The organism is Pedobacter sp. AC464 (genome assembly GCF_979253075.1).
On sequence record NZ_CEEDBV010000001.1, the window covers coordinates 1095330 to 1326015 of the forward strand.

Genomic DNA, 230686 nt, shown 5'->3' on the forward strand with positions numbered 1-230686 from the left:
GCCTGTTCGGCTTAAAACTTTGGATCAAAGTTAAAGTAAATTGGGTTTGAAAGCGCCACCATCTTTTCACTTAACGACATTGATTTTGGCACCTGCGGATAAGGTGTATTTTGTCCCTCAACAGTAACGCGGTAGTAGGTACGGCCTTTTAGTTCTGGTGTATCCGTGAATTTGACAGCTGGAACTTTACCTTTTACCTGGAAAGCATTTAATTTTCTACCGTTTTTAATTATCGTTATCGTATACGTTTCATCTGGCAGTGAGTTGCCTGATAATTGCACTTGAAAATTTATTTGTTTACCGTTCGAAACCGCATTATCGCCCATCATCATTTCAAAATTTCCGTCATTATTCGCATCGGCATAAAATTCGACACGCGGTGAAAATGGATTTGAACTCACCGAGACGTTTCCATGATTTAATGCATCGATTACCGAGGCTAAATCCCTGCGTTTTGCAAAAACCCAGGTCGTCGGCGTTCCAACATAATTATATTCAGCTTGTGGCGTATTTGATGTGGGTTGCTCTGTTCCGGTTGGCTTACCGTGGTGTGCATCACTCCCACCTCTTCCGGTCATCATCCTTCCTGAAGAAAGCATATCATCCCATATCATGATAGCGTTGGCGTTCTTTGCCCAAACAGCAGAATTCCAAACCTCTATCGACTGTACCAAATCATAAGAAAATCCAAAATTGTCTTTACCGCTGGGATGATTTGCCGACAAGTGTACGCCGAGTGAATTTTTAACCTTCGCGATATTAACGTCCCTCGCATCTCTGATGTCATACAAACGCTGGTGGTTGTAAGGTTTGTCGGAGAAAACATTGCCATGTCCCCGTGTGGTGGTCCATTCCGCACCGAATAATAGTAGCAGAGAATCTGATTTAAATTCAGGATCGGCCCAGGTGTGATGCGCAACATCGCCATTTACATGATTATCATGATCTGTAATGCACAAATAATCCATGCCTACCGATTTCGAAAAATTAATAATTTTAGCCACAGAATTATTTGAGGATTCGGTGCTGTGCCTGGAGTGTACGTGTAAATCCCCTTTAAGCCAAAGGCCATTAGGATTTGTAATTTTCGGAGGATTGGTTACTTCCTGACTAATTCCATCCTCAACAGTTACGAAAAATAGTGCAATCGTAATGAATGAAATGTATATAAATTTAGAATACATTATGTCTGATTCTTTTTTAAAATGCCCTTCCTAAGGCTGGAAAACATCAATTAATTGCTTCTATATCGTTGAAGATTTCACGATGAAACTTTCCGGCATTTCAGCAGCTTTAAGCATAAAGTTATGAAGTTCATAGTTCTTTATAAATGGTTTAAGATTTTCTGCTCCCGGCCCAAACATCGTAAGTTCAACGTAATCACCGGTATGGTTCATGCCAGCCCACTGAACATCTGTATATTTCCCCAGAATTTTTCCATATTCATAAAATGGTAAATTCGATTCATTGTAAAGCTGCCCGGGAACAATTTCCTTAAAATGCACTAACAACGACTTTACGTCGTCTGGTTTCATCTCAAAACCCTGGTTTTCTTTTATCAAATCTATTATTTTTTGCTCTCCAAAAGATTGATTAAGCTGAGCCAGTAACCAGGTATTGCTGTGTTTAAAGTTTTGAAGGGAATCGAATTTTCTATTGGCCTCATCGGCATAGAATAAACCCGGATTTGAGTTGCCGTGGTCTGTGGTAATGATGACCAGTGTTTCTCCATCTTGTTCAGCAAATTCTATTACTTTTCCAACAGCCTCATCAAAAGCAAGCTGATCGAAAATTAACCCACTAACATCATTGGAATGCGCTGCCCAATCCACCTTTCCACCTTCAACCTGCAAAGCAAAACCATCTTTATTGTCTTTCATCAATTCAATGGCCTTCATGGTCATCTCTGCTAAAGTTGGTGTCGACTTCATTAGCGCCTGATCATGCATCCGGTCCACTTCATAAGGTAATCCATCTTCTGCAAATAAACCTAAAACAGGTTTAGATTTATCCAACGCCAGCATCTCATCTCTGTTTTCGGCAACTTTGTAACCAGCCGTCAAATATTTTGGAATCAGGTTGCCACCGGCCCTTTTTTCGCCAAAATACTTGTGCCCGCCGCCCATCATCACATCAAATTTTAAATTCAGATACATCTCTGCAATAACATCCTGTCCGCCCCGGTTATCAATATTAATGCAAAAACCGGCAGGAGTTGCGTGTGTAACCGGCACTGTGGTTACGCAGCCTACCTTTTTACCTTTCTCTTTAAATTTTTGAAGAATTGGCTGAGGCTTCTCGCCATTTACACCCACATTAAGTGCGCCGTTTCTTACCCTAATACCCCCACCCCATGATGAACTTGCCGCAGCAGAATCGGTAACGAGCGAACTTGCCGAAGCGGTATCCATTAAGGCACGAACAGCTTTATTATCCCGGTACAAACCAAGCCATTTACTGCTCTTGCCCAAAATGCGGTTTGAGTACAAATCTGCCATATTTAATGTGCCAATGCTCATGCCATCGCTAACCATCATGATGATGTTTTTGGCTTTTTTATTATGTGAAAGTTGCTTTGCCGCAATATCATTTAAGCCAATAAAGGGCAAGCCCAATCCAGTTAGCAAACTGCCTTTTAATAACGATCGTCTGTTCATGTTCTCTATCTTTTAAATAATGGGTTTGCTCTAAAATATTTTCCATCAGCAAAGCTGATTACATATTCTGATGGAAAATGCGTGCTCTTTTTATAATAGTCGGTTGTAATAATTTGAGCGCCTGAATTGCAGGCTGCTTCAAAATCCCTGCGATCATTTGTCCTGGCCTGTTTTGTATCTGCGTCAGCTCGGGTTCTGATGATGTACCCTTTACGAACTAAATTTGGAATTTGCTCATCAAAGGGATCATTTCTAATCATAAGCGCAGCCTCCGGGGTGCCGGCTTCGGCATTTGCAAACATTGTTCTTCCTTTTAGCGACGGATGATCTTTTATGTAGGTGCTTAGTTTTCTTCCTTTAGCATCAAGAATAAAAAGGAATTTGCCTTTCGCCTCACTCATTTTGGGCCAGTTTTTAGCAAGAACCGCTGCTTCCAGGGTTTTGTAATTTCCACGAATCAAATCAGGATTCAAAACGTGACCTTTACCCAGATTTGCCATAATAACAGAATCCAACCCATCGAAAGTTTTTCCTGTGAACATTTCCGGTTGTGTAAACCCTTTTCTTTTTATCGAATCGTCTTTAACTTCCAGCGTAATAAAAACCGGACTGTGTTCAGGATTAGCTTCCGACCATTTTCTAAGCTGCTGCAAGGCAATGGCTAACGTGAGTGCCGACGACCTGAAATCAAGATCAGGCACATGCAGAACCTTAAATCCCGGCTTTTCCATTTCGCCATCTTTATCAAACGCTGGCTGTCCTTTTACACGCTCAAAGCCCGCAGGATGAGCATATTTTCCACCTTTAGCATCGGCATATACATCAATTTCGAGATTTCTTAAACCCATTTCCAACTGCTCCGGCATTGGAATATGATCATAATCCAGGCTGTTGGCTGCCAATGTATCCTGCGCTTTCAAAACATTAAACAGCGCAGGATTAATGGCTTGTTTATAACTGTTATGTGAGCCGATAACTTGTATCTGGTTTATCGGTAAATCTTCCTTTTTCGCGATTAAGGCAATTGCAGGCAGCACCAGCAATAAACCAACACAGGTAATCAATCTCATAGTTGAAGTTTAAAAATATTAGTAGCCAGGATTTTGTTTCAGGTTTGAATTAAGCTTAAGCTCGTTTGCTGGAATTGGATAAATTCTTCTGGTAACGTCTTTATTCATAAAAAGTACATCATTTGGAAGTGGATATTCAGTTTCGAATTGTCCGAAACGGATTAAGTCATTCCTTCTCCAGGCCTCCCAACTAAACTCACGTGCCCGCTCATCAAGCAAAGTACTTAAAGTTACTGTTGATGCGCTCGCAGCGCCGGCACGGTTTCGCACTTTATTTACCAATACCATTGGCGTTTGAAGTTCACCATTTACTGAAGTTGCTGTTGCACCTCTTAAAATGGCTTCCGCTTTCATCAAAATTACATCGGCAAGGCGTAGAAGTGGCATATCGTTGCCGCTTAACCTGGTTGCCTGGATGGCATTTACATCTGGCCAATATTTTACCGAACGCACACCCTTTGCCTGGTCGGCAACTGCGTTGCCTAAATCCATAGGTTTACCGGGTTTCAGAATTAAATCTGGCGTAATTTCTATTTGGTTTGTTGTACCAGCTACTAAAATCGGCTTCGTTAAATCTGGCTTGCGATTTGCATCTGGCGCATATTGCTTACCGATTAACCAGAAACTGTTGCGAATATCATTGGTTAAATTAAAGCGGTTATAATATTCGGGTGTGGTGCTCATTGCAATACTAAAACCAACGTTTATGCCGTAAGCTGCCGCCAGCGCCGGGTAAAAACCAAACCTTGTGATCTGATTTCCAGGAATCTGCTGATCATATGGAACTGCGAAAATTGTTTCGTTTATTTGCGGACCGTTATTAACATCAAAAATATCGCTGTATTTTGTGTCTAGCGCATAATTGCTGTTTTTCAAAATGTTATCAGCCATTACCACAGCATCCTGGTATCTTGGTTTTCCGGTGTATACTTCTGCATTTAAATACATTTTTTCGAGCAAAGCATAAGCCATTGCCTGTGTTGGCCTGCCATAAACCAAAACCCGGTTATTATTATCTTTTACAGGAAGCTGGGCAACCACGGCCAGAAGTTCTTTCTCAATAAAATCAAATACCTTATCGCGTGATTGGTTGCCCGGAAGCGTGCTTACAGGAAATGAATCAATAATCGGGACATTACCATATAAATCCATCATAAAATAATAATACAAGGCCCGCATGGCCTTTACTTCAGCTAAACTACTTGCTTTTGAAGCAGCAGAAACTGACGATTCATTGGTTAGGTTAATTAAACGGTTACAGTTATTGATGCCACCAAAACCCCATTGCCAAATGTCCCTAACGTTAGGGTGGTCTATTGTCCAGGTGTGGTAATGAAGCTGACGATACTGGCCGCCATCATCAAAGTTACCATCCCGGGCCGGAATAATTGCCGCATCGGTAGAAAGCTCCTGCATTCTCCAGTAAGGTACGCCATATTGCGACGAAAGGTTGGAATACATCGTGCCATAAAGTGCTGCATAATCTGAATTGGTATATGGAAAATTATCTTTCACATACTGCGATTCTACATCGACGTCTAATTTGCTACATGATTCGAAAATCATTAAACATGCAAGAATATTAAACAGAATAATATATTTTTTCATTTTTGTATTTTTTAGAATGATGCGCTTACACCGAAGCTGAAAGTTCTTGTTTTTGGATAATAGTTATTGTTATCAATTCCCGGCGTTAAACCACCAATATTAATTTCGGGGTCGATACCGCTGTAATTTGTAATTACAAACAGATTGTTAGCAGTAACATAGAGCCTTACCGCTTTAATTGAAGGTGTTTTAGGTTTTATGGTGTAGCCAAGTGTTGCATTGTCTAACCGCAGGTAAGAACCACTTTCAAGAAAACGATCAGAAATCAGGTAAGCATTTATATCGTTGAACGATTCGCCCACAGTAAACCTTGGTATATTTTGCAGCTTTGCATCAGCAGGATTATTTAACGATGCTGCTGTAGCATTCAAAATTTTGTTTCCCAATACCCCGCGAACTAAAAAGTTTAAATCCCAGTTCTTGTAGCTAAAACTGTTTGCCCAGCCATAAATTAATTTCGGTTGTGCATCGCCAGCAATTTTTGCATCGGTTGTTAAAGGTTGTGTAGCAATGGTTTGTCCGGCAGCATTTATGTATGTACTCACGCCTGCAGCATTTTTACCAGCATAATTCCATAAATTAAATGTACCCAGCGCAAAGCCAGGCTGAATTAGCTGACTGTAGTTTCCAGATTGTCCTTTTCCACCTAACTGTGCTGTTTGAATGGCAGCAATTTTATAAAAATCATCAGACAGCGTCTGAACAACGTTTTTATTGTGTGCGATATTTGGCGAAGTTGTCCACCTGAAATTATTGGTTTTCACAGCAACTGCATTTAATGAAAGCTCAATACCAGTGTTTTTAATTTTACCTACGTTGGCGGTAATGGTTGGAAGGAAAAACTGAGTGGTAGAAACCTCGTAACGGTCGTAGATTAAATCGGAGGTTTGTTTAACATAAAAATCTAAGGAACCGGTAATCCTGTCTTTAAATAAACCGAAATCTAAACCAATGTTTGTGGTTGCAGTACTCTCCCATTTTAAATCGGGGTTTTCATTTCTTACCGGCCCAATTGCATTACTGATGTTGCCGTTATTTAGAAATTTGTTACTGCCTGAAAGCGTTCCATAAATTAGTAAAGATGAAAACGCATCAAAGCCCAGGCTGTTACCTGATACACCGTAGCCTGCACGAAGTTTTAAATCACTGATTACCGGAACCGCCTGCATAAAATCTTCACTGATGATTCTCCATCCTGCAGAAACTGCCGGAAATAAACCCCAACGATTGTTTCTTCCGAAAGCCGAGGAACCATCATCCCTTAACGATGCCTGGAACAAATACCGCTCGTTATAGTTGTACTGAACCCTGCCGTAGTAAGATATCAACCTCAACGTAGAAATTGGCGCATTGTTAAACGCAATTTGCGATAGTAAAGTTGGGTTAGAGAGAAAAAGGTTATTGTAACCTAAGTTATCATTAGAAAAATTTTGTGTCGTTACACCAAAACCGTCATTGGTTCTGTCTTCCTGCCAGGAGTACCCACCAAGTAGTTTTAAACTGTGTTTTCCAAATGTTTTATCGTAGTTAAAATAGCCTTCCAACACCTGACTTTTATTCAGCACATCGATTTTTTGCGCCTGCCCGTTAACACCTCTGGCTAAACCAGATTGGCTGTTTAGGTAGGTGCTGTAATTATTCTGGTCTCTTTGTGATGAAACGCTTGCTGTAAATTTCAAACCATCGATAATGTTTACCTGGGCCATTCCATTAATTAACGTTTTATTGTTCAGGTTAGCAATTGCATTATTATCTACAATTGATAAGGGGTTTCTTGTTCCACTTCCGGTACGGTTGTAGTTTTCCTTGTAAGTACCATCAGTATTAAAAGGACTAACCGTTGGCAAATAGAAAAGCATATTTGGCAAGGCCTGAGATTGGTAAATGTCTGAACTTTTCGAATTACTGTTGGTAATCGTTAAGCCTAACTTTAACCTATCATTAAAAAACTTTTGATTGAGGTAAGCCCGAACTACAGTTCTTTTTAACGATGTATTTTTTAAAATGCCTTTGTTATCGAGGTAGTTTACACTTGCACCATAATCTGATGATTGTCCGGCGCCCCCGTAAGACAAGTTGTGGTTTTGCGAATAGCCTGTGCGTTCCAGCAGCGATTGCCAGTTCGTATCAGAACCATCATCATCAACCGCATTTAAGGTTTGTTTGTTATCGGCTAAATATTGTCTCAGCTCTGGTGCTGAAAGCATGTCGTACTTTTTCGAAACTTTTTCTACCGCGGCATAACCACTATACGATAGGCGGGCCTGTCCGTTTTTGGATCTTTTGGTGGTAACAATTATAACGCCGTTTGCAGCTCTCGAACCATAAATTGCTGTAGAAGATGCATCTTTCAGAATGTCGATATTTTCGATATCTGAAGGTGCAAGCAAATCGATTGAAGCACCCGGAACGCCATCAATAACATAGAATGGTTCCTGTGCGGCTCCTTCTCTTAAGGTAGATGGACCACGCAAAATGGTTGATGGCTTTGCATTTGGGTCGCCACTTTTTGTAACGTTTAAGCCAGCAACTTTTCCTTGTAACAATTGCGCCGGATTGACCAACACGCCCTGATTAAATTCTTCGGCTTTAATGGAAGTAACGGCGCCGGTTAAATCTTTCTTATTCGCCGTACCGTAACCGATGACAACCACATCTTTCAAAGTTTGATTGTCGGGCATTAGCGTTACATTAATCGTTGTCTGGTTTCCAACTGCAATTTCCTTTGTTAATCCGCCCAGCATAGAATAGGTAATAACATCTGTACTTTTTGCCTGAATGTTGTAAATACCATCTGCATTTGTAGAGGTTCCGCTGTTGCTTCCCTTAATCCGAATGGTTACGCCAGGAACAGCCTGATTGCTTTCATCAACAACCTTACCGGTAACATTTTTTACGTTTTGTGCAAAAAGACTAAATGAAAGGAAAAATAACAATGCGGTAAAACATTGCCATTTTGCAATAAAAGACAAATAATGGAATTTGTAGTTTTGTTTCATGAATGATTTGTTATGAATGTTTGGATTACGCAGTTGAGCATACCGTAGATGAAATGCTCACTGCGCCACAAAGATCACCCGGGTGCGTTAGCATTTTGGTTAGCCAGGGTTATTAAATTGTTAAAATAACCAAGCTATTTAAATTGAATATTAAGAGAATAGGCATTTAAGAATCGAAACTGAATATTAACTTAACATCAACCACATATGCTTAAATTAAAATGCTTTTTCCGCATCGCGGATATCAAATTCCAATAAAAAAGGAGGCACAAAAGTGACTCCTTAGAATCCAGGCAAAAGTTTGTTTGTGCTTTATTTTGAATTGCTTTACTAGTTTAGGCCTTTAATTTGTTGCTTCATGGCTCGGTTAACAATTCAGCACCATCTGAAATCAGTTGCTGTGTAAGCCAGCTTTTTTTAAATAGAAGAGTAGATCACTTGGCCTGTCTGTTTGCAAAATTGACGGCTTTTTTTCAATTAGCCAACCCCAGCTTTCCTTTTTCTGGTTTTGCTCAACAGCCCGGTCATCATCATGTCCACCATTAAGTGATGGCCAAAGACTGTTTAACCAAACAACCTGTTTCTTGGCAATTTGTGGTATTGCATTAATGCTTTCAAGAGAATCAGTATCAAAAATTGGTTGAATGATGCTTCGCATGTTAGGCAAATAACTGCTGGCAATGGCAGCAAAATCATTTCGTTTCATGTTTACAACTACCATCAAATATGCTTGCTCTGGTACATTTTCATCCTTTTTTAGCTTAGCATAATCAACATTGTCACCAACATTTACTATCGCCTGGCTCAAAGTTCCTGTTTCGGTAAGTATCTGGAAAACTTGCTTTAGGTGATCGTTACCCTTATCAACGTTAATGATAATTTTACCTTTCGCAGCCAACATCATATCTTTCATTGTCGGAATAGAATGCGTTGTAACCCTCCCCAAGCCATTTTTAAGCTTAAATTTTAGTATCTCATCGAGCGTGTAATCACTTACCTTCCCTTTTGCGTTTGTCGTTCTGTCTATCGTGTTGTCGTGCATCACCACCATCTGGCTGTCTCTGGTCATTTTAACATCGAGTTCCATAATATCGAAACCTTTTTCGATGGAATTTAAAAGCGCCTGCATAGAATTTTCAGGTGCATTCCGCCAATCGCCGCGGTGCGCTGCAACTAAAATACGCTTATTATTACCATTAAAAACTGCGGCAAGTTTTGCGGATGGATTTTGCGCATTTGCCGAAAATAATGCCGTTGAAAAAATTAAAACAACAAATATCTTCTTCGTGTATTGTTTCATTTAGTGTTGGTTAAAAGTTAAAAATGGCGACTGAAGATCAGTCGCCATTAAGCATCAATTCAATTTAAATTAGTAGCCAGGATTTTGATACATCTTCGCTGGATCTAGTTTCACTTCATCAAACGGAATTGGAAAGTAACGATCTTTTGTAGAAACGTTAGCAAGTTTTGCAATGCCATAGAAAGCCTGAGGCTTGGCTTTTAGATAGGTTACTAATTCTGTAGCAGAGAAATTTCTAATTAAATCGAACCACCGGTGGTGTTCAAAAGCAAGTTCAACGCGTCTTTCGTGCAGAATTGCCAATTTCATTGTCGGATAATTAGCGGCGTACAAAGGATCGGTTTTAGCAACTGCGTAAAGCGGTCTTCCGGCTCGTGCCCTCACCATGTCAAGGTATTGTGCGGCAAGCGCATCATTTCCCTGCAAATTAGCAACTTCAGCAAGCATCAAAATTACATCGGCGTAGCGCATCATTATCCAATCATTGCCACCATAGCCATTAACCGTTGCTGCAGCACTTGCATCGCGGAATTTGGTGATGAACCAATCTTTAACGTTAGCATCATTTGCAAACTTTACAGAAAAATCTTTCCGTAAATCACCGCTTTCGTATTCGTTGATTAAATCTGCCTTAACATTACCACCAATTCCGGTAGCAACCTTTAACGAATTTATAGATTCTCCTCTGGCCTGATTATTCGCCGCAATGCTTGAGCTGTAATTTAAATCGCCCTGTTTGTAAGAAATCTGAAAAATCAGTTCTTTGCAGGTAGATTTTTTTGCAACATCAAACACATCCGCATACGGAATTTCTGATAAACTGCCGAACCCCCGCATGTTATAAGCGGCGAGCAAATAAGTGTTTGCGCTGGCGAGGTTTTCAGTTTTGTTGGCAGGCAGCGTTGCAGCCATTGTTAAATATACTTTGCCTAAGTAGGCATTAATAGCCGCTTTAGACGTACGACCAATGCCAGCAACAGGCTGAAAGTTAGGCAAGTCGCTATTCAATGCATCTTTCAAATCGGCTACAATCTGTGCATATACCTCTGCTTCGGATACCCTGAATGTACTTGCAGCTATTTCTTCGGTAGTAGTAAGCTGTTTAGTTACCAAAGGCACAGGCCCCCACTTTCTAACCAGTTCAAAATACATTATCGCCCTGATAAATTTTGCTTCTGCACTGTAAATATTTTTATTTGCGGCCGTTGTGAAGGTCGCCTTGTCGATATTAGACAGGATTACATTACTTCTTGTTATAGATTGATAAAGCGCAAGCCAATGGCTTTTCAGGTATGAATTACTGGGAAGTAAAGAAAAATCATTAAACTGAAACGGTTCACCTGCGTTACTCTGGTTATCATTACGGCCTGCATCGTCCGAACGTTCATCAGTAAATAGTCCGCTGTTTTCGCCCATGGTGTTGCTGCTTCGCAAAGATTGATATGCGCCGTTTACAGCCAGCAATACGTCGTTTTCAGATTTAAATTAGTTGTCGACGATTACCGCATTTGGGTTTGTTTGCTGTAAAAATTCTTTTTTGCACGAGCTGAAACAAACAGCGATGCATAAAGCGGGAATTAAAGTATATTTTTTCATTTTGTTAAATTCTAGAAAGTCAATTTTACACCAACATTATAAGTTCTCGCTAAAGGATAATTTCCGTAATCAACGCCAGGCGTTAAATTCGAACCACCGCTATAATCTACTTCCGGGTTGTATCCTTTGTAGTCGGTAATTGTAAACGCGTTATCCACGCTTGCGTAAACGCGAACGTTGCTCACTTTCAAAGTTGTTGCCAGGCTTTTAGGGAATGTATATCCTAAAGTGATGTTTGTACACCTGAAATATGAACCATCCTGAATGTAGAATGACGACAAACGCGTACTGTTACTTTGCGTACCTGCACGCGAAGCACGATAATTTAAACCACTTCCAGGGTTTGCTTCATTCCTGTAGCGGTCGGACACGTCTACATACTGGTTGCCAGAACCTTCGAAATTATAAAGATAATAGTCCTGGCCATCCAAAACCTGATTGCCGTAAGAGCCGTTGAAAGACGCCCTTAAATCGATGGTTTTATATGATGTGTTTAATGCAAAACCGTAGGTGAATTTCGGATATGGTGTACCAATTACTGTTTTATCAGCATCGTTAACAATACCATTGCCATCTGTATCCTGAAAATACAAATCGCCGATTTTTGCCGGGTTTGTGGCCGATGCCGAAGGCGCTACCTTGCCAACATTATCTGCGGTTAATCTACCCAGGGCCTTGAAACCATAAAACATCCCAACAGGCTGCCCTTCCTGGGTGATGTGCGTTAGGTAGGAACGTTCAGCGCCATTGGTTAAAATTGTGCTCGCTCCGCCCATATTTAAAACTTTGTTGCGGTTAACCGCGATATTGCCGCTTAAACCAAAGGTAAAATGCTCTTTTTGAACAATTCTGCCATCAACCTGCACATCGAAGCCTTTGTTGCGGATTTTACTATCTGCAAGGTTAGTTAATATGGATGATGTTCCAGAAATTGCAGAAATAGATTGATTAAACAATAAATTGTACGAGTAACTTAGGTAATAGTTAGCAATAACGGATACTCGGTTTTTAAACAGACCTAAATCGGCACCGAAGTTGTATTGCGAGGTTGATTCCCATCCCAGGCTTCCGTCCTGAATAGCATTTGGCCAAATTGCAGTCGAAATTGAGTTACCGAAAACAACCCCACCCGGGGAACTCATTTCCTGTTGGGTTCTGTAGTTTGGAATGTTATTATTTCCACTTAAACCCCAGCTTGCTCTAATTTTAACAGTAGACTGCTCGCCAAGAAAATTGTTGTAAAATTCTTCTTCTGATAAGCTCCAGCCCGCTGCAACGGATGGAAAATTCCCGTATTTATTTAATGGTCCGAACCTTGAAGAACCATCACGACGAAAGGAACCCGTTAAAAAATATTTTCCGGCGTAATTGTAACTAAAACGGCCAAAGTAAGAAAGCAATGTATTGGTTGATTTTGCAGCATTATCAAGCGCAAAAAAACTTGCATCGGCACCCTTGTCCGTTATCTCACCTATATTATCATTTTGAAAGCCTTTGGCAGAAACACGAATTAAATCACTCGTTGTTTTTTGAGCCGAATAACCTGCCAAAACATCAATTTTATGTTTACCAAATGTTTTGTTATAATTTAATGTAAACTCTGCCAGTTGATCTATCTGTTTTAAGTTTTGCGCAATTGCGGTAGCAGCAGCAAGCGAAGCTGTTGAGTAAGGTGGATTGTTCCCATTACTTAAACTTGTTGGCAGGTAGAAATCGTATTTCTCACTGTAGGTTTGCATACCAAGATTTGCTTTAAAACTTAAACCGTCCAGAATTTTGTATGCGGCGTTGGCATTATAAGTGCTTCTGTCGCCCTTTCTAGATATTTTTAGCTGCTCCACAGTTGCTAAAGGATTTTCCGGGTTTTGGATACCATAAACCGACGCCAATGACGCCATACCAAATTGAATCGGGTTGCCATTAGCGTCTCTCGCAGGTAAGTATGGAAGATAGATTAAGGCAGACATCATCGGACTTAAATCGTAACGCCCCTCGCGAACCTCCCGGTTGTTGTTTTGAGTATACGACATATTTGCACCCACATGCAGGCGCTCGCTAACGTTTCCATCAATATTAGCCCGGAAGTTGATTACTTTTTGATTTGTATTAGTAACGATACCATCATTGTTCTGGTAACCACCGCTCATAAAATACCTCACATCTTTGTTGCCACCAGAAAAGGAAAGATTATGGCGTTGAAACGCCGCATTTCTGTAAAGTTCATCCTGCCAGTCGGTATTATACTTTGCAGGAATTGCCTGTTGCGTAGAGAAGTTATATAAATCGGCTGGGATACTAACGCTGCTTCCATTTCCAACATTTGCAATACGTGTTGCATTATTATCTCCAAACATTGCATCGTTCCATGTTTTACCAGAATTTACCCATAAATCTTTATAGGCGTTGTTACGGCCGTCGATAAGGAGTTGGATGAACTGGTTTGCATCCAGCAATTTAACTTTTTTTGCCAGTTGCGAAATGCCGGCCTGAACATCGTATTCAAACCGTCCTTTACCATCCTGGCCTCTTTTAGTTGTAATCAAAACTACCCCTCCCGAAGCTCTCGAACCATAAATCGCCGCAGAAGCCGCATCTTTTAGGATGTCGATGCTTTCAATGTCTTCAGGATTTATAGAAACGTTATTTCCTGCCGGATAACCATCGATTACGTACAAAGGATCTGAACTTGCATTGATTGAACCAATACCACGAACCCTGATTTTAGTTCCGGCATAGGGCGCACCACTGGTTTGCGAAACCTGTACACCCGCAACTTTACCTACCAAAGCCTGACCAACGGTTGGCGATGTTAAATTAAGCTCGGCAGCTTTAACACTGCTAATCGCCCCGGTTACATCCGATTTTCGTATTTTTTGATAACCAATTGCAACCACTTCATCTAAAGTGTTGCTACTTTCTTTTAACGAAACGTTTAACGTGCGGGTTGTCGTAACCGATATTTCCTGCGTATCATAACCAACAAATGAAAAAACGAGTGTTGCTGCTTCGTCAAGTGCTATGGAATATCTGCCGTTGCCATCTGTAACGGTTGTTTTCCTGGTTCTTTTATCGTAAACGCTAACGCCCGGAATTGGTAGTTGATTCCCGTCGGTTACAGTACCACTTACCGTAAAAGCGAACTTATTTTTAGCAACCGGAACACTAAGGTGAGGGCTTGCCGCCAAGGTTTGAAAATTACATATTGCCAGTAATCCTATTGGCATAAGTAATCGTCTGCAGGTAAGTTTAATACCCGCTTTAAGAAGAATTGATGTCATCTTTTAATTGTTAGTAATGATTTTTTTAATAAGGCTTGAGTTATATTTTGGTGTAAGTTTTAAATTTCACCTAGGCAAGGTGAAAGGGTTAATCAGCTGTTGCTATCATTCCGCAAAACTAGGTGTGTACTTTTAACACTATGTATCGCAATTGTTAATTCTGTGGTTAATTTTAAAGATTAACATGTTTGATCGGAACCATTCATAGCTAGAAACATTCTTCATCATCAGCATTAATTGACTGTAACCACCGGCCAAAGCTGATTTGCATATGCCCGCCGAATAGCTTTATTATTCCAACTTGTATTAATGCATATTTTGAGCTTAGAATTAAGTTGTGTTTGTATATTAGCGTCGGAACTACGTTTGTTCATTCAGGGAGAAAATTTGAATTTTCTGATTGCTCACTGTGCCTTTTAAGATGTTTTCATTCCAAATAACACCAACAACGATATGAATTTTAGATATGTACTCACAATTGGATTGCTCTTCTCCATCTCCGTAAGTTTTTCGCAGGAAAAACTGAGGCTATGGTACGATAAACCAGCTAAAGAATGGACACAGGCACTTCCGTTAGGAAACGGACGTTTGGGTGCAATGATTTTCGGTGGCGCAGACTCAGATCTCATTCAGCTAAATGAAAGTTCACTGTACAGTGGTGGCCCGGTCAAACCGAGTATAAACCCGGGTGCAGCATCATACTTACCAAAAATCCGCGAAGCTTTATTAATTAATGAAGACTATAGCGAAGCCAATACGCTTGCAAAAAAAATGCAGGGAATGTACACGGAATCATATATGCCGCTTGGCAATCTGATAATTAAACAAAACCTACAGGGTGTTAAGCCAACCGCCTACACCCGCGAACTTGACTTGCAAAAAGCTACTTATTCTTCTCAATTCGAGCTGAATGGCATAACCTACAGCCGAACAATGTTTATCTCAGCGCCGGCAAATATGTTCGTTATTAAACTCACGGCATCCAAAAGATCTTCACTAAATTTTACCGCCTCAGTGGCAAGTCCGCTACAAAATCATATCATCCCTACAAAAAACAGTTTAGAAGTAAACGGTAAAGCGCCTGCACATGTAGACCCCTCTTATTACAATTCAAAAGATAGAAAGCCAATTATTTATGAGGATACCAGTGGCTGTAACGGCATGCGTTTCTCGTACAAAATTTCTGTTGCCTCCTCTGATGGCGAATATCGGGTGGATAGTTTAGGCATTCATGTTTCAGGTGCGAGCGAAGTTATCCTCTACCTCACCGCCGCAACAAGTTTTAATGGTTTTGATAAATGCCCTGACAAAGATGGAAAAGATGAGTTGAAAATTGTTGGCGATTTAATGACCAAAGTTAAGAATAAAACATACAGCCAGTTGTACGAGGCTCATGTTAAAGATTACCAAAATCTTTTTTACCGGGTAACTTTTGAACTTGGCGCTCCAGGTGCCAAAACATCCCAATCCCCGTCGCATTTGCCATCCGATGAGCGCTTAAAGGCTTACACCAAAGGGGGAAAAGACCCCTCATTGGAAACTTTGTATTTTCAATATGGAAGGTACTTACTTATTTCTTCATCGCGACCTGGCGGTCCTGCGGCAAACCTTCAAGGGCTTTGGAACAAAGAAATGAGGGCGCCCTGGAGTTCAAATTATACCATCAACATTAATACCCAGATGAATTACTGGCCAGCGGAAGTGGCCAATCTTTCGGAATTAAATGAACCTTTATTTAGCTTTATAAAAGACCTTTCTGTTACCGGCACCAGAACTGCTAAAGAGTTTTACAATGCCAGAGGTTGGGTGGCGCACCACAATTCGGAAATTTGGGCAACCTCAAACCCTGTGGGCGATCGCGGCGAAGGCGACCCGGTGTGGGCGAACTGGTATATGGGTGGAAATTGGTTAACAAGGCATTTGTGGGAACACTATTTATATACCGGAGATAAAAATTTTCTAAAAAACACTGCGTATCCACTAATGAAAGGCGCTTCTTTGTTTACAATTGACTGGCTCGTTAAAAATAAAGATGGTCTTTACGTTACGGCACCATCAACATCGCCAGAAAATAAATTTTTAGATAAGGATGGTAAGCAACAAGGCGTATCTGTTGCAACAACAATGGATATGTCCATCATCCGAGATCTGTTTTCGAATACAATCGCCGCGGCTAATGTGCTGGGAACTGACAAACAGTTTCGGGATACACTTTTATCGCGACAGGCAAAGCTCTACCCGCTTAAAATTGGAAAACAGGGGCAGATTTTAGAATGGTACAAGGACTTTCCGGAAACAGATCCGCACCATCGCCACGTTTCGCACCTTTATGGTTTATTTCCTGCAAGCGAAATTTCGCCAGAGCAACCGGATTTTTTTGCTGCTGCCAGAAAAACCCTCGATTTACGGACGGACGTGGGAACCGGCTGGAGCAAAGGATGGAAAATTAACTGGTGGGCTAGGCTGCGTGACGGAGACCGGGCCTATAGCCTGATTAGAAGTTTGTTAACTTATGAAGATGCTGCCGACGGAAATTCGGTTGGTGGCGGTACTTATGCAAACTTTTTCGATGCCCATCCCCCGTTTCAGATAGATGGCAATTTCGCCGGAACCGCCGGAATGGCCGAAATGCTGTTACAAAGCAACTTAAAGTATCTCGATTTATTGCCTGCGCTGCCGGGTGAATGGAAGAATGGCAGCATCTCAGGACTTCGTGCAAGGGGTGGATTTGAAGTTAATATGAACTGGGCAGATGGTAAAATTTTTAGTGCTGAAATCGTATCGCTTTTAGGAAACAACTGTACCATCCGGGCCGGTGTACCCATTCAATTGAAAGGGTCAGAGCAAAAGGCTGAAAAAGTACCAGGTGGTTATCAGTTAAAGTTTTCTACACAAAAAGGCAAAAAATATTACATCACAAAAAGCTGAAAAAGCAAAATAGCATAGTAATAATCATGAAATTATAAGACGTTTTCTCAAAAGACATCATTCCATAAAACGATATCTATGTAAATAGTGCAAATACGTTTGAGGTAAAAAATTAATTACCTAGGATTTTTTATCGGCCGTTAAATCTATCTTTACCTGCCGGATATCCTTATGAAAACCATTACTAAATCGATTTTCTTCTTATTTTTATTGCTTGCGGTTTTTTCACAATCGAAAGCGCAGAATTACACCATTAACGGGATCGTTGCTGATACTTTAGGGCTGCCAATTCCAGGAGCCATTGTGAGGATAAAATCCATTAGCGATTCTGCAGGTACATCGAGTGATGAGAATGGGAAATTCAGTTTCAACAAAATCAAAACCCGTGAATTCTCCCTTTCTGCTTCATTTATCGGCTATAATACGTTTCAGAAAAAATACCGGATTGACGCTGGCACCAGCATCAACATTACAGATATCAGATTGAAGGAATTTTCGAACACTTTAACTGGGGTAACCATTTCCGGGGTGCCACCTGTAAAGGTTTCTGAAGATACGGTAAGCTTTAGTGCAAAAGCATTTCCGGTTAGAGCCGGCGATGCTGTAGATGAAGTGCTGAAAAAGCTTCCGGGAATAAAAGTTGATAAAGATGGCAACGTAACCAGTCAGGGTACACCAGTAACTAAAATAAGGGTTAATGGCAAAGATTTTTTTGGAACAGACGTAGCCACGGCCATCAAAAACCTGCCGGCCGATATCATCAAAAATCTTCAGTTTGTTGATGACTATGGCGACCAGGCAAAGCTTACCGGCATAAAAACCGGCGAGCCCGAAAAAATCCTGAACTTAACGATTGATGAAGACAAGAAGAAAGGATACTTTGCCCGGGCATCTGCAGGACTTGGCAATACCGACCGTTACAACACGAGTTTGCGTGGAAACAGAATTGATGGTGAACAGCAAATTTCATTCGACGGTACAGCTGCAAATGCAAATATGCGTGGTGGCGGAGGCGATGGAATAACCACCAGGAATGCACTCGGATTAAATTACAAGAATGATTTCGGGAGTAAACTTTCCGCTGATGCAAGTTATAATTTTAACGACAATAAAAATAATACCATCAGTTCAACCTACACACAAAACTTTTTGCAAGGTGGCCAAAATGGCACCAACAGGCTGGAAGATGCACGCAACAATTCGTTAACGCGTAACCGCAACCACTGGTTCGGTGGTAATTTGGAATACAAGATAGATACGATGAATTACCTCAAGATTTCACCTAATATCTCCTTTGCCGACAACAGCGACAATTCTTCAGGTAACTCGTTAACAACACAGAACGCCCTGTCTACAACCCGTGAAAGCACAAATGCTAATTTTACGAATAATCTAAACTTACGCACGAATATATTCTACAATCATAAATTTTCTAAAAAAGGACGCAGCATCACCATGTGGACAAATTTAAATTATACGAATGGTGAGACGGATAGAAATTCGATAAACAAGTACCTGAACAGAACATCTGCTGGTATTGATTCTCTGCTTCAAAATCAAATCAATAATCAGGAAAACCGTAACCTTGGGCTAAATGCCGGGGCATCTTTTCTGGAACCGATTTGGAGCAAAAACTTTTTAGAAGTTAATTACAACTGGAACAGATCTGCAACCGATAACAGTAAAAATACTTTCGACGTTAACGGCTCCAATAAAGTATACAACCCAGCATTAAGCAATCTCTTCGATTATGAGTTTACCACGCACAAAGCCGGCCTTAATTATCGGTACATTGGTGAGAAGTTAAATTTAACCTTAGGTTTTAATGTTCAGCCTACCCTGCTGAGTGGAGAAAACCTTAGCAACGGTGTTAGAACAGAGAACCGTAACTTTAATTTCATTCCTTCAGGGCGATTCTCCTACAAGTTCTCAAATCAAAAATCATTTGATGTGAATTATTGGGCGAGAAATAATCAGCCTGGTTTTCTGCAATTGCAACCAATTACCGATAATTCCAATCTGCAGAATATTGTAACTGGTAATCCCAACTTAAAACCAGAATTTATACAAAGCATTAATGCGCATTACAAGCAGGCCGACTGGAGTGCAGGAAAAGTTATTATCGCGAATTTCAGGTATGAACATACCGGCGATAAAATTGTAACGACGAAGCAGCAAGTGCCAGGAACCGTTAACCAGTTAACAAGTTATATCAATACGGATGGATATTACTCACTTCAGGGAGATTATAATATCAGCCGGCCATTTACATCGGAGCGCAAATTTTCTGTTGGATATTCGGGCTCAGGCCAAATGAACAACAACATTTCATTTACTGATGGAAGCAGAATAGAGGCTAAAAACACATCATGGAGGCAGGAACTTGAATTCCGGGTTGACCTTAAAGACATTGTTAATCTGGAATTCGAAACATCTTATTCGCAGAATCTTACCAATTACTCAACAGATGCTTTTTCAGACCGGCGTTCGAACCGTTTTGAATATGGCATAGAAGGCCGCAACTATTTCTTTAAAGATTTAACCATTGGCTACGATTTCACAAAGCAAATAAATACAGGATTTGATAACGGAAATGTTAGAAACCCAACATTGCTGCGTTTGTATTCGGAGTTTAGGTTTCTTAAAAATGATATGGCCACCGTGCGCCTGGAAGGATTTGACTTACTTAACCAAAATTCTGGCATAAGCAGGGATGTTTTTGACAACGTAATCGTTGATAGACAGGTAAATCGCCTTGGCCGGTATTTCATGGTATCCCTCATTTACCGAATCAGAAAGTTTGGCGGTGCATAGTTAAGAGCGCTGACACTCGAATAACAACCTTCCACAACGAAATTTTTGAAATGGATTTCTACGCAAGTTGTCTATAAAACTACGCGTTTTAAATTTAGGTATATACAATACCTTAGTGTAAGGTATTGTAAATCAAATACATAAACTAAAAAAGAAGTATTGATTTAAACTTAGTTTAGTTCTGGTGCTGAACTTTATTCAGAGGATTACTGTTTTTCTAAAACAATAAATTCTTAATCTATGAAAAAGTTAATAATTCTAATGCTGCTATCAGCTTTTAGCTTCGGCGGATTTGCTCAAACAAGGCAAGATACAACGAAGAAAAAAACGGAAAAGAAAAGTAAAACAAAACAAGAACCCAAGAGAAGTGACACCACTAAACGGGACACCATGAGGCGAGACACTGCTAAGCGTGTTCCACCAATGTAAATGATAAGACCCGGTTTAACGGGTCTTATCTGTTTAAATTCTTCTCTTTTTTTCCATCATAACATCATTCTATGTATATAATCGGTATAAACGCCGTTTTCCACGATTCGTCAGCCTGTATTTTAAAAGATGGTAAACTTTTAGCCGCTGCAGAGGAAGAGCGTTTTACGCATTTTAAACATGGCAAGCGCCCTATCCCATTTAGCACTTATGAGCTTCCATTTCATGCCATTGATTACTGCCTGAGCGTTGCCGGAATTCACCTTAAGGATGTAGATCATATCGCTTATTCTTTCGACCCATATTTACTTATTCCCAAAACCGATGCAAATCTTCCCTATTGCGAGATTCCCTTTGCCCCAGGTAAACAGCAGCACAATACCAAAGGGAACCCGTGGGATAATTTATTTCTATCGTCTATTGTAAATGCCCCTGCCCAGCTGGTTGATGGTTGGCCGCATCACTTGCAGAAAAGATTTTATGGAAGTAAGCTAAGCGATTGGGTATGGCATTTTGTAGAGCACCATACAGCACACGCCGCCAGCGCCTTTTACCCTTCGCCTTTTGAGCAGGCTGCTATATTGACTTTGGATGGCCGGGGAGAAACGACATCAACAACATACGCAACCGGAAACGGAAATGAAATGCTCCGGATAAATGAAGTTCCACTTCCCCATTCGCTCGGATTGCTTTATGAAAACCTGACTACGCATCTCGGTTTCTTACATTCATCAGATGAATACAAAGTAATGGCACTTGCATCATACGGCCAAACCAAATACATTGATGATTTTAGAGACATCATTAAAATACAAAATAATGGTCAGTACACCATTGAAAATGAAAACCTGTCCGAAAGATTCGGGCCGGCAAGGCTAAGACATGAACCCTTCACTTCATTTCACTTTGATTTAGCAAGGTCGTTACAGTTTGTTTTAGAGGAGTCTGTACTTAAACTCGTTAACTGGTTGCAGCATGTAACCAAGAGCGAAAACCTGGTTATGGCTGGCGGGGTAGCTTTAAATTGCGTTCTTAATGCCCGCATCAGAGATTTAAGTAATTTCAGGCAGGTATGGATACAGCCGGCTTCGGGAGATTCTGGTACTGCGCTGGGTGCCGCAATGTATGTAGATGTTCAGGAACGAAAGCCAAAAACAAGGGAGTTTGTTATGGAACATGTTTATTGGGGACCATCTTACTCGGACGATGAAATCGAAAGTTTTCTGAAATGGGCTAAAGTGCCATATCAAAAATTAGCAGACCCGGCAAAAGAAGCTGCAGAATTACTTGCCAAAGACATGATTATCGGGTGGTTTCAGGGAAGAATGGAATTTGGACCACGTGCGCTAGGTAGCCGGTCAATTTTAGCTTCGCCCATATCGCCAAAAATGCAGGCCCGACTTAACGAAGTAAAAGACCGTGAAGATTTCAGGCCTGTTGCACCAGTTGTATTGGAAGAAGATGCACACCTCTGGTTCAAAAATGCCGCAAAATCGCCGTTTATGTTGTTTGTACATGAAGTTTTGCCAGAAATGACCGACAAAATCCCGGCTGTTACACATACCGACGGAACTGCAAGAATTCAAACCATAAATGCAGCGCAACACCCCGCATACTATGATTTAATAAAAGCTTTTAAAGATATAACCGGCGTACCAATATTGGTAAATACCTCATTTAATACGCTCGGAAAACCAATAGTTTGCACCCCGAGAGATGCAATTGAATGTTTCTGGGGTTCACCTTTTGACGCATTGATAATGGGCTCGTTTTTAATTTCGAAAAATGAAGGAGAAAAGAATATCAGTAGTTATTCCGACTTACAACAGGCAGGTACTTTTGCTTGAGTGTTTGCAGGCTCTGCAACGACAAAATATCGGGAAATGTGATTTCGAAGTAATTGTTGTTCATGACGGACCTTATCTTAATAATGATTTATCTGAGTTATCCGGCCGAGATTTTGGTTATAGGCTCTATCTGAAACATACCGATGTTAAGAAAGGTCCGGCTGCTGCCAGAAACCTTGGCTGGTTGCATGCCAGGTATGCGTTAGTTGCTTTTACAGATGACGACTGTTTGCCCGACGAAGGCTGGCTGGCACAGCTATTGGCAGCGTATAACCTGGAGGATAACATTGCCTTTTCCGGACAAACAAAGGTGCCGCTACCAACACAGCCGAGCGACTTTGAACGCAATACCGCTGGTTTGGAAACAGCAGAATTTATTACTGCCAATTGTGCCTGTACCAAACAAGCATTGATTGAGGTTGGTGGCTTTGACGAAAGATTTGGCCTCGCCTGGCGTGAAGATTCTGACCTGGAGTTTAAACTTATACAAAGCGAAATCCCAATTCGTAAAATTTCAACTGCCTTAGTTGTGCACCCGGTGCGGGCGGCGAGCTGGGGCATAAGTTTGAAGGAACAAAAGAAAGGGCTGTACGATGTTCTGCTTTTTAAAAAATATCCTCAGCTTTATCGGGAAAAGGCTCACAATCCCATATGGAACTACTACCTGGTTATATCCCTAACACTTTTGATGGTCGGCTCGGCAATAGCCGGAAGTGAGTTGTTTACGAAAATTTGCGCTTTGCTTCTACTCTTTCTCTTAGGATCGTTTTTCTATAAGCGAATTAAAACCACCCGAAAATCGGCAAGCCATATTACAGAAATGCTGATCACCTCGATGCTGATACCATTTCTATCCGTATTCTGGCGAGGATATGGAATGTTAAAGTATAAAAAAATATTGCTCTAGATGTTAATCAGCAGAGAAACTACGAAACATATAGCGGTATTTAGGGCATTGCAATTGGGCGACATTCTTTGCGCTGTGCCAGCACTAAGAAATTTGCGTCGAAATTTTCCGTCGGCTACAATTTCTTTTATCGGCTTGCCCAGTACAAAAGCGCTTATTGAGCGGCTTCGGGAGTATATCGATGAATTTATACCCTTTCCCGGATATCCAGGGTTACCCGAACAAGCCTTTAGCCAGGTTGCTTTTGAACAATTCTCCGGAGAAATGCGGGGAAAGTTTGATGTAATTTTTCAAATGCAGGGGAACGGATCTATCGTGAATCAAATGCTTGCAAAGCTAGAGCCGAAACATTTAGCAGGATTTTCCATTGACGAAGATGAATTAATTGGAAACCCAATGATGATGAGGTATCCTGATTTTGGCCACGAATCGCTTAGGCACCTGAATTTATTGACGGCTTTGGGATTATCCGTTTCGGACACAGAGATGGAGTACCCATTGTATAAAGAGGATTACCTGAAGTTCGACGAGTTAAACTTGAAATTATCCCGCAAGTACATCTGCATACACCCGGGCTCCAGGGCAGCTTGGAGGCAATGGCCAACATCGTATTTTGCCAAAATTGGAGACCTATGCCACAACGCCGGCTGTCAGATTATCTTGACAGGAACTGAAAGCGAAAAGAGCCTGGTTTCAGAGGTTGTTGAACAAATGAAAAATCAGGCTTTAAATTTAAGTGGACAAACAGACTTGGGAACAATTGGTGTTTTACTTAAACAGTCGTCTGGGCTGTTTGCCAATTGCACCGGCGTTTCACATATCGCCGCAGGTTTAAAGGTTCCAAGTGTAATAATCAGTATGGATGGTGAAGCAGAAAGATGGGCTCCAATGGACGAAAAACTACATTATACAATTGACTGGACCAAGCAACCCAACTTCCAGGTTGTGGAACAAGCGGTTGCAGAAAGACTTATTCATCAATAAGGTCGCCCAGTGCTTCCATAACCATTACTGCTTCTGGGTAAGGAATAAAGTCAGCGTACTGCTCACGGTTTACAAAACGAATCACCTCATTCTTACTCTGTAAGCCTTCAGGAACAGAGAATTCTAAAACCTTACTTTTCGTACAGTAAGGCTTATGTTGCGGGTTACTCTGCGCATACAAAGCAACAATTGGCGTATCGAGTGCTGCTGCCAAGTGCATCGGACCGGTATTCAAAGTAACCATTGCCCGGGCCTGCTTTATAACAGAACATAATGCGCTAAGGTCTGTTTTACCCGACAAAACTTTAATGTCGCCACCCATTTCGAGCGCTAGTTCTTCGGTAAAAGCCTGTTCATTCACCGTGCCGGTTAAAGCAATTGTTACGTTGTATTTTTTAGAAATCAGTCGTGCAAGTTCAATCCAATGCGACCGCGGATATTGACGTTTTTTTTCAGACACGCCTGTATGAAGAATAATGTAACCCGACGATTTTAAGCCAAACTGACCCAAAATACCAAGCTGAGTCTCGAGAGCGGGTTCACTAATTCTAATCCTATCATCGCTGGAATCTGCACCTAAAAATCCGGCCAAATTTAAATCTCTTGTAACCTGATGCCTGATGACCATTAGCGGCTCATCATCAGGCAACCAGTGCGTAACCAACCGATAAAGGTTCTCTCTTGAGTATGCTGCACGCAATTTAATGCCCGCTAAATAGGCAAGCATGATGCATGGCGCAGGATTTTGGCTGTAAACATTAAATACCACGCAGCTATCAAACTTTCGCTGCTTAATAAAAACAACGAGCTGGTTCAGCCCTTCTGCGTTAGCAAAATTTAAGCTGAGCCAGGGCAAATCAAAAATAATCTGGTCGTCAATCTCTTCAATAAGCTGCACTACTTCTGCAGCCTTGCTCGAACATAAAACAGTAATTTTACAACCAAAAGTGTTCTTTATCGCCCGAATTGCTGGTACAGACATCAGCAAATCTCCCATATTGTCGGGTCTTATCACCAGCAAGTTCTTACTTCCTTTTAAGCTCATATCAGTTCACACGCACAGTACTGAAAGCGTTGGCTTCCCGAATCTTTTTTATGGTATTGCTTGTAGATTGATTTGCAACCATCGGGAGGAAAACAATTTCACAATTGATCTTTCTCAATTCAACCTCTTCCGGTAAAAACTTGTTTTCGTAATCTCCTCCTTTTACGAAAACATCTGGTTTCACTTGTTTCACCAGGCCAATCGGCGTGTCGTCGTTTTCGTTTCCAAAAGGGACTATGTAATCGATGCAACTCAGTTCTGAAAGCACTTCTATTCTATCCTTTAAGTTATTAACAGGCCGGCTCGGCCCTTTCAAACGTTTAATGCTTTTGTCATTATTTAAGCCAACGATCAGCACATCTCCCCTGGCCTTCGCCCCACGGAGGTAGCTCACATGGCCACTATGCAAAATATCAAAACAACCGTTGGTGAATACAATCTTCTTATTTTCGCTTTTAAGCCTTTTGCTTAGCTGCCGTATATCTTCAGGTCGCTGAACTAATTTCCCTAACTGAAATTTTGCCATCAGGATTTCATTTAAATTGCATACTGCGGTTTCGGGTTTGTTTACAACGTGATGTGCCGCAGTTATTGCGATATTTGTGGCAGTTTCGAAATCAGCTTTTGAGGCGATGGCCATTGTTGCTGCAGCCAGAAAAGTATCGCCGGCACCACTTACGTTTGCGTTAACAACCTGGGGTACAGACTTATGAAGCTGATATTTTCCATTCTCGAAAACACAAACCCCATCCTGATCCATGGTTAGGAACACAAGCCCGGCTGCACTATTTTTATATAGTCGTTCGCCCCAGGATGCTAAAATTGAAATATCTGGCCTGCCCGGCTGCGGATAGCCAATCGCTAAAGCGGCCTCCTGAAAATTCGGCTTAATTAAAGTTGGCCCAAGTTTTAAATAATGATGATGGTTTTTACTGTCTACCGATACGACTTTAGGATTTCCTGCTTTTAAAGTTGCTAGCTTGTCAATGATGTTTGCGCTCATTAACCCCTTCCCGTAATCGGCAATCACAACTGCGTCAACATCCTTATACAAGACTTCAATTTTATTGATGAAGGCTTCTTCGAGTTCAGGGCAAATGGCATCCGTTGAACCTTCATCAAAGCGAACCAAAAGCTGACTATCAGAACTTACCCGGGTTTTAAATAGCGTTGTCCGCTGCCCTGCTTTAATTATGAAATCCGGAGTTAATTTAACATGTTCAAGCAGCTTAAAACCAATTTCGGCCGAATCATCGTTTCCGCAAATGCTGGTAAAATAAACCTGAGCGCCAAGCGCTGCCAGATTTGCAGCAACATTTCCAGCACCACCTAAACAGTATTTTTTTTGCACAATATCGATAACCGGAACACTTGCTTCGGGTGCAATTCTACTGCAACTCCCCTGCACGTAAGCGTCTATCATCAAGTCACCGATTACAAGTATTTTTTTAGTTTTAAAACTTTTTAAAATTTTAATTTCTTTGTCTGTCATGACTTTAATTTTGGTCTATATAGTTGGCAGCTTCGAGAAAGTTTGCCGCTATGAAATCTGGTTTTCTATAAGCACTACTTGCCAAATCCCATTCGGTTTCATTGCCGTTATTTATTAAAATTGATTTGCAGCCAACCGACCGACCGGCCTGTACATCATTCAGGATATCGCCAATCATCCAGGAGCGAGCTAAATCTAAATTGTGCTCTATGGATGCCTGTAATAACATTCCTGACTGTGGCTTTCTACAAGAACAGACCTTAGCATAGTCGTTAATTAGGCCCTGCGGGTCGTGGGGACAAAAATAGAAGCCAGTAATGGCAACTTGTGCTTTCGACAGCAACGACTGCAGTTTCTGCTCTACTTTTTCTAGGGCAGTTACCTCAAATAAGCCTTTCGCTACCCCCGATTGATTGGAAACTACTATTAAAACAAAGCGGTCCTGGAGCTTTTGCAAGCCTGCTATTACACCCTCATTTAATGAAATTAAATCCGGATCTACGTTGTACGGTATATCGGGAATTAGCGTGCCGTCTTTATCCAAAAATACGGCGGGTTTAGCTTCCATAATTTCCATGGACACCTGCGCTGATTAAATATGATTTGTCTGGCATCGCCTCATTTCCCTTAATTGCCAGCGCTTTTTCCTTAGCCTCCGTTTTGCTTGTGTATAATGCATTAAAGAGCCTGTTCTCAATAATCGTACAGAGCAGATGAACCAAATGCAAGTGTAATTCCTGTATTCTTTGCGTACTGTTTGAGGGTACAATCAAATTTATATCGCCAAAACTGAGCGATTTTCCACCGCTTTTACCAAGCATGTTAATGCAAACCAAGCCCTTCTTTCTGGCCATCTGTAATGCTTTTACGATATTGTCGGAGTTGCCGCTGGTACTCAGGCATAATAAAATGTCGCCTTCTTCACCAAAGGCCTGAACCTGCCGTGCAAATACATCATCATAGCCAAAATCGTTGGCCCATGCAGTAAGGATAGCGGTGTCAGAATTGAGAGATATTGCAGGCAAACCGCGGCGATGCGGCATCTCAAAGCGGCCGACAAGTTCGGCTGCAAAGTGCTGGCTTTCGGCTGCACTGCCCCCATTACCGCAGACTAAAATCTTGTTACCGGCTTTCAGCGCCTTTGCCATGGTGGAGCCAGCGAGCGAAATTAACGAAGATAGTTCGAGACAAGTTTGCTGAAAAGTTTGTGAGGCCTCTTCAAACGCTTCACCGATAATATTTAATTCTGCCTGTTGAATATCAATTTTGCGGGAGCGGATTGTTTCGTAGCAGTCGTGCATTTGGTCGGCAATTTTTTCCCAGGTAAAAAATGCGTTTACATGTTCTACGGCATTTTCCCTCATCTCCGCCAAACGTTTTTCATCACCTAAAAGCTCCGCAAGTTTCTTAGCCAAAACCTTCGGTTGTTTGGGCTCAATTAAATAGCCTGTTTTTCCATCTGCAATACTATATTTTATACCTCCAACGTTAGCCCCAATAACAGGTGTTCCACAAGCCATAGCTTCTAAAGGCGTAATGCCAAAGGGTTCATACCAGGGCGTAGTCACAAAAACATCGGCAGCGCCATAGTAATGTTTTAATTCATCGCGGTTTTTGCGCCCAACAAAACTTACCTGCGCCGATACATTTAGCCTTTCTGTTAGCGCCTTCAATCTTTTAAGTTCCAAGTCATCGCCGGAATTCGCCTCTTCACCGCCGACAATCACCAATCGTTTCTGCCTGGCGCATTCAAGTGCTGCAAATGCTTCGATTACGTTATCAATTCCTTTACGCCGAACCATTCTACCAAGCTGTAAAACGATTTGTTCGTTATGGTTTAAATTTAACAGGGTTCTGCAATTAGATTTATCCAACGGATAAAAATCTTCAGGATTGAAGCCGCAGGGAATCGTTACAATTTTTTCAGGCGCAGCCTGATAGTATTTTATGAGATCACTTTCATCCTGTGGGCATTCTGCAATAATTTTATCCGCATTTTTTACTATTAACCGCTCCAAATCCGTCCGTTCTGCAGGGAATTTATCCATTTCTCCCTGATGCATAGAGCGAATGTGGCCCAAGGCATGAAAGGTAATTACGAAAGGCAAATCGAGTCTTTCTTTCAGTTCCATGGCAACTATGCCCGACATAAAAAAGTTGGCATGAATTAATTCATAATTAAGACTGTTTTTACGGATAAACTGCTCCATTTCGGTTCTGAATGCAGGCATGTAAGGAAGTAGTTCCTCCTTCGCTATCTTTGTTGGGGCGCCGGCATTAAGCAATACCACTCTTACGCCATTGGCAAATTGGCTAATTTCCGGGTCCGTCGGATTATCTCTGCGGGTGAAAACATCTATTTCATAGCCTTTTTTAGCAAGTTGTATGGCCAATTCTGCCACATAAACATTCTGGCCACCGTTATCTGTACCACCAAGTAATGCAATTGGTGAGGCGTGCTCGCTTATAAATGCTATTTTATTTTTCATACTCAGTAATTTGATAAGCATTAACATTTCTAACAACACGGTTGAAAATAGTGGTCCACTCATTTGCAAACCGCTTTATATCGAAGTGATGGCGGGCGTGGTCATGAGCATTTTTACCCATTCTCATCGCCATTTCAGGCGCATCAATTAACATTTGCATATCCGAAATAAGCTGTTTAATGTTGGTAGATATAAAGCCCGAGTAACCATTTCGAACTTGCATTACCATCTCTGTTGTTGCCAATCCAACTACCGGCAGCCCCAACATCATCGCTTCGCAAACCGCCAAGCCTAAACTTGTGTACCGTATCGGATTGAAGAAAAACCGGTAGCACGAAATAAAGGCTGGTAAATCTGGATGAATGACTTCTCCAATTCCATATTCTTCGGCGCCCATCCCTACCAAATCCAGCGGGATGTGCTTTCTTACTTCTTCGAATATATCTAAACCAAGAAGCCGCCCCCTTGTAGGCAGGTTGTTTATGACAACTATGCCTTTGGGGATTTCGCCGGTATATGTAAACGGTTGAGGCATTACACCATGTTCGATTACTTTAGTTTTTAAGCCGTTACTATCCCACATTAAATCGTTGAAATGCGTAACATGAACAATAAGCACGTTGCCATCCGTTACCGGATGCTTTGCGTTGGTGGGATGGTCCCAGGGTGGGTCGTGTTCGAGGTATATTTTTGGAAGTGTTCTTTGCGATTCAGAAAAAATTTCGAACTGGTCTACCAGGTAGTTTTCATCGGTTTGAAAGAGGATAACATCGAAATCAATATTTCTTACATCGGCTGCGTTAACTTCAATTACATTTTCACCGAAAGGATACGTTTCGCCCCGCCCCACATAACGGGGAGATTTCTCATCATTATAGGGGATGTAAATGTCATAATCCCCTTGCGACAAATAATATAGATAGCTTCCATGAATGTGCCATGTAAAAATACGTAAGCGTTCGGTCGTTAGGTTATTCATTTTATTTATATGATAAAATCGGTTTACAGGGAGGGTTTTAACCGGGGAGATGGGTTAACAGATGAGGTGAAGTTGGATTGAAAATTGAACCGGCGGTTCGCCAACATATTAGTTAGTTTCTTGAACCAGATTTGCCCACGCTATCTACCGTAGTGCTATCAGTTCTGGTGGTATCGGTCATTGAGGAATCCTGCATTGGAGATGTTGCACTCATCGAGCTCATTGAAGTGTCTGAGCTTGTTGAATCTGAACCGGAGGAAGAATTGGATTTTGAATTACAAGATATCGCTAACGTTGCAACCATGCTTGCTAAAAGAATGTACTTTTTCATCGTTTTTGTTTTAAGTGTTACCCTAAAAAAATGCTTTTGCGGTGAAAAAAGTTTTGTTATTCGGTCACCGTTTCTCAAAACGGGTATTTCTCGTAATGCGAAGCGTATTTGGCGCCGATAACATGGAACAAAATGAATAAATACGCTAGGAGCGCTCTAAGTCGGCCGTTTTGAGCAATTCTAGTGCTTTCAAACAATGCTTGTAATGATTTTTGCGAAACGATAATCGGTGAATGTCATCACTGCCACAAGGCGAATGATGTGAGCAGATGAGTTGTTGAAGATACAGGACGAAAGCCATGCCGCCACAATTTGTACCGCAGTCATTTACAAGCTATAACTACCTGGTAATTGCTTGTGATGTACGCATGTAACAACTCTCCTGCTGTATTTTACATTCCCTGGGGAAGCTAACACACAATCAGAATGCGAAAAAACTACTTAGAGCAAAAAGACAGATAAAAGGAAAGACGTCAGCAACATTGGCATCACGCCCCAGATGAAAAATTTATTCTTTAGTTTCTATGACTGAAAGGATATTGCCTGCAGGGTCTTTAAACCAGGCAATACTCGGCCCTCCATTATTTCTTGAAATTCCCTTTGCATCGGTCTTTAAATATTGTTCGTCATATTGTTCAAACGCAATGCCTTTTTCAATTAAGGTGTTAACCGCATCTTCAATATTATCGACTGGGAAGTTGAGTACTGTAAATGTTGCAGGCTCATGGTTAGGTTTGGGATAAACCAACAAGTTTGATGAACCTGAAATTTGGATTTCAAGAACACCCATGGGATTATCTTTTACAGTTAAACCGAGTGTTTTACCATAAAAGTCTTTTGCCTTTTGAATGTCGTTAACTGCAAACGAACTAAACGCTTTTGAATTTTGTAACATATGTTTTTAATTAAGGTTTCCAGACTTTAAGTAAACGACGGATAACTACAATTTCTGCGATGTGGTAGGCATTATGGTCTGCAATTTGCAAGGCCTCACGTAAAATGTTTTGTCCCTCTCCGTGGCTTATTTCAGTAAAGATATCGTCTGATTCTATCAATGCAATAAAGTCAGTCAAATCCTGCTTAATCTGCGCCAGGCAATTTGTCCATTCCACTTCGTTTTTAGGCGCTGCCTCTTTGGGCCAATATCCATCGGGCCATTTCGGCGATTTATACGTTGCATCTTTGCTAAACTGGAACATGTCCCATTGGGCAATCCTGATGTGCTCAACAAGTTGCCAGATGCTGTATGGTAGTCCATAAGGCTTCTCGCCTAGTAAATTAAATGGCATATCTGCAACCGCATCTTCAAAATTAGCATGTGCATTCCCGCCACTTAGTAATTTTTTCAGCTCGGCAATTAATATGTCGTGGTTTTCCATCTCGATAAATTTACTTTTAAGGTAACAAATAATCGTCAATTCAGTTTTTCAGGAATGCAAATGAATTTTCTACATTTGGCACATGACTATCGCCGAACACTTTCCGATTTTAAAAAATTACACTTACTTGAACACCGCATATTCTGGCTTACTATCTACCGAGATAGCGAAATGGCGCAGGGCGCATGATGAAAGCTTTGTTAGTGAAGGCAGTATTTTCAGAGCCGATAGTCTGGTGGTTATGGAAGAACTCAGAAAAAACCTATCGGAAACTTTCGCAGTAAAAAAAGAGAATACATTTCTGACATCAAACTTTTCGGGTGGATTTAACACCATTTTAAACGGCATTGAAAAGGGCAATAAATTTCTTTTACTCGAAGAAGATTATCCATCATTAAGTTATCCGGTAAAGAGTGCCGGCTTCGAATATCTCGAAATTCCGATTACTGCTAATCTTGAAGCGGATATTATTAACGCTATAACAGATTTTAAGCCGACAGTTTTCGCCTTTAGCATGGTCCAATATATCAGCGGACTAAAAATGCAAAGTGATTTCCTTACAAAATTAAAAGCCAATTTCCCGAACGTAATTTTAATTGCAGATGGAACGCAGTTTTTAGGTTCAGGGCAATTTAATTTTCAAGCATCCGGATTGGATATGTTGATTGGAAGTGGCTACAAATGGTTGCTTGGCGGATACGGTAATGGTTACATTTTTCTTTCAGATGCGGCAAGAGAATTTATTTATAGACACAAAAAACACCTTGCATTACCTGCGTTACCATTTTTAGCCGGTCGGGATTATCTTTCGCTAACTTTAGAATCTGGCCATTTGGATAGTTTAAGTTTGGGAACCTTAAACCAAGGGTTAAACCTACTGAAAACAATAGGATTTGAAGTTGTTGAGCAAAGCATTGAATCCTTAGCCAAAAAAGCCAGAACCGCTCTTCACAAGAAGGGTTTGCTGGCAGATTGGATGCTTGAACGACCTGAGCAATCTTCAATTATGAGCTTACAGCTTGGCCAAACACTTGTTGAAAAGTTGGATGATGAAAAAATCCTCGTTTCGCCCAGGGGAACGGGTACGAGGATATCTTTTCACTTTTACAATACCGAAGACGATTTGAATCGCCTTTTAGACGTTTTGCGTTAGGCAACTTCCCAAATGGCGTCTACAAAGTACCCTTGCTCATCGGAAAAATATGCCGCTACTTTAAAGCCTGATAAACCTGCAAGTTCTTCGATTTCCTGCTGAGCATATTTCTGCGAAATTTCCATCAAAATATATTCGTCTTTTTCGAAGTTAAACGTAGAGTTTCTGATTTTCACCGTTTGCTTTTCCAAACTAATCAGGTAGCTTTTGCATTCGCCAGTTTCCGGATTATAGCTTGCATAATGTTCGAAACCATCAATGTTAAAATCACCGCCCAATTCGCGGTTTATTCGGCTTAAAAGGTTTAAATTGAATGCCCGTGTTATGCCTCCTTTATCGTTATAAGCGGCTAATATCTTCTTCGGATTTTTCTTTAAGTCAAAGCCAATAATTAAAATATCGTTTGGTGATAACAACGCTTTCAGGTTGATGCAAAATTCCCTGGCTTCATCCACACTCATGTTTCCTATGTTAGCACCCATAAACAGCACCACTTTTTTCCGGGTAGAAATTTCCGTTGCTTTCTGCAACATATCGAAATAGTCGCCGTTTAGCCCTTGAAGATTAAGCGTTGGAAATATCGCCGGCAACTTGTCTTCCAGTTCGGAAATAACATGTGCTGAAATATCGATTGGAAAATATTTAAAATCCATATTTTTATCAATCAACGTCTTTAGCAAATGAATGGATTTCGTTGCATCACCTGCGCCAAGTTCAATTAAATCAAATCCACTACCATCAGCTGCCATTGTATTTACAATCTCGGCCGACTGGCGCTTCATAATCTCCATTTCTGCATTGGTTAGGTAATATTCGTCCATATCCATAATCTGCTGAAAAATAAGATCTCCGGCTTCATCATAAAAATATTTAGAATACATTCGTTTTGGCTCTGTGCTAAGACCTTCCAAAGTTTCTGTCAGAAATTGCGTATTGCTTATTGTTGGTTGTTCGGTAGAAATGATCATAAAATTTTATTTAGCAAGGCGAATACCCGTGTATTGCCATCTTAAATTAGGATGAAAAAAATTTCGGTAGGTTATGCGACTGTGTTGTTCTGGTGTGGCAATGGATGCGCCCCGCAAAACTTTCTGGTTGACCATAAATTTGCCGTTATATTCGCCAATTGCCCCTGGCGCTTTGCTAAAACCCGGGTAAGGCAGGTATGCACTTTCTGTCCACTCCCATCGTTCGCCCCAACTAAAATGCTTTGCCGCAACTTCCCACTCAAACTCAGTGGGTAAACGCATACCTTTCCAGCTGGCAAATGCATAGGCTTCATAATAGCTGATATGTGTTAGCGGCTGATTTGGGTCTACTACTTTTAATCCCTGAAGTGTATAATTGTGCCAGCTTCCATTAATTTTATGCCAGTACATCGGTGCGTCGATATGACTGGTATTCACCCAGTCCCAACCCTCGGCATGCCAAAGATTAAAATTTTTGTAGCCGCCATCCTCGATAAATGCAATATAATCCTGATTAGACACCAGCGAACTGCTAATCGAAAAATTGTTTAAGTAAACCTTATGCCGGTTAAGTTCATTATCAAAACAAAAACCCTCACCATTAAAGCCAATATCGTAAACGCCTTCTTCGATAGTTAAAAAACTTTCGTTATGCGATAAACTTAAAACTTCGGTTTTCTGCTCATGATAAACGGGAAACAATGGGTTGTTTCCAAGAATAAATTTGATGTCGGTTAAAAGCAGTTCCTGATGTTGTTGCTCATGATTAAAGCCTAAGACTATTAATTCATAAACATCGTTTCTAACTTCATCTGATAAGAATTTAACCATCGCTTCATCCACATAGCTCCGGTACTTGTAAATATCGTTTACGCTGGGCCTGCTAAGATTCCCTCTGTCTGTGCGGATAACCCGATTGCCAATAGTTTCGTAATAGCTATTAAAAACGAAGTTATAATTATCATCGTATACCTGGTAACCTGGCGAGAATGCTTTCAATATAAAGGTTTCGAAAAACCATGTGGTATGGCCCAAATGCCATTTAGGCGGACTAACATCCACAACTGGCTGAACAACATAATCTTCGGTTTGTAAGGGCTGGCAAAGTTCTTCAGAATACTTTCTGATGCTCAGGTATTTTTCAACAAGATTCATTAATTTTTATCGAGATAATTCTTAAGGTCTGTAATGGTATTAACATTTAGCTGGGCCGATTGTTTTTGCCTCATCATTAAAGCATATGAATTGTTAAAACCAATTGGTTTTAACCACTTAATGTTATATTTTTTCAAAAATTCTGCACTCACGTAGCGGTAAGTTTCATCCCTATCCGACGAAATTTTTGTAACAAGTTTAGCATCAGGTTTCAAAATTGCCAATAACCCGGTGCCAGTATATTCAGGGTAAAAATCTATCTGATTGTTTACTAAGGCATCGAAACATATTTTTGTTCCGCCTAAACCTGTCTTCGTTTCTACCTGATAATCTGTGTTTCCTTTGATAAGCATGCTGTAAATCTCTGCGAGAATATATTGTTCGCCAAAAATTTTTGAACCAATTTTTACGATCCCCATATTGCCATTGCGTGGAGTTTTATATAGCTTATTTTTAATCAGAAAGTCCTTTGCAACCTGGGTCGGTGTTTGGTGAAGATAGTCGGTCCGGTAATTCAAATCCGTCATAATGGAATCTGTAATTTTACCGGCTAAAAGATTTAAGGCATCCTCCAGTCCGGGCAGTTTTTTTAAGGAAGACTGCAGCACAATTGGCGCTGCATAATACGGAGGGAAGATTCCCTTATTATCCTTCAAAATTTTCAGGTCGAATGCTTTCAGTCTTCCATCCGTAGAATAGCCGCTAATTACATCCAGCTCTTTCGAATAAGCAGCCTGATACATCACAGCATCGCTAATGACAACCGTTTGTATTTTAAGGCCGTAAGCAGATTTTAATCCCAAATCCCCATCTTGTCTACCCATAAATTCTGGCGTAAAACCGGCTTTTAAACCTGAACCATATGCAGAAGGTAAAATGTATAACGCAAAAAATAAAACCAAAGCAACAGGAAAAGCCGTTAAAACCCTTCGAAGTTTTTTAAAATCAAGCCGTTGAATGATTGAAAGAAGCGCATCCAATATAATAGCGAGGAGCGCCGCTGGGATTGCCCCCGCCAAAATCATATTGGTATTGTTAAGCGAAATGCCTCCAAAAATGAATTCGCCCAAACCACCCGCAGCAATATAAGAAGCAAGCGTGGCTACGCCAACATTTATTACAGTAGCTGTTCGTATCCCAGCCAGAATAACCGGCATTGCCAATGGAAGTTCAATTTTAAGTAGTATCTGTAATTTACTCATCCCCAGCGCTTTTGCAGCCTCGGTAATGTGTTTATCGATACCAATAATCCCGGTGTAAGTATTTCTAATAATTGGCAACAAAGCGTAGATAAGCAGCGCTACAATCGCTGGTTTAGCGCCTATGCCCAGAAGGGGAATCATAAACCCAAGTAAAGCGATGCTCGGAACGGTTTGTAACACTCCGGCAATACCTAAAACGGTGCCCGACAGTTTTCTTTTCCGGGCAATTAAAATACCCAGAGGCAAGCCTATGGCAATTGCGAAGAGCAAGGAAATGAAGGTTAAGCCGATGTGCTGTAAAGTTTGGTTAAGCAATTTATCCGATTCCATGGACATGAATTGCCACAATGTTTGCTGCTCACTCATGGCTGCAAATGTTTTTTGTATTCATTAAAAGCTTTAGATAATTCGTTAAAGTTTACCACTTTACGTTCATCGTTTTTGTTAACGAAGCTCAGCTCTGTTGTGCCTTTTGAGGAAAGCATTTCCATAACCGACCAGATAGTCATCGCTGGGTTTAAGGCTTTTGCATCATTGTTCGCGGCATTTGGAAGATTGGGCCAGAGGTCAGATATTTTAATAACCTTAAACTCCAGCGCCAGGCGCTGGCCGTCTAAAAATTTCCTGGCAAAATCATTCGCCGGTTTAAATAACAAATTCTTTGGCGTGCCAATTTGCATAATTTCACCTTTATCCATCAAACAAATCCGGTCGGCAAGTTCGAAAGCTTCAAGCACATCGTGGGTTACCATCACAATTGTTTTTCGCTTTAATTCCTCCAACTCTTTAAATTCTTCCTGAATTTTTGCCCGGGTAACATTATCGAGGGCGCCAAAGGGTTCATCCATTAATAATATCGCGGGGTTGGCAACTAATGCTCTTGCCAAACCAATTCGTTGTTGTTGGCCACCACTAAGCTGACTGGGAAAAAGCTGTAAGATGTTTTCCGGCAGATGAAGTTTCTTCAACAAGTCATAAATCCTGTCAGCAGTTTTTTTCTTTTCCCACTTTAGCAAATTAGGTACAACTGCAATATTTTCTTCGATGGTATAATGTGGAAAAAGTCCTATGTTTTGCATCACATAACCTATGCCACGCCTCAGATTTTCCGGATTTTGTTGCAGAATATCGGCTTCGTTAATCAAAATCTGACCTTCGTGCGGCTCAATTAATCGGTTTATCATTTTTAGCGTAGTCGTTTTGCCGCAGCCACTTGTGCCGAGCAGAACCAGATTTTCACCCTCCTCAACTTTGAAAGACACTTTATTAACGGCTATCGTATCGCCATATTTTTTACTTACTTGCTTGAGCTCAATCATTACTTAATCTTCAATCTTCATAAAAAGGTTGTTCAGAGACTCTGAATAAGTTGGATGGGCAAAAACGCAAAAGCGAATTCTATCGTAGGTAATGCCACCTTCCATAGCCATTTGCAGAACAGACATCACTTCGCCACCTTCGGAACCTAAAATTGCGGCGCCTAAAATTTTCTTAGTTTTCACATCTACAATTGCCTTCATTAAGCCAAGTGTTTCACCCGTTTCTATACCACGGGCAACGTTCGACATTGGCAAAACAGCAACCTTATAATTCAGTTTCTGTTCTTTTGCCTCTTTTTCTGATAAGCCAATCCTGCCCAACTGCGGGTCTGTAAACATGCAATAGGGCACTGGCCTGTCGTTAATGCCATAATTTGTGCCTTCAACCAAATTCCTGAAAACAATTGTATAATCATTATAGGCAATGTGTGTAAATGCCGGGCCACCCTTTACGTCGCCTAAGGCATAAATTCCTTTCACATTCGTCTCCAGTTTGTTATTCACAATCACATGCCCTTTTTCATCGGTCTTTACGCCACAGGCCTTAAGATTTAGTGCCTCAGTTTGTGGCACTCTGCCAACTGCAACTAAAACATGACTTGCCTTAACGTGCTTGGCTGCGCTACCTGATTTCACTTCGATACTAATATCATTTTTGCTTTTCTCTGAGATGCGCTTTACCTCGGCGTTTGTAATAATTTCAATGTCTTCGGCCTGAAGAATGTCTGTTAAGGAGGCCGATAAATCCTTATCCTCTCTCGACAATATGGATTCTGACTTTTCTATAATGGTAACCTTACTTCCAAAACGGCTAAACATTTGCCCAAATTCCAAGCCGATATAGTTACCACCAATAACAACCAGGTGTTCCGGTACGCTTTCCAGCTCGAGAATACTTGTGGATGTTAGGAAGTTGGTTTCATCCAGGCCTTCGATATCTGGAATTGCTGTTTTGGCACCCGTGTTGATGAAAATCCAGTTGGCAGTCAGGGTCTCCTCACCTCCAGCATTTAAAATAATTTTAAGTTCTTTCTCTCCACTGAAACTGGCTTCTCCCATAAAAAGAGTTAAGCCCTTTGTTTTTTCAATTCCTTCTTCTGATGATGTTCTAAACTGTTTTACGATAGCATCTTTACGCTGCTTAATTTTTTTCAGATTGACTTTAACAGAACCAATTTCTACGCCAAGCGCTTCAGATTTACGGGCACTGAAGGCCATTTTAGCGGAAGCGACCATTGCTTTGGTTGGCGTACAGCCATCATTTATACAGGTGCCGCCCACTAATCTTTTTTCTATAATCGCAGTCTTTTTCCCTGCCAAAGCCAGTTTTTTCGCTAGAGGCACACCAGCCTGGCCAGCCCCGATAATTATTGCATCAAAGTGTTTCATCATTTATTTTTTTTTGCGGGACAGATTACCCAAAACGCTTAAGCATAACCTGAATATCGACTCAATGTTTCAATTTATGCACAACCGATAAACTTTAAGGTTAAATTGCTAGCTTTAGTTCTAAATATAATAATATGAGCCAGCAAAAACAAAAACCAAAGAATTGTTACATCAAAGCGATGATGTTTTCTTGTCTTTTGTTATTTACAAATGAGTTATTTGCACAAAAGGAACTGAGTCCGAGGCAAACTTACCCGGGCCTGTTTGAGCAGGTTCAAATGGCAAGAGTTTATCCTGATAGTAAATCCTTCGCCGATGCAATTCCTAAAATGCAACCTGCGGAAATTATGGCGGCCTACAAAGCCCAAAAAGATTTAAAAGAGTTCAGCATAAAAGCTTTTGCAGACGCACATTTCTCCATGCCCCAAAACCATAATGCCGTTTACCAATCAGATATAAATGCAGGTATAGAAAAGCATTTAGATACGCTTTGGACAGTTCTTAAACGAAACCCTGATACCCTATCTAAATTTCAAACTTCTCTTCTCCCCTTACCCAAACCCTATATTGTGCCAGGCGGCCGTTTTCGTGAAATTTATTATTGGGATTCATACTTTACAATGCTCGGGTTGCAAAAGGCAGGGAAAACGGATATCATGAAAGATATGATCGATAATTTCGCCTACCTTATAAATAAATATGGTTTTATCCCGAACGGCAATAGAAGTTATTATTTAACCCGATCGCAACCGCCTTTTTTTGCGGCCATGGTTCAGCTATTTACCGAAAACAACAAGAGCACAAAATTAAGCAGTTATAAAGAGGCACTTGAGAAGGAGTACGAATTCTGGATGAAAGGTTCCGCCGGGTTGAAAAACGGACAAGCAGCAAATCACACCGTAAAATTGACAGATGGAACATTGTTAAACCGATATTACGACGCGGGCGACCAACCCCGTGAGGAATCTTACCGGGAAGACTTTGAGGCCGCCAGGCACACAAAACAAGCGCCCTCAGCATTTCTTCGTAACGTGCGGTCTGCAGCAGAATCTGGCTGGGATTTTAGTAGCAGGTGGTTTGCTGATGGGAAGAGTTTTAATCAGATTATAACTACAGATCTACTCCCGGTTGATTTAAACACGCTGGTTTACAATCTGGAAATGGCGATTGCACAGGCAAATAAAGAAACCGGCAATGAGGCGAGGGCTATTTTATTCTCTGCAAAAGCCAGCAAACGAAAGGCTGCCATTTTAAAATATTTCTGGAATCCCGGCGAAAACTTCTTTACAGACTACAACTGGAAAACTAAACGCCTATCAAACCAAATTACTTTGGCTGCTTCCTTTCCGCTTTATTTTAAACTCGCTACCGCGGGCCAGGCTAAAGAAGTTTCAAAACGAATTGAAAGGGATTTCCTAAAATCTGGCGGATTAATCTCTACATTGACAACAACGAAAGAACAATGGGATGCCCCGAACGCCTGGGCGCCACTACAATACATCAGCATTCAGGGATTACGAAATTACCGCTACAATACACTGGCCGACACCATAACCAACAGGTGGGTTAAACACAACATTGCTGTTTTTAAAGAGACGGGGAAATTGATGGAAAAATACAATGTCGTTGAAACCTCAAGCAAAGGTGGTGGCGGAGAGTATCCTTTGCAGGATGGCTTCGGCTGGACAAATGGTGTACTCTTAAAGCTTTTAAAAAAGTAAAATCGATTGTTATTAGTTAAACTTGTCTGGGTTTCCCTCCAGACAAGTTTCATTAAAATATTTAGTTTTTTTGATTTACAGAAAATACTTTTTTTTCTACACCAACACCAGTTATTTTCAATGATTTCCATTTTGAAGGTAAAGCTCCCGGTAACTGGATGATTCCTTTCCCTGTAATATCTAAACCACCAAAGCCCATAAGCACGCTTTGCAAAACGCCGCCGGCTCCTGTTGCAAAATATGGGTTTGTGCCACCCTTAGTTTCGGCTATAACGCGAAATGGCGGATTAAGATTAGGTTGATAAGCTTCTTTAAAATATTGATAAGCCTTTTCTGCGTTCCCAGTTCTTGCGTACAACAGTGCGAAGATGGCATGCGTCATCGCAGGTGTACCAGCATCGGGAATTCGGGTTTCATAGTACGCCAAATCTTTTAGAATTTGTTTTTTATCAGTAATAAACTTTAAAGGGTAAGCTAGTAAATTTACGTCGGCCTGCTTTATGCCTTCACCATTGTAAGTGGCATGTTCTTTTGTTACGCCATCCGGAAAAGTTAGCACGGGAATGTTTTTTTCAACCAAAGCCCAGTCTGCATTTTGTGGCAAGCCTAATATACCGGCGGCCAGGTTTGCATTTTTCAAGTTTAATTTTGCTGCAGCATTTGTAAAGGCATTATTATCTACATTTTCTGCCCATTCATCAGCGGCAACTACATTCTTAATATCATAATGATTGATTCCGTTACGTTCTACCCTACTTGCCCAGAATTCGGCAGTTTGAGATAGAATAGGCCAGCCTTTTTCTTTTAGCCAAACCTTATCTTGCGTTACGCAGAAATAATTCCAGGCGGCAAGTGCAACATCTGCCGAAATGTGATGCTCAAAAGGACCACTTAGCGCCCAAACCGGTGTTTCCTCTACGCCTGAATCCGCACTTTCCCATGGGTACATTGCGCCTTTAAAGCCGTGAGCAAAGGCATTTCGTTTTGCTGCTTCCAATCGCTCAAACCGGTATTCGATTAATGATTTTGCGATATCAGGATGAAGCACCAGTAGTGCGGGAAACATCCAAATCTCAGTGTCCCAAAAAACGTGACCATTGTAGCCTAAGCCGGATAAGCCCATCGGCGAAAGCGAATAAGAAGTTCCCGCACGGGAAAACGAAGTGAGGTGATAAAGCATGCTGTGAACATCTCGTTGTGCCTGTGGGTCGCCGTCAATTAAGATATCCGATTGCCAAAATTCATCCCAGGCTGCGTTGTGGTATTTAAGTAAGCGGTCGTGTCCTTCTAATTTTGCAAAGATGGTCATTCGCTCGGCTTCATTCAGCGGGTCGGCGTGTTGAGCAGAACTGATTGTACTCCCAATTACAGAATAAGTATAGCTTTCTCCGGCTTTGAGTGCTTTACTAAACTTCATCAAATGACTGTTGTTATCCCACATTTCGTGGATTATTTTGGGTTCCTGCCCGTGTTGCTCTCCAAAAAGAAAACTATTTGATGCACACAATTGCAATTTGCCTGTCGGGCTTTTTGCCGTGGAAGTGAGCAAGCTCAACGTAACGTGTGGCCTGTCTATTTCGTTATAGTAATTTTCTACATCCCGTAGCGCATCCGGCGTTTCCATTACACTTGCCGCGGTAAGTTTCAAATTTTCATTTGCGGTAATGGTTACATCCATTAAGACTGTAAAAGGCAAGTGCCGCAATGCATAATAAGTATATTTTATACTGGCCTTTTTTCCGAATGACAATTGAGTTGTAAAAGCTGCATGCTTCATATCTAACTGCTGTTGCAGATTGCCCGTATTTTTTTCATCTAATCGGTTGCCATCTATTTCGAGATACATGTTAAGCAGGTTGAAACCATTGAGAAAATTACTAACGCGGCCACGGCCATAAGTATCGAAAGTTCCGGCTAAAACAACATTTTTTACTTTAAAAGGTTGGGGCGAAGACACTATTCCAATCATGCCGTTGGCAGCGGTAATTCCGAAATAATGATTTGGGTCGATCTGGTCGGCACTAATCTTCCACGGATCCTGAGCGCTGGAGTTTAGCGCAGTAATCGCAAATAAAAGCAAGAGTAAACATCTTTTCATAGGAACTGGCTTTATAAAACAAGAGGCTGAACCGCCCGCAAATCGAAATTTGTTAAACGATTACAGCCTCTGGCTTTTAAAATTTATTGAAATTAATAACCTGTATTTTGAATTAAATTCGGATTACCAAGTTGGTTATCAGGAATTGGAAAAACTAAATATTTAGCTTCACTTGCTGGTTTTTCTTGCCATGCTGCAAGAAATTTTCCGAACCGGATTAAATCCTGCCTTCTAAAGCTTTCCCAATAAAGCTCACGACCACGTTCATCCAGCAAAACATCAAGCGTTAATGTAGTTAATGCAGATGCGCCCCTAACCGTTCTAATCGAGTTTACCAAAGTTAAGGCTGCAGGAGCCTGAGAAGTTCTCAATTGTGCCTCGGCTTTCATCAACAAAACATCAGCATAACGGAAGTAAACCCAATCGTTATCTGGTTTTTTAGAACCCGTATTTGCATAATCAATCGGGTATTTAATTACCCGAATGCCTGCAACTTCAAGGTGGTTAGGATCACGTTCGATGATTGCCACTTCTGGTGTAAATGCAAGAGGATTACCTTTTCTATCTTTTAAGGCAGCGCCATTCTGATCGAATTGCTGACCAACCAGAAAGCCAACTCTGATGCCCGAAATATTTGTTTGTCCGGTGTAGGAACCTCCTCTTCTTTTATCGCTGGCTTCGAATTTATTGTAGAAGTTCGATAACGAAGAAAAACCATTGTAGCCATTTGGGTTTTGGTTGTAGTGGGTTGTGCATTTCCATTGTCCATCCAAATCACTGCCAGACGAGCCCGCAATGTTTTGGGCTGTGAAAATGTTTTCTTTAGACAGAATATCGTTTGTAGGCGAAAAATTGTCGAAATAATTGGCACTTAAAACATAACCCCCGGTTGCAATTTCATCCGCTAAAGAAATTACTTTAGCCATATCTGCCGCATCGAACGTTGGCGCAGTACGATTTAAAAATGTACCTTTGTTTAAATAAACCTTCATCAGCAATGTTTTAGCTGCATTTTTGTTGGCTACGTTTGCAGGTCCGGCCGGCAAATCAGGTATTATAGCAGTTAACTCGGCAATCAAATAAGCAACTTCATCTGCTGCATTTCTAACACGCGATGGTTTAGTAACGTCTTCTCCGGCATCTCTATAGGGAACCTGTCCCCATCCATCTAAAATAGAGAATTGAGCAAAAGCACGTAAAAACCTCGCTTGTGCAGCCTGCGCCGGGGCCGGACTAGCGCCTAAAACGCTCGTAGCAACGTAAGAGATACTATTTAAATCTCTAAAAACGTCTGATATTCTTGAATGGTCTGGTGCCCATTTATGCAAATGAAGTGAACGCCATGCGCCGTTGTCATCCCAATCGCCCGCACGCGTTGGTACAATTAGCTCGTCTGTAGTAACTTCCTGCAGAGCAGACCAATTCCATGGCGCCTGGTATGGGCCAATCATTGCCGCATAGGTTGCACCCAATAAACTCGAAACATTTCCCCCACTCACACCTGCACTGCTTACCTGGCCGTTTAGGTTTTCATCTAGCTTGGTACAACCCGAAAAACTTAAGGCCACCACAGCAAAACCGATAATATATTTATTTTTCATGTTTGTATTTTTTTAATTTTTAAAGAGAAAAATTAACACCGAAATTGAAAGTTCTGGCTGTTGGATAAGCTGTATAATCTATCCCCGCCGAAGGCACACCACTCACACTCTTATTCACGTTAACCTCTGGATCAAAACCTGTGTAATTTGTTATTACGAATAAATTCTGGCCATTAACATAAATATTTAATGATTTGATTGATTTACCGATGTTGCCAAAATTGTAGTTTAGCGTTGCATTAGCCAGTTTCAAATAATCACCTTTTTCAATATATCTTGATGATGCAGCGATTGGATTAGCCAATGATTCCTGAACAGGTAAACTCACTAAAGCAGAAGAAATATTTCTTGTACCGAGATTGGAAATTGCCAGAACAGAATTGGCTGTATTATTATAAATACTTTGTCCGAATGCGCCGTTAAAATTTGCTGTAAACGATAGCTTTTTGTATCTGAAGTTAGTACTCAAGCCCATGATTACTTTCGGATTTGGATTTCCAACGTAATAATTTGTAAAACCATCATCTGTGTAAATAGAAAATCCATTTGCATCGAGCCCTTTATATTCTCTGGTCACCATCGCGAATAATGGCAAGTCGTTTTGTATAACCTCTGTAGTTACCCCGCTTAAACCCTGACCATTTAGCGAACCGGTTTTAATAATGCCCGAGATGTTCTGAACCTTGTTTTTGATAAAAGTTGCATTACCACCCAAAGACCACGAAATGTTGTCTGTTTCTACAATATTTCCGTTAATCGTTAACTCCAAACCTTTGTTAATGATCTGGCCGGGAAGGTTTACCCAGGTAGGCACATTCCCACCAACTGCAGGCACGAATGAAATCTGTGGAAACAGCAAATCGTTTGTTTTCTTATGAAAATAATCGATTGAACCTGTTAGCCTGTTTTTCAATAAACCAAAATCGATACCTACGTTGGTTTGCTCATCCGACTGCCACTTAAGGTTTGGATTTGCGTTGTTAATTGCAACCAGGGTTGGTGCACCATTGGAATTGCCAAAATCATAGCGTTGTTGGGCAGAGCCTGAAGGAAAGTCCTGATTACCTGTTTTACCATAGCCAACACGAAGTTTTAACTGGTCAATCCAGGTTGCGTTAGCCATAAAACTTTCTTTTTTGATGTCCCATGCGGCTGCAAATGATGGAAAGTAGCCATAGCGGTTAGCCTTACCAAATTTGGTAGAACCATCAGCTCTAAAGGTTGCCGTTAAAATATACCTGTTATCATAGTTAAAAATTGCCCTGGCAAAATAAGATTGCAATTCTGTTGTTGGGTTGTTAAATGCTGAAAAGGTACGATTTGCTGGCGCCGTTGTTTGGAAAGCATCCGTGTAGTCTGCGTCAATATTTCCGAAACCGGTAGCGGTATTTACCGTTCCCTTGTTCATGAAATTCGAATATTCATAACCTATAATAGCATTTAAATTTAATTTGTTCACAATCTCTTTATTGAAGTTTAAAGTATTTGTAAACTGTTGGGTTATTAATTCAGTGTTAGAATAACTGGCATAGCCACCTAAGAAATTTCCATCAGGCTGAATGCCTTGCAGGTTTAAAGTACTTCTCGTTGATGCCCTTCTGATACCTGTGCTATAATTAACACTTGCAAGCATACGGTATTCAAGCCATGGCGTAATCTTGTAGTATGGCGAAACACTTCCTAAAATGGTTGACACTTTAGTTTTATCGTTATTAGCAGCCAAAGCAGCCAATGGATTTATCGTTGTAGAGCCATAATCGATGAATAAGCTTCCATCAGGGTTGTAAAAAGATTGTGTTGGATTCCAGGATAATGCCTGGCTAATCAAACTTCCGGTGAAACCAGCATCTGTTGTGATTGGAGCAATTTTCTCAAGATATTGATTGCTGATCATGTTAATATCAAGACCTAATTTTTTACTCTCCAGAAATTTAAAGTTTCCGTTAAAGCCAGCACTATATTTTTTGAAATCGGTTGTTTTGATAATACCTTGTTGATCTTGATAGCCAAGCGATGCACGGAAGGTGTTTCCGTTAGCACCACCACTTACGCCAACAGAATAATTTTGATTGTACGCCGTTCTGGTAATCGCATCAAGCGCATCTACGCTCGAACCGAAATTACCATTCGTTAGTCCGTATTTTGAAAGAGCGGCACGATATTCATCACCTGAGAGCACATCTACCCGTCTTGCAATCTCACTTACGCCAGCTGAGGCACTGAAATCAATTTTCGTATCGCCAGATTTACCTCTTTTAGTAGTTATCAAAACTACGCCGTAAGCTGCACGCGACCCGTAGATTGCAGTTGCCGATGCATCCTTCAAAATTTCCATCGATTCGATATCTGCAGGATTAATGAAGTTTAATGGATTACCATCTGGTGCAGTTCCAATACCGGCACTGGTAGATGGCCTTGCTGAACGGCCATCCAACGCAACCCCGTCTACAACATAAAGCGGCTGCCCTGTTCCGGTAATGGCAGAGTTACCTCGAATCCTTACGGTAGATGCGCCGCCCGGCTGACCGCTATTGTTAATCATTTGTACGCCGGCAACCTTGCCCTGTATTAACTGGTCGGGTGCGTTTAACGGACCTTTATTAAAGTCTTTAGCGGAGACCGTGGTTGCTGCACCTGTTAAATCGCTTTTTCTAACTGAGGCGTAACCAACTACCACCACAGCATCCAGGTTATTTAAAGAACTCATTGTTACGTTAATCATCGTTTGGTTATTAACGTTAACCGTTTGAGTTTCAAATCCAACAAAGCTTATTGTTAATCTTGATGTTGGAGATGGAACCGTAATTTGATATTTGCCCTCTGCATCACTTTGTGTCTTCGTATTTGTGCCGGCAACTTGTATCGTTGCGCCAGCTAAAGGCAACTTATCATTGTCGAAAATTATACCTTTAACCACAGTTTGCGCAAAAGCCGCCGTGCTTAAAAAAACCATAAGGAAGCTCAAAGCCGTAAGCTTCTTCAATGCATACAATTTCTGTTTCGTACGCAAAACAGACAAGTTGCCTGGTAAAGTCATGTTCATATTAGATTTATTTAATTGGTTAGAAAAATTTTATTTTTTTTTGGAATGGCACTAACGTTTAAGGCGGTCGATGTTTCATATTTTGTTTACTTAAATAGATGAATAGGTTATTGATTTTTGTATAAAGGAAATGGTTTTTCAATTTTTAGTTTGGCTATTTCCAGGCCTTTAGTGATGCATTCATCAACGGGAATATTATTTATGAACGCAGATAAAAAGCCAGACCAAAAAGCATCTCCGGCACCGGTTACGCCAACAACGGATGTTACGGAAAGCGCAGGTTTGTGTTTCCATTGCTCATTTTTTGCTTTAAACCAAACGCCATCTTTTCCGCAGGTGAGGCAAATTACCTGGGCCGTTAATTTATCAAGCCATTCCAGCGCTCTTTCGATTGTCAAGCTTTCTCCGCTAAAGCGTTCCAAATCATCTACACTTATTTTAAGCAGAGGATTCATTTTCATCAGCTTTTTGAAAACATCTTTACCATCATCCTCCTGCCAGATGGCTGGGGCAAAATTCCAGTCTACCGAGATGTATTTACTTAAGGCACAAGCTTTTGAAAAGGCACAGAGAATGTTACTGCGTGCAGGTTCCTTGCTTAAGGCAAACGCAGTTGTATGTATTATTCCTGATGAATTTATAGCACTATCTTCTATTCTTTTGATAGCAAGATCGGCACTGCGGTAAGGGATAAAATCGGGCGTTAATTCGCTTTTGGCTACTAAAATTACGCTTGTTTGCCTATCGGCAGAACGGTTTATATAAGTATCTGATAAACCAGCTGTTTTTAGTTCATTGATAAGAAAAGCGCCTAAATTATCGTTGCCAACAGTGGCAATTAATTCTGTATCTATTCCAAGCCATTTTAGGTTGGCGCATAAGTTTGCAGAACTTCCACCCTGATTCGTTGAAAAATTTGATGAAAATGCAAGTGATTCTATATTTTGTTCCGAAATAAGATCGACAAGCAACTCGCCCACTACCAACACCTTTTTAGCTGAAATATCATTAGCCAATTTCATAATTCAAATTCGTTAAAAGTAAAAAGCTGCTTAAAATGATCGTTAACCAAGGCTTGTTCGGCAATTACAGCACCGGCTGCGCTCCATGTACAATTTGGCACACCGCAGGGCTGTTGCGAAAAACCTTGCAAACATTCGTTAAAGAAATCTGCGCTTGCATTTGAGTTGTGCACAGCAGATAAAATAGCTTTTGCAAAGTCATGTTCGCCGTTAAAACTTAAAGCCGCAGACAGAAATCCATTCCAAACCGGCCATAAGCCTCCGTTGTGAAAATAACCAGGCTTATTTCTGAACGAATAAGCATAGTTATTTCTAAGCTCATTCATATCTGCACTATCTTCTGCTATCGTTGGGTAAAATGAGGGTAACATCGATTGCTTACCATCATTAAAGTTTTTCAAAAATTCAATCACACTACGATTGTTTTCTTCATTACCGATGCCTAATAAAAGACAGAATACATTTGCCTGTAAATCAAAATACTTATAAACCCTGGCAGGGTTAAAACCCATTAACCAGAACGCTGCTGATGAGCCCTTAAGCTGATGGCTGAGATTTGGTGCATAAGCGTCCGCCTTTCCATCAACATTCCAGAAATTTGTTTCTATCGCTTTGGTAATTTGCCTTGCTTTCTCATTCCGGTATTGATTTGGTGACAGCTTTGCGCATAATTTCAGCGCCCAAAGGCGAAGCAACTGGTCGAATAAAATATAGCCGTGCTGGATGTACTCATCTGCCCAATCGCCGCTTTGGGGAACATAGATTAGGTGTTTTCCATTAAATTCCCATGCTTCCAATACTTCGAAGCATTTCTCTACCTCCCTTTGGTATTTATTCCAAAGCGTTTGGTCTTCAGTTACCAGCGAGTAAGCGCACAAACCGATAACCGCCCACGATGGATTATCTGCCCTGCCCGATGTTCCACCATAACTTACTGAACCATCTGCTGAAACATTGGATGGCATAAAGCCATTTTTGTGCTGGTTGCTAAAAAGCGTCTCAATAGTAGTTTTTGCAGTTTGAATAAGATTGCTTTCGCCGCTAAGTAAGGCAGCTATGCATGTAACCATGCCATCTCTGGTCCACACACGTTTATAGTTATCAAATTCTTGCACGGCAGCAACAAACCCTTTAGGAGTTGATGCCTGTTGCAACAGGTCTAATGCTTTTCTATATGCTTTTGAGTCGACCATTTATACTGCGGCTAAGTTGTCTGTTCTTTTAATCAGCAAAACCATAACTCCGGCAATCATTATTAATGTGCCGGCAAAAACTATTGCATTTTCGGGATTATGACCTAGAAAATATTTGTAAACGTATTTAAATGTGATTGTTTCCAGCAACATGGGCAATACGATAAACATGTTGAGAATACCCATAAAAATCCCGGTTTTGTCTTTCGGAATACTTCCGGCCAGCATGGCATACGGTGTACCCATCATGCTCGCCCAGGCCACGCCTAAGCCAACAACTGGAATAAATAACAAAGCCGGATTATGGAGCATGGGTAAACAAATGAGCGACGTCCCTCCAACCACTAAACTCATCAGGTGTACTTTTTGCGCCGTTATTTTTCTTGCAAAAAAAGCCAGCGGAAATGCAACAAGAAAGGTAACTACGTTATAACCCCCGTTAACGGTTCCGGTAAGCAACTGTGCGGATGCAAAACCATCGGAAGCAGCATCGGTAGTTTTGTAAATGGTTTTAGCCAGGCAAAGCGTAATAAACTGCCAGTAAACAAACATGGCGTACCAATTAAATAAGTAAACAATGCCCAATCGCTTCATGGTAGATGGCATTACTTTGAAAGCACCGATAATGTCTTTAAAAATTACGCCAACACCGCCTTTTTCGGCCTTGATTTTTGCGATTTCGGTGGCAGACAATGGAACCTCTTTTGTTTTAAGGCAGCTGAACATGATTGAACCAATGGAAACAATGCCACCAATAAAAAAGGCTGCGTATGTGGTGTAAGGAATGTTGTTTCCACTTCGTGAATGGATACTTATCAATCCGGCAGCGATTAAGATACCGGGAGTTAAGTTGGCTAGTGTAATCCCTAACCCTGTAAAAAAGCTCTGCGTTAAAAAGCCGAGGGCATGTTGTTCGGAAGGTAATTTATCACTCACAAAAGCCCTGTATGGCTCCATAGTAATGTTGTTTCCGGCGTCTAAGATCCACAAAATCCCAGCGGCCATCCAAATAGAACTGCTATATGGCATTGCGAACAGGCAGATGCTGCATATTATCGCTCCTATTAAAAAATAAGGCCTTCTTCTACCAAACCTGCTGGTTGTTTTATCGCTCATTGCGCCGATAATCGGCTGTATGATTAGACCAGTCATTGGTCCTGCCAAATTTAACAGCGGAATCTGATCGGCATTTGCACCCAGATACGAATAGATGGGTGTCATATTGGTTTGTTGCAATCCAAAACTATATTGTATACCAAAAAAACCAAGGTTCATAGTGATAATCGAAGCAAAATTCAATTTCACTGCTGAGGAAAAATTATGAGTCTTTTCTGCTTGAGCAATTATCATACTGAGAGTTGATAGGTTTTATAAACAACTGATTGCCAACCAGTGCCATTCAAAATAAAGGCGTAAAAGCTTAAATTTCTCATAAATTCTGATTCAATAGGGACTATAGCCAAAGAATGACTGTAGATTTTTCTAGGTTTTATATTTGGTTAAACTGATTAAAACTACTCACAAATCTCTAAGTGATGAGTTTCAGTCAATTGGGTTATATGAAGATAAGGTTATAATCAAACGAAAACCATCAAATAACATAAATTTTAACCGCAAACGTTTGCGAAAACATTTGCGGAAATGTTTGTTGTGGAAAACTTATATTTGAGTAACCAAATAATAAGCCATGAACCAAAACCCAACTTTGAAGAAGATTGCTGAAAGGTTAAATGTGAGTATATCAACTGTTTCGAGGGCGTTAAAAGATCATCCCGACATTTCGTTGGAAACGAAAAAGAAAATCAATGAGCTTGCAGACTTGTTAGAATACGACCCAAACCCTTATGCGGTAAATCTGCGTACGCATAGCAGTAAGGAGTTTGCCGTTGTGGTGCCGAGCCTATCTAATTTCTTCTACCATTCTTTTATAAGTGCAATTGAAGAAGAGGCGAGAATATTTGGTTATTCAGTAATTATTTACCGCTCATCTAACGATGCCAAAATTGAACAGGAAATTTTAAAAAGTTGCCGTCACAAACGGGTGTCCGGAATTTTCATTGCAATTACCTCAGAAACCACAGATATTGCACCTTTCTTGAAGTTAGATGTACATGGAATACCCGTTATATTTTTCGATAAAGTTCCGCAATATGAATCCTGCAACAAAATTTGTGTTGGCGATGAACATGCTGCTGGCATTGCTGCTGAAGAAATAATGAACAAGGGCATAAAGAATGTGATGGCCATTTTTGGAGATAAAAACATGTCGATTACCAAGGCCCGACTTGAAAAGTTCAGTTCTGTAATTGGGCAAGGGGAAGACGTGAACCTGCAAATACTTTATGCAACAAGTACAGATGAAGCCGAACAGGTTACACTCGCTGCCCTACCGGGATATGTGGGGAGGAAATTTGCAGTATTTTGCATGAGCGACGAAATTTTAGTTGGTTCTATGAAGGCTATTCAGCGAAAGGGTTTGCAAGCGCCGAAAGATTTAGGGGTTATTGCAATTAGTGATGGCATGATTCCGCTGCTCTTTTACCCGGAAATCACCTTTGCAGAGACAAGTGGCTATAATTTGGGTAAATTATCTTTTAACAGAATGATGCGTTGCATTGCAGGAAGTTCTTTTGCGCAAACAATTGTTGATGAATCCAGACTGGTTGTAGGCGGTTCTATGTAGAAGTAATGGCTGAACGACATCGACACGTACTGTAGCGTTACTCTTTATCGAACATAAACAGCACATTTAAAAGGACTTGAAATGTGTTCGCAAGTTTTTTAAAAAAAACATTGGCATGGATGAAATTAATTTCTATATTTGCACCTCCTTAAACAAAAGGAATGATTCCGTAGCTCAGCTGGTAGAGCATTACACTTTTAATGTAGTGGTCCTGGGTTCGAATCCCAGCGGGATCACAAAATCAATGTCAAAAACGCTAAAAACCTGCAAATCAAACATTTGCAGGTTTTTGTTTTTTACGGAAATTCCATTTTATGCATCGTTTAAGCGTGTTTTGGAATAGTCTGGTGAGTGATCTGGTGAGTTGAGCTGAATTTTAAATTTCCTCACCAGAACGGCTTAACGAATTGAATTACAAGCCGTTCACCTCGCGCACATCTTGTAAAGGTCTTACTGCAATGCTAATTTTGTTTCACTCTTAATGTTATCATTATGAAAACCAACTTTAGTGTTCTTTTCTATCTGAAAAGACAAAAAAATTATGAAGGTGATGTAGCACCGATTTACATCCGACTGACGCTCAACGGTAAACGTGCAGAGATTTCTACTGCGCGGTCCTGTCATCCCAGCTTGTGGAATTCATTTTCCGGCAGAGCCAGCGGTAAAAAGGAAGAATCAATGACGCTGAACTTTCAGTTAGACCAGCTGCAACGAAAGGTTTACGATGCCTACAAGTCGCTGTTAAATGCAAATGAAGAAATTTCAATTGCATCAATCAAGGCAAAATTCCAGGGTAAGGAGATCAATATGCTGTCCATCCTTGATGTTATCGATGAACACAATGATGAAATGAGAGCACTGGTTGGAAAGGATTATGCGCCGGGTACGCTCAAACGCTTTCTGGTACTCAGAAAGCATGTGCAGGAATTCATTCAAAAAAAATATAAGCTTGAAGATTTGGACCTGAAAAAGGTAGATCAGAAATTTATAAGTGATTTTGATTTTTATATCCGCTCGGTAAAAAAGTGCTCGAATAATTATACTGTTAAAGTATTAAAAAGCGTAGGTAAGATCATCAACATTAGTCACCACAATAAACTAATTGAAAATAATCCTTTCATCGGATATAAAGGCAAAACAAAGAAAACGGATAGATTTTTCATGGACGAGGACGAACTTCAGAAAATTACTGAAAAGGAATTCTCCTCTGAAAGACTTGGCACAGTTCGCGATGTATTTTTATTCTGTTGCTATACTGGTCTGGCGTATACAGACGTCAGAAATTTAAGAAAAAACCACATCAATAAAGGTATAGATGGTGAGCAGTGGATAGTCAAGGTAAGGCAAAAAACTAATACCCGTTCCGCAATACCGATTCTCCCGCAAGCGCAAGACCTGTTAGACAAATATGCTGATCATCCCATATGCGATGGGAATATGCTACTGCCGGTTCCCAGTAACCAGAAAATGAATGAGTATCTGCATGAAATAGCGACTATATGCGGAGTTGATAAAAAACTAACCACTCATATTGCCCGCCATACCTTTGCAACAACGGTAACGCTCTTAAACGGGGTCCCAATAGAAAGCGTGTCCCAGATGCTTGGCCATACTAACATCAGAACCACTCAGCAATATGCTAAAGTTGTGGACATCAAGGTCGGTGCTGATATGGCCAGACTAAGAGAAAAATTATCACAAAAATTAAATAAGAAAAAATCAGATGGATAATCACATAATTACTGATGAATTGGTGCTTAACCGGATTTATCTCATTAGAGGTTATAAGGTAATGATTGATTCAGATCTCGCTAACCTTTATGGCGTAGAAAATAAACAGCTCAAAAGACAGGTAAGAAGAAACATTGAACGTTTTCCTGATGATTTTATGTTCGAAATCACAGCTGAAGAGTATTATAATGCAAGGTGCCAAACTGGCACCTTGGAATCTGGGACTAATTTAAAATACCTTCCCATGGCCTTCACAGAGCTGGGTGTCTCAATGCTCTCCAGCGTATTGTCAAGTCCAAGAGCCGTCCAAATGAATATCCAGATTATCCGAATTTTCACCCGGATCAGAAGCATATTAAGCGACAATATTGAAATTAAAATGGAAATCGAAAAGATCAAAAAGAAGTTGGATAATCAGGATAAGAATATGGAGATAGTATTCAAATATCTTGATGAGTTACTGGATAAACCAGAAACTCCGAAACCTGCGAGAAAGCGAATAGGCTTCAGACCAGATGACCTGTAAAATTCAACCAATTTTTGAAGGTCGAGAGTTTCTGCCAAAAAATGCAAAAGAGCTTATCACAAATTGTGATAAGCTCTTTTAGTTAAAATAATTATATCTCTCGATTGAAGATTTAAGACTTTTTTAAAATTTCGTTCTTTTCACGCTCGCTCGCTAACAATCTTTCATACAACTCAACAATTTTTTCTATTGGATTAAAATTATTTTGAATTGAATTATCATGAAAGTTATTTATATTATTAAAAATAGTTTCTTCAGTGAAATGCTTAATTCCTTCGGCGGTCACACCAAGAGCCTTTGCAACCTTATCTAAGGTCGAATCTTCAATATCTTCACTCTGCTCAAGCTTACTGATAGCCTGTTGACTGATGCCTAATTCATTAGCAAGCGCTTCTTGTTTCATCCCGCGTAATTCACGTATACGAGAGATTTTACGCCCTAAATGCATTCGAGTGTTTTTTTCAGATGTTTCCATACCCAAATATATCGATTTTTTTCGAGCGTTAAAAACAACTAAGTTTTTGTATTTAACAACCCGCTCGTGGTTCGGTACGATCGAACAGATATGGAGATTTGGAATAAATTCAAAATCATATAGTTATGAAAACAAAACATGTATTACAAACGGTTAGGACAGATTGCATCATTGAGCTCTGTAGATTGCTTATAGAGAAATTCAAGCCAATTTATATTTATTGCTTTTGCAAGCTGACTCAAACAGCAACAAAATCGGGATGTTTTGGCTCCACTTATTCTTCAACTGAGCACCACTACTTTTTGTTAATGGTCATGGAGAGTAAAACAAGAAACGAGCATGAGGCCCAGGATTTTTGCAATACCAGATTTTTCTCCGGTAAGATAACTATGCTCTCGCACGGTATCGAAACCATTCAATACTGCATTGAAAAGAATAATCGCTTTTTCATTTCGATATTAAATGCGGCTCAACACCTTTACAGCTCAACTGGAATCTTAAATGAAACTCCAAGTATCGCTTTTGATTCCTCACAGAATTCCGAGAAAGCAAGCAAACATTATGCGCACAGGATTAAACTCGCTGCCGGATTTTTGGAAGGTGCAGCGGATTGCTACAGTAATGAGCATTATGCGGTATGTCTGTTTATGACCCACCAGGTTATAGAACAATGCACGATAGCACTAATTCGTGTACACCTCGCCTACCGATCTGACATTCATCATTTAGGGCGGCAGCTTGATTTGTGTAGCAGCTTTTCACCATTACCTTACGATATGCTTAAGGCAACGGAGGAAGATCGCAGATTATTTGAAATCTTGTTAAAGAGCTACTCGCAGGCCAGATATAATGACAGATTTAGCGTCAAGCAGGACGATGCTGATAAATTATTATCCAAAGCCTATGCTTTTGAAGAGCTAACCAGAAGATTATGTGAAAACAAAATATCAGAATTTGAAAGGGCAGAAAATTTGGCAATGGAAAATAAAATATGTTTTGAATAATTCGATTTAAGAATGTAGAAGACACATACAGGATCAACTTGTCATCTATATTCAACTTTTACCCGTTTATCCCCACTATGTATTCAGCCTGGCAAAAGTTTTTATAATTGAGCTTATCTAACTAATTATCAACTAATTCAATTCAAAATAATTCTTGTGAAAAATAATTTAAACAGACAAAAGAAAAATAGGATTATACTTCTTGATGATGAGGAGATGGTAATGCCGATCAAACCGATAACAGCATTCTTTGATGCGGCATGGTTACCTGATCAACTTAAGATGTTGAAAAAATGGCGCAATGACGTTTCATTTGAGGCTAATCATCCGCTTAAAAGCAGCCCATCCGACAGACTTTATGATTATGAACTTACTATGAAAGTCATTGAAGCGGCCTGGTTAGTTCGAAAAAAAACAATTGGAAAACTTGATATTGATAGTGGTGAGATTGATATCATTGTAGAATGGTGCATAAAAAAAGAAAAGAAAAGAATGAGGGACTATCCAACTCACCTCGCTGCAGATGAAATAATAAATCCTGTGAAAGTATTAAGGAGAGTTTTTAAAACCTTTAAACTCCGCCATTACCATGCTATTTTGAAAAACTGGCTTTATGATTCATTAAGTCAAAAATATATGGAGGATAGTCTATCGAAAGAAGAGATCATTGCTGTCTATGAAAACTTGGTTCGGTTGTTTGAAGCAATATGGTTAATAAAGGAAAGGAATAAAGCAAGTGCCTGAACCCGTCAATTATCTATGAGCAGTCAATCCGGCAAAGGGTATGCGGACGACGTAGTTACCACCAATCATCATCGGATATCTATTTACCTTTTAAAGCCTTTAAAAAGTAAATAATGCCTTTTATTAAAAAATAAGATAATAAAATGCAGGCAAAAAATAAAAAGAAGAGAATAATTTCGGGTGTACCTAGAAAGGCTAAACTTAAAGTTGAGAACATACATGAAATTTTAATACTTTCAAATATACACAATTCCCTTTTTGTGCAAATAGCACATTAAGAGCGAAGATTAGCGAAGACGCGATGGGTTCTTTTGGTGGTGGGCCATTCGCAGGCCGAAGATGTGTGAGCAAAACAACTATTTTGACTTTTTTAAACCCTTTCGTTTTAAGGCCTTATTTTCGGCCCTTGCTCTATTATAATCCGCTTTAGTTTTTTGTTCTTTTTCAGCCGCTAAAATTAACCGTTCCCGTTCCAAAATTCTTTCTTCAGTTTGTCTCATTAGTCCTTCCCGATTTAACGAGTATAAAGAATCGATTGTAAAAGCCAGATTAGGCTGATTTCCCTTCAATATCAAAAATTTTTCGGCATCAGTTGCAATTTGCCTGTTTTGAAAAAACAAATATAGAGAACAACTTAGTGAAAGTACGAACATGATAGCTATAATAGCCGCACCAGTAAAATATGGTCTGGCTTTAAAATCAAAATTGTGATGATGCCTCACAGGAATAATTGCTGGCGCTCTCTCTGACTTTTCAACCAATATTTGAATCTGTTGTCTGATAATGGAAAAACTTTCGGCATTCTTTTGCTGAGCAATTAGTTCCAGAATCTTATCCGATTTCTCTTCATAATTGACAGGAGGGTTTTTAATAAGTGTATCTAACTTATCTTCAATTAATTTTTGCTTGCTGATGAAAACTTCAATCAGTTGTTCTATTTGTTCTAATTTTTCTTCTGTGTTCTCCATGACATATATCTTTTATCTGCCTCTGCCCTGATTTTGTTCCTCATCATCACCAGCTCCTCTTTTTTTCTTTCTCCTCGGGTCAGGCTCAGCTTCACCATGATGAAACGAAAATATTGGAGGTGCGAACAGTGTATTTAGTGCCTCAGTTAGCCCAAATGAATCCTTCAAAACTTCCCTCGTAGAAATATATGTTGATTGCTTTTCAACTGAGTCTGACGTTTTTTCTCCGACAAATTTCCTAGAAAAGTGCTCTGAGAGTTTGCCAAAGCTTAATGTTCGGTCAATTTGCGAGCCTTTATAAATATATTCTCCGGCCTTAAACGATATTCCTTGCACTACGTCGCTATTAGCTTTATATTTAAAAATCACATCAATACCTGAATTATGTAATCTGGAAATAAAACCCTGCCAGTCTTTACTCAGTTTTTGGGCTGCTTCTATCTTATCAAAAAGTTGGTATCTAACCTTGTCACCTCCCTTTAGTGCTTTTCTGTTGACCTCTGTTCTATCTTTCGCCATAAACAATCCGTGCTTTAATGTTATTGCCTTGCATGCTGCAACATTTTTTTTTAACTGGAACTTATCGGATATAGTGTTCCCGCTATCATCCACCCTGTTGTATATAATATGCAGATGAGGATGGTGATTATCATGATGACGAACAATAAGGAACTGAGTATTTATGATGCCCATGAGCGCCAGATATTCCTTCGCCATTGCTAACATATTTTCACTATTCAGTCTTTCGGAATCAACTTCACTCCAGCTAAGAGAAATATGACCAACTGCCTTCGAAAGTGCCGGATTCATTTGTCGCTGCAAATTAAAATCTTTAACAGCAAAGGATGGATCAGCTAATCTGATTCCGTCCCCGTAAAGCAATTCGGCATCTTTTTTATTGACCACATAACGAACGCAGCCTCCAAAACTTTTTCCAATAACCACCTTGCCTATCATTCCTTGAAAAGCTTAGCTATTATTTCATTGATATCGTCTACTAGCACTCGGCACTTTTTCTGAAACAGCAATAAGCCCTGCTCATGAGAAAGCTTCGTTAATTGGTTGAGATTATTCGCCATACCAGCCAGTATCCTGAATATTTTAAGCTCTTCGGCATTAAACCTTGGTGAAACCTTGGCTGATTTTGCTGCATGGCGAAACCAATCACTGATCTTCATACCTGCCTGTTTTGATTTCTGTTCAATCATAAAATATTCCGTTTTACTCAGCCTGACTCTTATCCCAGAATCTTTTTTTATTTTCTTTATCGGTCTCCCGCCTTTCGCTGTTGCCGACTTTTCTGATTTAGCTTGCTCTTTCATGCACTTTGGTTTTCCTACTTTTTGCGACCATCGGGAGTAAAAAGACAAGTTCTTTTTCGCTTGGAGCGACAAAGGTTTTTGTGTAACAAAAACACAAACTTGCTCCCTCAGAGTTATAAAAAAACTTCTCCCAAATACTGATCTATTTATTGCGATTTCCCCAAGTGACAAGGCTACCTTTTCTAGGGTGAAAAGACGGCTGATAAATAATATAGCCAAGTTGATCAAGTTCCTTAATACATTTATGATAAGTCGCAATTGATGAAATTTTAGAAAATGACATTAATATTTTCCGGGTTATCGAAAAGGGATTTTTTTGTCCCTCTTGAGTCCAACAAATAATTAGGCCGGCAAATAAAGCAAGGTGGGGCATCTTAATTTTCTCATCTTTACTCATACGTTTAATTAAGAAATCGTGATGTGCACTGATCTCAGGTCTTGAATTATTCACGTCTCACTCCTTCCATTATGGCATTAATGTCATCCAATTTGTAATAAAAAATACTGCCCACTTTTGTAAATGCGAGTACACGGTTAATTCTTAGGTTTTGTAAAGTTCCTGGCGAAATTTTTAAGATCTTTCTAACCTCTGCACTTCTTAACCACTTCTTTTGCTGTGTACTGCCACCCTTTAATAACTGTTCAATTGCATTTATCATATCCACTTTGAATTCTGATAAATCTTCTTTTGTAATAAGGTCTAATCTCATTTTTTCTAGAATTTAAAGCTTGATTTCCTGTTGCATCGCACTAACTATTTCGCTCCTTTTAAAATAAATTCTTTTATGCAGCCTCAAAAAAGGAAGTCCTTTCTTCATCCAGAGGTTTAGCGTTACCAGCGAGATACCCAGTTCGTCAGCTAGGTCAGTCTTAGATAAAAGTCTTTCTGAAATTTGAACATCAATGTTTTTTGTAAAATGTTCTTGTAGTTCCACTCGTACCGCATCACGTATGCACGCACTTAGATTTTTTTGATTGATAATTTCCATACGATTTGATTTTTGAATCAAAAGTGTGGTTTATGGAAATTTGGAGATTACCATACGGAATTGCATGGTAAGAATGGTGGCGTATGTAATAAGACATGCAGTTAGCTACATTACGGAAATAACATAACTGACGACTAGAATGAAAAAATATACCTTAAGACCTTCTATTGGAAAGGCTTATCTGAAATACACTGTGTTTACCAGGAATCGACGCTGACCGCCTACTGGGGTCGTTTCTATTAGCGGGGAAATACCTTCGAACTGTATCGAAATTTATTTCTTTATGATTGTGTCGAAAATATTTACAAATCATCTTTACCCAGACAATCTGGGTTTGGGAAAACACTAGCTCTTTATCTGAATCAATTTTGATATCCTGTATTTTCTGGAATAGATCCAAAAGTTTGAGTAAGTGGCCATCAGAGATATTAACATAATCTCCAGTCTCGAGCTTTCGAGTCTGCTCGAGCTGTGATTTTAACTCAATCAGATTCTTGTTAAGGGATTCTATTTCTAGAATTTGTCTTGAAATTATCTCGTCTTTAGCCTCAAATGTTTGATCATGAAAAGAACTGTTATCTAGATAATCAAGGAAAGCACGTAGTTTAATTTTCTTCTGATTGATTTTACCATGTCTATTGAAAAAAGATCCCGGTTTATCATCCTTTAACAGGTCGATAATACCATCTTTAATCAAATCCCTGACGTGCTTGTAGAATTCAGCATCATTTGAGCCTTCATTTACTAATCTGAATTATTCCAAATGATAACGATAAAGAGCATCGAATCCTTGGTTATCTGTATCGTACACAACGTTTAAAAAATGCTTATCATAGTGGGTTCTGTACCAAGAATATGAATTTCCAATATCATATGGATGCTCTCTTTTTCTAAATGGCTGAATAGGTTTAAAATATTCCTTCATAAGAATAGCTTTCATGATATTACAATAGATAGTTGATAATGAGACTACCAGATTTTAATTTAGTTACAACACTAACTCTTCGCAGAGGTGGTCAATAAACAGTTTATGCATTTTTTTATTACAATAGACTGAACTTCAAAACTGCGAGTTTTTAAAAAATGGTCATTTTGGGCGAGTACGCTTCAAGTTTTCACGGTTTTGGGCGTCTGGCGGCATGCTGCCATCGATCTTTGTGATCTAGAAGCTGGTGTTAGTGTTGAGCTAGCTTTTCTTTTTGTTCCAGCCGTAGCGGTGACTGAAGGTACCATCGACAAAGATGGCCAGCCGGTATGTCTTGATGGCAATATTTAGTTTTCCATGGAAATCCTTCCGATGCGTGAGGTAGCGTATACCTTTATAAAACAAGGATTTATGCCACTCAGAAGGACAGGAATCTAACAAAACTCATGGAGTAAGCCCGAATGATGCGGGTAGAAAATATATTAAAAACTTATCTGGAAATTCAGTTATGAAAAAGACATCGGAAAATCGATACGGACTAAAGTGTTTAATATTGCAAAGTCCAAAAAAGTTGATTTCCAGCAACTAGCCATACGTTACCTGTATGAGCGCTTATTATATCGTCTTTCTATCAGTAAGTATAGGATAAATTAACTTGCGGGATAAGTGGGGTTTGTAAATGGAGGTGGCCTTCGATATCACGCCCATTGTCTGCCCCTCCCTGTATCCAGGTTAATTGTTGGTAGCCGAGCTTTAGCAGTAAATCAAAACATAAGCGCTCAAATTCAATAGGGTTAAGCTGTTCAAATTGTATGTCGTTTACATTGTAAACATCTTGAAATCTTTTTTTTAACTTGCTACTGTAGAATCAGACCTTTAATACCTTTTTAATCAGTTCATATAATAAATTTGCGTTTTCCTGAGTTACATTCAGTTGTATAATGATGCTGATGATTGTTCCGATAAAAAGATTTTGCCAGTCGAACTTATTTAGTTTTGTGGCTAGTTCTAACAAATTATCAAGTTTATCACTGATGGCTTTGTGCTGTTCCTGAAGTAAGTGTATTTGATTAAGGGAAGATTTGATCTGCGCAATCTTACTGGCGACATCCAGATATTCACTGTGGGTAAACTCGTCCGGCTGAGTTGAAGGAGCCCCAACAAGATGGGTCATTTCTTCAAAGAGCCTTCCCCACTTATTGGGAGCAGTTATTTCACGTTTTAGGTAGTCAAGCCATCGACTAAAATATAATGTCACCTCAACCCATCCTATCCTTGAAGACCCATCTTTGTAAAGGGTTTCTCCAGGTGAATAATTGATATATAATGAATTGACATATTCTTGGTCTTCAAAAATGATAAAATAGAAATCAGTCCCGGTCATTTTAAATTGCTCGCCGGTTGCAGATTTGACAAACTGGGACGGAGAGAAATAATTAGAGTTAACAATAATGTCGTAAAGTTGATTCAGTTGAGAAGGCAATAGTCTCATAGATTTTTTTTGACGCTTTTTAATATATTATAGGTTAATATCCGGAGTCGACTTTATTAAAGTGATTAGAAATCAAATTTTTCGAATTCAAATATTTATATTGGCTTAATTTTCACCATGAATTTAACTTGTATTGGGGACATATTGGATCTTCAAATATCTTCTTTATTGCGTAATGAGCTTACTGCTGATTGGTACCGGCTACATGCTGGGAAGATGTCTAGCATTTCCGCTACTGGAATTATTAAATATGAGCTTAATCTTATCAAGCCTTATAATGACAAGTTGCGATACTACGAGCTTATCATCTCGAACTGTGTAACAAGTTATTTGAATGATTTTAGATCCAGTTTCGAAAATGCCATAAGCTTAGAGCATCGCAAGTATTTAGTAGACAAGCATTTAAATAGAGAAGTGGTTCAAATGATTCGTAATCTTGCGAATACCATCGTTAGTAAGGACCTCCAATGGGCAAACCATAAAAATCCAGAACATCAGAAGAACCGAGAGGTAATTTTCATACTTCAAATGATAAAATACAATTTACTTTGGCTATACCTGGAAATAAAAGCGGTTACTGAATACTTAGTGCCGATGGCGTATCGGAATCTAGAAACCCTGCTTGCAGAATACTTTTATGAATATGAATCAGAAATTTCGATCATTACAGAAAAACAATAAAATTAAGTTATTTTTAATGCATGATAAAATTTTTACGCCTCTCACTGATTATACTTGCGATTGTAACCGCTCTGGCGACCATAATCTTCCTAGTCATCGTTTGCAAAAATTTTAACTTTATAGGAAAGGAAAAGATTTCCTGGGAAAATACCGCACAGGTTTCGGATTTTGTCGGTGGTGTTATTGGCACTCTATTGTCTGCTATGGGATTCATACTGATCTATTTCAGTTTTAAGTCGCAGACCGATAGCCAAAACGATCAAAAGAATCAGTTTCTGCAATCCCAAATTGAAAACCGCTTTATTGAACTGATTAAAATCCACAAAGATACGGTTAGCAATCTGCACTACAATAGAGAGAAAGAACTCAATGGACAGCGGGTAATCGATTTTATCGCCAACCAATTTGAGCAGTGCTTTTCAGAAATTGCAGCGTTTTTTGATGGCGGGACTATTATGGCTTATTATCAGTCAGAAATAATCGAAGAAATAAAAAAAATATCCGAACCGCGTACGGTTAGCCCTATTCAATTGGCGCATATCGATATTGCTTATTCTATTGTTTTTTTTGGCGTAGCCAAAGATGATTTGGTGTCTCTAAAACATTTATTAAAGAGACAATACAACCATCAACTAATTGAGGATATCCTGGGATTTATTAAGTTGAAATCTATTACCAAAACAGATCTCGCCAATTGGAATATCATTCAGAAAAGCAAGCTAAGCGCAGAAACCATTCGTGGGATTATGGCAAAATATACGGAGGTTAAAACGGTAACCAAAACACAGTTCGATCGTGAATACCAAGACGCCTTCGAGGCACTTTTAAGAAACACATCAACAGATAAGTATTATGGCGGACACCAGTATAAGTTAGGCCACTATTTTAGGCATCTATTTCTGACGGTAAAATACATTAATGAGCAGGATACCATTGATTTTAATGCAAAGTATAACTATGTAAAAATGCTTCGGGCTCAAATTTCTACCATTGAACAATACCTTATTTTTTACAATTCGCTTTCTTTTATGGGTAGAGCCTGGGAGTTAGAGCATGTCAGCAAAAATGCAAACGAAAAAAATAAAAACAATTGGCTATTCACGAAATATAATCTGATTAAAAATACGCCTAATCTCAGTCCATTGGAAAACGTTAGACTAAATACGTTTTATCCTGAAATACATTTTGAATTTAATCCCGCTCCTACACAAAGAGCAGAATTGACCAAATGCTTTAAATAACTGCTAAATCAACCCCCTCACGCTCAATGAATTTTTCAACCAATATTATTCCATTTCGATTACCATTTAATCTTCAGCCCTTTTATTTTTCGATCCAGGAAAATAACCAAGCGCACCGGGTGCACCGAAACCTCCTTTCAGAAAAGGTTATTCTTAGTTTCGGCCTGGATACCGAAAGAGAGTTTATTTAAACCACCTTTAATGTAGCCTCAGATAATTTTGAACTTCTGGAGTTGGATTTAGCTACAGAAAAAGAATCCTTTGTAAAACGGTTTTATAATTTTTTAATTCTACAATATTTTCAGGAGCAAAATGTGCTAACCAAAAGAAATTTTGTTAACGATGTACAGATCTGGATCCCTCAGGAAGAAACTATTGATTTTAAAGCTTTTGACCGATTTACCTTAAGAACGCAGTTTTCCAAGGTCACCAGCGGTGGGGAACTGTTAATCGCATTCGATGGCGTTTCAAAGGTATTTAAGAAAACCCTAAACCAGGCAAGCGAAATCAAACCAGAGCATCTAGGTTATGTGTTGCAGGCTAATGAGCTACTTCGATATCAGGATTCCAATGATCATCAACTCGTAGATCACGACTTGGCTTACCCGGTCATGGGACTTAATATATATCGCGATTTGGAAATGGGATTACCTCAATTGGATAAATCAAATAAGTATAAAAAGTTTATCCCGAAAATTAATGATTTCGTCGAGAGATTCATTGCTCAAACTCGGTTTCGTGAACTGATTAACCTCTCTCAAACCAGTTTCTATAATTTGCCGCTAACCAAAATTGGTAATGTGCGAGTAGAAAGTAATAACCTGATATTTGGTAACAACCACATTGACTCGGACGCAAGGCAGGGAATTAAAAAAGGGCCTTTTAAAAAGTCTCCATACACCCGGGTTCATTTTTTCTTTATTTATCATAAAGACTCAACGATTTCGGCAAAGACCTTACACACCTACAATCAAAGTGGAGTAGATTTTTTCAGAGGGTTGGAGAGTGTAACGAAAGTGCGATATCATACGGAGGTAAATTTCAGTATAACTTTTGAAAATTTATTAGATCCTATTCCTGAGATACAACAGGAAATAGAAGCGAAAGATTTGAAGGCTGACATTGAATATTTTGCGATCTACTTATCCCCCTATGATAAGCACGAGCCTGATCGTCAAAAACGTCAGATCTATTATGATTTAAAAAAAATATTATTGGCCAAAAAAATCCATTCTCAGGTAATCGTGGAAAGTAAAATGCTTGAGAAAGGCAATGATTATAAATATAGCATGACCAACATCGCCGTCGCGGCGTTGGCGAAACTTGGAGGGGTTCCATGGCGAATTCAATCCTCATTAAAAAATGAACTTGTGGTTGGCGTGGGCGCGTTTAAAAGTCAGGACTCTGGCTTGCATTATGTGGGTAGTGCGTTCTCGTTCCAAAACAACGGGGAATTCAATGAATTCGACTGTTTTTTAAAAACGGATACAGATATCTTAGCGGGTGCGATCCAAGAGGCAATCCTAAAGTTTACCTCTGTTAATAATAACCCTGAACGGCTGATCATTCATTTTTATAAAGACATGAGCCACAAGGAAATCAAACCCATATTAACTAAACTATACAATTTAGGTTTAGAGATACCTGTCTTCGTGATAACCATAAACAAAACCGAATCTAGTGACATTATAGCCTGGGACACCGACTGGATTAATCTTATGCCGACCAGCGGCACCTACGTCAAGGTAGGAAAAAAGGAATATCTCCTATTCAACAATACCAGATATGGTGAAGCTCATAAAACTGCCGATGGATTTCCCTTCCCTGTGAAGATGCGCATAAGCTGTACACAGGAAGAGATGTTAACCCCTCCAATTGTCAGAGAACTTATAGATCAGGTCTATCAGTTCAGCAAAATGTATTGGAAGTCGGTAAAACAGCAACATCTGCCGGTAACCATCAAATATCCGGAAATGGTTGCAGAAATCTTTCCGCACCTTGGCGTACTTACTTTGCCTGAATTTGGCAAAGACAAATTATGGTTTCTGTAGTCCGAATTAATTCCGATAATCTTAGCTAAGGAATTAATGTATTCATTATAATGTATTGCCTAGTCGAAAATCACTCATCGAAACAACCCTGTCGATTCTAAAATTAATATGAATTATAAATACTACTATTTTGGTTCAGAGGACAGCCAAGACATTGATGTCCTTATAGACCACCCTGATGCTACAGGCACAGATGCTGACCAAATAATCGCTGAGAATCTACGAACCCGGTATTCAATGTGTGCGGTTTGGGACATCAATATCATTCAGATTGAGAATGGTTATGTGACCAAATCAATTCCGATAAAAGGAAATACCGATTCGGTGAATAATGCGTTATTCCATACTTACGGATTGCATTCACAAGAATATGATCTTCCAATAAAGGGAACTGTAAAAAGGAATATCTTACTAGCCATCATTCGCTGTGTCCGGGAACTTTTGACTTCTGTAAAAAAAGCAAAAAATTACAAAACAGCCATCCGACCGGCCTTAAAGGGTGTTTTTGCTGATCGGATTGATGCGCTGTCGAAAATATCATATAAGGAACAGTCAGGGCTGGACATCGAATCACAGATCAAAATCTTCAAACGGGTTGCCTTTCGTCTTGGCCAAACACTTTCATTACTAGAAGGAATAGAAATCTACACCAAAAAAGATTTTAAACTTCATCACCCCGATTTAGCGAACTTAATAAACCGTACCGCACTACCCGAACCCGGTCAAATCGAAGAAAAAATTAAATTGCTTTTTCATAAACTTTCCCTTCTTGATATTCAACAGATCGAAGGCACAATGGTTAGCTTAGATCATTATCGGGCCGATTACGATACCGAGATGGAAATCGAATAACAATGATATAATTAATCTCTTATTAACGATACAAAAAGAATGACTCTAGAACAGCTCGTTGGCAAAGGATATTTTCCTGAGGAACTCATCCCTCCATTTACCCCAAAAGATCTGGTACCGCTGCTCCCAGCGATATTGACAAATTTGAATATTTACGATCCGCTTCCTATGAGGAATAAAATTTCAAGTAAATGCACGCATTTTTCAATACCCAAGGCGAGCGGCTATAGAAGAGGAATCAGTATTCCAAATCCAATTCACCATATCCGCATGAGTAATACGATTGTGGAGAACTGGACAGATATTACCAATAAAACTAATGCTTCGCAAATATCAAGCTCCAAGCTTTTGCTTGGGGGAAAACGTGCGCTTTTGAAGCCTAGTTTTGATGACTTTATCGACCAGCGCATTACAAAGTCAGTTGGCAGCAAGTATGTGCTTAAAATTGATATATCTAGGTTTTACAACTCCATTTATACCCATAGCATTCCATGGGCAATACATACTAAAGCAGCGGCTAAATTGGAAAGAAGGCGGCATATTCTCTTCGGTAATGCCCTAGATGAGGACTGCCGAAAAATGATGGATGGTCAGACTGTTGGGATACCAGTCGGACCAGACACCAGCCGGATCATTTCAGAAATTATTTTAGCGGCGATCGACGAGAAACTGGTAATACAACTTCCGCCCTTCAAGGGCGTGAGGATTATCGATGACTATTACCTCTATTTTGATAGCTTGGGTGATGTAGAAGTGGCCAGGGGTTTGGTGCATAAAATTATGGCTGAGTTTGAACTCGAACTCAATCCCAGTAAAGACACCATTCACAAAATACCTGAAGTCATGGAATCCAAATGGTATGCGGAACTTAAAATGTTCAGATTTTCAAATTTTCCTTTGCTACAGCGAAAGCAATTGATTTCCTACTTCGATCTATCGATCGGTCATGCCAAGGACTATCCAGATGATGCCGTATTGTCTTATGCTATTTCAAAGGTACGCAACCAGGCTATCCATAAAGATAACTTTGACATACTTCAATCTCTGATGCTGAATAGCCTCCAATTGGAGCCAAAGGTGATTTCTATATTATCAGAGGTCTTCGGCGTTTATTTGCGAGCCGCTTATACCTTAGATAAAAAGCCAATTAAGCATGCCTTGCAGGAATTTATTAGTTTTCATTTGGATCTTGGAAATGAGTTTGAAGTTTTTTGGGCACTTTGGACCATGAAAATACTGAAACTCAACGTAGAAAAAGTATATGCAGAAAAAATTGCGCATTCGACAAACGACATCATCATTTTGCTTTATTTACACATGCGACATTCCAGGCTAATTACAAGAACGGTTGACGTATCAGCTTGGGAAGCTTTACTGACTAAAGAGAACCTTTATTCTGAGCATTGGCTTGTGGCTTATGAAGCAAAGGTCAGAGGTTGGCTAACCTCTGCTGACAGTTATATTGAAGATGATCAGTTTTTCAAAATGTTGTCGGATAATCAGGTTCGGTTTTATGACACGGCAACAAGGATTTCTTCCGTTGGCATTTCTATCAACAGACCATCACTGATGGAACGTGAAAATGCTTATGAATTAAGATTCAGCCAAACCAGATCACAAACTTGAGCAAAAGGAGTAACCATTCCACTGGCGGAAAGCCACTGGTGGATTGGTTATTTTCCAAAAATGGCGATCAAATAAGTCTCTTAATTGAAAAATAATGGATTTCACTAAATAGCAAATAGCTATTTTCAATTGACATGAAAGAAGGCAATGCCTAACAAGAGTTTTACAAAATTGACGGAAGATTTTCTTTAACCCTCACAGATTTTTAGAAGGTTTATCCCAAGCCATTAAGTGAGGCTAAGCTATCGAACGTTGGGAGAATCAGAACATTAATTTAGGAATTTTCGTAACTACAAAAATATTTCAACCCCAATTCTTGTGCTTAGGAATAAAGCATCACGATAGTCCAGTCCCTTAATTTTAAGGACTTGGAGAAGTAATGATTGACACATTTACGAAATAACATTATGTAAGCTCTTACAATGCTATTAAAGATAGGGATCAGGCCCAAGCAGTAGCAACAGAATTTTATGCCGCTTTAAAAAGCAAGACGTACGATGCAACATACGTCTTTTTTAGTCCTCGCTTTTTTCAGGTTTCTAGTAAAGAAAAATTAGTCAGCAACTTCAACAAAATTTCAAAAGATCATGGTACGGTGAGAGGGATTGAACTTTCTAGGTAGCACACGATAACAACAAGCGACGACCCAAGCAAAAAAAAGCCAGGTGCCTTTGCATCAAGTTCCAAATCCTAATCATCTGATATGGGTTGTGCATCTAATTCCCTTGCGATGTAGAGTCGTATGGCCTTATCCTCATTTAACATTATTGATCGGACTTTGTCATTGGTGATGTCGATAATCTGAGCGTCGACAAGATCGCTTTCTACCAGAAGCAACAGATTTGGTTTTACTTGATTGTATAGTTCTGAAAAGGCATCTAGATACTTGGAAGCTCTGGATTTCAAAGTCCATATTAGACAAGTAATTTCAGTTGTTAAACCGGTCATATTTGGATTTGTTGTAAAATTAAACAAATAAATAACTTCTAATTCGGAAATTCAAGTATTGAAAGCAAAGAAAATAAGGATACACTAACAAGACAATTTCAAATGAAGGTATTTTTGTTAGTCGATCCAAGATTTAGGAGGTCGATTGACCCGCGTGAGCGTCCAGAAAGATGGATTTTTGTAAAAAAAACCTATTGCTAGCCTTAAGGCTAGGGCAGCTACTCGGAACTCGTGCTGCCTTTAAAGCTAGGCTAAGCTCTCTTGACCCGTGACATTTTTATTCGTCCTTCACAGGGACGCAAGATGTTAAACTGTTCTTTTCAACTTCGAATCCTTTGGATGAGCGCTTTTCGTAGTGGGTTTTTAAAGTGATGGTAAACGAGGATTTAAAATTTACCTGAGGGTTAATGCCCTCAGCCACTGTTTTCTCAATGCTACCATTAATTGTACGATTATTTACCGTTAAAAAACTGAAGGTCTTTTTTGTGATGTCAAAGGCGGTAAATCTTCCGATCAAAGTTCTTTCCGAATTTTTAGTTATTTTGATGTTTTTCAATCTGCTGAGGATTCTGTCGGCTTTATAGCCATCTACGGCATGTTGAATTACGTATCCTTTTTGCAGATTGCCATACTGCATCGCTGCTCTGATGCCTGAACCGGTGATTAATTTCAGAAAATTCTCATAGGCATAAATAAGCTCGTCGCTAAGTCCAGACCTAATTTCGGAATCCAGATCTACATCTTCCCCTAATCGGAAGAGTTCAAAGACACGTTGCGTGATGTCCTCGACAGGGTTATTTTTTTCACTTAGATCAACCTGCCTGATTGGTTGCAGAAAAACATCAAATGAGGCCGCCTGAGCGTAAAATCTGGTTTGTGCAAAGGATAGCACATTATTTCTTTCCCCATCTGCCCATTTATCCGGGCTATTAGATTTCGCTTTTCGCTCTGAGTGCACTTTTATGGCAGCAGCTTCTGCCATTTTGTGATAAAATACCAAGGCATTACCAAGCGTATCGGTTTTAATCGTCCCATAACCCACTGAATCATTATGAGCGGTCAGGTGGATATTGATTAAATCCGTTCCTTCTCTTTTTGCGTGTTCTAAAATACTTGACTCGCCATAGAGGTATTTATCAGTGTCTAACGCTAATGAAAACGCGTTTGCAATTTTACTCACCTCATCCTCATCGTAATAATCGAGCAAGACAGCTGATTTTGGAGAATATTTTTTGTTTAGGTCTGAAAGCCTGCAAGCGGTTACCAAAATATCTTTACCCGTTTCTAAGTCAGTATCAATGGCCAGGTAATGATCGCTTATGGCATTTTTAAATAGTTCTGAGTAAGGCTCTTGTTTTATCAGGTAGCCTTCAAGCATTTTGGTCGTGATCCCAAATAACAAATGGCGCTCTTTGGTATTGGTTGCGTCCACCCATGCTTTGATAAATGGATAATCAAATCCCAACACCCTGACAATACTGATTAACGGCCACTCATAGTACATTAAATCTCCTACCCAATTAATTGAGTAGTCGAATTTTTCAATTGGATTGCCATGTATCTTATAAAAATAGCTTTTCATAGTTCCTGTTTTATGGCGTTATAAAAACGATTTTTAAATTCCGTGCCGTGGTATTCGTGAAAATTGAAATGGCCGTGCCGTAGTTTTTTTTCGGCCAATCCGTCGGTTTTTTCCAACTTACAGGCGGCAATATGATCACCCACAACCAAAATAAGGGTTGGAGTGTTGGTCGCGTGGTAAAGTAAAGCTTGCTCAGCTTTTGAAATATCGTTATAAAATGATAACGCATAACAGTTGCATTCTTCGATGCAGGTCTTGCATTTGCGTTTTGTGTTGATGATTCGGTTTGGGAGGTAACAGTTTTTATGAGTGGTGTCTTCATGTACAAACCTGTAGGCAATCATATCCACAGGATGTAACTCATCGAGTTTCGGACAATCACACGATATTTTGTCGTGATTGATCTTGTATTTAAAGTTGGGCAAGTTTTGAGGCATTAATGGTTAAAGGTGGCAATATAATTTTTTTATTCGAATTTAACTATTCTCTTCCAGGATTTTTATATTTTCGGTGGTGCTTAGAGATATAGCGAAACAGATTGAACTTAAATTCCGAAATGAATTGATCACTCCTAACGAAAACTCCATCTGCAATAATTAGTTAATAACTTTCGAAGTTATACAACAACAGTGTGCTTTAGCTGATAGTAATCAATACTTTCCCGTCCCTGATCAATAGCATATTCGGTCACATCGATCACGTATTCTCCAGCGGCATTTACCTCCCTGGATCCTTCAACGACCATACTGGACAATTTGCTATTTGGAAACAGCATCCTCAGACACCTTCTTGCCGCCCAGCGGTAATGAAACTCGTCCCCAGCCCGGGAATATCCTACTAAATTATCTGCCATTGCGATTCATATTTAGATCAGTTAGGGATTTGGAAGGGTAATAAAAAATAGGATTGTTTACTTTCATGAGCGTTTTTTTGTCATCCTAAAATTAGGCAAAAACCTCGGCAATACCCAAGTTTTAAAGTGTCAAAGAAAAGACGTAAAGCAACATCGCCCTCTTTTCGAATCATTTTATATTCGTTTTGGTTAAGGATTTGTATTTTGCCGTTAAATTATAGGCTATGGATGATAGAGAAGTCGGCATAAAAACAATTGTGGAAGAATTTGCAATATGGGAACGGAAACTGGGCATGCTTTCCTCGGTAAACCTGCACGATCTTCACCTTATTTCTGAACATTACAGCAAAGAACTTTTGAATCTTATTTTTAATCATGAGTTTATAAGTGCCAATGGCATCCAGGCAAACCATGCGGCTGTTGACCTGGTAGACAAAAAGAACCGGACCGCCGCCCAGGTTTCATCCACAAAGACTGCATCGAAAATCCAAAAGACTTTGGATGCCTTTCACCAAAGCCTGCTGTTTAAAGATTATGATCGGTTGATCGTACTGGTGTTGGGAAAGAAACAAAAAACCTACACCAACCTCCGGATTCCTGACGGGGTAAAATTCAGTGTTAAGGCAGACATCATTGACTTTGATGATTTGGTGAAAACCATTAACCTCCTCTCCACACAATCGATTTTAAAAATCTGCGCTATTTTTAAGGAGAACAAAGGCCGCCTTACTACTACTGAATCCAAATCGATCCGGGATATCCAAAAAAGCATGGACCTGAAATCGCGGCTAAAAAAAGACATCCAACTTGAACTTCCCCAGGAGCAGTGGACGCATTCGCACTACGAACCTTGGATAAAATTCGCCTATCATAATTTCATCCTTCGGGATCCCGATGACACACTTTTTCCGGAAGTTGATCCAGAAAATTGCACATGGCTTAAAGTGGAATCCTGGAACTTTTATGATAGGGGATTAGAATTTATTTCCCACGGGGGCGATGTGGTTTTTGATGAGCTGGGGTATTGGGATATCTTGGAATATAACGATCCCAGGAAAGATAACCCAAAATACGAAGTTCGCCCCTACAATGTTTTCACTAGGCTTGAATACCTCAATATCGCAACCTATGATCTGGAATCCGATCCCTATTACAGTTCACCGACGATCTATTGTACCTTTTTTCCAGACAGAGAACATCCTTTCTCGGAAATCCTCTATGGTCATGCCGGATCGGCAAAAGAGGAGCGTTGGACTTATATATTCGACAATGCCATGAGAAGGAAATCAGGCTGGGAAGTTAAACCAAACCCCTGATATCAAGTCCTTATATTTGTTCCAACCGGCTATAAAAAAGTTCAAGATCTGAATGTATTCCGGTAAAAACTTCTGTCTGGTATTTCTCGGCCAGACCAATCTGCAGCAATTCAAATTTTCGCTGTTTATCCGTAAAAAGCAGATCGGAGGCAGGTAAACCTGTGGACAGGCGCATAATGTCAATCTGGTCGTTTACCGTTTCTTTTTTATGTTCGATGACCAGATTTGCAGTAAGGCTCACACGAATATCCAAAGGGGGAATCAGGTTAAACCCACTGTTGACAATCAAATCACGCAGCCTGAGCCCTTCGCTATAATCTAATTTATGCTGCCATAAGAGCAACTGCAGTAATAGATCGGTCCAGGTAATCACCGTACTGTCTGCAAAATTAACTCCTTGACTAATGATCTGCCCTTTGTCGAGCAGTTCTAGCAACCGGTCAAGGAAAGGCTGGATCTGCATCAATTTACAGGCTTGGAACATCGGTTCCATGACAGACCTTGGAAAGCGCTTCTGAGCTAAAACTCCCCTGAGATCGTTTTGGCCAGCGGCAATTTCCGAAACTTGGCTGGTCAAAAGCCGATGCTTTGCCCTGAAGCCCTCATACGCACCCGCTCTGGATAAAGTCTCAGCATACTTTAACTGCGCAAAAAATATGCTTTTGGATATAGGGCTTTTCCCTAAGATGGGAGTGATATCGTTCGCCGCTACATTTGCCTCTGGCAAAAATGCCCAGCCATTAGATAGCAAGTGAAACTGGGAATCTGTTAATAGTGCATTTTCTTTTACTTTGTTCGCTGTTTCTAATAGATGTTCTGTTGGCAACGGACAGATCACCTTACGCTCCCTGTGCTTATCGAGTAACAACTGACTGATTTTAAGCCAAAGTTCGTTTGGCGGGATATCGAACAGATTGCTTGCTGCGAATTGGTCAAGATAGACACAGGTTACCTTATTTCCGAAATATCCCTTCATAAATTAATTAAGTGTACTTTCAAACTACTTACTGTCAATTGAGCAGACCAGAAGCATAATGTACATTTTAAAGTAATAACGATAAGCAAATTGCGGGCTCCCAATTAGGATATTGGAAGAATCCTTCCAAACGTAAAATTGCCATCCATATCGGGTACCGCGCCATCACTTACTACATCAAAGGTAATATCTTTTGGATTGGATGGGCTTCTTTGCAGTTCATACATGTGTACATAATCGCATTTCAGCGTTCCATCATCTATCATCTCCTTTTTCAGCACGATGCTCAGCCCAGCTGAAAGCGTGTTAGCACTAGAATAAAGCACGCCGTCAATGCTCATCCCTTTATTTGCCGCGAACTTCATAATGCAGTTGTAAAACGCCGAGGATATGCGGTAATAAACCTGTTTGTCTTCCCCTTTAGTAAAAACATCGCTCATAAACTCCAGGGAATCCCTAAAGTACTGGATTGCATCCATCTGACTATTACCAAAGGTGTTCAATAGGATTTGGTTGAATTGATCATTGGCTATTTTCAGGTCATCATTTCTTGCAATGCTCTCTTTGGAAAAAGGAAAAATAAATACATTTAACTTTCTGTTAGGTACCCATCTGCTCAAAGTCAGCCTGTGCTTTTTAACGTCATGGTCTTTGACATGCTCCATGGTGGTTTCCAACATTGCGGTCATCGATGGAGTAACTTCCGATGAGGCAGGAACGGCGGCATAGAAAACCTGTTGTCCAGGATAATTGCACCGCATCAAGCCGACAGAAGTTGCATTCGGATTATAGGAGCATCTGGCCACATTCCTAAAGACTTCTCCCGGATGGTTTATACTGCACCTGACATAGTGAGGATAGGAAGAAAGAACAATTGGGATAGGCTTATGTAGAAAAAAACTATAAATAAATGCCTCCAATTCTTCCTGCGTGCTTTGCGGATCGCCAGCGATCGCCAATACCTCTTTTTTAAACTGCGCTACTTCCAAAATTGTCGTTTAATTTTTTTTGAATTTACGAATTAATTGACCTAGTTTATTTTACCTACAATGGTATTTTACAATAAATGATTCCCCCTGATCTTTAGCAGCACATATTGCCCGCAAGGGCCGCCCGAAATTTTGGACATAGTAAAGTACTAAGAACAACCTGCCCTTAGTGCCTAAAGTTGCTATATAACACCCTTAATTCAGCGCATTCACCCCCACCAATGCACAAAATCCCTGCACAAATCAAAAGTAACCTGTGCATTTCCTAATGCATTACCTATCATAATGGATTTGAATTTTGCTGTTGTGGTCTGCGATTGATAAAGCTCGAACCAGAAATAAGACTATAAAATTGTCAATAATAGCAAATTGAGTATAATTTTTCAGATTTTATTTTTCTTTACACCGTCAGGGTACCCATATAGAGCTCGAACCAAAAAACATTCTTTATTGGCTCTATTCGACGATTTGAAAATCGCCTAAAATAAAAAAGCCCTTTAAGATATCTTAAAGGGCTAACGGGTCAGTGGCGGTGCGTAATTCGAACCATTTTGTGGACGAATTAATCGAAATAGGCGGTTTTTCAAAAATTTTAAACGAGTAATTCATGCACCTAAAGTATATGCTTTTGTAACCATTATTGTTCATCATAAAACGCCCAATTGTCTTTAAATTTTTCTCCCTTCTCAAATTTTTCAATGCACAATCCGACTGATTACAGTTACCGGATTCCTACTGTGTTGTGCAAGCCAAATTAATATTTAACATTCCCTTTAAGATCAATAAGGCTATCGATTATTTACTTATTCTCAAACAAAGTTTATAAGCAAAATTCAAATTGAATTCTTACCAGCATTGCCAACCATTTTCATATCCTTAACCTGAATGAGTAAATTCTGATAGAGTTCTTTTAACAAAAAGAAGAACCGCAGCCCAGTCTCCTCATATTTTCGGTTATAGGCCATGAAATTAATGGAATACCTATATTCCAATTCTTTTGCGGTATTAAGTAACTGAATGCCTACGGAACGACGATACTTTTTGTCATATTCCTCAGTGAATGATTTATATTTATAGTGAAATGGGTTCTTTTCCCTTTCCCATTTCCACATTTCTAAATAACCAGATTTTTCCAAGATTAGCGAAATCTGTTCATCTTTATCAGGATGTGCTTCCATGTAATCTGACAATTGCTCGATGGTCTGTATATCTTCGTTTGAAACTTCTCTGGATTTGGAAAGAACTTCATTTGTTATACCAACTTGCTTCTGTAGAACAGTATTTTTTTCCATCGCATACTCAAGTTCCTTTTCATTAGCCTCTTTTAAAACGCCAGTTACAACGTCCAGGTATTGCGAATTCTCCAGATCAAAAGGCGAACAGTAATCAGGATCCTCTACCAATTTCAGGCCTGCACTCGCAAACACTTGCGCCACAAATCTGGTGCAGAACTGTCTGTTTTCTTCAAAATCCTCCGCTGTATGATCCTTGATTGTACGCAATGCCTCTTTATCAGAATACTCGGTACCGATTTTGTTTCTGGCATGATCAATTGCAGCATGGATAATTCGATCAGAGACATTAGATTTAGGCCTTAATGCTATAGCAGCATCATCCTTTTCAAAGTATCTTCGCAATATATTTGCTGATTGTACACCAGGTCCTTTATCCGAATGGATAATGCTCGAATCCCCAACATAAAACATAGCATGGTGGTACAGACTTCCAACGTTTTCAAGCATAATTTTGCTAAACCGCTCACTGGTATTGATTAACAAGATATCGCCCGCTCTTAATTTACTTAGATCAAAAATGTACATGGTTATTTGGTTTTTCAGCAAAGGTATAAATTCAGTAAGTATAATTATATTAGCCCATCCACCACCGACAATCAAATATGAACCAGAAGGATAAACCTGAATGGAAAAGTTATGAAGACTTGATCCACCAGATCTATACAGAATTGGAACCCATCGCAACCGTAACCAAGAATGACAAGATCCTTGGAACGGTATCGGGTCAGATGCGCGAAATCGATATCTCGGTCAAAACAACTGTCGCAAGCCACCAAATCCTGATCATCATCCAGGCAAAACACTACAAAAAAAGGGCAGACATGAACATAGTTGGTGAATTCGCCTCGGTCATTACCGACCTGGGTGCATCAAAAGGCATATTAATCTGTAGCGCAGGATTTACCAAGGGCGCAAAAGAATATGCGAACAAACTAAAAATAGACCTCTGCACGGCCCATGACGCATCCAAAAAGGAATGGCAGACGGAAATCCAGATACCCGTGATCAAAAAAAGTATCCGCATAGATGTGAAGATACAGCACCATTACGTGCCAATGGGAGATATATCAATAGACCGTGTAGAAATACCCTATCCAGCAGACATCCTGGATATTTTCATCAAGAAATGGGAGAACGATGAAATCCCAAAGGAGCACGGCACCCATTACCTAAGCCTGGATCGGGAGGCGATCCAATACCACAAGGACCTGATGCCTGTAAAAAACGGCATAGAATATAAAGTAAACAACAGGTACCATTTTAAATTCTTCGTACCCAACGAATACCGGGGAATTAAGGATTACATCACCCAAAAATTTACGCCCACCTTCATGGCCTTTTCCGAAACGATCCCTTTCTCAGATGACGGGAGCTGGAAGTATATCGCTAGCCCTAAGGAAGTATCCTTGAATACCCTCCACCTGGATATCGAGATCATAGACATCAGTATGCTCAACAAAAAGATGGTCCGGCTAAAATGGAAGGAATAAGTATAAACCCATTTTTTTGCACACCTAATGACAGAAACCTTAAAAGTAGACTTTAAACCCTCAACCACTCAGCTTGGCCAGATAAAAGTATGGCTGATGGAGGAAGACAATACGCTCGGTGAGGGCTTTTTCTGTAATTGGGGAGTGATCAAGGATTCCTTTGACAATAAAAAGATCTGCACACTCCTTTTGGGCAAAAAAACAATTGGATTTATGACCTGGTTTGAAAGGGATAAAGTAACCACCATCCAGATCACCGAGATCAGGCCAGGCTTTCGTCGAATGGGCTATGGCAGATATTTAGCCGATGTCTTAACTGAAAGACTGGCCAAACAGGGTTTCTTGGTCCTGGAGCTTCATTGCCAACCGGCAAAATCAGAAAAAGCCTGGAAGAAACTTGGTTTCAGGGAATACCCGGATGTAGAGGGATTTCAAGACTACAACGACGCAGATGGAAAGCATCTTTATAAGATCCTGGTCCCCCATCTCAAGCCCACAAAATCAAAGAAAGAAGTGGCAACTATCGAACTATGGGACGTTGAACCCCACCAGATCAATAAGGTATCGGCTTTATGGAAATGGCATCCAAAAGTAAAACCGGGCAAAAGTCATCTGGACAAACCCATCATCTTTCCGGCGAAACGAGACTGGAACATCAGGTGGTCGGAAAACAGCGTGATTATCCGGGAGGATAAAGTCAAATACTTTGGAAAGCCAGCAGACATTGATTTTATGAATTTCATAATTATCGAAGAACTTAAGTAAAAAATAAAGAAAAACCGACCGAGCTACCTCGAAGTCGGTTTTGAGGACCTTTCCCATTTTTTCCTTTATCTTCAAAAAGAAATACAGGGTTTCTCCTAATCAGCTACACCTGACCAGATAATGAAGGATTGGCTGCGAATTAGCAGTCCGTTATTCAATGCTTTTTTCGCTTAGGTTTTTCAACTTTCATTCCCATTTGCTGGGCATAATAATAGCTATTGATATCCTGGTTATGGTTTCCAAGGGTAAAATGATCGAATTTTTTACTGTCGTTATTAAATATTAAGTCATTCTCCAAAAAGTGTCCCAACATATATACTTCATCATGAGATACGAATGCACCCCATCCATTTAAAGCCAGCCGTTTATCAAGGAACTCGTTAAAATCCGTTTTGGTTTCTAGTATATCCCCGAATATCATCAGATCATATATATTAACGATCCACGGGAACTCATCACTTTTTTTAAAGACCTGAGTACCTTCCAGCATTGATATCTTCGTCAACACTCCAGAGAAGGTGTCTAAGGTTACGATTATCTTATAGATTTTATGTTGTGGATTTACCGAAACCTCGATACCTTTTGAATCCTTAAAGATACCGCTACCTTGACGGATATGGGTTAGGGCCCTCTCGCTTTGGTTTACCCCCTCACCTACGTTTTTGCGCAACCTGCTCAACAGGTTTCCAATCCCACCCTTCCTAGCATCTTCATTTAGCTCACCGGCCTTAATTTCTATTAGGTAAGTTTCTTCATTCCCTATCCCTAATAAATCTATTTCAGTGGTCATTTTTTCATCCCCGGGTATTGGATAATGCATATTTAACTTAAAATCAACGCCAGTTAAAAACTTAGAAAAGATTTCTGCGACTTTACGTTCCAAGAAGTTGTCTCTGGAGATAAAATACTTGTTGCCCAGATAGTGGGAATTATAGTACTTCTCATCCGCACTTTTAATCAAATGCTGGCCGATACGTAGAAAATTACGTGATGCGATACTCAAATTAAATCCATAATAATTTTCATCCACTGATTTGATAAAAGGTTTTAAACTGATAAGACTCTCGTTCAGCCCCTCTCCAGGATGTTCACCCGAAAGATAGTCCTTGTTCTCGCCAAAAGACAAAGACAGCGCCTCAAGTACCGCCTTTTGAATTTCTGATAGCGGTTTCATCTCAAAAATTCTTGGTAGTGTTGAAATATTGTTAGGTTGATAGGCAACAAGTTTTCCGTTTTCAACTGTCACCTCAGGATGTGCAAGCTTGAATCGTTCCACGTTTTCGGGATTAGGAATCGGTGGGAAAACCTTATTTTCCATGGTCCATTTCATAAAAAGGATTCCAACCCTTGGCATCGGCTCATCCCCCTTTTCAAACCTGTAAGCGACAGAGGCCTCCAGGCTCAATAACGTTTCAGTCATCTGCTTTGCTGTAAAGCCATATTTTTCTTTTAAAAAGTCGTCATACTGTCCAAATAATTCCAGAAAAATTTCTTCTACATGCTGATAGTAACCGGCACCACGTATGCTCAACCTTTCCAGTATAACATTCAAACGCAGGTCTGTAGTTTGTTTATTTGCATCGGGATGATCAGTAAGGTATATCGTACTTTCATTAGAATAGTAGGCCCTCAATCTGTTCTGACGATCAATCAACATATCCATTAAACTACGCAATATCTCAGGGCTGGGTTTTGGCTTATCTGCAACTTGTGGGTTAGCCATCACCAGACTTTGTGCCATCTCTAGAATGATTTCGCTCATACCATCATCTACCCCGTCATTATCCAATTTCAGATTTCTAACGCCAAGGGCACCCAGCAGATAAAGACTGTCGTATGTTTTAAAAATCTCTGAAATACCATCGGTAAGCTGCACGATATACTGTTCCAGATTGGGGTTACCGTCCTTGACATCTTGCAGATATTGCTCATGTTCCTGTTTGCTTCGACGATTGTTGATTTGTGTCATGATCCCATCCTGGATAAATTCTATCCCATCAATCACCTTTCTTTGAATGCCATCATTGTTTTTCTTCTTTTTGGTTTTATTTCCCTTGGACTTTCTTTTTCTGCTTACTGGCATAATGTCTTCCTTTTAAAAGTATTTTTCGTATTCAATGGCCCCAAATTCACTCAATACGATAGTGAATGTATCATCGCTATCTAAACCTAATAGATGGTTTCGAGCACTGGAAATGTCAAGGTTTCTTTTTGGCGATTTGAGATTTCAATACACTCACGTCGTTTTTTAACTGCTCTATTTCCCTATTATTCCTTTCTGTGACCAGGATGTTCCGAGCAAAACTAATGACCGCAATTAACAAAAGCACAACGCCAGACAACAGTTTCAAAACATCATAAAGATTATCTTTAAACTCCTTTCGGCCGATATCTAAATATTTCCGGTCATAAAACGAGGTGGTTCCTTTTCGCCGGATCATATAACAGGAATTAAAATTGACTTCATTATCCTTTACTTCTTCAGCCAGAATAAGAAAGTCTATCTGTTCCTGAATTTGCTTATCGCTTAATCCAGAGGCTTCAGCCAGCTCATTCCAGGAAAGTTCAAATTCACTACTGTCTATCGCATCCGGCCGATAGGACTCGTTCTTTTTTTTTTCAAGCGCACCCAAGATACGATGTCGACTACTGTATTTTCTGTTTATAAACATTGCAAACTATTTTTTTAATGATGGCTAATGAGCTTAACTTCGACCTAATTTTCTTCCAACTTGGATTTTTGAATTGCATTTAGGGTTTCCTGTAAATGGTCTGGATATTTTCCTTCAAAATATTCAATGATCAAAGGGTTATGTGGGAAAAAATGACAAGTAAATTCAAGCCACAGGTCAACCGGAATATCATTGTTTAAACAGAATATCTTCTTCGTTGGCGCTTTGATATGCGTAGTGTTTTTAAGATTATAATTTAGATCCTTATCCCTCATGACTTTATAATCATGTGGTGGATAGAAATGTATAGCACCATCAAAATGCTTGAAATTTCTTTTAGTAAGATCATATTCGGCATGGATGTAACGGACAGGATGCCAGATATCATCTTCCCATTCGGTAATCACACTTTCATCCAAATATGCCTCTGCCTGAAATGTTTTTACTGTACCTTCTGTCGACCATTTTATATGGAGGCTATAGGCCGATCCAAATAGAAAATTGATTTCAAAGCTATCCAAATATGACGGGGGGCGTAATTCGGCAAGTCCGTCTTTGATTTCGCTAATATCCTTATTGAACGCTGCGCCAAACCAGGTATCAAATTCCATATAGCCAAAACCGTTTAAATCAAGCTTTACCCTATCCGGATCAAGTGCGATTCGGACATCTGAGTTGGGTAGATCCAATTTCCAGAAAAGTTCAATAAATCTGGGTTCCCAGTTCGCCGTAGGATTCATACCGCGTCTGTAAAATTGATGGGCCATAATTGCATAATTTGCAGACTTCAATAATCCCGTCCCCGGAAAAGGCATAGGCTGAAAAAGAGCTTTGAGCTGATGAATATCATACAGACCGTCTTTATCCTTTAACAGATCCTGGCACAAGCTATCCAATAATCCCTTATGATTGGCTACAATTCCAATTGTCTGCAGGTAGCTTACCTGTTCAGTTCCCACTTTTATCCCAAGGGCATTGCAATATTCTATGAATTTTGCGATCTCTACATTGTTTAAATTAAGTTGTGACTCAGCTTCTTTACGGAGATTTTCGATATACCTCCGCTTGATTTCTTCCATTTGATTCCTCTCAGACATACAAGGAGTTTTAAGTTTGTTTGAAAGTAATTACTTTTCCAATTCTCAGCTGGATTTTATCGACTTTCCTGTTAAAGTTACCTACCACCCATGCCTGCACAAATGCAATGACACGTACAAAATTATCAAAATCAGATAGAGGTGTACTTAATGTATAGGTTTGTGCCAACTCTAGTTCCTTTGCACTTTCCTTTACCGCAATGATTGCAATATCAATTTCATTGAGGCCGTTATGTGCAATAAATGAATTACGGATATCCATCATTGTATGGTGAATGGCTTTCATTTCACTTTGACCTGCGAATATAGCTTTGGAATCCAGGGAGACCTTTCCGTTTGCAGCACTATTATAACACTTACAATAGGACAGTATGGCATTCCTGAACATCCCATGGGAAAGAATTGACTGGTCCATTTCCGTAAACTTTCCATTATCATTCAAGTCTTTGGATAACAGAAGGGATCTTTCAGCTTCGTGCAAAAACATGCCTATGTAGGTCCAGTTGCCCAAAGCCTGTAATTCCTCATGATCAAAGTCGAAATCTTTAAGGTCTGTCGTAGACAGGTTTTTTAATGCACCTCTAACTAGTTCTTCTCCCATTTTCTATATCAGCTTAATCCATTTTCTATGGTCAGTTGTTTAAACACTTCTCTCATTTTGGCCATTCCCAAAAACATACCTTCTTTTGATTTATCATCCTTGTAGACGAACTCATAAGAACCGATATCTAAAAATTTCCATGCCTCTACAGCAATGCAAAGAAAAGTCCCCACGTATTCACCAAAATTGGAAGTTTCCATATTTTCATTAGTTTTGGTAGCAACGAGAAAATTTCCGGGAAATATAAATTCATTGATCTGATGTTTATCACGATACATTTTTTCCAGCCTGATTTTTGATCGTTTGCTCTTGTGCGAAATATAGTTCCGTAAGGCATAAACTTCGTCAATTCTGTTCAGGAATCCATTTTCGAATTGCTTAAACGGATTAGAATCTTCTTCAAGTATTTTTTTTGAAATGTTCTTTAAATCGGCAACACTTGTAATGGATATGAAGTCAAGGCCATTGAGAACGGCAAAAGCGTTATCAAATGATATTTTTTTTGGCAAAGACAATTCAAGGTGCTTTGAAATTCTGGATGTATCCATTGCTACGCAATATGCCAGGATATTGTGCAGAAAAAGTTCCCATTCCGCTGTTATTTTAATTAGAAAAGCCTCGTATATAAGCCCTACCTCACCGATTTGTAAAACTGGGTTAGCATCAATTTCTTGTTTCAATATGCGCCCATATAAATCCACCCTATTGTGAAATTCGATGATAAACCTTAAGAAAGGTTTAAATACAATTTTAGCTCCGTTTTGTGAATCCATTTTAAAAATTGGCTGGAAAATCTGGGTCTTTATACTGACTAAGGTGGTTGAACATTATATACATTTTTGCAATCCCCATCTCGTAGGGAGTTTTATCATCCGGAAATGCCAAAATATAAATATTCCGATCGATCAACCTCAATGTAATTACAGCTACCGACATAAAGATCATGTAGCACAAAGAGGAGAAAGAAAAGGTTTTGATCTTAAAATCTCTAACAATTTGGAGGAATTCACCCGGTTCGACAAACTTGCTGATGCCATAGGCTCTATACACCTTCAGTAATTTCTGTTTACTGCTATTGCTTTTGTGGGCTATGTAGTTTCTAATTATGATTGCCTCATCAATATGTTTTGTCATCGGCCTTAAAAACTGCTGAAAGGGATTGAACTTGCTTACCAATATCCCTTTCGCAATTACATTCAGTTCTTTAATGTTTGAGAATGATGTAAAATTCATCCCATTTATTATAGCCTGTGCATTGTCGAAGGTTATGGCGGATGGCAGGGTCAAATCCAGATTCTTCGATAGCTTCTTTGTATCCAAACTTACACAGTAAGTCAAAATGTTATAGGAGAATACCTCCCATTCAGTGACCAGTTTCAGTAAAAATGCTTCCTCGATTTGAACAACGGCATCATTGGAAAGTACACCTCCTTTGGAGAGGTTGATGTAAATTCTTTGATAAGCCATAAGCATATTAAAGAATTCGGCAACAAATTTCACTCCTAAAGAACCAGTCTGCTTATTGCTTTCTTCGATCATGTCAACTACCTTCTTTTGCGGTTCCTGATTGGATTGTATACCCTTTCCACCTGTCCCGCGACGATTCCATTTTGGCTAAGGCTGATAAAATATTCTTCATTTTTTTGCTGGAAAAGACCTGTCAGTGAAGCTAGCCGATCTTCTGCATAGGTCGTAATTTCCCGGGAGATTTCCGCTGGAAGTCCAAAGTGTTTCGCTAACCTTTTGACTACGGACTGCGCATTTTCCCTAGACAGGAATGTTTTTTCGTAGCTGTCCAAAACGCTAAGAAGTTCCTCTATGAAGGCTGTTCGTGTTTTTTTATCTGACAATGCCTTTGCGATTTCGGACAAAACCCGGCGTTCGGCTATGCTCAACATTTTCCTTTTGTCCCTTACGTTGTTTACAATCGAAATCTCGATATCCCTGTCGGAATTGACAGGAACCTTTATATCAAGACTTAGTATTTTACCATCAACCTTGTATTGGGTTCTTTTGTGGATATGGATATCGTTAGCAGTCGAATTCCAGACAATTTGTTCCCCAGTGCCCCTTTTATGGGCATCAACTTGGATGGTTTGGTTTTTAATCAAGGATTTGAGCATTTAATTTAAATTAATTTGTTCAGTCCAGCAAGGATGTCTGTGTCCCGGAAGGAATGGGAATAAAACCGTATCGGCCACTGTTCAAATTTTGGGTAAACGAGATGTGGTTTATCAAATGGGCTACGTCGGCAGGGGGCTCTTCGTTTTCCAAGATGATTACCTGGGCCACCTTATTATCGCTCGCCAAATATCTGTAAAAGTCCATGGCAAGGTCGACAGTAATGCCTTCATCCTGTGCTGAGGGCTTTCTGTAGGTGACTAGTGGTGAATCCAACACCGAAGGACCTATGCTGTAGTTTTTGTTAAAAAGTAGTTCCTGCAATGCGATAAGAAATAAGGCATATGTTATAGCTCTATATCCTTTTCCCGCCAGCTCCCGGTCTTCTCCAGAAATGACAAAATCGTTGGATTTTTCGCTAAACGTTACCCCTGAAATGCCGGGATAGTTACACGCAGTCAAAATGGAATTCATGATGTTGGATAATTCGAACACCCTTGAGGTTAACAGGTCATCAAAGTTATTTTCATCTCCTTTTTTATCTAGAGAAGACAGAATCATAGCCTTTTGATTTTCAAAGGACTTAATTTTGTCTTTTAAAAAGACAGCTTTATTCAGGTTTGCCTTTAATCCGTTAAGTTCGGAGATCTGATTAAATATTCCCTCCATCTCAATAGCGACGCCCCTGTTTATCTGATCAGTTACCGACTTTAAAATCCCTTGTTGTGTTTCGATCTCAGCGGCAAATACTGCATTTTCTTCGGCAAGCAATGTTTCAGATTCATCGACTTCCTTTATTAAGCTCCCGATTTTAACAATCTCTTTTCCGCAAGCATCTATCGCCTGTTTCAACTCCGGCTCTATATCCTTTTCTCCCAAGGGAGTTTCGCAAACGGGGCAATTTTCTTCCAAAGAAGGGTTATTCATCAATAGATAACTCGCCTCGATTGTACTGTTCAATCTTCTGGAATCGGTATGATATTGTTGTTTCAATATCCCGCTTCTTATTAAAATCTCGTCATTATATATCTTTTTATTACCTACCAGAGAAAGATGGACTGCCGCAGAAATTCTTTCCTGATCTAGTTTATTAAAGACATCCTTCAATTGTTCGTGGTCAGTTTTTAGACGCTCGATCTGCTGGTCAATTTTGACAAGCCTTTCCTGAGGTTCAATACTATCTGCAAGCTGGTTAAGTTCCAAACTGTTCGCCGTAATCAGCTCGTTAAGCATTTCTACCTTGCCCTTTCGGTTTTTGATTTCATCATTACTTAAGTTTTCGATGATATCGCTATCATCCCTTCCCGATAAGATAAGTTTAAAGGTGCTTTTTTCTTCTGTTGCCAGCGTATATTGACCGGAAACAATGGGTGATTTATCAGTAATGACCCTAGTCTCATCCACCATAAGGTACTTTACAATATCCCGATAGGAAATTTTTCTTGTTTTCCCCTTAGCGTTAGTCCTGATTTTCCTTTCGGCAAGATTGTTAAGCCCCAACAAAAAAGCAGATATGGTATCTGTGCTGTCTTTGCTGTGTTTTCGGGCCAGTTTTACAGGCTCTGCATTGTCTGAGGAAACAATAAAGTTTCCACCCTTCAGATCACTTTGAAGCGCATACAGCTTACCATCGGCGGACAAAATCTTCATTACAATGGACTCGTATTCTATCGCATGCTTAATTGGCTTTGGTCTGGTCGATGACCCCAGCATATAATTTATGCATTGATAGATATAGGTTTTGCCCGTATTTGAAGGTCCAGTGATGACATTTAACCCCCTTTCAAAAGTAACGGTAGCAGGTTGTGCACTGGTACTAAGTAACTTCAATTCTTTTATGATAAATCCAGCGCTCATTATTTCAAAATTTCTAGATTAAATTCATTCCGAACTTTTGAGAGGTTTTTGGTGATTACTTCCCTTAAATTTTTTAAGTCATACTGTGCAAACTTTTCAACTACCCAATTGGCACGTTCAATCAAGTCATAGGAATAATCCTCGGAAAGCGCATCCAGAAATGGCGTTGCAATTTCAGTCGCACCGTACTGGATACCGGTTTTATCATAGAACCTGTTGATCAATCCTTTATGGATAAACACCTCCAACCCTTGCTGGATCAGATTTCTTCTGACAAGGATTTCTCCAGTCCGGTTAGGAACCGCAGGATGTAGACTAATGGTTCCAGGATCGATATCACCTGAATGTACGATCATATAATCGAAATACACCAAATGATCTAAATCGTATTTTAGCGGATAAGCTGAATTAAGAAAGGTAAGCATCCTCAACCCAGTGTCCACACCGTTATTAAAAGGATAGATTTTATTTTCACTCATTTTCTACCCAATTTATTTTTTTGTCATTGCACAACTGGTGGCAGACACCTGTTTTATCTTTGGTATTGGTAACTTCTCTAAGTGCATTGGAAGTAATTGGCACAATTGCAGATTGATTTTCAACGGCCTTGACCTTTTCAAAACTATTGACATGAACACTTTCGACCAAATTGATTATGCCATCCAGGACTTCGGTCTGAAAGCTTTCAAACGTACCGTTTGGCAAATTATCGCGTGAGAAATTCCTTAATTGCTCCGCATGATGGAAGCTTATCCGTGCCCGTGTAAAATGCCGGTAATGATTGGATTCCTTTGCAACTTCAGTAATTGAGGAAAATTCTGTCGGAGAATCAGAGCTGTAAGCTTTGATCAACTGATTCACATAATGGGTCTCCTGAATTCCTATTTCGGCTGCAATGGTAGATTCATCTAACATTTCCCTGTCCGGCAGCCCGCCACCGAACCAAGTTAAATGATTTGGATGAGGTTTATGTTCTTCGATTATCGTTTTAGGTTGCACGCGGTCGAAAATGTTATAATCAAAAGCATTAATATAAGCGGTAAGTTCGGGCGTTAATGCTATTTTATGGCCAGACGTAACCTGCTCACTAACATCTTTGTCCCAATGGGGGAGCAGGCCAGTTTTAATATCAGATCCATTCTGGAGCAGCTTCGTGAAACTTGTTCCACACCCTTTTGGAGCAATAAAAAAATATTTCTTTGGAACGGGATACTCCTTTAAAAATGTATAATAGATAATCTTACCAAACTCGATCCACATCTGCGCCGGCATCAGCGGACGATCATAGTGCTTGCATTGGAAACAGTCCCAGGCATAACCAGCCACTTTGGGATCGCTAATATAGGCTGCTACATCCCTGCCCTTATCACCCGCCCCACCGAAACGTTCAACCTCAAAGTATTGGTTTTTTTTGATCTCCAACCATTCTTCAATGAAAATTTCCCACTCTTCGGCAGAAAAAACCTCCATACGTTTAATCGGTAGGATATTCCTGCCATGGTTCACTTTAAATGATGTAACGTAAGAGCGCATTTACAGTTTAAAATTTGGTCTATCTTCAAATCTACTGTATTATATCCCAACTTCAAAACTCATTGGAAATTGGCTACTTTTGGAGCAGTTTCATTTACCAAGCTTTTGCTAAAGATCAACATAGAACTTATTGATTGTTGTTGATTATCAAGCTTTAGATCATACCCTAACTTTTGAAACCCTTGCAAAAATCAAATTCGACTGGCTTTCTCGACAGGGTAGATTTAAACTTTGTGGTTACGGTAAGTTCCGGGACATGGTTCGAACCAGAAATAAATTCATAAACATTTGAATAACAATAATTTGAGTGTAATTTTAGATGTGATTTATTTTTGCACCGTCAGGGTCCCCTTATAGACCTCGAACCAAAAATCGGTCTCCATTCGCAGTTTGCGACGATTGAAGAATCCCCTAAAAAAGAAAAAGCCCTTTAAGATATCTTAAAGGGCTCACGGGTGGATGATGGGGCTCGAACCCTTTCAAATATTGACTACAAATGTTCAACTAATGAAAAATATTCAGCAGGGAAAGTTGTCGACTTGAGAAAAATGAATTTTTAGCAACTCAATCCTAAAAATCGCAGAAATCTTTTTTAGATGAATTTTAAAATATCGCTTTAAAATTCAAAAATAAAAACTACTTTTATACTATAGTATTTGCAATAAAAAGACACAAAAAAAGCGGTGAGTCACTAGGTGAGTATCGAACCTAAAGCCCCATGAATATTGATTAAACGCATGCTTTCGGACTATGTTCGAATCCCAGCGGGATCACAAAATACGATAAAGCCTCTGTAAGTAACTTGCAGAGGCTTTTTGATTTTAGCGAACAACATCCCATTTGATTCAATCGCTTTTTTGAGTTCTCATTTCTATCAGATATACTTGGCTAGTACTTAAATTTATAGCTGTCATTTCACCAGCTGATATCAGGAGCATTGATTGAATGCCAGAAATAAAGCAAATCAAGAGCCCATCAACCACCCGGTTTGCAAAAATAGTATGGATGTAATTAATGTGAATATCCGATGATAGGATCAAACGCCTGGCAAAAAATGTCGTGGGAAGCCTGCAACTCCACCATGCTTTAACGACATCTTTAACGCATCCACCTCTCCCTCAAATTCCCTAAAAGCCGCGATTAGTTTGATTCACACCAAATCAAAATAAGTAGCGCAATTTTTTTCAATGGATAACCCGTTCATATACGGTATCCAGAACGGGTATTCTCCCATAAAAACAGGTATTTCAGCCAAAAACTTTCATCTCACCCACCGAGTTTTTTTTATAAAAGTTACTTAAATCCAAGTTGATATGAGAAAGAAAAACTACAACAACTTTACTTTACTTATTATGGTCGGCGTTATGGCACTCTGTTGCGGCTGCAGTCCGAACACCACCATAACCGGTTCGTGGATAAATCCGTCGGCCAAAGGCAAGCCAGTTTCTGGAAAAAGCGTATTCATAGCCTCGCTTAGCAGAAGCATAGAGGTTCGCAACACACTCGAAGATGCGTTGGCAAAAGCTGCAACCGAGCGAAATATACCCGCAGTTAAGAGCACAAGCTACTTTACGCCAGATTTCTACCAGACTACCCCATCCCGCGAGCTTCTATTATCCAGAATTGCAAAAACCGGAGCAGGAACGATAATGACCGTTGCACTTATCGACAAAGAAAGTGAGACTAGATACGTTCCAGGGTCGGCGGGCTATGCCCCATTCCCTAATTACCGGTGGTATGGCGGCTTTTATTCCTATTACAATTATTGGCGTGGAACTTTCTATGAGCCCGGGTATTATGTAACAGACAAAACCTACTTTATGGAAACCAATATTTATGATGCCAAAACTGATGAACTCATCTGGTCGGCTCAATCACAAACCGTAAATCCTGGAACAATACAGCGTTTCGCAAAAGAGTATCCAAAAATACTGATTGAGAGAATGATAAGCGACGGATTATTGCAGCCATAACTACGAAACAGATTATGAAAAACCTTTACTTAACCATATTGGTGCTGGTCACCTTATGGACAAATATTCAGGGCCAGGTTCGGGAAATTACCGGCACCGTGACCGACCAGGCAGACAATTCGCCAATTCCGGGTGTTAGCGTGCGGATAAGAGGGACAGCCACCGGTGCTGCGACGGACCCGCAGGGCCGCTATCGGTTGAGCGCTTCCACGGGGGCCATTCTCGAATTCAGTGCCATTGGTTACACCACGGCTACAGTAACCATTGCAGCATCAAACGTAATTAATGTAGCACTTAATGCAAACGACCGCCAGCTTTCTGACGTTGTGGTTACCGCAAATGCAATAAGAAGGGAAAAACGCACCTTAGGATACTCAGCGCCAACAATCAACAATGCTGAACTGCGCCAGGGACAAGCTCCCAACCTTATAAACTCGCTAACCGGCAGAGTGGCGGGCGTTAACATCACCACCACCTCCAACACGCCCGGAGCATCATCTCGCGTGGTGTTGCGTGGGGGATCGTCTATCGCCGGGAACAACCAGGCACTTATCGTTGTAGATGGTGTTCCGATAGATAATTCAAGTGTTATTGGTGGCGGATCCTCTTTATCCAGTGTAGATTTTGGCAACAGGGGAAACGACATCAATCCAGAGGATATTGCCTCGGTAACGGTTTTGAAAGGACCAGCTGCCGCAGCTTTGTATGGCTCGAGGGCATCAAATGGCGCTCTAATTATTACAACCAAAAGCGGAACGCAGGGCGCTAAGAAAATGGAAATCACTTTCAACACCTCTAACAGCTTTTCATCAATTTTGAAACTACCGGATTTACAGAACGAATATGGCCAGGGTTATTATACCGATATAGATGCGCAGGGTAATGCAAGCTACGAAAATGACCCAAAGGAAAACTGGAGCTGGGGTGCGCCATTTAATGGAATTGCACAACCATGGGGGCAACAAATTGACGGCGAACGGCTTACAAAACCATACGAAGCTGTTCCAAACAATATACGCGACTTTTTTACAACCGGATTCAGCACCGATAACAACCTCTCTTTTTCTGGCGGCGGCGACAAAACCACATTTTTTCTGGGATTAAATTCTTTGAATTCTAACAGCATTTTTCCAGGCAATAAAGATGTTTATAACAGATACAATGTGAGGTTTAACGGAACCGCAGCTTTTAGCAATAAATTCACAGCAGGCATCGCCTTTAATTATTCAAAAATAAATAGCAACCAGGTAGCTGGCGGACAGGGAGGCGCATCGGTTTACAATAATGTTCTTCAAACACCTCGCGATATCCCGCTTCAGGATTTGCGTGATTTAAGCAATAAATTTTATGGCTACGGATATACTGATGCGAATGGAATTCTTCGGGCCGACCGCTATGGCTACTATGGCGCATATACCATGAATCCTTACTGGGTTCTGGAAAACTACAATAATTTCAATGATGTAGACCGCGTAACCGGAAACTTCAACATTGGATATAAGCCGTTCGATTGGCTCGATATAAAAGAACGCCTGGGAATTGACTCTTATACGGATAGACGCACGCAACAGGCACCAAAGTATGCATTTATCCCTGCAGATGAGGCTGGAAACTATTCCGCAACAGCGAATGCGGCAAATAATAATGGCTTATATCAGATTGACCAACTTAATGTAAATGAGCTCGTACATGATTTGATGGCTACCGCATCTTTTAAGGTGATCGATAACTTAAGTGGCTCGTTAATGATTGGTAATAACATCAGACAGCGAAATACCACCACAAATAGCCAGGCAACGAATGCTAGTGGTGGGTTGGTTGTACCGGGTTGGTACAATCTTGCGAACAGCAACGGTCCGGTAGATATCATCACCGATTTCATCAGCAGAAGAAGATTGATCGGGTTATATGCCGATTTAAACTTATCTTTTAAAGACATGCTGTTTCTGGAGGCCACAGCAAGAAACGACTGGTCATCAACACTGCCTGCAGCAAGCCGATCGTTCTTTTACCCAAGCGTTAGCACATCCTTTTTGTTTTCTGAAGTGCTTAAAGATAATGACGCCTTCAATTTTTTAAGCTACGGGAAGCTAAGGGCGAGTTACGCACAGGTGGGTAACGACACCGATCCGTATCAACTTATGACTACATTTTTCAGAGGAGAAATTTCAGGCGGCTTTGGAAGTACTACTTTTCCATTTGGAAATGTAGCTGCGCTGATGTCGGGTTCTACGATTGGGAACCCCGATTTAAAACCCGAAAAAACAAACTCTTTTGAGATTGGCACCGAGTTGGGATTTTTTCAAAACAGAATCTCGTTAGATTTCAGCTATTATGCGAACCGATCTAAAAATCAAATACTTAGCATTCCGATTCCTGGTTCTACAGGTTATGGGTTCAGTGTGGTTAACGCCGGCGAAGTTAGAAATAACGGTGTAGAACTTAGCCTGCGTGGTACGCCGGTAAAAACCGCCGGCGGATTAACCATCGAACTTTTTGCTACCTATACCAAAAATAATAGTGAGGTGGTTGAGTTGCTTCCAGGGATAGAGCAGGTTTCTATCGGCGGCTATTCGGGAATGTCCATTGTTGCCGCGGTAGGCAGGGCATATGGTGAATTTTACGCGGTGGATAACCTAAAAGATGCGCAAGGAAGAACTGTTGTTGATGCACAAACCGGCCTGCCCGTTCAAACTTCATCAGCACAATACCTGGGCAGTTATAACCCAAAATACCAGGCTTCAATAGGAACCAACATCAAATACAAAAATTTTGCGCTTAATGCACTTTTTGATACGAAGCACGGTGGCGTTTTCTATTCCAGAACAAGAGACATAATGGGTTTTAACGGAACATCGGCAGAAAGTGGCGGTCCTAGAATCGGCGTCATCTTCCCGAATTCTGTTTATATCGACCAAGCCGGCAACACTGTCGAAAATCAGAGCGCAACATACAATAAGCAGGATTACTATTCAGACCTTGTCGCAGGCCAGCACATCGTCGATGCATCATTCGTTAAACTCAGAAGTTTATCACTCTCCTACCAATTCAGCAAAAATTTTTTAAAGAACAGTCCGTTGGGTGCGCTTACAGTAGGTTTATTTGGAAATAATTTATTCATCTGGACTCCAAAATCGAATCAGTTTGCAGACCCTGAAGTTAACTCGGCAGGTGCTGGCAACGCACAGGGTTTCGACTACACGGCGCAACCATCTGTTCGCAATTACGGCATCAATATCCGGGCATCATTTTAATAAAAAACTCATGAAATCAAATCCATTCAAATATTGTAAACAGTGGTCGGCCGTTACAGTTCTGCTGCTACTATTTCTCAACTCCGGTTGTAAAAAATTTCTGGATGTAAATGAAAATCCAAACAATCCGGTTAACGCGTCTCCACAATTGTTGCTGCCTGTGGTTGAGGCTTCAATTGGCCAGGTGGTTGGCAATAATTTTCAGATTTACGGTAATTTTTGGGCACAATACTGGACCCAAAGCCCATCGGCCTCACAGTACCGAACTATAGACCAATATAGGTTGAGCAATACCGCTTTTGACAGACCATGGGCGATTTTGTATCGAAATGCATTGAATAATGCTGAAATTATTATAAATACAGATGCACCAAACGCCGAGCACATCAAAGGCATGGCATATGTACTAAAAGCTTATACATTCCAATTGGCGACCGATGCTTTTGGAGATATTCCATTATCACAAGCCCTGCGGGGAAATGAAGTTACAAGTCCGCAATACGAACCGCAGCAAACCGTTTACGACAGCATTTTTAATTATATAGATAAAGGTATTGCTTTGCTCGGTACAGCGAACGCGGTATCTCCGGGCTCGCAGGATTTGATTTTTCAGGGAGACGCAGCGCAATGGATTAGATTTGCCAGAACCTTAAAACTCAGGGCGTATCTCCGCCTTTCTGAAGTAGATCCGGCGCTGGCACAACAGGGAATAACTGCCTTGTATAACAGTGGAGCTACGTTTCTGGAAGAAGACGCCGCAATTCAATACTCCACCACAGGTGGAAATGAAAATCCACTGTTTAATGAGATGGTTGGTCTTGGAAGAACACAAAATATTGTGGCCAGTGGCACGGCAGTTAACAATTTCCTACGTAACAACGACCCGCGGGTTTTCCAGGTGTATGACATTATTCCCGGTCAGGATACCATAGCTTATATCAGGCAAGGAAGTTATAGCAGCAACGCAAATAAGGCAGTATCACCGCCATCGGCTAAAGTTGGTGCAAACGCAAATGACAATGCCTCGGCCACCACTCCTGTTAAATTAATTTCTTTACCCGAAAGTTATTTTCTGCAGGCCGAAGCTGTAGCAAGAGGCTGGGCTCCAGGCGATGCATTTTCGCTTTACAGGCAGGGTGTTCAGGCGAGCTTCGCCAGCCTGGGCGTTGCAAATGCAGCAACCGCTTATTTGCAGTCGGCCCCCGATGCCCAATGGCCTGCAAATCTCGAGGGAAGGCTGAGAGCCATCATTCTGCAAAAATATTATGCAATGGCCGGTTCGCAGGGCTTTGAGGCCTGGACCGAATGGCGAAGAACAGGCTATCCGGAATTTCTGGCCCCATCTGCAGCATCAACAATTGGTGCCGGCCGAATGCCGCTGAGGTTTTTATACCCTGGAAGTGAGATTACAACAAACCAAAATTTTCCGGGTACTGTATTAATTTATGAGCCTGTTTGGTGGGACCAATAGCGAAAAAAAAGAGATATTCAGACGTAAATGTGTAGACTACCTGAATTAACAATAACAAATACCCGTTCTATGTTTTAGGTGCTTTCGAAAGCAAATAAACTCTTAATTTGTGTTAAATTATTATCCGGATGGATAGGTTTGAAGTTAATGATTAGGCGGGAAACGTAACTGTTATCCCGCCCTCTTTTATTCCTGAATTAAACGCTTCCATATAACTGATTGAGTTTGGTTTCTGTACAGTAACAACCTGTTAAACATTTAAATTCGAATAATCGCATACATAGCGATTAAACATTCACCATTGATAACTAATGAAGATTTTACCGAAAACTATAATTAAAGTGCCGTTAAAAGGCCTGGCAAAAATTTTTGAGCCTGACGTGTTTATAGAGGCTAACAACTATTGCGCACTCTATGGCAAAAACCCACAGGAAGGTATTTTTGGATGCGGGCAATCCGCTGAGGAAGCTTTGACAGATTGGGAAGATAACTTACATAAGGCACTTAGGAGCGATATCGAAATAAAACGGATTTTGCTCCATAAAAAACCTCCACCGAAGGTTGAAAGCTTCCTGGAAAAGTACAGGCAAGACGCAAAGAAAGATGGAACGGGTTACAACATTAATAAAAACTATTAAGCGTTTCCAATGATGTTAATCAGCGGCAGCGAAAAAAGCCATTTGGATGCCTTAAAAAGATGTTTTCATAAGCACAACATATCCCCGGTGCTTATCCTTTTTAAGCGACTACGAACGGTATTTGTATTTCAAAAAGATCATAACAACATTCAGCGCCAGGGCGAAAAAATTTGTGATGATTATTGGCAAGTCTGATTTCGAGAAACCGTAATAAACCCACAAGCCGTTTCCAGTCATTAAAACAATGAACATGAAAATAGAAACGTCTGTAGCCTTCTTCTTTTTAACGGTTTTAACAATTTGTGGAATAATTGAAGATGAAGTGCAAATGCCCGCGATGATGCCTAAAATGTCGATACCTTGCATGAGCTGGTCGTGGTTAGTAATTTGAATTGAGAGATTAGCTAAAAAACTTGTGTAAGCCGACTAGCTCGCTAATGTGTTATCTTTTCAGATATCCGCCGGCTCAGTTAAATAAGACCGGCGGAGGTAAAATGATTTATGGATTTATTCTGCTTTTGAGCGTTATTGCATCTTTAAGATGGGCTTCCAGTGTTGGTAGTTTTACAGCTGCCATTGATCTTAAATCTGGGTCTGGAACGCCAAAGGCATCTGCTCCGTTGCGAAAAAGTTCTACTGCATCTTGATGGGAAAGTACCATAACGTTCACAAATTCCCTGTCGAAACTAACCCCGCTTAGCGCTGATAATTTATCTAGATTTTGTTGTTCTTTAGGTTCAAGCCTATCCGGAACGGTCCAGCCTTTACCCGAAGCAAGGTTTTTCATTTCCATTGCCGCTGCCGTGTGGTCGGCAACCATGTGCTCGCCATAATGCTTAACCTCTGCATCAAGCCCTTTGGTTAATGCGAGTGTACCGGCCGCTACTTCGAAGTTATTGCTGCTTGCTGCCCTGTTAACAAACTCCTGATTACTTAGATTATAGTCTGCATCGTCGTTGTCCTTACATGCACCAAACGTAAGTGATGCGATGACCAGCATGGCCATCATGCCTTTTTTTTTGTTTGTGATTTTCATAGTTTTTTCTTTTTTAACTACTTGAAAAACATGCTGGCAAGGGGAAATGGTTTATCCTAAATTAAAAACAGGTAATTGGCTTCCATGTACGCGTATTTTTACCAAATCGAAAAATAAATAAAACCAAAAAAACCAACTGGTGTTAAACTTTTACTTATTTAACCAACAGTTTATTAAATCCATAATTTATGAATCCAGGTAACGAAGATAATTTAGACGAAGACCAAAATGCAAATCAGAAAGCTCTGGGGAATACAGATTTACCAGACAAGCCTGATGATATCCATGAGGCAACCCGGGAACTAAAAACGACAGGTACAGGCTCAAACAACGCTGCGGCAACACCCGAGTCTTTAATCGTTCATGATAAGGAAGAAGGTGATGACCGTTACGAAAGCCCGAAGCCGTAACAAATAGATCAGAAAAGTTTACTGGTAAATCAAACAGCTCCAAATATGACCGCTTAAGGATAGCTCCTGTCTAAATTATCCTCTAACCAGTTTTCACAACGACCTCCACCCTGTCTGGGTTTCGCCACCCAGAAATCCCACTAACTCGTCTTCCGCGTGCTGCTGTTTGCGTAGTCCGGCTTTAATGAGATTAGTACAGAAAAAAGCACCACTTTTTTCTATCACCACATCCTGGAAACGCTTGCGAAATCTTCCAACCAAATCGCTCGCTTGGCTTTCAATTTCAAGGAGGCTTTTACTCCAAAAAATCACATCAATATCCGTATTTATTGGCTTAAAATGCGCTTCCGGATGCGAAAAATACTTAACCTGATAAATGAAATTGATTGAAATACTCAAAATTGAAAAATAGCGAACCTTGTTATCAAAATGTCCGTTATGTAAATAAAAATCATATGGAAAAAGAGAAAAGCAATGCTCGAAGGGATCGGATCTCCATAGCAGAAAAAATCAGTGATGGCCAGCTTGTTGGCAAGCCGTCTGCAAGCAATCAGGTATCAGAAGAAAACCTGCGAAAAAGTAGTGTAATTACCGGGAAAATTTCCCCCTTGAAATGGAAAGCGCCATCGAAAGGAATTGCAGGTTTGTTATAGCATGACTGAAACCAGCGGGCAACAATCCGCTGGTTTTTTAGTTTTTTAACTTTCCCAAAACCTGAAACTAAATAGCAATGTTTTCTTTTTAATCACCAGCTTGACAATTTTTAATGCATTATTTGGCTAAACATTTCAATTTCAAATTTTTAAATGAGGAAGATAAATACAATTAAACCATACTCAGTTGCCCTGATAATACTGCTGTTAGCCTCATGCAATGGCTATGATAGAGACAAACAAATTAAGCAAGATTTAACGATGAAGGCTAAGGAAGACGTAAACTTTGTAGGGCTCAACTTTATCGTTCGCAACCGGAACGTTGATATCTGGGGCAACTGCCCTACTTTGCGGGCTAAGCATAATGTGATGAAAAAACTGAACACCATCCACGTAATTAAAGGTGTAACAGATAGAATTAAAATTGCGCCAGTTAATATTGATACAAACTTGGCGGTAAAGCAACTTGTAGATAGTCTTTTAGCTAAACATCCACGCTGTTGGGCCCAGGTAATCAACCAAAACATTTTTGTAGAAGGCCAGGTTAAAAAAGAACAGATTGGCGAATTACTCGCTTCCATACATCAAAAAGTGCCAAATCGTGTGCTCATTGATAAAACCGTGATTAATTAGCTTTTAAACAATTTTAAGGATGAAACAAGAAGAAATACACTGGGGCGATTGGCACAGGATTCTTTTCGGCAACGCCCCTGAAACCTTTTTGGCTGAAGTGTTTGTTCGAACCATAATCGTTTACCTTTTACTCCTGATTACGCTTCGTTTTCTTGGTAAGCGTATGGGCGGACAACTAACCATATCGGAGCTGGCAGTGATGTTAACCTTAGGCGCAATCGTTTCGGTACCAATGCAACTGCCAGACAGGGGTTTGCTGCAAGGTTTGCTGGTATTAGTTTGTGCGGTAATTTTTCAACGTGGTCTAAACTATTTTGCAGTAAAGTATGAAAAGATAGAACAAATAACACAAGGACATGAAAGCTTATTGGTTGCAGATGGCGTAATTGCGGTAGAACAGCTGGCGATGATGAAAATTTCAAGAGAGCAATTGCTCGCAGAGCTAAGGTGCCAAAAGATTTATAATCTCGGCGAGGTAAGGCGGGTTTACCTGGAAGCTTGTGGATTATTCTCCGTCTTCAAGTATAATGAACCAAAACCAGGCCTCCTGATTTTGCCACCCGCAGAAAAAAACATTCTACAATTTGCATACAAGCAAAGTGAAATGGTGTGTGGCAATTGCGGAAATACCATAAGTTCGCAAGTTTCTGTTGATAAGCGATGTGAAAAATGCGGAAGCAATGAAATTACAAACGCCACCTTGACTAAAAACTTATGAAAGAATACGATATCAGGATAACAGACTTACATCGCATCCTTTTCGGCGATGTTCCATACCACTTTTACATTGAGGTTATTGTTCGGGTTGCTTTCATTTATATTTTGCTCATGGTATCCATGAGGCTTATGGGGAAACGAATGTCGTCTCAACTAAGCAGAAATGAAATGGCAGCCGTAGCCTCGCTCGCCGCTGCCATCGGGATTCCTTTGATGACGCCAGACCGAGGCCTTTTACCTGCTATTGCAATTGCGATAGTAATTGTTAGCTATCAAATATTTATTGCGGCTAAATCCGTAAAAAATAAAAAATTCGAGTCTATAACACAGGATAAATACGACACGCTGGTAAAAGATGGCGTGCTGGAGTTGGACACCATGCTTGCTACCAGAATTAGCCGCGACCGCGTATTTGCGCAGTTAAGATCCGAAGGCATAACACACCTTGGCCTGGTATCGAGAATGTATTTTGAAGCCGGAGGATTTTTCAGCCTGGTCCAAAACCCCGAACCCAAACCGGGTCTCTCTATCATTCCCGTTTGGGATAAAGATTTCTCGCGGGATGTGCACCAGCAAACAAAAACTTTAGTGTGCCAAAAATGTGGAAACGAGAAGACAGATCAATTCTCTGAGACAAACAGCATCTGCGATCATTGTGGCGAAAAACATTGGACTAACTCCGTAGAGACGAAGGAATAATTTTTATTCTTTAGCTAGTGAGATTGTTTTGATGTTTAACGTAAACCTTCGTTAATCTAGATCTGTTAAATTTTTCGATTCATTATTTGGTTAAAATCTCTACTTTTCCTCCGTTTTTAAATAAATCATGCGAAACAAAATATCCATTTAGATCTTTTCCATTCACTTTTATTTTTGTCATGTCTCTACCCTTCCCTGGTTTAGAAATGGTGATGTACTTCCCGTTACTGCTTCGCCATTTCACTTCATCAAATAATGGTACGGTTACAATATATTCTGCATCGGTGGCCGAAAATGGATATAAGCCTAACGCACTGAAAACGTACCAGGAAGACATTTCACCTGCATCGTCCATACCACTAAGCGCCAGTCCATCATCGCCAATGCCGTAAAGGTTGTTTAAAATGTTGTCCAGAATCTTCTGAGATTTTTCTGGCTTGCCAATAAAGTGGTACGAGAAAGGTGCTTCATGGTCTGGCTGGTTTCCATGGCAATATTGACCAATCATCGTTTCCACATTTCTGGCTATGTATTTCGGGTTCCATGGAACTGTAAATAAAGAATCCAGCTTCGATTCAAAGCCTTTTGCGCCACCGTAAAGCTCAATTAATCCGTTCATATCATGTGGTGCAAAAAATGAAACCTGCCATGCATTTGCTTCGCGATACATGTATTCGTAATATGGGAATTGAGGATTGAAAGGTTTTATCCAGCTTCCATCAGCAAGTTTACCACGCATAAAACGGGTAGATGGATCAAACATATTTTTATAGTTTTTAGATCTTGCCATTAAAATTCGGTAATTGGCTGTATCTCCTAACTTCTTTGCCAGCTGTGCTACTGAATAATCATCGTAAGAATATTCCAGGGTTTTAGATACACCTGCACTTGCCTTTGTTTCTACCTGCGGGTCTTTAATATCCGGCTCGGAAATAAATCCTTTGGCAATGTACTCTTCCACGTGCGGACGAGCGCCACCCGGTGTATTCGCATTTTTCAATAAAATTTGATACGTGCCTTTAATATCAAAATTATCAATGCCCCGCAAGTAAGCACCGGCAATAGAAGATGAACCATGGTCGCCATGAAAAAATGTTGGAATGAAGCCTTTTTTGTCGCCAACATCCTTCATCGATTTAATCACATCAAGCGTAACATCTGGAGATATCAGGCCCAAAAGCACATCTTTATTTCTGTAGGTATCCCAAAGAGATGGCTCTGTGTAATATCTAAAATCAGATTTCACAACTTTTTTATTAGCATCCGTATACTCACCGTTCACATCACTTCGCAGTGCAGGCCACAAAAAAGAACGGTACAAACATGAGTACAACATCACTTTTTGTTTCTCCGTGCCACCCTTTACCTGGATAGACGATAAAATCGATTCCCACTTCGTGGTCGCCTCATTTCTGATTTGATTAAAAGACTTATTTCCGATCTCCTTAAGAAGATTTTCTTTCGCGTTTTCGGTACTAACAAACGAAAGCCCGATTTTTAGCTCTACTGCCTGTCCATTGCCATCTGCGAGGTGAGCGATAGCAAATCCGCTACGTTTCCCTTCTTCTGATACATCTAATTTTTCAATTTTTGTATTGATGATGGCATAGAAATAAACATTCTCACCGCCCTGAAAACCTTTTATAACATTGGTTCCTTCCTGAGTTATGTTCCATGTTGAAACCCGGCTGTTCGCTTTGCCCAAATCGAAAAGCACCTGGCGGTTTACATTATCTTTGAATTCATATTTATGGAAGCCCGCCCTAAGTGTTGAGGTTAAGCTCACATTTACTTTATAATCATCTAGATATACCTGATAAAAGCCAGGAGCTGCATGCTCATTCTTATGGGAAAACTTTGAACCGAATTTTGTTCCTGGATTAAACATGGGCAAAATTGGAATGTTACAAAGGTTCCAATGACCCTTATTGGTGTGCGTAAAACCGTAGATCATAGAATCTTCGTACTCATAACCTGCACCGGAGCCATATTCAGTCATCGGACTTAATTGCACCATTGCATTGGGCAAAGAGCTCCCGGGGAAAGTTAAGCCCGCCCATGAACGCCAACCTTGAGGAAGTTCATAGCCTAGAATTTTCGGATCGGTTAAAGGGGCCGTACCGATAAAGGTATTTACATATTTGGAATAGCTGCCCACAGATTGCCCATTTGCTGCAGAACAGAACAACAATATTACGACTAAATTCAAGAGTTTTTTTCCGGAAAGTTTCATGCTTATTGATATATTTTGGTTGGTAATTCAAATATATAAAATTATAATAATGAGTATAAAAAGTAGCATTAACGTTACGCTAAATCGATTTATTTAAAACTGAAAATAATATTTAAGTTTTTGCCAATTGACAAATAATAACTGGAAACCGACTGCTATATTTAACCGATGGAAGAAATGATTGATTACATTTTGCGTTTCGGTGCAATTACCAAACAACAGATAGCGCTTGCAAAATCGAAAGCAGAAACGATACACCTTAAAAAAGGAGAATATTTTTCTGAAGCCAACAAGAATGCCAAGCAAGTTGGCTTCATTGTACAAGGTGTAATCCGGGTTTGTTACTACGGCAAAAACGGTGAAGAGTACACAAGATGTTTCGTGCGTGAGGAACGATTTGTAGTAGATTCGGTGAGCTTTTTTAACGATACGCCATCGTCAGAATATGTTGAGGCGGTAACCGATTGTACGTTGCTGGTTTTTAGTAAGCGGTCCTTTGCCGAGCTTTCAGTTGCTATCAGCAATTGGAACGATATTTTTACCAGAATTCTTACTGACGCATTAATGAAAAAAGTTCAGGACAGCAACACAATGCTTAACCAGGATGCCACTACAAGGTATTTAAAGTTTCTGGAGCTGTTTCCGAATATGGCCAACCGGGTTCCACTTTCTATGCTCGCCTCGTACTTGGGCATTACACAATCTTCGCTGAGCAGGATAAGAAAAAACATCAGCTGATATTGTTTTTGCCATTTGGCAAATCTTTTCCGCTTTTTATACATCAACTTTGTTGTACAAAAAAAGATATTATGAAAAAGAAAGTATTAATAACAGGTGGCAATAAAGGAATTGGTTTTGAAACTGCGAAGCAACTTTTAGCGAAGAATTATTTCGTCTACATTGGCTGTCGCGATAAGGAAAAAGCTTCAGAAGCACTTAGCCAATTAAAAGCCCTTGGCTTTAATGACGTTGAAGCGATAGCCCTTGATGTAACTAGCGAGGAATCTATTAAACTTGCTGCTGCACAAATTGACTCCCTTGATATACTGATTAATAACGCGGGCATTCCGGGTTCCTATCCGCAAAAAGCATCAGAAACTTCTCAGGAAAACTTAAGGAACGTGTTTGATACAAACTTCTTTGGGTTGATACAAACAACTCAGGCTTTTATTCCACCGCTTAAGCAATCGGAAACGCCCCGAATTGTGAACGTATCAAGCGATTTGGGTTCTTTAGGTAACCATAGCAACCCTGAATGGGAACATTACGATGTTAAATTGCTGGCTTACTGTTCATCTAAAACGGCACTAAATGCATTTACGGTTATGTTGGCCTACGAGTTTAAGGATACAAATTTCAAAATTAACAGTGTAAATCCAGGTTACACCAGAACAGAATTTAACAATAACCAAGGTCCAAAGCCAGTTGAGGAAGCAGGCGAATTGATTGTTAAATATGCCATACTGGATGATAAGGGGCCAACCGGTAAATTTTTCAGCGAAGGCGGTGAGTCGCCATGGTAGAATTATAAGCGCCCGAATTCCGGGCGCTTACAGTATTTGCAAAAAAAAGACCCGTTCCGAAAACCGAAACGAGCCTAACAATTAAACTTTTAATAAAGCAGGTTTTTCATGGTAAGTTCGCCAAAGCAACTCGCCAAATAAGGTATTAGACCAGGCAAACCACGACCTCGTAAATTTTGCAGGGTCATTTTTATTAAACGATTCATGCATGAAACCCGTTCCTGCGTGGGTTTTCCTTAAGGTTTCAATACACATTTTAATTTCGTTATCATCTTTAGAAGTTAAGGCCCTCATCGTGATACTCATCGGCCAAATCATGTCCTGTCCGGCGTGTGGCCCACCAATTCCTTCCGCTGCAGAACCTTTAAAGAAGTATGGATTATCAAGCGACAAAGCAAACTTTCGGGTGTTCTGATAAATAGGATCATCTAACTTTACAGCGCCCAGGTAAGGCAATGCTAACAAACTCGGCACATTTGAATCATCCATCAGGTAAGTGCTTCCGAAACCATCAACCTCGAAGGCATAAATTTTCCCATATTTTGGATGGTTTACAATGGCGTGTTTTTGAATAGCGGCATTCACCTCATCAGCCAGATTTAGCAGGCTATTTACCAAAGCAGTATCTGGCTGAAGCGCCTTTACCATTTCTGCAGCTTGCTTTAAACTTGTAACAGCAAAGAAATTCGAAGGAATCAGGAATGGAAATATCGTAGCGTCATCACTGGGGCGGAAAGCCGAACAGATTAAACCCACCGGATTTACCGGAAAACCATAACCAGCCATTGGCAAACTATCAGTTGGCTGAGTAGTTTCTCTCTGAAAATGGTAAGCGCCTTTCGAAGTTTTGCGTTGCTGATCCTTAAAAGTTTTCAGCGTAGCCTCGATTCCCTTTTTCCAATCGGAATCGAAAGGCGTTTTATCGCCGGTTTTTTTCCAGTAATGATAAGCCAAACGAATTGGATAACATAAAGAATCTATTTCCCATTTACGCTCATGTACTCCCGGTTGCATGGCGGTTTTATCCGTTTTCCACTCACCTACTTTATTTGCATCACCATAAAAAGCATTAGCATAAGGATCTTTTAAAACACACTTAGTTTGATGGATGATTACGCCGGCAATGAGTTTTTTTAAAGGTGCGTCATCATTTACAAACTGTAGATATGGCCAAACCTGTGCAGAGCTGTCTCTTAGCCACATTGCATCAATGTCGCCGGTAATAACATAGGTATCCGGGCGACCGTTTTTTTCTGAATGATAAACAGTTGTATCCAGTGTATTTGGGAAGCAATTTTCAAACAGCCAGCTCAATTCAGGGTTTTTAACATTCGCCTGGAAAGTCTTAATTGCATCATCAACAGCTTTGCTTTTGAAGTGCCTTTTTCCTTCTGCCACTCTTACTACAGGAAATTCTGCAATTAAATCTGCTGCAAAAGAAAATTTCGATGCTAGCACACCGGCTCCTAAAAGGCTTGTGTTCTGTATAAAAGTTCTCCTTTTCATAATTAATTTGTGTGTTATCTTAGTTTAGGTTATTGGGCTTAGCAAACAATACTAATCTCAACTTAAGTTACAGTCGATTCCAGAATTATTCGGTTAGAACAAAACAAATATATATTAAAAATTAATTAAGTTCAAAATACAAAACATCAATTTAACTACTCCTAAATCGTTTTTCCTAAACCGTAGTTATTTCATACAGTTATCAAACGATACTATCCAGTAGAAAAATAAATGTTTTATGGCCGGGCAAGTTTGAATAGCAGTGCAATTGCAGTTTGAAGGCCAAAATTTAATGTCAGAGACCTTACACGCGACACTTTAACGGAAAGTAAACAACTGATTTTAAAAATGTTATGTCGAGCTGTTGCTTTTTTATATATTTAATTAATAATAAAGTTCGCCCGTTTTTATTATCAATTTTCTAACGTCTAATGTTTTTTTAACTAAATAACCTCTTATGACAACCAAATTCGGTTTTACCAAAATGGACATCGATGAATTTGAAACATGGATTTCAAATTTGAGGGTGGCCCGTACCATTCTTTACATTCAGGAACACCACACCTGGAGCCCAAGTTATGTTCAGTGCAAGGCGAACAATCAATTTGAGATACAACAGGGCATGAAAACTTATCATGTAAGTACACATGGCTGGATGGATATTGGTCAGCATTTCAGCACGTTCCCCGACGGGAGTATTTTGACCGGCAGGAGCCTTGAAAGTACACCCGCCTGTATTGTGGGTTTTAACTCGAATGCGATTTGTATAGAAAATGTAGGTAATTTTGATAAGGGTAAGGATGTAATGACACCGGCCCATCGCGACACGATTATTAGAATGGCAGCCGCCCTTTGCAAAAAATTCAGCATCAATGTAAGTAGCGATAAAATTGTCTACCACCATTGGTTTAATTTGAGCACCGGCGCCCGGAACAACGGCTCGGGGAATAACAAAACATGCCCGGGAACGGATTTTTTTGGTGGTAATAAAGTTGCAGATTGCGAAAGTAATTTTTTACCACTTGTTAAAGCTAAAGTTGTTGGCAAAATAAATCCGGCTACACAAAACACTGTTATTAAGTACGTTACTGTTATTAGCGATACGCTAAATATCCGTGAAGATGCAGATGCGCAAAGCAAAAAAGTAAGCGGCAGAGCGCCTGTTATTTTAGGCTCGGTGCTACGGGTGTTTCAGGAAAAAAATGGCTGGTATAAAATATCAGGCTCTCAGCAGCAATGGATAAACGCTGCCTATACAAAAGAGGTGAAACGGGCAACCGTAAATGCAGATACTTTGAATGTTCGCAGCGGACCTGCAAATATTTTCCCAAAGGTAGCTGCGTTTGCAAAGGGGCAGGAAGTTTTCGTAATTGACGAGGAAAATGGCTGGTGCAAAATCAGCGCAGAAAATAAATGGGTCAAAAAAGAGTTCCTCGATATGGCATAGCTCCTTAACAAAATTATTTCCGCTTTTGTATTTCTGTTTTAGTCAGGTTTGATAACCTTGAATTTGTGAACGACTTTGGTGCTTCCAGGATGATTTTACTTGCAATATTATGTATTTCTCCGCCCGTTATTTCATAATCGTTAGCAATTTCTTCAAGATTTATCTGAACATCAGCCTTAACCATGGTGCTTAAATTTTTTCGCCATAATTGAAAGCGTTGTTGCTTGTCTGGCATAGGAAAATTTATTTTAAACCTTAAACGGCGCAGGAAAGAGTCGTCGAGTGTTGATTTTGAATTGGTTGAAAAGATAGCAAAGCAATTGGCTGCTTCTAGCTCGTTAAGAAATTTGGCCGTTTCAATATTTGCGTATTTGTCATGACTATCTTTAACACTTGTTCTCTTACTAAAAAGCGCTTCCGCCTCATCAAGCAATAAAATTACGTTTGCCTCCCTCCCTTTACTTAGAATTTTCGACAAGTTTGCTTCCACTTCATTGTTATGTGCTGATAAAACAGATGCCAAATCTACACGCCAAAGATTTTTGTTGTTACGCTTTGCAAGAAGCGATGCCGTTAAAGTTTTTCCCGTACCGGAAGGTCCGTAGAAAAGCAAGAGCGAAGACTGAGATTTTTGTTTCAAGGCTGAATTTACCGCCTCAATTTCTGATAATATGCGTTCTGGTAAAACCAAATCCGAAAAATTTAATTCAGTTTCGGTTTTTCCTAAGATGAAGTTTTTTTTGTTTTCCATGTAGCACTCAATTAAGACGAAGCCATTTTAATTTGAAGCCGGGAAATTATAAACTCGGCCGGCCGAACGGCCGCAATCCCTATTTCTAAAATAAGTCTGCCTTCCAAAACATCCAAGGAAGTCATTGTAGAATTTAAGCCCACACCAACGTAAAAAGCCTGTTCGGGTTTGGCGCCCTGCATTGCCCCCTGGCGCCACAACTCAGTAAGAAAATTTTCACACATCGCTTTCACCTTTATCCAGGTACCAGCATCGTTAGGTTCAAAAACAAACTGTTGAGCAGCTTTTAGGATACTTTCTTCAACAAAAATGAAAAATCGTCTTATTTGCAGATAACGCCATTCATTATCGTTTCCTGCCAAAGTTCTGGAGCCCCAAACAAGAGTTCCTTTTCCGGTAAATTCCCGGATTGGGTTAATGGATTTTCCTTCAGCTGAATCAACGTTTAAGTAAGCGGCTTCAGCTGATAATAAGGCAACTGTCGGCTTTATGACACACCAAAATTTATTGCCTGCAGGCGTTTTCCAAACACCACTATTTTTATCAGTACTCGCAATAACTCCCGCAACGGCCCCTGATGGCGGAACATCAATGGTTATTTTTGTTAGTTCAGTTCTTATGCGATTGTAAAGCTCCATATTTAGCGCCTTAACCTCAAGCAGAGTTTTGCCGTTCGGCACCCCCGAACGCTGCTTTCCCACATCCGATATAATTACTTTAGCTTCATCGACAAAGTAGTTTAGCGTTGTACTAAGCCATGGGTAGTAAACAGCGCCATATTTTAAATTTACATTTTCAAATTCTTTTCTAATGGCTGAAGCATCTTGCTGCAGATTGCCAGTGAAAACCCAGGGGTCAAAAATAGCAATCCTGTCTTTCAATGTCGCACATAAAGCCAATGTTGCATTGTAAAGGTTCGGATAGCCCGATGTAAATTCGGTGCTTGCCGCATGCCTGTCTGTAAAAATGATCATGGTTGGCTCATCGATTTTTGAAAGTGCTTCCAAAGCGAGCGCACCATCTGAATCATCAAACGTTCTTGAAAAATCTCCTGTCGATAAAATATAACATGGCCCACCGCCATTGGCATAAAACATTTGTATTGAATAAAACATGTAAAAACCACTAAATTTTTTTGGATTAGCAGCAACAGTTACATGTTGCATAAGGTTATGAGGTGTAAATTGATTAACCTTAATGTCGAATACTTTGTCTTCAGAATAGGCGCCACCGAAGTGTTGCTGAAAACCCGCAAAAGAGTCAAGTCTTAGGGCTTTCAACGCATTGCCAGAGGAAGTCGTTATTGAAGTATTCAAATCATCTTTAACAAATTCTGTGTGACCAATAAATATAGGAACTGCAGTTTCTACCCGAGCAACTGATGGTGGGAATTTATGTACTTCCTCTATGTAAACGCCTGGCGTTTTGTATATTTTAGACATATTTTAAGGGACAACTAACTGAAATTCAAAACAATAATTAAATATAATAATAATTTACAGTTATCAGTATTCTAACCCGTTGATGATGTGTGCTTTAAAAGAAAGGCCGTTTTGAAATATAAACTTTGCAATAATCTTAATTTTTGTATCTTTAAAAATACGTTTAAGAATTGCTGATCCGAAGTGCAAAAGATGGATAACTTAACCAATCCTGCGCTCCTTGCTGTAGCCTAACCAAATCATCTCTTTACCCCAAAATTGCGATTCGAAAACAATCATCCAAATAAAAATGAATGCCGAGCAAAAACTTTTAAACAGGCGAATTGCGTCTATCGATATCCTGCGTGGTTTAGTAATGGTGATTATGGCCTTAGATCATACCCGTGACTTTTTTCACATCGGCGCTATGACGGGAGACCCACTTAATCCTGACACCACTACAGGCATTTTATTTTTTACCCGCTGGATTACCCATTTTTGTGCGCCGACATTTATCTTTTTATCAGGGCTGTCTGCCTATCTTTCTGCACAACGCAAAACGCCTGCCGCGGCTAGTATTTTCTTATTGAAAAGAGGATTATGGTTAGTTTTTGTTGAAGTTGTGCTTATAACCTTTGGCTTAACATTCAATCCGTTTTATAATTTTATTATCTTACAGGTTATCTGGGCAATTGGTTTCAGCATGATTTTACTGGCACTGTTTAGCAGAATATCGTATAAATTAGTCTTGATAACCGGCATATTGCTTGTAGTTGGGCACGATGCTTTCAGCTTCTTGCCAGCACCAAAAGATGAGGTTTCTGGCACTTTATTGAAGGTTTTCTTCACGGCTTCAGGAACTGTTCTTCCGTTAGGAAATAATCATTTTGTAGGTGTGTTTTATGCCATTCTACCTTGGACAGGTATTATGTTTCTGGGTTATGCTGCCGGAAAGTGGTTTTTAAAGGATTATAGTCCGCTGCAACGGCGAAGGAATCTTGTAAATTTTGGCGCACTCGCCCTAATTACATTTGTTGCGTTGCGTTTACTAAGCCTTTATGGCGACCCGGCACCAAGAAAAGAATATCATGATGCTTTTAAAAACCTGCTTTCTTTTTTCAATGTAAGTAAATATCCGCCGTCATTAGAGTACACCTGTATTACCCTGGGCGCCGCAATGCTTTTCTTGGCGATTACGGAAAGAGTGACCAATAAATTAAGCAAGGTTTTATCCGTTTACGGAAATGTGCCATTTTTCTATTACGTACTACATTTCTATCTGCTGCACATCACTTTGATTTTGTTGTTCTTTCTCGAAGGAAATACGACAAAACAGATTCCACAACTTCCCTTTTATTTTAGACCCGTAAACTTTGGATATGACCTTTGGATGGTTTATTGCATCTGGCTTTTGGTGATCGCTTCTCTTTATTATCCCTGTAAATGGTTTAAAAATTATAAATCGAATCACAAAAAATGGTGGCTTAGTTATGTTTAAAAAAGCCACTCAATGCGTGGAGCAATAATAGCGGGCTGTTTATGCGAACAGGTGATAATTCTTTAACATTTGTGATTTCGCGTTCGGTGTTTATGGGGTTTGTCTGGATTTAACTTCAGATTTTAAACAGATTTTCACATTTAATTTGTGAAAACCGCTTAAATGAGATTCTGCCTCCCACTATTTGTTCTGCTTTTATTTTACCAAAATTCCTTTGCTCAAAACAACATTAAAATTGTTGTGAAAGATGCTTTCCAAAAGACTGTTCCAAACGTAACTGTTCTGCGCAAATCAAATCCTTCCGAGCAACTTAAAACAGATAAAAACGGCTTTGCAACATTTCGGGATTCGAAAACCGGATACGATACACTGCAATTTAAGCACATTGGATTTCAAACCCGGACGCTGGCGATTTCAATCCCGGATACAGTTGTTCATGAAATTATACTAGCCGTTCAGGAAGATTCATTAAGCGAAGTTACCATTGTTGCCTCCACAAGAAATAACGAAAGGATTGAACAAGCAACAACGAAGGTAGAAGTCCTCGGCCTTGAAGAAATGAATGAGGAAAGTATGGTAAAACCGGGTAACGTGGCGAGCATTTTAGGCGATATCAGCGGTGTTCAGGTGCAGCAGTCCTCTGCGGTTTCAGGCAATTCAAATGTAAGAATTCAGGGGCTGGATGGCAAATACACTCAAATTCTTCGCGATGGAATGCCACTCTTTGATGGGTTTTCCGGTGGCTTTGGCGTGTTGTCGATAGCGCCTCTCGATTTGAAACAGCTCGAACTGATTAAGGGCTCATCGTCGACCTTGTACGGAGGTGGCGCAATAGGCGGAATAATTAATTTCATTTCCAAAAAACCAGCCTTTGAACCTGATGCGTCAATTGTTGTGAATGCCTCTACATTAAAGGAGAAAAATTTAAACCTTTATTTTGCAAAGCGAGGCCTGTATTCTGGTTTTACTTTTTTCGGAGGTGAAACCGTTCAGCATGAAGTTGATGTTGATAACGATGGCTTGAGCGATGTGCCACGTCTGAGCAGTACAATACTGCATCCTGTATTGTTCTTTTATCCTTCAGAAAACAGTAGGATTTCATTGGGTTGGGCCGGTAGTTTTGAAAAGCGTACTGGCGGAGATATGCTTGCAATTAATGAAAAAGCAATAAGCCCTAACCAATACGTTGAGCGCAACGAGCTTAGCCGAAATACTTTTACACTTTTAGCAGATTCAAAGCTCAACAGGCTTCTCAGCGCCTCTGTTAAAGGATCTTTCTCAAATTTCGACCGCAAGATTGAAACGAATTCTTATCTATTTAACGGAACACAGCAAAACTACTATGCGGAAGCCTCTTTAATAACTGTATTGAGTAAGCACAGAATAATTGGCGGCTTAAATTTGGTTGGCGACAACTTCAGGCCGTCATCGGCAACACCCGTTAAAGTTGGGCAGGTTAAAAATGATGTTCAGGGTTTATTTGTACAAGATAGCTGGGCAATTTTTTCAAACACCAAAGTTGAAGCAGGTTTAAGGGTAGATCATAGCAATTACCATATTTTTGTACTACCAAGGCTTGCCATGTTTTACAACTTGAATGAGAAACTGGGAATTCGGGGAGGTTTTGGCTCCGGGTATAAGTCTCCAAATCCGTTAGCCCCACAAATTAAAGATTACGACATTAACAAAATTAGTCAACTTAACCAAGGTGCCCCTACCGAACGCTCTTTGGGTGGTAATTTAGAAGTGAATTATAAGTACGCATGGGATGAAAACAGCATTTTCATAAATCAGGCTTTTTTTCGCACAAGCGTTAAAAATCCATTTATTGGTTTTGAAGATACCAATGGTGATTTGAATTTCTTTTCTGCAACTAAGCCAATTGTTACCCAGGGCTTTGATAGTTATGTTCAAATGAAGTTTCGCGATTGGGAAATTTATTTTGGTTATACCTTTACGGATGCCAGAAGAACTTATCTAAGCGATAACCGATTTGTAGCGCTAACACCAAAAAACCGTGCCGCAAGCACGATAGTTTATGAAATTGAAGACGCCTGGCGCTTAGGTATTGAAGCATCTTACAATGGAAAACAATTCAGAGACGATGAAGCGCAAACACAGGATTATATTTTTATGGCTGCGATGCTTGAGCGTAAGTTTGGACCGAAGTTTAGCCTCGTTTTAAATGCTGAAAACATTTTTGACAAGCGCCAAAGCAGATACGAGAAAATATTTACAGGCACAATTCAAAACCCAGCTTACAAAGCCTTGTGGGCGCCCCTGGATGGCCGGGTAATTAACCTGGCGGTACGCTATTCGCCTTTCGCGAAAGCAAAATAAGGGAATCAGAATTGACCATAAAGCATTAACCCATTGGCACCGTTTTGATGAAATGGCGCTAAAGTGAAGTTTCGGTTTTTCTTCTTTGAGATTAAGTTACGAACATATGGGTAAAGCAAATAAGAGATTTTGGTAGATGCGATGCCAAAACCGGCGCCTGCAACAACATCACTAAACCAATGCTTATTGTTATACATTCTAAGGGTACCAGTTGCTGTTGCCACAAAGTAACCGGCATAACCATACCATGGCGAAACGTCTTTGTACTCCTGCTTTAAAAACTCAGCAGCAGCAAAAGCAGAAGCCGTATGGCCCGATGGGAAAGAATTATAAGCAGATCCATTTGGGCGGAGGCGATGCTCTGCCTGCTTTACAAAGTGTGTTGATAGCCCCATAATGGCTGCCGAGGTCGCATACAAAAATGTTGCATCGGCTAGATTATGTTTGCCTTTAATGCCTGCTAAATTTAATCCATAAACGGCCAGCGCCGGTGCAAACTGCACATAATCATCTACATGGGCAGCAAATAACGGATGGTCTTCCTGCAATTCATCTTTTGTACTAACATCTAACTGCCTCAATGCGCCATTATTATGCACTGCAGCGAAACCATATCCGATTAGAACGGCCGGAATAATTATCGGCGCAATCTTAAAAACCGGCGCTTTTACAGATTGATTTACCAATCGCTGTTTCAAAAATTCGGTAGAATCCTGTTTTTGTTGAGCAAACGAAGTTGTGGTAAACAGCGTTGAAAAGAAAAATATTATTGTGGTTTTGCGCATTACTTTTTCTTCGAAGATAATGGCCAATTATGAAGCAAAACTGTAGATACTTCAGTTTTTGAAAGCGATTGTAAAACAATGATTTCCTTCTGGAAAAGAGTAGCTGACACTAAAATTGTACAGCGCACAAATTTGCTTGATTATTGCCAAACCCAGCCCCATCCCTTCTGAGGCAGCAGATTTGAAAAATCTATCGAAGTGTTGTTCTGTAAGTGCAAACTCTTTTCCTGGATTAATTATTTCGAGGATGCCCGCACGAAGGTTTATGGTAATAAACCCATTTGTCCGGTTGTATTTTATTGCGTTGGCCAGCAAATTATTTAATAGAATTTCTGCCAGATAACGACTCATTTCCACTTCGCAAGATTGTAAATCAACGTTAACTTTTAAATTCGATTCACTAAAAATTTCCTGGAATTGTCTGCATTTTTCATCAACAAGTTCACTGATGTCGACCCGTTGAAGGTCTGAAATTAATTTATTTTCGATTTTCGTTAAAAGTAACAGCGATTGGTTCAGCTTTGTAAGTCGGTTAATTGCGATATAGATATCATTCAATAGCAGACCCTGCTGCTCACTAATTGGGCCGGCTTGCAACAAGCTATCAAGTTTAGAGTTAATAACGGCCAATGGCGTCATCATCTCATGCGAAGCATTATCGGTAAAACTTCTGAGTTCTTTATAATCCTGCCGAACACTCGAAGCCATTTGAACTGCCGCAATGTTAAGTTCCTGAAATTCGTCTACCTTGGTTGCATTCAATTCAATCTCACTCATTTTGATAAGATTGAAAGCTTTCATTTGTTGTAAAATAAAATAGAAGGGCTGCCAAAGTCGGTTTAAGAAAAACCTGTTTATTAAAATTAAGCTAGCCAACAGCAGGCAAGTTACGCCGAGGGTAATCAGTAAAATTATCCGAACTAAATCGTCGGCTTCTAGCCTGGATTTTGTAATCGTGACCTCATATAATTTATCGCCCTGCAAAATTGTGGTAACCAAACTCCTCCCTGGTTCTGCTTCATTTTCCTTTGCATTAAAAAAAGTTGTGTTCCTGAAAAATCTGCTTCCATTTGCATTTTTATCCAATTGTTTATATTGAACCTGCTGATCAAGAAAACTTGCCGGCAGTGGTAGTTTGCGATAAGTAGACACATACTGTTTTATCTCATTTTCTTCAACTGCAAGGTCTCTGTCCAGTTTCTCCGTAAAAATGAAATGGATAACCACATAATAAATAACGCCGGTAATTAAAAGAATAATAATCGCTGTGATGATGTTAACCCGGTTGTATCTGTCTGCTAATTTCATACAGTTGCAAATTTATATCCAATTCCATAAACCGACTGCAGATAATCATTGGCGCCAGCCTCGATAAACTTTTTGCGGAGATTTTTGATGTGTGTGTATATGAAATCGAAATCGTCTGAAATATCAATATCATCACCCCAGAGGTGTTCGGCGATTGCACTTTTGGTTACTACCTTGCCCTTATTGGATAAAAAATAGATAAGCAAGTCGTATTCTTTTTTCGTCAAAGTGAGCAGGTTTCCATTTACAGATGTTTCCATATTGGAAAGGTCGACAGTTATTTCGTTGAACGTTATGACGTTACTACCATCGAACTTTTTGCGGCGAACAATTGCGCTAACCCTTGCTTTTAATTCGGATAAGTGAAAAGGCTTAACCAGGTAATCATCAGCCCCTAAATCCAGTCCGGCGAGCTTATCATCCAGAGAATGCCTTGCGGATATGATTAAAACGCCATCGTTTTTCTTTAATTTCTTAAGTTCCTTGAGCACGTTTAATCCTTCCCCATCAGGCAAACCTAAATCCAGCAGGATACAATCGTAGTCGTAAAGATTTATTTTTTCATACGCAGAAGAATACGTCGACGCCGTTTCACAAATATTGCCAACTTCCGAAAAGTAACTCAAAATACTTTCGAGCAAGGGCAATTCATCTTCAACTATCAGGATTTTCATCTAATCTAAAGTAAAAATTAACCACGATATTAAGGCGAAAACCTGTAGTAAAACTGAAGCCGTTTTAGGAGCGTTTTTAAAAATAAAAAAGCCTCCCAGGTTTGGGAGGCTCAAAATTTCGTAAGCCGTTGTATTTGCAGCAGCTTGCAACTATAAACCTGTTAACTTATTTGCTAGGCTTTGCCGACATATAAAACGTGAGTTTACCCCCATTGGTAATATCAGCGTGTTTAATTTGATGGTTGGTAATTTCCTTACCATTAAGTAAAACCTTTGCAACATAAACGTTTTTATCGCTCTGCTTTAAAGCTTCAACGGTGAATGTTTTTCCATTTTCGAGCGTTAATACCGCATTATTTACCAACGGACTGCCCAACGAATAAACATCGGAACCAGGTGATACCGGATAAAAGCCTAAAGATGAAAACATGTACCATGCACTCATTTGGCCGCAATCGTCATTACCACCTAAGCCATCAGCTGTAGGTTTATATTGCATATTAAGTATGTGGCGGATTTGCGCCTGACCTTTATAAACTTCGTCAGTCCAGTTATAAAGATAAGCTACGTGGTGCGCCGGCTCATTTCCATGAACGTAGCCACCAATAATGCCTTCGCGGGTAATGTCTTCAGTATGTGCAAAAAATTCATCCGGCAAATGCATGCTGAATAAGGAATCCAAACGAGCAGCGAATTTCTTCTTTCCGCCCATTACTTCTATCATTGCAGCAGGATCATGAGGCACAAAAAAGCTGTAATTCCAACTATTTCCCTCAATAAAACCCTGTCCCTCCGTATCTTTTGGATCAAAGGCTTTTTTAAATGTTCCATCAGTTAGTTTCGGGCGCATAAAGCCTGATTTCGTGTCGTAATTATTCTTCCAGTTTTGCGAGCGTTTAATAAACTCGTTGTAAACCTCGGTTCTGTTTAATTTTTTTGCCAGTTGCGCAATCGCCCAGTCATCGTATGCATATTCCAGGGTGTTTGAAACAGAAACGCCGCTTTTTTCTGCAGGGATATAACCCATATCCATGTAATAGCCTATGCCTTCATAATCACGATGTTTTGCGGTAGCAACACAGGCATCTAAAGCTTTATTCGGGTCGCCATTGTATGTTCCCTTTATAATCGCATCAGCGATTACAGAAACACTGTGGTATCCACTCATACACCAGTTGTCGTTTGCGTAATGCGACCAGATTGGCAACATATGTAAACTGCTTTGATCGTAATGCGCCATCATCGATTTAACCATATCATTACTTCTGCCAGGCTGCATGATGTTAAAAAACGGATGCAAGGCCCGGTAGGTATCCCAAAGAGAAAAAGTAGTATAGTTGGTAAAACCATCTGCTTTGTGAACGCCTTGATCTAAACCTTTATACTCCCCATTTACATCTGTATAAGTTGTAGGATTGATAAAAGCATGGTAAAGTGCCGTGTAAAAATTTATTTTATTGGTGTTTGATGTACTAACCTGAATTTTATTCAATTCTTTGTTCCAGTTTGATTGCGCCTGTGTTTTGACTTTATCAAAATCCCATCCCGAAATTTCTGCCCGCATATTTTGCAAAGCATTTTCCTGACTAACAGGCGATAAGGCGAATTTTATTTTTACTTTTTCACCCTCCTTTGTATCAAAATCAAAATACATTTTTAACTTTTTTCCGGCAATTTCAGGGAAGTTTTTGTCCTGATTAAATTTTCCCCAGAAACCCCGGTAAGCTTGTTTAGGATCATAGCTTTTGCGACCGTAGCTTTTAAAAGGTTTCGAAAAACTCATCGCGAAATAAACTGTCCTTGTTCTGGCCCAACCATTTGTTTGGCGGTAGCCGGTTACCAGGGTATCGTTAACAACGCGAACGTAAGTCCACACGGTTTTTTCTTCATAATTATAAATTCCGGCCATCAAATCTAAAATGATGTGCGATTGATCTGATTTTGGAAATGTATATTGATGCATCCCCACCCGCGTTGTTGCGGTCAGCTCTGCCGTAATGTTATCGTCATCTAATTTTACTTTGTAATAACCAGCCTCTGCAGTTTCATTGGAATGTGAGTAGGCCGAGCGGTAACCCGATTTTGGATCATTTGCCGTTCCCGGGTTCATCTGCAATTTCCCTTGCGTTGGCATGATTAGAAAGTCGCCCAAATCTGAGTGACCGGTGCCGCTAAAATGTGTGTGACTGAAACCGGTTATCGTTTTATCTTCATATTTATAACCCGCACAATATTTGTAAACATCACCATTATATTTGCCATTAACCTCATAAGATAGTGTATCAGTTTCCGGACTCAACTGCACCGCACCAAAAGGAACCGTTGCACCCGGATAGGTATGCCCCATTTTTGATGTACCTATAATTGGTTTTACAAACTGCACTAAATTTTGCTGTGCCGACACTGCAACTGCAGATAGCAAAAGGCAAGGCAGGATAAATTTTTTAATCATATCAATTTAAAATTTAACTTAATTTTTAGATTTTCGAAGGTATCAATTTTATGGCAAATCTTCTATGGATGTAAATCTAAATCGTTTAACCAACACAAAAAATACAATCGGCTTTTTACAAGTAACTGACGGGTATTGGAGAAAAAGAAGTAAATAAACCTTATTTTTGCGCCCAATAGTTTTAAAATGAGCAAACACGGTAGAATTCTGGTAGCCATGAGTGGCGGGGTTGATAGTTCGGTAGCAGCTGTAATGTTGCACGAACAGGGTTATGAGGTTATCGGCTTAACCATGAAGACCTGGGATTATGCATCAGCTGGCGGAAGTAGTAAAGAAACCGGTTGCTGCTCCCTCGATAGTATAAACGATGCCCGTACGCTTGCCGTTAACTATGGCTTTCCGCACTATATTTTAGATATACGCGACGAATTTGGCGACTACGTTATCGACAACTTTGTTGATGAATACCTGGCAGGCAGAACGCCGAACCCTTGTGTTCTTTGTAATACGCACATTAAATGGGAAGCGCTGCTTAAACGGGCCAACAAATTAGATTGTGAATTTATTGCAACGGGCCATTACGCAAATATTCGCCAGCAAGATAGCGGGCGCTATGTAATTTCTAAAGGTAAAGACGAAAACAAAGATCAGTCCTATGTGCTTTGGGGCGTTTCTCAAGAGAATCTTTCGCGAACAAAATTCCCTTTGGGTAGTTTTGCAAAATCCGAAATCAGGCAAATGGCTTTGGATATGGGTCAGGAAGAATTGGCGAAAAAATCTGAAAGTTATGAAATTTGCTTTGTTCCAGACAACGATTACCGTGCTTTTTTAAAGCACAAGGTAGAAGATTTGGAAGAGCGTGTTGCAGGTGGCAATTTTATTTTAAGTAACGGAATGGTGGTTGGCCAGCATAAAGGCTATCCATTTTACACCATTGGGCAGCGTAAAGGACTAGGAATAGCCTTTGGCGAGCCAATGTTTGTTACTCAAATTTTTCCGGAAAGCAATACAGTTGTACTTGGCCGTGCTGATGAACTTGAGCGTAAAGAAGCTATGGTACGCAATATAAACCTGGTAAAATATGCTGGTATCGAAGAGCCAATGAATGATGTGATTACAAAGATTCGCTATAAAGATGCCGGAATGCTAAGTACAATTGTGCAGGAAAAGGATAGAATGCGGGTGGTGTTTGATCATAACGTCTCAGCAATTGCTCCCGGGCAATCGGCTGTCTTTTATGAGGGCAATGACCTTCTCGGCGGTGGTTTTCTGGTTTAGTTTCACTAAAAATAATATAAACTCAATCCCTGCAGCACATCCTGCCGGGATTTTTTTTTAATCTTTTCTAATTAAAATCACTATTCCATTTCTTATTTATTCCCAAAAGCTATACCAAGTAAGATTTTTTTCTTTACTTTGAATCATCATCGTCCCTATAATTTTTGGTTTAAAAATTTTAACAATAATTATATGGAAACATCAAAATTCTCAAAGTTTACCGCCGAATTTCTTGGCACATTAGTATTGGTTTTAATGGGTTGCGGCAGCGCAGTCATTGCAGGTGCCGATGGCACAACAGGCGTAGGTTTGTTGGGAATCTCTTTTGCATTTGGTTTATCAGTTGTTGCAATGGCTTATGCGATAGGGCATATTTCGGGCTGCCATATTAATCCGGCAATTTCAATTGGTATGGTTGTAGTAGGAAGAATGAAAGCCGCCGAAGCTGCTTATTACATTGTTGCACAAATTTTGGGCGGCATTGCCGGTGCCGCGTTACTTTATTTAATTGTAAGCAATCAGGCAAATTTCGAAATGAAAGAATGGGCTTTAGGCTCGAACGGCTGGGGAATAGGGTATTTGGCCGAATATAATTCTACTGCGGCGTTTGTTGCCGAAGCAGCATTCACCTTTATTTTTTTACTGGTGATTTTTGGTGCAACATCCACAAAAAACATAAATGGTGGTTTTGCAGGTCTGGCTATCGGGCTTTCATTAGTGCTGATTCATATCGTTGGCATCAAAATTACAGGTGTTTCTGTGAACCCGGCCCGTAGCATTGGCCCTGCAGTTTTTGCCGGAGGTGAGGCCTTAAAACAAGTTTGGATGTTCATTGCCGCTCCGGTTGTTGGCGCCGTTGCAAGCGCCGTTGTATGGAAATCGGTGCTCGAAAAGAACTAGATTAATTGCAAGGAAACCCTGCAATTGAAGCTTGAGCTAAATTGCAATCGCAGGGCATAAAAAACAAAAAGGGTAAAAACGGGATGACCGCTTTTACCCTTTTTGATTTCTGTCTGCTTTGAGTGAAAAAGCTATTAACAACTCAACTACATAATGATTATAGATTTTTTACAATCGCCTCATCCAAAGGTTTTGTTTTCGAGCGGAAACGGTGAACCAACTCCCCTTTTTCATTAATTAAAAACTTCTCGAAATTCCATTTAATATCGCCTTGCTCCTCTGTGTTAGTTTGCGTTGTTAAATATTTAAACAACGGACTAATATCATCACCTTTAACACTGCTTTTCTCTGCCAGCGTGAAAGACACATTGTACTTTCCTGTACAGAATTCTTTAATTTCAGTATTGGTCGAAAACTCCTGCCCGCCAAAATTTCCTTCAGGGAAACCAATTACAACCACCTTTTTACCGTACTGTTTGTGAAGTTTTTCTAAATCTTCATACTGAGGTGTATAACCACATTTGGAAGCCGTGTTCACGATCAGGATTTTTTTGCCTTTAAATTTTGCTAATTTAACTTCTTTGCCATCGATCGTTTTGAAGCTGAAGTCGTAAACGTTCTTTGGTGGATTAGGCACCAAAAAGTTTAATAGGATGAGGATAGTATTTATCATTGCTGTTTTATTTATATATACGAATATAGGTACAAATAGTTTTCACATCGGTAATGATGTTGTAAATAATACAATCTTTTAAGTATTTGTAAAGGCAGGCAATAATCTCTTCACGAAAATGCGGCCCCGCCATACGCTACAATCTTTTTTAATCGCTGGCAGTTTTAATCTGATCGTGTTATTGGAAGAAAGGTCTAGGCCATCTTTTACGGTGGTGCAATAAAAAAGGATTTTCGCTGCTGTCTGGTTTAAAAAGGAAGTTTTGTGCTTTTCTTTACGGCTTGCTTAGCACAATCGCCATAAACTATTAATAGCAATTCTATCTGCGCCACCTAAACCCGACCGTGTGGAAAACCCGCAGGCCGAGGTACGAGGTTGAGGATTTGAAACAGAGGGCGGGACGAGACTGAACTAAGAGCACAAAAATTGCTTTCCAAAATCGTAACAAAAAAAGCGTAGATTTTTATGGTAATTTTATCAAAAAACGAATTCAATTATGGATTAATCTCAAAACAAATTTTGTATTAAATAATGCTCAAGTTTGGATTTATCCTTTAATTATAGCTTTATTTGCACAAAATCGTATTTCATGGCCAAAAACTTATTAATCGTCGAGTCACCCGCAAAAGCTAAAACCATAGAAGGCTATCTAGGCAAAGATTTCCTCGTTAAATCTAGCTATGGCCATATTCGGGATTTAGCTAAGGGCGATATGGCGATTGATATTGCAAACGATTTTGCACAGAAATACGAGGTTCCGGCAGACAAGAAAGCACTTGTAGCTGAATTAAAAAAACTTGCTAAGGATGCCGAAATGGTATGGCTTGCATCCGATGAAGACCGCGAAGGTGAAGCCATTTCATGGCACTTGTTCGAAACCTTGGGTTTGAAAGTGGAAAAAACCAAACGTATTGTTTTTCATGAGATTACCAAACCAGCAATTTTAAAAGCGATTGATAGTCCGAGGGCAATTGACTACAACTTAGTTAATGCTCAGCAAGCCCGTCGTGTTTTAGACAGATTAGTAGGTTTCGAACTTTCGCCTGTTTTATGGAAAAAAGTTAAACCATCTCTTTCTGCAGGCCGTGTGCAATCGGTAGCAGTAAGGTTAATTGTTGATAGAGAAAGAGAAGTTCAAAACTTTAACGCAGCTGCAGCCTTTAAAATAACTGCACAATTCTTAACCGGTAAAGGGAAAGAAATTGTAAAAGCAGAATTACCCCAACGCTTTGAAAGCGAAGCTGATGCGGAAAAATTCTTACAAGATTGTGCTACAGCGCAATTTAACATTAGCAGTTTAGAAACAAAACCAGCCAAACGGAATCCGGCCGCACCTTTTACCACGTCAACGCTACAACAGGAAGCTTCTAGAAAGTTAGGGTTCCCGGTGGCGCGAACCATGCAGGTTGCCCAACGCTTGTACGAGGCTGGTAAAATTACGTACATGAGAACAGATTCCGTAAACCTATCGGAGACTGCTTTAAACGCAGCTGCTGCTGAAATCAAATCAGCCTACGGCGATAAATATCATCAACAGCGGGTGTACAGAACTAAGTCTGCTGGTGCACAGGAGGCTCACGAGGCCATCCGCCCTACATATTTCGACAGACATACTGTTGACGGTGATATTTCGGAAAAGCGTCTATATGATTTAATCTGGAAAAGAGCAATCGCCTCGCAAATGAGCGAAGCTTTATTTGAAAAAACAACCGCTCAGATAACCGCATCAACCCGTAAAGAACATTTGGTTGCAGAAGGTGAAGTGCTAAAATTCGACGGTTTCCTAAAGGTTTATTTAGAATCAACAGATGAAGAAGAAGGTGAAGAAAAAGAAGGTGGTTCGATTCTGCCTCCTTTAGCGAAAGGTCAGGAATTATTTTTAAAGGAAATGCAGGCAACAGAACGTTATTCACGTCCGCCGGCAAGATATACAGAAGCAAGTTTAGTTAAGAAATTAGAGGAACTTGGCATTGGCCGTCCATCTACGTATGCACCGACAATTTCGACGGTTCAAAATCGTGGTTATGTTGTAAAAGAAGACAGGGATGGTAAACAGCGTAAGTTTACAGCTATAATTCTGGCTGATGGAAAGGTTTCTAAAGATTCCAGAACTGAAATAACGGGCGCTGAAAAGCAAAAACTCTTTCCTACGGATATTGGTGAAGTTGTAAACGATTTTCTCGTTGAACATTTCAAAGGAATTGTGGATTTCAACTTCACTGCAAAAGTCGAAAAGGAATTTGATGAGATTGCCCAGGGCTTACAGGAATGGACGAAAATGTTGCACTCTTTTTATAGTCCTTTCCATTCAGAAGTAGAAACTACCTTGGAAACAGCCGAGCGTGCAACCGGCGAACGCTTACTCGGTTTAGACCCCGCAACAGGCAAAAATGTGTATACCAAGGTCGGGAAATTTGGACCACTGGTGCAAATTGGCGAACTTGATGAAGAAGAAAAACCACGTTACGCCAGCTTGATGCGCAGCCAGTCTGTGGCGACCATTACGTTAGATGAGGCCTTAGAGTTATTTAAACTTCCGATGCAATTGCCAGATTTTGAAGGCAAAGAAGTAATGATTGGTGTTGGCCGTTTCGGGCCCTACGTAAAATGGGGTGAAGCTTTTATTTCCCTGCCTAAAAACGAAGAGCCACTTTCTGTTACCTATGAAAGGGCAGTTCAGATTATACAGGAGAAAATGGACGCTGATGCGCCTATCGCCTATTATGAAGGTTTAGGTGTTACTAAGGGCAAAGGCCGTTTTGGCCCCTTTATTAAATGGAACGACTTGTTCATAAATATTCCAGCCAAGGGTTATGATTTCGATAATTTAACGCAGGCCGATATTGAAACCTTGATAGGCAAAAAAGTAGAAAAAGAGGCTAACAGGTACATAAAAACCTGGGATGCAGAGAAAATTTCTATCGAAAACGGCCGTTGGGGACCTTTTATCCGTTTTGGAAAATTGATGCTTAAGCTTAGAAATAACGCGGCTACAAAACAAAAATATACAGTTGAAGAATTGGCAGAGGTTGATCTTGATGTAATTAAGAAGATGATTGTAGAACAGGTTCCTAACGCTTTTGAAACTAAGAAGAAAGCACCAGCGAAAAAGAAGGCTCCGGCTAAAAAGGCTGTGGCAAAGAAAAAATAAAAAAGAGCGAAGGATTTCAATGATTTTTCAATCAATTTTAGCAATCAGTGATTTTTTGTAATCCCTCAATAAGCAATTACCCATTCAATCATTAAAAATTGAAAGCAGATTTACCAGAAAATTCAGTAGAAGATATCGCGATGGCTGTTGTGCTGATGAGCGAAACTCCAGAGGTAAAAAACTGGACCGTTTATCTGGTGAACTTAAAAAACGAGCCGATTTCAAATGTGCTTATCAGTTCAAAAGGTTACGGAGAGAAAGACGGGAAGCAGGTTAAAACATCTGTTTTAAGGCATTTCATCGGAGATATGGAGGCAAATGACTTTAAAGGTGTTGAGGCGATTGACCCGGAAGTTTTTGGCCTAACAAACGAGTATTGGTTAAGTTATTATATCGGTTCTACAATTTACGATAGGAAATTTATTTTCCTGCCAGAAAGCATAGTTGATTCCAATCTAATTAAAATCCCATTGGTAAACAGGCCTGGCGTTATGATTAAGTGAAAGTTTGCAAGCAATTATCCAAATGCATTAACGTGCTGATTTATTTAGATTTAGCACCTGATACACGAAGTTTTTAATTCGATTAAGGCACCTTAACTGCCTGTCTGCCGAGTAATTTCCATCCCCCCTTTTCCCTACTCCAGATTAGCAGAATGTATAATTTTACGTTGCCCGGAACATTTTTATCGTTGGTTTTAGCCGTTAATGTATGACGAACCAATGCCGTTTTGTGTTGTACAATCACGCTTTGTTCTGTTAAATTAACGTCAACAAAATCTGACTCGCCAGACAACAACGAATGCATAAATTGTTGCTTGGTTTGAATCTTCCCGCTTGAATGGCCATAACTCAAATTTTCTAAAATAAGCCTATCCAGAGCCACACTATCGGGAGTTACCATCAGTTTGGCAAGCTTATTTACGGCAGCCTCCACTTCAGCTTTCTGCGCAAAAGCAAAGTTGGTAAGCAAAATCAGGGTCGAAAAAAGCAGTAGTTTCTTAATCATATCTAGTTAGAATGGATGATGCTGTAAACTTATCCAAATCCATTCAAATGCGCAAATAGAAATTTTACACCCAATATTAAAAAAAAATTAAAATTGCTTATTTCCTGAAATGGGAAAGAACTAAATCTTCACATCTCTATAATTTTCAACATAATTAGTTTTAACTGAAATTTTAGTTAATTTTCAAACACATCTAATTATGATTTCAAAATGGAACAACCTTCTACCTATCACTCATCATCCAAAAAGAAATTTATTTTTATAGGCCTGCTGGTGCTTTCAATAGCAGCAATCGTATTTATTTACTTCAATCGAAAGAAAAAAACGAATGAAGACAACCAGGCCTATGCAAAATATATAGAGGCTTACACCTCTGGAACCATCTCAAAAAAGAGTTTTATCCGCATACATTTAGCCAATGCAGCTAGTGGAATGCAGGACTTAGGCAAAGCAGATTCAAGGGATTTATTTGATTTCTCTCCATCAATTTCTGGAAAAACCTATTGGATTGACCCGCAAACAGTAGAATTTCGCCCGGATGAAAACATGAAACCCGGAAAGGAATACGAGGCAACCTTTAAGCTGGCCGAGGTTTCGGCAACGGAGAAAGGTTTGGAAGATTTCGATTTCGAATTTAAAGTAATTACGCCGGGTGTAATGGTTTCGCAAAACGGCCTGATTTCTCAAAACAATACCTCGTTGGATTACATGAAACTGATTGGAGAAGTAGCAACCGCCGACATTGAAGAAACAGCCAGAATCGAAAAAATAATTGAGCTTGATTTTGACCAGAAACTGAAAATTAAATGGCAGCATGATCCTGCTAAAAACAGCTCCAGGTTTACTATCGATAGCATTAAAAAGAAAAGTGAAGATCAAACTTTAAAAATTAATTGGGACGGGGACGCTATTGATGCCGAGCAGAAAGGTGAAGAAGAAATCCGAATTCCGGCCCTTAATAAGTTCGAAATTTTGGATATGAAAGCCATTCAGGGTCAAGAAGATTATGCTCTGGTACAGTTTTCTGAACCAATAAACGTTGCGCAGGATTTAACAGGAATGATTACGCTCGGAAATTTAAGTAACCTCCGCTATACGATAGATGCCAGTCAGGTTAAGGTTTATGCTGCTGAAGATTTAAAAGGCAGTTACACCTTGAGTGTAAATAATGGAGTAGAAAATATTAATGGTAAAGCGCTAACAGGCGGAAAAACGGCAAGCCTCGTTTTTGAAGATAAAATTCCATCAGTAACCATAGCAGGTGGCGGAACAATTTTGCCAAATTCCGGCAAGCTTGTTTTACCTTTCGAGGCTATAAATTTAAAAGCTGTAGATGTTACCGTTATTAAAATTTATGAAAATAATATTCCGCAGTTTTTTCAAACCAATAGCTATAAAGATGGCAATGAGCTACGCAGGGTTGCGAAACCTATCCTCCAGAAAACGGTTCGTTTAGATGAAGATAAGTCACTAAACCTCCACAAAAAAAATCGATTCACACTCGATTTAGATAAAATGATTCGCACAGAACCGGGCGCCATGTATCGGGTTACCATCGCTTTCAGGCAGGAATATAACGCGTATAACTGTAAAGCTACTGAAGAAGCGCAGGTTAGCGATGGCGAAGGCGAAGATGAGTATGGCGAATACGATAATTATGGCGAAAAGATTGACGAAGACGATGATTTCTGGCAACGGTACAATAATTATTATCCAAAAAATTACCAATGGAATGATAAAGGAAACCCCTGCACGCCATCGTTCTACACAAATGAAAAGTGGGCAAGCAGAAACCTGATAGCATCAAATATTGGCCTGGTTGCAAAACGCGGTAACGACAACAGCATGCTTATCATCGCTACAGATTTACGCACCGCAGAGCCTTTAAGTGGTGTGAACCTGGAGTTAATGGATTTTCAGAAGCAAATTATTTTCACTACAAAAACCGATGGTGATGGATTTGCCAGATTCGATTTAAAGCGTCAGCCATTTCTGCTAATTGCAAAGAATGGGTCCGAACGTGGCTATTTAAAACTCGATGATGGCAGTTCACTTCCTTTAAGTCGTTTCGATGTTGGAGGAGACGTGGTTCAAAGCGGATTAAAGGGGTTTATTTATGGCGAACGCGGCGTTTGGCGCCCAGGCGATAGTTTATTTGTATCGTTTGTATTAGAAGATAAGCTGAAAAAATTACCGGCAAACTACCCGGTAACCATGGAGTTTTACAACCCTAAAGGGCAGTTGTACAAGCGACTGATTAATGGCAAACCATTAAATGGATTTTACACTTTCAAAACGGTAACTGAAAGCACTGCACCAACCGGAAACTGGCTTGCAAAAGTAAAAGCAGGTGGCGCAACATTTACTAAAACCCTAAAAATTGAAACGGTAATGCCAAACCGTTTAAAAATCGATTTCAACGTAGGCAACAGAACTTATTTAAGTACGGGTACATCTGCTGCCACACTAACCGCCAAGTGGCTGTTTGGCTCGCCGGCGCAGAACTTAAAAGCAAAAGTTGATGTTAACTTAAACACTACCGAAACAAAGTTTAAAGGTTTCGAGGGATTTAGTTTCGATAACCCGACTGTGAACTTTGAGTCGCAGGTTAAAACCATTTTTGAAGGCGCGTTAAATGCTGCTGGAATGGCACAAATTAATACAAACTTGAACGAGAACAATACTGCTCCGGGCGTTTTGAGAGCCAACTTCACCACGAAAGTTTTCGAGCCGGGTGGAAATTTCAGCATAGATAATTTCAGTATTCCTTATCACGTTTATAAAAGCTATCTGGGTATCCGACCTGAAAAAGGCGATAAACTGAGCGGTATGTTAGTTACCGGGAAAGACCATAAAATTGAAATTGTAAATGTTAACACAGACGGTAAATTGCTTGCTGGAACTAAGACTGTACAAGTGGAATTGTACAAAACACAATGGCGTTGGTGGTGGGAACAAGACAGTGAGTATACCTATGCAAACTTTACGCAAAACCAGTACAACAAGTTAGTAGAAACCCACCAGGTAAAACTAGTTAATGGCAAAGGGAACTGGAATTTACGTATAGACGAACCGGAATGGGGTCGATATCTGATACTTGTTCGCGATGAAAATGGCGGCCATGTTACCGGAAAATCTGTTTATGTAGATTGGCCAGGTTGGGCCCAGCGAGAACAGGCTGCTAATCCGACCGAGGCATCTATGCTATCTTTTACCGCTAATAAAGAGAAATTTACCGTTGGTGAAGACATCACTTTGACCATTCCAACTGCTAAAAATGGCAGGGCTTTAATTTCTGTTGAGAATGGAAGTCGGGTTTTAAAAACGTTTTGGATTGATACCAAAGCCGGACAAACGCAATATAAGTTTAAGGCCGAAAAAGAAATGGCCCCAAATGTTTTCGCAAATATTACGCTGCTACAGCCACATGCGCAAACCGTTAACGATTTGCCAATAAGGATGTACGGGGCAATCCCGCTCTCCGTTGAAGATCCTCAGACAATTTTAAAACCAACAATTAAGATGTTGGACAAAATCAAACCAGAAACGGAAAATACCATCACCGTTGGCGAGCAAAACGGTAAAGCCATGACTTACACCATTGCATTGGTTGATGAGGGCCTACTGGATTTGACACGCTTCAAAACCCCAGACCCACATAGCGCTTTCTATGCACGTGAAGGTTTAGGCGTAAAAACCTGGGATTTATTTGATTACGTTCTAGGCGCCTGGGGCGGAAATCTCGAACGCATTTTAAGCATTGGTGGCGACGGCAGCATCAATAAAAATTTGAATCCCGCAAAGGCAAATCGATTTCAAGCCGTTGTTAAATTTATGGGTCCATACACAATTGGAAAGGGCGAAAGCAAAACGCATAAATTTAAGCTACCACAATATATTGGCGCCGTTAGGGCCATGGTTGTTGCAGGCCAGGATGCTGCTTACGGTTTTGCAGAAAAATCAGTTCAGGTAAAAAAGCCTTTAATGGTGTTAGCAACATTGCCACGGGTTATTGGTCCGGGTGAAAGTTTTACCCTGCCAGTTACTGTTTTCGCTACCGAAAATAATTTAAAAAATGTTTATGTTCAACTGCAGGCTAGTAATTTAATTGTACAAGGAACAAACAAACAGCAGCTGTATTATCAAAAAACGGGCGAGCAAATGGCCTACTTTGAAGTTAAAGCGCCAAATACCGTTGGCATTGCCAAAGTAAAAGTGATTGCCCAAAGTGGCGCAGAGAAAACCGTTTACGATGTTGAAATGGACATCAGAAATCCGAACCCTTACATAACCAATGTGGTTTCGGCGACTGTTCAACCTCATACTAAATGGGCGGTAAATTATCAACCTATCGGGATGACAGGAACAAATTCCGGGTCATTGGAAGTGTCGTCAATACCGGCAATTAATTTGGGTAAACGATTAGGTTATTTGATTCAATATCCTCATGGATGTATTGAGCAAACCACTTCCGGGATATTTCCTCAACTTTATTTAGATAGATTGAGCCCGTTAAATGAACAGCAAAAAGCCAAAACAGAAGCGAACATTAAAGCTGGCATTAATAGGTTAAAGGGCTTCCAAACCACTGATGGAGGTTTATCTTACTGGCCTGGCGAAGCGAATTCTGATGAGTGGGGAACTAACTATGCGGGCCATTTCTTAGTTGAGGCGCAAAACGCAGGTTATACCTTGCCAGTTGGATTGATTGATGAATTGTTACGTTACCAGAAAACAAAGGCCACAAACTGGGCTCCAAACAGCAATAATTTTTATGGGGGAGATCTATCTCAGGCTTACCGTTTATATATGCTCGCCCTCGCAAAGAAACCAGAAATGGCGGCAATGAACCGTTTAAAAGCTTTTGAATATTTATCCGTTGCTGCAAAATGGCGCCTTGCTGCTGCTTACAAGTTAGCCGGCCAAAGTAACGTTGCGCTGAACATGATTAGTGGATTAGACACATCCATCCAACCGTACAAACAGCTGGGGGGCACTTATGGCTCCGATGTTCGTGATGAGGCGATGATTTTAGAAACGCTTACGTTGCTTGGTCAAAAAGCAAAAGCCGCTGGTTTGCTCCAACCTTTAGCGGCCAAACTCGGCGAAAACACCTGGTACAGTACACAAACCACAGCATACAGTCTTTTAGCAATTGCTAAATTCTGTGGAGCGAACCAGTCATCAAATAAATTGCAATATCAATATAGTTTAGACGGAAAGTCTGCGCCTGTTAACTCCAATCAGTATCTGAACAGTACATCTATTAACTTTAAAGGCAATACCGCATCGGTTACCAATAACGGAAATAATGTGCTTTTTGTTCGGTTGGTTCTGGAAGGACAGCCCGTAGCCGGACAGAACAATTTTCTGCCTAACAAACCAGATGTTTTGGATATGAACGTTACTTACAAACGTTTAAACGGAACTGTATTAGATCCGACCACAATAAAACAAGGGACAGATTTCTACGCAGAGGTTTCGGTTAAAAATCCAGGTAGAATGGGCTATTATGAGCAAATGGCTTTAACTCAAATCTTTCCATCGGGTTGGGAAATTATAAATACCCGTGTAAACGATAATCAAAGCATCCTGGCATCATCTCCATTTACTTATCAGGATATTAGAGATGACAGGGTTTTCACTTACTTTAACATAAGGGAGAATGAAAGCCTGGTTTATAAGGTATTGCTTAATGCATCTTACGTTGGCAAATATTATCTATCGGCGGTTCAATGTGAAGCAATGTACAACAACGATATTTCTGCTACCCAGGCCGGGAAATGGGTTCAGGTTGTGAAGTAGCCAAAATAAACCTGCGAAGTTTCGAAGGCCAAAAACCGGGTCGAACTTCGCAGGTTTAATCATTCAACAATTCTTCGGATGCAAAAAATTCCTAGATCATTTTTTTTTACTGACATGATTTGCCTGGCTTTGCTCCTGGCATTTCTATTTTCTTTGCCTGCAAAGCTTTTTAAGTCCCCTACTTCATTTGTAGTCGAAGCCAGCAACGGAAATTTACTTAGTGCAGCGATTGCTAGCGACGGGCAGTGGCGGTTTCCTGTTGCAGATTCCGTTCCGGTAAAATTTAAAGATTGCATTATAGCATTCGAGGATAAGCGTTTTTATCATCACTTTGGGATTGATTTTTTGGCTATGAGCAGAGCCATGAAACAGAATTTTAAAGCTAAAAGTGTGGTTAGTGGCGGCAGTACCTTAACCATGCAGGTTATTCGCCTATCCCGCAGGCAAGACCGAACAATTTTACAAAAACTGCTGGAGGTAATTATGGCCTTGAGGTTGGAATTTAGGTACTCCAAAGAAGAAATTATTGGCCTATACGCAGCGAACGCCCCTTTTGGCAGTAACGTTGTGGGCCTTGAAGCTGCGAGTTGGCGTTATTATGGTCGCGATGGGAAGACATTATCCTGGGGCGAGATGGCTACGCTTGCTGTGCTTCCAAACAGTCCCTCTCTGGTTCGTCCAGGTAAAAATTCGGCAAGATTAATTAAAAAAAGGAATGATTTATTGGACAAATTAGCAAGGCTTGGGTATATCGACCAGTCTACAGCTAACCTTTCAAAATTAGAACCTGTACCTGGCAAGCCACTCCCATTACCTCAAAATGCGCCGCATTTACTTAACCGCTTCAAAATTGAAAGGGCAAGTCTTGAGGTGAGTTCAACCAGAATTAAATCGACAATTAACGAAGAACTTCAGCTCAAAATTAATGCTATCCTTAAGCGATACAATAACAGATACAGGGCTAATGACATTAACAACATTTCTGCATTGGTTTTGAACGCAAAAACCGGACAAGTTGTTAGTTATGTTGGCAATATTTATCAGCCTGAAAATGCCGATTTGCAAAGCCATGTCGACATGATTAAAGCCCCGAGAAGCCCCGGCAGTACGCTTAAGCCGTTGCTGTATGCGAGTATGTTGAATGATGGCTTTATTTTGCCGAAAACATTAATTCCTGATATACCAACACAAATTGCAGGTTACTCGCCACAAAATTACGACCTGGGCTACGACGGGGCAATTTCTGCAGATAAAGCTTTGAGTCGCTCGCTAAATATTCCAGCTGTAAAAATGTTGCAGCAATACAAGTATGAACGATTTTATGACAAGTTAAAAAAGGTAGGCATCGGCACTTTGAACCAGCCAGCAGACCACTACGGCCTGTCGCTTATTTTAGGCGGAAGTGAAGTTACCATGTGGGATTTGGCCAATACGTATATGGGCATGGTGAGAACATTAAATCATTTCAATACCTATAAAGGCCTTTATAATCCGGATGATTACAGGCAGGCAACTTACTTTGTAAGCAAAGAAATTGATACTAAGAACTATGAGCGAACTTCCTTTTTGGATCATGGCGCTATTTGGGCAACCTTTAATGCGATGGAAGAAGTAATGCGGCCCGGCGATGAGGGTTTGTGGGAACAATTTTCGTCTTCGCAAAGGGTAGCCTGGAAAACGGGCACAAGTTTTGGCTTTCGTGATGCCTGGGCAGTTGGTTTAACGCCAAACTATGTGGTTTGTGTGTGGGTTGGCAACGCCGATGGTGAAGGAAGGCCCGGTTTGGTCGGAATTGAAGCCGCTGCCCCGGTTTTATTCGATATTTTTAAACAATTACCTAACGGAAAGTGGTTTGAAACACCGAAAACGAAACTTAAAAAGCTAAGAATTTGCAAGCAGAGCGGTTATAAAGCCGGTGAAAATTGTACCGATGTTGTGGAGGAAATGGTACCGGTTGCAGGTGAAAAAACGGCCATTTGCCCATTTCATAAGATGATACATTTAGACAAGGGTGGTACCCATCGCGTTACTGACGAATGTGAAAGCGTAAACAGCATGCAACATAAAAGCTGGTTCATTTTACCTCCGGAAATGGAATATTATTACAAAATTAAAAACAGCGATTACAGAAGCCTGCCACCTTTCAAATCTGGCTGTACGCTTGGCGGAGGAAACACCGCGATGGAATTGATTTACCCTAAAAACGGTGCGATAGTATATATTCCTTTAGAATTAGATGGAACCAGGGGTAAAATTGTGCTGAACGCGGCACACAGAAATCAAAATTCTAAAATCTATTGGCATGTCGATAATGAGTACATCGCTACAACAACCAATTATCATCAACTTGCAGTTAGTCCGGCGCCGGGCAAACACACGCTAACGCTGGTTGATGAAAACGGTGAGCGTTTAGTGCAGAATTTTACTGTAATGGATAAGGAGAAAAAATCCGGAAATTAATAGAAAAACCACCGATAACAGTCAATTAATTGGGCTCTTTAAGCGTTAAATTCCTGCAGCTATTAAACAAATACTTAACCGAGCTGACTAGAAATTGAAGGTTTTCGTTATTCGCAAGAGGTTAAATGTGGCAAATGGTTGGCTTTGGGTCTTCATTGCAATGTTCTGTATGAATAAACCTGATATAGTGGAAATACTTTTTTAAAAACCAGTAAGATTTTCAAAATCTTAGTGGTTTGAAAAAGATTGGAACGATAGCAGGACTGTCGCAACCGATTAACACAAAACATTGCTTTTCGAAAAAAGATAGCGTTTAAGGTTTTTACACCGCGGCTTAAATTTCTGTTTTTGTTATGATTAATTTTCGTTCTACGGTGCCGTAAACAATCAAAAATTGGGCAAGCATATAGCTTGCCATTATAAGCACACCGGCCTGCGGGATTGGCTGTGCGAACTTGTTTACGGCCAGGGCGCTATCGGATAAAAGAAAAAATAATGCGCCGTAAAGAATAAGTTTATAGCTAAATATATTCACCTTCCCATATCTGTTAACAGCCATAATGGCCATAAATGTAATGATGATGGCGTAGATTAAAACGGCGAACTGCATGGCGCCAAGAAAAGGCTGCAAGTAAAAAAATAAGCCAACACAAAAGATAATTAATGCGCCAACCGCCCATAAAAAGAAAGAATTTTTGAGATTTGGGTTCGATTTATGATCGAGGATAAATGCCCTGATATAATACACATGACAAAGTAAAAAGGCGATTAAACCGTAGGTAAAAAAGCCCGGTCGACTGCTTTGCAGCATCAAAAAAACATCGCCGGCGAGCGCAAAAATTAACCCGGTAAAGATGCGCTTATGAAAACGACCTTTTAGTTTAGTAGCTAAATAAAGCCAAACCAAAAGAACAACTGCAATTAAAGGCTTTGAGAAGTTACGAAGTGGAATATTGCCCGTAGATTCTGCATAAAGTTGAATGGCGAATATGAGGGGAAAAATAAAGAAGAATAGCTTAGTTTTCATCGAGATAAGGGTTTGCCTTTTGCAAATTGGAAAACCAAATTACGGATATTAACTGAATGCCTGCAAATATAACCTGGTATCCGACTGGAAATTTTAATGCCAAAACGAGTACAAAGCCGAGCGCCAACCTCCAATATTCGAATTTCCTTAACCATTGCTTTTGTTCCAGTAACGCCCCACATGCCGTTAGTGTACACAAAGTAAAAATGGCGCCGCATATTAATGGCAGGGATGCTAATCTGGTGTATGAAAACAAGATAACCGAGCCAGCCGTTAATGCGATAAGGAACTGGACTAGTACATAAGCTGTCATTTTCGGGTGGTATTCTGGATTATACTTTTGATAAGTTCTAGCGTCGATTTCGGGCGCATTCTGGAAGCCGCCTAAATCTGCTGGGAACCAGCCGGGTGGCTTGGTGAAAACTTTAATCTTATCGGCAAGGGTTGATGATTTGCGAGCAGTTTTTACCAACTCATCCCAATAATGAACGTTAGCCCAAACCGGATTCCAACTTGCCAATGGTTTGGTAATGCCATAGTATACTTCTTCTTCCTCCTGTTGAAAAGTGCCAAAAATTCTATCCCAGATAATTAAAGTACCCGCATGATTTTTGTCGATATATTTTGGATTGGAACCATGATGCACACGGTGATGAGCAGGTGTATTTAATATGTACTCAAGAAAACCCATCGATTTAACAGACCTTGTATGGATCCAAAACTGATAAAGTGTATTGAAAGCGCTCAGGGTTAAAAACATAACAGGGTCGAAACCGGCAAAGGCCAGAGGTAAATAAAACACCCAGCTAAACCATCCCTGAAACCAGCTTTGCCTAAGGGCTACCGTTAAATTATATTCTTCTGATTGATGATGAACAATGTGCGCCGCCCAAAGTGCGTTTACCTGATGGCTCATCCGGTGAAACCAGTAATAAAAAAAATCGACTGCGATGAAAAGCGTGATCCAAACCCAGATGGTTTTTGGCATTTCGAAAAGCCGCCAATGTTCGAAGATGTATTTGTAGCCGAAGAATAACGCCGTTTTCATGAAGATACCGGTGAGCTGTTGTCCTATCCCCTGACTTAGATTTGCAATGCTATCATTTAGCCTGTAATAATTTAGCTTGTAATAAAAATTGTAGGCCAGTTCCAAGCCAATAAGGATAAAAAAAACAGGTATAGATAGTGCAATGTAATCCACTTTCATTGGCAGGATAATCTTTGGTTAGCACACTAAATTTAGCAAATTTTTTAAAAACCCGCTCACTTCTAAGCGATTCGTTTTTCGTTAATTGATTTTACCCACTCCGTTTTACTACATTTTGTGCAAACGGTTTTTCTTGCCGGCTGTAATTTTTTTGTGTTACCACAGAAAGAGCATGAATATAAACCTTCTGTTTCGATTTCCTCAGAATGGGCATTAAAGGCATCTGGCAGTATCGGCAGCCCGTATTTTACTGCGTCATCTTCGTAAAAGAAAGCGCTTAGTTCGCCCGACGTTTCTATAATTGCCAATTTTACCTGGCCCAAATGTGAAACACTTTTTTGTCGCAGTTCTGCAAAAAATTCATCCTGTGCCAGGGTTTCCTTCTTAAAATTTTCGATGGAGAATTCGCCATCTTTGATTAATGATGTGGCGGTACCTTCAACAATTTTTTCAATTTTATGGTATTTGCCAACAAGGTAAGAGGTAAATTTATATGCGCTAACTACAACGGCAAAAACCACTAAGGCAGAACCTAAACCAACCTCTTTATAAAACATTGGGTCGCCGGCTGCAGAACCTAAACTGATAATAACCACCAACTCAAATACCGAAAGTTGCTTCACTCCCCTTTTTCCCAGCAAGCGTAAGCTAAATAGGATGATGAGGTACATGACTAAGGTACGAATCATAATTTCGGGAACAAAACCCCATTCTTCGTCACCAAATAATATCTTTTCGAAATCAGGCATAGCGCATATCTTTAATCGTTAAACTCGATAATTCCGAATTTGTTTAAATGATATCATAAATAGATGCACGCAAAACATTATCAGTCTGATTTTGTATTAGCATAGTTAATAATTTATAATAAAAGATTTGTTGCCGTGAAACGAGTACTGGTTGTAGATGATGATCCCGATATTTTAGAAGTTTTTCAGCTCGCATTGGAAGCTGAGAACTATAGTGTTTATCCATTACTTTCTCCAAGGTTTATTTTTAAAACGATTAAAGATTTTCACCCGGATTTAATTATTCTGGATATCATGTTAAACGGAATGGACGGCAGGGCAGTTTTCAAACAGCTTCGCTCAAATCCAGAAACCGAAGAGATACCGGTAATCATGGCGTCGGCAAGATACGATGAAAGCTATATTGCGTCACAAGAATTTCATCCTGATGATTATTTGGAAAAGCCGTTTAATATGGCTGCCATGCTTCAAAAAGTGAACAGATTAACTGAAAATTAATTCCATTATGAAAATAAAATTACTAATGCCGATTGCTGTGCTTTTTTTAGCCCTTTCGATGAACGTTAAAGCGCAAACTGGCAGACCAGATAAGCTGTATTCTATGAGCAGCATAGGTTTTGCTTTGCCAGTAGGTGAAACATCCGATTACTTGAAGCCAAAATTCTCTACCGCCCTTGGTTTAAATCTTGCTTTGGGTAATAAAGGGTTGTTTTTGTATCCAAAGGTTAGTTTGCACGCCTTTCAGTTTAATCAAATAACGCCAGATGCAGGTTTCAATTACACACTCCAAAAAGGACGTGCCACAACATACCTTTTAAACGTGGCATTGGGCTATCGTAAAATAGTAAAAAAATGGGCTTACTATGGGTTTGCAGGTGCCGGTGGCGGATTTATTTTAACACCACAAGCTGCTGTTAATGCGCAAACGCTACAAGTTACTATGGATAACAAAACAAATAGCACCGGAATTTTCGAAGCGGGTGGCGGTTTAGAATACAATATTGGTAGTGCAAATTTATTTGCCGAGGTAAGTTACATGTACGGTTTTGGCAAAATACAAAACAGAACTTTTAATACAGTTCCTATCTCAATAGGTATAAAACCTAATTTGAGCAAGTTGTTGAGTAAACTCTAAACAACAATACGAAATACCAAAGCGACAGCGTTAATACGTTGTCGCTTTTTTTATTTACAGCCATAAATAATGCGAAAATTTGTTTTAATTACTAATTATTTTAGTATAGATTTGTATCAAAACCAATTTGATGTTATACGCAGTTGTAGATATAGAAACCACAGGAGGCCATGCTTCAGCAAATGGCATAACTGAAGTTGCCATCAACATACATGATGGTAACGAAATTACTGAAAGCTACACTACATTAATAAATCCTGGAAGAGCCATTCCAGGATACATTACAGCTTTAACCGGGATTGATGAGGAAATGTTGGCCGATGCACCCGCTTTTGAAGATGTAGCCCTACAGATTTATCAGCTTTTACATGGAAAAGTGTTTGTTGCGCACAACGTTAACTTCGATTATTCTTTTTTAAAACATCATCTGGCTCTAGCCGGTTACGATCTGCAATGCAGAAAGCTTTGCACTGTTCGGATGAGTAGGAAAATCTTTCCCGGAAAGGTTTCTTACAGCCTTGGCAAACTCTGCAATGCACTACAAATTCCACTTCAAAATCGCCACCGTGCCGCTGGGGATGCTGATGCAACAAGCATTTTATTTAATTTACTTTTGGAGCATGATTTGGAAGGAACAATTCCGGAAATGCTGAAAAAAACTTCCAAAGAACAGGTTTTACCGCCGAATTTGGACAAAGCCGCCATTATGAGGTTACCGAACCAGCCGGGGGTTTATTATTTTAAAGACAGTAAGGGTAAAATAGTATACGTTGGTAAGGCAAAAGATCTTAAAAAACGCGTTACGAGTCATTTTACGGGAAATAAGCCAAACAGGCAACGTCAGGATTTTTTACGAACGATACACCACGTCGATTATGTGGTTTGTGGAACCGAACTGATGGCTCTCATTTTAGAAGCGAACGAAATTAAACGGCTTTGGCCCGAGAATAACCGTGCCATGAAACGATATGAGCACAAATATGATTTATATGTTTTTGAGGATCAGAATGGCTATTTACGGTTGGCAATAGATAAGCACAAAAAAAATAACAAGGCCTTGCAAAGCTTCAATAACCTGCTGGAGGGCTATAACTTTCTTAACCAGATTGTGGATAAATACCAGCTTTGCGCCAAATTGTGCTATTTACAAAAAACAGCGACAAGATGTACCGCACACGAAAATGGCCAGTGTTTTGGTGCCTGCAGTGGCATCGAAACAGTAGCCGTTTACAACAAACGACTAACGTCGGCGCTTGATGACATCCAAAATATGCAGCCAAGCTTTGCCCTGGTAGATGAAGGGCGGGAGCATGAAGAGTTAAGTTGCCTGGTTGTTGAGAAAGGAAGGTTTTATGGCATGGGCTACTTCAAAGATAAAAATTCCCTGACAGACGGGCTTGCATCTGTCAAGGAAAATTTATCAACTTATCAATCAAACAGCTATATCTTAAATCTAATCCTCAACCACGCTGAACAACATCCGCAGAAATTATATAAATTGTAGGATGATAACTGCAGCATGGATTGAAAGCGTTTGCCTGGATTTTGAGGGTGTTACAGAACATCCGCATTTTGATAAAAAGGCATTCAAATTTAAAAACGGGATTTTTGCTACCCTCGATTCCAAACGTGAAAAGTTGAGCATAAAACTTTCAGAAATCGATCAATCGGTTTTTTGTGATTTTCAGCCAGAAAAAATTTATCGTGCAAATGGCGCCTGGGGTAAACAAGGTTGGACAATTTTTGCATTCAACACTTTGAAATCGGCAATGCTGATTGATGCACTAACGTTAGGATACGTAATGATTTCACAAAATAAAAATAAATTGTCCTAAACAGCCCCGTAAGTTTTCTTGTAGAAGCACCCTAATTCGACATAAGGTTACCTATCTTTATTCAAACAAAAATAAAACATTATGACAAAATCAATCTGGATAAACCTGCCGGTAAATGATGTAAGCAAATCAAAAGAGTTTTTTACTCAAATTGGTTTTACACCCAATACTCAGTATGGAGCTAATAATGATTCCGCTTCGTTTCTGGTTGGTGATGGTAAGCTGGTAATTATGCTTTTTAAAAAAGCATTGTATGAATCTTTCGCCGGCGGCGCCGTTCCAAATCCTGTATCCGGCACTGAAGTTTTATTCTCTATCGATGCAGAAAGTGCCGACGAGGTAGATGATTTAGCTAAAAAAGTTGTAGAGGCCGGCGGCAAGCTTTACGGAGAACCTGGCTACAAAGATGGCTGGATGTATGGTTGCGGTTTTATCGACCTCGATGGCCAACGCTGGAGCATCCTGTATATGGATATGAGTAAAATGCCATTAGGCTAATAATTGTTGCACAAGAACTTGCGCTATGAAAAATGATGTTTTAACTGTTGAGCGAACTTATGACGTACCCGCCGATAAAATCTGGCTGGCTTTAACCGACAATAATGAATTAAAGAAATGGTTTTTTGTGTTTAAGGATTTTAAACCAAAACCAGGCTTCAAGTTCGACTTTATGGGCGGGCCTGATGAAGGTCCGCATTTTTTGCATTTATGCGAAATATCGCAACTGATTGAAGGAAAAAAATTAGCGTACACATGGCGCTATGATGGCTACCCGGGTAACTCAGAAGTTTGCTGGGAATTATTTGAAAAAGATGGGCAAACCCGCGTCGTTATCTCTCACTCCGGGCTTGAAAGTTTTGCCGAAAATGGAAAAGACTTTAGTAAAGAAAGTTTTAAAGGCGGATGGAGTTACTTTCTGAATGATGCATTAAGAAGATACCTGGAAGAATAGTTTGTTTAACAAAAAGATGCCCAGGCCTTATGCGCTGGGCATTTTATTAAACGCTTTACTTCTTATAAGAATCAGGAATTAAATTGTTGCTTAAGAAGTGCCGCGACCGTTTTGTCTGTTTTAAAAGTAATCTCATCAATCGATAAATCACTGATTTTAACCCATCGAAAAGCCTGAAGTATTTCACCTTCCCCATCAAAATCAAATATTTTATCTTTAAACGGTAAAGCTAACGGCGCTTTCTCGCTCACCAGATAATACACACTTATAACCTGGCTATCATTGAACGATGATTTTTCGAAGAAATCTGTTGTGTAAAAATGCGAGATAACATCAATTTCCGCATTACATTCTTCCATAAATTCTCGTTTCAAACCGTCAATCAGGCCTTCGCCAAATTCTAATCCTCCACCCGGAAACTTACTAAAACGAAAGCCATATTCCTGTTCATCGCTTACCAGCACTTCACCGCGATGGTTAATCAGTAAGCCGTAAACCCGCACATTAAAGTAACTCATTCTCGAAATGCTTTTTATTTTTGATTACAATTTCTGGTGTCCAAACAATTTCTTTTTTGAAAGCTTCTGCCCTAACCGGACATTCGCTCATGTGGCAGTAATGACAGCAGGCAGGCAAACATGGGTCTGCATGAATAAAAAGTTCCGCTTTTCTAACGCCGTTTTTATTGATAAGTTCATCAATCTGCGAAATTTCGCGATGAACTTCGTTAAGATCGAAATAATATGGCAAGGTAACATGGCAATCGATATGAAACTCGGGTCCGTACTGCTGAGTGCGTAGATTGTGTACATCAATCCAGGGATTATGCCTGTTTTTTTGTAGCACATCAACAACCTCCTCCACCAATGTAAAGTCACTTTCGTCCATTAAACCCCCAACCGAGCCTCTGGTTAATTGGTAACCTGAGTAAACAATGTAAAAGCCAACTAAGATAGAGAGCAAACTATCAAACCAAATAATATTCGTTAACTGAATTAAGATCAAACCAATTACTATCGCAACACTGGTATAAGTATCGGTTAGCAGGTGCTTTCCATCTGCCTGTAAGGTAATAGAATGTTCTTTTTTTCCGGTGTTAATCAGGTATAAACCAACCACCATATTAATCAATCCGGTTACACCAATAATTAAAGTACCCTCTAACAACTGGCCAACCGCATGCGGGTAAATCAAGTTGTACGACGATTTGAAGATAATAATGACCCCGGCAAGCAAGATCAAAATTCCTTCAACAAAGGCCGAGAAAAATTCCACTTTACCATGGCCGTAAGGATGATTTTCATCTCTCGGCTGGGTACTTAAGTAAATGCTGTAAAAAGCAAAACTGCCCGCAATTACATTAACGATACTTTCGGCAGCATCAGTTAAAATAGCGTTCGATGCCGTAATAAAATATGCCAAAAATTTCGCCAGCATTAAAACAATGCTCACAATCAGGGAAATTAAAATTGCTCGTTTCTTTACCGTCACCAGGATTTTTTTTCAAAAATACGGTAATGAAATAAATTAATCAGAAAAACTGCGTCTTTTTTAGTGCAGAATAATATTTGGTTTATATATTTGCGCTCAAAGCAATTAACCATGAGCATTTTATCTAAAAGAATCAATAATTTATCCGAATCGGCAACGCTTAAAATGACCAAACTGGGTCGCGAATTAGCCTCAAAAGGCATTAACATTATTAGTTTAAGTGTTGGAGAGCCAGATTTTAATACGCCAGACCACGTAAAAAATGCAGCAAAAAAAGCTCTGGACGATAATTTTACCCGTTATTCACCAGTACCCGGGTATCCGGACCTGCGCCAGGCAATTGTTAATAAACTTAAAACGGAGAATAATTTAGATTATGATATTTCACAGATCGTAGTTTCTACGGGTGCAAAACAATCGCTTTCAAATGTAATTTTAACATTAATTGATCCGGAAGATGAAGTGATAATCCCTACTCCATATTGGGTTTCGTACTCGGAAATGGTTGTTCTAGCCGAAGGTAAATCAGTCTTTATTGATACCGATATCGATAGCAATTTTAAAATAACACCCGAACAACTGGAAGCGGCGATTACGCCTAAATCAAAGCTTTTTATGTTTTCGTCGCCATGCAACCCTACGGGTTCGGTATACAGCAAAGCTGAATTGGCTGCTTTAGTGAAGGTTTTTGAAAAACATCCAAACATTTATATCCTGTCTGACGAAATATATGAACACATTAATTTTGTAGATAACCACGAATCAATTGCGCAATTCGAAAGCATAAAAGACCGCGTAATTATTGTTAATGGCTTTTCTAAAGCGTTTGCCATGACTGGATGGAGATTGGGTTACATTGCAGCTAATAAAGAAATCGCTGCAGCAAATGATAAGCTTCAGGGCCAAACCACATCAGGAACCTGCTCTATAGCTCAACGTGCGGGTATTGTTGCTTATGAGCAGGGTTTAGAAAGCGTTTTAAAAATGAAAGAAGCATTTTTACGACGCAGAGAACTTGTTTATAACTTATTAAACGAAATTCCGGGCGTAAAGACAAATCTTCCTGATGGAGCCTTTTATTTTTTCCCTGAAATCAGTTCCTTTTTCGGTAAAAAGGATGCGGATGGAAATGTGATTAAAGATTCTTCAGATTTAGCACTTTACTTGCTTAATGTTGGCCATGTGGCTACTGTTGGCGGCGATTCATTTGGTAATAACAATTACATCCGTCTCTCTTATGCCGCATCTGACGAGAGTTTAATCGAAGCTTTAAGAAGAATAAAAGAGGCATTGGGTAAATTGAGTTAGAACGTTAAATTATAGACAAAAAATCCCTTGCTGATTTAGATTAGCAAGGGATTTTTTTTGCTACGATGTCTGTTAAAATTCCTCAGTTTGCCCATCGAATGAAATACTCTTAAGTTTCTGGTTATTATTCGGAAGCTTTTCGCTTAACCTCTAGGATTGATAGCAACTTTAATATCAAAATAACAAATTAAGATATTATCTTTACTGCCTTATCAGTCATCTCCTACATTTCTATTTTTCATGACAAAAGATGTTATCTCAAAGACGAACAGGTCTGGTTCGTTAGATTTACTTCGAATCATCGCTGTAATCGCAATATTCTTAGGTCATTATGCAGATTCTTTTAACTATGTCTTCAGGATAGTACCTGAAAATCTGAAATATAGTCCGGTAGTTCGTTATTCTACAGTTGCATTAACTATTTTCTTCATGGTAAGTAGTTACGTAATAACGATGACATCCCTTAAAAGAAACATCCAAGATTTCGTAATTATAAGATTAGCAAGGATTTACCCGCTATTTTGGGTTAGTTGTATCGTTGCGTTTCTGCTACCAAGATTTTACGGCGAACACTCGTATCTGCCTACACTTCCCTTCAAAACCCTTTTGATGAATATGACGATGATGCCAACAGTATTTGGTTTTCAGGCGCTTAGCCCGGTATTCCATACATTGGTTGTAGAACTTTGCTTTTACCTTTTTGTGCTTTTTATATTAATTTTTAAAGGTTGGAATAAAATTTTACTCATAATTACGGTTCTCCTTAGTTTATTCGCAATCGGACAGTTCTTCCCTGCAACCAGGAATGCCTATTTCATGTTTACACCGTTTATTGCCGGGATGTTATTCTATTTTATTAATGCAAAAAAGTTTACGCCCTGGAAAGTTTACACACTTGCCTTAGTTAATTTTTGTTTTGCGTTAAAAGGTTCTATGCTTTTAACTGAAGATATTGACAGATATTATAAAATACCCCACTCTGCTAATTATTTTTTAATGGGCGGCATAATCACCCTACTCTACTTAACGTTTCTTTTAATTTCTTTAAAGAAAATCAATATCCCCGGTTACCCATTCCTTAAAAAGCTTGGTGAAATTGCCTACCCGTTTTTCCTTTTCCACATATTCTTCCTTGGCGTGTACTGGCATTTTAGAAATACCATTCAGGCAGACATCCTACTTTGGGGTTTAATGATCTTTATCGGGCTAATCTGTTGGGGCTTAAACGTCTTCGTAGAAAAACCACTTTCTAAAATCGTAAGCTTAATTCTGGTATTCATTTTCAACGTTTTCAGAAAAAGAGATATCTCAGTAAAAAGTGAAAGTTTAACTCACCAATTTTAGTTGTCTCAAAAAATTCAGTTCTATACTCGTGTTAAATTGCAATAAAATTCCCTGATAATTTATGATTAAATCGTTTACCAGCAAAGTTCAAAAATTCAGCAGTAGCCTAAGTATTTTCAGGCTCTTAAAGCTGATCTGGGAAGGCTCAAAACAGTGGTCTATCATTTCAATATCTTTTATCGCAATAGAAAGTGGTTTATTTTTTTCTTCGTTATACTTTCTTAAAGTGCTTATCGATACCATTTCAGCGCATGGAATTAATGATATTAAAAATGAACCCGAGGTAATTAAATACATTATCCTTTCAACTTTATCGGCTATTCTTTTTACTTCTGTGAAAGCGATTTCGAATTACATAACAGAAAAACAATCGGGAAAAGTAGCTGAACATATTGATGAGAAGATTCATAATTGCGCAATTGAACTCGACCTCTCGTTCTACGAGAGTCCAGGCTATTTCGATATTTTAAAGCGAGCTAGGGATATGGCTACCGATCGGCCAAACGTCATTGTTTTTACCATGGTAGATATTGCAAAAAACATGATCAGTTTAATTTTAATTGCTTCGATGCTTGTATCGATAGACTGGAGGCTGTTTCCAATACTTGCGCTATTCGTAGTGCCGACTTTATGGGTTAGAATCAACTTTGCAGACAGCCAAAACATTTTACGGCTATCGCAGACTGCACTGGAACGAAAATCGAATTACTTAAGCACGCTGTTAACTTCAGATGTGCACGCAAAAGAGGTAAGAAGTTTCGGTCTCGGCAATCATTTAAAGAAATTGTATGTCGATATCAGACTCTTATTATTGTCAGGAAGGTTGAAAATAAGTAAGCAAAAAACTTACCAGGAGTTAATAACATCAACCATCGCCACAATGGGCTTTTTTGCTTGTGTGGCATACATCGCTATCGGAAGCATTCACGGCATCACCAGTGTTGGCGATATTTCGCTTTTCCTTATTGCGTTTCCGCAAGCATTCAATATTATGCAAAATCTGTCATCCGGCATTTCCACACTATATCATAACAACATTTTTGTAAAGAGTATTTTCGAACTCTTTGATTTAAAGAGTAGCCTGAAAGAAAATGAGAACCCGCTAGTGATACCCGCCGATAATGAAGTTGATTTAGAACTAAAAGGCGTGAGTTTTATTTATCCCCATGCAGAAAAAAATACATTAACGGATATAAACTTAAAAATGCCTGCGGGTAAAATAGTTGCTGTTGTAGGAAGTAACGGGGCTGGAAAATCTACTTTAATTAAATTACTTTGCAGGCTGTATGACCCAACGTCAGGTTCAGTTAACTTGAATTATACAGATATTAAGTCGTTTAAAATTGCAGACTATCAAAAGCAAATCTGTGCTGTTTTTCAGGATTTCGGAAAGTACAATGTGACTGTTGCCGAGAATATCCGTTTTGGCGACATCTATAATGAGATCAGATTTGAAGACATTGTTGAGGCAGCGAAGAATTCAGGAGCAGATAAGTTTATTGATAACTTTCCCAATAAATATGAGACCACAATGGGTAGAATATTTGAAGACGGACATGAAGTTAGTATCGGACAATGGCAAAAATTAGCCATTGCCAGGGCTTTTTATAGCAACTCGCGATTCATCGTGCTTGACGAAGCAACAAGTGCACTTGATGCAACAGCAGAAAAAGAATTATTTGACTCATTCAGAGAACGGATAGGTAACAGGGCGGCGCTAATCATAAGCCACAGGCAATCTGCTGTTAAACATGCAGATTATATTTATATGCTTGTAAATGGAACAATATCTGAATCCGGCACTCACGAGGAACTCGTATCATTAAAAGGTGATTACTATCACCTATTCAATGATAACTTAGCAACAGATTAAAATGCAAAAAATTATTATCGTTAGTACTTGTGCGGAAGATTGGGGCGGTAGCGAAGAGTTATGGGGACGCAGTGTACCATTACTACAAAATGCAGGTTTTGAAATTTCTGTAGTTAAGTATCAGATAAACAGACAGCATCCGGCATTTATTAAACTAGCTGCTAAAGGGGTTATGTTATTTGATATTTTTCCAAGAAAGTCTGCTCCTGAACGCATTCTAAATTTTGCAGGAAACTTTATTGAAAAAGTTGCAGTAGGTCTAAAGCTGAAACCCTGGAAATTTGAAGAAGATTTTAGCGGCTTCGTAAATATCATAAAAAAAGAGTCGCCTGCGCTGGTAATAATTTCACAAGGAATTAATTTTGATGGTTTGAAACTTGCCTATCAATGCAATTTGTTGAACGTGCCTTATGTGACTATAGCACAGAAAGCGGTAGATTTTTATTGGCCTCAAACCCAAGACAGAAAAATAATGCTGGGGGCATTGGAACATTCTAGAATGAACTACTATGTTTCTAAACACAATTTGCGTCTTACCGAAGAACAGTTTGGAAAAAAATTAATAAATGCCAAGGTAATCTTCAATCCCGTTAAACTTTCAGGTAATATTGTTCCCTATCCAAAAGAGATAAAAACATATAGGCTTGCTTGCTTGGGGAGATTATTTGTTTTAGATAAAGGACAGGATCTGTTAATCAGAATTTTATCTCAGGAAAAATGGCGCAATCGTCCGGTTCAAGTATCGTTTATAGGTTCCGGAGTAGATAAGAATGCGTTGGTTGACATGAAGAACTTACTGAAAGTAGAAAATATTGATTTTGTGGGGCAGATTGATAATGTGGAAAAAATGTGGCATTCTTACCATGCACTTATCTTGCCATCAAGAAGTGAAGGATTGCCGCTTTCTATGGTGGAGGCAATGTCAGCAGGGCGACTTGTAATTATCTCTAATGTAGGTGGAAATACGGAAATTACCACTGAAGGCGTGAACGCTTTCTCAGGTTTCCCAAATGAAATTTCTTTTGAAGAAGCAATGGAAAGAGCATGGCAGCAAAGAGAACAATGGGAACAGATGGGAAGAAATGGCGCTGAGACAGTTTCTAAACTAATCCCGAAATCGCCCGAAGGTGATTTCTCAGATATGATTATAAAACTTATTAAATCAGTTTAATTAAACAATATGCTCTCTAGAGACATAGATGAATCAATTCAAAAGGGGATTTCTTATCTTCATCAGAATCAATTTCCTAATGGTGAATTTTGTTGCTACATCGGACATGAAGACACCATGTTGGAAACAGTTCCTGATGCAAACGTTTTCCCAACATCTTTAATTGCATATTCAATACTCGATTTGGGTGATTTTTCAAAAGTGAATGATATTTTACAGCTTTCTGCATCATTTTTACAAGCACAATCAATGAGAGGTGGGATATGGAACAACTTTACAAAAGCTCATCCTTACTTTAAGGTATGCCCTCCAGATGTCGACAATACCTCGTGCGCTTCGATATTACTGAACGCTGTTAACAGAGAGTTTCAAAGCAATGAAGCTATGCTGTTGTTGAACAGGAACAGAAATAATTTATTTTATAGCTGGTATACTTTTAGACCAACTCTGAAATGGAATAAAGATTACTGGCTGCTCATGTTGAGGGAGTTTAAATACCCAGTTCAATCTTTACTATTCTGGGCTAATGTAGAGGCCAAAAAGTATGACATTGATGCTGTGGTGAATGCAAATGTCCTTTTTTATCTGGGATTAACAAAAGATACGTCAGGAATTATTAACTACCTGCTCGACATAATTTTAACCCAAAAAGAAGCTGACTGTGATAAGTGGTATCGGAATCCGTTCACGATATATTATTTTTTTTCGAGAATCTTGTACTCAGGAGTGGCAGAGTTAGAACCGATAAGGAAGCCTATCACCCAGCGAATAATTGATACCATTAAACAAGATGGTTCTTTTGGGGAAAGTATACTAGACACAGCTCTGGCAGTAATTTCGCTTATCAAACTAAATTATCAAATCACAAATTTAGAAAAAGCCATTAACTTTATCGTTAACACCCAAGGTGAATATGGGGAATGGCCTCGCTGGGCAGTTTATTACGGGGGGCCGAAGAAATTACAATGTTATGGCTCCGAAGAATTAACTACTGGTTTCTGCCTCGAAGCATTAGCGCTATATAAATCCAGATACAGCAAATGAAAGGTTTAAGCATCATCCGTTCGCAGGAATGGTGGTCTCATAAACTGCCTCCGCTCCTGGCTATAGCATATGCTACCGTTTTAATGTCGCCGGTGCCGCTGTTTCGTGTTGCACACTGGGCATTATTTCTTTTATGTGCTTTAGTTGTTGGTGCAATATACGTTAGCGTAATCAATGATATAACCGACCTGGAGGAAGATATTGCCAGTGGAAAAGCCAACAGAATCCAACAAGTGGCAGAAAAATATAGGTGGTTTATCCCCGCGATATGTGTATTGGCCGGTTTCATTTTCGGTTACTTCCTATATCCCGACCTACTTTCCTGCGCCCTTTATTTATCATCGTGGATAGTGTTTAGCCTTTACTCGATAAAACCCATCCGGTTAAAAAACCGGGGGATATTTGGTGTTTTTGCCGATGGTTGCGGTTCGCATTTATTTCCCAGTTTATTAATGGTTGCAAGCATGAGTTATATAACCAACCAGGAGATTAACTGGATATGGTTTGCAGCGGTTGGTGTGTGGGCATTAACATATGGCCTAAGGGGAATTTTATGGCACCAGTTCGCTGACAGACTTAACGACATCAAAGTAAATCTGAATACGTACGCAAGTAAAACAACGCCGGCGGCGTTTAAAAATAAAGGCCGGTTACTGATAATTGTAGAACTTGCCGCATTCAGCGTGATGCTGTATAACATAAACCTGACGTTACCGTTTGTTGGCCTGGGCATTTATCTCCTATTGGTTTTTTTAAGATACAAAATCAACAAAACCCAGGTTATAATTATCCTAAAAACCAACGACCAACCATTTCAGATTTTAATGGCCGATTACTATCAAATGTTTTTCCCTGTATCACTGTTGGTCGCAGCTTTTATTTCCGATTACTATAACATGATAATTTTAGCTTCCCATTTGTTTTTGTTCCCTCATATTTTGTGGCTGGCTATTTACGATTATTTTTATTTTTCTAAAGTGTTTATACACAAGGTTAAGCATTCATTTTCGAAATAATTATGCCGTCATTCGGCTAATTAACCTAAAAGCAAATAATTTGAAGTTTCTTTACTAACTTTGTAACAAGATTTGCTCGATAGACAATATATCTATAACGGTGAATTTAGCGCTAAAAATCTACCCCTTTTTAGAAAAATTTAATGGCTGACCGCGAATTAGTAACGATAATTATACCAACGTATAACCGGGAAAAAAGGCTCCCTGATGCAATTGAAAGTGCGATTGGCCAAACATACAAGAATATTCAAATTATAGTAATTGATGATGGCTCTATAGATCGGACTTCCCAAATCGTTAAAAAATACCCACAGGTAGAATATCATTATAAAAAAAACGGCGGTCAGGCATCGGCCAGAAATGCCGGTTTAGCACATGCTAAAGGAACCATCGTAGCTTCCCTAGATTCTGATGATGTTTGGCACCCCGATTTCTTGGAGGAATGTGTAGGCAAACTAGAAGAAGAAAATCTCGATTTCGTATTTGCAAACTGGGAACAGGAAAGCAGAATCGGTGATCCATGGAATTTTCTTTCGAACGATCCGTTTTTAAAAACCTATTTCGGGAAAGAGAAAGATAATTGGGTTGTGTTAGATTATTCGGAAGTAAGGGATTTGTACATTAAATCTTGCCCCTCGCCTTCCTCGTCTGTTGTAATTCGACGTTCATCCATATTAAAGGGTTGGGATGAAGACATGAATATTGGCGACGACTGGTGCATGTATTTAGAACTTATTTTATCAAGACCATGCAGAGCTGCGTTTACCTTGCAACAGCTTTGGCACAAACGTATCGACGAAATAAATGTTTACGACGGCAGAAAATGGAGTGAAGTGTTGGAATTCTTGTACATAGCAGATGCCAAAGCAAAAATTATCAAATTTAATCACTTGTTAACTCCAAAAGAAAGAAAAATTTTAGAAGAACGTTATATGGGCGGCTTAGTAGAGTTTGCAAAACATAACTTAATCAGGGAACTGAATTTTAAGTATTCATTTAACCTTTTAGTGAAATCGTTTGCTATTAACATCCCTTTCACCTTAAAAGAAATCCCAAGAGTGCTGCTAAAAGGCTTAAACCGAAAGGTTAGCGCCATCCCTCAACAGCGGATTTAATTTAAGCGCTAAGTGCTTTAATCTACTAACTTCTAATTGCTTCTACTGGGTCTAATCTTGAGGCAGAATAAGCAGGCCAAAAACCTGAAATCGTTCCGATAATAACGGATATTCCTATGCCCAGAATAATGTTATTTAATCCGAGAATGATATGAAAATCTGTCGCAGCCCCTATTCCAAGCGCCAGCAGATAAACGAGCAGTAAGCCAAGTAAGCCGCCTAGAATACAAAGTGAAATGGCTTCGAAAATAAACTGAAGCAATATAAAATACCGTTTTGCACCAAGCGACTTTTGGATTCCAATAATATTTGTACGTTCTTTTACCGATACAAACATGATGTTTGCGATGCTGAAACCGCCTACCAAAATTGAGAATCCGCCAATAACCCAACCTGCCAAATTCACTACGTCGAACATTTTATTTAGCTGATTAGACAAGATTGTTGTTTTATTCAACGCAAAATCATCTTCCTGGTTAGGCTTTAAACGATGGATAGAACGCATCAAACCACGAAGTTCACTTTCCACTTCTTCGAGAGAAACATTATCTGAACCCCTCACGGTAATTTGTGGATTATAACGCTCATTTTGAACATCAAGAATACTTTTAGCAAAGTTAATCGGAACGTTTACACTTTTATCGAGGGAAGTACCAAGCATATCTTCACCTTCCTTTACGAAAACGCCAATTACCGTAACACGTCTGCCCAAAACCTGAACCTGTTTACCTACCGGATCTTCACTCCCGAATAAACCTTCAGCAATCTCAGCACCAATCAAACAAACAGGCGTACCATTATTGCTTTCATTATCTGTAAAATATCTTCCGGATTGCAATTCAAAATTCCAGGTTTTGTTAAAATCCTGCGAAGCTGCAGACACCGAGATTCCCTCAACTGAGCCGCTTCTATACTTTATTGTTCTGTTACTTGTAGAAATCTCGAAAGTAATCCCATCAGAATTACTCATTCTTTCTTTTAAATTCTCAAAATCACGTATTGATGGTTCGGGGCGGTTTGCATACTTCCACCAGGGATAATTATCACCAAAACTCCATGGCCATTTCTGAATATAAATTGTGTTAGAACCTAACTTATCCACACTAGCCTGCAACTTACCGCGAAAGGTATCTACGCCAGAGAAAACAAAAATAATTACAAAAATACCAATGGTTATTGCCAAAAGCGATAACATTGTACGCAATTTGTTCTGGCGCAATGCATCAAATGCAAAACGAAAACTCTCACCTATAAGTCTGAAGATTATCATAATTGTTGTTTAGACACCACACAGTTAAAAAGGTTACAACCGTTTTTCAAAACTAATCATTTTAAATTTGCAGGCTCGCTGCAAGATAACAAATTCCGCTTAAAACATAATATACCGTAAATGCGTTTGATAAATACGAAAAAGAAGAATTAAATTCGTATTTTTGCACCTCAAAAAATTCATCAAGAATGAAATTATCACAATTCAAATTTAACTTACCCGAATCATTAGTTGCCAATAATCCTTCGGAGGAACGCGACGAAGCACGTTTAATGGTTTTACATAAAGACAGCGGTAAAATTGAACATAAAATCTTTAAAGACGTTTTAGCTTACTTCGACGATAAAGATGTAATGATCTTAAATAACACAAAAGTTTTTCCTGCCAGGTTATACGGCAATAAAGAAAAAACCGGTGCTACAATTGAGGTTTTTTTGCTTCGCGAGCTAAACAAGGAACTGCGTTTGTGGGATGTTTTGGTAGATCCTGCCCGTAAAATCAGAGTAGGTAATAAATTATATTTTGGCGATGATGACTTATTGGTTGCTGAGGTTGTAGACAATACGACTTCGCGAGGTCGTACAATTCGGTTCTTATTTGAAGGAACTGATGAAGAATTCAGAAAAAATGTTGAAATTTTAGGTGAAACACCGCTTCCAAAATACATTAAACGTAAAGCTACGGCCGAAGATAAAGAGCGTTATCAAACCATCTTCGCCAAGCATGAAGGTGCTGTTGCTGCGCCAACTGCAGGTTTACATTTTAGTCGCGAGTTGATGAAGAGATTAGAGCTGAAAGGGATAGAATTCGCTGAGGTAACCTTGCACGTGGGTTTAGGAACTTTTAGAACTGTTGAGGTTGAAGATTTGACTAAACACAAAATGGACTCTGAGCAATTTATCATCGAACAAAAAGATGCTAACATTGTAAATAAAGCTTTAGAAGAAAAAAGGAAAATATGTGCGGTTGGTACAACATCAATGCGTGCCATCGAATCAGCAGTTTCTGCTAACAGAACCCTTAAAGCAGCGAACGACTGGACAAGTAAATTTATTTTTCCGCCCTACGATTTTAGCATTGCAAATTCGATGATCACAAATTTCCACACGCCAGAATCGACTCTGTTAATGATGGTGAGTGCATTTGGTGGCTATGAAAATGTAATGAACGCCTATGAAGTTGCCGTAAAAGAAAAATATAAATTTTACAGCTATGGTGATGCCATGCTGATTATATAATATTAAATTTGAGTTATAAGCACCTGGTATTAAAACTTTGCAATGCCAGGTGCTTTTAATTTGATACTCAAAATGAAATACTACGCTGTAATTGTTGCAGGCGGTTCAGGCAATCGAATGCAAACTGAAACCCCGAAACAATTCCTCTTGCTTAAAAACCGCCCGGTTTTAATGCATACCATAAGGGCTTTCGCACAAAGCAGCACTCAACCAAAAATTATTGTTGTTTTACACCCCGACCAGCATGCGTACTGGAACAGGCTTTGCGTAGAATTTAATTTTAACATACCGCACTTGGTTGTGGCAGGTGGAAAAGAACGTTTTTTTTCAGTGAAAAATGCTGTGGAACAAATTGAAGAGGAAAGTTTTGTGGCTATACATGATGCAGTTCGTCCATTAATTTCTACCGAATTAATTGATAAGTGTTATAGCGAGGCAGAACTTAAAGGCAACGCAGTAGCGGCTGTTCAATCTAGCGACAGCGTGAGAACGCTTGTGGGCGAGAAAACACTGGCTTTAAAACGTAATGAGATTTACCTGGTTCAAACACCGCAGACTTTTAAACTGGCCACGCTAAAGCGGGCTTACCAACAACCATTCGACAGCCATTTTACCGATGATGCCAGTGTTGTTGAGTTTACTGGTGAAGAAATTAAAATAATAGAAGGCGAGCGGAATAATATAAAAATAACGTATCCAATTGATTTGGAACTTGCCGAACTTTTGCTAAAAGTATAACACTAAAAAGGAGTTTCAAATTGAAACTCCTTTTTTATAATAACTTGTTTATAAAGCTTAGCTTATAAACGAATGCACTTAGGTCTGTTTTACGCTGCCCTACCAATAACTTTAAGTAGAATTGCAATTACTGCAATTACAAGTAAAACGTGAATGATTCCACCAACGTCACCGAAGCCGTGAAATACAAATCCTATAACCCAAAGTATTACTAATACTACCGCTACTAAATACAATAAATTTCCCATTGTGTTAATTTTTTAAGTAAATGTTTATCTATTAACACAAGTTGTATATTTTTGTTTAAAAATTGTCAGTTTATTTTACAAGTTCCTTATTTACAGGAAATTAAACATTTTACAAACAACAAGTAATTCGAAAAAAAACTCCCGGTTTTAAAATCGGGAGTTAATATTTTTAATATTCATCTTCATTAAAGAAGAAATCTTCTTTAGTTGGATAATCAGGCCAAATTTCCTCTATTGTTTCATAAGGCTCGCCATCGTCTTCAAGTGCCTGTAAATTTTCAATTACTTCTACAGGTGCACCAGAACGGATGCCGTAATCAATTAACTCATCTTTTGTTGCAGGCCATGGTGCGTCTTCCAGGTGGGAAGCTAATTCTAGTGTCCAATACATATCTTCAATTCTATTAAATTCTTATACTTAATAATGCGCAAAGTATATTAAAATTTTTGAGCAAAACAAACTTATTTTTCCACCATTATACGCGAGGTATCCAAATGTTTTCTTCTGTTCCAAAATCTAAATTTAGTTTTCTGGCTAAAACGAATAAATAATCACTCAGCCTGTTTAAGTAAACGGTTACGCGTTCGTCTACAAAGCTATTTTCGGCAAGCTCTACCGTTAAACGTTCTGCCCTTCTACAAACGCATCTGGCTAAATGGCAATAGGCTACTACGCTATTTCCGCCTGGCAAAACAAAGTGTTTTAAAGGAGGCAAGGCTTCGTTCATCGCATCAATTTCGGTTTCCAGCAAGGTAACATCAGAATCGTGCAAATCCGGAATTTTCATTTTCGATTTCTCAGGGTCAGCAGCTAGTGATGCCCCGATTGTGAAAAGTCTGTCCTGAATTTCTTTGAGTAACTTTTGATGGTGAGTTTCAATTTCCTGACAACCAACCAAACCGATGTACGAATTCAATTCATCAACCGTGCCGTATGTTTCGATGCGCAAATGAAACTTTGGTACCCTCGTACCTCCTATCAGCGATGTTTGTCCTTTATCGCCAGTTTTGGTATAGATTTTCATTAAAGAGATTTGGAATATTGGGTTAGCAAAGGTTGAAAACTTCTAATCACAAAGTTGATTATCATTAACTAATTTTTTCCCAGTCGCTTCCACTTTCCTTTAGCGCCTGCAAACGTGGAGAAACGTTTTTAATGTCTGTATTTATGTAGTCGTTTTCAATTAAACCATCCCGCATACGTACAATTCGATGGGCGTGTTGTGCAATATCTTCCTCGTGGGTTACTAAAATAATTGTATTGCCCTTACTATGGATTTCTTCAAGCAAACCCATGATCTCGATTGAGGTTTTGGTATCTAAATTCCCTGTCGGCTCATCTGCGAGGATGATTGAAGGATCATTTATCAGGGCTCTTGCAACAGCAACACGCTGGCGCTGACCACCAGACAATTCGTTAGGTTTGTGATCCATACGATTTCCCAAACCCACGTTTTCCAATGCTTTAGCCGCTCTGGCATCTCTATCTTTTTTGCTGTTTCCGGCATAGATCAATGGTAATGCCACATTATCCAACGATGTTGAACGTGGTAAAAGGTTGAAAGTTTGAAACACAAAGCCAATTTCCTGATTTCGGACTTCGGCCAACGCATCATCCGTCATATGGCTTACATCGGTTCCATTTAGTATATAAGTTCCGCTTGAAGGTGTATCTAAACAGCCTAAAATATTCATTAAAGTAGATTTGCCAGAACCTGATGGCCCCATCAACGCTACGAATTCGCCCTTATTTATATCTAAACTAACAGATTTTAAAGCATGAATTACTTCTGAACCGATAACATATTTGCGACCAATTTCCTTAATTGTAATGAGTGGTTGAGGCATAGTTTTTATTTTTTAGACAATGGCAATGCTATAGATGTTACAAGCGAATTGATTTTTAAGCTATGCAACAGTAATAATCTGGTTGTATAATTTTACTTCTCAATAATTTTCGGAACCATAAAAAACCTTTCATTATGCTTAGCAGCATTTTTTAAACCATCAGTGGTCGAAATCTCCTGCTTAATTTCATCTTCCCGCCACACATTCGTGGTATCGTTCATGTAAACCAATGGCTCAACATTTGTGGTATCAAGCTCATTCAGCTTTTCCATAAAAGATAAAATCTTATTCATTTCGGGAATCAGCTGCTCAACATCTTCTTCTTCGATATGTATTCTGGCCAGGTCGGCAATCTTATAAATTGTTTTCGAATCTAAATTCATTTTACTCCAGCTTACTGTTAATCATTTCAAAAACCCGCTCTTTCAACATTTCGGTATCGGAATCTGCTAAATCCGAAGTATTAATTGGTTTATGGATGTAAATATCGCAAATTCCGGGCTTACTTCCATATTTGGCACCATCATCCCAGTTAATTTTCCAAACATTGGTAATACTTACCGGCACCAAAGGTATATTTTTATCAATGGCAAGCCTGAACGGACCATTTTTAAACTCGCCCAATTTCGGCGGGTAATGGTCGTCAATTTTTCCCTCTGGAAAAATGATGAGACTCATGCCCTTTTCTAAGTTTTCGCCAGCTTTCTTAAAGGCTCTGAATGCGGATATCTTACTGTCGCGATTTACTGAAATATCTATTGTTTTAAAAAAAATGCCTAATACCGGGTTATTCAGCAGTTCATCTTTTCCCATAAAATGAAACTTACCTTTCGCCAAAATGCAAAACACCATTATATCGAGGTTCGAGGTATGATTGGCACAATAGATATACGTCTGGTTTTTGCTGAGTTTCTCTTCAAACTTAAACGAGAAAAAAACACCAGCAAATAAACTGCAAAGGAAGCTGTTGGCTTTTCTTAAAGAATTTAAAACACCATAATATCTTGGGCTTCGCGATGTTAAATAATAAAGCGGATAAAACAACGAGAAGAAAAACAGTATCCAAAACAGATACCAAACCCGGTGAACTTTCCTTAAAAATTTGGTCATAGCCATCAAAAATATAAAAATTACGTTGCTTTCCTATTAATCCAAATCGTTATTGGAAATCGCTGATTTCCGGCTGTAAACTTGAACATTATTAAGCAAATAAATACGTGCATCACAGATTAGCAGTAAAAAGGTTCAATTAACAATTGCACATCAACCAATCAAGAAGTTATCTTTTCGCGGAAAACTACTGAGATAAAAACAATACCATAATATAGTTTGATGCTAATTTATTTTTAATTTCGTGGCATTATGAAAGAAACAGTGGTGAGCGGCATCCGCTCTACAGGAAAATTACATTTAGGTAACTACTATGGCGCAGTAAAGAATTTTGTAAAAATGCAACATGATTACAATTGTTACTTTTTTATTGCCGATTTACATTCATTAACAACACACCCTACACCAGCTGACTTACACGGCAATATAAAACATGTATTGGTTGAATACCTTGCGAGTGGAATAAACCCGGAAACGAGCACCATTTATATACAAAGTGATGTACCCGAAATAGCCGAATTGTATCTTTATTTAAACATGAATGCTTACATGGGCGAACTTGAGCGCAGTACTTCATTTAAAGATAAAGTTCGGGCAAATCCGGATAATGTTAATGCAGGCCTGCTAACCTACCCGGTTTTGATGGCAGCAGATATTTTGATTCATAAGGCTACAAAAGTACCTGTTGGCAAAGACCAGGAACAGCATCTGGAAATGGCCCGCACCTTTGGCAACCGTTTTAACAGGTTATACAATACCGAGTATTTCCCCGAACCCTATGCTTTCAGTTTTACAGAAAAACTTGTGAAAGTGCCAGGATTAGACGGAAAAGGCAAAATGGGAAAATCGGAAGGCGAAGCTAATGCCGTGTACTTATCAGATGATCCTGAAACCATCCGCAAGAAAGTTATGAGGGCAGTAAGCGATGGTGGTCCGACGGAGGAGTACCAGCCAAAACCCGAGGCCATTCAAAATTTATTCGATTTGATGAAGGTTGTTTCGAGCGAAGACACCCTCAATCATTTCGATGATTTGTACAATAAGATGCAAATTCGTTATGGCGATTTTAAAAAGCAATTAGCCGAAGATATGATCATCGCTACTGCGCCAATGCGTGAAAAAATTCAGGATATTGCAAAAGACGACTCCTACTTAAGACAGGTTGCTAAACACGGCGCTTTAAAGGCTCGCGAAAGTGCTCAAAAAACGATAAGAGAAGTGAGAAGCTTAATCGGGTTCAAAAGTTTTTAATTAATTTAATAGATTTGAGGTAAAGGCACTCTTTGTAAAGTTTCCTCATTCATATCACAGAAAAAAAATATGCACATAGCAATAGTAGGAAATATAGGTGCAGGTAAAACCACTTTAACTGGTTTATTGGCGAAAAATTATGGATGGGAAGCTTTATACGAAGCTGTAGACAATAATCCGTACCTGGAAGATTTTTACAGCGACATGAAACGCTGGAGTTTTAACCTTCAAATTTATTTTCTAAATAGTCGTTTCCAGCAAATTACAGATATTGAAGTAAACAAACGGAACGTAATACAAGATAGAACGATTTATGAAGATGCCCATATTTTTGCCGAAAACCTGCACGATATGGCCTTGATGACTACCCGTGATCATGATAATTACCGTGCGATTTTTGACAACATTACTTCGTTTATTAAACCGCCGGATCTGCTCGTTTACCTGCGTGCATCTGTACCTACTCTGGTGAATAACATTCAACGTCGCGGCCGTGAGTATGAGGCAGGCATTCGCATCGATTATCTGTCAAAACTGAACGAAAAATATGAAGCCTGGATTAAAGGCTATAATCTGGGAAAATTGTTAATTTTAGATAAGGACAAACTGGATTTTACAAACAATCCTGAAGATTTAGGACAGGTTATACAATCCATTGAAGCGGAAATAAACGGTCTTTTTTAAATTGGCAATGGCTAAAGATTTTCAAAAAGATAGTCCTGAAAACTGGAAATGGGGCATAATTTATTTCAACAGGAATGATTCACGATTCGTTTTACCAAAACGCGAATTGGGTTTTGGTTGGACTTTAAATTTCGCGCATCCTATTTCATACATCTTTACCGGGCTAATTTTAGCATTTGTTGCCTATAAAATTTATCAATAGCATGAGCCAGTTTAAAATTATTGGAATCATTCCTGCCCGTTACGCTTCAACCCGCTTTCCGGGCAAACCCTTGGTTGATATTGCCGGCAAATCCATGATACAACGTGTTTATGAGCAGGCAGCAAAATCAGAAAGCCTCTCGAAGGTAGTTGTTGCAACAGATGATGAGCGCATTGCAGATGAAGTTACAAGATTTGGCGGGAGCTTTGTTTTTACCTCATCAAACCACCAAAGTGGAACGGACAGATGCGCTGAAGTTATTGAAAAAATGCCCGATTTTGATATCGTCATCAACATTCAGGGCGATGAACCCTTTATCGAACCGGCTCAGATTGACTTGCTTGCAAGTTGCTTTACCGAAGAAAAGGTACAATTAGCAACGTTGATTAAACCGATTGAAAGCCAGGAAAGTATTTACAACCCCAACAGTCCCAAGGTTGTTATCGATGTAAATGGCCGGGCAATGTACTTTAGCCGTAGTCCGATTCCATTTATTAGAAACGGCGAGCCTGGCGTTTGGGCCGAGAAACATCGGTTTTACAAACATATCGGCATTTACGGTTACAGAACCGAATCGCTGAAGGCCATTACAAAACTTCCTCCCTCTTCGTTAGAAATAGCCGAAAGCCTGGAACAATTGCGGTGGATTGAAAATGGATTTTACATTCAAACTAAGGTAACAGATTTGGAAACCGTTGCCATTGATACACCTGAAGACCTTAAAAAACTTAACAAGCTTTTAAAGGTCTTAAAACTGGAGTAAATCTTAACTTGTTATAAAATTATTAGTTTTGATTATGAGAAAATTTTTGCTGCTACTGTTTTGTTGTCCTCTTTTTTTTGGAAGCTGTAATAACAGCGACAACAAAAAAGCTGATGCCATCGAATTTAAAAATGTTAACTCCAGCATTGCGAAATCATTTTCTGATTTGAACACCCAGGATACTTTTAAAATCGAATTAACCGGTAGAAAACCAGAAGACATGGTTCTGAATTTTTCCATCAAAAATGCTAAAGGCGCCGAAATTTATAACGTAAAATTAAAAGGTACCGAGCTTGTTGGCAATACCGATCCAAATATTGATTTATCAAAAGAAAAAGACCAGATTATTTTCCTAAAGACCATAGCAAACGATTTTTTTAGCGACGATAATTTCCTTGAACCTGCGGTGATGCCAGAGGATAAGGCGGATAACAACGCACCTGACAAGGCGCTTTACGAGGAGTTAAAAAAATCGGAATTGAATGGTTTTAAATATCGTTTGGGCAAAGAAAATAACGTTTATATTGCCTGGAGTGAAAAAGAAAAAAAGGTTAAAATATATTATCAGTGTTGCTAAACACTAAATATGAGCAATTCGAAAAGCCAACTATCACGAAGAGTTACTTTTGGCTCAGGATATTTTTTCGCCACAGGTGCTCAAAACAATAGCAAATACTTTCCATCGAACCCTAGTTTTTCAACCGGCCAAAACTTTTGTTTTTGTCGGCTATAGCTAAGAGACAGTTTGCTGAATTTCGTTATAAAAGCGAAAATAAAAGCCAGTTTCGGGTTAGTTTTCTGAATCACACCAGTTTATCATATTTAAAAATACAGCGTTTTATTTATGCGCTACCGAGTAATTTTGTTACCTTTGTACCCCGTACAAAAAGCAACATTTTTTGCCTTTGTTGCATAAATTCAGAAACATGACTAAGTATATTTTTGTTACGGGCGGTGTTACTTCCTCTTTGGGTAAGGGCATCATCTCCGCTTCTTTAGCTAAACTTTTACAGGCACGGGGTTATCGTGTAACCATTCAAAAATTCGATCCTTATATCAACATCGACCCTGGAACCTTAAATCCTTATGAACATGGCGAGTGCTTTGTAACAGAAGATGGTGCCGAAACTGATTTGGATCTTGGTCACTACGAACGCTTTTTAAATGTTCCAACCTCTCAGGCAAATAACATAACAACAGGCCGCATTTATCAAAATGTAATCAGCAAAGAGCGCAAAGGCGAATATTTAGGCAAAACCGTTCAGGTTGTTCCACACATTACCGATGAAATTAAACGCAACATGCGTATTCTGGGCGATAGCGGAGAATACGATATCGTAATTACCGAGCTGGGTGGCACCGTAGGTGATATCGAATCGCTACCATTTATCGAGGCAGTTCGCCAGTTTAAGTGGGAAGAAGGCAGTACAAATGCAATTGTAATACACTTAACGCTGGTTCCCTACCTTGCAGCCGCCGGCGAATTGAAAACAAAGCCAACTCAACACTCCGTAAAAGCACTTTTAGAGTACGGCATCCAGCCTGATATTTTAGTTTGCAGAACAGAGCATCATTTAGGAACCGATCTAAGAAAAAAAATTGCGCTGTTTTGTAACGTTAACATCAACGCAGTAGTCGAATCGATGGATGCATCAACTATTTATGATGTTCCGCTGCTGATGCTGAAAGAACAACTAGACAAAACAGTTCTATCTAAATTAAAGTTACCAACGAAGAACGATCCGGATATGGAAAGCTGGAAGGACTTTCTTGGTCGCCTTAAAAACCCAACTGCCGAGGTTAAAATTGGTTTAGTTGGAAAGTATGTTGAGTTACCGGATGCTTATAAATCCATTATCGAATCTTTTGTACACGCAGGTTCGAGAAACGAATGCAAGGTAAAAGTGGAATACATCCACTCAGAAAGCATTTTCCCTGATAACGTAAAAGAAAAACTTGGACACCTTCAGGGCGTTCTAGTTGCACCGGGCTTTGGCAGTCGTGGTATTGAAGGTAAAATTGACACCATTAAATACGTTAGAGAAAATAATATTCCTTTCTTTGGAATTTGTTTGGGCATGCAGTGTGCCGTTATAGAATATGGCCGTAATGTTTTGGGTTTGAAGGGTGCGCACACGGTTGAAATTGAAGAAAATGCTGAGAATCCTGTAATTAACATGATGGAAGAGCAGAAAAAAATAACCAATAAAGGCGGAACGATGCGTTTGGGTTCATATCCATGCGACATTAAGAAAGGCACAAGAGCTTTCGCTATTTATGGTAAACAACACATAAACGAACGTCATCGCCACCGTTATGAGTTTAATAATGAATATTTAACACAGTATGAAAATGCAGGCATGATTGCTTCGGGTATTAATCCTGAATCTGGTCTTGTAGAGATAATTGAGTTAAAAAACCATCCTTTTTTCGTTGGCGGACAGTTCCACCCCGAATTAAAATCAACAGTAGCAAATCCTCATCCACTTTTTGTTAAATTTGTGGCCGCTGCAATGGAGTATGCTAAAAAGAAAACAAATTAACTGCAGCATAAAAATTAATAATGGATAGAAATACCTTTACAGGATTATTCCTGATTATGATCATCTTGGGCGGATCATTCTACTTCTTCAGACCAAGTGAAGCGGAACTTAAAAAAGCCAAAGAAACTGAAAGAATAGATTCCCTTAAAAAAGCCGGTGCTGTGATAGCGCCAAAAGATACGGTAATAAAAGCTTCACCAATTGCTCCGGTTGTTGATTCGCTTGCATTAAAGGGCCCTTTTGGAACTGCAATTGCCGGAACAGAATCGAAAACAGTTCTTGAAAACGAAAACTTATTAATTACCTTAACAAATAAAGGCGGTAAAATTTTATCAGCACAGGTAAAAGGTCAGAAAACTTTCGATGGAAAACCACTAATTCTTTTTGATGGTGGTGCAAATAAATTTGGCTTAAACCTGAATGTTGCGGGTAAAGTTGTTAACACAAACGATTTATATTTCAGCCCTACCAAAACAGGAAACAAGGTAATTATGCGTGCCAATTACGGCACAAATGCTTATGTTGAATTTACTTACGATTTAAAAGCGCTAAGTAACAAAGTTGCTTTCAATGTAAACCTCGTGGGTTTGCAACAGGCAATTTCTGGTAACAGCATTAATTTGAACTGGGAAGCAACATTGCTTCAGCAAGAAAAATCTATAGAAAGTGAGCATCGTTACTCTGCGCCTTATTACAAATATTTAGATGGTGATGTAAACCACTTAAGTGTTTCTAAAGACGAAAAAGAAGAACTTTCAAAAGCTAAAATTCAGTGGATTTCTTTTAAACAACACTTTTTCTCGGCTTCATTAATATCAAAACAGCCTTTTGAAAAAGGAAGTTTAGAAGTTAAAATCCCAACAACTCCCGGCCAGATTAAATTCTACGGCGCTAATATGCAGTTGCCTTATACACACCAGGCAAATCAGGCATATGAGATGGAGTTTTATTTCGGAACAAACAAATTTTCAGCTTTAAAAGCACAGGGCTACGATTTAGAGCAACAGGTTGACATGGGTTACTGGCCGTTAAAATATGTTAACCGTTTTATTGTATTGCCGGTTTTCAATTTTCTTAATGGATTCAACTGGAGTTATGGCTTAATTATTTTTGCTTTAACCATATTGCTTAAACTTGCCTTGTCTCCCCTAACCTACAAGTCGTATTTATCGATGGCAAAGATGAGGGTGTTAAAACCTGAAATGGATGAAATTAAAGCGAAGGTTGGCGAGGATAATCCTACTTTAGTTCAGCAGGAATATTTAAAACTCTACAAGAAAGCTGGTGTTAACCCGCTAGGTGGTTGTTTGCCAATGGTTTTGCAACTTCCGCTGGTAATGGCCTTTTTCTTCTTTTTCCCTAATTTATTCGAACTCAGACAGGAAAGTTTCCTTTGGATGAAGGATTTATCAACGTATGACGAATTTATTCGCTTCGGTGTAAAAATTCCTTTCATCGGCGACCACTTAAGTTTAATGTGTGTATTGATGACCATCTCTACCTTGATCATGACTTATTTCAACAATCAGGTTTCTGGTGCTACCGGCCAAATGAAATACATCGGTTATATTATGCCGGTTATTTTCTTAGGCGTGTTAAACAGCTATCCGGCAGGTTTAAACTATTACTATTTCTTAGCCAACTTAATGACTTTCGGACAGCAGTTCTTGATTCGTAAAATGGTTGATGATGATAAAATTCATGCTTTAATTCAGCAAAATAAAGCCAGACCCGCAGACGAGAAAAAGAAAAAGTCTAAATTTCAACAACGTTTAGACGATTATATGCGTCAGCAACAACAACAGCTTCCTACAAAAGGAAAAAAATAATTTATTCGAGTAAAGCGTAAAAGCTGCAAGTGGCCTGGGTGTTTAATGAACATTCAGGCCATTTCTCTTTAGCTAATGTGTAAAACCACTTAAATTTTGTAATATTTGACGTACATCCTTTCTATTAAGGTAAAAAATTGCAATTTTTATAAATCAAATCTCAACCAACAAATTAATTCATTCTTAAAATGCAAAAAAGACTAACAATTATTCTATTCTTCGTTGTCAGCTTTGCCTACGCACAAAAAAAACCATTAGATCATAAGGTTTATGATACCTGGGAAGCAGTAGGTACAAAGCAGTTATCAAACAATGGCCAACTAGCCTTATATAGTGTTTTACAACAGGAAGGTGACGCAACTTTGTATATAACCAACTTTAAAACAAACTCAAAACTTACCGTTCCACGTGCTGCTGTTGGTCAGTTCAGTAACGACTCCAAATTTGCAGCGTTTTTGATAAAACCTTTTTATAAAGATTTGCGCCAGGCGAAAATTAAAAAAACGAAACCTGATGCAATGCCGAAAGATACCTTAGGCATCGCTAATCTGACCAGCAACACCGTTACAAAAGTAGCCAGGGTAAAATCGTTCAAAATGCCCGAAACGGGTTTTGGCTATTTAGCTTACCAGCTGGATAAACTGGATACCACAAAAAAAGCGACTGCTGTTGCGCCAAAGAAAGATAATGAAAATGATTTCGCGGATGATGAACCAGCCGGAGGCATTAAAAAAGAAGAAGGTACCGACCTTATCGTTAAAAACCTCTTAACAGGTGTAGATAAAACTTATAAGTATGTTACCGATTACGCGTTCAGTAAAGATGGCAAGCAACTTGTTTTTGCCTGCAGCGGTTCTAAAAAAGATAAAACAGCGCCACAAGGGGTTTACCTTTTAAACACTGAAAAAGGATTATTGAAAACGCTTGTAAAGGGCAAAGGAAGCTTTAAGGGTTTTACCTTTGATGAAGAGAGTGAACACCTGGCTTTCATCGGTGAACAGGATCCGGAGAAAAAAGAAGTTAAAAACTATAACATTTACTACAACTCGCTCACACTTGATACCGCTCAAACAATTGTTGATTATGACATGCCGGGCTTACCCGCAAAATGGTCTGTGAGTGGCGATGGCAGAGTAAACTTTAGTAAAGACGGCAAAAAATTGTTCTTCGGCATTGCCCCTGTTAAAAAACCAAAAGATACCACCATTGTGGATTTTGAAGTTGCCAAAGTGGACGTTTGGAACTATAAAGATGATTACCTGCAACCAATGCAGCTTAAAAACGCAGATAGAGATGGCAAAAGGAGTTTTCTTTCGGTAATTGACGTTTACAGCAGCGACCCGAAGGTTGTGCCTTTAACGGATCTAAGTTTGCCTGATGCAAATATGGTTAGCGATGGCGATGCAAACTTTGTGCTTGCATCTACCGATTTTGGCCGGAGAATAGAATCGCAATGGAGTGGTTCTACGCTTAGAGATTATTATTTGGTTGATACAAAAACCGGACAGCGCAAAAAAATAATTGAGAAGCTTAACGGAAACGCAACGGCCTCGCCTGGCGGTAATTATGTAATTTATTTTGATGAAAATACCTCTAACTGGTTTACTTATCAGGTAGCTACCGGAAAAATTACGCAACTCAATAATGGAATGAACGTTAAGTTTGCCGATGAAGAAAATGATGTTCCGGATACACCGAAAGCTTATGGTATTGCAAGCTGGACAGAAGACGACAAAGCCGTTTTGATTTACGACCGCTTCGACATCTGGTCCTTTTCTCCAGATGGAAAATCGCCGGCAAAGAACATTACCAACAACTTTGGCCGGGATAATAAGATAACGCTTCGTTACCAGCGCACACAGCAAGATAACCGCTTTGAGCGTGGAGCCGATACTAAATTTGTGAAAGCAAATGAGTTGGTTTGGTTGGATGGTTTCAATAACGTAACCAAAGAAAATGGTTTTTACCGAAAAAATGTTGGCACTGTTAAAAACCCCGACCTGGTGGTGATGGGTAAAACAAAGTACTCGAACCTGCTTAAAGCAAAAGATGCCGATGTTTATATTTTTGATAAAGGAAATTATGTGGCTTCGCCCGATGTTTACGTTACGAGTGATTTCAAAACCGAGACTAAACTGACAGCAACTAATCCGCAGCAAGCAAGCTACAATTGGGGAACTGCAGAATTGGTGAAGTGGACTACGCCGAAAGGCTACCAATCAGAAGGTATTTTGTATAAGCCAGAAAACTTCGATCCCAGTAAGAAATATCCGATGATTGTTTATTTCTACGAAAAATTATCTGATGGTTTATATGCATATCAGGCGCCAGCCCCAACGCCATCGCGGTTAAATATTTCATTTTTTGTAAGTAACGGTTATTTGGTTTTCGCACCCGATATTACTTATACAACTGGTCATCCCGGCCAATCTGCTGTAGAATTTATAAATTCTGGTGTAGAAAATTTGAAGAAAAACAGCTGGGTTGATGGCAAGAAAATTGGAATTCAGGGCCAGAGTTGGGGAGGATATCAGGTTTCTTACTTAATTACTCAAAACGATATGTACGCAGCAGCCTGGGCTGGTGCGCCAGTGGCTAACATGACCTCTGCATACGGCGGCATTCGTTGGGAAAGTGGCATGAACCGCCAGTTCCAATATGAAAAAACACAAAGCCGTATCGGTGCCACACTTTGGGAAAAGCCTGAGTTGTACATCGAAAACTCCCCTCTTTTTATGTTCCCTAAGGTGAACACCCCTGTTGTGGTTATGGCAAACGATGCGGATGGAGCCGTGCCATGGTATCAGGGTATAGAAATGTTTACTGGTTTGCGCAGGTTAGGAAAACCCGTTTGGATGCTGAATTATAACGGTGAAGCACACAACCTTGTTCAACGCCAAAACCGTAAGGATATTCAAATTCGTGAACAACAGTTTTTCGATTACTACCTGAAGGGTGCTAAAGCGCCAGCGTGGATGACAAGCGGTGTTCCCGCAACAGAAAAAGGTAAAACCTGGGGTTTTCAACTAACAGATGATAAACCTTAAATAAACCAAGTACGATATAGGAAAAGCAAGATGGCCACAAGGTTATCTTGCTTTTCTTTTAAACAAGCAGATTTATTATTCAATATTTTGGTATTTTGTACCCTTTAAACTAAACAAGTTAATTAAATGGCATTAAGTAGAATCTGGTCGGCATTTATTATTGTGGCAATTGTTGTTGCCTCTATTAAGTGTTTCTTTTTCGGACAAACAGATATTTTCAACTGGATGGTAATTGGAAAGTCTTCAGACCCTTTAAATCCATTAAAATTAGATGGCATCATCGAAACCTGCTGGATTGCTGTAGACCTTTGTATTAAACTTATCGGCACACTGGCACTTTTTATGGGCTTGATGAGCATCGCGGAAAAAGCTGGCGGAATTCGCTTGCTTTCCCGTATTATTGGCCCATTCTTCTCAAAATTGTTTCCTGATATACCAGAAGGCCATCCTTCCATGGGGCACATGATTATGAACTTTTCGGCAAATTTGCTTGGTTTAGACAATGCTGCGACACCATTTGGCATTAAAGCAATGGAAAGTTTGCAGGAACTAAATCCAAATAAAGACACCGCAAGTAACTCACAAATTATGTTTCTCTGCTTGCACGCTGCCGGTTTATGTTTAATTCCGGTGAGTGTAATTGCAATCCGGTCGACACAAAACGCCCAAGATCCAACAGATATATTTATTCCCTGTTTAATCGTAACCTTCGTTGGCACAATGGCCGCAATGTTAATCGTATCATTCAAGCAAAAAATAAACCTGCTGCAACCAGTTATTATAACCTGGGTTTTAAGTATCTCGGCAGTGGTTGGCCTGCTTGTTTGGTATGTAAGCAAGCTAAATGCGGATAGTATAAAATCTTTTTCGGGGTTGTTAAGCGGCGGTATAATTTTATTGATTTTTCTGTTGATTGTATTGGGCGCATTATACAAGAAGATTGATGTGTTCGATGCTTTCATTGACGGAGCAAAAGGTGGCTTTGAGACAGCATTGAAAATTATTCCTTATTTGGTTGGAATTTTGGTAGCCGTGAGCATGCTGAGAACCAGCGGCACGTTCGATGTTGTGATGAGTGGAATAAAAAATGCTTTCATATTTTTCGGTGCCGATGTAAGGTTTGTCGACGCGCTGCCTACCGCTTTAATCAGGCCGCTAAGTGGCGGTGCTGCCCGGGGAATGATGGTTAGTACAATGATTGCAAGCGGCCCGGATTCATTTGCAAGTAAATTGTCAGGCGTTTTTCAAGGTGCCTCTGATACGACATTTTATGTTGTCGCGGTATATTTTGGCTCTGTAGGGATAAAAAATACCCGCTATGCCATTGGTTCGATGCTGCTGGCCGATTTGGTTGGCGTGTGCACCGCAATTGCGCTGAGCTATATGTTTTTTGGTTGAGAAATTGGGGATAAATAAAAAAAGCGCTGTTCTCATTTGAACAGCGCTTTTTTTTATTTAAATGCGAGGAAAACCTGTCTGCCTCCATTCTGCCCAAGAAAACCGTCAGTTTTAACTCCGGCAATACTTAGTAAATTAAAAAATAACATCGCCGACTAACCGAGGTCTCGAGTCGTTATTGAAAACTTCTAGCCATCGACAAATGAGTTGTTTCAATCACTTGGTTTAATAGTTGTAATGAAACCCGTAGAAGTATTTAAATTAGCAATTCAAAGTTGCTGTCAGAATACCTAATACTTTAAGGTATTTATCTCTAAATTAGGCTAGAGCTGGACTTAGACTTAAGCTACACCAAAAAACTACAAACTGAAAAATACCGCACAATGCAGCATAAGCCGCATGTTAGCGGTAGATAAGAATGGGCAACAATTTCATTACAAAATTATGAAACTGCTTGCGGTAAAGATATACGATTGATAATTTCATCGATTGCGTCTGCGTCAATCACAGCATTTTTCGAAGCACACCATTTGGAAGATTTATTATCCATCCAAATACAGAAAGAATGATAACCATCCAACACAACCGCATAGGTTTCGTGGAAATCGTCGTGGATGCGCATACAAAATCCTTTAAAAATTTTGCCTCTAACAATAAATTGCAGGGTAGAATAATCTGTTAACATGGCTCATTATATTTTTGGTAAAGTTATAACACACAAGAAATGAGAATGTTTCGTTAATTTAAAGGAATTAACAATTTTTTACTAAGGGCGTACAAAAAGCTTAACCTATGCTTAACATATTAGAATATCCTTTAGCTATTAAACGATTTTTTGCGGGCAAAAATACTTCACATTGTAAATTTATTATTGTTTTCCCTTTCTTCACTACAGCAGTTTCCGCAATAATTTCATCACCCTCTTTTGCCGGTGCAAAGTAGTCGATATAATTACTAACGGTTGTGAACACGCTTTCCAAACCCATTGTATAAACCGTGGCGCCAATTAAATCATCGATAATGCCTGCGGTAACCCCTCCGTGCAAGATTTGATATGGATTTGTCATTTCTTTCCGAACGGTATAACTGCAAACTAAAATTCCATTTTCGGCCTTAACCAGTACCGGAGCAAGCCAGTTCATATAATTTGATGGTGAAGAGTCAATGACCCGACCGATTGATTGCCTCAATAAATTCAGGCGTTGTTCGCTTACAGTATTCATATTTAAAGTTAAGAAATATAAACCACCGCAGACATTAATTGAGATGTAGACGACCAGTTTATTCGGTTTTAATTTTTGAAATACTCAAATGAGTCCCGATTGGAACGATGACTTTAAAGCTAAAGTTTCTCCCCATATTGTAAATGCCCGATCGGTCGTTGGGCGACTGGCTGTAATATTCAAAATATTTGAGCCTGTTGAGGTTAGACTGGTAGGCTTTATTGAAGACATTATCGCACTGAATAAAAATATCAAATATTTTTTTACCGGTGCTTGTTTTCACCGCTGAACCCATTCCGAAATTTAGCAAAGCATAACCGGCTGTATAAGTTTCTGTGTTATCCAAACCATAAAAACGATTTTGGGCTGCCATAAAAATGGCATCTACTTTGAAATAAGGTTTATCAAACATACCACTTTCGCTATTTGCGGTAATTTTTAGTTCAGAGCGCAGCTGCAAGGGCGGAATAAATGGCAAATATTTAGCAACACGTCCATGCTTTTGGAGCAAATCTTCATTTTTATTGAGGCCAACTACGTACGAGAGGCTGTTATTAAAACTTAGCCACTTCAAATTTCCCGGATGAAGATTAATACTCAATTCCGCCCCGTATAATCTGGCTTTCGATTGCTGATATTGATAAGTGATATTGCCTGGCACAATAACCACTGGATTTCCATTTTCGTCCGTTAAGCGGCTTTGATAAATATAATTCTGGATGCTATTATTAAAAAACTCCAAACTTAGATCGGCATCTTTCAGATAAGCAATTAAACCTATATCCTGCTGCAGATTAAATTCTGGCTTGAAGTTTCTGTTTCCGAGATAAACGATGTGCGCACCTGGATCTAATCCGTTAGAACCAATCTCCGTAATGTTCGGTGCACGATAACCCCTTGCAATGTTAGCTTTTAGTAAAAACTTTTCAGAAATATTATACGTTAAGCCTAAACTGCCTGATAAACCATAGTAGCTTTTCTGGAAAGCAGGAAACTGAAGTCCGGCGTTTGGAGAACCTGCATTAACCTGCTTTCCAAAACCTGTATCAGCATTTGTACCGACATAAAAATTTTCCCATTTAATGTTTCTTCTATCCAAACGTACACCACCAGAAACATCTACTTTGCCAAGGGTTCTTTTCGCAAAATAAAATGCCCCAATATCAAAAAGGTTGTAGTCCGGAATTGGAAAATCTGTAGCCGATTTGCTTCGGTTGCCCTGAAACATTCCATTAAGGCCAATTGTACTTTCAATACCTGCAAAATCTGGCAGGTTATATTTAACATCATAATTTAAAGTGTTTAAAACAACATAGAGTCCGGCCTGTGATGGCATTGTTGGATGATTAAACTCCCGCCGCACACTCTGCTGCGCACCAATAAGCAAATTTAAATCGCTTCCTCCCAGTTTGAACTGGCTTGCGTTGTAAAACCGGTAATGCTGTATGTGCTGATGCAGGGGATTGATTGAGTAAGCCGTTAGGTCATTTTCAGAGACTACCGGTCTGTTTTTCACATCATCTCGGACGTCCAAAACCTGCCTGGTAAATTTCCTAGTCAATGAATCACGACTACCATCCGGAATTTCCATCAGGTTATCATAATAGGTTAATGCGGTTTTGGAATATCCCCAGTTTTTGTCAACCCGTGCACTTGCCGACAAATTATACTCCCGGAAAGCCGTACCAAAAACATAGCCATCAACCGGATTGTAATAATTATGGGCTGTTTTACCGGTTGCTCGAAAGGTGTATTTCCAATCGTCTTTTCTATAGGCGAGCCCCAGCGAACTTCCAAACATCCCGTTATTACTTTGATAATTCGATGTAAAATCGCCAATTAAAGTTTTGTTTTGAAAATCAGGATTTGAGGGAATCATATTAATTACTCCAGCCAATGCATCTGAGCCGTACGTTAAGCTTGCCGGCCCTTTAACCACTTCCGCCCTACCAATTCCATATTCATCTACTTCAATGCCATGCTCATCGCCCCATTGCTGCCCCTCCTGCCGAAGGCCATCATATAAAGTTAATACTCTGTTATATCCTAAGCCTCGGATAAATGGCTTTGAAACATTAGGCCCTGTAGTTACTGCAGATACGCCCGGCACCCCTTTCACAATGGCGTCTATCAAATTTGTACTCACATTCTGGTCCATCACCTTTTTCGAAAGCACGGCTATAGGTACCGGACTCTTTCGCAATTCGGTAGCACGGTTTACGCCGGTTACAACCACGTCATTTAGGTTTGATATAATCTGCTCAAGGTTTGCATTGAAAATTTCATTCCTATTTTTCATGGAAACCTTTAGAGTTTTGGAAGCGTAGCCAACCTTGGAAAAAATTAGGCTATAGTTTCCAAACGTGAGCATATCTAGCGTGTAGTTACCTGCTGCATCGCTTCTGGTAGATTTATTTAATCCCAAAACTCTGATGGTTACGTTTTCTATTGGCTTGTCTTCATTACTCACCACCCCACTTAAAGTAGTTTGCTGAGCGAATGTGACCGTTGGAACCAGCGAAAGAAAAAAGATAGCGAGCGTAAGTAAGCGATGATTCATATATATCTAAACTTATTTTTAGACAAATCTAAATTTATTTTTAAATAAATCAAATTAAATAAATTAATGCTTTGAACACCGCATGAATTAAGCGGTAAGCCGGCGACAGTTAACACCAAGACGCTTGTCGTAAAAAATCAGTTTATGGATGGTAATGATTAAAATTTTTGCGCATCGAAGCAAAACTGCCAGTGAATTCCGTTTAAAATGATAATTTATGAGGTATTTCCTTGATTTTTCGCATAAAAAAACCCTCTTTAAAATTAATTAAAGAGGGTTTTTGTACCCCGGAAGGGACTCGAACCCCTGACCCTCGGTTTAGAAAACCGACGCTCTATCCAGCTGAGCTACCGAGGCTCATTTTTTAATGTGTGCAAATATAGAAGTTCTTATCAAAAAAGAGCAAATTAATTTCAAATTTTCAACGGCAGATTGGCTTAGAATTCAAAGAAAAATGTTAACTCTTTAAGCTATAAGTATTTAATTGATATTTGCAGCCAGCAAACGGAAATACGCCCTTTAATGCTTGAAAGCTTAATCCTTTGGTTCCCAAAGTTCGACCTTATTGCCTTCAGCATCGAGGATATGTACAAACTTTCCATAATCAAAGCGCTGTACATCATCCACTATCGTAACACCTTCACTTTTTAGCTCTGCTACTAATGCTTCCAAATTCTCGACCCGGTAATTTATCATAAACTGGCTCGTTGATGGTTCAAAGTATTTTGTGGTTTCCGCAAAAGGTGTCCATTGTGTTTGAGCCTTCTTTGTACTATCGTCCTTTTCAAACCACTCAAAACTTGCCCCATAAGGATTGGTGTCTAAACCTAAATGTTTTTTATACCACTCCGTAATTTTTTTTGGGTCTTTGCATTTAAAAAAAATGCCCCCGATGCCTGTTACCTTTTTCATATTTGCTTGTTTAGTTTGTTTTAAAATAATGGTTTTGAACGCAAATCCCGATATAAATGAGACCATAACCATCACTAAAACTAATATTATTTTTGCATTTTCTATATATTTATGTTGAATGAATCATCAGGTTTAACGTTGAAAACTAATTTCCGATTTTCGAAAATTGTTTCAACAAGCTAATTATCAGATTTTAAAACTATTGGGGAGGATTTCGTAATATCAATAACGACACAACGTATTGAATGATAATTCTTAGGAAAAGAATTAATAAAAAGGGCGAGAGAAGATAATCATTACTGCTTATCTAGCGAATAAACAATAAGAAAAAACTTTGACGAAAAAGCCTTAGTTAGGCATCTTCGCCATTCCAAATATCATCATCAGCATGCTTGATCTCATCGTTGCTTCCGCTAACACTTCGTAACTCTTCATGATGATAGTTTCTTTCCGGATTTTCGGGCAGTTGATTATCATCGTCTACAGGACCTTTTCGTAAATGCTCTGGCTTCTTTACTTCTGGCAAATCATCGTGAACTACTGACGGTTTAAGAATTTTTTTGCCTGGATTTGTGTTGTTTTCCATAATCAATTATCAAAACTAAAGTAATGCAAAAGTGATGTAAATTATCCGCACTGCAATGAATTATTTAATCTACTGGATTAACAAAATTACCCAATCGTGGTTTTAAAAAGAATTTCTAGCGAGATGATGGTAATAGAAAAAACGAATGAAACAGAGAAATTTAGCCCGAGTAAGTCTTGGGAGCGTTATTTAAAACAAAAACGGGGTATTTAAATTTGACCCGGCGAAAAGCAATTTTTTCGCCAGGTCAAATTTACGGCCTTTGGAGGACAGGCAGATTATGTTAAATATTTAGTTTAATAATTTCCGGTAACACCAAGTTCGAGGCCGCGAAGTTCTGCTAAACCCCTCAATCTTCCTATCGCTGAGTAGCCCGGGTTGCTCTGTTTCGCCAAATCATCCAGCATCTGGTGACCATGGTCGGGGCGGAAAGGTATCGGTTTTTCCCTCAGGGCATTTTCTTCAGATAAAGCTTTCATGATTTCGTACATGTTTACATCGCCACCCAAATGGTCGGCTTCGTAAAAACTGCCATCTTCATCTTTGGTTACATTACGCAAATGTGCAAAATAAACCCGTGCTTTCACTGCGTTGAAAATTTCTAATGCATTATTCTCTACACCTGCGCCAAGCGAGCCTGTACAAAAGCAAACGCCGTTAAAAGGTTTATCCACGTTGCTGAGGATGTAATTGAAATCATCAAGCGTACTTGCAATTCTTGGTAAACCCAAAATTGGATAAGGTGGGTCGTCTGGGTGGATGGTCATTTTTATACCCTCCTGTTCGCAAACGGCTGCAATTGATGAAAGGAAATAAACCAGGTTTTCCCGAAGGCCATTAAAACCAATCCTGGCATATTCATTAATGCTGTTGCGCAGGGTTTCCAGCTCAATTTCTTTCTCGTTGGGTATACCCATCAAAACATTGATGCGTAAATCATCAAGTTGCTGCTGGTTTAAAGTTGCAAACTTACTTTCAGCCCTTTCCAGAACTGAAACCGGGTAATCGTCTTTCGCACCGTCTCTTTTTAAAATATAAAGGTCGAAAACCGCTAAATCAATCCAGTTAAAATAGAGGGCTTTAGAGCCGTCGGTCATTTCCAGATCGAGCTGTGTGCGGGTCCAGTCTAACACCGGCATAAAGTTATAGCAAACGGTTTTTATGCCACAGGCAGCAAGATTTTGAAGGGAAATTTTGTAATTCTCGATGAATTTACCGGCATCAGCCCGGCGTGTTTTTATCGCCTCGTGCACCGGCACACTTTCTACAACAGACCAGCTCAGTCCTGCTGCCTCGATAATTGCCTTTCGTTCTGCGATATCAGCCAGCGGCCAGATTTCGCCATGTGGAATGTGGTGCAAAGCGGTAACTATGCCGGTTGCACCGGCCTGTTTCACGTCAGACAAAGTTACAGGGTCGTTAGGTCCGTACCAACGCCAGGTTTGTTCTAATTTTTTATATTTCGTTTCCATACATTATACTCCTGAAAAAGCGCAAAAACCGCCATCTACGGTTAAATTTTCCCCATTTACAAATTTTGATGCATCACTCAGCAAATAAACGAGTGCGCCAATAAGTTCTTCGGGATTTCCGAATCTCTTGTATGGCGTTTTCGAGATGATTGCATTTCCCCTGGCAGTTAAACTGCCGTCGGTATTTGTTAACAAAGCCCGGTTCTGGTTGGTAATGAAAAATCCAGGTACAATGGCATTCATCCTGATCTTATCGCCATACCGGTTAGCCAGCTCAACGGCCATCCATTTTGTGTAACTATCTACGGCAGACTTTGCTAAAGAGTAGCCCAACACCCTCGTAACGGCCTGCGTAGCCGAAACTGATGATATATTCACGATACTTCCACCCTGTTTCGCCAGCGTTTTACCAAATATCTGCGTGGGCAAAATGGTTCCAAATAGGTTTAAATCAAAAGCTTGTTTCAATGCCGGAACGTTTAGATCAAAAATATCCTTTTCAGGCTGAACTACCGCTTCGGCAACGTTGCCACCTGCTGCATTCACCAAGCCATCAATTCGTCCAAACTTAGCTAAAATAACGTTTTTGGCTTCTACAAGGGCATCTTCATTTAACACATCGGCAATGAGATAGATGGCATTGCCACCCTGCCGCGTTACTTCTTCAGCCCTTGCCTTGGCAACCTCTTCATTTCTACCCAATATTGCGATTGTAGCTCCGGCTGATGCTAAGCCGTTTACAAAGGCCTCTCCAAGTACCCCTGTTGCGCCTGTAACGACTACAACTTTATCTTTTAAAGAGAATAAATCTGATGTTTTAGTCATTAATTAATCTATTACTAAAGTAGTTATTGAATGTGGTAAACTTGTAGTTGTCGCCGCCTGACCTTTAATCCATAAGCTGTATTTCAGTTTCTCGTCCGATTGATTCATCACCACAACTGCAACTTTTCCATCGGTGTTAATAAAAGCTGTAGTTTGCAGTTTATCGCGACTGGAAGCCGAGCCAATTCTTTTTGCACCTGGGCGGATAAATTTCGAAAAGTGACCCATATAATAAAAAGCATTCGTGTAAATTAATTTATCGCTTTTCGTATCTGCATGTACAGGAGCGAAACAAAAATTGCCCACATGGTTTGGCCCACCGTTTTCATCTAAAAGGATATTCCAATCAGTCCACGCCGCTGTTCCGCTATTAAAATCGTTAATCATGGAGTAACCATAACGTTCGCCCAATGTCCAGTCATCCAATTTTGTCACGTCGTATTTCTCTTTACATCCTTCGGTGAAAATCAACGCTTTATCAGGATATGCTTCATGTGTTTGTTTAACATTACCGAATTGCATTGCACTTCCTGTCCAGGTTTCGTACCAATGAAAACCGATGCCCCATACATATTTTGCAGCATCCTTATCATTTAAAATTGTGCTGGCTCTTTGAAAAATCTGATCGCGGTTATGATCCCATGCAATTAATTTTTTCGAGGATAAACCTGATTTTTGTAAGGTTGGACCCAGGAAGTTTTTGATAAAATCACGTTCCTCCTCGGCAGTGTATACACAAGATTCCCAACGCTGTTTCGCCATTGGTTCGTTTTGAACACTTAAGCCCCATATTGGCATCCCCATCGACTCATAGGTTTTGATAAATTTAACATAGTGATTTGCCCAACTTTGGCGATATGCCGGCAGCAGATGCCCCCCGCCAATTAAACTATTGTTATCTTTCATCCAGGCAGGCGGCGACCACGGACTCACAAACAGCGTTAGCTTGCCCCCGGCAGCTTTTATTGCATCCTTAATCAGCGGAATTTTAAACTGCTTATCATGATCAACATTGAACGTTTTCAAATCCTTATCCTGGTCCTGTATATAAGTGTAGCTGCCACTCGAGAAATCGCAGCTCGCAATGTTTGTCCGGGCTAAAGTATAACCAATTCCACTGGTCGGGTTGTAATATTTCTCCATCAGTTCAGCCTGATTTTTTTTCGAGAGCTTCGCAAAGGTTTCTGCAGACGCATCAGTTAATGCACCACCAATACCAATCATTGTTTGATACCTGACTGTTGGGTCTATAAACACACATGGCTCTGTTTCGAAGGGCTGTCTGTTTTCGCTAAAACTTAACGTTTCGGTTTTGCGAATGCGATAGTCAGAATTTTCGGCGGTAACATATACCGATACCTTTTTGTTGCTAACCGAATAGCTTTGCATGGGTTTTGTTGCTTTTTTTAATTGTGCGTCTGCGGTGTAGGCAGTAGCTAAAATTAATAGCAGACTTAATTTTTGTTTCATGGGATTGGCTCGTTTATAGTAGAGGTTGTTGTTGCAATATTATAAAATTAATTGTGCAGATGCTACTTTAAAGTTTTGTTAATTTGGTTCAATAGATAGCCATTTACGTCTGAAGAATATTCCCAAAACATAACACCTGCCATATTATTTTTGAGTACATATTTACATTTCTCCTTCACCGATTCCTCATCATCATAAGTCATGAATTCCTTTGTTCCGGAGTTGAAAATGTAAGGTGCTTTTGCCTCCTTATCTACAAAGGCATTAAATCCATTCTTATTAATTAAACTATCTTTTAAAAAAGTATAACCCTTTCCATAAGAACCCGTTAAAACAGAATCACCTAAACCATTTGTTGAGTTATTTTTTAATGTGAAGGCCCTGCTGTAAAAAGCAATCCCCATCACCAGTTTATTTTCGGGTACACCGGCGGCAACAAATTCTTTGAAGGTATTATCTGCACTATGCGCCGAAGGAAATTTCGCAGAAGGATAAAGATTAGTGTGATGACCCGCAATAGCGCCGTTGTAGAAATCGTAAGTCATAAGGTTTACATAATCCAGATATTGCTGTACTTTATCCATTTCGGTGTGGTCGATGAAATTTCTAAAACCACCGGCGGCGATGGTCAGCAATTTCTTTTCATTTCTTTCTTTCTGCAGCACATCCAGCGCAACACGGAGTTCCTTAAGCATTAGCGTAAAGTTTTCTTTATCCTCTGGGCGATAGACATTGCCTTCCTCACCAGGAATACCCGGATACTCCCAGTCAATATCTACACCATCTAACTTATACCTGTCAATGATTTTGACGGCACTTTGGGCGAAGGCTTTTCTTGAGGTGTCAGAAAGAGCGGCGTCAGAAAAATTTTCACTCCATGACCAGCCTCCTATTGAAATCAAAATTTTCAGCTCTGGATTAACTTGTTTTAACTTAACCAGATTTTGGAAATTTAACGTATCAGTTCCTTCACGCTGCAAAAAAGCCCTGTTTTCTTTAATATTTACAAAGGCGTAATTGATATGCGTTAACTTTTTTGCATCAATACGGCTTAAATCTGCCAATCCTTTATAGCCACCAACGTAACCAATAACCACCTTTCTCTTGGCATTTTTATCAGACTGCATCGCGGTAAGCGCAACCGAGCCTACCAGCGCCAAAAGCGTAACGACCGATGATAATTTCATATAGACTTATTTTTTGCTTCGTAATAAAGCTTCAAGGAAATAATAGTCAGCATAGTTAATCGGCACATCTACCTCCGACTTTGCCGGACGATGGCCGGTGCTGTGCTCCAATATAAAGCCATAATTTGCACCAGGTTTACTCGTGTACTTAGTACTTAAAGAATACAAAATCTTATCGGCTGCCGCCTTATACTTTTTTCCTTCTTTGCTGTAGCCGGCAAGTTCATAAAGTGCAGATGCTGTTATCGCGGCCGCTGATGCATCTCTTGAAACATTAGGAATTTGCGGGTCGTTGTAATCCCAGTATGGTATGCCATCGGCAGGCGTTATTTTCGAACTTAAAATAAAGTTTGCAATACCATCTGCCTGAGCAAGGTATAATTTATTTTTAGTTTCTCGAAAGCACATGGTATAACCGTACAAGGCCCATGCCTGGCCGCGGGCCCAAGCAGATTCATTGGCATAACCCTGCGCTGTAATTTTTTGTAGAATGTGTCCGTTTTGTGCGGTATCGTAATCAATTACGTGGTACGAGCTGAAATCAGGACGGAAGTGATTCTTAATCGTGTTGTCGGCATGAGCAGTTGCGATTTTGTAAAATGAAGAGTCGCCGGTAAATTTTGTAGCTTCAAAAAGCAGTTCCAGGTTCATCATATTATCAATAATTACCGGGTATTTCCATTTATCGCCATTATGATCCCAGGATTTTAAAACACCGGCAGTTTTATTGAAACGTGTAGAAAGTGACTTAGCAGCCTGTATAATTACGGAACGATAGGCGGTATCTTTCGTCATTTTATAACCGTTTCCGAACGGGCAGTAAATCATGAAGCCTAAATCGTGGGTACCGCGGTTAAACTGCTCTTTTTTAATGTCTTCTGTGTATTTCTTTGCCAAATTTAGCCATTTCTTATCCTTGGTGTATTGATAAAAATACCAAAGTTCGGCAGGGAAAAACCCACTGGTCCAGTCTTTCGAAATAACCATTTTAAACTGGCCGTTCTCAACAGTTCTTGGCGACACGAGATTCGGCTTCACTTTTCTGGCAGAATCGACATTTTTAACAAGCAAATCTGTCTGTTTTGCTGCTGATGAGAAGGCCTTTGCAACATCAGTTTTTTGTGCTTTAACTGTACTGACAAACAGTACTGATACAAGCGCTATTTTAATTTTTAGTTTCATATTATAACCAGATTAAGGGGTTGCGAATTGGTAGATTTCTTATCACCTCTTCTACCTGAGGGTTGTGTTCTAATTTTTTCCAGGTGGCAAACCAAGTCTGTTCGCCATAAGCATTTGCACCAAAAATTAAAAAAGGTTGTGCAACCGGCCAGTCGTTCCAATACATAACATCTGGTTTAAGCGGCCAATTGCCTTTATCTGCTACAAACGGATAAAGATAAGTTATTCCTTTTTTTATAGGATTTTCCATCTGCAGTTTCGAAACGCCAAAGATTATTGTCTGGCGTTGATAATATGTGGCAAAGCATGGTCATCGCATCAAGATTAAAAATAGAGTAGCCGTAAGGTTTTGTACGTGCAAGTTCCAGGGGAAAACTTCCGTCTACGGCCATTTGGTTTGGCAATAAGTTGCTTTTAAAATTTGTCCTTATCGAATCCAACATATTATTATCGCCACAAAGCTTTGCAAAAGATGCCACTTGCATAGCCCAGCAAGTTGCATGGTTATTTTTCACCGTCTTTTCCTGAATGCCAGGTTTAGACGTGTTCAGCCACAAAATATACTCGGAGAACCATCCCTTTACGGCTTTAAGCGTTGCCTTATCAAAGACTTTCGCATTTTCCATAACAAGTGTCCCCTGCGCAACCTCCATTAAATGAATGGTATCGATAATTCCGTAGTTACGGCCAGTGAACTTGCCTTTGACAGCCTGGGCGAAGAGTAGATTTGGATTCATTAGCGTTTCACTATTTACAAACCACGCTTTGAGATGAAGAACTGCATGTTTTACATATTTCTCATCACCTGTAACTTGATAAGCCGACGCCAGTGCACCAATGATTTTACTAAAACGAACCATTGCTTTTCTGTGTTCGAGAAAATTATCGGGATTTGTTAAACCATCTCTGTTGATGTAAGCACCATCCGGATTTTTCGCATCAGGCCAGAAGTAATCAGCCTCAGAGAAGAAATCATGCTTACCACCAGCGCTCCTTGGCGAAGACGCAGCGGTGACTGTTACTGGCTTTTGCAGCAATGCCCAAGCCGCTTCAGCTAGAATTTGTTTCTTCAAAACCGATGTTGCTTCACGCTTTAAATCAAATCTTTGCGTATTCTCAGTTAAAGACTTAAATGAAGTGGCGCCTAAGTACAGAACGCAGATTATTGTGAAGGATATTATTTTCTTCATCGTTATAAATTTACAAAAACAGTTGGCAGACAATCCGATTTTACAGATACAACACTTTTACCGCTTTTTAAATCGGCAGAAATTATCGCCCGTCCGTTATAAGCCTGTACCTTTCTTGAGCCGGAGGAGGTGCCAAGGTTATCGATTAATTTACCATCGCCGGTTAAACCAAAGTTCATCCAGTTAACGGCATCTAAACATTGAACACCCTTATCATCAAAAAGCTTAACTTCAAGTGTCGCTATCCCCCCAACCTCACTAATCTTTTTCAACTCCATAGTTGAAGGCTTGCCCCATTTCGCGGTCTGATATATGAACTTGATTTCATCGGTTACAATTTCATTCCCTTTTTTAGCCACTACCTTTACAACATTCCCGCCGTTTACAAATGGCAGGTTCCACCGCAAACCTGCAGCGGGATAATCCTGGCTATTCCGTTTTTTGGTACCAAAAGATTTTCCATTCAAGAATATTTCGGCTTCACTACAATTAGAGTAAACTTTTACCATCTTTTCTTCGCCGGCGTCGCCCCAACGAATTGGCCATGTGTGCCCATAAATATGAACCATTGGCTTGTTAGTCCAGTATGACTGGAAGACATAATAGGCTTCTTTTTTTGTTAAGTCGCGTTCCACAACGCCTTTCTGGTTCATATAAGGCACAGGATTATCCGGCCTTACAGGCGTAGAAAAATCTTTGAACGGCCAGTAAGCAGTTCCACTTAGCCAAGGCATTGTTTCCTGCTCTTTCAAATGCCAGTCGATAAGGTTTGTGATGTATGATTCGCTCCAATCGCCGTCTTTTGAAATCCGGGCCGCACCGCCATAGAGCGAGGCATCGCCTGCCCTTTCATCGGCACTGCCACCGGTCTTAATTTTACTTAAAGCCTTGTCCGGATTTTCCGAATGACGCAAGGCATGACTATCGCCGCCCCACTCTACATGTAAAAAGCGTTTAACCTTCTTAAATTCGTCTATCGAAACCTGTTTGTAGTCAGTATATGCACCACGATACCATCCTGCCCATATTGAAGGCGAATAAACATCAACGATATCGCTGCAAAAATCACATCGCCTGATCGCGGTGTAACGAGAAGAATCCAGCTTGTGCGACGTGTCGTTTAACTCCTTCATAAAAGTCCTGATTTTCTCCTTATCGAATTCAGGGAAATCTCCTGGCCAGTCATTTTCATTTCCCAGGCCCCAAATGATAATTGAGGGATGGTTGTAATGCTGTTCAATCATGTTTTTCAGCATGGTTCTGGCTTGATTTTTATAAACATCGCCGCCTAAACCGCCTCTACACCAGGGAATTTCCTCCCAAACTAAAATACCGAGGCTGTCGCAAAGATTTAACACAATTCTAGATTGCTGATAATGGCCTAAACGGATAAAGTTTACTCCCATGTCTTTCATCATCACCATTTCCTTCCTGATAAGATCTTCGGTCATCGCAGCGCCAAGGCCAGCGTGGTCTTCGTGGCGATGTGTTCCTCTGAGTAGCAAACGCTTTCCATTCAATTTAAATGGCCCTTTTTCAACAAAGTTGATGTTTCGGAAGCCTACTCTCTCCTCGCTTTTAGAGTTTCCACCAGAAGAAATTACCTCGTAAGCTAAAGTATACTGAACCGGTTTTTCGGTGGTCCACAGCACTGGCTTCTTTATCGTAATTGACGATATCTCCAAATCACCTGAAAGACTAGTCAACCGCTTGACTGCTTTGAAAACTACTTTTCCATTTGGGTCCAGGAGCCTAAAGTTCAGGTCTGCATTGCCGACTTTCGAAGGATTGTAAAACCTTGCTGTAACCGTAACGGTACCCGTTTTACCCAACGAATCTACAGCAGCTTTAACAAACATCTTATCTACAGACAAGGCAGGTACATAAACCAGGTTTAGATAGCGGTAAATGCCACCGTAAACATTAAAGTCTGATAAATCTGAAGGAATCATTTCCAGGTCTCTTGAGTTATCTGTTCGAATGGAAACAGGCACTTTGCCTTTGAACTGCTTTTTAAAGGCATCAGTTTTCTTAAAAGCCTCAACAGCTTCTGTGATATCTGCAGTCCACTCGTCATAACCGCCAACGTGGGTAGCAACTTTAGTAGTGTAAACATAAACTTCCGTTTTTTGTCCGGCACCTTCAAAATGCAAAAGCGTTCTGCCGTTTGGATGAGGATTTGCAATGCTGAGTTGCGTACGGTACCAGGCCGGACCCTGGTAATAATTTACATCAGGATCAACAGCGTCTTCGGCATTTACGCAATGCGGAAGATTTACATTTTGCCAAAGCGGTACAGCTTCAGGATTTCCGACACCAACTGGGCGCACAGCTTCCCAGATTCCACCTAAATCCTGTTTTAAAAATTCCCAGTTTTTATTTAACCTAATACTTTGCTGTGCAGATGCTAAGTAGCTGGTAAACAACAGAATTATTAAACATATATATTTCGAACTTTTAAACATCATAAAATATTAAATACTTAAACGGAGCTTCTTTTTTTCTAATAGGGAAACAATGGCGATAACCAAAAAAGCAATTAAAAAGGATCTTATAATTCCTCCGGTCCCGGTATTCAGAAAATGCGGGAAATGGAAATGAATGAGACCAAAGAAGGCATACAGAATGTAAGGTATCAGGTAACAGGTTAGCGTGCTTGTGCCAGCCGGTTTAATCAATTTGAAAAGGTTTCTTTGCTGCCTTGAATCCACAATATAAACCAGCAACTCGAAAGCAAGAATGGTAATGCCCATGCAAATAAACACCCAGGCCGGTGTGGCATAGATCTTGGAGATACCACCCGAAAGCGGGCGTATAAATGAACCAAAGATAATTGAAAGTGCGCCGGCTAAATTCAATAGGATCCAAAAGTTTGTATCTTTTCCTTTCGCAATTAATAAGGTGTAAAGGGTGGAGATTAAAACGCCACCTAGCATAAGCGTTATTGAAGACGCGTCGCCGATGAGCCCTATTTTCAGCGTCAAAATGCCCATATGTGTAAGTACGTTTATGGCGCTGAAAACTAAAAACGAAGGAATTAATAACCAGAGTTTCCCTTTAGAGAGCAGGTAAGTAAACGCTGTTACCAGGTAAGCCCAACCAATTATCCCCAAAATACCCCACCAATGTGGCTTCAGCCCCTCTGGATGCGCTGTAGTTCCTCCTTTGTAAATGATTGCCATTGCAATTAGGGCAGCAACACCGGTGCCAATTAAGGCCGTTCTTTTTGTCCGTGAAATTGATTGAGGATAATCAAGCCAAATCAGGAAAAAACATAAGGTAATGAGTATTGTATATACACCGTAAGGCAATAAGGCATCGGTTTTGTTGTAATTTTCTAAATTAACGTGAAAAAAACCCATTACAATGAGTGCCAGAGATCTTAAGAAAATATAAGCCGTAATGTGTGCAAAAGATTTTCCCTGCTTTATCCGGCTGTTGATTGCAAAAGGCAACGACAAGCCAACAATGAAGAGAAAAGCGGGAAATATTAGGTCTGAAAAGCCCATCCCGTCAACGTTTGCCTTAGTATGTTCTATCCAGGCCGGAATATTTGAAACCCCTGCAACATCGTTAACAAAGATCATCAGGAACATGGTTATTGCTCTTAATGCATCAATTGACAAAATACGTGCAGGTAATTTATTCATCTGGTTTTAATTGCTCCTAATAGATTCTTCTTAGTTGTAAAGCATTTAGCACAGGTTTGCCTTCAATGGATGTAAAATCGATTGAAATACCCTTTTTATTGGCAACGGTTAATCGTACTTTCTTCTTTACAGCTTTTGTATATCCGAAATCGGCTGCAAGGTTTAGCTTGCTCATAAAAGATTCGCCATTAATTTCGACATCGAAAATACGCTGCTCCACAACTTCTTTTTTGTGGTTGTTATCCAGATTGTAAGCAAGGGCTTCTTTAGTATCCCCGCCAACAAGCTCTGCAAAATGCAGCGTCAGCTCATATTCGCCATCTGGCACGTCTAATCTAAATTGCTTTATCCCAACCCGCTGCGTTTGGTAAATTGGGTCGTTTTCAGTTTCCAATATATTCTTGTCGCTCCCATATAAAATTCTATTGTTTGTGCCCTTGTATGGCTCTCCTCCAATCCATCCCCAAGAATTTGTTCTATAAGGTTGATCGGGCATCCACAACTGTTGCTCTTTTTCATCGATAAAATACCGTTTAGAACCCAGCAGAATGTTCATATTTTTAAACGGTATTGGGTCAGAAAATTTGAAAGGTTGTAGCTGAAAGTTAATGTCAGCATTGTCATTGAGTGCACCTGAAACAACTGACAGCTGATTTTTACCATTTTCAAAAGCAACTGTCCAGGTGCAAATATGGTCGACCGCATTCTTTATCCCTAAGCTTTTACCGTTGAGAAATAATTCTGCTGAAGCCTGGTTCGTGGCAACCTGAATGTTCTGCGAGCTAACCAAACTTGCCGAATCTGCAACACCGCTTCTCTGTTTCCATTCGGAGGAGGTTATTTTTAAAAAGGGTTTTTCAGAAAGGTAAGCCTGATAAAGGAAATAGGTATCTTTTGGCTGTCTTCCAATGGTCAACAACCCTTTATTATTTATGTGAGGCATTGTTTCTTCACGGGTTTCTGAATTAAAATCAGCAAGATTCCAGGCCATACCACCACCGACAAACGGGCGCTCAAGCATTGCATTGAGGTAAGTTTGATGAAACTTAAGGCCATACTCAACGCTTTTATCAAACCTAACCGGCTCAAACGAACGTATCCGAGGGTCGGCATCTGCACCATATTCCGTTACTAAAAACGGGACATTCGGCAACTCTTTATGATGACGATCTAAAAACTTCGCAAAATCGGCGGGAACGCCGGAATACCAGCCAGAATACAAGTTCCATCCAACTATCATCGGAATTTTTGTTAAACCAACTTTGTTATAAACATCCCAGGCGCCATGGTTAACCAACATTGTATAGCGTAAAGGGTCTTCTTTTCTGGTTAAATCATCTAACTTTTGCGCCAGCTGGCGAATATTTTCGTAATAAACCTGCTGCCTCGGCTTGTCATTTGCAAACTTCGGGCGGAGTAATATCTCATTCATATACGCCCAAATCACGATGCTTGGGTGGTTGAAGTTTTGTCTGATCATTTCCGTTTGCATGTTCAGGCAATTGCTCGTAAAAGCCTCAGTTTCAGTAATGGTGTTTACAACAGGAATTTCTACAGATGCAAGAATACCAAGCCTGTCGCAAGCCTCCAGAACCATTGGATCTTGTGGATAGTGGGCAACCCGCAAAAAGTTTCCGCCCATCTCCTTTAACAACTCAACATCTCTAACCTGCAAGGCATCGGGAACAGCATTACCTAAACCTTCGTAATCCTGATGGCGACTGGCACCGATAATTTTTACAGGCTTATCATTAAGGAAAAAACCTTTTTCGGCATCAAATTTAAACCATCTAAAGCCCAGCGGATTAGAAACTTCATCCAAAACAACTTTCGTTTTAGCATCGATAATTTTAGATATAACCCGGTATAGATAGGGGTTTTCCGGCGACCAGAGTTTTGGCTGACTGATGGATTTAAAATCCTGAACAACTACTTTATTTTCCTTTGATGCAAATTTGACATCAGAGAGTTGCGAGGCAATCTCCTTCCCTTCTGCATTGAAAATGCGTGTTTGAATTTGCACTTTTTTCGCCGATAAAGAAGCATTATCTACCAAACTTCTTACGTGCACGCTCGCCTTCGCGGCAGAAACATCCGGCGTAGAAATGTAAACACCAGAGCTGGCATGGTCGCCAGTTGAAAAGTGCACGGCCTCGGTAACCAGCAAACTAACATTCCGGTAAATGCCGCCGAAAAAAGTAAAATCTGCTGTTAGCGGAGGAATGTCTTCGTTGAAACGGTTATTCGCCCGAACTTCAATCAAATCATTTTTATAGTTTAAAAATTTGGTGATGGGAACGATAAACCTGGTGTAACTTCCGATGTGCTTTCCGGCAGACTGTCCGTTAACCAAAACTTCAGCTTCCTGCGCTACGCCGTTGAATACCAGAGCGATTTCCTTCCCTTTAAAAGAATCATCGTGTTTTAACAACCTTGTGTAAATGCCTAAACCGCGGTAGTAACCTGGTTCATCATCAAGCACATCAAATGCGTTCCAGGTATGAGGAAGGTTAATTTTCTCACTGGTTCCATGCTCCTTTTTAAACATCCAGCCATCATTAAGACTAATATTTCTTTGCGCATTAACAGATGTACTGCAGGCAAGAATTAACACAAAAGCCAATAAAAGACTTTGGGTTTTAACAAAAATAGCAGGGGTAATTTTTATCACTGAATTAGTATTATAGAATGTATTGCTTGTTTAATTTGTTAAAGTGAAATCTTTTTCGAGCTTAATATTGTCCGATGCGGTTCCGATCATCAATTTGAAATCTCCGGGTTCGGCACCCCATTTCAATTGCTGGTTGTAAAATGATAACTTTTCCTTATCAATTACAAAGCTGATATTTTTCGTTTCGCCAGCTTTAAGCATCACCTTGCGGAAATCTTTTAATTCTTTAACTGGCCGAACAACTGACGCAAATTTATCTTGCAGGTAAAGCTGCACAACCTCTTCCCCATCATATTTGCCTGTATTTTTTAAAGCTATGTTCACCGTAATTTTTTCGCCCATTGCCATTTGCGTTTTACTAAGATTTAAGTTGCTGTAATCGAAAGTTGTGTAACTTAAGCCGAAACCAAAAGCAAATTTCGGACTGTTGGGAGAATCGAGATAGGCTGATTTGTAGTTCCTGTCTTTATCACTTTTTGAAGGACGACCTGTGCTTAAATAGTTATAATACAAGGGAATCTGGCCTTCATCTCTTGGAAAAGTCATCGGTAATTTTCCGGCAGGATTGTAATCTCCGAACAAAACATTAGCCATTGCATTTCCGGCTTCGCTACCTAACCACCACGTGTACATAATTGCTGGAACGTTATCGGCCGTCCAGTTGAAAATAAGGGGCCTTCCGGCCATAAGTAAAACAACAACAGGTTTCCCAGTTGCCTGTATTGCTTTGATTAAATCTTCCTGCACTCCAGGGATGTGGATATTCGTTTTACTTTTTGCCTCACCCGTCATATCCAAAGTTTCTCCGGCAGCAATAATTACAACATCAGCTTGTTTGGCAGTTTCAATTGCTTCAGCGAAACCTGTTTTAGAAGAGTCGGTAATGCTGCAACCTTTCGCATAAAGTAGCTCTGTGTTATTGCCAACTTTGTTTTTTAAACCTTCGTAGAGAGATACCAGCTTATCATTTTCCCAAGCAACCGACCAGAAGCCCTGCATATCTTTCTCTGATTTTGCAAGCGGACCGATTACCGCAATTTTTTTAAGATTTTTGGAGAGGGGCAAAATTTGCTTTTCATTTTTTAGCAATACGATGCTTTTCTCAGCCATTTTTAAAGATGCTGCCCTGTTCTGTGGCGAATTCAATTCCTGCTCCTGGCGGGTCTGGTTGCTAAAGCGATAAGGATCGTCAAATAAACCGAGTTCAAATTTCTTCCGAAGAATTCTTCTTACCGCATCATCAATTAAAGCCATCGGAACTTTTTTATCGGTCACCAGTTTTGCTAATGATGGTAAATAGCTTCTGCTTTCCATGTCCATATCGCTGCCTGCTTTAATAGCCAACTCTGCGGCCTGGGCTTTATCTTTGGCATAACCATGGGCAATCATTTCACCTATTGAGCCCCAGTCGCTCACCACAAAGCCTGTGTACTTCCACTGTCCTTTTAAAATGTCACGTTGCAGGTAAGCATTTCCTGTAGCGGGGATTCCATTTAAAGTATTAAAAGAATTCATAAAAGTGGCAGCACCGGCGTCTACCGCAGCTTTAAACGGCGGCAGATAAGTTTCCCATAAAGTATGTTCGCTCATATCAACGGAGTTGTAGTCGCGACCGGCAATTGCCGCTCCATATGCTGCAAAATGTTTGGCACAAGCCATTATTGCATCAAGATTGCCCAATCCTTTTCCTTGAAAACCTTTTACCCGAGCCCGTGCAATTTGTGAACCTAAATAAGTGTCTTCTCCTGCACCTTCCATTACCCGCCCCCAGCGTGGGTCGCGGGCAATATCAACCATTGGCGCAAATGTCCAGTGGATGCCGGAGGCGGCGGTTTCCCTGCCAGCAACTCTGGCCGCATTCTCCATTTCATTCAAATCCCAGCTGGCAGCTTCTGCCAGTGGAATAGGGAAAGTTACGCGGTACCCATGGATGACATCAAGACCAAAAATTAACGGAATTTTCATTCGCGATTGCATGGCTACCTCCTGCACTGCTCTTGTTTCAGCAGCGCCACGTACGTTAAGCATAGAGCCCAGTTTGCCATCCCTAATGTCTTTCAGTTTATTAGGATTATTGGTGATAGGCCCGGTAGCATCGCGGTCTCCCGTGTATTGATTAAGCTGCCCAATTTTTTCATCAAGCGTCATCAGTTTTAATACCGAATCGATCTTCTTTTCAATTCTTTTATCCTGAGCTGAAGCTGAAGAAAAAGAAGCGGCAATAATTAAAGCTGATGCTAAGTAATTTTTCATGATTTGTCTATTTTACGCCGTCTATTATACCTTGATAAGCTGCTTTGCGTTCATATTGAGCATCAAAAGGCAGTGGCCAATCCTTTCGGTTATAGTTTGTTGGAATCCAGCTGTCGGCATCGGTTACATTCCATTGTGTAATACCGAATTGCTGTGCTTTTGGAATTGCATTGTAAGCCTCAACAATGGCTTTGTACTTCGCCGCCTGTTGCCCGGCCAGCGTTGCGGTATAAGTTATCGATTGGCTATTATCAGGATTAAGCGATACATCAAGTTCCGAAATATGGACTTTAAGACCGGTGGCAGCAGCTGTCGAAATTGCCGTTACCAGGTTGTTATCCGCCTGCGTTACCCTGGTATGCATTTGCAGACCAATCCCATAAATTGGAATACCTTTAGTTTTTAAATCGTTAACCAAATTAAGTATCGCGGTACGCTTTGTCGGCCCGAACTCCTGCCCATAATCATTATAAAAAAGTAATGCGTTTGGGTCTGCCTCATGCGCATATTTAAACGCTCTGGCAATATAATCTACGCCAAGTTTTTGAACCCAGATGCTATTCCTGAACGTTCCATCTTCATTTATGGCTTCATTGACAACATCCCAAGAAGTTACCTTGCCTTTAAAATGCCCTACCACAGTTTGGATGTGGCTTTTTAGTAAAAGTTCCCAATCGGCTGTTGTGCCCTGAAAATTAGTTACCCAATCTGGCAGCGACTTGTACCAGTTTAGCGTGTGGCCATGAATGCGCTTTCCATTTGCTAAAGCAAAATCGACCAGATAATCTGCATCGTTAAAGTTATATGTATCTTTTGCCGGATGAACCGAAGCAAATTTCATTGCATTCTCTGCGGTTATGCTGTTAAATTCTTTGATAACAAGATTTCGATAATTAGCATTATTTTTTATTAAAGAAACGTTGACCGCAGCACCCATTTTAAAGGGCATGTCTTTTTGCAGGGTTGAATCAAAATTCGAAATTGGTGGCGTATCAAGAGTGCGCTGAGCGCCATCTTTTGCGCAAGATATACCCAACAACGCAATTGGAACGATTATCTTTTTTAAAATACTAATTTTCGTTAATGCCATAATCTCTACTTGTATTTAGCCTGCATCTGGTCGTAAAAGTTTTTAAGCACATAAAATGCCTTCTTCTTTTTACCTGTTTCGCTGATTAAACCTTTGCGGTTCCAGAAATTTTGGTAGATGGGATGCTGCCTTCTTGGCGAACGAAAATCAGTTAAAATCCACGGTGTCATGCCACGGAGTGCTCCAATTTTACTAAGCATAGTAATCTGGTTTTTATACAGCGCTTCCTGATACTCTTCACTCCAGCGTGTATTTTCATCGGCATGAAAACCGCCCAGTGCGTCGCCACCAAATTCGGTTATTACAACAGGTTTAGTATATTTAATATTGAAGCTATATTTTGTAATTTCTGATGGATTTCCACCCCAGTACCAACCCGCATATTCATTAAAGCTTACCAAATCGATTTTTTCGCCAAGGGGGTCGTTTAAAATAATCGAATTACCTTCGCGGTGAACTTCCAAAGCCGCAGCAACCAATCTCGTATCATCTAAAGAACGGGCTGTTTCTGCCAGGTTACTCATAAAACTCAGTCTTGCATCGCTCAAAGGTGTTTCATTCCCTATAGACCAAACAATAACGCTTGCACGGTTTTTATCGCGAACAATTAAATCTGTAAGCTGCTGTTTTGCATTTGCGTAGGTAGCGGGGTTAGTCCAGCTGATGGTCCAGTAAACCGGCACCTCTGCCCAAACAAGTAAACCCATTTCATCCGCAAGGCGAATCATTTCTTCATTATGCGGGTAATGTGCCAAACGAACATAGTTGCAATTCATGTCTTTCGCCCACTGCAGCATCATCCGCATATCGCCTTCCGAGCGAAGCCGCCCAGCAATCAAGGGATTTTCATCGTGAATCGAAATACCCCTCAGGAATACCGATTTTCCATTGAGTAGAATGCTGTCGCCATTAACCTGAATGGTTCTGAATCCTATTTTGTCATCAATATTTTCTCTTTCTGTTTTAATATTTACGCCGTAGAGCTTTGGTGTTTCTGGCGACCAGAATGTTAGGTTGTTCCATGTAAAGTTATCATTGATTTTACCCTCTGAATCAGTTTTGTATTTCTTCTCCAGCTTCAACTCCGGAATCGTTAATGTCACCTCCTGGTTTGCAGTGGCATCAGCAAGTTTAACCGAAAAGTTCAGAAGGTTATTGTTTCCTTTAACCAGTTGCAGTTTATAATCGCTGATGAAATGTTCAGGAAATTCTGCCAGAAAAACATCACGGGTGATACCGCCATAATTCCACCAGTCGGTGTTAACGGTTGGTATTTCATCCTGTTTTCTGATGTTATCAACTTTAAGGATAAGCGAATTTTCGCCCGCTTTAAGTAAACTGGTAACATCAAACTGAAAAGGCGTGAAGCCGCCTTTATGTACGCCAAGTTTTTTGCCATTAAGGTAAACATGAGCCTCATAGTTAACGGCACCAAAATAAACGTAGTATTTCTTTCCTTTCTCAGGTTTTGCATCAAATTTTCTTCGCAGCCAGATGTTGCCTTCATAAAGTTCCAGTTTTTCTGACTGAGAGTTCCAGTCTCCGGGCACATTCATTTGTGGCGAATAATCAAAATTATATTCAATCAATTCCGATTTGTCTTTCTGAACCTTGTCATCAAAGTAACCACCAGTACCGGTCTTCGATTGGTCGAACGGGTCGTGCCTGTAGTCGTAGTAACCATTTTCATACGGATCGATAATGTAGTTCCATTTGCCATTAAGGCTTTGGATTTTTCTACCCTGAATATTCTGGATAGAGGTAACCTGGGCGTAGCTGATTGAAGTAAGAAGCGATAAAAAGATGAAAAATACTTTAAAGGTTGATTTCAGCATGATATAAATGTTTAAGGATAAATTATTGCTAATTCAAAACTAACAATTATTTAATGGACGGTGTTTAACCGTCCACTTTAAATTTATTCTATTTCAAAACCATTAGTAGCCAGGGTTTTGCCCTAACGCTGGCGATCTGTTTAATTCGTTCTGCGAGATTGGATATAAATAGTTTCTGGGAGTGAAAACCCTGTTCTCTACCGTAAAAGGCGTGTAAGTAAATGTAGCGGGCGCAGTTTGTACAATTCGCATTCCGGTTACCGCTTTGTTAAAAGTTATCTCGGCCTCTTTCCAACGGCGAACATCGTAAAAACGGTGTTCTTCAAAACACAACTCTACCCTACGCTCATTCCTAATCCGTTTTCTTAACTCAGCCTGCGTTGGTGCAACATAGCCATTAGCCGATGGGTTTGTTGTTTGTAAAAGCGGCATCTGGACACCTGTTCTGTTCCGAATCAGATTAATAACCCGTAATATTTCGGTTTGCGCCGCAGCACCTTGTACTTCATTAAGTGCTTCCGCATAGTTTAAGAGTACTTCTGCGTAGCGGAAAAATATCCATGGCCTGCGAACGTTGGTAGTCGTTGGTCCCCAGGCAGCAGTTTCGCTCAAATATTTACGAAGATAGTAACCTGTTTTTGTGGCGTTGATGTTTAGGTTCAAGCCATCCTTGCCACCAACATAGGTATCAACCGTCTTATTTTTAAACGTGGAACCATTGTACATGATTGAAAAATTTAAACGAGGGTCGCGATTTGCATAAGGATTTGTTGCAGCGTAACCAGAATTGGCGTCAGTAATTAGCCGGCCGGTAGAGCGTACTTCAAATGCATCAACTAATTCTTGTGTCGGGTTTGTACGCCCGTTTGCGGCATCGTAGCTAATAGGGGCATTATTTACTTCAATAGAATTTGTATTTAATGTTGATGTTGCAAATATTGTTTCGGAATTAAATGCACCATTGTTCCACAACCAGATGTTTGGGTATGAGGTATAAATGCTGTGTTTTCCGGTATCCATTAACCTTTTTGCCGCATCTGCGGCAGCCTGCCATTTCGTTATATCATTGCCTGGATTGTATTGCGGACTTGCAGCGTACAGTAGCAATCTCGCCTTTAAAGCCATTGCAGCTGTTTGTGTCGCCCTGCCCCTATCCGAAGTTCTCCATTCTGTTGGCGACAATGGCAATCTTGCAATTGCTTCCTCGCAATCCTTAGAAATCTGATCTACGCATTGCTGAAAAGTATTTCTTGGTAAATCAAGGTTATCGTTTACCGTTAATGTTTGCGTAACGATTGCATAGCTGCCATATCGTTTTAAAAGTTCGAACTGGAAAAAAGCCCGCAAAAAGTAAGCCTGCCCTTTTAAACGCTCTACCTGGACCGCATAAGTTTGATTGGCAGCAACGTTGGCTGGTACAACCTCATCCAATGGAATTACGGCGCTGCCATCGATATTCTCCATAAACATATTTGCCTTGCGTATGCCAACATACATATCTGCCCAAACCTCATCAAAAGGTTTTGCTGCGCTCCATGTACCGTTCGTTAAGGTCAAAATTGAAGAATTCTGATTGGAATTTACGGCTTCATCCGTTCCCGAAGCAAACAAGGCGCCTGCGTTATCTACATTGTATCGATCTGATAAAACAGCGTAAACATTATTTAAAAAATTCCTGGCATAATCCGGATTTGCCCAAAGCTGCGCCTGGGTGATGTCGTTTCCCCCACTAAAAGAACCATCTTGAAGAAAGCTGTCTTTTTTACATCCTGTTACCTGGAAGGTTAAAAAAGCGATGATTAGATAAAATATATTTTTTTTCATTGTCTTATCTTTTAAAATTTCAAGTTCAATCCAAATGAATAAATTTTCATGTAAGGATATGATGCACTGTTTATAGAACCTATGGTAGATGCAAAACCGGATTCCGGAAGCTCAGGGTCAATATTTAAATCGCCAAGCTTATCAAATGTTAAAAGATTTAGACCGCTTACATAAAAACGCAATTGGGAAATCTTCAATTTTTTGATAAATGAAGGCGACAAAGAGTAGCCCAGTTCTACATTTTTCAACCGAATGTAATCGCCGGAACGTATCCAAAAATCAGAGTTTGCAGTATTGTTACCACGGTCGGTTAACAGCAAACGTGGATAGGAAGCATTAGGATTTTCTGGTGTCCACCTGTCTACACTGAATTGATTTAGATAGCCGTTGTTGGCTGTACCCCCATTTACCAATTGCTGAATGGTGATTGAACGACCGCTTGTTCCCTGAAATAAAAAGTTTAAATCGAAATTTTTAACAGCCACAGAAGCGCCAAAACCGAAGTAAGCTTTAGGCACAAAGTTGAAATCTGTTCTTACGCGGTCTAAATCGTTAATCACACCATCGGCATTCTGATCCACGTATTTAATATCGCCCGGCTTAACTTCCCTTGATAATTGCTGTACCGGCGAAGCGTTTATCTGTGCCTGATTCTGAAATATTCCATCAGATATAAGCATTGAGCTTATATAACCTGGATTAGTTGATGCTGTACCAGACGGCGCTATAACACTCGAAATAGGGTGACCAAGCGATTTCTGATAAGCAGGGAGGTTAGCAGCTTCGTTGATTGCTAAAATCTTACTAACGTTATAAGTGAAGTTTCCGAAAAGGTTCAGATTTACGTCTCCAAGTCTTTTATTGTAATTTACCCCTGTTTCAAAACCCCTGTATTCTGCTTCGCCTTCATTAACGAAGATTAAACTCTGGCCCAGGGTGCTGGGTAACAAAGAACCTGTTGTCAGGTTTTTCCTGTCTTCGTAAAAATAATCTGCGCTGATGGAAAGCGATTGTTTTAACATCCTGGCATCAAAACCAATACTGGTTTTATAAGCCTTCTCCCATGTTAAATATGGATTTGCCAAAGCGAGTTGTCCTGTTCCGCCAACGCCGGCAAATGCAGTTCCGAAAGTATAGCCAGTGGTGCTTCGGCTATAAAAATCGTTGAAAGCAAAACGCCTCGCTGAACCAATTGCATCATTGCCCACGATACCATAAGAGCCACGGATTTTTAATAAATCAAGCCATTTTGATGTCCCTTTCATGAAGTTTTCATCAGATAAAATCCATCCTGCTGAAGCTGCAGGAAAGAAACCGTAGCGACGGCCGGGTGCAAAGTTTTCAGAACCTGAGTAACCCGCGGTTAGATCAACAAAATAGCGCTGGATAAAACCGTAAGATAATCTGTTAGACCAACCCTCGCGCCTTACATCCAGGTTTCCGAACGAAGCCAGATTAGCCCTCGAAACCCGCGAAGAAAACTTAATGTCATGTTTTCCAAAAGTGCGGTTGTAATCTAAACCCGCCCAAAATTCACTCTTCTTTACGTTACCAGAAAAAGCATTGCCCTGGTAATTTACTTTAGTTGCAGTACCGTAAGTAGTGTACACGCCGTTTGCACCAAGTTCTGAAGTAGCGTAAGTTTCAGAAAAACCTGAACGGTACAAACCTGCAATATCATAAGCATAAAATACTTCCGCCGAAAGGCCCTTTAAAATGCCATCCATTTTTTGGCGGGCACTGATGGTTGCCAACATGTTACGCATTAAATCTGTACTGGCACCCCTTGCCTGCAACATTGCCAAAGGATTATTTTGTGAGAAAATGGAAGTTCCGCCATAAGAACCATTAGGATTTAAAATTGGAAAAGCATTTGCAGGCGTTGAATAAACGGCATTTAGGAACGTACCCGTACCTGCATTTGGGAATGTTAAATTCGTAATCCGACCGCCGATATCAAGCGCAACGTCCAAATTTTTGTTAACATGCAAATCGATATTCGTACGTAAATTATATCGGTTAAAATCTGTATTTGCATCGTAAGCTTCGTTATTGCCACCTTTATAAAAACCACCTTGCTGGTATGCACTCAATAAAGTGTAGTACTTTATAAAAGCATTTCCACCGGTAACCGATGCAACATAGCGCTGTGTTGGTGCAACTTTCTTTGTAAAATCTCTAACAAAATTGTTGTTTGGGTACTTTATCGGGTCCGACCCATCCTGGTAAGCCTGCAAGGCAGCCTGATTGTAAACCGCAGCACCGCCACTGTTTACTGATGCTTCGTTATAAAGACTTGCATAGGTATAAGCATCCAGCGGCTGGGTAATTTGCAAAGGTGCCTGTAAACCAGCCTGCGCATCGAACGTAACTTTGGTGCTTGTTGCGCTACCGCGTTTGGTTTTTACATAAATTACGCCATTTGCACCATACATTCCATACCATGCAAGTGTTGAAGCATCTTTTAACACGCTAACACTTTCAATTTCACCCAAATCCATTGCCGTAAAATCTCTTTCAATTCCATCAACCAATATCAGTGGCTCCTGGTTACTGTTGTACGATGAACGGCCGCGAACCAGAAAGCTGGAAACATCGTAGCCCGGTTGCTGAGAACCACTTGGATAAACGGCCAGGCCAGGAATTCTGCCTGTAAAAACATTAGTTAATGATGATGATGGAATTTGAGGCAGGTTTTCTGTAGTAATGGTGCTAATGGTAGCAGTTACTTCCCTCCTTTTTCTAACACCAAAAGGAATGTAAACATTATCATCGTCACCGGCATCAATTAAGCTCCTGGTTAAAATTACATCGTTATTGTTTATTTCTGCAGCCGGTTTAAGAACAGTTCCAAAACCAACAAACTTAAACACTAAAACATCACTGGTGGTGGCATCGATAGAAAAGTTACCGGATGCATCTGTAGAAACCGACTTATTTGTTTTGTCTTCCTGGATTGTGATGGCAACCCCCGGAACAGGCTTCTTGTCTTTATCAACTACGCGTCCTTTTACCGTTACCGCTTCGTCGGGCTTTTGTCCGTATGCGCTCAGCATTCCTGCCAAAACAAGCATCAGACAAATAATATATTTTGATTTAATAAATTTCATATTGAAAAAATCTTTTAGCGTTATACTGATTAACTAACTATTCCCACCCCGGATTTTGTAACAAAACACCCTTGCTCTTGTAAATTTCCGCTCTCGGGATTGGATAAAGATTCTGAGTTTCAGACCATGTCTTTTGAAAAGTTGAGGTTAAAACAAAGGGCGTATAAGTAAATGAACCGTTGGTATTTTTTACAACATCCATCCCTTTCATTGGAACAGCAATTGTTTGCGCACCTGCTTTCCAGCGCATAATATCATACCAGCGGTGGTCTTCAAACGCAAGTTCAATTGCCCGTTCATGCCTGATGGCCGCACGCATTTCATCCTGGGTCATCCCGGCTTTTAAGCCGTATAAATTGTTTGTTCCAGGCAAAATTCCTGCACGTGTTCTGATTTTTATAAGTTGCTGATAAACAGATTGGTCTGGACCAACAGCCTCATTTTGCGCTTCAGCATAATTCAGCATCATTTCCGCGTAGCGGAAATAAATGTAATTAAGCAAAGTTGTACTTCCGCCAACAGTTCTGTAAACTTCCGGCCAGTATTTTTTGCAATAATAACGGGTTGCTGTGTACGTAATGGTTGGGTTGTAATCCTTTCCGTAAAGTGTTCTGCCTTGTGCATCAACAGTAGACCACATTTCTATTTTACCACCCTGCCAAGGGCGATCGTTGTAGATTATATTATCGTAAAACCGAGGCTCTCTGTTTTCGTAAGGTTTTTGTGGATTGTAACCCGAAGTTGGATCGGTAATGGCTTTACCGTTCGCCATATCATACATATCTACGTGATTTTGAGTTGGATTCATCTGCCCCTGAGCACCACCGGAACCTGGCGACATAGAAAAATCCTGCATCATTTCTCCCGATAGAGGCGTATTGCCTTTAATGCGAATCATAATGTACTCCGGAGACGAAGGCAGGTTCAACAAATCACCGTAAGTATTTTGCAAATCGTATCTTCCATCCATCAAAACTTTCGCAGCATCTGCCGCAGCCTGCCATTTGGTTTTATCGTTTGATGGATTATTTAACGGGCTTGCAGCATAAAGCAAAACTCTTGCTTTTAGTGCCTGTGCAGCTCCAATTGTTGGTCTGCCATAGTTAGATGGTCCATATGCAGCATCATCACCAAGTTTAGTAATTGCAATATTTAAATCGTTGATGATAAATTGTGTTACCTCGGCATAAGTTTTCCTTGGCAGGTTAATAGCATCGTTAACGCCGTACACCTTGTCGATAATTGGCACTCCGCCAAACCTTTTTGTAAGCTCGAAATATGACAAGGCACGTAAGAAGCGCATCTCGCCTTCAACCCTTACCGGGTCGAAAATTGGAACCGATGCATTTGGTGATGGTGGCACTTCGCCAATTCTTGCAAGCATTTTGTTGTGAATGGCAATGCCTGCATACATTAACTTCCAAACGCCGTAAATGTCATTCAGCGATGGGCCATTAGAATGATCATGGTATAAACCACGGTTTAATGAGGTAACCGAACCTTCAGAGTTGCCTGAAACGGCTTCATCAGATGCCTGTGCTGTACAACCACGGTGATCGTTAAAGCGAACATATTTTGTAATTAAATAGTTATACGCGTTGTCGGCAAACCTTGCTGCCAGCGCCGGATCGGCGAAAATTTCATCCTCACTAATTGCCACGCCTGGTGTACGTTCCAGATAGTCTTTCTTGCAGGAAGCGGAGAACAACAGTAAAAAAGCTATTGCTGTAAATATTTTGTAGTTTTTCATCTTATTAGAATTGAACATTTAAACCAATATTATAAACCCTTGATGTTGGGTAAAGCGCCTGTAATGGAAAGGCCGTATTAATGGTATTCACGTTTTCAGGGTCTACGTAGAACTTATATTTAGTCCACGTGTAAAGGTTTTGACCCTGTAAAAACAGCCTTACGTTTGCCAGTTTTAGTGCAGAAGACCATTGTTTTGGAAAATTCCACGCAAACTCAACATTTCTTATTTTCAGATAAGCAGAGTTTTGAAGGGTGAAATCATTTAAAGCATAATTAAGCGATGCTGTTCCCCTTGCGTGTAAAGCAGGCCAGTCAGCATTTGCTGCGTTTGCCGGAGTCCATGCATTAAGCATAAAGTCGTACATCTGCTGACCATTGTTCTGCTCATTAAGAATTACATTCGAGCTTACGTGGGCAACTCCCTGAAATAATGCCGAAAGCGTAAAGCCTTTATAAATAATCCTCGGACTAAAGCTGTATACATACTCCGGCGTGTTTGTGTAGCCGATTTTGTCTTGGTCTAAGCTGGTAATTACACCATCACCATCTAAATCTTTAAACTTTAAATCGCCTGGAATTGGATTATAGCCCTGCAATTTGGGCGAAGCAGCAATATCGGCAGCCGATTGAAAAAATCCGTCTGTTTTGTATCCGAAATACTGCCCAACACTCGTACCCTTCCTTGCAACAGAAAAAGGCAAACCGTCCGGCTCATCGTTTTCAATAATCTTATTTTTTGCATAGCTAAGCTGTGCGTTCAATCCCACCGTAACGCTACCGATTTGCTTTTGATAATCCAGTTCTACCTCGTAGCCTTTATTATAAACAATTCCCCTATTCAGGTTTGGATAACTGTGGCCAAATAAAGCAAGGCCACTAAGTGGTGTCGTCAGAATGTCTCGTCTGGTTTCATCGAAAAAGTCGACCGTTACCTTAAAGTTATCTTTTAGCAAACGGGCTTCGAAGCCGATATTGCGTTTTGTGCCAGTTTCCCAGGTTACGGCCTGATTACCCAAAGCATTAATTGATGCACCAAAAAATTGCGGGTCGCTTATCCACAAAGTGGGATAACTTGTAATTGAGTTTGGATTACCAAAAGGAGCTGCCTGAGCGCTGTTTACCGGGTTGGTAGAGTAATTGGTTAAAAACAGGAAACGATCGTTCGAAATCCTGTCGTTACCAACAAGGCCGAAACTACCCCTTATTTTAAGGTACGTTAAAATATTATTCTTTTTCCAGAATGGTTCATTAGTTAAAGTCCAGCCAGCAGATACAGCAGGGAAAAAACCATAACGCAAACCTTCAGCAAAATTTTCTGAACCATTATAAGAAGCGTTAAATTCAGCAAAATAACGCTCATCGTAGTTATAAGTCACGCGACTGGCAACACCCTGCGAAGCTCTTGGTGGCGCTGTAAAAGCAGTTGTACCAGTCGATTTTATTAATTGCCTGGTACCCAACAATAATGCGCTTACACCATGTTTTCCAAAACTGCGGTTATAATCAAAACCGGCCTGAAGGTTCATGTTTGTGCTGCCTTCGGTAACACCGCCATCTTGCACAGCGCCTAAAGGCTCATCACGGTTTCTTGTATCTGTTGATAAAGTTGCCTGGCCGGTTGCCGGATTATAAACGTAGGCAGCCCAGTTCGCGTTTCTTCTTTCAATATTTGAGTAATAAGAATCGTAACCGAAAACAGTTTTGAAACCCAGGCCTTTGGTAATAAAATCAAGCTTGTAATTTAAGTTGAATGTACTTTCAATGGTGTTATTCTCATCATTACGGGTTCCAAATCTGGTTAACACCGCATAAGGATTCCAGATGTTTGTTCCGATATTCGGGTTGGCCGTTATTCGTCCATCGGGCAAAGTTACCGGGTACGCATAAGAAGGAACCTGAAGGATCCGGGAAATCATACCTTCGATAGTATCGTAAGAAAACGCAGACGATGATCTTAAACCTGCAGGCTGGTAACGGTCGGCAAATCTGCCGCCGAGTTTAATGCCCACGGTAAAATCTTTATTAAGCGTTAAATCCACATTCGAACGGAAATTGTACCGGTTATAATTTGGAACGGTATTAATGCCATATGGCGATTCGAACTTTTTGAAAATACCATCCTGAAATGCATAACCTGCAGAAACGAAGTATTTCGCAACTTTTGTTCCGCCGTTAATGTTGATGTTGTGCTGAGTTTGAGTGTAATATTTTTTAGTCAGGTAATCAAACCATTGTACATCTGGAAAACCAATCGGGTCTGATTTATCTCTGAATTTTTGGATGTCAGCATCAGAAAAATAAGGGGTTTTACCATCGTTAATATAGGATTGGTTTAATAACGTGGCGTTTTCCAACGATGGCAAACCAACAGCTAAACCTGTATAAGTTTGCAAGGCAAAGTTTCCGGTATAAGTTACTTTAGGCGCACCAATTTTACCTTGTTTAGTGGTAACCACGATGATACCATTTGCGCCACGGATACCGTAAATGGCTGTAGATGCGGCATCTTTCAGCACCGTAATGGTTTCAATTTCATTGGCATCTACATCAGAAAAGCTGGGCCTTTCCACTCCATCCACCACAACAATGGCCGAGTTGTTAACGCCATAAGTTGCCACGCCCCTAACTTTTAGTTGTGCACCATCAGCGCCCGGTTGCCCGCTGGTTTGCACGGCTAGCAACCCAGGCAAACGCCCAATTAAACTATTGGTTGGGTTAGGCGTAGGCGATTTCATAATCTCCTCGGTGCTTATTTGTGCAATTGCACCTGTTAGGGTCGATTTTTTCTGAGCACCATAGCCTACAACGACAACCTCGTCAAGTCCCTGAGAATCATCTTCCAAAACGACAGTTAAGGTTGTTTTGCCGTTTACTGAAACTTCTTTAGTTACAAAGCCAATGTAAACGAAGGTTAGAACCGCATTTTCATTCGCCCGAATGGCGAACTTGCCGTCGTTGTCTGTTACGACTCCGCCAGGCGTGCCTTTTACGCGAACGCTAACACCGGGCATGGTAACCCCTTTGTTGTCTTTTACTACCCCAGAAATCAGCGACTGCCCAAAGGCGGAAATCGAAAATGTGGTTAGAAAAAGCAATACACACAGAATTTTTGACCGCTGCGTTCCTGAGAACGGTGCGACTAATAAAATCCTTTTCAGAAAGTAAAGTTTATCCATAATTATTGTTGTTATTTAATCTATCTGGTAAAAATTTTTAGGCATAGTTTGGGCATGGCCATAATAATACTGAAGGACTAAAACCATCAGTCAGAATATTAGAAACCTAATTTTAAATCGCTTTTGGCTTTGGCTTAAAATGGAAAGAAAGCTTTCGTTTTTATAAGCTCAAATCGCCGAATGGTTGGATTAATCTGCCTTAAAATCGTAACATTTTGGATGCAAAACCGGCCTTTCGGTTGCTCTGGAATTTGGTAATTGATAAGCGACAGCTTTTGGGACTGAGTTGATATGGATTAATTTCATCTTGTTTACTTGGTTAGTTATTGATAGCGATAACGAATTTATAAAAGCTTGAATCATAAAAGCGTTTCTAAATACCCAAAAACGCATATAATTCGGTTCTAATAGATTTCAAACGTTTGAAATAATTTGCTTTTTTTTTCTTATCTATGCATTGAGATTGGAAAAGAAGATGAATAATACCCCTGTTACGCTTAAGTTCTTAGCTGAAAAGTTAAAGATGTCAGTATCAACAGTATCAAAGGCCTTAAATAATTACCCAACTATTAATGAGTATACGAAGAAGCGTGTACAGGAAATGGCCCGCGATTTACATTTTACCCCTAATAAATCGGCTATAAACCTAAAGGAACGGAAATCAAGAATTATTGGGGTAATATTGCCAAATCTGCTCGATCACTTTTTTACGAGAAGTATTTACGGTGTGGAACAGTTTGCCACTCAAAACGGGTACAATATCATCATCAGCCAATCGCACGATGATTTGCAGAAAGAGATTCAATCGGCTAACATGCTTTTAAGAAGTCGCGTTGACGGCCTTATCGTTGCAATTTCGAAAAACACCCAGGATTTTTCACACTTAGATCAATTTGAAAACCTTGGCATTCCGGTGGTTTACTATACGCGTAACCCGAGCTTTAACCTAAATTGCCATAAGGTTTTAGGCAATACCTTTCAAGGTTGCTACCAGGCCACAAAGTTTTTAATAGATAGAGGGCATAAAAAGATTGCCTACATCGGTGGCCCAAAAATGATCAACTTTACGCACGACCGGTTTAATGGCTATATCAACGCCCTTAAAGATAATGGCCTTTCGTTTGATGCGGATTTAGTCGCGTACACAGATTTCGATAAGGAAAATACAATTTCAGCTATAAAAAATCTGTTTGCAAAACCAGCAAATAACCCCACGGCAATTGTAGCCTTTAAAGAACCTATTCTTTTTGATGCCATTAAATACCTTCGAAACATTAAACACCCAAACATTAACGAGATTGAATGTGTTGGTTTCGGAAACAACTCCTTTATCAGCTATCTCGATTCGCCACCTGTTGCCTCTATAGAAGAAAACCCGGAATCAGTTGGTGAAAACGCAATAAGCCTGTTACTTAAGTTAATCAATAAAGAAATCGACCTGGACAATTACCAAAAGATAATGGTGGATTGTAAACTTGTTGTTCATGAGGATTAAAATGTTAAAATCTATTTTTGCCATAACATTTAAATAGCATTAAATTTGCGATGAGAAATGGCATTATATTTTACATCAATTAATTCTGGCAGTAACGGCAACTGCTACTATGTTGGAAACAGCAATGAAGCGGTATTAATCGATGTCGGCATTTCCTGTAAAGAAGTCGAAAAAAGACTTTTAAGACTCGGCTTATCAATAAGCAAAATAAAGGCAATTTTTATTTCTCATGAGCATAGCGACCACATTAAAGGCCTCGCAGTGTTATCGAAAAAATATAGCCTTCCAGTTTACATCTCAGCTAATACGCTAAAGAGCAGCCGGTTACTTTTAAACGAATCGAACACTTTTTCTTTCAAGCATTTAGATACCATTTCCATTGGTGGCTTAAAGGTTTCTGCATTTTCCAAATTTCACGATGCGGCAGATCCTTATAGTTTCACAGTTGATTTTAGTAATGTATGTGTTGGCGTTTTTACAGATATCGGCACAGTTTGCGAGCGCTTGGTTAAACAGTTTAAACGGTGCCATGCCGCATTTCTGGAAGCAAATTACGATACAGAAATGCTTCAAAATGGTAGCTATCCTTATTATTTGAAACGCAGGATAACCAGCGGAAGAGGCCATTTATCAAATAAGGAGGCTTTGGCACTTTTTCAGGCACATAAACCTGAATTTATGAGTCATCTTTTACTGAGCCACTTATCTAAAGACAACAACGACCCAGTTTTAGTTGAGAATTTATTTAAAGCGGTTGCAGGTAAAACTTTTGTTAGTGTCGCCTCACGATACGAGGAAAGCCCGCTTCATTACGTCAGTGCTGAACCGCTTTCAGCCGAAACTTACAATTTCAACCCGCTTCTGCATCAACCTGCACAACTTAATTTATTTTAAAAGTTGCAAGCTGAAAATACCAAATACTTGGTATTGTTTTAACGCAATTATTTAGAGAGGTTTGTTTCGTTAGGAATAAATCAACGGGACGATTTAAATTAACACTAAAAGAGATTAATTAATTTTAATCTCTTTTTTTTAAAACAAATTAATTGCTTGATGGTTATATTAAAACTTCATAAATAGTTTGTTTGGTTTATTGGGGCTTATGGATTTAAGCCCCTTTCTCTTTTCCAAACCTGTTTCATTTTTTTTTCAATACTGGTAACACTGGCCGTTTAGGAATTGCAGCATAAATACGCACTTATCACATCAACTTAGGTATTAAGCTTTAAAAAAGTTTAAGTTCTTTTGTGCTTGATTTCGGTTGTGCAAAAACGTTTAATATGCTAAAAGATACATCTGAAATGAATTAAATTTACAGTCGGCACGACTATAACATATTTTATACGATAATATAAATAGCTTTTTGCTATATTTGAATTGTACGAATTAATACGCAAAATTAACGTCAAACCCTATTAAACAAATGCAGTGGTAGTAATTAACAAGACTGCCAGTGAAATAATTTAAGTCAACTACTCTCTATCATGATTGACAATCTCAAAATAGTACCGGATTTACAGAATTTACGCAATAAAATTTTATTCAGAAATTATTGCAGAGTAATTGTAGCGTCTTTAAAACCTCAAATCACTCATTATCAAGTCTGCCACTTGTAATTTAAATATTTGTGTATAAATTTCACATTTTTTAGATTTAGCAAGAGCACATTAAGTTTTAATATCAATTCATCTCAATTAACCAAAAGATGTTTTTAGCACAGCAAGAATTCTTAACTGGAAATATCAATATTAGTCTGAATAAATTAATCAATGATAGTGTAAAGCTAAATAGTAATGCAACCGCCCTGAGTTTTAATGGCGTCAGCCTTACATATTCAGAATTAAACGCAAAAGCTAATCGGCTGGCTGCACTCCTGATTGAAAAGGGCATTAAAGTAAATAGCAAAATCGCGTTAACAACGGAAAGGTCGGTTGACGTGATTATTGCTTTACTTGCAATCATCAAAACGGGAAGCGCTTATGTACCGATAGATATTAGCTACCCTTCGGAAAGAGTAACGTTTATATTAGACAATTCCGAAGCATATTTTTTTATGATTTGCAGAAAACATGAAGCAAAATACGCAAACCTTTCTTCTAAAACGCTTTTTATTGAGGATGCTATAAGAGACTCAGCCGGGTTTCCAGACGAGAATCTGGACATAGAAACCCAAAAAAATAGTTTAATTTACATTTTGCATACATCAGGTAGCACCGGAATTCCTAAAGGTGTATGCATGGGTCAGATGGCTTTGATAAATCTTTTACTTTGGCAAAAAGAGCACTCATTGGCTGGGTTTGGAACTAAAACCTTGCAATTCTCTCCGCTTAGTTTCGATGTTTCCTTTCAGGAAATTTTTGCGACCCTAACTATCGGAGGGCAGCTTGTATTAATCTCTGAAGATTACAGGCTTGATGCACATATGCTATTGAAGCTCATAGACGGACAAAAAGTTAACAGAATATTTCTTCCTTTTGTAGCATTGCAATCTTTAACCGAAACCGCAGTTGTCAACAACATTTATCCTCAGTCTTTGATCGAGGTAATGACAGCCGGTGAACAACTGAAAGTTACGCCGCAGGTCGTCAGCTTTTTTACAAATATTCCAGGTTCGGTTTTATTTAATCAGTATGGGCCAACTGAGGCTCATGTGGTTACCGAATTGAAGTTAACGGGTTCGCCTGCCGCATGGCCTGCCCTTCCAAACATCGGAAAAGCCATTTTCAATACCGAAATATTAATTCTTGACGAACAGCTAAATAAAGTGGCTAACGGCGAAATAGGCGAATTGTGTATCAGCGGCGTTTGCCTTGCAAATGGCTATTTAAATTTACCAGACTTAACTTCTGAAAAATTTGTTTTTTTACCAGAATCCAGAACCAGAATTTATAGAACCGGCGATCTAGCCCAAATTCTTTCAGATGGAAATATTGAATTTTTGGGAAGAAAGGATCTGCAAGTCAAAATTAGAGGGCACCGGGTAGAGCTTGGAGAAATTGAAGTGGCTGTGGCTCACCATCCAGACATTAGTCAGGTAGCAGTTCTGTTGAGAGAAGACTTACCGGGAAGACAAATTTTGGTTGCTTACGTAATCGGTGAAGAGAAAAATCTGGAAACGAATGGATTGAAGGATTGGTTAGCCAAATCTCTGCCTGAATATATGTTACCTGATTCTTTCATGTGGTTAAATGCATTTCCGAAGACGACAAGTGGTAAAATTGATAGAAAACTTTTGCCTAAACCTGAGTTGAAGCGCCCACAAACAAATGTTATTTTTAAAAAGCCTTCTACCATAATAGAAATTGAGATCGAAAATGTATTTAAAAGCATCTTTGGATACGATAGCATAGGTTTAGAAGATAACTTTTTCGAAATCGGAGGAAATTCATTGCTTGCACAGAAAGCTGTGGCTGCTATTAAATCATCTTTAGGCTACAACATTCCCGTTACGAAACTATACCAATTCCCAACCATTTCGGGTATTGTAAATTCTTTAGAAAAAACGACTACCAGGAGAAATTACGGCAACGTGGATGATTTTTCAAGTAGCTCGAAAGACATCGCAGTTATCGGGATGTCTGCCAGGTTTCCCGGTGCGAACACCATCGAAGAATTTTGGAGTCTCCTAATTGAAGGAAGAGAGAGTGTGACTTTCTTTTCAACAGCAGAACTAGACGAAAGTGTAGACGAGGAATTAAAAAATGACCCGGCTTATGTAAAGGCTCGGGGAATTATAGCAAATGCTGACCTTTTTGATGCATCTTTTTTCGGTATTAACCCTAAACTTGCCGAATTAATGGATCCCCAACAAAGGATCTTCCTAGAAATTTCTTACGAGGTGCTTGAAAAAACAGGCAACTTATCCTCAGATAAGAAAATCGGTGTGTTTGCGGGGGCAGGAAATAACACCTATTATGAAAATAATGTTTTACAGCATCCAGATTTAATAAATAACCTGGGTAAAATACAAGTCTTATCCGTTAATGATAAAGATTACATTGCCTCACGTACGGCTTATCATTTAAATTTAAAAGGTCCGGCAGTAAGCGTAAACTCGGCATGTTCTACTTCGCTGTTAGCAATCGCTAGTGCGGTAAATAGCTTGCGAGCAAATCAGTGCGAACTTGCAATTGCAGGTGGTTCGAGTATTACAGCCCCGATAAAAAGCGGCCATATTTATCAGGAAGGAAGTATGCTGAGTTCTGACGGGCATAGCAAACCTTTTGATGATCAGTCGACTGGGACTGTTTTTAGCGACGGTACTGGTGCCGTTCTCTTAAAGAGACTTGATGATGCCATTAGAGACGGCGACAAAATAATTTCCGTAATAAAGGGGGTTGGTGTAAATAACGATGGTTTCGGAAAAGGAAGCTTTTCCGCACCAAGCAGTGAAGGCCAATCTGAGGCAATCTCTTCCGCTATTATAGATGCGGGAGTACATCCAGCAGAGATTAGTTATGTTGAAACACATGGAACGGGTACCCCCATCGGCGATCCGATTGAATTTGAAGGTTTGGTTGATGCATTTGGAAATCAGGAAAGCAATAATTTCTGTGCGATAGGTTCGGTAAAAAGTAATTTCGGTCACTTAACTCATGCTGCAGGCGTTGCCGGATTTATCAAAACCAGTCTTGCCCTTCACCACAAAAAAATCCCGGCATCACTGGGTTTTGAAACACCAAACAGAAACATAAACTTCAAGGATAGTCCATTTTTCGTAAATGATAGACTTTCAGACTGGGCAGCATCGGGTAAAAGAACTGCTGGCGTAAGCTCATTTGGCGTTGGAGGAACCAATGTACACGTGATACTTGAAGGATATGATATTCCAACAGATGAACCTACAGAAAAAATGCCTGCCGAACTTATCACATGGTCGGCCAATTCAGAGCATAGCAGAGAGCGCTACGGCATTGCACTGAATAGTTTCTTAAATTCAAATCCAACCACACAGCTTTCTGATGTAGCTTATACACTGCAAACAACGCGTAAGAATTTTAAATACCGCCAGTTTATTGTAGCCAACTCAACAAATCACTTAACAGAATTACTGGCCCAACCAGATGTAATTAATGATAAAGTAGTTAAAGAACTACCACAGGAAATTGTATTTACGTTCCCTGGGCAAGGTGCACAATATGTAAACATGGGCATTGAACTTTATCAGCAAGAGCCAGTTTATGCAGCTGCGATAGACGAATGTGCAGGTTTGCTAAAAAAATACCTCGATACAGATATTCGTTCTTTAATTTTTGTTGATGAGCCTTCTATCGAAGCTACTGAAAAGTTAAAAGATACCAAGTACACTCAACCGGCTCTTTTTGTAACAGAATATGCCTTGGCGAAACTCTGGATGAGTTGGGGTATCACTGCTACCCTGTTTTGTGGCCATAGTATTGGGGAATATGTAGCAGCGCATCTTGCAGGCATTTTTTCACTGGATGATAGCTTAAAGCTAATCTCAGCGAGGGGAAAGCTAATTAGTAATTTGCCTGTCGGTGCAATGTTATCAGTTAGGGAAAGTAGCGAAGTTGTGTCGAAAATGTTGTCAGCTGATTTATCCATCGCGGCGATAAACAGCCCAAAATCGTGTGTGGTTGCAGGTCCGACTGAACAAATCGCAGAACTTATTAAGTTTCTTGATAAAGCCGAAATTGCAAATAAAGAACTTTTTACGGGCCACGCGTTCCATTCTTCAATGATGGACCCCATTCTACCGGAATTCGAAAAAATTGTTGCAGAGGTTAAGCTTGCGGCGCCAAATAAAAAAATCGTTTCTACCGTTACAGGCAAACTGTTAAACGATCAGGAAGCTCAAAGCGTTGAGTATTGGACCATGCATTTAAGAAAAACCGTTTTCTTTTCAAAAGCTATTGAGACAATACTTGAAGGAGATTTACCTTTATTTCTTGAGGTTGGTCCTGGCAATGTAACCTCAACGTTGATTAAACAAGTTGCCGCCGGCCATTCAACCAAAGTTGCTGCTGTTTCAAGTTTGTCTTTTAAAGAAACCGAATACGCCAGTATGTTAAATGCACTGGGTACGATGTGGATAAATGGTATCAGTCCTAACTGGTCAGACTTTTATGCCGGTCAGTCTCGCAACATTATAGACTTACCAAGTTATCAATTCGACAAAAAGCGGTATTGGGTTGATGCTAAAAAACAAGAACCCACCCCAGCTAATTTTACCCAAGTTACGCAAGCGGACACGCCAAAAAATACAACTAACATGCGAAAAAGTAATCTGACAGAAAAAGTTAAGCAAATATTAGAAGATGCTTCAGGTATTGAAATAAACAATGCCAACTTCAAAGCAAATTTCCTGGAGTTGGGCTTAGATTCACTTTTGCTTACTCAAATTGCAATCTCTCTCAAAAAGGAATTCAACCTTCCAATCACCTTCAGAAAACTAAATGAAGAATATTCTTCAATAGATACATTGGTTGATTATCTGCTTATCAACACTGCTGATGATGAACCTGTGGCGTCATACCCTGTGGCCAATTACCATCAAAACGCACCAAATGGCAGTCAGTTTACTGAAGTGCAGCAAAACAAAATGCCGGCAATGGTAAATGATGGCGCCCTCAGTTTGATTGCCCAGCAACTGGAAATATTGTCTAAACAGGTGATTCTTCTTCAAGGCGGCAATATTAATACAACTTTTCAGCAGGTATTGCCGAGCGAAATTAACAAGCAGCCTGCGAAGTTAGAGGAAAAGAAACCGAATGATTTTTCGCTTTCTAAGGAAGAGACAGCCGAAATTCAAAAGCCATTTGGTGCCACCCCCAAGATTGAACGTCTCTCTACCGAGCTTAATGCAAAACAGGCAGATTTCATCAACAACCTAACCTCAAGATATAATAACAAAACTGCAAAAAGTAAATCCTTCACTGCAGATAGCAGAGCTTACATGGCAGACCCAAGGGTTGTTTCGGGATTCAGACCGGCAACCAAAGAACTCATCTATCCTATTGTAATCAACAAATCTGCAGGAAGTAAGCTTTGGGATATCGATGGCAATGAATACATTGATGCTTTAAATGGTTTTGGCTCGAGCATGTTGGGCTATCAGCCTGAAGTTATAAAGGCAGCAATGCATGAGCAAATCGACAAAGGTTACGAAGTTGGCCCTCAGCATGAGCTGGCTGCCGAAGTAAGTAAGTTGATATGTGAATTTACAGGTTTCGACCGGGCTGCACTTTGTAGTACAGGTTCTGAAGCAGTATTAGGTTGCATCCGTATAGCGAGAACTGTAACAGCCCGTTCACTTATAGTAGCATTTACAGGTTCTTATCATGGCATCATTGATGAAGTTTTAGTTAGAGGAACTAAAAAACTAAAGTCTTTCCCCGCGGCAGCCGGAATTATGCCTGAAGCCGTACAAAATATATTAGTATTAGATTACGGAACGGATGAATCTCTGGAAATCATCAAACAAAGAGCTGCTGAAATTGCTGCAGTACTTGTTGAGCCTGTGCAAAGCAGAAGACCTGAATTCGTTCCGATAGAATTTTTAAAGAAGGTTAGGCAAATTACGCTTGATGAGGAAATTCCATTGATTTTTGACGAAGTAATTACTGGTTTCAGGATGCATCCGGGTGGTGCGCAAGCCTTATTTGGCATCAAGGCAGATCTTGCTTCTTATGGTAAAGTTATCGGCGCAGGTGTTCCAATCGGTGTTATTGCTGGTAACCGGGAGTTGATGGACGCCTTAGATGGTGGACATTGGGAGTATGGAGATCAGTCTTATCCGGAAATCGGCGTGACTTATTTCGCCGGAACCTTTGTCAGGCATCCTTTAGCTTTGGCATCAGCGAAGGCTTCTCTAAATTATATGAAAGAAAAAGGACCAGCATTGCAAGAGGAATTAAATAAAAAAGGTGCTTACCTTACTAAAGGTATAAATGATGCATTTGAAAAAAGAAAACTGCCGATTTATGTCGCCAATTATGGCTCTCTTTGGAAAGTGAAATACCATGAAGAAATTCCTTACAGCGAGTTGATGTTTACACTGATGCGGGAAAAAGGAATTCATATTCTTGACGGATTTCCATGCTTCATAACAGAAACGCTAACATACGAAAACATAGACACAATTGTTAGTTGCTTCATAGAGAGTATGGATGAAATGATTAAAGCTGATTTTTTTTCCTCAACGAATCAATTAAATGGCAATTTTGTTGCAGATGAGGTTGTTGTGAGTGCAGATAATCCACCGGTTGCGGGTGCCAGACTCGGTAAAGATAAAGAGGGAAACCCTGCATGGTTTATTCAGGATCCTAATCAGAACGGAAAGTACCTTCATGTTAAACTTACATAATTTTTCATGACGGAGACTAACTTTATTGAGGTGGATTATAATCCTTTCGAAGAAGGAAAGGAGATTGAGAAGGTTATAACACTAAACGAATCTCAAAAAGAGATTTGGTTATCATGTATTATTGGTGGTGATACAGCGAGTTTGGCTTACAACGAATCTGTTTCACTAAAACTAACCGGACGATTTAATTTCTCAGCCTTTCAGGATGCTGTAAAAATGGTTACATCTCGCCATGAAGCTTTGAGGGCAACTGTTTCTAAAGATGGCGAGAACTTAATCGTTTACAATAAAGTTGATGTTGAAGTTGTTTTCAGTAATCTCTCGCACGTAGGGTCACAATTATTAGATCAGGAACTAAAAACTTTTGTACAAAAAGAAATCAGCATTCCTTTCAATCTTTACGAAGGTCCGCTGCTAAAACTATTTGTTCATAAACTTGATGATGATACGCACTACTTTACTATCATCATCCACCATATCATCGGCGATGGGTGGTCACTTGGCATCTTCCTGGAAGATTTGAGCAACTGCTATAATGCATGTTTAAGTGGAATCAAATTGCCTCTTCAACCTCCAGATCAAATAAGTAAATATGCGCTTGAGCAGGTTGCTTTTATTCGTAGCGAAGAGTACAAACAAACCCAGCAGTTTTGGCTAGATCAATATAAAGACGATGTTCCGGTTTTAGATATGCCATTAGATTTTAGCCGTCCGGTAAATAGAACATACCAGGGCAAAAGAAATGATTATATTGTCGACCCTGAACTTTACGAATCTGTAAAGCGCCTGTCAGTAAAATCAAAAAGCAGCGTGGTATCGACTTTAATTGCTGCGTTTGAAGTTTTTCTATACAACCAAACCGGCCAGGAAGATATTGTTTTAGGTTTACCAGCTGCTGGTCAACTGGCATCAGAAAACTTGAATTTAATTGGTCATTGTGTAAATTTATTGCCTCTAAGAAGTAGAATAGATCCAAACGCCTCATTTATAAACTACTTACTAAATAGGAAAAACGAAATACTGGACGCCTATGATCATCAAAGGCTAACCTTTAGCGAGCTGTTAAAGAAATTAAATGTTAAGAGAAATAAGGCCAATATTCCTTTGGTCCCTGTTGTTTTTAATGTTGATAGAGGAATGGATGATGCGGTTAGTTTCTCGGGCTTAAGCCATCAAATTATATCAAACCCAAGAGTATCGCAAACATTCGAAATCTCGTTAAATGTTAATGGTTCAAAGGATTCGATGATTTTTGAATGGGCATACAACACGCAATTATTCACTTCTGAAACAATAAACAGAATGATGGATGATTTCGTTTCCCTGCTCATGGTTGTTTCCGAAAATCCTGAGACATTAATAGCCGACACCACTGCCAATATAAACCCGTTTCCAGACATAACGCCGGCAACGCTAAGTTTTCCTCAAAACCTTACTATCCTCGATTTATTTGAACATGTTGTTGCGACCAAAGCAAATGATGTAGCAGTTGTATGCGAAGGTAAATCACTCACCTACAAGGATTTAGATGCCAGAGCAAACCAACTTGCTAATTATTTAGCAAATAAAGGTTTAGAAAACAATGCACTGGTTCCAATTTGCATTCATCCATCATTAGAAACCGTTATAGGCATAATTGCGATATTAAAAGCGGGCGGTACTTATGTTCCGATAGATCCGGAATATCCAATTTGCAGGATAAAGATTATTATCGATGAAATAAAATCTAATCACATCATTTGCGATAAGGTCATTGCTAAAAAACTCAATGAATTAGTTGGTCAGGAAACAATCCAGATAGATGATGAAAAAACGCCTGTCTGGCAAGAAAATACGTCAAAACCACCCTTGGTTTCTAACCCCGATGCTTTAGCTTACATCATCTACACTTCTGGTTCAACAGGAAACCCTAAAGGAGTTATGATTCCGCATGTTGCCTTAGCTGACTATCTATTTGGCTTAAGAAGTAAAATCTCTGGTTTGAAAGACTGTAAAAGCTTTGCGCTTGGTTCTTCAGTTTCTACCGATTTGGGCAACACTACCCTATTCAGTGCTTTAACTTTAGGCGCTCAACTTCATATTTTCGCAAAAGATAGATTCAATAATACCGATTATATCCACCGGTATTTTACTGATAATCAGATCGACTTCTTAAAAATAGTGCCATCGCAATGGAAGTTTCTAATGACTCAACAACGATTGTTGTTGCCTAAGAAAATTTTAATGTTTGGTGGCGAAGCATTACCCGCAGAATATATTAAGCTGATTAACGCTTCAGACGCATCCTGTCAAATTGTAAACCATTATGGCCCAACAGAAACTACAATAGGTAAGTTAATTCATTTGGTTGATAAGGATTTTAATTACCCTGTAATTATACCCATTGGTAAGCCTTTCTCGAATACTACCATCTACGTACTAAATAAGAATTTAAAAAACTGCCCTGTAGGTGTTCCTGGCGAACTCTATATTGGTGGTTTGGGTTTAGCAAAAGGTTACTTAAACAATAGCAAACTGACTGATAGTGTCTTTGTGAAAAACCCAAATAGTGATGTTGAGGAAAGAATTTACAAAACCGGAGACTTGGTTAAATGGTTGGCTGGCGGAGATATTGAATACTTGGGAAGAATTGATGACCAGATTAAAATCAGAGGTAATAGGATAGAATTGGGTGAAATTCAGAATACGCTGCAAAAACATCCAAATATAAAACAATCGGCAGTTTTTGCGGTAGAAGTTGAGCAAAACGAAAAGGAGCTCGTTGCCTATTTAGTGCTTAACGTCAGTTTTGATAGGGACAATGTGGTGCAGTTTTTAAGGAAGCAGTTGCCAGAATACATGGTTCCTAAAATTTACATGGAATTGGATAACCTTCCCTTAACATCAAATGGTAAGGTAGACAGGAAAGCGCTACCCGAATTTAATACCGGAAATCAGTCAGATGTTAACGATATAATTGAGCCACAGAACGATATGCAGGCACTTGTTGCTGATATTTGGTCTAAAAATTTAAACCTTGAAAAAATAAGCATAAAAGACGATTTCTTCGAACTCGGTGGACATTCGATGATTGCTATAAAGGTAATGGTAGAAATTGAAAAGCAAACAAACTTGAGGTTGCCACTGTCAATCTTATTTGATAACTCTACTGTAGAAAAGTTTGCACTGCAGTTAAATAAATCAAAGCAGGATATTAACTGGGATTCTTTAATTCCGATAAAATTATCTGGTTCAAAAGCTCCACTATACATCGTCCATGGGCAAGGCATGAATATTATTGTTTTCAAGCCACTTGCTAAAGAAATAGATGCCGAACGACCGATTTACGGCTTGCAGCCAAAGGGTTTAAATCCTGAAATTGAACCGCTTGAAACAATTGAAGAAATTGCTGCAGATTACATTAAAGAAATTATTGCTAATAATCCTAGCGGACCTTACTTAATCATGGGCTACTCATCTGGTGGCACAATTGCATTAGAGATGTCCAATCAAATGGCAAAAATGGGCAAAAAGGTTTCATTTTTGGGTCTGTTGGATACCTATTTCGATGGGGAAAGCTATCTTCAGCTGGCTAGCAAAAATAATCATAAGGAGATTATAAACTGGACATTTAAGTTTGTTGGATTCGGCTTCGTTTATCTGTTCAGGCATCCCAAAGAATTTTTACGCCACAAAGTCAGCTTTACCTTTGGTACGATGTATAATTTATATAAAAAGATTAAGCCGATAGAAAAAGATTTATCAAACCCTAAATATGTTTTAAGCAAAATACAAAGTGTACACGCAAAAGCTTTCCATAAGTATAAAATTAAAAAATACGATGCAGATGTACACCTGTTTAAATCAAACGACATTTTATTGAGCTACATACCACACGCTAAAACAAATGGATGGGCGCCTTACATAAATGGAAAATTAACTTTGATCGATATCCCGCTGGAACACCTTCAATTTTTTAAACCTGAATATGTGAAGATTTTATCAGACAAATTGAATGCAGTTCTACGGAGTATCGAGTCTTGATTTTCAGAAATTGAATAAGTTGATACACAACAATGTATTTTGGAATGATTATGAGGAGCATACGCTTCTAAACAAAGACTGCGTAAATATTTTCAAAATTTCAATTGATAGCTATCAGGCAATAAAAGATATCAGCAAACTGATCTTAACTGATGATGAACTTAAAAAAGAAGCAAGATTTATTCAGGAGAATGATAGAAAAAGATATATTACCGGTAAGGTTTACAGTAAATTGCTTGTGGCAAAAATGTTAAATAAAGATCCTGCAGATGTACATTTCGAATATAACAGGTACAAAAAGCCATATATAAATGGTATACATTTTAATATAAGCCATAGTGGAGATTGTGTTATGTTAGCGATAAGTACTGGTGTGGTTGGCATCGATATTGAGCACATCGATCCAAATTTAAATTATGATGAATTAAGCAAGCAATGCTTTAGTGAAGCGGAGATTAATATGATAACAGATTTAGATATATTCTATCTATTCTGGACGCGAAAAGAGGCATTACTAAAAGCAACCGGCGAGGGTTTGACAGACGATTTACCTGCGATCAATTGCACGGAAGCGCTCGTAGAACGATTTGGTGTTTTTTATGAGTTAAAAAGTTTCAAATTAAACGAAGCATACGTTTTAAGTACAGCATCAACAAAACCTAAAAGCATTTATCAATACTGGTATTTAAAACATTGAACTGTACCATAAATTTTCCTAATAAAAATTTATACTGCACCAAATATCATTAAAACAGGAAACACTTAACCTAAAAAATTTAATTATAATTGTATCCCAAACTTCAGTTTCATCCCATGGAAATTCAAAAAGTTGATAACATTACGCACCAGGAATTTATAAAAAATTTCTACGAACCAGGTATCCCGGTAGTTTTTAAAAATGCTTCAAGCGTATGGAAAGCTAAAGGCTTATTCTCTCCAGATTGGTTTAAGAATAACTATGGGGACAGGGTTTTGAAGAAAGAAGGTAAAACTTATACCATGAGTGAGGTTTTTGATTTGGTAGAAAGCAGCACTATTGAAAATCCGGCACCATACCCTTTAAAATACAATATCACGACCGATTTGCCTGAATTACTGCCGCTCATCCAACCATTAAATTTAAACTATGCGCTACCAAACTGGCTGGAGAGCCAATGGTTTAAGAAGGGTTATTGGGGTAGCGCAACAGAACTATTTATTGGCGGTCCGGGTGGTAAATTCCCTTACCTGCATTTAGATTATTATCATTTAAATGCCTGGATAACACAATTGTATGGAGAAAAGCAGTTCACAGTTTTCCCCCGCGGGCAGGAACACTTACTTTATCCGAAAGCTGACGACCCTTGGCGTTCAGAAGTCAACATTTTTGAGCCTGATTACGAAAAATTTCCTAAATATAAAGAAGCCACGCCAATAAACTTCGCAGTCGGCCCAGGTGAAACCTTATTTATACCATTTGGTACCTGGCACTCTGCCTATTCGCTTACTACCACCATTTCGGTAGCTTTCGATCAGTTAAATGAAAAAAATTACAAACCCTTTTTAAAAGATGTTTGGGATTTTAAAAGGCGTGAGGGAATTGTTAAGGCCTTAACAATGCATAGTTATGCATGGCTTGGCTGTAAAATTGGAAATAGCTTAAAATAAACCCAAGCTGCCGCGGCCAATAATACTGCGTTAAATTTATAATTCGTTCAAATTTCATATCTAAACCAAGCAAAATAATGGCTGCTCTTAAAGAAACTATAAAGAAAATAATAAAATTTCATCCCTACTCGCATGTTAAATCGCTTAAAAATTTAATACATGTTGGGTCAGAGCATCATGGTTACACCATTCCAGCCAATTTCCTTGATAAAAATTCCGTTTGCTATTGTATTGGCGCCGGAGAAGATATCTCTTTTGATACGGAACTAAAAGTCTTGTTCGATTCGAAGGTTTTTATCTTCGACCCAATGCCCGAGGGCATTAACTACTTCAAAAAATTAGAGGCGACATTAGCTAAAGGTGAAACCTTTGGGGTTTTTGATGATGAAAATTTTCTTTATAGACTAAATAGCAATCAGATACAGGAAATAACATACGTAAATAAAGGTGTTTGGAATGAGAAAACAACTTTAAAGTTTTATGCACCCCAGTTAGACAATTATATCTCGCACTCTGTTTATCTCTTTCAGGATTCAGGCGAATATATAGAAGCCCCTGTAGACCGTCTGTTCAATTTCATGAGAGAGTTTAACCATAAAACGGTTGATCTTGTTAAAATTGAAATTGAAGGCGCAGAATATACGGTTATCGATAGCATTGTAAAAGACAAACTTGATGTAAAAATCATTTGCGTTGAGTTCGATGAAGTTTATCACAAAAAAGATTTAGCCCATAAGCTTAGGATTAGGAAATCGTCGAATCAGCTCATGAAAGCAGGGTATGTTTTGGTACATTCAACTTATATGATGAAAAGAACTTTCATAAGAAAAGATGTTTTCGCAATGTTGAAATCGAAGGAATAGCAGATTTCTAAGTTTTCCGCAGCGAACGCTCCCAGGCGGCGCTTTGATTTTTCTTATAATATCGAACCATACCTGCCAATACTGCGTAGTTCATAATACAAAAATAGTAAGGTATAAAAAACGCCTTTATTTTAATGTTTCTACGCTCGAAAAACCAACCCAGCGCACTTAACAAATAGAATGCGACCTGAGCGGTTAAAATAAACTCATACAAAAATATGTCGGTTTTGACGACAATTAACAAATTGATCAGTACGAGTAAAATTAGAAGAAATGGAGTAATTGTCCACCTTAAAACCCGGTGCGATATATATTGAAAAGTAAGCACAGGATAATGAAATGGGTTAGCTGCTTTTTTTAACCTTAAAATGGATTGAATGCCTCCGGCCGCCATTCTTATTTTTCTTTTCAATTCTTCTTTTACATTCGCAGATGATGTTTCAGATGCATAAGCATTTGGTTCATAGGCGATGAGAAATCCCTTCTCAGCAATGCGCATGGCAATCATGTGGTCGTCGATGATCGTGTCCGACTCAACCGGTTGGTAAAGCGTTGTTCTGATGCTGAAAAGTTCTCCAGCCGCACCAACGTTTGAATACAGTTCGTAATCCCATTTCTTCAATTTCGATTCATACTTCCAGTAAAAGCCCTCTCCTGCCGAACTTGCATCAGCTAGTTCTTCAACCATTATTCTTTTCTCACCTGCCACAGCACCTACTTTTGGATTTTGGTAGTGCTTAACAAGTTCATTTATGGCTGCTTTATTTAAAAAAGTATTTGCGTCCGTAAAAATCAAAACTTCGTTCCGCACATAAGGCATGGCTCGCTTTATGGCAGCCATTTTACCAGTTCTGATGTTTTCATGCAGCAATTCCACTTCAGTGTATTTACTTATCCTTTCAGCAGTTTCGTCTGTAGAGCCATCGGTTATAAAAATAACCTGCATCTTATTTTTTGGATAATCTAGATCAAGTGTATTTAAAACTTTTTCATCAATAATATCTTGCTCGTTCCACGCGGCGATTAAAATGGTAACCGTAGGCAATTCGGCGTTAACGCTAAATGAAAACGGCTTTATAAAAAACCTTTTTATTTTGACCAGAATTAATAGTAAAAAACCGTAACCAACAAAAGTGTAAATAACGAGGAATAGCGAAATCCAGAAAGCTGTAATCATTTGGGATGTTTAAATTTTAAAACCTAACTTTTTGCTATTTTTAGTATTTGTAAAATTCCAGGCTAAGGCCCGAAATGTCCATTTCACCAAATCCAATCTATTTTTTAAAAGGTAGGTTATAATTTGCTTTGTACAAGCGATAAATATATAATATAAACTAAATAAAATTGTATTCGCAAAGCCGGTATTTTTTCTGATAAACAGCATCCGATTGCGGGTCATGAAATAGGTTTTAATTGCACTCTCCTTTCCTACGCTCATCGATTCTTTGTGGTAAATTTTTGTCTTCCCCGTAAACCAAATCTTTTTTCCTGCCTTTCGAAATCTTTCACACCAATCCAACTCTTCATAGTATAGAAAAAATTCATCGGCCATTAATCCAATTTTTTCCAAATCGACTCGCCTACACATCATTGCCGCACCGTGGCAATACGCTGTAGGTCTACTATCTTCATCAAACTGACCATTGTTACGTTGCATACTCCCGATACCATCATTTCTACAGGTGATGTAGTTCATGTCTGTGAAGCCTGCGTACTGAATAATTTCAGGTTGATCATAAAACAAAATTAAGGGAGATAATAACCCTATTTCGGCATTGCTTTCCATTTCACTAACCAAAATATCTATCGTATCAGCCGTAATCTCTGTATCATTATTTAAAAGCAAAAGGTAGTCACCGGTTGCTTTCTTTATGCCCACGTTATTTCCACCGGCAAAGCCGAGGTTTTTATTACAGCGTATGTAAATTAATTCCGGATAAATTGATTTATACTCCTGCTCAAACTCTTCCTTACTCCCATTATCCACAAAAACAACTTCTACATCATATCTAGAAGGATTTTGTTTCAAAGAATTTAGGAAATCTAGATTAACCTGGTGTTGATTGAAATTAACGGTGACGATTGATACAGACTTCATTATTGCGTAAAAATAATGAAATTACTGTAAGAAATGCACATAATTAAAACTAAATCTATAGTAGGCTGTTGTATTAAAATTAATCAAACATCGAAATAGCGTAGCTAAATTTATACAAAATGAGACAGTTTTTAATCAAGAAATCAATGCTCTATTTTAATTTATATTCCTAAATTTGAACTTTGTCCCTTTGGTAGTTAAAAATTTAATGTTTTTAAAGCTGTTTTGCTTATTAGCACTGCCTAACAACAGTAATTAATTACATCATCCTTAATTGAAAAAATGCGCATAGCCCACCTTATTTTAACTTACACAGACCCCCACCAAACAGAGCGAATGATAAACAATATGATGCATGAAAATTTCGATTTTTATATTCATGTTGATAAAAAGTTCGATATTAACCCTCATCTTTTTTTAAAAAGAATACCTAACGTTTATTTTATTAATAATCGAATTAATGTAAAATGGGCAGGGTTTAATACCGTAAGAGCAACATTTGAATGTATCAAAGAAATTGTTAATAAAGGTATTGAATACAAATACATCAATTTTTTAAGCGGACAAGATTATCCATTAAAACCTGCGGCGTTTTTGGCTGAATTCTTCGAAAAAAGCGATAAAGAGTTTTTAAGCTACAAAGACATTAAAAACGATTGGAAAGAAGGCTTGATAAGAATGGAAAAATACTTTTTAGCCAATTATAATTTTAAAGGCAAAACCAGTTTGGAGAATATAATTAACTATGTTATGCCTAAACGGAAATTGCCTTATAATCTGCATCCTTATGGCAAATCGATGTTTTGGATGTTGAGTCCGAAGGCAGCGATGCATGTAGTTGATACAGTAGAAAATGATAAAAAGCTAATCAATTTCTTCTCATTATGTTGGGGAAGCGATGAATTTGTATTCCAGACCATGCTTTTAAATTCGCCGTTCAAGGATAAGATCAAAAATGAAAATTATAGGTACATTGATTGGTCTTTGGGAGGGGCAAATCCAAAAGTTCTTGATGAACATGATTTTGATGCTTTAAAAAGTTCTGACATGCTTTTCGCCAGAAAAGTAAATGAAATAAAAAGCAAAAAACTATTGGACTTAATTGATAGTCAACTTCTTACCTTATTTGGCGTATTTACATGGCTCACGTAATTAACCTCACAACATTTAAAGACAGTCGCGGAATTTTAACCGTGCTAGACAGCGTAGTCGATTTCGAAATAAAACGACTTTTCTACATTTACGCAGTAGACGATTCAGATCGCGGTGGACACAGGCATCACAATACCTATCAGGCAGCAATTTGCATCCAGGGGTCTTGTAAAATAACAAATAGTGATGGAAGCAAAACTGAGATATTTGAATTAAACTCTCCCGAAAGATGTTTAATATTAGAACCTCAGGATTGGCATGTAATGCATGAATTTTCGAGCGACGCCATCTTATTAGTACTCGCATCAACAGCCTTCGACCCTAAAGACTATATATATGAGCCCTACAAGAATACCATATGAAAATTTAAAGGCGCTCAATAAACCATTCGAAGACGCATTTAGATTGAAATTTAACGATTTTTTACACAGTGGCTGGTACATTCTTGGTAACGAAGTTTCACAATTTGAAAAGGAGTTTGGAAATTACCATAACGAGCAATATGTTGTGGGTGTTGCCAATGGCTTAGATGCACTTATCCTTTCTTTAAAATGTTGTAATTTTAAGAAGGGTGATGAAGTAATTGTGCCTTCAAATACGTACATCGCCAGCATTTTAGCTATTTTACAATGTGATTTGGTTCCCGTTTTTGTTGAGCCTAGTATTGAAACGTATAATATAGACCCAAAAAAAATTGAAGATAGCATAAGTCCAAAAACGGTTGCCATAATGGCGGTTCACCTATATGGGCAATGTTGTGAAATGGGGCCTATAGCTGAGTTAGCGCAAAAACATAATTTAAAAATCGTTGAAGATTGTGCACAAGCTCATGGTGCAAGATATAGTGGAAAACTAGCGGGTAGTTTTGGCGAGTATGGCTGCTTTAGTTTCTACCCGACCAAAAATCTTGGCGCTTTAGGAGATGCTGGAGCAATTATTTGCAAAACCGAAGCAGATTATCTAAAGCTCAGGCAGTTGCGTAACTACGGTTCAGAGAAGAAATATCATAACGGCATAATTGGTTACAACTCTCGTTTGGATGAGATACAGGCGTCTTTTTTACGTGTGAAACTACCGTACTTGGATAAAATCAATAATCATAAAAAAGCTTTAGCATCCATTTATCAAAGCAGTTTAAATGATAGCTTTATCAAACCAATAATTGACCAAAATTTTGATAACGTTTTCCATATTTATAATATCCGACATCCGGAAAGAGATCGTTTAAAAGCTTATCTATCAGAAAACAATATAGATACAGAAATTCACTATCCTGTTGCGCCGCATAAACAGCAAGCACTTCATTCGTTAAATAATTTAAGTTACCCTATTTCAGAAGAAATACACGCCACCACGTTAAGCTTGCCATGCTCATTTGCCCACACAGCTGATGACATCTATAAGGTTGTTGAAATTATAAATAAATTTAAGTAGTTGTCGATGCATTATTTAATAAAAGAATTCGCTCCGCCCGTATTAAATACTTTACGTTGGTTTAGCTTCCAATACGGCTGGAAAGGAAATTTTAAATCGTTTGACGATGCAACAAAACACTGTAAGGGTTACGATGAAAATCATATATTAAATAGAATTGTATACACAACGGGTAAAGTACGAGACGGAGAGGCTGTGTATGAACGAGATGGAATCATTTACGATGAAGTTCAAATTAATCACACCTTATTAAGCATATTACTTTTAGTTGCGGGTAGAAACGCAAACAAATTGACTCTGGTAGATTTTGGTGGGTCACTAGGTACATCTTACTATCAATGCATCAAATATTTATCCCATTTAACTGAACTAAACTGGTGCATTGTAGAGCAAGCCAATTACGTGGAGATCGGTAAAAAATCCTTCGAAAACGACCATGTAAAATTTTACTACACCATGGAAGAATGTCTTGCCGATGGTAAGCATCCTGATATTTTGCTGCTCTCCAGTACATTGCAATACATTAGAAATCCTTACAATTTATTAGGTCATTTGCAAACGTTCAACATACCATATCTTATGCTCGATTTGGTTGGTTATAATGATAGTGAAGAGGATAGAATAACGATTCAAAAAGTTCCGCCTGTATTTTATGGAATTGAAGCCTCCTACCCTTGCACCTTTTTCGGAAAAAATAAGCTGGAAAACCAACTAAATAAAGATTACGAACTTGAGTTCGATTTTATTTCAGAAAGTCAAAAATACTACATAAATTTTAAACCATTTCGTTACCAAGGGTCATTTTGGAAACTGAAAAAAGATTAATATTTATCCAGTTCATCTAAAACAGCTGAATCGGAATCGACATCAAATTTTCTGGCAAAAATCATATTAGAATTTAAAATTTCACTTAAATCTTTTATGCTTAAAAATTTGGGATTAGCATTGCCTTCAGACCAATCTATATAACGAAGGTTGTCTGAATTGGTGTGCTTACTATGATCAGAATTCATTATAATTGTCGCGATTACAAATTCGTCAGAACCCCAGGTATATTTAAAAAAGTTATGCAGTTTTGAGTTCATATCGAGCTCATTAACAACATAAGCGGCCGCATCGTAAGTAATTGTCCACCAGGAAGATTTGCTGCCGCCATAGAAATGCATACCGTCCGGCAACTGTCTTTTTCGTACAATCGAATTAATTACAGTTTGTAATAGATATTTACCTTTAAAGCCTGAATCAGTAAAGTGGAACTTTTCGAATCTGCTCAGCGCTTCCTTGTACCAAACGGATTCTTTTTTCTCTATGTGCATAAAATTTTGTCCAACTTTATCCGCGAAGAACTTGTAAGTTTCATTAGCCGAGTAGATTGGATAATCCTGACCACTAAGCAAATTTACAAAATCGTATTGATTTTTAGTGGCAATAACTTCTTTAAGCGATTGAACAATTGCTCGTGTGAAACTCCAGCCGGCCCAGGTGCAACTTATACGTTGTTTTATAAAATATATTTGCGGCAAACCTTGCAAAAATCTAAATTCCGAAGCATCAACCTTTTTATCCAGGTGTATATAGATGTCAAATCCGGGGTGTTTTAAACGATTGACCAAACGCAGCAACTGCGTCGGATTTTTATGAACCATTATAATATGAGCAACACGCATTATTAAGGATTAATTAAAGGGTTGGTTTGTAATTTGACAGAGATAAACGCTAACATCAGCTGTTGTTGATGCTTTTACAATCTTCCCCATCTTGGATAATTCTGTTCGTAAATTTGCTGCTGGAAGATTAACATTTTTATAGTACCATGCCGGCCTACTAATTGGATCACCCACGTTTGATAAGAACTTATTGTTAAAGATAACCCAAACTCTTTTACTATGTTTGATTTTTCCGAAATCCTGAACCAATTTAGTGTTGTAGTCATTTAGATTGGATGCGCTCCATCTAAAATCCCGTCCTTCAATTGCCTTAAATTTATAGTTTTTTAGGCTGGCGTAAACCTTAAATCCCGGCAATTCATTCCAATACACATATACCACATCACCAGCTTTATAAGCCTTATTTACCATGTCAAACGATTCTTTTTGATACGATTTTTTATGCTTATAAAATGTTGCGCTATCCGCGACAGATTGAAAAGACTGAATGATCGGTGATACTAATAATAGAACTACAATAACGATTTTGAAAGACTTAACTGATACTGACATCTTTTCATTTAAGCCGTCTAAGCCAATGCCAATCAAAATCAGAAATATCGGCGTTAAAAACAGCCAAAATCTTTCTGTTAATGGATACAATTCCAGGCCAGATGCCAGCAGTACCAGTAAAAAGGGAAACATTAACACATTAAAGTTTTGGACTGACTGCTTTAGACAGAGATAAGTACCCGCTCCCAGCAGAATAAATGGTAAGAACGGCATCTTAACAAATGGAGCGTAAGAACTGGTCTGTGTTCCCGATTCAAAAAAGTTCCATAACAAACCTAAGGGATAATCCAACATTCGGTAAAAGCTTGTAAAAAACCATTTCAAATCAGACATAGACCTTGGAGGTAAGGGCATAAAATCTCCATAAAATCTAAACCAATTCACTACCCATTCGGCATCTGGTGTCTTTTTAATAATTAAAAAGAATAGTAAAATAAAACTTATCAGCCATGAAATAAATGGAATAAAGCTTTTAGAAAAAATATTAAATTGTTTAGTTAACAGGTAATAAAGCATTAAACCTAAACCGATGCCGCCTAATATAAAGATTGCCGAAAAAGAAAACCAAAGTATAACTGCACCGCCTAAGCTCCAGAAAATTAATTCTTTCAAATTTTTTAGTTTCCTAAATTTGATGAACATGTAGAAGCATAAGATCGAGCATAATAATTCAGTTGAATATTGCTTAATCTCTACAGAGTGGTAAACAAAAGCTGGCGATATGCATAAAACGGCCAAAGCAACTAACATGCCTGTGGGTTTTAAAAAATATTTTGTTACGGGAATAAATATTAGAATTGATAGTAAACCCGATAGTAGCGGCACAATTCTTAATCCGTACTCTTTATCACTAAAAATATTGAGGAATAGTTTTACAATCAATAAAAATCCAATTGGGGCTTTTTGCTGATAATCGAGAGGTCTGGTTATCAGCTCCAGATAATCAAACCTAAGTAAACTCGACGCCAGATATCCTTCGTCTAACCACAAGGATCTGTTCAGCACATATTGGTATATTCTTAAAAATACTCCTGAAATTATAATCAATAAAAATAAATAATAACTGAATTTATCTTTCAGAGTACTTTTTAATGGAAATGGCATGCAAATAGTCAGTCGGGATTTTATGCAATATCGGAATTTTTAATAATTTTACACAAATAAATCTATCCTGTGCATAATATCTCTCTAAATAATTTAGAGCTAGTAATTTTTGATGTTGATGGTACTTTATATAATCAAAGCCTTCTCCGAAAAAAAATGCTATTCTCCTTACTGAAATACTTTGTTTATCATCCATGGAAGATTAACGAATTATTTATTCTCTACCATTTCCGAAAACAGAGAGAAAAAAACAAAGGGTTTAAAGGGCAGGATCTAAATGAGCAGCAATACCTTTGGTGTAGCCAAAAAACGAATCAATCTATTGATTTAATTAAAGAAGTTGTTGATAAATGGATATTTAATTATCCCAATCAATTTTTAAAGGCATGTTGCTACCCCGGCATACACCTTCTTTTTAAAACACTTGCCGAAAAAAATATTCGCATAGCGATATATTCTGATTACGATTCGATAGAAAAAATGAAAGCCATGGAACTAAAGGCCGACTTATACGTTAGTTCTACAGATGCCAATATCAATGCGTTCAAACCCAATCCTGATGGCTTAAATTTTATTCTTAATGAAATGGGTGTTCGCGATAAGAATAATTCTTTGTTTATTGGCGACCGGTTGGAACTGGACGGCGAATGCGCTAAAGCTGCAGGCATGCCATTTTTGCTGGTGGATGAAGAAACTATAAATAATTCCCTATTTGAAAACCTCTCAAAACAAGTGCTTAATGTTTTTAAGCCATGCACGGTATGATTGATAAAATTACATTCCCACAAGATCCAGACGCGCCGGAAGAAACCACTGAAACTGAACTCCGACGTGCAGGTATCAAACAATATATTGCCATTGCACGGCCAGATAATTGGGTGAAAAATCTTTTTATGGTTCCAGGGATGCTCTTCGCGTTCTCCATCTTTCATACGCCATTTAATTCTGTGCTAATTACGAAAATTGTGTTAGGCGTTATTAGCATATGCCTAATCGCATCTGCTAACTATGTTATAAATGAATATTTAGATGCCGGTTTTGATAAGTTTCACCCCTTAAAGCGGAGGCGATCTTCTGTTGTAACGATGATAAACCCAAAAATTGTATATGCAGAATATGCATTTTTGGCGCTTATTGGCATCGCTCTTTCAAGCTTTGTATCTATAAAGTTCTTGTCGGTAGCTACATTTTTATTGATAATGGGGGTTATCTATAATGTAAAACCGTTTAGAAGTAAAGATCGGGTCTTTCTTGATGTTTTAAGCGAATCGGTAAACAATCCAATCCGGTTTGCAGCCGGATGGTTTATATTTAGTCCTGCTTTGGGTATTCCAAGCAGTAAATGGGATTTAAACTGGATCAACACCTTCCCTCCCGTCAGTATCATTATCGCTTATTGGATGGGAGGCGCATTTTTAATGGCTACAAAAAGATTTGCCGAATACAGGCTAATCGATAATGCAAAGTTGGCAGGCTTGTACCGCAAATCATTTCGGTTTTACAATGAAAACAGCTTGCTGGTTTCGATGTTTTTTTATGCAATCACCTGTGCCTTTTTTATGGGCATCTTTCTGATTAAAGATAGAATTGAACTTTTAGTGAGTTTCCCATTTTTTGCCTTGTTGTTCTCCTGGTACCTCAAAATAGGCCTGTTAGATGATTCACCCGTGCAGGGCTCGGAAAAACTATATACCAGAAAATGGTTTATGCTTTACCTCGCACTTTTTACAGCACTACTTTGTGTTTTAATGTTTGTTGAAATACCCTGGTTACACTGGTTTTTAAATAACGCGAACAATTACAATTACGATTCTTAATACGGATGAAAAACGATAAATATGATTTGATTGTTGTGGGAACTGGTTTTGCTTCGTCATTCTTTCTCCAAAAATATCTGGCTAAAAGTAAAGGGAATAAAAAAATTTTGGTTTTGGAGCGGGGGTATTTCTATAGCCATGCAGAAAAACTTAAGGTTAGAAGAGGCGAAAGTGCACCAGATGTTAAGTACGAACCAAAATGGGATTCGCTTGTAGAAAATTTTAACCCTAGAAAAGATTGGCATTTTACCACCGGTTATGGTGGCAGTTCGAACTGCTGGTGGGGCTGCACCCCGAGGTTTATGCCCTCTGATTTTAAAATGCAGTCCCTTTTTGGCGTTGCTCAGGATTGGCCAATCTCTTATGATGACATTGAGCCATATTACGATGAAGCGGAAGAAATTATGCAAATCTCAGGCCCAGATGCCACACCATTTCCGAAGAAGGGCAAGTATCCGCTTCCGGCGCACAAATTTACTAAGGTTGATGAAATCCTGAACAAGAAATATGGAAATCAGTACATAAGTCAACCCACCGCGAGAGCAAGCAGAGCAACGGCAAATAGAAATGCCTGCATGGCATCAAGCACTTGCGGAACATGCCCGGTGGACGCAAAATTCAGCATTGAAAACTCAGGTATGACGGTTTACCAGAACCCGCAGGTGGAAATTGTTTACGGCGCACAGGTTTATAAACTGGAAACCCTTAATGGTGTAGCCAGAAAAGTTTGCTACGTGAAAGATGATAAAGATTTTAGCGTGGAAGGAGATGTCATTGCACTCGGAGCAAATCCATTTTTTAACACTAATATTTTATTAAACTCTGGTGATACAAATAAATTCACAGGTAAAGGATTTGGCGAACAATTGGGTATTCAGGTCCTTATTTATCTGGATAATTTAAGCAATGCCGGCGGAAGTACCTGGGTAAATGCAAATGGCTACATGCTCTACGATGGAAAACACAGAAAAGATTATGCAGCCTGTTTAATTGAAGTTAATAACGC

184 protein-coding genes and 2 tRNA genes (1 of these 186 running past the window's edge) are annotated in these 230686 nt (G+C 39.6%); 80 read left to right on the forward strand and 106 right to left on the reverse strand.

The window, feature by feature from the left end:
• Window positions 1–11: 11 nt before the first annotated feature.
• The 8 genes from AC0IWT_RS04735 to AC0IWT_RS04770 all read right to left on the reverse strand — a co-directional run bounded on the left by AC0IWT_RS04735 (window position 12) and on the right by AC0IWT_RS04770 (window position 14508).
• Window positions 12–1184, reverse strand: a complete 1173-nt coding sequence (locus tag AC0IWT_RS04735) for a CehA/McbA family metallohydrolase (protein ID WP_471796200.1) — start codon at window positions 1182–1184, stop codon at window positions 12–14.
• Between the two features lie 60 nt (window positions 1185–1244).
• Entirely contained in the window at window positions 1245–2657 is a 1413-nt protein-coding gene (locus AC0IWT_RS04740; RefSeq protein ID WP_471796201.1) for an alkaline phosphatase, read from the reverse strand.
• Between the two features lie 5 nt (window positions 2658–2662).
• Complete coding sequence (locus AC0IWT_RS04745; RefSeq protein ID WP_471796202.1) at window positions 2663–3727, reverse strand: phosphatidylinositol-specific phospholipase C1-like protein; 1065 nt, start codon at window positions 3725–3727, stop codon at window positions 2663–2665.
• A gap of 18 nt (window positions 3728–3745) precedes the next feature.
• On the reverse strand, window positions 3746–5335 hold the full coding sequence (locus tag AC0IWT_RS04750; protein ID WP_471796203.1) for a RagB/SusD family nutrient uptake outer membrane protein: 1590 nt from the start codon (window positions 5333–5335) through the stop codon (window positions 3746–3748).
• 11 nt (window positions 5336–5346) lie between these two features.
• A complete protein-coding gene (locus tag AC0IWT_RS04755) occupies window positions 5347–8334 on the reverse strand; it encodes a SusC/RagA family TonB-linked outer membrane protein (RefSeq protein WP_471796204.1) in 2988 nt (995 codons plus the stop codon).
• A gap of 391 nt (window positions 8335–8725) precedes the next feature.
• Window positions 8726–9634, reverse strand: a complete 909-nt coding sequence (locus AC0IWT_RS04760) for a glycerophosphodiester phosphodiesterase family protein (RefSeq protein WP_471796205.1) — start codon at window positions 9632–9634, stop codon at window positions 8726–8728.
• Window positions 9635–9703: 69 nt separating this feature from the next.
• Window positions 9704–11098 (reverse strand): RagB/SusD family nutrient uptake outer membrane protein, encoded by a 1395-nt coding sequence (locus AC0IWT_RS04765; protein ID WP_471796206.1) that lies wholly within the window; start codon window positions 11096–11098, stop codon window positions 9704–9706.
• 143 nt (window positions 11099–11241) lie between these two features.
• Complete coding sequence (locus AC0IWT_RS04770) at window positions 11242–14508, reverse strand: SusC/RagA family TonB-linked outer membrane protein (RefSeq protein WP_471796207.1); 3267 nt, start codon at window positions 14506–14508, stop codon at window positions 11242–11244.
• A 453-nt stretch (window positions 14509–14961) separates the two neighbouring features.
• On the opposite strand from AC0IWT_RS04770, the gene AC0IWT_RS04775 reads away from it, so the two are divergent.
• From AC0IWT_RS04775 to AC0IWT_RS04800, 6 genes are all read left to right on the forward strand, one after another.
• On the forward strand, window positions 14962–17436 hold the full coding sequence (locus AC0IWT_RS04775; RefSeq protein ID WP_471796208.1) for a glycoside hydrolase family 95 protein: 2475 nt from the start codon (window positions 14962–14964) through the stop codon (window positions 17434–17436).
• Between the two features lie 171 nt (window positions 17437–17607).
• Entirely contained in the window at window positions 17608–20250 is a 2643-nt protein-coding gene (locus tag AC0IWT_RS04780; RefSeq protein ID WP_471796209.1) for an outer membrane beta-barrel protein, read from the forward strand.
• Window positions 20251–20490: 240 nt separating this feature from the next.
• Window positions 20491–20679 carry a hypothetical protein gene (locus AC0IWT_RS04785; RefSeq protein WP_471796210.1) on the forward strand — a complete coding sequence of 63 codons (189 nt, stop codon included), beginning with the start codon at window positions 20491–20493 and terminating at the stop codon, window positions 20677–20679.
• A 71-nt stretch (window positions 20680–20750) separates the two neighbouring features.
• Window positions 20751–22526 (forward strand): carbamoyltransferase family protein, encoded by a 1776-nt coding sequence (locus AC0IWT_RS04790; RefSeq protein WP_471796211.1) that lies wholly within the window; start codon window positions 20751–20753, stop codon window positions 22524–22526.
• A complete protein-coding gene (locus AC0IWT_RS04795; RefSeq protein ID WP_471796212.1) occupies window positions 22465–23433 on the forward strand; it encodes a glycosyltransferase family 2 protein in 969 nt (322 codons plus the stop codon). Before AC0IWT_RS04790 ends, AC0IWT_RS04795 begins: the two co-directional genes overlap by 62 nt.
• A complete protein-coding gene (locus AC0IWT_RS04800) occupies window positions 23434–24417 on the forward strand; it encodes a glycosyltransferase family 9 protein (RefSeq protein WP_471796213.1) in 984 nt (327 codons plus the stop codon). It begins immediately after the preceding gene.
• Here the strand turns inward: AC0IWT_RS04800 and AC0IWT_RS04805 are convergent.
• The 8 genes from AC0IWT_RS04805 to AC0IWT_RS04840 form a co-directional block, all read right to left on the reverse strand.
• Window positions 24404–25462 (reverse strand): glycosyltransferase family 9 protein, encoded by a 1059-nt coding sequence (locus AC0IWT_RS04805; protein WP_471796214.1) that lies wholly within the window; start codon window positions 25460–25462, stop codon window positions 24404–24406. The two genes, AC0IWT_RS04800 and AC0IWT_RS04805, sit on opposite strands and share 14 nt — an antisense overlap.
• Window position 25463: 1 nt before the next feature.
• A complete protein-coding gene (locus tag AC0IWT_RS04810) occupies window positions 25464–26954 on the reverse strand; it encodes a PfkB family carbohydrate kinase (RefSeq protein ID WP_471796215.1) in 1491 nt (496 codons plus the stop codon).
• Between the two features lie 4 nt (window positions 26955–26958).
• On the reverse strand, window positions 26959–27522 hold the full coding sequence (locus AC0IWT_RS04815; RefSeq protein ID WP_471796216.1) for a D-glycero-alpha-D-manno-heptose-1,7-bisphosphate 7-phosphatase: 564 nt from the start codon (window positions 27520–27522) through the stop codon (window positions 26959–26961).
• Window positions 27512–29443, reverse strand: a complete 1932-nt coding sequence (locus AC0IWT_RS04820) for a glycosyltransferase (RefSeq protein ID WP_471796217.1) — start codon at window positions 29441–29443, stop codon at window positions 27512–27514. The genes AC0IWT_RS04815 and AC0IWT_RS04820 overlap by 11 nt, the downstream gene beginning before the upstream one ends.
• Window positions 29433–30422, reverse strand: a complete 990-nt coding sequence (locus tag AC0IWT_RS04825) for a glycosyltransferase family 4 protein (protein ID WP_471796218.1) — start codon at window positions 30420–30422, stop codon at window positions 29433–29435. The genes AC0IWT_RS04820 and AC0IWT_RS04825 overlap by 11 nt, the downstream gene beginning before the upstream one ends.
• Window positions 30423–30534: 112 nt before the next feature.
• On the reverse strand, window positions 30535–30753 hold the full coding sequence (locus AC0IWT_RS04830; RefSeq protein WP_471796219.1) for a hypothetical protein: 219 nt from the start codon (window positions 30751–30753) through the stop codon (window positions 30535–30537).
• 508 nt (window positions 30754–31261) lie between these two features.
• Window positions 31262–31648, reverse strand: a complete 387-nt coding sequence (locus AC0IWT_RS04835; protein ID WP_471796220.1) for a VOC family protein — start codon at window positions 31646–31648, stop codon at window positions 31262–31264.
• 10 nt (window positions 31649–31658) lie between these two features.
• Window positions 31659–32132: a DinB family protein gene (locus tag AC0IWT_RS04840; RefSeq protein ID WP_471796221.1), complete on the reverse strand. Its 474-nt coding sequence runs from the start codon at window positions 32130–32132 to the stop codon at window positions 31659–31661.
• An 82-nt stretch (window positions 32133–32214) separates the two neighbouring features.
• Here AC0IWT_RS04840 and AC0IWT_RS04845 point away from each other — a divergent pair, with 82 nt between their 5' ends.
• Window positions 32215–33285 carry an aminotransferase class V-fold PLP-dependent enzyme gene (locus tag AC0IWT_RS04845; protein ID WP_471796222.1) on the forward strand — a complete coding sequence of 357 codons (1071 nt, stop codon included), beginning with the start codon at window positions 32215–32217 and terminating at the stop codon, window positions 33283–33285.
• On the opposite strand, the gene egtD is transcribed toward AC0IWT_RS04845, so the two are convergent.
• Genes egtD through AC0IWT_RS04870 form a run of 5 tightly spaced genes read right to left on the reverse strand, consistent with a single transcriptional unit; the run spans window position 33282 to window position 39321 of the window.
• Window positions 33282–34253 (reverse strand): L-histidine N(alpha)-methyltransferase, encoded by a 972-nt coding sequence (gene egtD / locus AC0IWT_RS04850; RefSeq protein ID WP_471796223.1) that lies wholly within the window; start codon window positions 34251–34253, stop codon window positions 33282–33284. The two genes, AC0IWT_RS04845 and egtD, sit on opposite strands and share 4 nt — an antisense overlap.
• A gap of 6 nt (window positions 34254–34259) precedes the next feature.
• The gene (gene egtB, locus AC0IWT_RS04855; RefSeq protein ID WP_471796224.1) at window positions 34260–35408 is read right to left on the reverse strand and encodes an ergothioneine biosynthesis protein EgtB; all 1149 of its coding nucleotides are present in this window, start codon (window positions 35406–35408) and stop codon (window positions 34260–34262) included.
• On the reverse strand, window positions 35408–36976 hold the full coding sequence (locus AC0IWT_RS04860; protein ID WP_471796225.1) for an ABC transporter permease/substrate-binding protein: 1569 nt from the start codon (window positions 36974–36976) through the stop codon (window positions 35408–35410). The genes egtB and AC0IWT_RS04860 overlap by 1 nt, the downstream gene beginning before the upstream one ends.
• The gene (locus tag AC0IWT_RS04865) at window positions 36973–37929 is read right to left on the reverse strand and encodes an ABC transporter ATP-binding protein (RefSeq protein ID WP_471796226.1); all 957 of its coding nucleotides are present in this window, start codon (window positions 37927–37929) and stop codon (window positions 36973–36975) included. Before AC0IWT_RS04865 ends, AC0IWT_RS04860 begins: the two co-directional genes overlap by 4 nt.
• A 3-nt stretch (window positions 37930–37932) precedes the next feature.
• Complete coding sequence (locus AC0IWT_RS04870) at window positions 37933–39321, reverse strand: mercuric reductase (protein WP_471796227.1); 1389 nt, start codon at window positions 39319–39321, stop codon at window positions 37933–37935.
• Between the two features lie 131 nt (window positions 39322–39452).
• Here AC0IWT_RS04870 and treF point away from each other — a divergent pair, with 131 nt between their 5' ends.
• Window positions 39453–41039 carry an alpha,alpha-trehalase TreF gene (gene treF, locus AC0IWT_RS04875; protein WP_471796228.1) on the forward strand — a complete coding sequence of 529 codons (1587 nt, stop codon included), beginning with the start codon at window positions 39453–39455 and terminating at the stop codon, window positions 41037–41039.
• 61 nt (window positions 41040–41100) lie between these two features.
• Here treF and AC0IWT_RS04880 read toward each other — a convergent pair whose 3' ends face one another.
• The 6 genes from AC0IWT_RS04880 to AC0IWT_RS04905 all read right to left on the reverse strand — a co-directional run bounded on the left by AC0IWT_RS04880 (window position 41101) and on the right by AC0IWT_RS04905 (window position 51346).
• Complete coding sequence (locus AC0IWT_RS04880) at window positions 41101–43137, reverse strand: glycoside hydrolase family 65 protein (RefSeq protein ID WP_471796229.1); 2037 nt, start codon at window positions 43135–43137, stop codon at window positions 41101–41103.
• A 92-nt stretch (window positions 43138–43229) separates the two neighbouring features.
• The gene (locus tag AC0IWT_RS04885) at window positions 43230–44738 is read right to left on the reverse strand and encodes a RagB/SusD family nutrient uptake outer membrane protein (RefSeq protein WP_471796230.1); all 1509 of its coding nucleotides are present in this window, start codon (window positions 44736–44738) and stop codon (window positions 43230–43232) included.
• Window positions 44739–44757: 19 nt separating this feature from the next.
• Window positions 44758–47781: a SusC/RagA family TonB-linked outer membrane protein gene (locus AC0IWT_RS04890; protein WP_471796231.1), complete on the reverse strand. Its 3024-nt coding sequence runs from the start codon at window positions 47779–47781 to the stop codon at window positions 44758–44760.
• 107 nt (window positions 47782–47888) lie between these two features.
• Window positions 47889–48803: a carbohydrate kinase family protein gene (locus tag AC0IWT_RS04895; RefSeq protein ID WP_471796232.1), complete on the reverse strand. Its 915-nt coding sequence runs from the start codon at window positions 48801–48803 to the stop codon at window positions 47889–47891.
• Window positions 48800–49996 (reverse strand): amylo-alpha-1,6-glucosidase, encoded by a 1197-nt coding sequence (locus tag AC0IWT_RS04900; RefSeq protein ID WP_471796233.1) that lies wholly within the window; start codon window positions 49994–49996, stop codon window positions 48800–48802. The genes AC0IWT_RS04895 and AC0IWT_RS04900 overlap by 4 nt, the downstream gene beginning before the upstream one ends.
• Window positions 49997–51346 (reverse strand): MFS transporter, encoded by a 1350-nt coding sequence (locus tag AC0IWT_RS04905; RefSeq protein WP_471796234.1) that lies wholly within the window; start codon window positions 51344–51346, stop codon window positions 49997–49999.
• A 337-nt stretch (window positions 51347–51683) separates the two neighbouring features.
• Here AC0IWT_RS04905 and AC0IWT_RS04910 point away from each other — a divergent pair, with 337 nt between their 5' ends.
• The 4 genes from AC0IWT_RS04910 to AC0IWT_RS04925 all read left to right on the forward strand — a co-directional run bounded on the left by AC0IWT_RS04910 (window position 51684) and on the right by AC0IWT_RS04925 (window position 54936).
• Window positions 51684–52679 carry a LacI family DNA-binding transcriptional regulator gene (locus AC0IWT_RS04910; RefSeq protein WP_471796235.1) on the forward strand — a complete coding sequence of 332 codons (996 nt, stop codon included), beginning with the start codon at window positions 51684–51686 and terminating at the stop codon, window positions 52677–52679.
• A 163-nt stretch (window positions 52680–52842) separates the two neighbouring features.
• Window positions 52843–52915 (forward strand) — tRNA-Lys (locus AC0IWT_RS04915).
• 256 nt (window positions 52916–53171) lie between these two features.
• The gene (locus AC0IWT_RS04920; protein ID WP_471796236.1) at window positions 53172–54410 is read left to right on the forward strand and encodes a site-specific integrase; all 1239 of its coding nucleotides are present in this window, start codon (window positions 53172–53174) and stop codon (window positions 54408–54410) included.
• Window positions 54403–54936 (forward strand): ORF6N domain-containing protein, encoded by a 534-nt coding sequence (locus AC0IWT_RS04925; RefSeq protein ID WP_471796237.1) that lies wholly within the window; start codon window positions 54403–54405, stop codon window positions 54934–54936. Before AC0IWT_RS04920 ends, AC0IWT_RS04925 begins: the two co-directional genes overlap by 8 nt.
• 112 nt (window positions 54937–55048) lie before the next feature.
• On the opposite strand, the gene AC0IWT_RS04930 is transcribed toward AC0IWT_RS04925, so the two are convergent.
• A complete protein-coding gene (locus tag AC0IWT_RS04930; RefSeq protein WP_471796238.1) occupies window positions 55049–55411 on the reverse strand; it encodes a helix-turn-helix domain-containing protein in 363 nt (120 codons plus the stop codon).
• A 125-nt stretch (window positions 55412–55536) separates the two neighbouring features.
• Between AC0IWT_RS04930 and AC0IWT_RS04935 the strand changes: the two genes are divergently transcribed.
• Together AC0IWT_RS04935 and AC0IWT_RS04940 are read left to right on the forward strand one after the other, a co-directional pair.
• Window positions 55537–56415: a HEPN domain-containing protein gene (locus AC0IWT_RS04935; RefSeq protein WP_471796239.1), complete on the forward strand. Its 879-nt coding sequence runs from the start codon at window positions 55537–55539 to the stop codon at window positions 56413–56415.
• 156 nt (window positions 56416–56571) lie between these two features.
• The gene (locus tag AC0IWT_RS04940; RefSeq protein ID WP_471796240.1) at window positions 56572–57159 is read left to right on the forward strand and encodes a hypothetical protein; all 588 of its coding nucleotides are present in this window, start codon (window positions 56572–56574) and stop codon (window positions 57157–57159) included.
• Between the two features lie 356 nt (window positions 57160–57515).
• On the opposite strand, the gene AC0IWT_RS04945 is transcribed toward AC0IWT_RS04940, so the two are convergent.
• The 9 genes from AC0IWT_RS04945 to AC0IWT_RS04985 all read right to left on the reverse strand — a co-directional run bounded on the left by AC0IWT_RS04945 (window position 57516) and on the right by AC0IWT_RS04985 (window position 62855).
• On the reverse strand, window positions 57516–58127 hold the full coding sequence (locus tag AC0IWT_RS04945; protein ID WP_471796241.1) for a hypothetical protein: 612 nt from the start codon (window positions 58125–58127) through the stop codon (window positions 57516–57518).
• Between the two features lie 12 nt (window positions 58128–58139).
• Window positions 58140–59084: a relaxase/mobilization nuclease domain-containing protein gene (locus tag AC0IWT_RS04950; RefSeq protein ID WP_471796242.1), complete on the reverse strand. Its 945-nt coding sequence runs from the start codon at window positions 59082–59084 to the stop codon at window positions 58140–58142.
• Window positions 59081–59449 (reverse strand): plasmid mobilization protein, encoded by a 369-nt coding sequence (locus tag AC0IWT_RS04955; protein WP_471796243.1) that lies wholly within the window; start codon window positions 59447–59449, stop codon window positions 59081–59083. Before AC0IWT_RS04955 ends, AC0IWT_RS04950 begins: the two co-directional genes overlap by 4 nt.
• Before the next feature lie 142 nt (window positions 59450–59591).
• Window positions 59592–59846, reverse strand: a complete 255-nt coding sequence (locus AC0IWT_RS04960; protein ID WP_471796244.1) for a hypothetical protein — start codon at window positions 59844–59846, stop codon at window positions 59592–59594.
• Window positions 59847–59892: 46 nt separating this feature from the next.
• Entirely contained in the window at window positions 59893–60159 is a 267-nt protein-coding gene (locus AC0IWT_RS04965) for a helix-turn-helix domain-containing protein (protein ID WP_471796245.1), read from the reverse strand.
• Window positions 60160–60171: 12 nt separating this feature from the next.
• Window positions 60172–60438, reverse strand: a complete 267-nt coding sequence (locus AC0IWT_RS04970) for a helix-turn-helix transcriptional regulator (RefSeq protein ID WP_471796246.1) — start codon at window positions 60436–60438, stop codon at window positions 60172–60174.
• A 1186-nt stretch (window positions 60439–61624) separates the two neighbouring features.
• A complete protein-coding gene (locus AC0IWT_RS04975) occupies window positions 61625–61804 on the reverse strand; it encodes a PDDEXK family nuclease (RefSeq protein ID WP_471796247.1) in 180 nt (59 codons plus the stop codon).
• A gap of 190 nt (window positions 61805–61994) precedes the next feature.
• Window positions 61995–62177: a restriction endonuclease gene (locus AC0IWT_RS04980; RefSeq protein ID WP_471797207.1), complete on the reverse strand. Its 183-nt coding sequence runs from the start codon at window positions 62175–62177 to the stop codon at window positions 61995–61997.
• Between the two features lie 54 nt (window positions 62178–62231).
• Entirely contained in the window at window positions 62232–62855 is a 624-nt protein-coding gene (locus tag AC0IWT_RS04985; RefSeq protein WP_471796248.1) for a hypothetical protein, read from the reverse strand.
• A 216-nt stretch (window positions 62856–63071) separates the two neighbouring features.
• On the opposite strand from AC0IWT_RS04985, the gene AC0IWT_RS04990 reads away from it, so the two are divergent.
• The 5 genes from AC0IWT_RS04990 (at window position 63072) to AC0IWT_RS05010 (ending at window position 69306) form a co-directional block, all read left to right on the forward strand.
• A complete protein-coding gene (locus tag AC0IWT_RS04990) occupies window positions 63072–63536 on the forward strand; it encodes a hypothetical protein (protein ID WP_471796249.1) in 465 nt (154 codons plus the stop codon).
• Between the two features lie 20 nt (window positions 63537–63556).
• The gene (locus AC0IWT_RS04995; RefSeq protein ID WP_471796250.1) at window positions 63557–64777 is read left to right on the forward strand and encodes a putative phage abortive infection protein; all 1221 of its coding nucleotides are present in this window, start codon (window positions 63557–63559) and stop codon (window positions 64775–64777) included.
• A 233-nt stretch (window positions 64778–65010) separates the two neighbouring features.
• Window positions 65011–66828, forward strand: coding sequence for a Piwi domain-containing protein (locus tag AC0IWT_RS05000; RefSeq protein WP_471796251.1), 1818 nt, complete (start codon window positions 65011–65013; stop codon window positions 66826–66828).
• Between the two features lie 108 nt (window positions 66829–66936).
• On the forward strand, window positions 66937–67680 hold the full coding sequence (locus AC0IWT_RS05005; RefSeq protein ID WP_471796252.1) for a hypothetical protein: 744 nt from the start codon (window positions 66937–66939) through the stop codon (window positions 67678–67680).
• A 39-nt stretch (window positions 67681–67719) separates the two neighbouring features.
• Window positions 67720–69306: an RNA-directed DNA polymerase gene (locus AC0IWT_RS05010; protein WP_471796253.1), complete on the forward strand. Its 1587-nt coding sequence runs from the start codon at window positions 67720–67722 to the stop codon at window positions 69304–69306.
• Window positions 69307–69996: 690 nt separating this feature from the next.
• Here the strand turns inward: AC0IWT_RS05010 and AC0IWT_RS05015 are convergent.
• The 4 genes from AC0IWT_RS05015 to AC0IWT_RS05030 all read right to left on the reverse strand — a co-directional run bounded on the left by AC0IWT_RS05015 (window position 69997) and on the right by AC0IWT_RS05030 (window position 72581).
• Window positions 69997–70212, reverse strand: coding sequence for a hypothetical protein (locus AC0IWT_RS05015; RefSeq protein ID WP_471796254.1), 216 nt, complete (start codon window positions 70210–70212; stop codon window positions 69997–69999).
• Window positions 70213–70531: 319 nt separating this feature from the next.
• Window positions 70532–71836: a hypothetical protein gene (locus tag AC0IWT_RS05020; RefSeq protein WP_471796255.1), complete on the reverse strand. Its 1305-nt coding sequence runs from the start codon at window positions 71834–71836 to the stop codon at window positions 70532–70534.
• Complete coding sequence (locus AC0IWT_RS05025; protein ID WP_471796256.1) at window positions 71833–72261, reverse strand: hypothetical protein; 429 nt, start codon at window positions 72259–72261, stop codon at window positions 71833–71835. The genes AC0IWT_RS05020 and AC0IWT_RS05025 overlap by 4 nt, the downstream gene beginning before the upstream one ends.
• A 191-nt stretch (window positions 72262–72452) precedes the next feature.
• Window positions 72453–72581 carry a hypothetical protein gene (locus tag AC0IWT_RS05030; RefSeq protein WP_471796257.1) on the reverse strand — a complete coding sequence of 43 codons (129 nt, stop codon included), beginning with the start codon at window positions 72579–72581 and terminating at the stop codon, window positions 72453–72455.
• A 332-nt stretch (window positions 72582–72913) separates the two neighbouring features.
• Between AC0IWT_RS05030 and AC0IWT_RS05035 the strand changes: the two genes are divergently transcribed.
• Window positions 72914–74005, forward strand: coding sequence for an SMEK domain-containing protein (locus AC0IWT_RS05035; RefSeq protein ID WP_471796258.1), 1092 nt, complete (start codon window positions 72914–72916; stop codon window positions 74003–74005).
• A gap of 10 nt (window positions 74006–74015) precedes the next feature.
• Here AC0IWT_RS05035 and AC0IWT_RS05040 read toward each other — a convergent pair whose 3' ends face one another.
• The 3 genes from AC0IWT_RS05040 to AC0IWT_RS05050 form a co-directional block, all read right to left on the reverse strand.
• Window positions 74016–74981, reverse strand: a complete 966-nt coding sequence (locus AC0IWT_RS05040) for a hypothetical protein (RefSeq protein WP_471796259.1) — start codon at window positions 74979–74981, stop codon at window positions 74016–74018.
• 104 nt (window positions 74982–75085) lie between these two features.
• Window positions 75086–75970 (reverse strand): hypothetical protein, encoded by an 885-nt coding sequence (locus AC0IWT_RS05045; RefSeq protein ID WP_471796260.1) that lies wholly within the window; start codon window positions 75968–75970, stop codon window positions 75086–75088.
• An 833-nt stretch (window positions 75971–76803) separates the two neighbouring features.
• On the reverse strand, window positions 76804–77790 hold the full coding sequence (locus tag AC0IWT_RS05050) for a YiiX/YebB-like N1pC/P60 family cysteine hydrolase (protein ID WP_471796261.1): 987 nt from the start codon (window positions 77788–77790) through the stop codon (window positions 76804–76806).
• A 77-nt stretch (window positions 77791–77867) separates the two neighbouring features.
• Between AC0IWT_RS05050 and AC0IWT_RS05055 the strand changes: the two genes are divergently transcribed.
• Both AC0IWT_RS05055 and AC0IWT_RS05060 read left to right on the forward strand, forming a co-directional pair.
• The gene (locus AC0IWT_RS05055; RefSeq protein WP_471796262.1) at window positions 77868–78755 is read left to right on the forward strand and encodes a restriction endonuclease; all 888 of its coding nucleotides are present in this window, start codon (window positions 77868–77870) and stop codon (window positions 78753–78755) included.
• 27 nt (window positions 78756–78782) lie between these two features.
• Window positions 78783–79520, forward strand: coding sequence for a GNAT family N-acetyltransferase (locus tag AC0IWT_RS05060; protein ID WP_471796263.1), 738 nt, complete (start codon window positions 78783–78785; stop codon window positions 79518–79520).
• 154 nt (window positions 79521–79674) lie between these two features.
• Here AC0IWT_RS05060 and AC0IWT_RS05065 read toward each other — a convergent pair whose 3' ends face one another.
• The 10 genes from AC0IWT_RS05065 to AC0IWT_RS05110 form a co-directional block, all read right to left on the reverse strand.
• On the reverse strand, window positions 79675–81603 hold the full coding sequence (locus AC0IWT_RS05065; RefSeq protein ID WP_471796264.1) for a hypothetical protein: 1929 nt from the start codon (window positions 81601–81603) through the stop codon (window positions 79675–79677).
• A gap of 115 nt (window positions 81604–81718) precedes the next feature.
• Window positions 81719–82192 carry a hypothetical protein gene (locus AC0IWT_RS05070; protein ID WP_471796265.1) on the reverse strand — a complete coding sequence of 158 codons (474 nt, stop codon included), beginning with the start codon at window positions 82190–82192 and terminating at the stop codon, window positions 81719–81721.
• Window positions 82193–82236: 44 nt separating this feature from the next.
• Window positions 82237–83289 (reverse strand): hypothetical protein, encoded by a 1053-nt coding sequence (locus AC0IWT_RS05075; protein ID WP_471796266.1) that lies wholly within the window; start codon window positions 83287–83289, stop codon window positions 82237–82239.
• Between the two features lie 10 nt (window positions 83290–83299).
• Complete coding sequence (locus tag AC0IWT_RS05080; RefSeq protein ID WP_471796267.1) at window positions 83300–83890, reverse strand: hypothetical protein; 591 nt, start codon at window positions 83888–83890, stop codon at window positions 83300–83302.
• An 8-nt stretch (window positions 83891–83898) separates the two neighbouring features.
• Complete coding sequence (locus AC0IWT_RS05085; protein WP_471796268.1) at window positions 83899–84570, reverse strand: hypothetical protein; 672 nt, start codon at window positions 84568–84570, stop codon at window positions 83899–83901.
• A 94-nt stretch (window positions 84571–84664) separates the two neighbouring features.
• A complete protein-coding gene (locus tag AC0IWT_RS05090; protein ID WP_471796269.1) occupies window positions 84665–85429 on the reverse strand; it encodes a hypothetical protein in 765 nt (254 codons plus the stop codon).
• Between the two features lie 5 nt (window positions 85430–85434).
• Window positions 85435–86013 carry a hypothetical protein gene (locus AC0IWT_RS05095; RefSeq protein ID WP_471796270.1) on the reverse strand — a complete coding sequence of 193 codons (579 nt, stop codon included), beginning with the start codon at window positions 86011–86013 and terminating at the stop codon, window positions 85435–85437.
• A gap of 19 nt (window positions 86014–86032) precedes the next feature.
• The gene (locus AC0IWT_RS05100) at window positions 86033–87868 is read right to left on the reverse strand and encodes an AAA family ATPase (protein ID WP_471796271.1); all 1836 of its coding nucleotides are present in this window, start codon (window positions 87866–87868) and stop codon (window positions 86033–86035) included.
• Window positions 87868–88347, reverse strand: coding sequence for an ABC-three component system middle component 2 (locus AC0IWT_RS05105; RefSeq protein ID WP_471796272.1), 480 nt, complete (start codon window positions 88345–88347; stop codon window positions 87868–87870). Before AC0IWT_RS05105 ends, AC0IWT_RS05100 begins: the two co-directional genes overlap by 1 nt.
• Window positions 88340–89338 (reverse strand): ABC-three component system protein, encoded by a 999-nt coding sequence (locus AC0IWT_RS05110; protein ID WP_471796273.1) that lies wholly within the window; start codon window positions 89336–89338, stop codon window positions 88340–88342. Before AC0IWT_RS05110 ends, AC0IWT_RS05105 begins: the two co-directional genes overlap by 8 nt.
• A 1376-nt stretch (window positions 89339–90714) precedes the next feature.
• On the opposite strand from AC0IWT_RS05110, the gene AC0IWT_RS05115 reads away from it, so the two are divergent.
• The 4 genes from AC0IWT_RS05115 to AC0IWT_RS05130 all read left to right on the forward strand — a co-directional run bounded on the left by AC0IWT_RS05115 (window position 90715) and on the right by AC0IWT_RS05130 (window position 96737).
• Window positions 90715–91374, forward strand: coding sequence for a DUF4136 domain-containing protein (locus AC0IWT_RS05115; RefSeq protein WP_471796274.1), 660 nt, complete (start codon window positions 90715–90717; stop codon window positions 91372–91374).
• 14 nt (window positions 91375–91388) lie between these two features.
• Window positions 91389–94628, forward strand: coding sequence for a SusC/RagA family TonB-linked outer membrane protein (locus tag AC0IWT_RS05120; RefSeq protein ID WP_471796275.1), 3240 nt, complete (start codon window positions 91389–91391; stop codon window positions 94626–94628).
• Between the two features lie 10 nt (window positions 94629–94638).
• Entirely contained in the window at window positions 94639–96099 is a 1461-nt protein-coding gene (locus AC0IWT_RS05125) for a SusD/RagB family nutrient-binding outer membrane lipoprotein (protein WP_471796276.1), read from the forward strand.
• Window positions 96100–96410: 311 nt separating this feature from the next.
• Window positions 96411–96737: a hypothetical protein gene (locus tag AC0IWT_RS05130; protein ID WP_471796277.1), complete on the forward strand. Its 327-nt coding sequence runs from the start codon at window positions 96411–96413 to the stop codon at window positions 96735–96737.
• A gap of 108 nt (window positions 96738–96845) precedes the next feature.
• On the opposite strand, the gene AC0IWT_RS05135 is transcribed toward AC0IWT_RS05130, so the two are convergent.
• Both AC0IWT_RS05135 and AC0IWT_RS05140 read right to left on the reverse strand, forming a co-directional pair.
• The gene (locus tag AC0IWT_RS05135) at window positions 96846–97103 is read right to left on the reverse strand and encodes a SemiSWEET family sugar transporter (protein WP_471796278.1); all 258 of its coding nucleotides are present in this window, start codon (window positions 97101–97103) and stop codon (window positions 96846–96848) included.
• A gap of 133 nt (window positions 97104–97236) precedes the next feature.
• Window positions 97237–97773, reverse strand: coding sequence for a DUF4142 domain-containing protein (locus tag AC0IWT_RS05140; protein ID WP_471796279.1), 537 nt, complete (start codon window positions 97771–97773; stop codon window positions 97237–97239).
• Between the two features lie 188 nt (window positions 97774–97961).
• Here AC0IWT_RS05140 and AC0IWT_RS05145 point away from each other — a divergent pair, with 188 nt between their 5' ends.
• Window positions 97962–98183 (forward strand): hypothetical protein, encoded by a 222-nt coding sequence (locus AC0IWT_RS05145; protein WP_471796280.1) that lies wholly within the window; start codon window positions 97962–97964, stop codon window positions 98181–98183.
• A gap of 93 nt (window positions 98184–98276) precedes the next feature.
• On the opposite strand, the gene AC0IWT_RS05150 is transcribed toward AC0IWT_RS05145, so the two are convergent.
• Window positions 98277–98582: a hypothetical protein gene (locus tag AC0IWT_RS05150; protein ID WP_471796281.1), complete on the reverse strand. Its 306-nt coding sequence runs from the start codon at window positions 98580–98582 to the stop codon at window positions 98277–98279.
• A 56-nt stretch (window positions 98583–98638) separates the two neighbouring features.
• On the opposite strand from AC0IWT_RS05150, the gene AC0IWT_RS05155 reads away from it, so the two are divergent.
• The 4 genes from AC0IWT_RS05155 to AC0IWT_RS05170 all read left to right on the forward strand — a co-directional run bounded on the left by AC0IWT_RS05155 (window position 98639) and on the right by AC0IWT_RS05170 (window position 100885).
• Complete coding sequence (locus AC0IWT_RS05155) at window positions 98639–98836, forward strand: hypothetical protein (RefSeq protein WP_471796282.1); 198 nt, start codon at window positions 98639–98641, stop codon at window positions 98834–98836.
• A 153-nt stretch (window positions 98837–98989) separates the two neighbouring features.
• Window positions 98990–99469, forward strand: a complete 480-nt coding sequence (locus AC0IWT_RS05160) for a hypothetical protein (RefSeq protein WP_471796283.1) — start codon at window positions 98990–98992, stop codon at window positions 99467–99469.
• A 19-nt stretch (window positions 99470–99488) separates the two neighbouring features.
• Window positions 99489–100187, forward strand: coding sequence for a DUF421 domain-containing protein (locus tag AC0IWT_RS05165; protein ID WP_471796284.1), 699 nt, complete (start codon window positions 99489–99491; stop codon window positions 100185–100187).
• Window positions 100184–100885 carry a DUF421 domain-containing protein gene (locus AC0IWT_RS05170; protein WP_471796285.1) on the forward strand — a complete coding sequence of 234 codons (702 nt, stop codon included), beginning with the start codon at window positions 100184–100186 and terminating at the stop codon, window positions 100883–100885. Before AC0IWT_RS05165 ends, AC0IWT_RS05170 begins: the two co-directional genes overlap by 4 nt.
• Before the next feature lie 82 nt (window positions 100886–100967).
• Here the strand turns inward: AC0IWT_RS05170 and AC0IWT_RS05175 are convergent, their stop codons facing one another.
• Window positions 100968–103118, reverse strand: a complete 2151-nt coding sequence (locus AC0IWT_RS05175) for a GH92 family glycosyl hydrolase (protein ID WP_471796286.1) — start codon at window positions 103116–103118, stop codon at window positions 100968–100970.
• 177 nt (window positions 103119–103295) lie between these two features.
• On the opposite strand from AC0IWT_RS05175, the gene AC0IWT_RS05180 reads away from it, so the two are divergent.
• Both AC0IWT_RS05180 and AC0IWT_RS05185 read left to right on the forward strand, forming a co-directional pair.
• Window positions 103296–103856, forward strand: a complete 561-nt coding sequence (locus AC0IWT_RS05180; RefSeq protein ID WP_471796287.1) for a Crp/Fnr family transcriptional regulator — start codon at window positions 103296–103298, stop codon at window positions 103854–103856.
• Window positions 103857–103927: 71 nt separating this feature from the next.
• Complete coding sequence (locus AC0IWT_RS05185) at window positions 103928–104641, forward strand: SDR family oxidoreductase (protein WP_471796288.1); 714 nt, start codon at window positions 103928–103930, stop codon at window positions 104639–104641.
• An 81-nt stretch (window positions 104642–104722) separates the two neighbouring features.
• Here the strand turns inward: AC0IWT_RS05185 and AC0IWT_RS05190 are convergent, their stop codons facing one another.
• Window positions 104723–106147: a glycoside hydrolase family 125 protein gene (locus tag AC0IWT_RS05190; RefSeq protein ID WP_471796289.1), complete on the reverse strand. Its 1425-nt coding sequence runs from the start codon at window positions 106145–106147 to the stop codon at window positions 104723–104725.
• A gap of 457 nt (window positions 106148–106604) precedes the next feature.
• On the opposite strand from AC0IWT_RS05190, the gene AC0IWT_RS05195 reads away from it, so the two are divergent.
• Entirely contained in the window at window positions 106605–107594 is a 990-nt protein-coding gene (locus AC0IWT_RS05195; RefSeq protein WP_471796290.1) for an SH3 domain-containing protein, read from the forward strand.
• A 13-nt stretch (window positions 107595–107607) separates the two neighbouring features.
• Here AC0IWT_RS05195 and AC0IWT_RS05200 read toward each other — a convergent pair whose 3' ends face one another.
• Window positions 107608–108345: an ATP-binding protein gene (locus tag AC0IWT_RS05200; protein WP_471796291.1), complete on the reverse strand. Its 738-nt coding sequence runs from the start codon at window positions 108343–108345 to the stop codon at window positions 107608–107610.
• Window positions 108346–108356: 11 nt separating this feature from the next.
• Window positions 108357–109787, reverse strand: coding sequence for a phage tail sheath family protein (locus tag AC0IWT_RS05205; RefSeq protein WP_471796292.1), 1431 nt, complete (start codon window positions 109785–109787; stop codon window positions 108357–108359).
• A gap of 289 nt (window positions 109788–110076) precedes the next feature.
• On the opposite strand from AC0IWT_RS05205, the gene AC0IWT_RS05210 reads away from it, so the two are divergent.
• Both AC0IWT_RS05210 and AC0IWT_RS05215 read left to right on the forward strand, forming a co-directional pair.
• Window positions 110077–111264 carry an acetyltransferase domain-containing protein gene (locus AC0IWT_RS05210; RefSeq protein ID WP_471796293.1) on the forward strand — a complete coding sequence of 396 codons (1188 nt, stop codon included), beginning with the start codon at window positions 110077–110079 and terminating at the stop codon, window positions 111262–111264.
• A gap of 162 nt (window positions 111265–111426) precedes the next feature.
• On the forward strand, window positions 111427–113604 hold the full coding sequence (locus tag AC0IWT_RS05215) for a TonB-dependent receptor (RefSeq protein WP_471796294.1): 2178 nt from the start codon (window positions 111427–111429) through the stop codon (window positions 113602–113604).
• Window positions 113605–113609: 5 nt separating this feature from the next.
• On the opposite strand, the gene AC0IWT_RS05220 is transcribed toward AC0IWT_RS05215, so the two are convergent.
• The 4 genes from AC0IWT_RS05220 to AC0IWT_RS05235 all read right to left on the reverse strand — a co-directional run bounded on the left by AC0IWT_RS05220 (window position 113610) and on the right by AC0IWT_RS05235 (window position 118823).
• Window positions 113610–114389, reverse strand: a complete 780-nt coding sequence (locus tag AC0IWT_RS05220) for a phosphatase PAP2 family protein (RefSeq protein ID WP_471796295.1) — start codon at window positions 114387–114389, stop codon at window positions 113610–113612.
• Window positions 114390–114440: 51 nt separating this feature from the next.
• A complete protein-coding gene (locus AC0IWT_RS05225; RefSeq protein ID WP_471796296.1) occupies window positions 114441–115697 on the reverse strand; it encodes a sensor histidine kinase in 1257 nt (418 codons plus the stop codon).
• Window positions 115694–116371, reverse strand: coding sequence for a response regulator transcription factor (locus tag AC0IWT_RS05230; RefSeq protein ID WP_056872406.1), 678 nt, complete (start codon window positions 116369–116371; stop codon window positions 115694–115696). Before AC0IWT_RS05230 ends, AC0IWT_RS05225 begins: the two co-directional genes overlap by 4 nt.
• A gap of 166 nt (window positions 116372–116537) precedes the next feature.
• Complete coding sequence (locus AC0IWT_RS05235; RefSeq protein ID WP_471796297.1) at window positions 116538–118823, reverse strand: GH92 family glycosyl hydrolase; 2286 nt, start codon at window positions 118821–118823, stop codon at window positions 116538–116540.
• 186 nt (window positions 118824–119009) lie between these two features.
• On the opposite strand from AC0IWT_RS05235, the gene mnmA reads away from it, so the two are divergent.
• On the forward strand, window positions 119010–120101 hold the full coding sequence (mnmA, locus tag AC0IWT_RS05240) for a tRNA 2-thiouridine(34) synthase MnmA (RefSeq protein WP_471796298.1): 1092 nt from the start codon (window positions 119010–119012) through the stop codon (window positions 120099–120101).
• A gap of 192 nt (window positions 120102–120293) precedes the next feature.
• Window positions 120294–121001: an aquaporin Z gene (gene aqpZ / locus AC0IWT_RS05245; RefSeq protein WP_471796299.1), complete on the forward strand. Its 708-nt coding sequence runs from the start codon at window positions 120294–120296 to the stop codon at window positions 120999–121001.
• A gap of 157 nt (window positions 121002–121158) precedes the next feature.
• Here the strand turns inward: aqpZ and AC0IWT_RS05250 are convergent, their stop codons facing one another.
• A complete protein-coding gene (locus AC0IWT_RS05250) occupies window positions 121159–121674 on the reverse strand; it encodes a glutathione peroxidase (RefSeq protein WP_471796300.1) in 516 nt (171 codons plus the stop codon).
• 589 nt (window positions 121675–122263) lie between these two features.
• On the opposite strand from AC0IWT_RS05250, the gene topA reads away from it, so the two are divergent.
• Window positions 122264–124825: a type I DNA topoisomerase gene (gene topA, locus AC0IWT_RS05255; RefSeq protein WP_471796301.1), complete on the forward strand. Its 2562-nt coding sequence runs from the start codon at window positions 122264–122266 to the stop codon at window positions 124823–124825.
• 98 nt (window positions 124826–124923) lie between these two features.
• Entirely contained in the window at window positions 124924–125328 is a 405-nt protein-coding gene (locus AC0IWT_RS05260) for a hypothetical protein (protein ID WP_471796302.1), read from the forward strand.
• Window positions 125329–125410: 82 nt separating this feature from the next.
• On the opposite strand, the gene AC0IWT_RS05265 is transcribed toward AC0IWT_RS05260, so the two are convergent.
• Window positions 125411–125833, reverse strand: a complete 423-nt coding sequence (locus AC0IWT_RS05265; RefSeq protein WP_471796303.1) for a nuclear transport factor 2 family protein — start codon at window positions 125831–125833, stop codon at window positions 125411–125413.
• 210 nt (window positions 125834–126043) lie between these two features.
• Here AC0IWT_RS05265 and AC0IWT_RS05270 point away from each other — a divergent pair, with 210 nt between their 5' ends.
• Both AC0IWT_RS05270 and pbpC read left to right on the forward strand, forming a co-directional pair.
• Window positions 126044–131638: an alpha-2-macroglobulin family protein gene (locus AC0IWT_RS05270; RefSeq protein WP_471796304.1), complete on the forward strand. Its 5595-nt coding sequence runs from the start codon at window positions 126044–126046 to the stop codon at window positions 131636–131638.
• 78 nt (window positions 131639–131716) lie between these two features.
• Window positions 131717–134098: a penicillin-binding protein 1C gene (gene pbpC, locus AC0IWT_RS05275; protein ID WP_471796305.1), complete on the forward strand. Its 2382-nt coding sequence runs from the start codon at window positions 131717–131719 to the stop codon at window positions 134096–134098.
• A gap of 334 nt (window positions 134099–134432) precedes the next feature.
• Here pbpC and AC0IWT_RS05280 read toward each other — a convergent pair whose 3' ends face one another.
• The 3 genes from AC0IWT_RS05280 to AC0IWT_RS05290 all read right to left on the reverse strand — a co-directional run bounded on the left by AC0IWT_RS05280 (window position 134433) and on the right by AC0IWT_RS05290 (window position 137081).
• Window positions 134433–135125 (reverse strand): lysoplasmalogenase, encoded by a 693-nt coding sequence (locus AC0IWT_RS05280; protein WP_471796306.1) that lies wholly within the window; start codon window positions 135123–135125, stop codon window positions 134433–134435.
• Window positions 135115–136332, reverse strand: a complete 1218-nt coding sequence (locus tag AC0IWT_RS05285; protein ID WP_471796307.1) for a sterol desaturase family protein — start codon at window positions 136330–136332, stop codon at window positions 135115–135117. Before AC0IWT_RS05285 ends, AC0IWT_RS05280 begins: the two co-directional genes overlap by 11 nt.
• Before the next feature lie 62 nt (window positions 136333–136394).
• Window positions 136395–137081, reverse strand: coding sequence for a DUF421 domain-containing protein (locus tag AC0IWT_RS05290; RefSeq protein WP_056872419.1), 687 nt, complete (start codon window positions 137079–137081; stop codon window positions 136395–136397).
• 135 nt (window positions 137082–137216) lie between these two features.
• On the opposite strand from AC0IWT_RS05290, the gene AC0IWT_RS05295 reads away from it, so the two are divergent.
• From AC0IWT_RS05295 to AC0IWT_RS05320, 6 genes are all read left to right on the forward strand, one after another.
• Window positions 137217–137579, forward strand: coding sequence for a response regulator (locus tag AC0IWT_RS05295; protein WP_056872420.1), 363 nt, complete (start codon window positions 137217–137219; stop codon window positions 137577–137579).
• A 7-nt stretch (window positions 137580–137586) separates the two neighbouring features.
• Window positions 137587–138216 (forward strand): hypothetical protein, encoded by a 630-nt coding sequence (locus AC0IWT_RS05300; RefSeq protein ID WP_471796308.1) that lies wholly within the window; start codon window positions 137587–137589, stop codon window positions 138214–138216.
• A gap of 130 nt (window positions 138217–138346) precedes the next feature.
• The gene (locus AC0IWT_RS05305) at window positions 138347–139720 is read left to right on the forward strand and encodes an exonuclease domain-containing protein (RefSeq protein ID WP_471796309.1); all 1374 of its coding nucleotides are present in this window, start codon (window positions 138347–138349) and stop codon (window positions 139718–139720) included.
• A 1-nt stretch (window position 139721) separates the two neighbouring features.
• Window positions 139722–140051, forward strand: coding sequence for an MmcQ/YjbR family DNA-binding protein (locus AC0IWT_RS05310; protein ID WP_471796310.1), 330 nt, complete (start codon window positions 139722–139724; stop codon window positions 140049–140051).
• 81 nt (window positions 140052–140132) lie between these two features.
• A complete protein-coding gene (locus tag AC0IWT_RS05315) occupies window positions 140133–140549 on the forward strand; it encodes a VOC family protein (protein ID WP_056872424.1) in 417 nt (138 codons plus the stop codon).
• A 25-nt stretch (window positions 140550–140574) separates the two neighbouring features.
• Window positions 140575–141003: an SRPBCC family protein gene (locus AC0IWT_RS05320; protein ID WP_471796311.1), complete on the forward strand. Its 429-nt coding sequence runs from the start codon at window positions 140575–140577 to the stop codon at window positions 141001–141003.
• A gap of 71 nt (window positions 141004–141074) precedes the next feature.
• Here AC0IWT_RS05320 and AC0IWT_RS05325 read toward each other — a convergent pair whose 3' ends face one another.
• Together AC0IWT_RS05325 and AC0IWT_RS05330 are read right to left on the reverse strand one after the other, a co-directional pair.
• Entirely contained in the window at window positions 141075–141521 is a 447-nt protein-coding gene (locus AC0IWT_RS05325; protein ID WP_471796312.1) for an NUDIX domain-containing protein, read from the reverse strand.
• Complete coding sequence (locus AC0IWT_RS05330; RefSeq protein ID WP_471796313.1) at window positions 141508–142494, reverse strand: cation diffusion facilitator family transporter; 987 nt, start codon at window positions 142492–142494, stop codon at window positions 141508–141510. The genes AC0IWT_RS05325 and AC0IWT_RS05330 overlap by 14 nt, the downstream gene beginning before the upstream one ends.
• A gap of 111 nt (window positions 142495–142605) precedes the next feature.
• Between AC0IWT_RS05330 and AC0IWT_RS05335 the strand changes: the two genes are divergently transcribed.
• The 7 genes from AC0IWT_RS05335 to AC0IWT_RS05365 all read left to right on the forward strand — a co-directional run bounded on the left by AC0IWT_RS05335 (window position 142606) and on the right by AC0IWT_RS05365 (window position 151365).
• Complete coding sequence (locus tag AC0IWT_RS05335) at window positions 142606–143802, forward strand: pyridoxal phosphate-dependent aminotransferase (protein ID WP_471796314.1); 1197 nt, start codon at window positions 142606–142608, stop codon at window positions 143800–143802.
• A 240-nt stretch (window positions 143803–144042) separates the two neighbouring features.
• Entirely contained in the window at window positions 144043–145146 is a 1104-nt protein-coding gene (locus tag AC0IWT_RS05340; RefSeq protein ID WP_471796315.1) for an acyltransferase family protein, read from the forward strand.
• A gap of 61 nt (window positions 145147–145207) precedes the next feature.
• Window positions 145208–147019: an ABC transporter ATP-binding protein gene (locus AC0IWT_RS05345; protein WP_056872428.1), complete on the forward strand. Its 1812-nt coding sequence runs from the start codon at window positions 145208–145210 to the stop codon at window positions 147017–147019.
• A 1-nt stretch (window position 147020) separates the two neighbouring features.
• Entirely contained in the window at window positions 147021–148190 is a 1170-nt protein-coding gene (locus AC0IWT_RS05350) for a glycosyltransferase (protein ID WP_471796316.1), read from the forward strand.
• Window positions 148191–148199: 9 nt separating this feature from the next.
• Window positions 148200–149234: a prenyltransferase/squalene oxidase repeat-containing protein gene (locus AC0IWT_RS05355; protein ID WP_157274989.1), complete on the forward strand. Its 1035-nt coding sequence runs from the start codon at window positions 148200–148202 to the stop codon at window positions 149232–149234.
• The gene (locus tag AC0IWT_RS05360; protein WP_471796317.1) at window positions 149231–150250 is read left to right on the forward strand and encodes a UbiA family prenyltransferase; all 1020 of its coding nucleotides are present in this window, start codon (window positions 149231–149233) and stop codon (window positions 150248–150250) included. Before AC0IWT_RS05355 ends, AC0IWT_RS05360 begins: the two co-directional genes overlap by 4 nt.
• A gap of 143 nt (window positions 150251–150393) precedes the next feature.
• Window positions 150394–151365: a glycosyltransferase family 2 protein gene (locus tag AC0IWT_RS05365; protein WP_471796318.1), complete on the forward strand. Its 972-nt coding sequence runs from the start codon at window positions 150394–150396 to the stop codon at window positions 151363–151365.
• Between the two features lie 25 nt (window positions 151366–151390).
• Here AC0IWT_RS05365 and AC0IWT_RS05370 read toward each other — a convergent pair whose 3' ends face one another.
• Window positions 151391–152635 (reverse strand): ABC transporter permease, encoded by a 1245-nt coding sequence (locus AC0IWT_RS05370; protein WP_471796319.1) that lies wholly within the window; start codon window positions 152633–152635, stop codon window positions 151391–151393.
• A gap of 188 nt (window positions 152636–152823) precedes the next feature.
• Between AC0IWT_RS05370 and queA the strand changes: the two genes are divergently transcribed.
• Together queA and AC0IWT_RS05380 are read left to right on the forward strand one after the other, a co-directional pair.
• Window positions 152824–153873, forward strand: coding sequence for a tRNA preQ1(34) S-adenosylmethionine ribosyltransferase-isomerase QueA (queA, locus tag AC0IWT_RS05375; RefSeq protein WP_471796320.1), 1050 nt, complete (start codon window positions 152824–152826; stop codon window positions 153871–153873).
• Between the two features lie 72 nt (window positions 153874–153945).
• The gene (locus AC0IWT_RS05380; RefSeq protein ID WP_471796321.1) at window positions 153946–154611 is read left to right on the forward strand and encodes a 2-C-methyl-D-erythritol 4-phosphate cytidylyltransferase; all 666 of its coding nucleotides are present in this window, start codon (window positions 153946–153948) and stop codon (window positions 154609–154611) included.
• An 89-nt stretch (window positions 154612–154700) separates the two neighbouring features.
• On the opposite strand, the gene AC0IWT_RS05385 is transcribed toward AC0IWT_RS05380, so the two are convergent.
• The 6 genes from AC0IWT_RS05385 to AC0IWT_RS05410 all read right to left on the reverse strand — a co-directional run bounded on the left by AC0IWT_RS05385 (window position 154701) and on the right by AC0IWT_RS05410 (window position 157817).
• Entirely contained in the window at window positions 154701–154859 is a 159-nt protein-coding gene (locus tag AC0IWT_RS05385; RefSeq protein WP_109924584.1) for a lmo0937 family membrane protein, read from the reverse strand.
• A gap of 169 nt (window positions 154860–155028) precedes the next feature.
• Window positions 155029–155250 carry a DUF2795 domain-containing protein gene (locus AC0IWT_RS05390; protein ID WP_010603503.1) on the reverse strand — a complete coding sequence of 74 codons (222 nt, stop codon included), beginning with the start codon at window positions 155248–155250 and terminating at the stop codon, window positions 155029–155031.
• Window positions 155251–155335: 85 nt separating this feature from the next.
• The gene (locus AC0IWT_RS05395; RefSeq protein ID WP_471796322.1) at window positions 155336–155884 is read right to left on the reverse strand and encodes a cob(I)yrinic acid a,c-diamide adenosyltransferase; all 549 of its coding nucleotides are present in this window, start codon (window positions 155882–155884) and stop codon (window positions 155336–155338) included.
• A 64-nt stretch (window positions 155885–155948) separates the two neighbouring features.
• Window positions 155949–156707 carry an ABC transporter ATP-binding protein gene (locus AC0IWT_RS05400; RefSeq protein ID WP_471796323.1) on the reverse strand — a complete coding sequence of 253 codons (759 nt, stop codon included), beginning with the start codon at window positions 156705–156707 and terminating at the stop codon, window positions 155949–155951.
• A gap of 92 nt (window positions 156708–156799) precedes the next feature.
• Complete coding sequence (gatC, locus tag AC0IWT_RS05405; protein WP_471796324.1) at window positions 156800–157090, reverse strand: Asp-tRNA(Asn)/Glu-tRNA(Gln) amidotransferase subunit GatC; 291 nt, start codon at window positions 157088–157090, stop codon at window positions 156800–156802.
• 1 nt (window position 157091) lies between these two features.
• A complete protein-coding gene (locus AC0IWT_RS05410) occupies window positions 157092–157817 on the reverse strand; it encodes a lysophospholipid acyltransferase family protein (RefSeq protein ID WP_471796325.1) in 726 nt (241 codons plus the stop codon).
• A gap of 252 nt (window positions 157818–158069) precedes the next feature.
• Between AC0IWT_RS05410 and trpS the strand changes: the two genes are divergently transcribed.
• The 9 genes from trpS (at window position 158070) to AC0IWT_RS05455 (ending at window position 169534) form a co-directional block, all read left to right on the forward strand.
• Window positions 158070–159068: a tryptophan--tRNA ligase gene (gene trpS / locus AC0IWT_RS05415; RefSeq protein WP_056872439.1), complete on the forward strand. Its 999-nt coding sequence runs from the start codon at window positions 158070–158072 to the stop codon at window positions 159066–159068.
• Between the two features lie 69 nt (window positions 159069–159137).
• Entirely contained in the window at window positions 159138–159752 is a 615-nt protein-coding gene (locus AC0IWT_RS05420) for a deoxynucleoside kinase (RefSeq protein ID WP_056872440.1), read from the forward strand.
• Between the two features lie 7 nt (window positions 159753–159759).
• Window positions 159760–159954: a DUF5808 domain-containing protein gene (locus AC0IWT_RS05425; protein ID WP_056872458.1), complete on the forward strand. Its 195-nt coding sequence runs from the start codon at window positions 159760–159762 to the stop codon at window positions 159952–159954.
• A gap of 1 nt (window position 159955) precedes the next feature.
• On the forward strand, window positions 159956–160717 hold the full coding sequence (gene kdsB, locus AC0IWT_RS05430) for a 3-deoxy-manno-octulosonate cytidylyltransferase (RefSeq protein ID WP_471796326.1): 762 nt from the start codon (window positions 159956–159958) through the stop codon (window positions 160715–160717).
• A gap of 34 nt (window positions 160718–160751) precedes the next feature.
• A complete protein-coding gene (locus tag AC0IWT_RS05435; protein ID WP_471796327.1) occupies window positions 160752–161294 on the forward strand; it encodes a hypothetical protein in 543 nt (180 codons plus the stop codon).
• Between the two features lie 349 nt (window positions 161295–161643).
• On the forward strand, window positions 161644–163260 hold the full coding sequence (locus tag AC0IWT_RS05440) for a CTP synthase (protein ID WP_471796328.1): 1617 nt from the start codon (window positions 161644–161646) through the stop codon (window positions 163258–163260).
• Window positions 163261–163280: 20 nt separating this feature from the next.
• Window positions 163281–165089: a membrane protein insertase YidC gene (gene yidC / locus AC0IWT_RS05445; RefSeq protein WP_471796329.1), complete on the forward strand. Its 1809-nt coding sequence runs from the start codon at window positions 163281–163283 to the stop codon at window positions 165087–165089.
• 188 nt (window positions 165090–165277) lie between these two features.
• Window positions 165278–168136: a S9 family peptidase gene (locus AC0IWT_RS05450; protein WP_471796330.1), complete on the forward strand. Its 2859-nt coding sequence runs from the start codon at window positions 165278–165280 to the stop codon at window positions 168134–168136.
• Between the two features lie 126 nt (window positions 168137–168262).
• Window positions 168263–169534: a nucleoside recognition domain-containing protein gene (locus tag AC0IWT_RS05455; RefSeq protein WP_471796331.1), complete on the forward strand. Its 1272-nt coding sequence runs from the start codon at window positions 168263–168265 to the stop codon at window positions 169532–169534.
• A gap of 442 nt (window positions 169535–169976) precedes the next feature.
• Here AC0IWT_RS05455 and AC0IWT_RS05460 read toward each other — a convergent pair whose 3' ends face one another.
• From AC0IWT_RS05460 to AC0IWT_RS05570, 23 genes are all read right to left on the reverse strand, one after another.
• Window positions 169977–170219, reverse strand: coding sequence for a hypothetical protein (locus AC0IWT_RS05460; RefSeq protein WP_471796332.1), 243 nt, complete (start codon window positions 170217–170219; stop codon window positions 169977–169979).
• A 100-nt stretch (window positions 170220–170319) separates the two neighbouring features.
• The gene (locus AC0IWT_RS05465; RefSeq protein ID WP_056872605.1) at window positions 170320–170757 is read right to left on the reverse strand and encodes a PaaI family thioesterase; all 438 of its coding nucleotides are present in this window, start codon (window positions 170755–170757) and stop codon (window positions 170320–170322) included.
• A 58-nt stretch (window positions 170758–170815) separates the two neighbouring features.
• Window positions 170816–173317, reverse strand: a complete 2502-nt coding sequence (locus tag AC0IWT_RS05470; protein ID WP_471796333.1) for a TonB-dependent receptor — start codon at window positions 173315–173317, stop codon at window positions 170816–170818.
• Between the two features lie 283 nt (window positions 173318–173600).
• A tRNA-Arg gene (locus tag AC0IWT_RS05475) sits at window positions 173601–173674 on the reverse strand.
• A 177-nt stretch (window positions 173675–173851) separates the two neighbouring features.
• Window positions 173852–174229 carry a VOC family protein gene (locus AC0IWT_RS05480; RefSeq protein WP_471796334.1) on the reverse strand — a complete coding sequence of 126 codons (378 nt, stop codon included), beginning with the start codon at window positions 174227–174229 and terminating at the stop codon, window positions 173852–173854.
• 352 nt (window positions 174230–174581) lie between these two features.
• Window positions 174582–174815 (reverse strand): hypothetical protein, encoded by a 234-nt coding sequence (locus AC0IWT_RS05485; RefSeq protein ID WP_056872603.1) that lies wholly within the window; start codon window positions 174813–174815, stop codon window positions 174582–174584.
• A 296-nt stretch (window positions 174816–175111) separates the two neighbouring features.
• The gene (gene uxuA, locus AC0IWT_RS05490) at window positions 175112–176287 is read right to left on the reverse strand and encodes a mannonate dehydratase (protein WP_471796335.1); all 1176 of its coding nucleotides are present in this window, start codon (window positions 176285–176287) and stop codon (window positions 175112–175114) included.
• Window positions 176288–176290: 3 nt separating this feature from the next.
• On the reverse strand, window positions 176291–177112 hold the full coding sequence (locus AC0IWT_RS05495) for an SDR family oxidoreductase (protein ID WP_471796336.1): 822 nt from the start codon (window positions 177110–177112) through the stop codon (window positions 176291–176293).
• A gap of 3 nt (window positions 177113–177115) precedes the next feature.
• Window positions 177116–178582: a glycoside hydrolase family 30 protein gene (locus tag AC0IWT_RS05500; RefSeq protein WP_471796337.1), complete on the reverse strand. Its 1467-nt coding sequence runs from the start codon at window positions 178580–178582 to the stop codon at window positions 177116–177118.
• A gap of 62 nt (window positions 178583–178644) precedes the next feature.
• Window positions 178645–179769 carry a glycoside hydrolase family 18 protein gene (locus tag AC0IWT_RS05505; protein WP_471796338.1) on the reverse strand — a complete coding sequence of 375 codons (1125 nt, stop codon included), beginning with the start codon at window positions 179767–179769 and terminating at the stop codon, window positions 178645–178647.
• A gap of 6 nt (window positions 179770–179775) precedes the next feature.
• On the reverse strand, window positions 179776–180951 hold the full coding sequence (locus tag AC0IWT_RS05510; protein ID WP_056872599.1) for a glycoside hydrolase family 88 protein: 1176 nt from the start codon (window positions 180949–180951) through the stop codon (window positions 179776–179778).
• A 1-nt stretch (window position 180952) separates the two neighbouring features.
• The gene (locus AC0IWT_RS05515; RefSeq protein WP_471796339.1) at window positions 180953–181117 is read right to left on the reverse strand and encodes a hypothetical protein; all 165 of its coding nucleotides are present in this window, start codon (window positions 181115–181117) and stop codon (window positions 180953–180955) included.
• A 28-nt stretch (window positions 181118–181145) separates the two neighbouring features.
• Window positions 181146–182141 carry an alginate lyase family protein gene (locus AC0IWT_RS05520; protein WP_471796340.1) on the reverse strand — a complete coding sequence of 332 codons (996 nt, stop codon included), beginning with the start codon at window positions 182139–182141 and terminating at the stop codon, window positions 181146–181148.
• Between the two features lie 2 nt (window positions 182142–182143).
• A complete protein-coding gene (locus tag AC0IWT_RS05525) occupies window positions 182144–184606 on the reverse strand; it encodes a glycoside hydrolase family 2 protein (RefSeq protein WP_471797208.1) in 2463 nt (820 codons plus the stop codon).
• A 9-nt stretch (window positions 184607–184615) separates the two neighbouring features.
• Window positions 184616–185791, reverse strand: coding sequence for a DUF5009 domain-containing protein (locus AC0IWT_RS05530; RefSeq protein ID WP_471796341.1), 1176 nt, complete (start codon window positions 185789–185791; stop codon window positions 184616–184618).
• 16 nt (window positions 185792–185807) lie between these two features.
• The gene (locus AC0IWT_RS05535) at window positions 185808–188462 is read right to left on the reverse strand and encodes a glycoside hydrolase family 2 TIM barrel-domain containing protein (protein WP_471796342.1); all 2655 of its coding nucleotides are present in this window, start codon (window positions 188460–188462) and stop codon (window positions 185808–185810) included.
• A gap of 30 nt (window positions 188463–188492) precedes the next feature.
• Window positions 188493–190715, reverse strand: a complete 2223-nt coding sequence (locus tag AC0IWT_RS05540) for a glycoside hydrolase family 3 N-terminal domain-containing protein (protein ID WP_471796343.1) — start codon at window positions 190713–190715, stop codon at window positions 188493–188495.
• Between the two features lie 7 nt (window positions 190716–190722).
• The gene (locus AC0IWT_RS05545; protein ID WP_471796344.1) at window positions 190723–191805 is read right to left on the reverse strand and encodes an endo-1,4-beta-xylanase; all 1083 of its coding nucleotides are present in this window, start codon (window positions 191803–191805) and stop codon (window positions 190723–190725) included.
• A 5-nt stretch (window positions 191806–191810) separates the two neighbouring features.
• Complete coding sequence (locus AC0IWT_RS05550) at window positions 191811–193640, reverse strand: glycoside hydrolase family 2 protein (protein WP_471796345.1); 1830 nt, start codon at window positions 193638–193640, stop codon at window positions 191811–191813.
• Window positions 193641–193742: 102 nt separating this feature from the next.
• Window positions 193743–195464: a RagB/SusD family nutrient uptake outer membrane protein gene (locus AC0IWT_RS05555; protein WP_471796346.1), complete on the reverse strand. Its 1722-nt coding sequence runs from the start codon at window positions 195462–195464 to the stop codon at window positions 193743–193745.
• Between the two features lie 11 nt (window positions 195465–195475).
• Window positions 195476–198574 (reverse strand): SusC/RagA family TonB-linked outer membrane protein, encoded by a 3099-nt coding sequence (locus AC0IWT_RS05560; RefSeq protein WP_471796347.1) that lies wholly within the window; start codon window positions 198572–198574, stop codon window positions 195476–195478.
• A gap of 37 nt (window positions 198575–198611) precedes the next feature.
• Window positions 198612–200324, reverse strand: coding sequence for a RagB/SusD family nutrient uptake outer membrane protein (locus AC0IWT_RS05565; RefSeq protein ID WP_471796348.1), 1713 nt, complete (start codon window positions 200322–200324; stop codon window positions 198612–198614).
• Between the two features lie 4 nt (window positions 200325–200328).
• Window positions 200329–203502: a SusC/RagA family TonB-linked outer membrane protein gene (locus AC0IWT_RS05570; protein ID WP_471796349.1), complete on the reverse strand. Its 3174-nt coding sequence runs from the start codon at window positions 203500–203502 to the stop codon at window positions 200329–200331.
• Window positions 203503–203977: 475 nt separating this feature from the next.
• On the opposite strand from AC0IWT_RS05570, the gene AC0IWT_RS05575 reads away from it, so the two are divergent.
• The 7 genes from AC0IWT_RS05575 to AC0IWT_RS05605 all read left to right on the forward strand — a co-directional run bounded on the left by AC0IWT_RS05575 (window position 203978) and on the right by AC0IWT_RS05605 (window position 219856).
• Window positions 203978–204997, forward strand: a complete 1020-nt coding sequence (locus tag AC0IWT_RS05575; RefSeq protein ID WP_471796350.1) for a LacI family DNA-binding transcriptional regulator — start codon at window positions 203978–203980, stop codon at window positions 204995–204997.
• 57 nt (window positions 204998–205054) lie between these two features.
• On the forward strand, window positions 205055–205891 hold the full coding sequence (locus AC0IWT_RS05580) for an MBL fold metallo-hydrolase (RefSeq protein WP_471796351.1): 837 nt from the start codon (window positions 205055–205057) through the stop codon (window positions 205889–205891).
• Window positions 205892–206702: 811 nt separating this feature from the next.
• Window positions 206703–213323, forward strand: a complete 6621-nt coding sequence (locus AC0IWT_RS05585) for an amino acid adenylation domain-containing protein (RefSeq protein ID WP_471796352.1) — start codon at window positions 206703–206705, stop codon at window positions 213321–213323.
• A gap of 6 nt (window positions 213324–213329) precedes the next feature.
• A complete protein-coding gene (locus AC0IWT_RS05590) occupies window positions 213330–217346 on the forward strand; it encodes an amino acid adenylation domain-containing protein (protein ID WP_471796353.1) in 4017 nt (1338 codons plus the stop codon).
• A complete protein-coding gene (locus AC0IWT_RS05595; protein ID WP_471796354.1) occupies window positions 217318–218043 on the forward strand; it encodes a 4'-phosphopantetheinyl transferase family protein in 726 nt (241 codons plus the stop codon). Before AC0IWT_RS05590 ends, AC0IWT_RS05595 begins: the two co-directional genes overlap by 29 nt.
• A gap of 116 nt (window positions 218044–218159) precedes the next feature.
• Window positions 218160–218993 carry a cupin-like domain-containing protein gene (locus tag AC0IWT_RS05600; RefSeq protein ID WP_056872584.1) on the forward strand — a complete coding sequence of 278 codons (834 nt, stop codon included), beginning with the start codon at window positions 218160–218162 and terminating at the stop codon, window positions 218991–218993.
• A gap of 77 nt (window positions 218994–219070) precedes the next feature.
• A complete protein-coding gene (locus tag AC0IWT_RS05605; RefSeq protein ID WP_056872583.1) occupies window positions 219071–219856 on the forward strand; it encodes an FkbM family methyltransferase in 786 nt (261 codons plus the stop codon).
• Between the two features lie 7 nt (window positions 219857–219863).
• Here AC0IWT_RS05605 and AC0IWT_RS05610 read toward each other — a convergent pair whose 3' ends face one another.
• Both AC0IWT_RS05610 and AC0IWT_RS05615 read right to left on the reverse strand, forming a co-directional pair.
• On the reverse strand, window positions 219864–221033 hold the full coding sequence (locus tag AC0IWT_RS05610) for a glycosyltransferase family 2 protein (protein WP_471796355.1): 1170 nt from the start codon (window positions 221031–221033) through the stop codon (window positions 219864–219866).
• Between the two features lie 9 nt (window positions 221034–221042).
• Window positions 221043–221954, reverse strand: a complete 912-nt coding sequence (locus AC0IWT_RS05615) for a glycosyltransferase family 2 protein (protein ID WP_056872581.1) — start codon at window positions 221952–221954, stop codon at window positions 221043–221045.
• A 282-nt stretch (window positions 221955–222236) separates the two neighbouring features.
• Between AC0IWT_RS05615 and AC0IWT_RS05620 the strand changes: the two genes are divergently transcribed.
• From AC0IWT_RS05620 to AC0IWT_RS05635, 4 genes are read left to right on the forward strand one after another with little or no spacing between them, the layout of a single operon-like run.
• A complete protein-coding gene (locus AC0IWT_RS05620; protein WP_471796356.1) occupies window positions 222237–223106 on the forward strand; it encodes a beta-1,6-N-acetylglucosaminyltransferase in 870 nt (289 codons plus the stop codon).
• Complete coding sequence (locus AC0IWT_RS05625) at window positions 223094–223468, forward strand: sugar 3,4-ketoisomerase (protein WP_056872579.1); 375 nt, start codon at window positions 223094–223096, stop codon at window positions 223466–223468. Before AC0IWT_RS05620 ends, AC0IWT_RS05625 begins: the two co-directional genes overlap by 13 nt.
• Window positions 223469–223511: 43 nt before the next feature.
• Window positions 223512–224540, forward strand: a complete 1029-nt coding sequence (locus AC0IWT_RS05630) for a DegT/DnrJ/EryC1/StrS family aminotransferase (RefSeq protein WP_235528622.1) — start codon at window positions 223512–223514, stop codon at window positions 224538–224540.
• 6 nt (window positions 224541–224546) lie between these two features.
• Complete coding sequence (locus AC0IWT_RS05635; protein WP_471796357.1) at window positions 224547–225365, forward strand: methyltransferase, TIGR04325 family; 819 nt, start codon at window positions 224547–224549, stop codon at window positions 225363–225365.
• Here AC0IWT_RS05635 and AC0IWT_RS05640 read toward each other — a convergent pair.
• Both AC0IWT_RS05640 and AC0IWT_RS05645 read right to left on the reverse strand, forming a co-directional pair.
• On the reverse strand, window positions 225362–226207 hold the full coding sequence (locus tag AC0IWT_RS05640) for a beta-1,6-N-acetylglucosaminyltransferase (protein WP_471796358.1): 846 nt from the start codon (window positions 226205–226207) through the stop codon (window positions 225362–225364). The genes AC0IWT_RS05635 and AC0IWT_RS05640 overlap by 4 nt on opposite strands.
• A 9-nt stretch (window positions 226208–226216) precedes the next feature.
• On the reverse strand, window positions 226217–227764 hold the full coding sequence (locus tag AC0IWT_RS05645; protein ID WP_471796359.1) for a hypothetical protein: 1548 nt from the start codon (window positions 227762–227764) through the stop codon (window positions 226217–226219).
• A gap of 168 nt (window positions 227765–227932) precedes the next feature.
• Between AC0IWT_RS05645 and AC0IWT_RS05650 the strand changes: the two genes are divergently transcribed.
• The 3 genes in view from AC0IWT_RS05650 to AC0IWT_RS05660 are tightly spaced (at most 5 nt apart) and all read left to right on the forward strand, a layout consistent with a single transcriptional unit that may run on beyond the window.
• Window positions 227933–228628 (forward strand): HAD family hydrolase, encoded by a 696-nt coding sequence (locus AC0IWT_RS05650; protein WP_162238751.1) that lies wholly within the window; start codon window positions 227933–227935, stop codon window positions 228626–228628.
• Window positions 228625–229680 carry a UbiA prenyltransferase family protein gene (locus tag AC0IWT_RS05655; protein WP_471796360.1) on the forward strand — a complete coding sequence of 352 codons (1056 nt, stop codon included), beginning with the start codon at window positions 228625–228627 and terminating at the stop codon, window positions 229678–229680. Before AC0IWT_RS05650 ends, AC0IWT_RS05655 begins: the two co-directional genes overlap by 4 nt.
• Window positions 229681–229685: 5 nt before the next feature.
• Window positions 229686–230686, forward strand: partial view of a GMC oxidoreductase gene (locus AC0IWT_RS05660; protein WP_471796361.1) — the 5' portion only. The gene runs 436 nt beyond the window's last position; 1001 of the gene's 1437 nt are visible here — the first part of the coding sequence; the start codon lies at window positions 229686–229688; its stop codon lies off the right edge, out of view.

Coding starts and splice junctions, on each gene's coding strand:
- AC0IWT_RS05280 (WP_471796306.1), bottom strand. CDS start 135,125: ATGAAAACTAAGCTATTCTTCTTTATTTTTCCCCTCATATTCGCCATT.
- AC0IWT_RS04870 (WP_471796227.1), bottom strand. CDS start 39,321: ATGATGAAACACTTTGATGCAATAATTATCGGGGCTGGCCAGGCTGGT.
- AC0IWT_RS04905 (WP_471796234.1), bottom strand. CDS start 51,346: ATGATAATTGCTCAAGCAGAAAAGACTCATAATTTTTCCTCAGCAGTG.
- AC0IWT_RS05075 (WP_471796266.1), bottom strand. CDS start 83,289: ATGTCTGAGAGGAATCAAATGGAAGAAATCAAGCGGAGGTATATCGAA.
- AC0IWT_RS05070 (WP_471796265.1), bottom strand. CDS start 82,192: ATGTTTATAAACAGAAAATACAGTAGTCGACATCGTATCTTGGGTGCG.
- AC0IWT_RS04990 (WP_471796249.1), top strand. CDS start 63,072: ATGTCTAGCATTTCCGCTACTGGAATTATTAAATATGAGCTTAATCTT.
- AC0IWT_RS05625 (WP_056872579.1), top strand. CDS start 223,094: ATGGCTCACGTAATTAACCTCACAACATTTAAAGACAGTCGCGGAATT.
- AC0IWT_RS05155 (WP_471796282.1), top strand. CDS start 98,639: ATGGAAAAAGAGAAAAGCAATGCTCGAAGGGATCGGATCTCCATAGCA.
- AC0IWT_RS05205 (WP_471796292.1), bottom strand. CDS start 109,787: ATGTCTAAAATATACAAAACGCCAGGCGTTTACATAGAGGAAGTACAT.
- AC0IWT_RS05540 (WP_471796343.1), bottom strand. CDS start 190,715: ATGAAAAATTACTTAGCATCAGCTTTAATTATTGCCGCTTCTTTTTCT.
- egtB (WP_471796224.1), bottom strand. CDS start 35,408: ATGAATCTTGTTGAAAAATACCTGAGCATCAGAAAGTATTCTGAAGAA.
- AC0IWT_RS04910 (WP_471796235.1), top strand. CDS start 51,684: ATGAACCAAAACCCAACTTTGAAGAAGATTGCTGAAAGGTTAAATGTG.
- AC0IWT_RS04840 (WP_471796221.1), bottom strand. CDS start 32,132: ATGGAAAACCACGACATATTAATTGCCGAGCTGAAAAAATTACTAAGT.
- AC0IWT_RS05120 (WP_471796275.1), top strand. CDS start 91,389: ATGAAAAACCTTTACTTAACCATATTGGTGCTGGTCACCTTATGGACA.
- AC0IWT_RS04775 (WP_471796208.1), top strand. CDS start 14,962: ATGAATTTTAGATATGTACTCACAATTGGATTGCTCTTCTCCATCTCC.
- AC0IWT_RS05020 (WP_471796255.1), bottom strand. CDS start 71,836: ATGAAAAGCTATTTTTATAAGATACATGGCAATCCAATTGAAAAATTC.
- AC0IWT_RS05450 (WP_471796330.1), top strand. CDS start 165,278: ATGCAAAAAAGACTAACAATTATTCTATTCTTCGTTGTCAGCTTTGCC.
- AC0IWT_RS05195 (WP_471796290.1), top strand. CDS start 106,605: ATGACAACCAAATTCGGTTTTACCAAAATGGACATCGATGAATTTGAA.
- AC0IWT_RS05310 (WP_471796310.1), top strand. CDS start 139,722: ATGATAACTGCAGCATGGATTGAAAGCGTTTGCCTGGATTTTGAGGGT.
- topA (WP_471796301.1), top strand. CDS start 122,264: ATGGCCAAAAACTTATTAATCGTCGAGTCACCCGCAAAAGCTAAAACC.
- uxuA (WP_471796335.1), bottom strand. CDS start 176,287: ATGGAAACGAAATATAAAAAATTAGAACAAACCTGGCGTTGGTACGGA.
- AC0IWT_RS05470 (WP_471796333.1), bottom strand. CDS start 173,317: ATGAATCATCGCTTACTTACGCTCGCTATCTTTTTTCTTTCGCTGGTT.
- AC0IWT_RS04735 (WP_471796200.1), bottom strand. CDS start 1,184: ATGTATTCTAAATTTATATACATTTCATTCATTACGATTGCACTATTT.
- AC0IWT_RS04755 (WP_471796204.1), bottom strand. CDS start 8,334: ATGAAACAAAACTACAAATTCCATTATTTGTCTTTTATTGCAAAATGG.
- AC0IWT_RS05565 (WP_471796348.1), bottom strand. CDS start 200,324: ATGAAAAACTACAAAATATTTACAGCAATAGCTTTTTTACTGTTGTTC.
- AC0IWT_RS05200 (WP_471796291.1), bottom strand. CDS start 108,345: ATGGAAAACAAAAAAAACTTCATCTTAGGAAAAACCGAAACTGAATTA.
- AC0IWT_RS05315 (WP_056872424.1), top strand. CDS start 140,133: ATGACAAAATCAATCTGGATAAACCTGCCGGTAAATGATGTAAGCAAA.
- AC0IWT_RS04750 (WP_471796203.1), bottom strand. CDS start 5,335: ATGAAAAAATATATTATTCTGTTTAATATTCTTGCATGTTTAATGATT.
- AC0IWT_RS05655 (WP_471796360.1), top strand. CDS start 228,625: ATGATTGATAAAATTACATTCCCACAAGATCCAGACGCGCCGGAAGAA.
- AC0IWT_RS05440 (WP_471796328.1), top strand. CDS start 161,644: ATGACTAAGTATATTTTTGTTACGGGCGGTGTTACTTCCTCTTTGGGT.
- AC0IWT_RS05165 (WP_471796284.1), top strand. CDS start 99,489: ATGAAACAAGAAGAAATACACTGGGGCGATTGGCACAGGATTCTTTTC.
- AC0IWT_RS05595 (WP_471796354.1), top strand. CDS start 217,318: ATGCAGTTCTACGGAGTATCGAGTCTTGATTTTCAGAAATTGAATAAG.
- AC0IWT_RS05235 (WP_471796297.1), bottom strand. CDS start 118,823: ATGATTAAAAAATTTATCCTGCCTTGCCTTTTGCTATCTGCAGTTGCA.
- AC0IWT_RS04925 (WP_471796237.1), top strand. CDS start 54,403: ATGGATAATCACATAATTACTGATGAATTGGTGCTTAACCGGATTTAT.
- AC0IWT_RS04745 (WP_471796202.1), bottom strand. CDS start 3,727: ATGAGATTGATTACCTGTGTTGGTTTATTGCTGGTGCTGCCTGCAATT.
- AC0IWT_RS04880 (WP_471796229.1), bottom strand. CDS start 43,137: ATGAAAAGATGTTTACTCTTGCTTTTATTTGCGATTACTGCGCTAAAC.
- AC0IWT_RS04865 (WP_471796226.1), bottom strand. CDS start 37,929: ATGATTGAGCTCAAGCAAGTAAGTAAAAAATATGGCGATACGATAGCC.
- AC0IWT_RS05270 (WP_471796304.1), top strand. CDS start 126,044: ATGGAACAACCTTCTACCTATCACTCATCATCCAAAAAGAAATTTATT.
- AC0IWT_RS05380 (WP_471796321.1), top strand. CDS start 153,946: ATGAAATACTACGCTGTAATTGTTGCAGGCGGTTCAGGCAATCGAATG.
- AC0IWT_RS04830 (WP_471796219.1), bottom strand. CDS start 30,753: ATGAAAAAGTACATTCTTTTAGCAAGCATGGTTGCAACGTTAGCGATA.
- AC0IWT_RS04970 (WP_471796246.1), bottom strand. CDS start 60,438: ATGGAAATTATCAATCAAAAAAATCTAAGTGCGTGCATACGTGATGCG.
- AC0IWT_RS05190 (WP_471796289.1), bottom strand. CDS start 106,147: ATGAAAAGGAGAACTTTTATACAGAACACAAGCCTTTTAGGAGCCGGT.
- AC0IWT_RS05360 (WP_471796317.1), top strand. CDS start 149,231: ATGAAAGGTTTAAGCATCATCCGTTCGCAGGAATGGTGGTCTCATAAA.
- AC0IWT_RS04810 (WP_471796215.1), bottom strand. CDS start 26,954: ATGACAGACAAAGAAATTAAAATTTTAAAAAGTTTTAAAACTAAAAAA.
- AC0IWT_RS04920 (WP_471796236.1), top strand. CDS start 53,172: ATGAAAACCAACTTTAGTGTTCTTTTCTATCTGAAAAGACAAAAAAAT.
- AC0IWT_RS05425 (WP_056872458.1), top strand. CDS start 159,760: ATGGCTAAAGATTTTCAAAAAGATAGTCCTGAAAACTGGAAATGGGGC.
- AC0IWT_RS05325 (WP_471796312.1), bottom strand. CDS start 141,521: ATGAGTTACTTTAATGTGCGGGTTTACGGCTTACTGATTAACCATCGC.
- AC0IWT_RS04965 (WP_471796245.1), bottom strand. CDS start 60,159: ATGAGATTAGACCTTATTACAAAAGAAGATTTATCAGAATTCAAAGTG.
- AC0IWT_RS05345 (WP_056872428.1), top strand. CDS start 145,208: ATGATTAAATCGTTTACCAGCAAAGTTCAAAAATTCAGCAGTAGCCTA.
- AC0IWT_RS05480 (WP_471796334.1), bottom strand. CDS start 174,229: ATGAAAAAGGTAACAGGCATCGGGGGCATTTTTTTTAAATGCAAAGAC.
- AC0IWT_RS05605 (WP_056872583.1), top strand. CDS start 219,071: ATGGCTGCTCTTAAAGAAACTATAAAGAAAATAATAAAATTTCATCCC.
- AC0IWT_RS05570 (WP_471796349.1), bottom strand. CDS start 203,502: ATGGATAAACTTTACTTTCTGAAAAGGATTTTATTAGTCGCACCGTTC.
- AC0IWT_RS04780 (WP_471796209.1), top strand. CDS start 17,608: ATGAAAACCATTACTAAATCGATTTTCTTCTTATTTTTATTGCTTGCG.
- AC0IWT_RS04955 (WP_471796243.1), bottom strand. CDS start 59,449: ATGAAAGAGCAAGCTAAATCAGAAAAGTCGGCAACAGCGAAAGGCGGG.
- AC0IWT_RS04995 (WP_471796250.1), top strand. CDS start 63,557: ATGATAAAATTTTTACGCCTCTCACTGATTATACTTGCGATTGTAACC.
- AC0IWT_RS04825 (WP_471796218.1), bottom strand. CDS start 30,422: ATGAATAACCTAACGACCGAACGCTTACGTATTTTTACATGGCACATT.
- AC0IWT_RS05115 (WP_471796274.1), top strand. CDS start 90,715: ATGAGAAAGAAAAACTACAACAACTTTACTTTACTTATTATGGTCGGC.
- AC0IWT_RS05110 (WP_471796273.1), bottom strand. CDS start 89,338: ATGGAGGTTTTTTCTGCCGAAGAGTGGGAAATTTTCATTGAAGAATGG.
- AC0IWT_RS05365 (WP_471796318.1), top strand. CDS start 150,394: ATGGCTGACCGCGAATTAGTAACGATAATTATACCAACGTATAACCGG.
- AC0IWT_RS05175 (WP_471796286.1), bottom strand. CDS start 103,118: ATGAAACTTTCCGGAAAAAAACTCTTGAATTTAGTCGTAATATTGTTG.
- AC0IWT_RS05610 (WP_471796355.1), bottom strand. CDS start 221,033: ATGATTACAGCTTTCTGGATTTCGCTATTCCTCGTTATTTACACTTTT.
- AC0IWT_RS05520 (WP_471796340.1), bottom strand. CDS start 182,141: ATGAAGAAAATAATATCCTTCACAATAATCTGCGTTCTGTACTTAGGC.
- AC0IWT_RS05555 (WP_471796346.1), bottom strand. CDS start 195,464: ATGAAAAAAAATATATTTTATCTAATCATCGCTTTTTTAACCTTCCAG.
- AC0IWT_RS04770 (WP_471796207.1), bottom strand. CDS start 14,508: ATGACATCAATTCTTCTTAAAGCGGGTATTAAACTTACCTGCAGACGA.
- AC0IWT_RS05030 (WP_471796257.1), bottom strand. CDS start 72,581: ATGGTCGTTGAAGGATCCAGGGAGGTAAATGCCGCTGGAGAATACGTG.
- AC0IWT_RS04835 (WP_471796220.1), bottom strand. CDS start 31,648: ATGTTACAAAATTCAAAAGCGTTTAGTTCGTTTGCAGTTAACGACATT.
- AC0IWT_RS05160 (WP_471796283.1), top strand. CDS start 98,990: ATGAGGAAGATAAATACAATTAAACCATACTCAGTTGCCCTGATAATA.
- AC0IWT_RS05350 (WP_471796316.1), top strand. CDS start 147,021: ATGCAAAAAATTATTATCGTTAGTACTTGTGCGGAAGATTGGGGCGGT.
- AC0IWT_RS04950 (WP_471796242.1), bottom strand. CDS start 59,084: ATGATAGGCAAGGTGGTTATTGGAAAAAGTTTTGGAGGCTGCGTTCGT.
- egtD (WP_471796223.1), bottom strand. CDS start 34,253: ATGATCATTTCTACCGAACAACCAACAATAAGCAATACGCAATTTCTG.
- AC0IWT_RS05575 (WP_471796350.1), top strand. CDS start 203,978: ATGAATAATACCCCTGTTACGCTTAAGTTCTTAGCTGAAAAGTTAAAG.
- AC0IWT_RS05140 (WP_471796279.1), bottom strand. CDS start 97,773: ATGAAAATCACAAACAAAAAAAAAGGCATGATGGCCATGCTGGTCATC.
- AC0IWT_RS04805 (WP_471796214.1), bottom strand. CDS start 25,462: ATGAGCTTAAAAGGAAGTAAGAACTTGCTGGTGATAAGACCCGACAAT.
- AC0IWT_RS05515 (WP_471796339.1), bottom strand. CDS start 181,117: ATGTATTGGAACGACTGGCCGGTTGCACAACCTTTTTTAATTTTTGGT.
- AC0IWT_RS05390 (WP_010603503.1), bottom strand. CDS start 155,250: ATGTATTGGACACTAGAATTAGCTTCCCACCTGGAAGACGCACCATGG.
- AC0IWT_RS04900 (WP_471796233.1), bottom strand. CDS start 49,996: ATGGTCGACTCAAAAGCATATAGAAAAGCATTAGACCTGTTGCAACAG.
- AC0IWT_RS05525 (WP_471797208.1), bottom strand. CDS start 184,606: ATGTTTAAAAGTTCGAAATATATATGTTTAATAATTCTGTTGTTTACC.
- AC0IWT_RS04885 (WP_471796230.1), bottom strand. CDS start 44,738: ATGAAAAATAAATATATTATCGGTTTTGCTGTGGTGGCCTTAAGTTTT.
- AC0IWT_RS05355 (WP_157274989.1), top strand. CDS start 148,200: ATGCTCTCTAGAGACATAGATGAATCAATTCAAAAGGGGATTTCTTAT.
- AC0IWT_RS05290 (WP_056872419.1), bottom strand. CDS start 137,081: ATGCCTGATTTCGAAAAGATATTATTTGGTGACGAAGAATGGGGTTTT.
- AC0IWT_RS05225 (WP_471796296.1), bottom strand. CDS start 115,697: ATGAAATTAGCAGACAGATACAACCGGGTTAACATCATCACAGCGATT.
- AC0IWT_RS05485 (WP_056872603.1), bottom strand. CDS start 174,815: ATGGAAAACAACACAAATCCAGGCAAAAAAATTCTTAAACCGTCAGTA.
- AC0IWT_RS05500 (WP_471796337.1), bottom strand. CDS start 178,582: ATGAAACAAAAATTAAGTCTGCTATTAATTTTAGCTACTGCCTACACC.
- yidC (WP_471796329.1), top strand. CDS start 163,281: ATGGATAGAAATACCTTTACAGGATTATTCCTGATTATGATCATCTTG.
- queA (WP_471796320.1), top strand. CDS start 152,824: ATGAAATTATCACAATTCAAATTTAACTTACCCGAATCATTAGTTGCC.
- AC0IWT_RS05435 (WP_471796327.1), top strand. CDS start 160,752: ATGAGAAAATTTTTGCTGCTACTGTTTTGTTGTCCTCTTTTTTTTGGA.
- AC0IWT_RS04935 (WP_471796239.1), top strand. CDS start 55,537: ATGAAAACAAAACATGTATTACAAACGGTTAGGACAGATTGCATCATT.
- AC0IWT_RS05580 (WP_471796351.1), top strand. CDS start 205,055: ATGGCATTATATTTTACATCAATTAATTCTGGCAGTAACGGCAACTGC.
- AC0IWT_RS04890 (WP_471796231.1), bottom strand. CDS start 47,781: ATGAACATGACTTTACCAGGCAACTTGTCTGTTTTGCGTACGAAACAG.
- AC0IWT_RS05135 (WP_471796278.1), bottom strand. CDS start 97,103: ATGCAAGGTATCGACATTTTAGGCATCATCGCGGGCATTTGCACTTCA.
- AC0IWT_RS05300 (WP_471796308.1), top strand. CDS start 137,587: ATGAAAATAAAATTACTAATGCCGATTGCTGTGCTTTTTTTAGCCCTT.
- AC0IWT_RS04760 (WP_471796205.1), bottom strand. CDS start 9,634: ATGAAACAATACACGAAGAAGATATTTGTTGTTTTAATTTTTTCAACG.
- aqpZ (WP_471796299.1), top strand. CDS start 120,294: ATGGAAACATCAAAATTCTCAAAGTTTACCGCCGAATTTCTTGGCACA.
- AC0IWT_RS05170 (WP_471796285.1), top strand. CDS start 100,184: ATGAAAGAATACGATATCAGGATAACAGACTTACATCGCATCCTTTTC.
- AC0IWT_RS05005 (WP_471796252.1), top strand. CDS start 66,937: ATGAATTATAAATACTACTATTTTGGTTCAGAGGACAGCCAAGACATT.
- AC0IWT_RS05510 (WP_056872599.1), bottom strand. CDS start 180,951: ATGAAACTAAAAATTAAAATAGCGCTTGTATCAGTACTGTTTGTCAGT.
- AC0IWT_RS04945 (WP_471796241.1), bottom strand. CDS start 58,127: ATGGAGAACACAGAAGAAAAATTAGAACAAATAGAACAACTGATTGAA.
- trpS (WP_056872439.1), top strand. CDS start 158,070: ATGAAAGAAACAGTGGTGAGCGGCATCCGCTCTACAGGAAAATTACAT.
- AC0IWT_RS05105 (WP_471796272.1), bottom strand. CDS start 88,347: ATGAGTGAAAATAAAATCTATCCTTTTAATAACGGTGTGGACACTGGG.
- AC0IWT_RS05210 (WP_471796293.1), top strand. CDS start 110,077: ATGAATGCCGAGCAAAAACTTTTAAACAGGCGAATTGCGTCTATCGAT.
- AC0IWT_RS05250 (WP_471796300.1), bottom strand. CDS start 121,674: ATGATAAATACTATCCTCATCCTATTAAACTTTTTGGTGCCTAATCCA.
- AC0IWT_RS05400 (WP_471796323.1), bottom strand. CDS start 156,707: ATGCCTCAACCACTCATTACAATTAAGGAAATTGGTCGCAAATATGTT.
- AC0IWT_RS05090 (WP_471796269.1), bottom strand. CDS start 85,429: ATGATCGAAGAAAGCAATAAGCAGACTGGTTCTTTAGGAGTGAAATTT.
- AC0IWT_RS05220 (WP_471796295.1), bottom strand. CDS start 114,389: ATGCGCAAAACCACAATAATATTTTTCTTTTCAACGCTGTTTACCACA.
- AC0IWT_RS04985 (WP_471796248.1), bottom strand. CDS start 62,855: ATGAGACTATTGCCTTCTCAACTGAATCAACTTTACGACATTATTGTT.
- AC0IWT_RS05410 (WP_471796325.1), bottom strand. CDS start 157,817: ATGACCAAATTTTTAAGGAAAGTTCACCGGGTTTGGTATCTGTTTTGG.
- AC0IWT_RS05180 (WP_471796287.1), top strand. CDS start 103,296: ATGATTGATTACATTTTGCGTTTCGGTGCAATTACCAAACAACAGATA.
- pbpC (WP_471796305.1), top strand. CDS start 131,717: ATGCAAAAAATTCCTAGATCATTTTTTTTTACTGACATGATTTGCCTG.
- AC0IWT_RS04895 (WP_471796232.1), bottom strand. CDS start 48,803: ATGAAATTGGCTAATGATATTTCAGCTAAAAAGGTGTTGGTAGTGGGC.
- AC0IWT_RS05320 (WP_471796311.1), top strand. CDS start 140,575: ATGAAAAATGATGTTTTAACTGTTGAGCGAACTTATGACGTACCCGCC.
- AC0IWT_RS04815 (WP_471796216.1), bottom strand. CDS start 27,522: ATGGAAGCTAAACCCGCCGTATTTTTGGATAAAGACGGCACGCTAATT.
- AC0IWT_RS05640 (WP_471796358.1), bottom strand. CDS start 226,207: ATGCGTGTTGCTCATATTATAATGGTTCATAAAAATCCGACGCAGTTG.
- AC0IWT_RS05505 (WP_471796338.1), bottom strand. CDS start 179,769: ATGAAATTATCATCGGTCGTTACGCTTTTGGCGCTGGTAGGCTCGGTT.
- AC0IWT_RS05215 (WP_471796294.1), top strand. CDS start 111,427: ATGAGATTCTGCCTCCCACTATTTGTTCTGCTTTTATTTTACCAAAAT.
- AC0IWT_RS05620 (WP_471796356.1), top strand. CDS start 222,237: ATGCGCATAGCCCACCTTATTTTAACTTACACAGACCCCCACCAAACA.
- AC0IWT_RS04960 (WP_471796244.1), bottom strand. CDS start 59,846: ATGAGTAAAGATGAGAAAATTAAGATGCCCCACCTTGCTTTATTTGCC.
- AC0IWT_RS05230 (WP_056872406.1), bottom strand. CDS start 116,371: ATGAAAATCCTGATAGTTGAAGATGAATTGCCCTTGCTCGAAAGTATT.
- AC0IWT_RS04820 (WP_471796217.1), bottom strand. CDS start 29,443: ATGAAAAATAAAATAGCATTTATAAGCGAGCACGCCTCACCAATTGCA.
- AC0IWT_RS05125 (WP_471796276.1), top strand. CDS start 94,639: ATGAAATCAAATCCATTCAAATATTGTAAACAGTGGTCGGCCGTTACA.
- AC0IWT_RS05420 (WP_056872440.1), top strand. CDS start 159,138: ATGCACATAGCAATAGTAGGAAATATAGGTGCAGGTAAAACCACTTTA.
- AC0IWT_RS05385 (WP_109924584.1), bottom strand. CDS start 154,859: ATGGGAAATTTATTGTATTTAGTAGCGGTAGTATTAGTAATACTTTGG.
- AC0IWT_RS05285 (WP_471796307.1), bottom strand. CDS start 136,332: ATGAAAGTGGATTACATTGCACTATCTATACCTGTTTTTTTTATCCTT.
- AC0IWT_RS04740 (WP_471796201.1), bottom strand. CDS start 2,657: ATGAACAGACGATCGTTATTAAAAGGCAGTTTGCTAACTGGATTGGGC.
- AC0IWT_RS05635 (WP_471796357.1), top strand. CDS start 224,547: ATGCATTATTTAATAAAAGAATTCGCTCCGCCCGTATTAAATACTTTA.
- AC0IWT_RS05495 (WP_471796336.1), bottom strand. CDS start 177,112: ATGACTAAAACATCAGATTTATTCTCTTTAAAAGATAAAGTTGTAGTC.
- AC0IWT_RS05550 (WP_471796345.1), bottom strand. CDS start 193,640: ATGCTGAAATCAACCTTTAAAGTATTTTTCATCTTTTTATCGCTTCTT.
- AC0IWT_RS05395 (WP_471796322.1), bottom strand. CDS start 155,884: ATGAAAATCTATACCAAAACTGGCGATAAAGGACAAACATCGCTGATA.
- AC0IWT_RS05340 (WP_471796315.1), top strand. CDS start 144,043: ATGACAAAAGATGTTATCTCAAAGACGAACAGGTCTGGTTCGTTAGAT.
- AC0IWT_RS05050 (WP_471796261.1), bottom strand. CDS start 77,790: ATGTACATTTTTGATCTAAGTAAATTAAGAGCGGGCGATATCTTGTTA.
- AC0IWT_RS05455 (WP_471796331.1), top strand. CDS start 168,263: ATGGCATTAAGTAGAATCTGGTCGGCATTTATTATTGTGGCAATTGTT.
- AC0IWT_RS05465 (WP_056872605.1), bottom strand. CDS start 170,757: ATGAATACTGTAAGCGAACAACGCCTGAATTTATTGAGGCAATCAATC.
- AC0IWT_RS05080 (WP_471796267.1), bottom strand. CDS start 83,890: ATGGGAGAAGAACTAGTTAGAGGTGCATTAAAAAACCTGTCTACGACA.
- AC0IWT_RS05060 (WP_471796263.1), top strand. CDS start 78,783: ATGACAGAAACCTTAAAAGTAGACTTTAAACCCTCAACCACTCAGCTT.
- AC0IWT_RS05545 (WP_471796344.1), bottom strand. CDS start 191,805: ATGGCATTAACGAAAATTAGTATTTTAAAAAAGATAATCGTTCCAATT.
- AC0IWT_RS05065 (WP_471796264.1), bottom strand. CDS start 81,603: ATGCCAGTAAGCAGAAAAAGAAAGTCCAAGGGAAATAAAACCAAAAAG.
- AC0IWT_RS05370 (WP_471796319.1), bottom strand. CDS start 152,635: ATGATAATCTTCAGACTTATAGGTGAGAGTTTTCGTTTTGCATTTGAT.
- AC0IWT_RS05100 (WP_471796271.1), bottom strand. CDS start 87,868: ATGAGCGCTGGATTTATCATAAAAGAATTGAAGTTACTTAGTACCAGT.
- AC0IWT_RS05460 (WP_471796332.1), bottom strand. CDS start 170,219: ATGTTAACAGATTATTCTACCCTGCAATTTATTGTTAGAGGCAAAATT.
- AC0IWT_RS04800 (WP_471796213.1), top strand. CDS start 23,434: ATGTTAATCAGCAGAGAAACTACGAAACATATAGCGGTATTTAGGGCA.
- AC0IWT_RS05265 (WP_471796303.1), bottom strand. CDS start 125,833: ATGATTAAGAAACTACTGCTTTTTTCGACCCTGATTTTGCTTACCAAC.
- AC0IWT_RS05185 (WP_471796288.1), top strand. CDS start 103,928: ATGAAAAAGAAAGTATTAATAACAGGTGGCAATAAAGGAATTGGTTTT.
- AC0IWT_RS05095 (WP_471796270.1), bottom strand. CDS start 86,013: ATGCTCAAATCCTTGATTAAAAACCAAACCATCCAAGTTGATGCCCAT.
- AC0IWT_RS05590 (WP_471796353.1), top strand. CDS start 213,330: ATGACGGAGACTAACTTTATTGAGGTGGATTATAATCCTTTCGAAGAA.
- AC0IWT_RS04795 (WP_471796212.1), top strand. CDS start 22,465: ATGAAGGAGAAAAGAATATCAGTAGTTATTCCGACTTACAACAGGCAG.
- AC0IWT_RS05040 (WP_471796259.1), bottom strand. CDS start 74,981: ATGAAGGGATATTTCGGAAATAAGGTAACCTGTGTCTATCTTGACCAA.
- AC0IWT_RS05305 (WP_471796309.1), top strand. CDS start 138,347: ATGTTATACGCAGTTGTAGATATAGAAACCACAGGAGGCCATGCTTCA.
- AC0IWT_RS05585 (WP_471796352.1), top strand. CDS start 206,703: ATGTTTTTAGCACAGCAAGAATTCTTAACTGGAAATATCAATATTAGT.
- AC0IWT_RS05335 (WP_471796314.1), top strand. CDS start 142,606: ATGAGCATTTTATCTAAAAGAATCAATAATTTATCCGAATCGGCAACG.
- AC0IWT_RS05560 (WP_471796347.1), bottom strand. CDS start 198,574: ATGAAATTTATTAAATCAAAATATATTATTTGTCTGATGCTTGTTTTG.
- AC0IWT_RS04930 (WP_471796238.1), bottom strand. CDS start 55,411: ATGGAAACATCTGAAAAAAACACTCGAATGCATTTAGGGCGTAAAATC.
- mnmA (WP_471796298.1), top strand. CDS start 119,010: ATGAGCAAACACGGTAGAATTCTGGTAGCCATGAGTGGCGGGGTTGAT.
- AC0IWT_RS05530 (WP_471796341.1), bottom strand. CDS start 185,791: ATGAATAAATTACCTGCACGTATTTTGTCAATTGATGCATTAAGAGCA.
- AC0IWT_RS05130 (WP_471796277.1), top strand. CDS start 96,411: ATGAAGATTTTACCGAAAACTATAATTAAAGTGCCGTTAAAAGGCCTG.
- gatC (WP_471796324.1), bottom strand. CDS start 157,090: ATGAATTTAGATTCGAAAACAATTTATAAGATTGCCGACCTGGCCAGA.
- treF (WP_471796228.1), top strand. CDS start 39,453: ATGAGCCAGCAAAAACAAAAACCAAAGAATTGTTACATCAAAGCGATG.
- AC0IWT_RS05035 (WP_471796258.1), top strand. CDS start 72,914: ATGGATGATAGAGAAGTCGGCATAAAAACAATTGTGGAAGAATTTGCA.
- AC0IWT_RS05010 (WP_471796253.1), top strand. CDS start 67,720: ATGACTCTAGAACAGCTCGTTGGCAAAGGATATTTTCCTGAGGAACTC.
- AC0IWT_RS05145 (WP_471796280.1), top strand. CDS start 97,962: ATGAATCCAGGTAACGAAGATAATTTAGACGAAGACCAAAATGCAAAT.
- AC0IWT_RS05615 (WP_056872581.1), bottom strand. CDS start 221,954: ATGAAGTCTGTATCAATCGTCACCGTTAATTTCAATCAACACCAGGTT.
- AC0IWT_RS04845 (WP_471796222.1), top strand. CDS start 32,215: ATGACTATCGCCGAACACTTTCCGATTTTAAAAAATTACACTTACTTG.
- AC0IWT_RS04785 (WP_471796210.1), top strand. CDS start 20,491: ATGAAAAAGTTAATAATTCTAATGCTGCTATCAGCTTTTAGCTTCGGC.
- AC0IWT_RS04790 (WP_471796211.1), top strand. CDS start 20,751: ATGTATATAATCGGTATAAACGCCGTTTTCCACGATTCGTCAGCCTGT.
- AC0IWT_RS04860 (WP_471796225.1), bottom strand. CDS start 36,976: ATGAGTGAGCAGCAAACATTGTGGCAATTCATGTCCATGGAATCGGAT.
- kdsB (WP_471796326.1), top strand. CDS start 159,956: ATGAGCCAGTTTAAAATTATTGGAATCATTCCTGCCCGTTACGCTTCA.
- AC0IWT_RS05600 (WP_056872584.1), top strand. CDS start 218,160: ATGGAAATTCAAAAAGTTGATAACATTACGCACCAGGAATTTATAAAA.
- AC0IWT_RS05055 (WP_471796262.1), top strand. CDS start 77,868: ATGAACCAGAAGGATAAACCTGAATGGAAAAGTTATGAAGACTTGATC.